Source organism: Rhodanobacter sp. Soil_C_14, assembly GCF_057657335.1.
The window spans coordinates 222,782-408,461 of sequence record NZ_JBDGIQ010000004.1 but is presented as its reverse complement, the minus strand read 5'-3'; the positions used below and the strand labels follow the sequence as shown (position 1 = coordinate 408,461).

Annotated in this window: 169 protein-coding genes, 2 tRNA genes and 1 pseudogene (1 of these 172 only partly in view); 70 read left to right on the top strand and 102 right to left on the bottom strand. The window is 66.6% G+C overall.

From position 1 onward, the window contains the following. Positions 1-278 precede the first annotated feature (278 nt). The 6 genes from murB to amaB all read right to left on the bottom strand — a co-directional run bounded on the left by murB (position 279) and on the right by amaB (position 5,821). Positions 279-1,307, bottom strand: coding sequence for a UDP-N-acetylmuramate dehydrogenase (gene murB, locus AC3A56_RS12540; RefSeq protein ID WP_487770561.1), 1,029 nt, complete (start codon positions 1,305-1,307; stop codon positions 279-281). A 10-nt stretch (positions 1,308-1,317) separates the two neighbouring features. Continuing rightward, positions 1,318-2,355: a quinone-dependent dihydroorotate dehydrogenase gene (locus AC3A56_RS12535; RefSeq protein ID WP_056766184.1), complete on the bottom strand. Its 1,038-nt coding sequence runs from the start codon at positions 2,353-2,355 to the stop codon at positions 1,318-1,320. Between the two features lie 3 nt (positions 2,356-2,358). Further along, positions 2,359-3,126 (bottom strand): class I SAM-dependent methyltransferase, encoded by a 768-nt coding sequence (locus tag AC3A56_RS12530; RefSeq protein WP_487770551.1) that lies wholly within the window; start codon positions 3,124-3,126, stop codon positions 2,359-2,361. Then, positions 3,119-3,892 (bottom strand): SDR family NAD(P)-dependent oxidoreductase, encoded by a 774-nt coding sequence (locus AC3A56_RS12525; protein ID WP_487770550.1) that lies wholly within the window; start codon positions 3,890-3,892, stop codon positions 3,119-3,121. Before AC3A56_RS12525 ends, AC3A56_RS12530 begins: the two co-directional genes overlap by 8 nt. Before the next feature lie 6 nt (positions 3,893-3,898). Beyond that, complete coding sequence (locus AC3A56_RS12520) at positions 3,899-4,201, bottom strand: DUF4190 domain-containing protein (RefSeq protein ID WP_056718182.1); 303 nt, start codon at positions 4,199-4,201, stop codon at positions 3,899-3,901. An 84-nt stretch (positions 4,202-4,285) separates the two neighbouring features. After that, entirely contained in the window at positions 4,286-5,821 is a 1,536-nt protein-coding gene (gene amaB / locus AC3A56_RS12515; RefSeq protein WP_487770549.1) for an L-piperidine-6-carboxylate dehydrogenase, read from the bottom strand. Positions 5,822-5,966: 145 nt separating this feature from the next. Between amaB and AC3A56_RS12510 the strand changes: the two genes are divergently transcribed. Next, positions 5,967-6,043 (top strand) — tRNA-Arg (locus tag AC3A56_RS12510). A gap of 47 nt (positions 6,044-6,090) precedes the next feature. On the opposite strand, the gene AC3A56_RS12505 is transcribed toward AC3A56_RS12510, so the two are convergent. Both AC3A56_RS12505 and AC3A56_RS12500 read right to left on the bottom strand, forming a co-directional pair. Further along, positions 6,091-7,650 carry a protein adenylyltransferase SelO gene (locus tag AC3A56_RS12505; protein WP_487770548.1) on the bottom strand — a complete coding sequence of 520 codons (1,560 nt, stop codon included), beginning with the start codon at positions 7,648-7,650 and terminating at the stop codon, positions 6,091-6,093. Positions 7,651-7,732: 82 nt separating this feature from the next. Then, complete coding sequence (locus AC3A56_RS12500; RefSeq protein WP_487770547.1) at positions 7,733-8,860, bottom strand: lytic transglycosylase domain-containing protein; 1,128 nt, start codon at positions 8,858-8,860, stop codon at positions 7,733-7,735. A 194-nt stretch (positions 8,861-9,054) separates the two neighbouring features. Here AC3A56_RS12500 and AC3A56_RS12495 point away from each other — a divergent pair, with 194 nt between their 5' ends. Continuing rightward, positions 9,055-9,645, top strand: coding sequence for a DUF1415 domain-containing protein (locus tag AC3A56_RS12495; RefSeq protein WP_487770546.1), 591 nt, complete (start codon positions 9,055-9,057; stop codon positions 9,643-9,645). 46 nt (positions 9,646-9,691) lie between these two features. After that, positions 9,692-10,036 (top strand): YkgJ family cysteine cluster protein, encoded by a 345-nt coding sequence (locus tag AC3A56_RS12490; protein WP_056718186.1) that lies wholly within the window; start codon positions 9,692-9,694, stop codon positions 10,034-10,036. A 3-nt stretch (positions 10,037-10,039) separates the two neighbouring features. Here AC3A56_RS12490 and AC3A56_RS12485 read toward each other — a convergent pair whose 3' ends face one another. The 5 genes from AC3A56_RS12485 to AC3A56_RS12465 all read right to left on the bottom strand — a co-directional run bounded on the left by AC3A56_RS12485 (position 10,040) and on the right by AC3A56_RS12465 (position 15,307). Then, a complete protein-coding gene (locus AC3A56_RS12485; protein WP_487770545.1) occupies positions 10,040-10,741 on the bottom strand; it encodes a pseudouridine synthase in 702 nt (233 codons plus the stop codon). Further along, positions 10,738-11,808 (bottom strand): class I SAM-dependent methyltransferase, encoded by a 1,071-nt coding sequence (locus AC3A56_RS12480; protein WP_487770544.1) that lies wholly within the window; start codon positions 11,806-11,808, stop codon positions 10,738-10,740. Before AC3A56_RS12480 ends, AC3A56_RS12485 begins: the two co-directional genes overlap by 4 nt. Positions 11,809-11,881: 73 nt before the next feature. Continuing rightward, positions 11,882-12,223, bottom strand: coding sequence for a carboxymuconolactone decarboxylase family protein (locus tag AC3A56_RS12475; RefSeq protein WP_487770543.1), 342 nt, complete (start codon positions 12,221-12,223; stop codon positions 11,882-11,884). 90 nt (positions 12,224-12,313) lie between these two features. Next, complete coding sequence (locus AC3A56_RS12470; RefSeq protein ID WP_487770542.1) at positions 12,314-14,317, bottom strand: OPT family oligopeptide transporter; 2,004 nt, start codon at positions 14,315-14,317, stop codon at positions 12,314-12,316. 102 nt (positions 14,318-14,419) lie between these two features. Further along, complete coding sequence (locus AC3A56_RS12465) at positions 14,420-15,307, bottom strand: pseudouridine synthase (protein ID WP_487770560.1); 888 nt, start codon at positions 15,305-15,307, stop codon at positions 14,420-14,422. A gap of 64 nt (positions 15,308-15,371) precedes the next feature. Here AC3A56_RS12465 and AC3A56_RS12460 point away from each other — a divergent pair, with 64 nt between their 5' ends. Next, positions 15,372-15,929: a YaeQ family protein gene (locus AC3A56_RS12460; RefSeq protein ID WP_056718191.1), complete on the top strand. Its 558-nt coding sequence runs from the start codon at positions 15,372-15,374 to the stop codon at positions 15,927-15,929. A gap of 139 nt (positions 15,930-16,068) precedes the next feature. Further along, on the top strand, positions 16,069-16,503 hold the full coding sequence (locus tag AC3A56_RS12455) for an FKBP-type peptidyl-prolyl cis-trans isomerase (protein ID WP_056718192.1): 435 nt from the start codon (positions 16,069-16,071) through the stop codon (positions 16,501-16,503). A gap of 102 nt (positions 16,504-16,605) precedes the next feature. Here AC3A56_RS12455 and AC3A56_RS12450 read toward each other — a convergent pair whose 3' ends face one another. Together AC3A56_RS12450 and AC3A56_RS12445 are read right to left on the bottom strand one after the other, a co-directional pair. Next, the gene (locus tag AC3A56_RS12450; RefSeq protein WP_056718193.1) at positions 16,606-17,463 is read right to left on the bottom strand and encodes a PA4780 family RIO1-like protein kinase; all 858 of its coding nucleotides are present in this window, start codon (positions 17,461-17,463) and stop codon (positions 16,606-16,608) included. Positions 17,464-17,524: 61 nt separating this feature from the next. Further along, positions 17,525-18,520 carry an LLM class flavin-dependent oxidoreductase gene (locus AC3A56_RS12445; protein WP_487770541.1) on the bottom strand — a complete coding sequence of 332 codons (996 nt, stop codon included), beginning with the start codon at positions 18,518-18,520 and terminating at the stop codon, positions 17,525-17,527. A 122-nt stretch (positions 18,521-18,642) separates the two neighbouring features. Here AC3A56_RS12445 and AC3A56_RS12440 point away from each other — a divergent pair, with 122 nt between their 5' ends. After that, positions 18,643-19,365, top strand: a complete 723-nt coding sequence (locus AC3A56_RS12440; RefSeq protein WP_487770540.1) for an rRNA pseudouridine synthase — start codon at positions 18,643-18,645, stop codon at positions 19,363-19,365. A 259-nt stretch (positions 19,366-19,624) separates the two neighbouring features. On the opposite strand, the gene AC3A56_RS12435 is transcribed toward AC3A56_RS12440, so the two are convergent. The 6 genes from AC3A56_RS12435 to AC3A56_RS12410 all read right to left on the bottom strand — a co-directional run bounded on the left by AC3A56_RS12435 (position 19,625) and on the right by AC3A56_RS12410 (position 25,643). After that, complete coding sequence (locus tag AC3A56_RS12435; RefSeq protein WP_487770539.1) at positions 19,625-20,338, bottom strand: ion channel; 714 nt, start codon at positions 20,336-20,338, stop codon at positions 19,625-19,627. A gap of 89 nt (positions 20,339-20,427) precedes the next feature. Further along, positions 20,428-23,148 carry an Ig-like domain-containing protein gene (locus tag AC3A56_RS12430; RefSeq protein WP_487770538.1) on the bottom strand — a complete coding sequence of 907 codons (2,721 nt, stop codon included), beginning with the start codon at positions 23,146-23,148 and terminating at the stop codon, positions 20,428-20,430. Positions 23,149-23,290: 142 nt separating this feature from the next. Beyond that, entirely contained in the window at positions 23,291-23,761 is a 471-nt protein-coding gene (locus AC3A56_RS12425; protein WP_487770537.1) for a GNAT family N-acetyltransferase, read from the bottom strand. Positions 23,762-23,764: 3 nt separating this feature from the next. Beyond that, positions 23,765-24,523, bottom strand: coding sequence for a dimethylarginine dimethylaminohydrolase family protein (locus AC3A56_RS12420; RefSeq protein ID WP_487770536.1), 759 nt, complete (start codon positions 24,521-24,523; stop codon positions 23,765-23,767). Continuing rightward, complete coding sequence (locus AC3A56_RS12415; RefSeq protein WP_082542748.1) at positions 24,520-24,741, bottom strand: oxidoreductase-like domain-containing protein; 222 nt, start codon at positions 24,739-24,741, stop codon at positions 24,520-24,522. The genes AC3A56_RS12420 and AC3A56_RS12415 overlap by 4 nt, the downstream gene beginning before the upstream one ends. 89 nt (positions 24,742-24,830) lie before the next feature. After that, positions 24,831-25,643 carry a class I SAM-dependent methyltransferase gene (locus AC3A56_RS12410; protein WP_056766220.1) on the bottom strand — a complete coding sequence of 271 codons (813 nt, stop codon included), beginning with the start codon at positions 25,641-25,643 and terminating at the stop codon, positions 24,831-24,833. 178 nt (positions 25,644-25,821) lie between these two features. Here AC3A56_RS12410 and AC3A56_RS12405 point away from each other — a divergent pair, with 178 nt between their 5' ends. Beyond that, on the top strand, positions 25,822-28,584 hold the full coding sequence (locus AC3A56_RS12405; protein WP_487770535.1) for a M14 family zinc carboxypeptidase: 2,763 nt from the start codon (positions 25,822-25,824) through the stop codon (positions 28,582-28,584). A 135-nt stretch (positions 28,585-28,719) separates the two neighbouring features. Here the strand turns inward: AC3A56_RS12405 and AC3A56_RS12400 are convergent, their stop codons facing one another. From AC3A56_RS12400 to AC3A56_RS12380, 5 genes are all read right to left on the bottom strand, one after another. Continuing rightward, positions 28,720-30,369, bottom strand: coding sequence for a GGDEF domain-containing protein (locus AC3A56_RS12400; protein WP_487770534.1), 1,650 nt, complete (start codon positions 30,367-30,369; stop codon positions 28,720-28,722). Positions 30,370-30,543: 174 nt separating this feature from the next. Next, entirely contained in the window at positions 30,544-30,879 is a 336-nt protein-coding gene (locus AC3A56_RS12395; RefSeq protein WP_056766224.1) for a hypothetical protein, read from the bottom strand. Positions 30,880-31,088: 209 nt separating this feature from the next. Then, on the bottom strand, positions 31,089-31,898 hold the full coding sequence (locus AC3A56_RS12390) for an SAM-dependent methyltransferase (protein ID WP_487770533.1): 810 nt from the start codon (positions 31,896-31,898) through the stop codon (positions 31,089-31,091). Positions 31,899-32,140: 242 nt separating this feature from the next. Continuing rightward, complete coding sequence (gene thpR / locus AC3A56_RS12385; protein WP_487770532.1) at positions 32,141-32,737, bottom strand: RNA 2',3'-cyclic phosphodiesterase; 597 nt, start codon at positions 32,735-32,737, stop codon at positions 32,141-32,143. A gap of 18 nt (positions 32,738-32,755) precedes the next feature. Next, positions 32,756-33,613, bottom strand: coding sequence for a DUF3014 domain-containing protein (locus tag AC3A56_RS12380; RefSeq protein WP_487770531.1), 858 nt, complete (start codon positions 33,611-33,613; stop codon positions 32,756-32,758). A gap of 283 nt (positions 33,614-33,896) precedes the next feature. Here AC3A56_RS12380 and AC3A56_RS12375 point away from each other — a divergent pair, with 283 nt between their 5' ends. Next, positions 33,897-34,394 carry a hypothetical protein gene (locus AC3A56_RS12375; protein WP_487770530.1) on the top strand — a complete coding sequence of 166 codons (498 nt, stop codon included), beginning with the start codon at positions 33,897-33,899 and terminating at the stop codon, positions 34,392-34,394. A gap of 4 nt (positions 34,395-34,398) precedes the next feature. On the opposite strand, the gene AC3A56_RS12370 is transcribed toward AC3A56_RS12375, so the two are convergent. Continuing rightward, positions 34,399-35,160 (bottom strand): ABC transporter permease, encoded by a 762-nt coding sequence (locus AC3A56_RS12370; RefSeq protein ID WP_487770529.1) that lies wholly within the window; start codon positions 35,158-35,160, stop codon positions 34,399-34,401. Further along, complete coding sequence (locus tag AC3A56_RS12365; RefSeq protein ID WP_487770559.1) at positions 35,157-36,089, bottom strand: ABC transporter ATP-binding protein; 933 nt, start codon at positions 36,087-36,089, stop codon at positions 35,157-35,159. The genes AC3A56_RS12370 and AC3A56_RS12365 overlap by 4 nt, the downstream gene beginning before the upstream one ends. Positions 36,090-36,234: 145 nt before the next feature. Between AC3A56_RS12365 and AC3A56_RS12360 the strand changes: the two genes are divergently transcribed. Both AC3A56_RS12360 and AC3A56_RS12355 read left to right on the top strand, forming a co-directional pair. Then, the gene (locus AC3A56_RS12360) at positions 36,235-37,455 is read left to right on the top strand and encodes an NAD(P)/FAD-dependent oxidoreductase (protein ID WP_487770528.1); all 1,221 of its coding nucleotides are present in this window, start codon (positions 36,235-36,237) and stop codon (positions 37,453-37,455) included. A gap of 107 nt (positions 37,456-37,562) precedes the next feature. Continuing rightward, the gene (locus AC3A56_RS12355) at positions 37,563-38,096 is read left to right on the top strand and encodes a lipocalin family protein (RefSeq protein WP_487770527.1); all 534 of its coding nucleotides are present in this window, start codon (positions 37,563-37,565) and stop codon (positions 38,094-38,096) included. Positions 38,097-38,108: 12 nt separating this feature from the next. Here the strand turns inward: AC3A56_RS12355 and AC3A56_RS12350 are convergent, their stop codons facing one another. Continuing rightward, positions 38,109-38,609, bottom strand: a complete 501-nt coding sequence (locus AC3A56_RS12350) for a nuclear transport factor 2 family protein (RefSeq protein WP_487770526.1) — start codon at positions 38,607-38,609, stop codon at positions 38,109-38,111. 147 nt (positions 38,610-38,756) lie between these two features. Between AC3A56_RS12350 and AC3A56_RS12345 the strand changes: the two genes are divergently transcribed. Further along, on the top strand, positions 38,757-39,224 hold the full coding sequence (locus AC3A56_RS12345) for a MarR family winged helix-turn-helix transcriptional regulator (RefSeq protein ID WP_056718210.1): 468 nt from the start codon (positions 38,757-38,759) through the stop codon (positions 39,222-39,224). Between the two features lie 81 nt (positions 39,225-39,305). Then, entirely contained in the window at positions 39,306-39,731 is a 426-nt protein-coding gene (locus AC3A56_RS12340) for an organic hydroperoxide resistance protein (protein ID WP_056766243.1), read from the top strand. A 46-nt stretch (positions 39,732-39,777) separates the two neighbouring features. Here AC3A56_RS12340 and AC3A56_RS12335 read toward each other — a convergent pair whose 3' ends face one another. Further along, entirely contained in the window at positions 39,778-40,227 is a 450-nt protein-coding gene (locus tag AC3A56_RS12335; protein ID WP_487770525.1) for a PepSY domain-containing protein, read from the bottom strand. 277 nt (positions 40,228-40,504) lie between these two features. Between AC3A56_RS12335 and AC3A56_RS12330 the strand changes: the two genes are divergently transcribed. Both AC3A56_RS12330 and AC3A56_RS12325 read left to right on the top strand, forming a co-directional pair. Further along, positions 40,505-41,719, top strand: a complete 1,215-nt coding sequence (locus AC3A56_RS12330; RefSeq protein WP_487770524.1) for an HD-GYP domain-containing protein — start codon at positions 40,505-40,507, stop codon at positions 41,717-41,719. Positions 41,720-41,797: 78 nt separating this feature from the next. Continuing rightward, on the top strand, positions 41,798-43,042 hold the full coding sequence (locus AC3A56_RS12325) for a putative bifunctional diguanylate cyclase/phosphodiesterase (RefSeq protein WP_487770523.1): 1,245 nt from the start codon (positions 41,798-41,800) through the stop codon (positions 43,040-43,042). 15 nt (positions 43,043-43,057) lie between these two features. Here AC3A56_RS12325 and AC3A56_RS12320 read toward each other — a convergent pair whose 3' ends face one another. After that, positions 43,058-43,402, bottom strand: coding sequence for a zinc ribbon domain-containing protein YjdM (locus AC3A56_RS12320; protein ID WP_487770522.1), 345 nt, complete (start codon positions 43,400-43,402; stop codon positions 43,058-43,060). 115 nt (positions 43,403-43,517) lie between these two features. On the opposite strand from AC3A56_RS12320, the gene AC3A56_RS12315 reads away from it, so the two are divergent. Continuing rightward, positions 43,518-43,886 (top strand): VOC family protein, encoded by a 369-nt coding sequence (locus tag AC3A56_RS12315; RefSeq protein ID WP_157598954.1) that lies wholly within the window; start codon positions 43,518-43,520, stop codon positions 43,884-43,886. 43 nt (positions 43,887-43,929) lie between these two features. On the opposite strand, the gene AC3A56_RS12310 is transcribed toward AC3A56_RS12315, so the two are convergent. Then, positions 43,930-45,411 carry a carbohydrate-binding protein gene (locus tag AC3A56_RS12310; protein WP_487770521.1) on the bottom strand — a complete coding sequence of 494 codons (1,482 nt, stop codon included), beginning with the start codon at positions 45,409-45,411 and terminating at the stop codon, positions 43,930-43,932. A 657-nt stretch (positions 45,412-46,068) separates the two neighbouring features. On the opposite strand from AC3A56_RS12310, the gene AC3A56_RS12305 reads away from it, so the two are divergent. Next, positions 46,069-46,947: a DMT family transporter gene (locus tag AC3A56_RS12305; RefSeq protein WP_082542750.1), complete on the top strand. Its 879-nt coding sequence runs from the start codon at positions 46,069-46,071 to the stop codon at positions 46,945-46,947. A 14-nt stretch (positions 46,948-46,961) separates the two neighbouring features. On the opposite strand, the gene AC3A56_RS12300 is transcribed toward AC3A56_RS12305, so the two are convergent. The 3 genes from AC3A56_RS12300 to AC3A56_RS12290 form a co-directional block, all read right to left on the bottom strand. Beyond that, a complete protein-coding gene (locus tag AC3A56_RS12300) occupies positions 46,962-47,531 on the bottom strand; it encodes a 2'-5' RNA ligase family protein (RefSeq protein WP_487770520.1) in 570 nt (189 codons plus the stop codon). 269 nt (positions 47,532-47,800) lie between these two features. After that, a complete protein-coding gene (locus AC3A56_RS12295) occupies positions 47,801-48,067 on the bottom strand; it encodes a DksA/TraR family C4-type zinc finger protein (protein WP_056718219.1) in 267 nt (88 codons plus the stop codon). A gap of 39 nt (positions 48,068-48,106) precedes the next feature. Then, entirely contained in the window at positions 48,107-48,871 is a 765-nt protein-coding gene (locus AC3A56_RS12290; RefSeq protein WP_487770519.1) for a tetratricopeptide repeat protein, read from the bottom strand. Between the two features lie 131 nt (positions 48,872-49,002). Between AC3A56_RS12290 and AC3A56_RS12285 the strand changes: the two genes are divergently transcribed. After that, the gene (locus AC3A56_RS12285) at positions 49,003-50,763 is read left to right on the top strand and encodes an acyl-CoA dehydrogenase family protein (RefSeq protein ID WP_487770518.1); all 1,761 of its coding nucleotides are present in this window, start codon (positions 49,003-49,005) and stop codon (positions 50,761-50,763) included. Between the two features lie 44 nt (positions 50,764-50,807). Further along, positions 50,808-51,224 carry an OsmC family protein gene (locus tag AC3A56_RS12280; protein WP_056718222.1) on the top strand — a complete coding sequence of 139 codons (417 nt, stop codon included), beginning with the start codon at positions 50,808-50,810 and terminating at the stop codon, positions 51,222-51,224. 85 nt (positions 51,225-51,309) lie between these two features. On the opposite strand, the gene ubiM is transcribed toward AC3A56_RS12280, so the two are convergent. Together ubiM and AC3A56_RS12270 are read right to left on the bottom strand one after the other, a co-directional pair. Beyond that, complete coding sequence (gene ubiM, locus AC3A56_RS12275; protein ID WP_487770517.1) at positions 51,310-52,521, bottom strand: 5-demethoxyubiquinol-8 5-hydroxylase UbiM; 1,212 nt, start codon at positions 52,519-52,521, stop codon at positions 51,310-51,312. A gap of 87 nt (positions 52,522-52,608) precedes the next feature. Further along, on the bottom strand, positions 52,609-52,848 hold the full coding sequence (locus tag AC3A56_RS12270; protein WP_056718224.1) for a hypothetical protein: 240 nt from the start codon (positions 52,846-52,848) through the stop codon (positions 52,609-52,611). 293 nt (positions 52,849-53,141) lie between these two features. Between AC3A56_RS12270 and AC3A56_RS12265 the strand changes: the two genes are divergently transcribed. Further along, positions 53,142-53,801 (top strand): glutathione S-transferase family protein, encoded by a 660-nt coding sequence (locus AC3A56_RS12265; RefSeq protein WP_487770516.1) that lies wholly within the window; start codon positions 53,142-53,144, stop codon positions 53,799-53,801. 71 nt (positions 53,802-53,872) lie between these two features. Here AC3A56_RS12265 and AC3A56_RS12260 read toward each other — a convergent pair whose 3' ends face one another. Both AC3A56_RS12260 and cycA read right to left on the bottom strand, forming a co-directional pair. Further along, entirely contained in the window at positions 53,873-54,697 is an 825-nt protein-coding gene (locus AC3A56_RS12260) for an alpha/beta hydrolase (protein WP_487770515.1), read from the bottom strand. A gap of 13 nt (positions 54,698-54,710) precedes the next feature. After that, on the bottom strand, positions 54,711-56,090 hold the full coding sequence (gene cycA / locus AC3A56_RS12255) for a D-serine/D-alanine/glycine transporter (RefSeq protein WP_056718227.1): 1,380 nt from the start codon (positions 56,088-56,090) through the stop codon (positions 54,711-54,713). 554 nt (positions 56,091-56,644) lie between these two features. Here cycA and AC3A56_RS12250 point away from each other — a divergent pair. Then, positions 56,645-56,983 carry a hypothetical protein gene (locus tag AC3A56_RS12250; protein WP_487770514.1) on the top strand — a complete coding sequence of 113 codons (339 nt, stop codon included), beginning with the start codon at positions 56,645-56,647 and terminating at the stop codon, positions 56,981-56,983. A 654-nt stretch (positions 56,984-57,637) separates the two neighbouring features. Here AC3A56_RS12250 and AC3A56_RS12245 read toward each other — a convergent pair. Further along, entirely contained in the window at positions 57,638-58,453 is an 816-nt protein-coding gene (locus tag AC3A56_RS12245; RefSeq protein ID WP_487770513.1) for a DUF6597 domain-containing transcriptional factor, read from the bottom strand. A gap of 192 nt (positions 58,454-58,645) precedes the next feature. On the opposite strand from AC3A56_RS12245, the gene AC3A56_RS12240 reads away from it, so the two are divergent. The 3 genes from AC3A56_RS12240 (at position 58,646) to AC3A56_RS12230 (ending at position 61,492) form a co-directional block, all read left to right on the top strand. Then, on the top strand, positions 58,646-59,044 hold the full coding sequence (locus AC3A56_RS12240) for a DUF3224 domain-containing protein (protein ID WP_056718277.1): 399 nt from the start codon (positions 58,646-58,648) through the stop codon (positions 59,042-59,044). A 55-nt stretch (positions 59,045-59,099) separates the two neighbouring features. Continuing rightward, complete coding sequence (locus AC3A56_RS12235; RefSeq protein WP_487770512.1) at positions 59,100-60,560, top strand: FUSC family protein; 1,461 nt, start codon at positions 59,100-59,102, stop codon at positions 60,558-60,560. A 77-nt stretch (positions 60,561-60,637) separates the two neighbouring features. Continuing rightward, complete coding sequence (locus tag AC3A56_RS12230) at positions 60,638-61,492, top strand: OmpA family protein (RefSeq protein ID WP_487770511.1); 855 nt, start codon at positions 60,638-60,640, stop codon at positions 61,490-61,492. A gap of 78 nt (positions 61,493-61,570) precedes the next feature. Here the strand turns inward: AC3A56_RS12230 and AC3A56_RS12225 are convergent, their stop codons facing one another. The 3 genes from AC3A56_RS12225 to AC3A56_RS12215 form a co-directional block, all read right to left on the bottom strand. Continuing rightward, positions 61,571-61,933: a YciI family protein gene (locus tag AC3A56_RS12225; protein WP_056718278.1), complete on the bottom strand. Its 363-nt coding sequence runs from the start codon at positions 61,931-61,933 to the stop codon at positions 61,571-61,573. A 106-nt stretch (positions 61,934-62,039) separates the two neighbouring features. Continuing rightward, complete coding sequence (locus AC3A56_RS12220; RefSeq protein ID WP_487770510.1) at positions 62,040-63,038, bottom strand: VOC family protein; 999 nt, start codon at positions 63,036-63,038, stop codon at positions 62,040-62,042. Positions 63,039-63,094: 56 nt separating this feature from the next. Continuing rightward, entirely contained in the window at positions 63,095-64,072 is a 978-nt protein-coding gene (locus AC3A56_RS12215) for an alpha/beta fold hydrolase (protein ID WP_487770509.1), read from the bottom strand. Positions 64,073-64,217: 145 nt separating this feature from the next. Between AC3A56_RS12215 and AC3A56_RS12210 the strand changes: the two genes are divergently transcribed. Both AC3A56_RS12210 and AC3A56_RS12205 read left to right on the top strand, forming a co-directional pair. Next, positions 64,218-65,084 (top strand): helix-turn-helix domain-containing protein, encoded by an 867-nt coding sequence (locus AC3A56_RS12210; protein WP_487770508.1) that lies wholly within the window; start codon positions 64,218-64,220, stop codon positions 65,082-65,084. Positions 65,085-65,391: 307 nt separating this feature from the next. Beyond that, on the top strand, positions 65,392-66,234 hold the full coding sequence (locus tag AC3A56_RS12205; protein ID WP_487770507.1) for a class I SAM-dependent methyltransferase: 843 nt from the start codon (positions 65,392-65,394) through the stop codon (positions 66,232-66,234). Between the two features lie 5 nt (positions 66,235-66,239). Here the strand turns inward: AC3A56_RS12205 and AC3A56_RS12200 are convergent, their stop codons facing one another. Continuing rightward, complete coding sequence (locus AC3A56_RS12200; protein ID WP_487770506.1) at positions 66,240-67,430, bottom strand: serine hydrolase domain-containing protein; 1,191 nt, start codon at positions 67,428-67,430, stop codon at positions 66,240-66,242. A 227-nt stretch (positions 67,431-67,657) separates the two neighbouring features. On the opposite strand from AC3A56_RS12200, the gene AC3A56_RS12195 reads away from it, so the two are divergent. Both AC3A56_RS12195 and AC3A56_RS12190 read left to right on the top strand, forming a co-directional pair. Beyond that, positions 67,658-68,392, top strand: coding sequence for a class I SAM-dependent methyltransferase (locus AC3A56_RS12195; protein ID WP_487770505.1), 735 nt, complete (start codon positions 67,658-67,660; stop codon positions 68,390-68,392). 258 nt (positions 68,393-68,650) lie between these two features. Beyond that, positions 68,651-69,214 (top strand): peroxiredoxin, encoded by a 564-nt coding sequence (locus tag AC3A56_RS12190; RefSeq protein ID WP_056718238.1) that lies wholly within the window; start codon positions 68,651-68,653, stop codon positions 69,212-69,214. Between the two features lie 62 nt (positions 69,215-69,276). Here the strand turns inward: AC3A56_RS12190 and AC3A56_RS12185 are convergent, their stop codons facing one another. Next, positions 69,277-71,223 carry a M61 family metallopeptidase gene (locus AC3A56_RS12185; protein WP_487770504.1) on the bottom strand — a complete coding sequence of 649 codons (1,947 nt, stop codon included), beginning with the start codon at positions 71,221-71,223 and terminating at the stop codon, positions 69,277-69,279. Between the two features lie 188 nt (positions 71,224-71,411). On the opposite strand from AC3A56_RS12185, the gene AC3A56_RS12180 reads away from it, so the two are divergent. After that, positions 71,412-72,170, top strand: coding sequence for a hemerythrin domain-containing protein (locus AC3A56_RS12180; protein ID WP_487770503.1), 759 nt, complete (start codon positions 71,412-71,414; stop codon positions 72,168-72,170). Between the two features lie 105 nt (positions 72,171-72,275). Next, positions 72,276-73,952: an AMP-binding protein gene (locus tag AC3A56_RS12175; protein WP_487770502.1), complete on the top strand. Its 1,677-nt coding sequence runs from the start codon at positions 72,276-72,278 to the stop codon at positions 73,950-73,952. On the opposite strand, the gene AC3A56_RS12170 is transcribed toward AC3A56_RS12175, so the two are convergent. Then, the gene (locus AC3A56_RS12170) at positions 73,947-74,846 is read right to left on the bottom strand and encodes a LysR family transcriptional regulator (protein WP_487770501.1); all 900 of its coding nucleotides are present in this window, start codon (positions 74,844-74,846) and stop codon (positions 73,947-73,949) included. The genes AC3A56_RS12175 and AC3A56_RS12170 overlap by 6 nt on opposite strands. Positions 74,847-74,962: 116 nt before the next feature. Here AC3A56_RS12170 and AC3A56_RS12165 point away from each other — a divergent pair, with 116 nt between their 5' ends. Next, positions 74,963-75,685: a pirin family protein gene (locus tag AC3A56_RS12165; RefSeq protein WP_487770500.1), complete on the top strand. Its 723-nt coding sequence runs from the start codon at positions 74,963-74,965 to the stop codon at positions 75,683-75,685. 120 nt (positions 75,686-75,805) lie between these two features. Here the strand turns inward: AC3A56_RS12165 and AC3A56_RS12160 are convergent, their stop codons facing one another. Beyond that, positions 75,806-76,510, bottom strand: coding sequence for a GNAT family N-acetyltransferase (locus AC3A56_RS12160; RefSeq protein ID WP_487770499.1), 705 nt, complete (start codon positions 76,508-76,510; stop codon positions 75,806-75,808). A 184-nt stretch (positions 76,511-76,694) separates the two neighbouring features. On the opposite strand from AC3A56_RS12160, the gene AC3A56_RS12155 reads away from it, so the two are divergent. The 4 genes from AC3A56_RS12155 (at position 76,695) to AC3A56_RS12140 (ending at position 80,372) form a co-directional block, all read left to right on the top strand. After that, positions 76,695-77,714 carry a hypothetical protein gene (locus AC3A56_RS12155; RefSeq protein ID WP_487770498.1) on the top strand — a complete coding sequence of 340 codons (1,020 nt, stop codon included), beginning with the start codon at positions 76,695-76,697 and terminating at the stop codon, positions 77,712-77,714. Between the two features lie 48 nt (positions 77,715-77,762). Then, positions 77,763-79,049: a lipase family protein gene (locus AC3A56_RS12150; protein WP_487770497.1), complete on the top strand. Its 1,287-nt coding sequence runs from the start codon at positions 77,763-77,765 to the stop codon at positions 79,047-79,049. A gap of 5 nt (positions 79,050-79,054) precedes the next feature. Further along, positions 79,055-79,651 (top strand): hypothetical protein, encoded by a 597-nt coding sequence (locus tag AC3A56_RS12145; protein WP_487770496.1) that lies wholly within the window; start codon positions 79,055-79,057, stop codon positions 79,649-79,651. Between the two features lie 97 nt (positions 79,652-79,748). Next, on the top strand, positions 79,749-80,372 hold the full coding sequence (locus AC3A56_RS12140; RefSeq protein ID WP_487770495.1) for a glutathione S-transferase family protein: 624 nt from the start codon (positions 79,749-79,751) through the stop codon (positions 80,370-80,372). Between the two features lie 43 nt (positions 80,373-80,415). Here the strand turns inward: AC3A56_RS12140 and AC3A56_RS12135 are convergent, their stop codons facing one another. Beyond that, complete coding sequence (locus tag AC3A56_RS12135) at positions 80,416-81,246, bottom strand: pepsin/retropepsin-like aspartic protease family protein (RefSeq protein ID WP_204108957.1); 831 nt, start codon at positions 81,244-81,246, stop codon at positions 80,416-80,418. Between the two features lie 114 nt (positions 81,247-81,360). Between AC3A56_RS12135 and AC3A56_RS12130 the strand changes: the two genes are divergently transcribed. After that, the gene (locus AC3A56_RS12130; protein ID WP_487770494.1) at positions 81,361-82,305 is read left to right on the top strand and encodes a LysR family transcriptional regulator; all 945 of its coding nucleotides are present in this window, start codon (positions 81,361-81,363) and stop codon (positions 82,303-82,305) included. Here AC3A56_RS12130 and AC3A56_RS12125 read toward each other — a convergent pair. The 6 genes from AC3A56_RS12125 to AC3A56_RS12100 form a co-directional block, all read right to left on the bottom strand. Continuing rightward, positions 82,289-83,326: a DUF1176 domain-containing protein gene (locus AC3A56_RS12125; RefSeq protein WP_487770493.1), complete on the bottom strand. Its 1,038-nt coding sequence runs from the start codon at positions 83,324-83,326 to the stop codon at positions 82,289-82,291. The genes AC3A56_RS12130 and AC3A56_RS12125 overlap by 17 nt on opposite strands. A gap of 94 nt (positions 83,327-83,420) precedes the next feature. Then, positions 83,421-84,722, bottom strand: a complete 1,302-nt coding sequence (locus AC3A56_RS12120) for an MFS transporter (RefSeq protein WP_487770492.1) — start codon at positions 84,720-84,722, stop codon at positions 83,421-83,423. Then, complete coding sequence (locus tag AC3A56_RS12115; protein ID WP_487770491.1) at positions 84,719-86,287, bottom strand: glycoside hydrolase family 30 protein; 1,569 nt, start codon at positions 86,285-86,287, stop codon at positions 84,719-84,721. The genes AC3A56_RS12120 and AC3A56_RS12115 overlap by 4 nt, the downstream gene beginning before the upstream one ends. Before the next feature lie 48 nt (positions 86,288-86,335). Further along, positions 86,336-88,855 carry a glycoside hydrolase family 3 protein gene (locus AC3A56_RS12110; protein WP_487770490.1) on the bottom strand — a complete coding sequence of 840 codons (2,520 nt, stop codon included), beginning with the start codon at positions 88,853-88,855 and terminating at the stop codon, positions 86,336-86,338. A gap of 204 nt (positions 88,856-89,059) precedes the next feature. Next, entirely contained in the window at positions 89,060-91,987 is a 2,928-nt protein-coding gene (locus tag AC3A56_RS12105; protein WP_487770489.1) for a TonB-dependent receptor, read from the bottom strand. 233 nt (positions 91,988-92,220) lie between these two features. Beyond that, a complete protein-coding gene (locus AC3A56_RS12100; protein ID WP_487770488.1) occupies positions 92,221-93,060 on the bottom strand; it encodes an endonuclease/exonuclease/phosphatase family protein in 840 nt (279 codons plus the stop codon). A gap of 248 nt (positions 93,061-93,308) precedes the next feature. Between AC3A56_RS12100 and AC3A56_RS12095 the strand changes: the two genes are divergently transcribed. From AC3A56_RS12095 to AC3A56_RS12085, 3 genes are all read left to right on the top strand, one after another. Next, entirely contained in the window at positions 93,309-94,280 is a 972-nt protein-coding gene (locus tag AC3A56_RS12095; RefSeq protein ID WP_487770487.1) for a DUF2268 domain-containing putative Zn-dependent protease, read from the top strand. Between the two features lie 151 nt (positions 94,281-94,431). After that, a complete protein-coding gene (locus AC3A56_RS12090) occupies positions 94,432-94,779 on the top strand; it encodes a YciI family protein (RefSeq protein WP_487770486.1) in 348 nt (115 codons plus the stop codon). A 39-nt stretch (positions 94,780-94,818) separates the two neighbouring features. After that, entirely contained in the window at positions 94,819-96,030 is a 1,212-nt protein-coding gene (locus AC3A56_RS12085; protein WP_487770485.1) for an RNA polymerase sigma factor, read from the top strand. A gap of 109 nt (positions 96,031-96,139) precedes the next feature. On the opposite strand, the gene AC3A56_RS12080 is transcribed toward AC3A56_RS12085, so the two are convergent. Beyond that, on the bottom strand, positions 96,140-96,688 hold the full coding sequence (locus tag AC3A56_RS12080; protein WP_487770484.1) for a YdeI/OmpD-associated family protein: 549 nt from the start codon (positions 96,686-96,688) through the stop codon (positions 96,140-96,142). A gap of 177 nt (positions 96,689-96,865) precedes the next feature. Between AC3A56_RS12080 and AC3A56_RS12075 the strand changes: the two genes are divergently transcribed. After that, positions 96,866-97,195, top strand: coding sequence for a hypothetical protein (locus AC3A56_RS12075; RefSeq protein WP_487770483.1), 330 nt, complete (start codon positions 96,866-96,868; stop codon positions 97,193-97,195). Between the two features lie 274 nt (positions 97,196-97,469). On the opposite strand, the gene AC3A56_RS12070 is transcribed toward AC3A56_RS12075, so the two are convergent. The 3 genes from AC3A56_RS12070 to AC3A56_RS12060 form a co-directional block, all read right to left on the bottom strand. Then, positions 97,470-97,898: a DUF1801 domain-containing protein gene (locus AC3A56_RS12070; RefSeq protein ID WP_487770482.1), complete on the bottom strand. Its 429-nt coding sequence runs from the start codon at positions 97,896-97,898 to the stop codon at positions 97,470-97,472. A gap of 147 nt (positions 97,899-98,045) precedes the next feature. Further along, positions 98,046-98,390 carry a YciI family protein gene (locus AC3A56_RS12065; RefSeq protein WP_204108966.1) on the bottom strand — a complete coding sequence of 115 codons (345 nt, stop codon included), beginning with the start codon at positions 98,388-98,390 and terminating at the stop codon, positions 98,046-98,048. A gap of 87 nt (positions 98,391-98,477) precedes the next feature. Then, on the bottom strand, positions 98,478-99,386 hold the full coding sequence (locus tag AC3A56_RS12060; protein ID WP_487770481.1) for a LysR substrate-binding domain-containing protein: 909 nt from the start codon (positions 99,384-99,386) through the stop codon (positions 98,478-98,480). A 105-nt stretch (positions 99,387-99,491) separates the two neighbouring features. On the opposite strand from AC3A56_RS12060, the gene AC3A56_RS12055 reads away from it, so the two are divergent. Continuing rightward, positions 99,492-100,010, top strand: coding sequence for a lipocalin-like domain-containing protein (locus tag AC3A56_RS12055; RefSeq protein WP_487770480.1), 519 nt, complete (start codon positions 99,492-99,494; stop codon positions 100,008-100,010). Between the two features lie 75 nt (positions 100,011-100,085). On the opposite strand, the gene AC3A56_RS12050 is transcribed toward AC3A56_RS12055, so the two are convergent. The 5 genes from AC3A56_RS12050 to AC3A56_RS12030 form a co-directional block, all read right to left on the bottom strand. Further along, entirely contained in the window at positions 100,086-102,167 is a 2,082-nt protein-coding gene (locus tag AC3A56_RS12050; RefSeq protein WP_487770479.1) for an alkaline phosphatase D family protein, read from the bottom strand. A 185-nt stretch (positions 102,168-102,352) separates the two neighbouring features. After that, the gene (locus AC3A56_RS12045; RefSeq protein ID WP_487770478.1) at positions 102,353-103,156 is read right to left on the bottom strand and encodes a hypothetical protein; all 804 of its coding nucleotides are present in this window, start codon (positions 103,154-103,156) and stop codon (positions 102,353-102,355) included. Between the two features lie 234 nt (positions 103,157-103,390). Next, entirely contained in the window at positions 103,391-104,389 is a 999-nt protein-coding gene (locus AC3A56_RS12040) for an alpha/beta fold hydrolase (protein WP_162248788.1), read from the bottom strand. Positions 104,390-104,639: 250 nt separating this feature from the next. After that, entirely contained in the window at positions 104,640-107,102 is a 2,463-nt protein-coding gene (locus AC3A56_RS12035) for a hypothetical protein (RefSeq protein ID WP_487770477.1), read from the bottom strand. Positions 107,103-107,455: 353 nt separating this feature from the next. Further along, entirely contained in the window at positions 107,456-108,259 is an 804-nt protein-coding gene (locus tag AC3A56_RS12030; RefSeq protein WP_487770476.1) for a DUF3667 domain-containing protein, read from the bottom strand. 501 nt (positions 108,260-108,760) lie between these two features. Between AC3A56_RS12030 and AC3A56_RS12025 the strand changes: the two genes are divergently transcribed. Next, complete coding sequence (locus tag AC3A56_RS12025) at positions 108,761-109,777, top strand: alpha/beta hydrolase (RefSeq protein WP_487770558.1); 1,017 nt, start codon at positions 108,761-108,763, stop codon at positions 109,775-109,777. Between the two features lie 232 nt (positions 109,778-110,009). Here AC3A56_RS12025 and AC3A56_RS12020 read toward each other — a convergent pair whose 3' ends face one another. Then, a complete protein-coding gene (locus tag AC3A56_RS12020) occupies positions 110,010-110,927 on the bottom strand; it encodes an NADP-dependent oxidoreductase (protein WP_487770475.1) in 918 nt (305 codons plus the stop codon). A gap of 213 nt (positions 110,928-111,140) precedes the next feature. On the opposite strand from AC3A56_RS12020, the gene AC3A56_RS12015 reads away from it, so the two are divergent. Then, on the top strand, positions 111,141-111,839 hold the full coding sequence (locus AC3A56_RS12015; RefSeq protein WP_487770557.1) for a transposase: 699 nt from the start codon (positions 111,141-111,143) through the stop codon (positions 111,837-111,839). A 544-nt stretch (positions 111,840-112,383) separates the two neighbouring features. On the opposite strand, the gene AC3A56_RS12010 is transcribed toward AC3A56_RS12015, so the two are convergent. The 5 genes from AC3A56_RS12010 to AC3A56_RS11990 all read right to left on the bottom strand — a co-directional run bounded on the left by AC3A56_RS12010 (position 112,384) and on the right by AC3A56_RS11990 (position 119,691). Next, positions 112,384-113,124, bottom strand: a complete 741-nt coding sequence (locus tag AC3A56_RS12010; protein ID WP_487770474.1) for a hypothetical protein — start codon at positions 113,122-113,124, stop codon at positions 112,384-112,386. Between the two features lie 647 nt (positions 113,125-113,771). Next, entirely contained in the window at positions 113,772-114,344 is a 573-nt protein-coding gene (locus AC3A56_RS12005; protein WP_487770473.1) for a ParA family protein, read from the bottom strand. 30 nt (positions 114,345-114,374) lie between these two features. Then, positions 114,375-117,911, bottom strand: a complete 3,537-nt coding sequence (locus AC3A56_RS12000; RefSeq protein WP_487770472.1) for a methylmalonyl-CoA mutase family protein — start codon at positions 117,909-117,911, stop codon at positions 114,375-114,377. 264 nt (positions 117,912-118,175) lie between these two features. Next, positions 118,176-119,078 (bottom strand): alpha/beta hydrolase, encoded by a 903-nt coding sequence (locus tag AC3A56_RS11995; RefSeq protein ID WP_487770471.1) that lies wholly within the window; start codon positions 119,076-119,078, stop codon positions 118,176-118,178. A gap of 10 nt (positions 119,079-119,088) precedes the next feature. Further along, positions 119,089-119,691: a TetR/AcrR family transcriptional regulator gene (locus AC3A56_RS11990; RefSeq protein ID WP_056715677.1), complete on the bottom strand. Its 603-nt coding sequence runs from the start codon at positions 119,689-119,691 to the stop codon at positions 119,089-119,091. Between the two features lie 109 nt (positions 119,692-119,800). Between AC3A56_RS11990 and AC3A56_RS11985 the strand changes: the two genes are divergently transcribed. The 4 genes from AC3A56_RS11985 (at position 119,801) to AC3A56_RS11970 (ending at position 124,876) form a co-directional block, all read left to right on the top strand. Beyond that, positions 119,801-120,598: a M48 family metallopeptidase gene (locus AC3A56_RS11985; protein ID WP_056715674.1), complete on the top strand. Its 798-nt coding sequence runs from the start codon at positions 119,801-119,803 to the stop codon at positions 120,596-120,598. Positions 120,599-120,843: 245 nt separating this feature from the next. Further along, positions 120,844-121,947 (top strand): Glu/Leu/Phe/Val dehydrogenase dimerization domain-containing protein, encoded by a 1,104-nt coding sequence (locus AC3A56_RS11980; protein WP_056715671.1) that lies wholly within the window; start codon positions 120,844-120,846, stop codon positions 121,945-121,947. A 138-nt stretch (positions 121,948-122,085) separates the two neighbouring features. Next, entirely contained in the window at positions 122,086-123,630 is a 1,545-nt protein-coding gene (locus tag AC3A56_RS11975) for a phospholipase D family protein (protein WP_487770470.1), read from the top strand. A gap of 88 nt (positions 123,631-123,718) precedes the next feature. Continuing rightward, a complete protein-coding gene (locus AC3A56_RS11970; RefSeq protein ID WP_056715690.1) occupies positions 123,719-124,876 on the top strand; it encodes an isovaleryl-CoA dehydrogenase in 1,158 nt (385 codons plus the stop codon). A 250-nt stretch (positions 124,877-125,126) separates the two neighbouring features. Here the strand turns inward: AC3A56_RS11970 and AC3A56_RS11965 are convergent, their stop codons facing one another. The 6 genes from AC3A56_RS11965 to AC3A56_RS11940 all read right to left on the bottom strand — a co-directional run bounded on the left by AC3A56_RS11965 (position 125,127) and on the right by AC3A56_RS11940 (position 134,999). After that, the gene (locus tag AC3A56_RS11965; protein WP_487770469.1) at positions 125,127-127,193 is read right to left on the bottom strand and encodes an alpha-galactosidase; all 2,067 of its coding nucleotides are present in this window, start codon (positions 127,191-127,193) and stop codon (positions 125,127-125,129) included. Between the two features lie 125 nt (positions 127,194-127,318). Beyond that, positions 127,319-128,566 (bottom strand): RICIN domain-containing protein, encoded by a 1,248-nt coding sequence (locus AC3A56_RS11960; RefSeq protein WP_487770468.1) that lies wholly within the window; start codon positions 128,564-128,566, stop codon positions 127,319-127,321. 113 nt (positions 128,567-128,679) lie between these two features. Further along, positions 128,680-131,619, bottom strand: coding sequence for a TonB-dependent receptor (locus AC3A56_RS11955; protein WP_487770467.1), 2,940 nt, complete (start codon positions 131,617-131,619; stop codon positions 128,680-128,682). 307 nt (positions 131,620-131,926) lie between these two features. Next, positions 131,927-132,856, bottom strand: coding sequence for a 1-phosphofructokinase family hexose kinase (locus AC3A56_RS11950; protein ID WP_056715663.1), 930 nt, complete (start codon positions 132,854-132,856; stop codon positions 131,927-131,929). Further along, positions 132,853-133,776 (bottom strand): carbohydrate kinase family protein, encoded by a 924-nt coding sequence (locus AC3A56_RS11945; protein WP_056715660.1) that lies wholly within the window; start codon positions 133,774-133,776, stop codon positions 132,853-132,855. The genes AC3A56_RS11950 and AC3A56_RS11945 overlap by 4 nt, the downstream gene beginning before the upstream one ends. Further along, a complete protein-coding gene (locus AC3A56_RS11940; protein WP_487770466.1) occupies positions 133,773-134,999 on the bottom strand; it encodes an SIS domain-containing protein in 1,227 nt (408 codons plus the stop codon). The genes AC3A56_RS11945 and AC3A56_RS11940 overlap by 4 nt, the downstream gene beginning before the upstream one ends. A gap of 69 nt (positions 135,000-135,068) precedes the next feature. Between AC3A56_RS11940 and AC3A56_RS11935 the strand changes: the two genes are divergently transcribed. The 3 genes from AC3A56_RS11935 to agaR are packed head-to-tail and all read left to right on the top strand — an operon-like array spanning position 135,069 to position 138,032. Next, positions 135,069-135,974, top strand: a complete 906-nt coding sequence (locus AC3A56_RS11935) for a class I fructose-bisphosphate aldolase (RefSeq protein WP_235577794.1) — start codon at positions 135,069-135,071, stop codon at positions 135,972-135,974. 25 nt (positions 135,975-135,999) lie between these two features. Then, a complete protein-coding gene (locus AC3A56_RS11930) occupies positions 136,000-137,238 on the top strand; it encodes an amidohydrolase family protein (protein ID WP_056766392.1) in 1,239 nt (412 codons plus the stop codon). Beyond that, a complete protein-coding gene (gene agaR / locus AC3A56_RS11925) occupies positions 137,235-138,032 on the top strand; it encodes a transcriptional repressor AgaR (RefSeq protein WP_056715648.1) in 798 nt (265 codons plus the stop codon). Before AC3A56_RS11930 ends, agaR begins: the two co-directional genes overlap by 4 nt. 16 nt (positions 138,033-138,048) lie before the next feature. On the opposite strand, the gene AC3A56_RS11920 is transcribed toward agaR, so the two are convergent. Next, positions 138,049-140,880 carry a S8 family serine peptidase gene (locus tag AC3A56_RS11920; protein WP_487770465.1) on the bottom strand — a complete coding sequence of 944 codons (2,832 nt, stop codon included), beginning with the start codon at positions 140,878-140,880 and terminating at the stop codon, positions 138,049-138,051. Positions 140,881-141,107: 227 nt separating this feature from the next. Here AC3A56_RS11920 and AC3A56_RS11915 point away from each other — a divergent pair, with 227 nt between their 5' ends. From AC3A56_RS11915 to AC3A56_RS11895, 5 genes are all read left to right on the top strand, one after another. Continuing rightward, the gene (locus tag AC3A56_RS11915; RefSeq protein WP_056766394.1) at positions 141,108-142,292 is read left to right on the top strand and encodes an acetyl-CoA C-acyltransferase; all 1,185 of its coding nucleotides are present in this window, start codon (positions 141,108-141,110) and stop codon (positions 142,290-142,292) included. Between the two features lie 161 nt (positions 142,293-142,453). Then, the gene (locus AC3A56_RS11910; RefSeq protein WP_056715640.1) at positions 142,454-142,879 is read left to right on the top strand and encodes a hypothetical protein; all 426 of its coding nucleotides are present in this window, start codon (positions 142,454-142,456) and stop codon (positions 142,877-142,879) included. A 156-nt stretch (positions 142,880-143,035) separates the two neighbouring features. Beyond that, positions 143,036-144,643 carry a carboxyl transferase domain-containing protein gene (locus tag AC3A56_RS11905; RefSeq protein ID WP_487770464.1) on the top strand — a complete coding sequence of 536 codons (1,608 nt, stop codon included), beginning with the start codon at positions 143,036-143,038 and terminating at the stop codon, positions 144,641-144,643. Between the two features lie 42 nt (positions 144,644-144,685). Then, positions 144,686-146,374, top strand: a complete 1,689-nt coding sequence (locus AC3A56_RS11900) for an Hsp70 family protein (protein WP_487770463.1) — start codon at positions 144,686-144,688, stop codon at positions 146,372-146,374. Continuing rightward, complete coding sequence (locus AC3A56_RS11895; protein WP_487770462.1) at positions 146,374-147,777, top strand: J domain-containing protein; 1,404 nt, start codon at positions 146,374-146,376, stop codon at positions 147,775-147,777. The genes AC3A56_RS11900 and AC3A56_RS11895 overlap by 1 nt, the downstream gene beginning before the upstream one ends. Here AC3A56_RS11895 and AC3A56_RS11890 read toward each other — a convergent pair. The 6 genes from AC3A56_RS11890 to AC3A56_RS11865 all read right to left on the bottom strand — a co-directional run bounded on the left by AC3A56_RS11890 (position 147,759) and on the right by AC3A56_RS11865 (position 151,691). Then, positions 147,759-148,643: an FTR1 family iron permease gene (locus tag AC3A56_RS11890; protein ID WP_487770461.1), complete on the bottom strand. Its 885-nt coding sequence runs from the start codon at positions 148,641-148,643 to the stop codon at positions 147,759-147,761. The two genes, AC3A56_RS11895 and AC3A56_RS11890, sit on opposite strands and share 19 nt — an antisense overlap. A 4-nt stretch (positions 148,644-148,647) precedes the next feature. Then, the gene (locus AC3A56_RS11885; protein ID WP_487770460.1) at positions 148,648-148,974 is read right to left on the bottom strand and encodes a cupredoxin domain-containing protein; all 327 of its coding nucleotides are present in this window, start codon (positions 148,972-148,974) and stop codon (positions 148,648-148,650) included. Between the two features lie 202 nt (positions 148,975-149,176). Beyond that, complete coding sequence (gene cgtA, locus AC3A56_RS11880) at positions 149,177-150,256, bottom strand: Obg family GTPase CgtA (protein ID WP_204109002.1); 1,080 nt, start codon at positions 150,254-150,256, stop codon at positions 149,177-149,179. 176 nt (positions 150,257-150,432) lie between these two features. Beyond that, positions 150,433-150,690 (bottom strand): 50S ribosomal protein L27, encoded by a 258-nt coding sequence (gene rpmA / locus AC3A56_RS11875; RefSeq protein ID WP_007806105.1) that lies wholly within the window; start codon positions 150,688-150,690, stop codon positions 150,433-150,435. 19 nt (positions 150,691-150,709) lie between these two features. Then, positions 150,710-151,024 (bottom strand): 50S ribosomal protein L21, encoded by a 315-nt coding sequence (gene rplU, locus AC3A56_RS11870; protein WP_487770459.1) that lies wholly within the window; start codon positions 151,022-151,024, stop codon positions 150,710-150,712. A 151-nt stretch (positions 151,025-151,175) separates the two neighbouring features. Beyond that, on the bottom strand, positions 151,176-151,691 hold the full coding sequence (locus AC3A56_RS11865) for a DUF2059 domain-containing protein (RefSeq protein WP_487770458.1): 516 nt from the start codon (positions 151,689-151,691) through the stop codon (positions 151,176-151,178). Positions 151,692-151,830: 139 nt separating this feature from the next. Here AC3A56_RS11865 and uvrA point away from each other — a divergent pair, with 139 nt between their 5' ends. The 3 genes from uvrA to AC3A56_RS11850 are packed head-to-tail and all read left to right on the top strand — an operon-like array spanning position 151,831 to position 155,855. Further along, entirely contained in the window at positions 151,831-154,773 is a 2,943-nt protein-coding gene (gene uvrA, locus AC3A56_RS11860) for an excinuclease ABC subunit UvrA (protein ID WP_487770457.1), read from the top strand. Beyond that, on the top strand, positions 154,770-155,213 hold the full coding sequence (locus AC3A56_RS11855) for an acyl-CoA thioesterase (RefSeq protein ID WP_487770456.1): 444 nt from the start codon (positions 154,770-154,772) through the stop codon (positions 155,211-155,213). Before uvrA ends, AC3A56_RS11855 begins: the two co-directional genes overlap by 4 nt. A gap of 6 nt (positions 155,214-155,219) precedes the next feature. Then, on the top strand, positions 155,220-155,855 hold the full coding sequence (locus AC3A56_RS11850; RefSeq protein WP_487770455.1) for a helix-turn-helix domain-containing protein: 636 nt from the start codon (positions 155,220-155,222) through the stop codon (positions 155,853-155,855). Position 155,856: 1 nt separating this feature from the next. Here AC3A56_RS11850 and AC3A56_RS11845 read toward each other — a convergent pair whose 3' ends face one another. Beyond that, the gene (locus AC3A56_RS11845) at positions 155,857-156,357 is read right to left on the bottom strand and encodes a GNAT family N-acetyltransferase (RefSeq protein WP_487770454.1); all 501 of its coding nucleotides are present in this window, start codon (positions 156,355-156,357) and stop codon (positions 155,857-155,859) included. Between the two features lie 188 nt (positions 156,358-156,545). On the opposite strand from AC3A56_RS11845, the gene AC3A56_RS11840 reads away from it, so the two are divergent. Both AC3A56_RS11840 and AC3A56_RS11835 read left to right on the top strand, forming a co-directional pair. Beyond that, on the top strand, positions 156,546-158,000 hold the full coding sequence (locus AC3A56_RS11840; RefSeq protein WP_487770453.1) for a DUF4139 domain-containing protein: 1,455 nt from the start codon (positions 156,546-156,548) through the stop codon (positions 157,998-158,000). A 19-nt stretch (positions 158,001-158,019) separates the two neighbouring features. Continuing rightward, the gene (locus AC3A56_RS11835; protein WP_487770452.1) at positions 158,020-158,781 is read left to right on the top strand and encodes an enoyl-CoA hydratase/isomerase family protein; all 762 of its coding nucleotides are present in this window, start codon (positions 158,020-158,022) and stop codon (positions 158,779-158,781) included. A gap of 65 nt (positions 158,782-158,846) precedes the next feature. Here AC3A56_RS11835 and AC3A56_RS11830 read toward each other — a convergent pair whose 3' ends face one another. The 3 genes and pseudogenes from AC3A56_RS11830 to bamJ all read right to left on the bottom strand — a co-directional run bounded on the left by AC3A56_RS11830 (position 158,847) and on the right by bamJ (position 161,259). Further along, positions 158,847-159,701 (bottom strand): sulfurtransferase, encoded by an 855-nt coding sequence (locus tag AC3A56_RS11830; protein ID WP_487770451.1) that lies wholly within the window; start codon positions 159,699-159,701, stop codon positions 158,847-158,849. Further along, a pseudogene (locus AC3A56_RS11825) lies at positions 159,698-160,503 on the bottom strand (NUDIX hydrolase). Before AC3A56_RS11825 ends, AC3A56_RS11830 begins: the two are co-directional and overlap by 4 nt. A gap of 27 nt (positions 160,504-160,530) precedes the next feature. Continuing rightward, positions 160,531-161,259 (bottom strand): BamJ family beta-barrel-assembly machinery protein, encoded by a 729-nt coding sequence (gene bamJ / locus AC3A56_RS11820; protein ID WP_007806123.1) that lies wholly within the window; start codon positions 161,257-161,259, stop codon positions 160,531-160,533. 158 nt (positions 161,260-161,417) lie between these two features. Here bamJ and AC3A56_RS11815 point away from each other — a divergent pair, with 158 nt between their 5' ends. Then, positions 161,418-162,200: an enoyl-CoA hydratase/isomerase family protein gene (locus AC3A56_RS11815; protein ID WP_056714976.1), complete on the top strand. Its 783-nt coding sequence runs from the start codon at positions 161,418-161,420 to the stop codon at positions 162,198-162,200. 31 nt (positions 162,201-162,231) lie between these two features. On the opposite strand, the gene AC3A56_RS11810 is transcribed toward AC3A56_RS11815, so the two are convergent. The 6 genes from AC3A56_RS11810 to AC3A56_RS11785 all read right to left on the bottom strand — a co-directional run bounded on the left by AC3A56_RS11810 (position 162,232) and on the right by AC3A56_RS11785 (position 169,544). Continuing rightward, the gene (locus tag AC3A56_RS11810; RefSeq protein WP_487770450.1) at positions 162,232-163,140 is read right to left on the bottom strand and encodes a DUF1684 domain-containing protein; all 909 of its coding nucleotides are present in this window, start codon (positions 163,138-163,140) and stop codon (positions 162,232-162,234) included. Then, a complete protein-coding gene (locus AC3A56_RS11805) occupies positions 163,124-164,032 on the bottom strand; it encodes a DUF1684 domain-containing protein (RefSeq protein WP_487770449.1) in 909 nt (302 codons plus the stop codon). The genes AC3A56_RS11810 and AC3A56_RS11805 overlap by 17 nt, the downstream gene beginning before the upstream one ends. A 34-nt stretch (positions 164,033-164,066) precedes the next feature. Continuing rightward, positions 164,067-165,878 carry a DNA mismatch repair endonuclease MutL gene (gene mutL, locus AC3A56_RS11800; protein WP_487770448.1) on the bottom strand — a complete coding sequence of 604 codons (1,812 nt, stop codon included), beginning with the start codon at positions 165,876-165,878 and terminating at the stop codon, positions 164,067-164,069. A 43-nt stretch (positions 165,879-165,921) separates the two neighbouring features. Beyond that, positions 165,922-167,409, bottom strand: coding sequence for an N-acetylmuramoyl-L-alanine amidase (locus tag AC3A56_RS11795; protein ID WP_487770447.1), 1,488 nt, complete (start codon positions 167,407-167,409; stop codon positions 165,922-165,924). 166 nt (positions 167,410-167,575) lie between these two features. Beyond that, positions 167,576-168,052 (bottom strand): tRNA (adenosine(37)-N6)-threonylcarbamoyltransferase complex ATPase subunit type 1 TsaE, encoded by a 477-nt coding sequence (gene tsaE / locus AC3A56_RS11790; RefSeq protein ID WP_487770556.1) that lies wholly within the window; start codon positions 168,050-168,052, stop codon positions 167,576-167,578. Continuing rightward, positions 168,045-169,544: an NAD(P)H-hydrate dehydratase gene (locus tag AC3A56_RS11785; protein WP_487770446.1), complete on the bottom strand. Its 1,500-nt coding sequence runs from the start codon at positions 169,542-169,544 to the stop codon at positions 168,045-168,047. Before AC3A56_RS11785 ends, tsaE begins: the two co-directional genes overlap by 8 nt. 15 nt (positions 169,545-169,559) lie before the next feature. Between AC3A56_RS11785 and queG the strand changes: the two genes are divergently transcribed. After that, positions 169,560-170,654 carry a tRNA epoxyqueuosine(34) reductase QueG gene (gene queG / locus AC3A56_RS11780; protein WP_487770445.1) on the top strand — a complete coding sequence of 365 codons (1,095 nt, stop codon included), beginning with the start codon at positions 169,560-169,562 and terminating at the stop codon, positions 170,652-170,654. Positions 170,655-170,854: 200 nt separating this feature from the next. Here queG and panD read toward each other — a convergent pair whose 3' ends face one another. From panD to pcnB, 5 genes are all read right to left on the bottom strand, one after another. Next, positions 170,855-171,247, bottom strand: coding sequence for an aspartate 1-decarboxylase (panD, locus tag AC3A56_RS11775; protein ID WP_007806142.1), 393 nt, complete (start codon positions 171,245-171,247; stop codon positions 170,855-170,857). 104 nt (positions 171,248-171,351) lie between these two features. Then, positions 171,352-172,197: a pantoate--beta-alanine ligase gene (gene panC / locus AC3A56_RS11770; RefSeq protein ID WP_204109020.1), complete on the bottom strand. Its 846-nt coding sequence runs from the start codon at positions 172,195-172,197 to the stop codon at positions 171,352-171,354. A gap of 49 nt (positions 172,198-172,246) precedes the next feature. Next, entirely contained in the window at positions 172,247-173,077 is an 831-nt protein-coding gene (panB, locus tag AC3A56_RS11765; protein WP_204109021.1) for a 3-methyl-2-oxobutanoate hydroxymethyltransferase, read from the bottom strand. A gap of 55 nt (positions 173,078-173,132) precedes the next feature. Further along, positions 173,133-173,612, bottom strand: a complete 480-nt coding sequence (gene folK, locus AC3A56_RS11760) for a 2-amino-4-hydroxy-6-hydroxymethyldihydropteridine diphosphokinase (protein ID WP_487770444.1) — start codon at positions 173,610-173,612, stop codon at positions 173,133-173,135. Continuing rightward, on the bottom strand, positions 173,609-174,967 hold the full coding sequence (pcnB, locus tag AC3A56_RS11755) for a polynucleotide adenylyltransferase PcnB (protein WP_487770443.1): 1,359 nt from the start codon (positions 174,965-174,967) through the stop codon (positions 173,609-173,611). The genes folK and pcnB overlap by 4 nt, the downstream gene beginning before the upstream one ends. A 192-nt stretch (positions 174,968-175,159) precedes the next feature. On the opposite strand from pcnB, the gene AC3A56_RS11750 reads away from it, so the two are divergent. Next, positions 175,160-175,235 (top strand) — tRNA-Glu (locus AC3A56_RS11750). 168 nt (positions 175,236-175,403) lie between these two features. Then, positions 175,404-175,727 (top strand): ferredoxin FdxA, encoded by a 324-nt coding sequence (gene fdxA / locus AC3A56_RS11745; RefSeq protein ID WP_056714941.1) that lies wholly within the window; start codon positions 175,404-175,406, stop codon positions 175,725-175,727. Between the two features lie 72 nt (positions 175,728-175,799). Here the strand turns inward: fdxA and AC3A56_RS11740 are convergent, their stop codons facing one another. Both AC3A56_RS11740 and dapA read right to left on the bottom strand, forming a co-directional pair. Next, on the bottom strand, positions 175,800-176,390 hold the full coding sequence (locus tag AC3A56_RS11740; RefSeq protein ID WP_056714938.1) for a hypothetical protein: 591 nt from the start codon (positions 176,388-176,390) through the stop codon (positions 175,800-175,802). A gap of 23 nt (positions 176,391-176,413) precedes the next feature. Then, positions 176,414-177,322 (bottom strand): 4-hydroxy-tetrahydrodipicolinate synthase, encoded by a 909-nt coding sequence (gene dapA, locus AC3A56_RS11735; protein WP_487770442.1) that lies wholly within the window; start codon positions 177,320-177,322, stop codon positions 176,414-176,416. Between the two features lie 171 nt (positions 177,323-177,493). Between dapA and AC3A56_RS11730 the strand changes: the two genes are divergently transcribed. The 6 genes from AC3A56_RS11730 (at position 177,494) to AC3A56_RS11705 (ending at position 182,746) form a co-directional block, all read left to right on the top strand. Beyond that, the gene (locus AC3A56_RS11730) at positions 177,494-178,012 is read left to right on the top strand and encodes a glycine cleavage system transcriptional repressor (RefSeq protein WP_056766498.1); all 519 of its coding nucleotides are present in this window, start codon (positions 177,494-177,496) and stop codon (positions 178,010-178,012) included. Positions 178,013-178,265: 253 nt separating this feature from the next. After that, complete coding sequence (locus tag AC3A56_RS11725) at positions 178,266-178,727, top strand: peroxiredoxin (protein ID WP_056766424.1); 462 nt, start codon at positions 178,266-178,268, stop codon at positions 178,725-178,727. A gap of 55 nt (positions 178,728-178,782) precedes the next feature. Further along, positions 178,783-180,165, top strand: a complete 1,383-nt coding sequence (locus AC3A56_RS11720) for a PhoH family protein (protein WP_056766426.1) — start codon at positions 178,783-178,785, stop codon at positions 180,163-180,165. Positions 180,166-180,333: 168 nt separating this feature from the next. After that, the gene (locus AC3A56_RS11715) at positions 180,334-181,287 is read left to right on the top strand and encodes an aspartyl/asparaginyl beta-hydroxylase domain-containing protein (protein ID WP_007806164.1); all 954 of its coding nucleotides are present in this window, start codon (positions 180,334-180,336) and stop codon (positions 181,285-181,287) included. 59 nt (positions 181,288-181,346) lie between these two features. After that, positions 181,347-182,249 carry an RNA polymerase sigma factor SigJ gene (sigJ, locus tag AC3A56_RS11710; protein WP_056766500.1) on the top strand — a complete coding sequence of 301 codons (903 nt, stop codon included), beginning with the start codon at positions 181,347-181,349 and terminating at the stop codon, positions 182,247-182,249. Between the two features lie 38 nt (positions 182,250-182,287). Then, positions 182,288-182,746, top strand: coding sequence for a carboxymuconolactone decarboxylase family protein (locus AC3A56_RS11705; protein WP_056766428.1), 459 nt, complete (start codon positions 182,288-182,290; stop codon positions 182,744-182,746). Positions 182,747-182,815: 69 nt separating this feature from the next. On the opposite strand, the gene AC3A56_RS11700 is transcribed toward AC3A56_RS11705, so the two are convergent. The 3 genes from AC3A56_RS11700 to grxC all read right to left on the bottom strand — a co-directional run bounded on the left by AC3A56_RS11700 (position 182,816) and on the right by grxC (position 184,663). Further along, on the bottom strand, positions 182,816-183,829 hold the full coding sequence (locus AC3A56_RS11700; protein ID WP_056766430.1) for an isocitrate dehydrogenase: 1,014 nt from the start codon (positions 183,827-183,829) through the stop codon (positions 182,816-182,818). Positions 183,830-184,025: 196 nt separating this feature from the next. Next, positions 184,026-184,403 (bottom strand): carboxymuconolactone decarboxylase family protein, encoded by a 378-nt coding sequence (locus AC3A56_RS11695; protein ID WP_487770441.1) that lies wholly within the window; start codon positions 184,401-184,403, stop codon positions 184,026-184,028. Beyond that, entirely contained in the window at positions 184,400-184,663 is a 264-nt protein-coding gene (gene grxC, locus AC3A56_RS11690) for a glutaredoxin 3 (protein ID WP_056766433.1), read from the bottom strand. The genes AC3A56_RS11695 and grxC overlap by 4 nt, the downstream gene beginning before the upstream one ends. Before the next feature lie 126 nt (positions 184,664-184,789). On the opposite strand from grxC, the gene AC3A56_RS11685 reads away from it, so the two are divergent. Beyond that, positions 184,790-185,680, top strand: the 5' portion of a protein-coding gene (locus tag AC3A56_RS11685) for a M48 family metalloprotease (RefSeq protein ID WP_200946162.1). The gene runs 729 nt beyond the window's last position; the window shows 891 of its 1,620 coding nt (coding positions 1-891); the start codon lies at positions 184,790-184,792; its stop codon lies off the right edge, out of view.

Genomic DNA, 185,680 nt, shown 5'->3' with positions numbered 1-185,680 from the left:
GGCGGGTGGAGGATCAGCCCGCAGGGTGCCTGACATGGATGTCAGGCAGTTTGGCGTCAGGGCAGGATGCCCTGTCGACAAACCCCGTAACCCGCACGCGAACCTCGCAGGCAGGATGCCTGCGAGGCGCGGAAGCGGGGTGGCCTCTCTTTGGGCCACGTTTCTCTGGCCACACAGAGAAAGGTGGCTCGGCTGCCGCAGGCAGACGAAAGCTTCTCGCTCTGATGCACAAGAACAGGCAAAAGCATCGCGCACAGGGTGCGCGCCGACACAACCGCTCAGCGCGCGCCGATCACCACCGGCTCAGGTTCCAGCTGCACGCCGAACCTGGCGTGCACGCCGTGCATCACCTGCTGCGCCAGTGCCCACAGTTGGGGGCCGGTGGCGTGGCCGTGGTTGACCAGCACCAGCGCGTGCCGGTTCGAGATGCCGGCATCGCCTTCGCGGTAACCCTTGAAGCCGGCGGCTTCGATCAGCCACGCGGCGGAAAGCTTGCTGCGGCCATCCGCTTGCGGCCAGGCGGCCAGTTCGGGATGCTCGCGTTTCAGCGCATCGGCCAGCGCGGCGTCGACGATGGGGTTCTTGAAGAAGCTGCCGGCGTTGCCGATCACGGCCGGATCGGGCAGTTTTTTCGTGCGCAGGTGCACGACGGCTTCGGCGACGTGGAAAGGTGCGGGCTTGTCGATGCCCATCCGCGCCAGCTGCTCGTCGATGCCGGCGTAGTCGGTGCGCAGTGCGCGGTGGCGGGGCAGCACGAAGCGCACGGCGGTGACGATGTAGCGACCTGGCTCGTGCTTGAACAGTGAGTCGCGATAGGCGAATGCGCAGGTGGCGTGGTCCAGCGTCACCACGCGGTGCTGGCGGGTATCCCACGCTTCCACACTTTCGACGAATTCGGCCACTTCGCAGCCGTAGGCGCCGATGTTCTGGATCGGCGCGGCGCCCACGGTGCCGGGGATCAGGATCAGGTTTTCCAGGCCGGCGTAGCCCTGGCCCAGCGTCCAGCGCACGAAGTCGTCCCAGCGTTCGCCCGCGGCCACCGCGATGCGTGCGCTGTCGCCGTCGCTTTCCACCTGCACGCCGCGGGTTTCCATCGCCAGCACGGTGCCGTCGAAGTCGCCGGTGAACAGCATGTTGCTGCCCTCGCCCAGCACCAGCAAGCGGCCGTTGCGCACGGCGGGAAAGTCGAGCAGTTCGGGCAGCTTGCTGGCGTCGCGGATTTCCGCCAGCAACGTGGCGCGCGCATCGACGCGCAGCGTGTTGCGGGTCGCCAGCGAGGCGTTTTCGATCAGCGTGTAACCACCCATGTCGGTGCGCTCAGACGGCATGGGCGGCCTCGCGCTGGCGACGGATTTCGTTGACGCATTCGCCGACCAGGTGCGGGCCGCGATAGACCAGGCCCGAGTAGACCTGCACCAGCGAGGCGCCGGCGTCGAGTTTCTCGGCCGCGTCGCTGCCTTCGAGGATGCCGCCCACGCCAATCAGCGCAATGCGTCCCTGCAGGCGCTTGTGCATGCCGGCCAGCACCGCGGTGGAACGCGCGAACAGCGGCTTGCCGGACAGGCCGCCCGCCTCGCCGCCGCGCGGGTCATCCGCCACCGACTCGTGATCGATCGTGGTGTTGCTGCAGATCACCCCGTCGATGCCGGTGCGCAGCAGCACCTCGGCGATGGCGTCCAGCTCCGCTTCGGAAAGATCCGGTGCGATCTTCAGCAGCATCGGCTTGCGCTTGCCGGCTTGCGAACCCAGCCGCTCCTGCGCCGCCCGCAGCACGGAAATGAACTTGTACAGCGTGGCTTCCTGCTGCAGGTCGCGCAGTCCGGCCGTGTTCGGCGAGGAGATGTTCACCGTGACGTAGCTGGCGTGTTCGTAGACCTTGTGCAGGCAGGTCAGGTAATCGTTGACCGCCTTCTCGTTCGACGTGTCCTTGTTCTTGCCGATGTTGATGCCGAGCACGCCGTGGTAGCTGGACTGCTGCACGTTGCGCACCAGCGCATCGACGCCGCCATTGTTGAAACCGAGCCGGTTGATGATCGCCTCGTGCCCTGGCAGGCGGAACATGCGGGGCTTGTCGTTGCCCGGCTGCGGCAGCGGCGTGACCGTGCCGACTTCGATGAAGCCGAAGCCCAGCGCATCGAGCGCGTCCAGGTATTCGGCGTTCTTGTCCAGGCCGGCCGCCAGGCCGACCGGGTTCGGAAAGGTAATGCCGAACACCGTGGTGGGCAGGTCCGCCGGCGGCTTGGCGATCCAGCGGGCGAAGCCGCTGCGCTGGGCCACGCCCAACCCGTACAGGGTGAGGTGATGTGCCTTCTCGGCGTCGAGCTGGAACAGCAGCGGGCGCAGGATGTCGTACATGGATCAGACCGGTTGGCCCGCGAAGATGCGGGTGTCGTAATCGAAGCTTACCGTGCCGTCTTCGGCGCAGTTGTCGAACAGTTCGCGCAGCGCCTGCAGCATCGGTTCATGCTGCGGATGCCCCGCCTGCGGCGCATACGAGGATGACATCAGGCGCCCGCGCAGCGCGTCGAAGTCCAGCCGCTGGCCATGCCCGAAACTGGCGCTGCCGCGGTAGCCGGCGCCGAACCAGACGCGCATGTGTGCATCGTCGGCGTAACGCTCGGCCACGCTGGTGTAGTCGGTGCCGAAGCGCAGCAGCAAGGCCTCGTAGCCTTCGAAGAAGCGCGTGCCGGTGAGCCGGCGCGAATTCCACCAGATCGCCACCAGCCCTTGCGGACGCAGGATGCGCGCGAACTCGCGCCGTGCCGCCGTCTCGTCGAACCAGTGGAACGCCTGCGCCACGGTGACCAGATCCACGCTGGCATCGGCCAGCTTGGTGGCGTCGGCGCGGCCGTCGACGGCATCGAAGCGGTCGTACCTGCGCAGCCATTGTTCGGCGGCGGCGCGCATCGGCGCATTCGGCTCCACCGCCGTCACACGGTAACCCGCATCGAGGAACATCTTCGAGGAGATGCCGGTGCCCGCACCCACGTCGGCCACGCGCCAGTGGCGATCCACGCCCTGCTCGCGCTGCAGCCAGTCGAGCAGCGCCACGGGATAGTCGGGGCGATAGCGCACGTAGTCGTCGACGCGATCGCTGAAGCGCGTGGTGGACTGGAAGTCAGCCACTGAGCATCTGCCCGCCGTCGACGACCAGGGTCTGGCCGGTGATCCAGCCCGCGAACGGCGAAGCGAGGAACAGCGCGGCGTGGGCGATTTCCTCCGGCGTGCCGAAGCGGCCGAACGGAATCTTCGCCAGCGTGGCGCGGTACAACTCCGGCTGCTCCACCCGGCGCCGCTCCCACAGGCCATCGGCAAACGCGATCGAGCCGGGCGCGATCGCGTTGACGCGGATGCGCTCGCCGGCCAGCGCCAGCGCCTGCGAGGTGGTGTAGTGGCTCAGCGCCGCCTTCACCGCGGCATAGGCCGCGCCGTTCGCACGCGGACGGAAGGCGGCGATCGAACTGGTGTGCAGGATGCAGCCGTGGGCCGACGCCTTGAGATGCGGCAGCGCCGCGCGCGAGGCGCGCACCGCGGCCATCAGGTCGACGTTGAAGCCGGCCAGCCAGCTCTCGTCGCCTTCGTCGAAGCCGTAACCGCTGGCGTTGTTGACCAGCACGTCGATGCCGCCGAGCACGCCGGCGGCATTCGCCACATAAGCTTCGATCGCCTTCGCATCGGCCAGGTCACAGCCTTGCGCGTGCGCGACCACGCCGTGGGCCGCGATGGCCTGGCGAGTTTCCTCGAGAGCTGTTGCGCCACGGGCGCAGATGGAGACCCCGGCGCCAACGGCGGCAAAACCCAGCGCGATGCTGCGGCCGATGCCACGGCTGCCACCGGCCACGACGACGCGATAGCCGCGGAAATCGAACGGAGCCGGCAGCGCCTTGTTCATGCGCCGTCAGTGCCAGCCGGCAAATGCGAAACCGAAGATCAGCACCGCCATCAGCAGGAAGATGCCCAGCACGCACAAGGCCAGCTGGACGTAGCCGAGCACCAGCCCGGCCACCGCCATGCCGTCACCTTCCATGCGGTTGTCGATCGGGCTGCGGCGGATCTCGCCGCGTGCCAGGTGACCGCAGACGATCGCCACCAGCGCACCGATGAACGGCAGCAAGATCCACGTCAGGATGCCGAACACCAGGCTCACCACCGCCAGCGAACTGGTCGTGTTGCCCGGTCGATAAGACGGTTGATAGCTCATCGTTCGCTCACTCGTGAGGGAGGTGGCACAACGCCTTCATGCATCGGACGGCCACGGACGGCGAACACCCGTGGCCGACTTTCGTCACACCGTGAACTTGATGCCCTGCGCCAGCGGCAGCGCGTCGGAGTAGTTGATGGTGTTGGTCTGGCGGCGCATGTAGACCTTCCACGCATCCGAACCGGATTCGCGGCCGCCACCGGTTTCCTTCTCGCCGCCGAACGCGCCGCCGATCTCCGCACCCGAGGTGCCGATGTTGACGTTGGCGATGCCGCAGTCGGAACCCGCCGCCGACAGGAACTGCTCGCCCGCGCGCAGGTTGTTGGTGAAGATCGACGAGGACAGGCCCTGCGGCACGTCGTTCTGCATGTCGATCGCTTCGTCCAGCGTCTTGAACGGCATCACGTAGAGGATCGGCGCGAACGTCTCGGTCTGCACCACGTCGTCGGAATTCTTCACGCCGGTGACGATGGTCGGCAGCACGAAGTTGCCCTTGCGGTCGGTCAGCGCCTTGCCGCCGGTGCGCACGGTGCCGCCGGCGGCCTTGGCGTTCTCCACGGCCTTCAGGTAGCCCTGCACCGCTTCCTGGCTGTTCAGCGGACCCATCAGCGTGGTGGCCAGGGTCGGGTCGCCGATCTTGCCCTCGACCTGCTGATAGGCCTTGACCAGGGTGTCGAGCACGCCGTCGAAGATCGACTCGTGCACGAACAGGCGGCGCGTGGTGGTGCAGCGCTGGCCGGCGGTGCCGACGGCACCGAACACGATGCCCGGGATCGCCAGCTTCAGGTCGGCGGTTTCATCGAGGATGATCGCGTTGTTGCCGCCCAGTTCCAGCAGCGAGCGACCCATGCGCTGCGCCACGCGCTCGCCGACCATGCGACCGACCTTGGTCGAGCCGGTGAAGCTGATCAGCGGGATGCGCTTGTCGTCGACGAAGGCCTGCGCCAGGTCGCTGCCGGCATCGTTGAACAGGAAGAACAGGTCGGGGAAGCCGGCGTCCTTCAGCGCCTCGTTGCAGATCTTCATCGTGGCGATCGCCGACAGCGGCGTCTTCGGCGACGGCTTCCAGATGCAGATGTCGCCGGCAATGGTGGCCAGCATGGCGTTCCACGCCCACACCGCGACCGGGAAGTTGAACGCGCTGATGATGCCGACCAGGCCCAGCGGATGGTACTGGTCGTACATGCGATGACCCGGTCGTTCCGAATGCATGGTCGAGCCGTACATCATGCGGCTCTGGCCCACCGCGAAGTCGGCGATGTCGATCATCTCCTGCACTTCGCCGTCGCCCTCGGGCTTGATCTTGCCCATCTCCAGCGCAACCAGCGAACCGAGCGCGTCCTTGTGCTTGCGCAGCGCTTCGCCGCACAGGCGCACCGCTTCGCCACGCTGCGGCGCGGGCGTGGTGCGCCACACCTTGAACGCGGCCTGGGCGCGCTGGACGATCACTTCATAATCGGCGGCGCTGGACGCATGCACGGTGCCGAGCACTTCGCCGGTAGCCGGGTTCACCGGCTGCAACGCGCCGGCGTCGGTGGTCTTCGACCACTCGCCCTGGCCGAGGTAGCTGCCGGACTGCTCGCCGTCGAGGCCGAGCGCGCTGAGGATTGCATGGGACATGGATGTCTCCTGGACATGCGGCGCCTGCCGGCACCGTGGATGAAATCGGTAATTCGCCATTCTAGCAGGGGCAACCACCTTGCTCCCTCCCTCTGGCGGCAGGGGAGCAGCAGAACCGCGCGATCCATGCGAAAATCCCGGCGCTGCCCTCGTAGCTCAGTTGGATAGAGCGGCCCCCTCCTAAGGGGCAGGTCGGACGTTCGAATCGTCTCGAGGGCACCATTTTCCCAGCACGAAGGCCGGCATCGCCGGCCTTCGTGCTTTCCGGCTCAGGAACTGCACGACAGCATCGAGCAACCGGCCTTGTGCCGCGCCCAGTCCGGGCGCTTTTGCGCGAACGCCTCGCGGCCGGGCTGGTCGTCGTACGGGTGGCGCAACACGTCGAGCAGCTCGGTGATGCCGTCGAGGTCGCCCTGCCCGGCCCGGTCGATCGCCTGCTGCGCCAGGTAATTGCGCAACACGTAACGGGGGTTGGCCAGGCGCATCTGCTCGCGACGCTGTCCCGCCGGCAACGGATCGTCGGCCAGCCGCGCCGCGTAGCGGCGCAGCCAGTCGTCGAGCGCCGGCTCGGCCTCGCGACGTTTCGCTTCGTCGTAGAAAGCCGCGGCGAATGGCGCCAGCGTGGGCGCCCGCGTGTCAAGGTCAGCCAGTGCGCGAAACCACAGCGTCATGTCGATCTCGGCCTGCTGCAGCAGGGACTGCAACGACTGCATCAGGGCCACGTCGTCATCGCGGCATTCGGCGAAGCCGAGTTTCGCGGCGATATTCGCCCGATCGGCAGCGCCATGGGCGGCCGCGTAGCGATCCAGTCCCGCCTGCAGCGGCGCCACGTCGGCAAACAGCGGCGCCAGCGCGCCGGCCAGCCGGCTCAGGTTCCACCAGGCCACGTCCGGCTGCTGGCCGAAGCGGTAGCGGCGACGCTGCGCGTCGGTGGTGTTCGGCGTCCAGTCCGGATCGTAGTTGTCGATCCAGCCGTAGGGACCGTAGTCGATGGTGAGGCCCAGGATCGACATGTTGTCGGTGTTCATCACGCCGTGCACGAAGCCCACCCGCATCCAGTGCGCGATCATCGCGGCGGTGCGCTCGCAGACCTGGGCAAACCACTCCGCGTACAGCGCCTCGCCCTGCCCCTGCAGTTCGGGGAAATCACGCCGGATGGCGAAGTCGACCAACTGCCGCAGCAACCCGATGTCGCCGCGCGACGCCGGCAGTTCGAAGTTGCCGAAGCGGAGGAACGAAGGCGCCGCGCGGCAGACGATGGCGCCCGGCTCGGTGGCCGCGTTGCCGTCGTAGAACATGTCGCGCAGCACCGGCTCACCGGTGCCGACCAGACTCAGCGCCCGCGTGGTGGGCACGCCCAGGTGGTGCATCGCCTCGCTGCACAGGAATTCGCGTACCGACGAGCGCAGCACCGCGCGGCCATCCGCGCCGCGCGAATACGGTGTCAGGCCCGCGCCTTTCAACTGCAACTCCCAACGTTCGCCGGCAGCATTGATCACTTCGCCCAGGGAGATCGCCCGGCCATCGCCGAGCTGCCCGGCCCAGTGGCCGAACTGGTGGCCGCCGTAGTTCGCCGCATACGGCTGCATGCCGTCGAGCAGCGCGTTGCCGCCGAACAGTTGCGCGAACTCCGGCGAGGCCACGTCGGCTTCGCTGAAGCCCAGCGTGGCAGCCATCTCCGCCGAATGCGCCAGCAGCCGCGGCGCAGCCACGGGCGTGGGATCGATCCGCGAATACAGCGCGCCTTCGACCTGGCGCGGGCCCGCGCCCTGCTGCGGATCACCGGGCAGGTCACGGACGAAGGCGTTGTCGAAGCGCAGCTGGAACATGCTGATAGTGACCGCGGGAGGTGCTGCCTATATCCGGGCGACCGCCCCGCGATGCAAGGCGCTCGCCTGCGACCGGAGGAAGCTAGCGCGCCACCGGCCCCTGCCTGGCCGACTTGCGATGCTGCGCCTTCAGCCGGTCGTAGACGGTCAGCACGGCCGTGCCGTAACCCCTGGCCAGGCTGGGCGTGCGGCTGTGGTAATAGCCCACGCCCATCACGCGATCGCGGGTGCGGCGCATGCCGTCGCGGAGGATTTTTGCCCCGACGGTGATGTTGGTGCGCGGATCGAGCAGGGTCAGCGGGTCGCGCACCGCGTCGCGGTGCATCGGGTAATAGACCTGCATGATGCCCACGTCCTGCACCGCCGAACCGAACTGGCTGGCCGCGGCCATCTGCAGTTGCACGTGCTGGCGATCGCCCCGCACCAGATGGTCGTCGACGCGGAACAGCCACGGCGTCGGCGCCACCCGGCCGTCCGGATACAGCGACTTCGATTCCACCAGCGCCACGCTGTACAGCAACAGCGGGTCGATGCCGTAGGTCTTGCCCACCTGGGCCCACAGGCTGTGGCGCGAACGGATGTCCAGGTCGGGCTCGGCAATCGGCATCATCAGGTCCATCGTGCTGACTTCGCTGAGCAGGCGGTCGGCGGACGGCGCGGGAGGCGTCCGCTGTTCCGCGGCATACGGCGGAATCGCCGGAGCCGCCGCTGGAGCGGCCACCTCCCTGGGTGGCACGGCCGTGACCAGGGCCGGCGCTCCGGGCGCCGGTTGCGCCGTCATCGCGGGAGCCGTCGCATGCCCGGGATGGCGCCCGCCGCCAAAGCCGATCGCTGTCGCAAGACACGCCGCGGCCAGGATCGCCGGTGCAAGGTAGCGCGGCGCCGATGGCAGGGAGGCGGTGACCAGGGCCGGCGTGCGCGCCGCGAAGTGACGCCAGGCGGCGAACGCTGCCGTCCATCGTCCACGATGGCCTGGCACCTCGCGTGGCGTCGATTCGCGGCGCCGACGCACCAGCGCATGCCGCGCCGGCGCGGGCGTGGCAGGCCTGGCCCGGGGATCGGGGCGGCGCTGGGGTCCGCGGAAACGACTGGCCGTCGGCGCGCACGCGGTCGCCGCCGCGGCGCGCGCCACGGCGGGGCGAGGAGCTTCCGGCTTTTCGCCGGGCGCCAGGTGGGTCGCACCTGTCATCCGGCCGCTCGAACCATCCACGAATCCATCCTCACCATGCGACCGGGCAACGCCGCGTTCAGCGGTGGCCGGCGAAGGGAAACCTTCACCCAAGCAAGCCGCGTGCCCGGAATGCGTCGGACATCATCGCACGTCATCTGCGCGCCGCAACCAGTCCGTGCCGGTGGCCCGCCCGCAACGGCTATAGTCAGGCTCGTCCCCGAACCGGAAATCGCATGATCCCGTCCCCCGCCAACGAGCTGAACGCCGACGCCCTGCCCGGGGACGCGCCCTACCTGGCGGCCACCACGCGCTGGCTGGAACGGGCGGTGATCGGGCTGAACCTGTGTCCGTTCGCCCGCGCGCCCCACGTGCAGGGCAAGCTGCGCATGCGGGTGAGCCAGGCGCGCGATACCGACGCGCTGCTGGACGACCTTTGCGGCGAGCTGCAGTCGCTCAACGCGCTGACGGCGGAGGAATGCGAGACCGGCCTGCTGATCCATCCGTTCGTGCTGGGCGATTTCCTCGACTACAACGACTTCCTCGACGTGGCCGACGCGGCCGTGCAGACGCTGGGACTGGAAGGCGAATGGCAGGTGGCCAGCTTCCATCCGCAGTACCAGTTCGCTGACAGCGTGGCGGACGACGTGGAGAACTTCAGCAACCGCTCACCCTTCCCCACCCTGCACCTGTTGCGCGAAGCGAGCGTCGAACGCGCGATGGAACAGATGAGCGACACCGACGCGATCTATCGCCGCAACCAGGAAACCCTGCGCCGGCTGGGTGCGGATGGCTGGCAGGCGTTGTGGGACGACAAGGCGGACTGATCGTCGCCTCAACATCCTGTTCATCGCGGCAGTGCCAAGCTGGCGCATGAATCCCTCTCGCGCACAGCCCGTCGACCGTTACGCCGAAAGCATCGACCCCGGCGTCCACTGCAATACCTGCGAAGCCGTGTGCTGCCGCCTCACCGTGGTGCTGATGCCCGACGACCACGTGCCCACGTGGCTGATCGATCGCGACGAACACGGCATGGAAACCCTGGCCAAGGGCGAGGACGGCTGGTGCGCGGCGGTCGATCCGAACACTTCGGGCTGCACCATCTATGACGAACGCCCGGGCATCTGCCGCAAGTTCGCGATGGGCAGCCCCAGCTGCCGCGACGAGCGGCACAAGTGGTTCGGCGCCACGATCCCCACCGCGGTGCACATGTTGTAGGCGCTAGGTCGCGAAGATCAGCGCGATCTCGTCGGCATCCAGCGCACGCCATTCGCCCAGCGGCAGCTCGCCCAACGCGAGCCTGCCCACCGAGATCCGCTGCAGGGTCTCGACATGGTTGCCGGTGGCGGCAAACATTCGCCGCACCTGGTGATAGCGGCCCTCGGTGACGCTGAGCCGCGCATGGCGCGGGCCCAGCACTTCAAGGTTCGCCGGCGCCAGCGGCTCCTTCTCCGATTCCAGCATCAGGCTGCCGCTGGCAAACAGCGCGCCTTCGTCGCCGCGCAGATCCTGCGCCAGCGTCGCCTCGTAGACCTTGGTCACCTGCGCCTTGGGTGAAATGATCCGGTGCAGCAGCGCACCGTCGTCGGTGAACAGCAGCAGGCCGGAGGTGTCCCGATCGAGCCGGCCCACGCTGGACAGCGCCGGCGAGCGCACGCTGTAGCGCGGCGGCAGCAGGTCGTAGACCACCCGTCCCGGGTCCTTGCGCGAGCAGGTGACGCCCAGCGGCTTGTTCAGCATCAGCACCAGGCCGGGCGGCGGATCGAGCGGCTCGTCGTCGACGCGGATGGTCTCGTACGGCACCACGTCGTCGGCGTACAGCACTTCGCCCTCGGCATCGGTGATGCGGCCGGAACGGAACAGCGCCGTGACGTCCTTGCGACTGCCATAACCCAGGTTGGCGATCAGCTTGACCAGTTTCATCCCCGCACTCCCACCGCTTCGATCACCTTGAATCCTTCCTGCACGACCAGCATGCGCACGTCATGAAAACGCGAGGCCAGCACGGCCTCGTAGGGCAGATGGCGATTGGCCACCAGCAACAGGCGGCCGTCCGGCTGCAGCGCCTCGGCCGCGCTGACAATGAACGCGCGGCCCAGCTCGGGCAGGTCGGCGCGGCCTTGGTGGAACGGCGGGTTGCTGACGATGGCGTCGTAGCGCCGCGCCAGGCCGCGGGTGACGTCATGCCAGTACACCGCCACCGCGAGTTCCCTGCCGGCTTCGCGTTTCGCCCGGGTCAGGTTGAGTCGCGCCGGCTCCAGCGCGCGCGCCTCGGCCTCGTACAGGTCGATCGCCTGCACTCGCGGGCAGCGCGCGATGACCTGCGTGGAAAGATAACCGTAGCCGCCGCCGAGATCGGCCACGCTGCCGCGCAGGTCCGCCGGCAGATGCGCGGCCAGCAATGCCGAAGCGCGATCGATGCGATCCCAGGCGAACAGGCCGGGGCGGCTGATGTAGCCGTCCATGATTTCGCGGGACGCGTCCAGCACCAGCCACTCGGCCAGCAAGGCCTGATCCACGGTGTCGGCAGACGGCGTGCTCCAGAACACCCGGCACTTGTGCTTGGACTGGTGCTGCACGGCGCCGGCCAGTTTCGCCAGGTCCGCCTCGCCCGACTTCGCGCCCTCGGCATTCGGCATCGCCGCCAGCAGCACGCCGCCGGCAGCCACGTGCTGCAACCCGCGGGCGAACAGCGCGCGGGCTTCGTCGCGCTGGCGCGGCGGCAGCAGCAGCACCAGTGAAAATTTCTCCCCGGCCGCCGGCTCGCCCACGCTCAGGCCGTTGCGCGCCAGTTCGTCGGCAAACGGCAGGAAGCCCTGCTCGCACAGCCAACCCGGCTGCGCCATTTCGCGCAGGCGCACGCCCGCGCGGGCGCGCAGGAACAGCACGCGACCGTCTGCCGGCAAGGACAACTCACCGGACTCGAACGGCACGAACAGGGCCGCCAGCGCCGCATCCGGCGCGGCAGCGGAAACTCCGGCAACCGTCACGTCATCCCTCGACCATCAAAAACGATGGCGGCATTGTACGTGGCGGCGCCTTGTATCCGCGCCGATTGCCGACTCAACCGCCGCTGTGCGCGTTGACCGCATCCATCGCGCGGGCGGAATACACCAGGGCCGCGCCGGCGTTCATCGCCACCGCGACACCGAGTGCTTCGGCAATTTCCTCGCGACTGGCGCCATGCTTCAGCGCCTCGCCCACGTGCACCGTGATGCAGCCGTCGCAGCGGGTGGTCACCGCCACCGCCAGCGAGATCAGCTCGCGCGTCTTCGCATCCAGGTGACCGGTCTTTTCGCCGGCGGCGGACAGGGTCTGGTAGCCCTTCAGGGTATCCGGACTCAGCTTGCCGATCTCGCCGATCCGGCCCAGCAGTTCCTTGCGGTATTGCAACCAATCCAGCATGACGGTCACCTCGTTGTCGTGGCAGCCGGGCGACCTGCCCCGCCGCAGCGCGATCATGCGCCACGGCGCGGACAAATGCCCGTCAACCCGTCAACCGGCCGCGGGTGTACGGCCCAGTCGGGCCACCCAGCGATACAGCGCCACGTTGACCGCGATGAAGGCAATTCCGCCGATCCAGATCGCCGCATTGGCGAAGCCGCCGCCGACCAGGGCCAGCGGCGCCTCCTTGCCGGAGAACACCACGATCGCGGCGATCAGCACGCCGATGATGCTCTCGCCCACGATCATGCCCGAGGCCAGCAGCACGCCCAGCTGCTTGGTCGCTTCCGGGTCGCGCGCGCGGTCGGCGCGCTTGTCGAAGTACCAGCCGACGATCGCGCCGACCACCACCATCAGCGTGGTCGAGGTCGGCAGGTAGATGCCCAGGCCCACCGCCAGCGGCGGCAGCGAGGCGGACTTGCTGCTGCGTCCCAGCACCGCGTCGATGATGATCAGCACCACGCCGATCGCGCCGCCCAGGATGATCAGGCTCCAGTCGATGTTGCCCTGTATCACGCCCTGCGCCAGCGCGGAGATCAGTCCGGCCTGGGGCGCAGCCAGCGCGCGCGCCGGGTCGACGCCCGGCATGCCGGCGAAACCGTAGGCCTGGTTGACCAGGTCCAGCACCGGCGGGATCACCGCCGCGCCCACCAGCACGCCGGCGACCAGCGCCACCTGCTGCTTCCACGGCGTGGCGTCGACCAGCTGGCCGGTCTTCAGGTCCTGCAGGTTGTTGTTGGCGATGGTAGCCACCGAGAACACGATCGAGGTGGCGAACAGCGCGAACGCCACCAGCCCCTTGCCCGCGCTGACCGGCAGTTGCGACTGCACGCCGGCGACCAGCAACAGCGCCGCCACGATCACCACCAGGATGCCCACGCCCGAAAGCGGGCTGTTGGACGATCCGATCAGGCCGGCCATGTAGCCGCACACCGCCGAGACCAGGAAACCCATCACCACCACGAACACCAGGCCGCCGGCCAGCAGCAGACCCAGGTGGTCGCCCAGGCCGGTATCGCCGGCGAAATCACCCAGCAGCCAGGCGATAGGCAGCAGGCACAGCAGGCTGACCAGGCCGACGATGCCGATCGGCATGTCCAGCTCGGTACGGGGCAGGCTGGCGCCCTGGCCGGACTTGCGCGCCCGCGACGAGGCCATCGCCGCGGCAAGTCCGCCGATCACCGGCTTGACCAGCTTGGCCAGCGTCCAGATCGCCGCCACGCCGATCGTGCCGGCGCCGATGAAGCGCACCTTGCTGCTCCACGCCGCCTGCGCCACGTCCGCCGCGGCACCGGTGACGCCAACAAGCAGCCCGGTGTAATGCGGCACCGCCCAGCCCCACGCGATCACCGCGCCGAACAACATGGCAAGGCCGACCCACAGCCCCACCAGGTGCCCGACTGCCAGCAGCGCGAAGGAAAGATTGAAGTCGTAGCCGGTCGCCGAACCGCGATCGTCGAGGCGGAAATACTGCGCCACGTTGCTGCCGAACACGCGGGTGGCCACCACGATGGCGAACAGCGCCGAGACCACCGAGCCGCCCATCACGGCGAGCAGGCCGGCGCGGCTGCTCTCTTCCGTGGTGGATTCAGAATCGTCGCCGCCGCCCACCTTCAGCACTTCGGCGCAGGCCACGCCTTCCGGATACGGCAGGTCGGAATCGGTGACCAGCGCGCGGCGCAGCGGGATCGTGTACATCACGCCCAGGATGCCGCCAGTGGCGCAGATGCCGAAGGTGATCCAGAACGGGAAGCCGGTCCACCAGCCGACCATGACCAGACCGGGCAGCACGAAGATGATCGCCGACAAGGTGCCCGCCGACGAGGCGATCGTCTGCACGATGTTGTTTTCCTGGATGGTCGAGTTCCTGAAGTTGCGCAGGATCGCCATCGAGATCACCGCCGCCGGAATCGAGGTGGCGAAGGTCAGGCCGGCCTTGAGCCCGAAGAACACATTGGCCGCGGTGAACACCAGGGTGATCACGATACCGATGATCAACCCACGTACGGTCAACTCGGTGCGTGGCGCGCTGATGGAAGCTGGTTTTGCACTCACAGATGACTCTCCCCCGGATGGATGCTGCGGTGGAAGATAGCGTGGAATGGCCGCGGGTGGTTACCGATGGCGCGAAACGGCGTGCCCGCAGGTGCCGCCCACCTACAGCGTCAGGACGCTCGCGAAGTGCCGCGGTTGTCCGGACAACGGATCGACGAACGCCAGCTCCTTCGCCAGCAATTTCAGCGGCCGAAGGTGATCGTCGGCGGCCGGCTCGGCCAGCGCCGGATACAGGGGATCGCCGCTGATCGGTGCCCCCAGCGCGGCCATGTGCAGGCGCAACTGGTGCTTCCTTCCGGTCCGCGGGAACAGCGCATAACGCCAGTCACCGGCGCCCTGTTCGATCACCTCGATGCGCGTCTCGCTGTTCGCCTCGCCTGCCGCCTCGCGCATCCGGAAGAACGGCTCGCCGGCAACGATGCGCGAGCGCCGCAGGTGCGGAAACACCAGCCCGGGCAAGGCCGGCGCCATTGCCTCGTAACGCTTGTCGATGCGCCGCTCGCGGAACAGCGCCTGATACGCGGCGCGGCTGGCCGGGTTGGCCGAGAACAGCACCAGGCCCGCGGTGAGCCGGTCGATCCGGTGCAGCGGCACCAGCGCGGGGTTGTCCAGTCGCTGGACCAGCCGGCGCAGCAGGGTCTGTTCGACGAAGCCACCGGCCGGCGTCACCGGCAGGAAGTGCGGCTTGTCGGCCACCACCAGGTGCTCGTCCACATGCAGCACGGTTTCGCCGAACGGGATCACCGGCTCATCCGCCACCTCGCGGTAGTAGTGGATGCGCAGCCCCGCCCGGTACGGGGTCTGCGGCGTGATCGCGCCGCCCTGCCCATCCAGCACGCGTCCGCGTTCGATGCGGTCCAGCCATTGCGCGCGGCTGATCGCGGCGAAGTGCGTACACAGCGCGTCGAGCACGGTCGCCCAGTGGCCCGGCGGCAGGTGCACCGTGCTGGCGCGGGCGTCACGGGTGAAGCTGGGCGTGGGCGACTTCATGCCCGCACAGTGTAGGTGCTGCCCGGCGCGTACAATGGTCGGCTTGTTGTCTCCAGGTACGCCCATGGCACTGAACTCCACCATCTACAAAGTCGAACTGCAGGTCAGCGACATGGACCGGCATTACTACGCCACCCATGCGCTGACCCTGGCGCGGCATCCGTCGGAAACCGAAGAGCGCCTGATGGTGCGCCTGCTCGCGTTCGCGCTGTATGCCGAGGATCGCCTGGAGTTCGGCAAGGGCATCAGCGACGAGGACGAACCGGCGCTGTGGCGCAAGGCGTATACCGACGAGATCGAGCTGTGGATCGAGGTCGGCCAGCCCGACGAGACGCGCATCCGCAAGGCCTGCGGCCGTTCGCGCCAGGTGGTGGTGATCAACTACGGCGGCAACGCGGCGGAAATCTGGTGGAACAAGAACGCCAGTGCGCTGGCCCGCAACAAGAACCTCACCGTGCTGGACATTCCCGTCGCCACGGTGGCCGAGCTGGTGGCACTGCTGCAGCGTGGCATGCGCCTGCAGGCGCTGATCCAGGACGGCCAGTTGCAGTTGATGAACGATGCCGATGCCGTGGCCGTCGAGCCGTTCAAGCGCATGGTCGCCGCCGAACTGGTGAGCTGAGCGTCTGCCACAAAGCCGAAAAACGCCGGAATTCCCTCCCCTGCTCGGCAGGGGAGGGCTGGGGTGGGGTCCACGCCGCCACAAAGCTTGCGAACACGTAATACCCTGTCCCTTTCCATCCACCTTCCCGGAGTCACCCATGCGCTGGTTGCTGCCCCTGCTCACCGTGTTCGCCCTCGCCGCCTGCAGCACGCCGCCTCCGGCGCACGCCAGCGGCAAGGTCGACAAGCTCACCATCATCGACACCCGGGTCGGCACCGGTGCCGAGGCCAAGCCCGGCATGGACGTGCTAGTGCAGTACACCGGCTGGCTCTACGACGACAGCGCCAAGGACAAGCACGGCGCCAAGTTCGACAGCTCGTACGACCACGGCGCGCCGTTCAACTTCCCGCTGGGCGCCGGCCGCGTGATCGACGGCTGGGACCAGGGCGTGGCCGGCATGAAGGTGGGCGGCAAGCGCACCCTGCTGATTCCCGCCGAGCTCGGCTACGGCGCGCGCGGCGCCGGTGGCGACATCCCGCCGAACGCCTCGCTGGTGTTCGACGTGGAACTGGTCGACGTCAGCACGCATTGACGCGCCCCACAGGCGTAGGACGGGCACTGCCCGCCAGCTTTTTGCTTGCGTCATGCGCGGAATGAAGAGCGGCGGGCCAGTGCCCGCCCTACGCCGCGAAGCTCAGTCTTCCTGCGCCGCGGCCTCGCGCCCCTGCTGGCGGATGATCGCTTCCTCGCGCGCGTCGATGATCGACTGCATCACGCTGTCCACGTCGGCGATGGTCTCGTCGAACTCGAAGTGGCCGGTGAGTTCGCTGTCCGGGTGCAGTTCACCCAGTTCGTACAGCGCCCACATCTCCTCGCCATAGTGGGTGTCCAGCAGCTCCGGCGCGAAGCGCGACAGGCTGATGCTGATGTTGCCCACGTCACGCCGCAGCATGGTGCGGGCGTTGTTGTTGCCCGAGGCGCTGACCGCCTGCGGCAGGTCGATGATCACCGGGCCGTCCGGTCCCACCAGCACGTTGTATTCGGAAAGGTCGCCGTGGATCAGGCCCACGCACAGCATCCGCGCCACCTGCTGCATCAGGAAGCGGTGGTACTCGCGGGCGGTGTCGGCCGACAGTTCCACCTCGCCCAGCCGCGGCGCCGAGTAGCCCTCCGCGTCGGTGACCAGCTCCATCACCAGCACACCGCTGAAATAGCCGTAGGGTTTGGGCACGCGCACGCCGGCGGCGGTGAGCTGGTAGAGCGCGTCGACCTCGGCATTCTTCCAGGCGGCCTCGGCCTCCTTGCGGCCGAATTTGGTGGCCTTGCCCATCGCGCGCATCTGCCGGCTGCCGCGCACCTTGCGGCCTTCCTGGTATTGCACGCGCGCCTGGAAACTGCGCTGCGCCATGTCCTTGTAGACCTTGGCGCAACGGATGTCCTCGCCCGAGCGGACGACGTAGACGGAGGCTTCCTTGCCGCTCTTCAGCGGTCGCAGCACCTGATCGATCACGCCTTCGTCGATCAGGTCCTGCAGGCCCTTGGGGGTTTTCATGCGTGGAAGAGCTTCGCGATGGGAGAACAACGCCCATTATGGCCGATTGGCGCCCCGGGACTCATGCTGCCTGCAGCCGATCGCGCGCCGCGGCCGCCAGCTCGAACGAACGCCGCCGCGCCCCGTGCTCGAACACGTTGGCGGTGAGCAGCAGTTCGTCCGGCCGGTGCCGCCCGATGAAGGCGGCGATGCCCTGTTCCACCGTGGCCGCGTCGCCGACCACGGCACAGGCCAGCGCGCGCTCCACCATCAGCTTTTCCGGCGGCGTCCAGTAGGCCTCGATGTCGTCGATCGGCGGCGGGATCAGCCCCGGCCGGCCACGACGCAGGTTGATGAAGTTCTGCTGCTGGGTGGTGAACAGCCGGCGCGCCTCGGCATCGCTGTCGGCGGCGACCACGTTGAGGCCCAGCATCGCGTACGGCTGCTGCAGGCGGGCGGAGGGCTGGAAATCGCGCCGGTACAGCGTCAGCGCCTCGTCCATCGCGTCCGGCGCGAAGTGCGAGGCAAATGCGAACGGCAGGCCGAGCTGCGCCGACAGCTTCGCGCTGAACAGGCTGGAGCCGAGCAGCCACACCGGCACCTCGACGCCGGCGCCGGGGACGGCGCGCACCTGCTGTCCGGCCACGGCGGGCTCGAAATAGGCGAGCAGTTCCAGCACATCCTGCGGAAAGCTGTCCGCGCCATCGAAGTAGCGGCGCAAGGCACGCGCGGTGGCCTGGTCCGTGCCCGGCGCACGGCCCAGCCCCAGGTCGATCCGGCCCGGGTGCAGCGAAGCCAGCGTGCCGAACGCCTCGGCCACCTGCAGCGGCGAATGGTTGGGCAGCATGATGCCGCCGGCGCCGACGCGGATGGTCGAGGTGCCCGCCGCCACGTGGCCGATCAGCACCGCCGTCGCGGCGCTGGCGATGCCGGGCATGTTGTGGTGCTCGGCCAGCCAGTAGCGGCGATAGCCCAGCTGTTCGCCCAGGCGGGCCAGGTCCAGCGTGTTGCGGAACGCCTGGCTGGCGTCGCTGCCTTCGGTCACCGGGGCCAGGTCGAGAATGGAAAACGGGATCATGTCGTGACTCATGCCAAAACGGATGACTTCGATGTGGGGACATCCGGCGCCGATTGCCAGCCGCCGATTTCCCGCGCCGAAGCCGGCCTACAATGGCCCACCCTCACCCGCTGGCATGCCCGATGACCGAATCCCTCCGCCTGGCCAAGCGCGTCGTCGCGCTGGCGCAATGTTCGCGCCGCGAGGCCGAGCAGTACATCGAGGGCGGCTGGGTGCGGGTCGACGGCATCGTGGTGGAAGAACCGCAGTTCATGGTCGACACGCAGAGCGTCGAGATCGACCCGGCTGCCAAACTGGCGCCGCTGGAGGCAGTCACCCTGGTGCTGCACAAGCCGGCCGGCTACGACGCGGGCGACGGCCCGAACCCGGCCCGCGCGCTGGTCACGCCGGCCACCCGATGGGCCGACGACGCTTCCGGCGTGCGGCCGTTGCAGCGGCACATGCACGGCCTCGGCGCGCCGCTGGCCTTGCCCACCGCTGCCAGCGGCCTGCTGGTGTTCACCCAGGACTGGCGGGTCAGCCGCAAGCTCACCGAGGACATCGACCGGATCGAGCAGGAATTCGTGGTCGAGGTCAGCGGCACGCTGAAGGAGAACGGCCTGGCCCTGCTCAACCACGGCCTCAGCTTCAACAACTACGCGATGCCGCCGATCAAGGTCAGCTGGCAGAGCGAGCAGCGCCTGCGCTTCGCCTTCAAGCAGATGTCGGCGAGCCGGATCGAGCCGATGTGCCACGCGGTTGGCCTCAAGGTGCTGGCGATGAAGTGCCTGCGGGTGGGGCGCATTCCGCTGTCGAAACTGCCGCCGGGGCAATGGCGCTACCTGGCCCCCGACGATCGCATCTGAGCACCCTGCCCGGAACCGGCAGAACGGCTTAGACTTGCCCATGCGTCACTGCCAACCATCCACATCGCGGAGAGCAACATGAGCAAGGGCATGGATTCAAAGAAGGACGAGAAGAAGAAACCGGCCAAGACCATGAAGGAAAAAAAGGCGGCCAAGCAGGAAAAGAAGAAGAACAGCAAGTAAGCGCCCGCTGCCCCGGCGGACCGCGAGTCACTGCGGTTGCGCCGGGACACCTCGCCCGGCGCATCTGTCGCTGTCGCTACTCGCCCTTGCGCAACAGGGTCAGTCCGATCAGTCGCGACACCACCAGCGCCATGTACATCACCCCCACGAACATCTCCAGGCCGGCCACCGCACGGGCGTGCACGGTGACCGGAATGACGTCGCCGATGCCGGTGCTGGACATCAGGGCAAAGCTCAGGAACAGCAGCTCGGTCCAGCTGCGCGGCGCATCCGGATTCACCGCCGCCGCGAAACAGCCCGGCTGCAGGGTCTGGCACAGCACGAACAGATAGGTGAACGCCCAGACCAGCAGGGTGAACGTGGCGCCGGCCGCGAACAGCTCGTCGCTGGTGGCGCGCCGGTCCGCCAGCATGTAGCGGATCAGGCAGATCGCCGCGTAGAAATAGAACAGCGACTCCAGCGCCGCCCACCAGGGTTTCAGCCCCGGCAGGCCGAGTGTCAGGTCGAGCACGTTGAACAGCACCGCCGGCACCGCGATGGCGGCACTGACCCATGCCCGCCCCGGCGTACGCTGCACCATCGCGATCGCCAGGCACAGCACCAGCACGCCGAACGCGCCGAACAGTGCGCGGGCCGGACGGGTGTGTTCGATGAACGGGTACAGCAGCAGCCCGATCAGCTGCACCAGCAACAGCACCGCCGAAGGGTGCCGCAGGATGCGCACCAGCCAGCGCAGGTGCGCGTAGCGGATCAGCTTGCCGGTGGTCCCGGTCGCGTCGATGTCACTCATCCCTCGTTCCCTGCACGGCGTCGACCCGATGCAGTGTAGCTGCAGCCGCGAGCATGGCGGGAAGCTTGTGCTTCCCGCCATGTGCGCACTCACTGCGCCTCGACGCCCACGTCGTCGATCACGAACGAGGTCGCCAGGCTGGCGTCTTCCTTGCCGTAGAAATTGATCTGCACGGTCTGCCCCTTGTACGCATCCAGGCTGATCGTGTGTTGCTGGTAGCCGCTGGCGGCGTTGGTGTTGGAGAAGCTGGCCAGGTTGATGTACTTGCCGGTCGAGGTGATCAGCTGCACCTGCAGCGTGTCGTACGCGGTGCTGCCCGACTCGGCGGTGTCCACATGCAGGAAGAACTTCAGCGTGGCATGGGCAACGGTGACGGGAATGCTGAACTGCTGGCGCACGTAGTCGGTGTGGCTGCTGCCGTAGCCGTCCAGCCACGCCTTCCAGCTGCCGGCATGCGCGGGCTCGCTGCTGTCACTGGTGATCACTCCGCTGGTTTGCGTCCATCCCGTCGTGCCGCTTTCAAAGCCGCCGTTGGCGATCAGTTGCGCCGGGGAGCTGGTGGAATTGGACACGCTGAAGGCCACGGCCGTACTGCTGCCGACGTTGCCGGCGGCGTCGTACGCCCTGGCGATCAGCGCATGCGTGCCGTCGCCCAGCGTGGTCGAGTCCAGCGTCGCGCTGTACGGCGAGCTGACGTCGGTGGCCTTGAGCGTGCCATCCACGTAGAACTCCACCCGTGCCACGCCGACGTTGTCGCTGGCGGTGGCATTGAACGTGATGCTGCCACTGCTGCCGCTTTCGGAGGCGCTCACCGTGGGGGCGGTGCTGTCGCCACTGCTGCCGTTGGACACGCTGAAACTGACCGGACTGCTGCTGCCGACGTTGCCGGCCGCGTCATACGCCCTGGCGATCAGCACGTGCGTGCCGTCGCCCAGCGTGGTCGAGTCCAGCGTCGCGCTGTACGGCGAGCTGTCATCGGTGGCCTTGAGCGCGCCGTCCACGTAGAACTCCACCCGCGTCACGCCGACGTTGTCGCTGGCGCTGGCATTGAAGCTGATGCTGCCGCTGCTGCCATTCTCGCTGGCGGTCGCGGTCGGCGCCGTGGTGTCGCCGCCACCACCGGAACCCTCGGTCACCCATACCGGCGCCGACCACAGGCGCAGGCCGTTGGCCTGGGTGATCTTGGCGTAATAGAAATGCTCGCCCGCCGCCGGCGTGACCGTGGTCGTGGCCGTCTCGGACAGGCTGGTGACGCTGCCATTGCTGCCGGGCACGCCCTCGAACAGTTCCACGTGCTGCGCCGTCTGGCCGGAAGTGCTGGCGTAGTTCACGTCGAGCGTCAGCGGACCGCTGTTGGCGAAGCGCTCGCCCATCACGTGGCCGTTGGCGGTCAACACGATCTGCGCGGTCTTGTCCTCGGTGGCGAACACGCGCCGGGCGCGCAGTGCGTCGAGGAAGCTGTCCAGGCTCAGCGCGGTGCCGGTCGGGATCAGCACGCCGGTGCGGTTGCTGAAGCTGGCGCCCCAGTTGGCGCAGTGGTTGTCCTGGTCCGAACTCGGCGCCACGTGGTAGCCGCGTTCGAGAATCGTGTTGAAGGCGATCTCGTAGTTGGGCCGCACGGTTTCCGATTCGGTGGTGTTCACCGAGAACGCCGAGCTGTTCAGCACTTCGGCCAGCACCATCACCTGGTCGCCATCGGCGGTGTAGCCAAAATTGGTACCGCCGACCACGAACTGGCCGCTCTGCGCGGGATGGTTGAACTGGCCGATCCAGCCCTTGCTGCGCATCAGCGTGTACAGCGAGCCGTAGTCGCCCTTGGCGATCTCGTAGTCGCCGATCAGCTGGCCGGCGCTGTTCTTCTCCCACTCGATCAGGCCGTCGGCGTTGAAGATGTTCATGTGGCCGCCGTTGCTGATCACACCCCATTCCTGGCCGTAGATCGCCAGGAAGTTCGGGTGCGCGGCACGGAACGCGGCGGCGGCCTGCAGGCCCGAGGCGAACAGGTTGTGCGCGGCGGCCGGGCTGGCCGACGTGTTGGTGCCGGTGGAGCCGTCGTACATGTGGTTGTGCTCGGACGTCATCAGCATGTCCAGGCCGCGACCCATCGCGTACTGGTAGGCATCGGTCGGGCCGTAGGCACTGCTCTGCGGATTCTGCTCGCCGTGGCAGGTGGCGAGGTCGCCGCCGCCGTCGCTGTGGTTGGTCTGGCTGTGCAAATCGCCGTACCAGACCGTGTAGGGCAGCCCGCCAGTGCTGGCCGCGAAGGTCTGCGGGGCAGCATGCTGCGCCAGCGCGGTGAAGTGCGGCATGACCGCCGCCGGCACATGGCTGATCTGGATTTCCTGGCGTTGCTCGGTGATCGCCTCGGGCGCGAGGCGTTCGGCCAGCGCCAGCGCACGACTGGCCAGGCCGCTGCCGATGCGGCGCGCGTTGTCATCGTCCAGCGCGATCGCGCGCAGACGCAGGCTGTAGTAGCCGGCGGGCAGCGGCTGGTGGCGCGCACCGAGGCCGTCCCAGTGAATGCTGGCCTGCGCCTGGCGCGTGTGCAGCACGGAGCCGCCATTCCATTCGCGCAGCGACTGGCCATCGCGATCGAGCAGCGCGACCTGCCACGCCACCGGCGTGCCCGGGTTGGCCCCGGGGTATTCGAAGTGCATAACGATGTCCCGCCCTGCCGTCGCCTGAAACGGCACCTGCAGTGCGGCGTCGAATTCCTGGTGATCCGGCAGCAGCGGAGCGGCCAGCGTCGGCCAACAGGCCACGCATCCCGCGAGCACCAGGCTGCGGACGATCTTGTTGTTCCACGACATTGATAAATCCCTACGCGTTGGCAAGGATTCCCCCGGCGCGTTTTATATGCGACCGGCGCTTGCCGCGGTATGACCAAAATTCGTAGTTGCGGCGACAGCCGGCGCAAGAACTCGCGGACCGGCGCGGGTCAGGAGGCCCACTTCACGGCCGATCCAGATGCATCGGCTGGGTCACCAGGCCGTTGTCGCTGATCTTCAGCGGCCCGCTGCTGACGAAACCCAGATGCCGGTAGATCGGCACCGCCATCGCCGAGGAATTCAGCGTGAAATGGCGCGTGCCGGCACGGCGGAACGCATCGTCCATCGCGCGTTGCCACAACCGGCGGGCGATGCCGTGGCCGTGCAGACGCGTGCTGACGAAGAACTGGAACAGGTGCGATTCGTCGCGCATCGCCGCCACGCCCACCAGGCGCTCGCCATCCTGCCAGGCCAGCTGGAAGCGTTGGCCGGCCAGGATCTTGCGCCGGATCACCCGGGCGCCCATGCCGTAGAGCAGCGACGCTGCCGCGCTGGCCGGTTGCTCCGGCAGGATCCAGCGCCGGGTCACCCGCCGCGCCAGCACGCCGATCGCGCGGGCGTCCTGCGGGCGAGCCAGGCGGTAACGGATGAGCACGGTTCAGTCCGTGGCGCGAAAGATCAGGCTGCAGCAGGTCACCGCGCCTTCGGCCTTCTGCAATTCGGAGACGTCGACGACAGTCACCGCGAAACCTGCGTCGAGCAGGCGTTGCCGCGTGCGCGGAAAGCTGGCCGGCATCAGCAAGGCATCGCCGATGCGCACCACGTTCGCCGCATGCGGCTCGGCCGGATCGACTTCGATCACCCGGAAATCGGCGAAGCGTGCGCGGTCCACCCAGGCCGGCTGCAACAGCACGGTGTGGTCGTCGAGCTGGGTCACCGCCGATTTCAGATGCAGGCAGCCGTGCGTGGGCACGCCTTCGACGGCGTAGCCATGTCCGGCCAGCAGTTCGCGCAACTGCCCGATGCCTGCGGCATTGCTGCGTGCCGACTCGCCGACATGCAGCGTGCGGCCCAGTCGCAGCACGTCGCCGCCGTCGATGGTGCCCGGCGCCTCGATCGCCAGCAGCGGTCGCCACTCGCCCAGCGCCGCGGCGATGCTGGCCACCTCGCCGCGTCTGGACGCGGCGCCGGGACGGGTCAACACGGCCACCTCGTCCAGCACGATCGCGGTGTCCTCGACGAACACCGAGTCGGGCAAATCGGCTTCGGCCGGCAGCGCGATCACCCGGCAACCCAGCGTTTCCAGCGCGTGCTGGTAGGCGTGATGCTGCGGGCTGGCCTGCGCCACATCGATCGCGGCGCGTTCGACGAACGACAGCTCGCAATCGCCGAGTGCCGGGCTGACCTCACGCGTCATGGCGATCCACATGGTTCGATTCCCCTTGCTTGTCCCGGATGGCGCGCATGCCATGCGGCCAGCGCGCGCTCGTAACGCTCCAGCGCCTCGTCGTACACGTCGTACACGCAGCGCACGCAACCCTCGCCGCAGCAATCGGCGGCATCGGGCTCGGGCGGACGCACCGGTGGCGGATCGTGCGGATCGGCCACCGGTGCGACAGGTTCATCGGAATTCACGGCGCTCCTGCGGGCATCGGCGAATAGGCGTGTCGCCCTGATGGTGCCGCCAGACACCGCCGCAACTCAAGCAGGTCGCGTTGCGCCAATCACTTCGCGGGTTTGCGGAAGCGGAAGATGAACTGGTCGGTGTGGCCGCGTATCGCCTTGTCGAACACCTTGATGTCGTGCGGATCGGCGGGGTTGTGCAGCGCCTTGCTTTCGCCGTCGAAGACGAAGCCGGCGGCCTCCACTTCCTGCTTCACCGAGGCCGGGTCGATCCGGTGCAAGGTGTTCGTATCGGCGAGTCCCGAACCGGCCGGAGCGACGTGGTCGATGATCACGAACAGGCCGCCGGGCTTGAGCGCATCGAACACCTGACGATTGAAGGCCGCGATGTCCATCGGTCCCATGAACGGATCATGGAAGTCGTGGTAGTTCTGCGCGGTGAACACCAGGTCCACCGGCGCCGGCGCCTGCAACTTCGCCGCCGGCTGCTGCAGGATGCCCACGTTGGCGTAGTGCGGCGTGGCCGTCAGCTTCTGCCAGTTGGCCAGGCTTTCGGTGTCGAACTTGCCCATCTCGTTCGGCCACACCGTGTAGACGTGACCCTGCGGCCCGACCACGGCGCTGAACACGCGGGTCCAGTAGCCGCTGCCGGGGACCAGTTCCAGCACGCTCTGGCCCGGCTTGACCTGGGCGAACAGCATCACCTGTTCGATCTTGCGGCGGTTGTCGTCGCCCTTGTCGGCGGCGCGGGCGGGGTCGTTCAAAGCCTTCTTCACAGCAGCCTTCTCCACAGCGGCCTTGTCGATACCGGTCTTCTCGGCCTTTTGCGAGGCCGCGTTCGGGTTCGGCGCGTGGGCCGAAACGGCAACGGGAATTGCGAGGCAAAACAGGGTTGCAAGCACGGTCGGTCGCATGACGCTACTCCATGGCAAGAGGTCTGCCGATTGTGCACCCGATTCGCGCCACGAACCCGTGCCGACCGGCACGGTGCATGCGAGCCGAATCCCTACCTGACTGATGGCCTATCCGCAGTCCGGCGCGCTCTGGCAAAGTGGGGAAATCGGCCGGCCTCGGCCACGGGGGAAGCTGATCATGCATACAACCATCCGGTTCTCATGCGGCGTGCTGTTCTCGCTCGGCGTGTTCGCCGCCCACGCCGCCAGCACCGTCGTGGCCAACGACTACGCCCGCGCGCCGGATCAGCCGGTCGACCAGGCCTATACCGACCAGATCCTGAAATTCACCACCGACCCGTCGTTCAACACGCCGCTGACCAGTTACCTGCCCGCTTCCGCCAGCGTCCCCACGCCGGAGAAGGTGCTGGGCCATGTCGCCGGCGCGCCGAACTACCTGCCGTACAGCGCCGACGTCCATCGCTACTTCCGGGCGCTGGCCGCCGCCAGTCCGCGGGTCAAGGTGTTCACCATCGGCAAGAGCGAGGAAGGCCGCGAGATGATCGCGGTGGCGATCGCCGACGAGAGTCTGCTGGCCGGGCTGGACGCGAACCGGGCGCGGCTGGCCCAGCTGGCCGACCCGCGCACGATAGCCATGGACGATGCGAAGGCCGACCAGCTGGTCGCCCAGTCCACCCCGGTCTACTACATCACCGGCGCCATCCACTCCACCGAGACCGGCTCGCCCACCGCGCTGATGGAACTGGCTTACCGCCTGGCGGTGGACGAGGCGCCATACATCCGCCACATCCGCTCGCACGTGATCACCCTGATCACGCCGGTGGTCGAGGTGGATGGCCGCGACCGCATGGTCGACCTGTACAACTGGCACCTGGCCCACCCCGGCCAGAACTATCCGCGACTGATGTACTGGGGCCACTACGTGGCGCACGACAACAACCGCGATGCGATGGGCATGTCGCTGGCGCTCACCCGCAACGTGGCCGACACCTTCGTGGGCTGGCATGCCCAGGTGCTGCACGACCTGCATGAATCCGTGCCGTTCCTGTACGACAACACGGTGGGCGACGGCCCGTACAACGCGTGGATCGACCCGATCCTCACCGGCGAATGGCAGCAGCTGGGCTGGGACAACGTGCAGCAGATGACCCGGCTGGGCATGCCCGGCGTGTTCACCCACGGCGACTTCGACACCTGGAGCCCGGGCTACCTGATGTTCATCGCGGCCATGCACAACGGCATCAGCCGGCTTTACGAAACCTTCGGCAACGGCGGCGCCGACACGGTGCAGCGCATCCTCGAACCGTCCGAGTACGAGCGCACCTGGTACCGGCCCAATCCGCCGCTGCCCACCGTGCTGTGGTCGCAGCGCAACAACAACAATTACCAGCAGACCGGCCTGCTCACCGCGCTGAACTATTTCGCCGGCAATGGCCAGCAGTTCCTGAAGAACTTCTACCTGAAGGCCAAACGCTCGATCGAGAAGCCGCAGCAGGCCGGGCCAGCCGCCTACGTGTTCAGCGCCAGCGATCCGCGCGCCGGCTCGCGCGCCCAGTTGCTGCGCGTGCTGCAGCGCCAGCATGTGGAGATCAGCCGCACCAGCGCGCCGGTCACCGTGAGCCTGCCCGCCCCGGCCGACAAGCCAAAGAAGCCGGCCACGCAGACATTCCCCGCCGGCAGCTACGTGGTGCGCATGGACCAGCCCTACTCGCGCATCGCCGACACCTTGCTGGATCGCCAGTACTGGTCGCCGAAAGATCCGCAGCAGCATCCCTACGACGACACCGGCTGGTCGATGGGCGACCTGTTCGACGTGCAGGTGGCGCGAATCACCGATCCGGCGATCCTGCAGGCGCCGATGAGCCTGGTCGGCCAGCCGGTCGACGTACCGACGGGCCTGGCCGCGATCGATCTGCCCAACGGAAAGCTGCCCCGCATCGCGCTGATGCACACCTGGCTGGGCACCCAGACCGAAGGTTGGTGGCGCATCGCGCTGGACAACCTGCAGGTGCCGTATGACTACATCAGCACCCAGGATGTGGCGAGGATCGGCGACCTGCACGCGAAGTACGACGTGATCCTGTTCGCCCCGATCGGCGACGCCAGCGCGCGGGAAATCGTCGACGGCATGCCGATGTGGGGCAACCCGCTGCCGTGGAAGACCACGGCGCTGACGCCGAACCTGGGTCGCATCGATGCCACCGACGACACCCGTCCCGGCCTGGGCAGCACGGGCCTGGCCAGCCTCAAGCGCTTCGTGCGCGACGGCGGGCTGCTGGTCACCGCCGAGGACACTGCGAAGTTCGCCATCGACACAGGCATGGCGCCGGGCGTTTCGATCGTTCCCACCAGTCGGCTGAAGGTCGTCGGCAGCGTGCTTCAGGCGAAGTTCGTCGACCGGCGCAGTCCGATCGCCGCCAGCTACACGCGCGACGAACTGGCCTTGTACAGCGCGGCCGGGCAGTCGTTCAGCGTATCCAGCCTGCTCACCGGCGACCACGGCCTGCCCAGCGCGAAGAACTTCCAGCGCCCGACCGGACGGGGTGGCCCGCACGACACCGACACGCCGGAAGGCCGCGCCGCGACCGCCGCGCCGGCGCTGCCCGACGTCAAGCCATGGCAGCCGATGCCGCTGAACGCCGAGCAGATGCGCAACAACCCGTGGGTGATCCCGCTGGACCAGCGACCGCAGGTGATCCTGCGCTACGCCGCGGCGAAGGACCTCTTGATCGCCGGCCTGCTCGATGGTGGCGACGAGATCGCCGAACGCGCCGCCGTGGTCGACGCCCGCTACGGCAAGGGCCATGTGCTGCTGTTCGCCAGCAACCCGATCTGGCGCGGCGAAACCATCGGCAGCTACCCGCTGGTGTTCAACGCCATCCTCCATTTCAACCGGCTGGATGCGCCGACGGCGAAAGCGCAAGACACGGCGTCACCATAAGCGACCCCGACTAACCCCAGGCGTAGGGCGGGCACTGCCCGCCGCTTCTGCACAATGTGATGGAAAGCCGGCGGACGGTGTCCGCCCTACGAGGGCATGCCGAGACGCATCGCGCACCGGGTGCGCCAGATCGGCTTACGCGTTCTCGACCGCCACGCCGGCGACACGCTCGCGTGGCTGCGCGTCATCGCAGACGCGAACCCGGTTGCGACCCTCGCGCTTGGCGCGGTACAGGCCGTCGTCCGCATCGATCAGCAGCTTCCTGAGGTCGTAACCCGAACGCTCGATGGTGGCCACGCCGAAGCTGGCCGACACCGCCACCGCGAGCGAATCGTCGCTACCGGCTGCGTCGGCGATCGCCGCGCGGATCTGTTCGGCGCGACCCAAAGCCTGTTCCAGCGTGCATTCGGGCAACACGATGCCGAACTCCTCGCCACCGAGCCTGCCGAAAATGTCGGTGGAGCGCAGGTGTTTCTGGCACGCCGCCACGGCGCGTTTCAGCACGCGATCGCCCACCGCATGCCCGTGCGTGTCGTTGACCACCTTGAAGTGGTCAAGGTCGATCAGCACCAGGCAGGCCTGCCGCGACGACTTGCGGCAATACTGCAACTGCAGTTCGGCCGAACTGACGAAATGCTGCCGGTTGAAGATCCCGGTAAGCCCGTCGCGCCGCGCCAGCTTCATGAAGCGCAGTTGCGAGCGTTTGATGCGGTAGGTCCAGAACGCGATGAAGCCGAGCACGGTCAGCAGCAGGATGATGTACAGCCGGTTGGTTTCCGACGCGCTGCGATCAAGCGACTGCTGCAACTGGAGGATCCGGTTCTGCTTGTTCAGCGTGTCGATCTGCAGCTTCTTCGCTGCCACCTGCTGCTGCACGGTCTGGAACGCGAGCGCCTTCGCGCTGAGCTCGTCCAGATAGCCCTTGTCGGCAGTCATGTACCTTTCGTGATACGCCAGCGCCGAGGCGAAGTCACCCTGCTGCTTGGCACCCAGATACAGGATCCGGTAGGCCGTGCTGATGGATTCGGCGTAATGGTTGTGCGTGCCGTGCGTGATCGCCGCCAGCGCCGACTCCCGCGCCAGCTGCAGTTGCCCGGTTTCGTAGTAAGCGGCAGCCAGCAAGGCGTTGAACTGGGCCAGCTGGGGAGCGTAGCCGTCGCGTTCCGCCGCCGGGTAGTTCTTCCGCAGCAGGGCAATCGCCTGCTCCGGATGCCCGCGACTGACATCCAGCTTGGCCGCGAAATAGCGAATGCCATTGGCGTAGAGGCTGTTGCCCTCCTTGATGCAGACCTCGATGCCCTGCGCCATCAACGATTCGATGCCCTCCCACTGGCCACTGCCGAACAGAGCCGCGATGCGGGCATGGTCGTCCACGCAGGTATAGCCGTCGATTGCCAGACCCTGCCTGAATATCTCGTTGGCGTAATAGGACGCCAATTCATACTGGCCAGCGTCCGCGTACAGGGAGGATGCCACTACAAAGCCCTTTTCCCGCATGCGCGGAGTGATACCCACGCCATCCTGCAGGGAAACGATCAATCGGCTCAGCTGGCGGAAGGCCTCTTCGAAGCGGGACTGCTCCGACAGGGAATTCACTTGCAGTATCGCGGCCTGCAACGACAGGTTCGGATCTTGCGAGTGGCTCAGGATGCCGTCAATGAGCGCATCCGATTTCTGGTAATCGCCACCGAGAACAGCCTGCCAAGCCTGCAGATAGCGCAGATGCTGCCTCCGTTCCGGAGACAACTGATCCGCCATCGAATCCAGACGACGCAGCAAGCTCACGCATTGCTTCGTGAGCGCAGTGGGACAAGCCTGTGTCTCAGCCTGCTGCAACAGGACTTCGCTTTCGTTTGTCGTCGCGGGTTCTGTCGCGCAAGCCATGCCGGCAAACAGGGCAAGGCTGCCAATCAAGCTGATCAGCAGCCATCGACACCGGGTGCCGGAATTGGGCATCGACTAGGCCCGACGAATCTCGCGTTCGCTGGCACTCGCGTGTTCAGCAAGGTCCTTGATTTCCTGCTCTTCCTCGGCGTCATCCGGCGGCGGCGGCGGTACGGCCGGCCGCACCGGAGTTGACTCGGTACCTGGCGGTCCGGGCGGTGCCACCAACATGCACATGGGCTTCGTTCCGAGCAGAGTTTCCAGCTTTGCAGCATTCCCCTCCATCACCACCGACTGCATCTCGGGTGCAAGATCGCTTGCGGACAGGACCTCCGCCAGCTCGTCCGCTGACGCCTGCGACAGCTGGGCATCGCCCCCCATCCTTTCCATGAAATCGATAATGTCTGACAAGATTCCCCCTTTGAACCTGATCGTGGTGCAACTGCAAACGTTCAGACCGGCTGATGAACGACTTCGACGGCGACGCGCCACACCCATTCACTCAATCGATCCACCGAAAACGATAGTCTGCCCCCCGGCAGTAGTGCGTCTGATACCCCCGTGGACGCGCTGGGCAGCATAGCGCCACCGTCGGGCTACCGCCAGCGCATCGCCTGCGCTCACGATACCGGAGAAAGCGCCTTGTCCAGGGCATCGAAGCGCGCCAGGATTTCATGATCCGGCTGCAACGGACGTGCCGGCGGTATCACCACCGTGTCCGCCATCTCGACCGTTGCCTGGGCAAGCGTGCCCAGCAGCCGCCGCTCGATGCGTGGTGACTGGATCGGCAAGGTCGCCGCGCGGTAGATGATCACCTCGTGGGTCAGCGGGTAATCACGCGCCAGCACGTCCACCAATACCTGGCGATAGGCGGCGTTGGTCGAGAAGCGCGCCATCGACTGGTCGCCCACCACGCCGACCTGCCACAGGATCAGGTAGGCGGTGGGGTCGATGCGGCGGCGGTAGAACAGCAGCTGGCTGGCTTCGTAGTGTTGGCAGCCATACGCACCCGGGTCGATGCCCAGATCGGCATACAGGCAGTCCTCGGCGGACACGCCCGGCTCCATGTGCGCGCGATAGCCTTCGTCGCGGGCCAGTTCGATCGCCTTGTGCGGCACCCAGGCGAACACACCGGGATGGCCGTAGAACACCCCGCAGACCCGCTTGCCCGCGCGCACCTCGACCAGCATGGCCTCGACCATCTGCCAGTAGGTGTTCATGCGCGAGCTGCCTTCCTGGTAGAAGGGCTGCAGGCTGCGCACGTCGGCATGCATGCGCTGCAGCCACAGTTCCACAATGCCGTCGGAGAGCGCGGCAAACACCACGTCGGCCTGTTCGATATGGCTGCGCGCCAGCGGCCCCAGGTGCGAACCCAGGGTCATGCCCAGACCGACGCAGACCAGGCTTCCGGTCGAAGGCGTTGCTTGCATCTTGTTGCTCGCTTGAGATGGATCGGTCCGTTGTACCCGAATCCCGCGTCGACGGAAACGCCTCCCCCGGCGACCTGATCAGGCCCGGCGGCAATGGCAGCCCTGTGGTCGAGAACCCGCCGCGATCGCCGCGCGTGAAGCTGGCCTGCTCACGCCCGCAACAACGACGAGGACGAAACGGGCGTCCATCCGGATACCGCACCCGCTGCGACGACGCCACTACAGCGATATCACCGGGCGCGCTAACGCAGCGACCAGTCCGCCAGCACCTGATAGTCCTGCTGCCCCACGACGCTGTGGATCAGTCCGACCCGGGTGACCGGCCAGGCCACCGACTCGATCGGTGCCGTTTCCGGCAGCATGCCCTGACCATAGGCGAGTGTGACGTGCGGCGTGAAGCTGCGCTCGACGTGCCGCCCCTGCCCGGCCAGGACCAGCGCATGGCGCAACTCCTGCCACAACTGCTGCAGCGGCTCTTGCATGCGGATGCTGCGCAGGACGCAGGGCGGCTGGCGGCCGCGGAAACTGCTGGCGTGATCGAGCACCCAATCGAACGCGGGCACGCCGCCGAGCCGGCCTGCCGCCGCCCTGGCGGCATCGACCTGGTCTTGGCGCAGCATCGCGTGGTCGCCCAGGAAATGCAGCGTGGCGTGGTAGCGCGCCGGATTCACCCAGCGTGCGCGCAGGCCGGGGTGGTCGGCCTTGAGGGTTTCCGCGATCTGCGCCAGGCGTGCGCGGGTCGCGGCATCCGGCAGCAGCGCCAGGAACAGCCGGTGCACTTCGGCAGGATGGGCATCGACAGCACCAAGCAGATCGAGTTGCGGATGGTCAGCGGGCACGGGAGCGACCAGGCAAGGTCATGGGTACCTTCCGTCGGCCGCCGCCGGCGTGGCCGGCAAATGTTGCCCGATCAGCCCGGCGCGGATCGCACGCAGTTTCGCCTTGATCCTGGCCTCGTTGGCGGAGCCGACGCGCAGCAGCAGCTTCTGTCCGGTCGAGAGCGACTCCAGTGCGGGGTCGGCATGGACGTAGAACGTCTTCGAGCGCACCACCGCGGGCGGTTGGGCCGGTTCCGGCGCCGCCAGCAGGTCGTCGATCACCACGATCAGGCGATCGTTGAAATAGCCCTTCGGATAGCCCAGTTGCCGGTAGGCCTGCTGGAACAGCGGATAGGCATGCACGTACCAGGCCACCAGCGCCTGCGGGTCGGTCGCGTCCACGACCTGCATGTAGGGCGCGTAGCGGGCGCTGTTGCCGGCGCCGATCACCGTCGCGCCGTCGACCTCATCGACCGCAAACGCGCCTTTGGGCACATGCGCCGGCAGTGTGAACGTACCCAGCCCGTCGTGCCGGGGCAGCGCGTCGATGGTGGTCACGATGCGGGTGATCAGTTGCTGGCTCACCAGCAGTGACGACAGGTCGCTGCCGCCGGCCAGTGCGGCCAGTGCCGAAGCCACGCCGGCATCGCTGTCATCCAGTGCGGGCAGCGCGGCGGTCGAGGCGGTTGCCGGGCCGGCCTGTGCCTGTTCGATCGGATGCTGGATCGGCGTGCTGGCCGGAGCAGTTCGGGCCGACGCCGAAGCGGCTGGCGTGGTCGGTTCCGGCGCGCCCGGGTGCATGGCCTTGCGCACCAGGTAAATGCCTCCCGCCACGATGGCCAGGACCACGACCACCGCTCCGATCCGGCTGCCTGTCGATGCTTGTTGCTTGCCCACGATCTCTCCCGTTGTGCCGTATATCCCGGTTGGACTTGCATGCGCCCCATTCGTTCATCGCGCTCGCCCGAACCTGCGAGGGCACACCGTACAGGCCTGCGGACGGGGCGACCGTGCTCCCGTTCCCCTTCGGCACATGTAAAGACGCGCCGACGCAGCCCATCGTTTCTGATAACAAGGGGGTCACGCAACGATGACGTTGCGACGACAAAGATAGGCGCGGCAAACCCGCCTTGCCCGTGCCGTCCGCAGGGGCGCCATGCCGGAAGTGGAGGGACACTCCATGAAAACCCGATGCGTATTCAGCACGCTCGACCTGCCGGCAGCGCGTGCCGCGATGGCCGCGGCGCGACAAGCCGGCGTGGACGACCACGACATCTCGCTGGTCGCCCGCGAAGACATCGAGCTGGAAAAGATCCCCGATCACCTGATGCAGGGGCGCAACGACTTCTACCCCGCCGCCGTGCGCGGCGGCGTCTGTGGCGGCGGCACCGGCCTGCTGCTCGGACTCGTCGCGGTCGCCGTGCCGCCGCTGGGCGTGACGCTCGCCGGCGCCGCGGCGATGACGATTGCCGGCGCCGCGTTCGGCACCTGCATCGGCGAGATGGTCGGCTTCGAGGTACCCGATGCGGTCAGTCGCAAGTTCAAGGACGAGATCGCGGCCGGGCGCATCCTGGTGGTGATCGACGCCAGCAAGGAGCAACTGGGCGCCGCCGAACCGGCCGTGGCCCGTACCGGCGCCACGCTGCTGCCGTTCCATGCGCATACCGCGTTGAGCTGAACCGTCAGGCCTTCAGCCGATAGCCGCTGCGGAAGATCCACCACACCGCGGCCAGGCAGATCGCGAGAAACACCAGGGTCATGCCCACGCTGACACCCACGCTCACGTCGGACACGCCGTAGAAGCTCCAGCGGAAACCGCTGATCAGGTAGACCACCGGATTGAACAGGGTGACCTTCTGCCAGAACGGCGGCAGCATGTGGATCGAGTAGAAGCTGCCGCCGAGGAAGGTCAGCGGCGTCACGATCAGCAGCGGCACCAGTTGCAGCTTCTCGAAATTGTCCGCCCAGATGCCGATGATGAAGCCGAACAGGCTGAAGGTGAGCGCGGTGAGCAGCAGGAACGCCAGCATCCACAGCGGATGTTCGATCTGGAACGGCACGAACAGTCGCGCGGTGACCAGGATGATCAGCCCGAGGATGATCGACTTGCTCGCTGCCGCGCCCACATAGCCGGCCACGATCTCGAACGCGGACACCGGCGCCGACAGGATCTCGTAGATGGTGCCCACAAACTTCGGGAAGTAGATGCCGAACGAGGCGTTCGAGATGCTCTGCGTCAGCAGCGACAGCATGATCAGTCCCGGCACGATGAAGGCGCCGTAGCTGACCCCGTCGATCCCGTTCATGTGCGAGCCGATCGCCGCGCCGAACACCACGAAGTACAGCGAGGTGGAGATCACCGGCGAGACGATGCTCTGCAGCAGCGTGCGCCAGGTGCGCGCCATTTCGAACAGGTAGATTGCACGGATGGCGTAGACGTTCATGCGCGCTCCCTCACCAGGTTCACGAAAATATCCTCCAGCGAACTCTGGCTGGTCTTGAGGTCCTTGAAGTCGATGCCCGCCTCGCCGAGCCGCCGCAGCAGCACGTCGATGCCGGTGTGCTCGCCTTGCGCGTCGAAGGTGTAGACCAGCTGGCTGCCGTCGGCCGACAGCTCCAGCGCATAGCCGGACAGCGAGGCCGGCACGCTGTCCAGCGGACTCTGCAACTGCAGGGTCAGCTGCCTGCGGCCGAGCTTGTTCATCAGCTCGGCCTTGTCCTCGACCAGGATCAGTTCGCCCTTGTTGATCACCCCGATGCGGTCGGCCATCTCCTCGGCCTCATCGATGTAGTGCGTGGTCAGGATGATGGTGACGCCGGTGTCGCGCAGCGCGCGCACCATCGCCCACATGTCGCGGCGCAGCTCCACGTCGACGCCGGCGGTGGGTTCGTCCAGGAACAGGATCTGGGGCTCGTGCGACAGCGCCTTGGCGATCATCACGCGGCGCTTCATGCCGCCGGACAGGGTCATCAGCCGGCTGTCCTTCTTGTTCCACAGCGAGAGTTCCTTCAGCACCTTCTCGATGTACGCCGGGTTCGCGCTCCTGCCGAACAGGCCGCGGCTGAAGCTGACCGTGTTCCACACCGTCTCGAACGCGTCGGTGGTCAGCTCCTGCGGCACCAGGCCGATCTTCGCGCGCGCCGCGCGGTAATCGCGCACCACGTCGTGGCCATCGGCCAGCACCGTGCCCTCGCCGGGATTGACGATGCCGCAGATGATGCTGATCAGGGTGGTCTTGCCGGCACCGTTGGGTCCGAGCAGGGCGAAGATCTCACCCTGGCGGATTTCCAGGTTGATGTCGTTCAGTGCCTTGAAACCGGAGGCGTAGGTCTTGCTGAGTTGCTTTACGGCAATGATCGGCGGCACGCACATGTCCTGGCAACGATCGGGGAACGCGCATGGTATGCCGGTGGCAATGGCCAAGGCCAGCCCGCCAGTCCGGTAGTCCCGCTCACGACGCGAAGACATCGGACACCCGACGCTGCGCCATCGAATCGGTGCGCCAGGGTCAACCGGCATGGATCTCAAAAGTGGCTATCCGTTCTGGGCGATCAGCAACGGCCTGATGCATGCGTTCCCGCCGTTGCGGCAGGACACGCGCTGCGACGTGGTGGTGATCGGCGGCGGCATCACCGGCGCCCTGATCGCCCATGAACTGGTCGCGGCGGGACACGACGTTGTCGTGGTGGAACAGCGCGACATCGGCTGGGGCAGTTCCGCGGCAAGCACGGCGCTGTTGCAGTACGAGATCGACACGCCAATGAGCGAGCTGGCGCGGCGTTACGGCGAGGCCGATGCGGTACTTGCCTACACCGCCTGCGCCGAGGCGATCCCGCGCCTGGGCACGCTGGCCCGTGAGGTGCGCGACGTCGGCTTCGCGAAAATGCGCAGCCTCTACTACGCCAGCCGCCGCCGCGATGTCCCGGCGATGCAGGACGAACTCGCGCTGCGTCGCAAGCATGGCCTGGCCGTGGAATGGTTGTCGGCGGACGCGCTCCGTGGCGACTACGGCATCGAGGCGCCAGGCGCGATCCTCAGCCGGCTGGCCGCCCGCATGGACCCGTACCGGATGGCCAACCGGCTGTTCGCCCGGCTCGAACGCCGCGGCACGGCCGTGTTCGATCGCAGCACGATCCATTCCATCGAGGCGGGCAGCTTGGGCGTCACCCTGCGCAGCAGCGACGGCATCCGCCTGCGCGCAAAACACGTGGTGGTCGCCGCCGGCTACGCCAGCCAGCAATGGTTGAAGACACCGGTGGCACGAAACCGCAGCAGCTACGCCTTCGTCACCGATCCGCTCGATCCGGATGCGTTGCATGGCCTGGCCGACACCATGGCCTGGGAAACCGCCCGCCCCTACCTGTATCTGCGCAGCACCGCCGACCACCGTCTGCTGGTCGGCGGCGAAGATGACGCCATCGACGTGCCGGCCCTGCGCGATGCACGGGTCGACCGCAAGGCGCGCAAACTGGTGGGCAAGGTGGCCAGGGCCATTCCCGGCCTCCGGCTGACCCCTACCTTCGCCTGGGGCGGCACCTTCGCCGAGACTGATGACGGCCTGCCGTTCTTCGGGCCGCATGCGCAATACGGGCCGCGCGTGCATTTTGCGATGGCCTATGGCGGCAATGGCATCACTTACAGCATGCTGGGCGCGGAGCTGATCCGCGCGCTGATCGAACGGCGCAGGCACCGGTTGGCATCGCTTTTCTCGTTCGCCCGGCTGGAGCGCAAGCCATGACGTACCAGCCAGCCGATGACGCGCCCCTGGCCATTCCTGCTCGATGCCCGCATCCAGTGGCACTTCCGACACGTAGCATGCTCTGTCCCTCCTTGCCGGCATCCGCCATGCCCTTCCTGCTTCTGTTTTTCGCATCGCTGGCCTTCGCCGCACCCGTCGCGGCGGCCACGCTGCCGAACGAGCCGGTGCGCTCGCTCGACCTCAACCACTACGCCGGCCAATGGCACGAGATCGCCCGGTTGCCGATGTATTTCGAGCGCAAGTGCCTGGACGGCGTGACCGCCAGGTACACGCCGAACGCCGACGGCACCGTACGCGTGGACAACACCTGTCGCACCCGCAAGGGCCGGATGTCGGTCACCGGCGTGGCCCGGATCAAGGACGGCCAGCCCGGTGCGCTGGAGGTGCGCTTCGCCCCGGGCTGGCTGAGCTGGCTGCCGGTGACCTGGGCCGACTACTGGGTGATCGAGGTGGACCCGGACTACCAATGGGCGGTGATCGGCAGTCCCGGCCGGAAACATCTGTGGATCCTCGCCCGCAAGGCGTCGATGGACGATGCGCTGTTCCAGACGCTGAAGGAACACTCGCGCCAGCGCGGCTACGACGTCGACCAGCTGATGATCACCGCGCCGCTGGAGTGACCTGAAACGCCCTCACTGCGGGTGCACGGCACCCAGCGGGCTCGGCGCGCAACCGACCTTCTGCACCGTGTAGCTGATGCCGGCGATGCGCCAGCCATCGGCGGTCCGCGCCAGGCTGAAACTGTCGATGCCGCAATGGGACAGCTTGCCGTCCAGATGGAAGTCGTACGGCGCCCATACCTGGGCGAGATTCCCCTGCACGGTGACCTGTGCATCCCAGATGCGCTCGAGGAAGGCTTCCTTGCGCTTGGCCAGCGTGTCGAGATAACCGGTATCGGCCTCGATCCGCAGCTTGCCGTCGGGCAGCAGCACCACGAAGTTGGCGCCGGGCAGGATCAGCCGACGCGAAGCTTCCACGTCATGCCGGGTCATGGCCACAAACAGCGCATCGACCGCGCCCAGGGCCTCGCGCTGGGCCGCGCTGTACGTTTCCCCGGCGTGGACACCGGCTCCACCCAGCGCCACGGAGGCGGCAACCGCGAGTGTGACGAACCTGCTGATCCGGAAGTCCATGCGTAGTCCCCTGGGCTGCTGCGTGGATGCCGGAACCTCTGGCGGCACCGGCGGGTCCACAACTCTACTCCAGCCGCGCGATACGGCTGCAATCTCGCGAACAGGATCGCTTGCAAACGAATAGCGCGCTATGTAATATGCGCAGCCATGAAAGCCGCCCGCACCACCACGAAGCCTGCCGCCAACGCCGTACCCCGGCTGGATGCGCAATTGTGCTTTGCGCTCTATTCGGCCGGGCTGGCCATGAACAAGGTGTATCGCAAGCTGCTCAAGGCCCTCGACATCACCTATCCGCAGTACCTGGTGATGATGGTGCTATGGGAGGACGAAAGCCTCAGCGTGTCGGAAATCGGTGAACGCCTGTTCCTCGACTCCGCCACCCTGACCCCGCTGCTCAAGCGGCTGGAGTCCGCAGGCCTGGTGACGCGGCTGCGCTCGCGCGATGACGAACGCCACGTGGTGATCTCGCTGACCGCCCGGGGCAAGGCGCTGCAGGGCAAGGCCGGCAAGGTGCAGGAATCGATCTTCTGCGCTACCCGCTGCGCACCGGAGCAGCTGATCCACCTCAAGCAGGAATTGCAGGACCTGCGCCGCAAGCTGTCCACCGAGGACTGATCGCCAATCGTTTTTCCATCATTCAAATAGCGCGCTATTTGATAGCACGCAACTTCACCACCCCCAACCAAGGAATCCGCCATGTCCATCGAAAAAGTCCTGTATCGCTCCAAGGCCACCGCCACCGGTGGTCGCGACGGCCGCGCCACCTCCTCCGACAACGTGCTCGACGTCAAACTGACCACCCCGAAGGAACTGGGTGGCGCCGGCGGTGACGGCACCAATCCGGAACAGTTGTTCGCCGCCGGCTACTCGGCCTGCTTCCTGGGCGCGATGAAGTTCGTGGCTGGCCAGCAGAAGCTACAGCTGCCAGCCGACACCCAAGTCACCGGCCAGGTCGGCATCGGCCCGATTCCCACCGGCTTCGGCATCGAGGTCGAGCTGACCATCACGATCCCCGGCATGCCGCGCGCCGAGGCCGAGGCATTGGTGCAGAAGGCGCACATCGTCTGCCCCTATTCGAACGCCACCCGCAACAACATCGACGTGACGCTGACCATCGCCTGAGTCACCGGCCGCGGCAGGCCGCATTCCAGCCTGCCGCGCCGACGGGTCAGAACAACAGCAGCAACAACGGCACCACGACTCCGGCGCCGAGCACCGCACCGAACACCGCGGGGCGGCGGGTGAAGCGCCACGCCATGTACAGCCCGCTCGACACCGACACCAGCAGGCCCAGGGCGACCAGCGCAAAAAACACCTTCATCGGCCACAGATTCTTCTTCGCTGGCCGAGCCGCCCCGTCGCGCGGTTGCGCGACCGGCATCGGTTGTGCCGTGTTGCCGGCTGCCGCGGCCGGCGGACGCCGCCGCTGTGGCATTTCCAGGGTCTGTTTCTTGTGCAGTTGCGCCGCGCTGGCCAGCCAGGCCGGCGGCGCGTAGCTGCTGCCGCGCGAGCCTTCGTGCAGGCCAAACACCTGCAGCCCGCCCGTGATGGCAAGAAACAGCAGCATCGGGGCGGTGAACACGCCCAGGTGCAGATGGATCGATCGGAAGGTACGCAAGAGTCGGTGAGTGGGCGACATACGGGCACGAGGGTCCTGGGCAAGGTGTTGCACTGTAGTGGCACCCCTCGGCGAGGCCAATGGTCCGGTCGGCGCACGCATTGATTCGCGACCACGTCCCTGCCCGGTATGCAGGCATCCTGCGCGACATGCTTCATTGGCATCTGCACACAATCCCCTGCTAGGCTGCCGGGTGTTGCAGGAGGCGGAAAGTCTGCCGCCGGGCCATTCGGCCAGACCATCGGCTCGCCCCATTCCAGCCAGCCCGGGACCATGCGTGGCCTTTGAGATCGAAGAACAGCGCATGGACGTCCACGCCCTCCGGCTTGGCATGTACGTGTGCCGGCTCGACCGACCGTGGGAAGCGACCTCTTTTCCCCTGCAGGGAGTGGGGTTGGCCAGTCCCGAGGATCTCGCTGCCGTCCGCGCGGTTTGCGAGTACGTATACATCGACCTTCGCCGCCAGGTGCCGATAACGGCACGACCGGCACTGACCCGCACCAGCCTCTCCGGGACCCGCTTCAAGGACACCGTCCAGTACGCCGACAGGATTCCGGTCGAGGAGGAAGCGCCGCGGGCGCACGCCGCGCTGGACAACGCCGGCGAGATGGTCGACCGGATCTACGAAGACATCGCCAGCGGCCGCGAGCTCTCGGTGGAGCGCGTGGAGCAGGCAGTGCGACCGCTGGTGGCCAGCGTGCTGCGCAGCGCCGATGCATTTTTCCTGGTCGAGGGCTTGCGCCGGCACGACAACTATTCCTACAGCCATTCGATCGGTTGCAGCGCGCTTGCCGCCGCGTTCGGGCGGCACATGGGCTTCGCCGAGGACACCATTCTCAGCCTGGCCGCCGGCGGCCTGCTGATGGACGTGGGCAAGACCCGCGTTCCCGAAAACCTGTTGCGCTATCCCGGCTCGCTCTCGCCCGCCGAAGTGGACGTGGTGCGCTCGCACGTCGAGGCAGGGCTGGCGATCGTCTCCGAGTCGGACATCACCGACCAGGACGTGCTCGACATCCTGCGCAGCCATCACGAGCGCCATGATGGCAGCGGCTATCCCGACGGCCTGGCCGGCAACATGATCCCGATCACCGGACGCATGCTCGGCATCATCGACACCTACGACGCGATGATCAGTCCGCGCCCCTATCGTCCGGCCATTTCCCGTCACCACGCGCTGCGGCAGATCTACGCCACCCGCAACACGTTGTTCCAGGCCGAGATGATCGAGCGCTTCCAGGTCTGCCTCGGCGTCTACCCGACCGGGTCGCTGGTGGAGCTGAGCACCGGCGAGGTCGCCGTGGTGATGGCGCAGAACCAGGTGCGCCGGCTGCGCCCCAAGGTCGTCGTGCTGACCCGGTCGAACAAGCAGCCGCTGGAGGATTTCCATCAGGTCGACCTGATGCAGCAGGGCCATGACGCCGCGGTGGACATCGTGCGCAGCCTGGTCGCCGGCGACTATGGCATCGACGCCGCCGGTCTGTTCCTGAAATGACGCAGCTGCGATGATTCGCCCGTGCCACGGGTTCGCGCTCCACCCGTCCTCAAGTCTCCAGGCCGCGTTGCCATCGACATGCTGAATCGGGATTCCCTGTTTGCCGCGATCGAGGAACAAATCGCCGCCTGCGCCGAAACAGGCGGGCGTTTCGCCGTGCTCATGCTGCGTGCCCGCGGCTTGCGCCAGATCGCGTTGCGCTTCGGTTACGCGCAGGGCGAGCACGCCGGCGAGATCGCCCATGAACTGATCGTGCGGTCGCTGCGCCCCGCCGACCGGGTCTTCCGCGCCGGCGACGACAGCTACGCCGTGCTGTTGCCCGACATGCTGAGCCGCAACCACGTGCTGCTGGCCAGCGCGCGACTCAGCCAGGCCTTCGAGCAGCCGCTGCACGGCGTGGAATCGCCCTGGCAGTTGCGCGCGGTGATGGGCATCGCGCTCTACCCCGAACACGGGCAGGACGCGGACCTGCTGTGCCGCCGCGCCGCGATGGCGCTGGACGAAGCGCAGCGCCGGCGCGAGTCCTGCCAGATCTACCAGCCGCACGACACCCAGGTGGAGATTTTCTACGAGGAACTGCGCGACGCCATCGAGGCGAACCGGCTGCAGGTGTATTTCCAGCCGGTATGCGAGCTGCAGGCACGGCGCCTGGTGGCCGTCGAATCGCTGGCACGCTGGACCAGCCCCCGCCACGGCGCGGTGTCGCCGGCCAGCTTCGTGCCGTTTTCCGAACAGAGCGACCTGATTTCGATGCTGACCCGCTGGAGCATCAACGCCACCCTGCGCCACGCCGCGCCGCTGTGCGCGAAGGGCGGACTGGACTTTGCCATCAACCTCTCGCCGCAGGCCTTTTCGCGGCCCGGCATGGTCGAGCAGTTCCGGGGCGCACTCGACATCTGGGGCGTGGCGCCCACCTCGGTGATCGCGGAAGTCACCGAGACCGCGCTGGCCGCGGACCTGGAGTCCAGCGTGCAGGTGCTGCGCCGGCTGCGTGACATGGGCGTGCGTATCGCCATCGACGATTTCGGCACCGGCTACGCATCGATCTCCTACCTGCGCCGCTTCCCCGCTACCGAACTGAAGATCGACCAGTCACTGATCGGCTCCATGCAGGAGGATCCGCATACGACTCGACTGGTCAGCGCGATCATCAACATGGCCCACGACCTCGACCTCGCCACGATTGCCGAAGGCATCGAGAACCAGGCCACCGAGGACCTGCTGGCCGGCATGGGCTGCGATTTTGGCCAGGGCTACCATCTCGGCATGCCGGAAGCAGCAGCCGATTTCGTGCAGCGCTTCCAGGCCTTGCCCCCGGACTGACAACGGGCAGCGGCCTCAGGCCTTCTTCAGGAAGCACACCTTCAGCACCAGTCCCTTGATCTTGTCCGAGCTGCCTTCGATGTGCTCGTCGTCGCCATCGACCAGGCGAATGTTGCGGATCACCGTGCCCTGCTTCAGCGGGATCGATGAACCCTTCACCTTGAGGTCCTTGATCAGCGTCACGGTGTCGCCGCTGTTGAGCACGTTGCCGTTGACGTCGCGCACCACCAGCGCATCGCCACCCTCGCCGTTACCCGACGCAATCGGCCACTCGTGGCCACAATCGGCGCAGATGTAGTTGTCGCCGTCGGGATAGGTGTTCTCCATCGCGCAGGACGGACAGGCGGGAATATCGGACACGGAACGCCCCTGAATCAGGTAAACGGGCCGCGATTATAAGGGCATCGTGCGGACCTTCACGCTGCCGACATGGACGAGGCGCTAAATCTTGCGCCAATACCCGCGGAGAAACATCATGACTGCCCGCCAGGTTCTCGCCACTGTTGCCGTGAGCGATTTTGCTGCATCCAGCGCCTGGTATGCCCGCCTGTTCGGACGGGACCCTGACGACACACCCAACGCGTTCTGTGCCGAGTGGCAGATCGCCAGGCGCACGCGCATCCAGCTGCTGTCGAGGAACGAGCTGACCGAAGAGCCCTGCTGCCACGCCGGTGCAACGTCGGTCGGCATCATGGTCGAGGATCTGGACGAAATCCTGCATGACCTGCAGGATCGCAACATCGACGTCCCTGCCCCGCAACTGGCCACGCACTTCGTGCGTTTCGCGCCGGTGTGCGATCCGGACGGCAACATGGTCACCTTCGTCGAATCGGCGACGTCCTGAAAGCTGGCGGACCGGCATCCGGCCGGTCCGCCAGCTCCTGTTGCTACTTGCCCAGGTCCTGCAGGAACCGCTTGCTGTACTGCAGCGGCGTGGTGCCGTTCACCGAATTGCAGATCGGCGATGCCGTGCCGCCACCGCCCGCGCACGGCGTGTCGCGATCCAGCGACCAGAAGTGCACGCCGGCCATGCCCTGGTTCACCGCGTAATTGACCACGGTGTCCACGTCGGAAATCCGGAACACTTCGCTGCTGACGTCATTCACGCCGATCATCGGGGTCAGCTCGATGCGACTGGCGGGAATGCCGTAGGTGTGCTGCAGGTTCAGCGCCGCCTGGATCGCCGACTGGCCCATGTCGCACTGCCCGTTCGACACCACGCACACGCCGGGGCTCGCCGAACCGAAGTCCATCACCATCAGGTTGATCGTGTAGTTCGGCAGGTTGGCTGCCTTCACCGCGCGCACCACCATGTCGCCGACGCCGTTCAACCCGCCGTAGCTGCCGTCCGATGCAGCCAGCGTGGCCAGCGTGAACGAGAAGCGCAGGTTCGGATACAAGGTGTGCGCGTACGCGGCGTTGGCGATCAGGTTGTTGATCTGCGCCTGTGACTGGGCACCTTCGATATCGAAGTCCAAGCCGACCATGTAGGGCGAGGCGTAGCGCGAAAGGAACTGCGCCATGCCCGCCGCCGAACCGCAGGTGAAGCTGCCCGCCTGGCCACCGGTGGAAACCACATAGCTGACACCCGCGTCGACCAGCGGCTGGATGTTGGCGCTGGCGAAGCTCGCCGCCGGGATGCCGCCCCAGCTTTCGCTGCCGCATTCGCCGGAAGCGAACGCGAGGGTGACCGCACCCAGATTCGGCAACGCGGTGGACACCAGGCTGCCGCTGCCCACCAGCGGAATCGCCGTGCCGGTGACCGCGGTGCGCATTACGTTGGTATTCCAGTTGAGGTTGATGGTGACGTCCTTGTACGGACTGAACAAAAAGCCCTCGGCGGGCGGGTTCGGCGTGCCCGGATCGCCAGGGTCCCCCGGATCACCGGGATCGCCCGGGTCCGTGGTGCCATCGCAATTGCCCTGGGCAGTCCACGGCTGGCCGGTACCCGTCGGTCCGCTGTGCGTGGCCGGGTCATCGCCCTGGGTCCACCAGTTGGCCTTGTAGTTCACCCCGTTCTCGCTGGCCAGGCTGCCGCCGCCATAGGCGGTCGCCGCATTCCATGCCGCGTCGCAACCACCCGACGCGGGCGGGTCGGTGGGCGGCGGATCGGTCGGCGGAGTGCTGCCGCCGCAAACGCCCTGCGAGGTCCATGGCTGGCCCGAACCATTCGGTCCATTGCTGCTCGCCGGGTCGTTGCCCTGGGTCCACCAGTTGGCCAGGTAGTTGTTGCCGTTCTCGCTGACCACGCTGCCGCCGCCGTAGGCGGTCGCCGCATTCCACGCCGCGGCACAGGCGGGCGCGGATTGCGCGTGTGTCGCCTGCAGCGGCACTGCCGCCAGCAGGGCCACCGAAAAGCACGTGCCCATGGCACTGCCCAATGCACTCAAAGCCAAGCCGGACCACACAGCCGATCGTTTCGCAAACATGAGATGTCTCCTGTCGGGACTACATCGCTACGGGTGGGTTGTCAGGACAGGCCTGGCGACGCTCCGGTCAGCCATGGGCGGGGGAACCCGGTGTCCTGCTGCCTCCTTGCTCGCTACCGCTTCTTATGGACGTGCTGTCCCGTCATAGACTTGAATGACAACGTTGTCTATCAGACTTTTTCCAAACTGTGACGGGGAACCGCCAGCCATGATCCGCGCTTGGCTCCAGCCGTCATCAAGCCGCGGGCTTGCCTCACATCGCGAGGAGGTGACGAAACCTCATGTGGATTGACAACGTTGTCCACCAAGCGCCGAGGAATCATGAAACGCCCTCGCCGACGTCGGGACGCCGCAGCGGCATCGCCCCCGGCGCGATCGCACGTCGGCACCACCTCACCGATCGCTGCAAGGCCGAGTCCGGGTTCTGCACCATGACTGCGGGATGTCCGGCAACACGCGGTTGAACGGCGACCGCGATGCGAAGCCGGGTCGGAACTTGCAGTACCATGCGCGCCACTCTTCGCTTCCTGCGGCACGCTCCTGGAAACGACACCCACCCCGTCGTCCCCCGTCACGCCGCTGCCATTGCGCGCCGTCATGCTGATGCTGGGCAGCGCCAGCCTGTTTGCGCTGATGGCGGTCTGCATCCGCCTGGCCTCGGCCCAGCTGCATCCGTTCCAGATCACCTTCTTCCGCAGCGGCTTCGGCGCCCTGTTCGCGCTGCCCCTGCTGCACGGCCACGGCTGGCAACTGCTGCGCACCCCGCGACTGGGTTTCTACATCGTGCGCTGCGTGCTGGGCATGGGCGGGATGCTGGCCGGGTTCTGGGCGATCGTGAACCTGCCGCTGGCCGAGGCCGTGGCGCTGTCCTATTCGTCACCGTTGTTCGTCACGATCGGCGCCGTGCTGTTTCTGGGCGAAGTGGTGCGCATGCGGCGCTGGAGCGCGGTGGTCGCCGGTTTCATCGGCGTGCTGGTGATCGTGCGGCCGGGCAGCGATGCGTTCACCAGCGGCAGCCTGGTCGCCCTGCTGGCGGCCGCGCTGACCGGGGCGGTGACGATCAGCATCAAGTCGCTGACCGGCAGCGAACCGGCCGACCGCATCGTGCTGCTGACCACCCTGCTGTGGATTCCGCTGTCGCTGCCCGCCGCGCTGTCGGTATGGCAATGGCCGCAGGCCGGGATCTGGCCATGGCTGGTGCTGTCCGGCGCGCTAGGCACCGGCGGCCACTTCTGCTGGACGCGTGCGCTGCGCCTGGCCGACGCGTCGCTGCTGGCTCCGTTCAGTTACCTGCAGCTGCTGATCGTGGCGGTGCTGGCCTGGTGGATCTTCGGCGAGGCAGTGGATCGCTACACCGCGGCAGGCGCCGCCATCATCATCGCGGCCAGTCTGTACATTGCCTGGCGCGAACATCGCCTGGCGCGCGAACGGCGCCAGCAGGTGGCACCGGTGACGAGCGCCGAGCCATCGATCTGACCGGGGCCGCGCGGTCAGTAGGCGTCAGGCAATTCGGGCAGGTCCGGCATGTTGGCCAGCTCGTCCAGCAGATTGATCGACGGCTGTCCCGACGCCTCGGCCAGCGGCCAGCGCCCCACCACCTCGAAGCGTGATTCGCCGAAGAAGCTGCGGATCAGCACGAACTCGCAGGCGCGCCACTGGATCGGCACCACCGATTCCTCGATCGCCTCGATGGCGGCGCCGTGCAGCAGGCTGACATGCGGCAGGAAGCTGGACACCCCGCTGACCTGCAGGCCCGCGCGGGCCTGCCCCGCCGCAATCGCCTTGCGCAGGCCCAGCGTCGCCTCGGCGGTGGCGCTGTCCGCGCACAGCACGAACGGAAACTGGCCGTCGCGGGCGGTGAAACGCATCGCCGCGTCGAAGGTGGCGAGGAACCCTTGCTCGTGAACTTCGTCGCCGGCGGCAAGCAGGGCCTGCTCCAGCGGTTGCCGCAGTCGCTCGGGCTTGCCCATCGGGCACAGGGTCAGGTGCAGGCTGTCGACGCCCACCGGCGTGCCGCTCATGCGGTGGGTCTTGCGGAAACGCTCGCCCACGCCAGCCATCGCGGTTCGCGCGCACTCGTCCGGCAGCAGGGCAAAAAAATAGTTGATGCCAGCTGCAAGTCCGCAAGGATTCGACGGATTGGAAATGATGGTGTCCCCCCTGGTCACGCCGGCAGCGCTTCGAACGCTGTCGCCAAGCTTACCCAAACTGGCGGCTGCAATCAGGTCAACCCATCGTCAGTCCGGCAGCCTGCGGAGCTTGCCCCGCGCCGGGCAGTCGCACAAGCGTCTTCCATCGCGATGGCCGTAGCCCGCCACCACCCAGGCAGCTAGCGCAACTGGCTGTCCTTGCTGCCCCGGCGATTGTACGGGCCGCTGCTGCGCTGTTCCGTGTCCTGCGCCTGCTGGCAGGTCACGCACAGGCGAACGCCAGGCACGGCCTGGCGCCGCGCCTCGGGAATCGGCGCCTCGCATTCCTCGCAGTGACTCAGCCCCGGGCCTTGCCGCAGCTGCTGGCGCGCCCGCTGCACCGCATCGCTGACGGTGGCATCGATCTGATCCTGCACGGCGCCGTCGCCGGCCCAACCGGTTGCCATGGCTTGCCTCCGCGAGACTTCAGGGCGGGCGCCGGCAGCTCAGTGCGCCTTCGCCCGCAAATCCTGGATATATCCCAGTTCCCCCAATGACTTGGGTTCGCCGGGGACCAGTTTCAAGCAGCCTTGGTAGGCCTTGGTCGCCTCGTCGAGGCGGTGCAACTCGACCAGGGCATAACCCTGGCCACGCAGCGCCACGCACTTCAGCTCGGTGGTCGCTTCCGGGGTGGTGCCGCTGATCTCCGCAGTCCCCTCGGCCTCCTGATACAGGGCCAGCATCCGGTTCCAGTCCCCGCTGCGCTGATAGGTGAACGCCAGCTCGTTCTTGTACTGGCTGTCCATCGGCGACAGGGCCAGCGCCTTTTCCAGCGCGGCCCGCGCATCCGCGTAGCGGGCCATTTCACTGTACGCGTAGCCACGCGCCCAGTAGGCCAGCGCCCAGGCCGAACCGATCACCTCTACGGGTACATCCGCCTTGCCATTGACCGTCTTGCTGCCGAGGGTGGCGTAGATCAGCGCATCGCCCAGGCCGCGGGCGCAGAACACCATGCCCGCCCTGCCCTTGTAGAGCGCCTCGTACTTTTCGATCACCTCGTTCAGGGGGCCATCGATGGCCAGCTGGATGCGGCCAGCCTGGATCATCTCCAGGGCGCCCAGCACTTTCTTCATGTCCGCATCGGCCCCCGGCTTGCCCGCGGCATCGACGTTCAAGGTGATCGTGCTGGCCGGCTTGACCGCGGCATGCGGCGCGCAGCCGGCCAGCATGGAAGCCGCGACCAGCGCGGCGAAGATGACGAAACGATGCATGGACTTCCCCTGTTCAGATGCACGGCCAGCATAACCCGTCGGCTTGCGTGATCGGCCTGCGGCGATTGGCGTCATGGCCAGGCGCGCCACAGGTGCCAGAATGCCGTTTCAGCCCCCGTCCGGAGAACGCCGTGAACACGCCCTTGCCCGCCACCCCCGCCTTGCGCAGCGAGCACAGCGTCGCCAAGCAGCTGTTCCTGGGCAACATCCTCGAAGAGAACCTGTTCCCGTATCCGGAAATCCGCGCCCGTGACCGGGAAATGCTGGGCGCGATGACCGACGCGATCGACCAGTTCCTCGCCGACAAGACCGCCGAGCTGAAACAGTACGACCGCGACGCCGAGCAGCCGGCCGAATTCATCCAGGCGCTGCGCGAGATGGGCATGTTCGGCCTGATCATTCCCGAGGAGTTCGGCGGACTGGAGCTTTCCAACGGCGCCTATGCCCGGGTGCTGGGCCAGACCTCCAGCCACGACAGTTCGGTCTCGCTGACCATCGGCGCGCACAGCTCGATCGGCATGAAGGGCTTGCTGCTGTTCGGCAGCGACGAACAGAAGCAGCGCTACCTGCCGAAGCTGGCCACCGGCGAGATGATCGCCGCGTTCTGCCTCACCGAATCCGGCGCCGGTTCCGACGCCGCTTCGATCCGCACCAAGGCCGTGCGCAACGACGACGGCAGCTGGACGCTCTCGGGCGAGAAGATCTGGATCACCAACGGCGGCATCGCGGACTTCTATACCGTGTTCGCCCGCACCGACACGCCCGAGGGCAAGATCACCGCCTTCATCGTCGAAGCGGCGTGGCCCGGCGTCAGCCACGGTCCGCACGAGGACAAGATGGGCATCCGCGCATCAAGCACCACCACGGTGGCGTTCGCCGACGTGCAGGTGCCGGCGCAGAACGTGCTGGGCCCGGTCGGCAAGGGCTTCAAGGTGGCCATGAGCATTCTCAACTCGGGCCGCACCGGCCTGGGTGGCGGCGCGGTGGGCGGCATGCGCTCGCTGATCCGCCTGGCCTGCGCCCAGGCCAAGGAGCGCAAGCAGTTCGGCCAGCCGATCGCCGAGTTCGGCCTGGTGCGCGAGAAGATCGCCCAGATGACGATGGACTGCTTCGCCGCCGAAAGCGCGGTGTGGATGGTGGCGCACCTGATCGACGCTGGCGGCAGCGACTACTCGGTCGAGGCGGCGATGAGCAAGGTATTCGCCAGCGAAGCGGTGCAGCGCGCGTCCTACGAAGCACTGCAGATCGCCGCCGGCAACGGCTTCATGCGCGAGTTCCCGTACGAGCAGATCACCCGCGACACGCGCATCCTGTCGATCTTCGAAGGCACCAACGAGATCCTGCACCTGTACATCGCGCTGTCCGGGCTGAAGGACGTGGGCACCGGACTGAGCGAGCTGAAATCCGCCGTGGGCGAGATCTTCAACGACCCGATCAAGGGCTTCGGCGTGCTCGGCAGCTATACCGGCCGGCGCATGCGCGAGGCCACCGGCTACGGCATCGACCGCATCACCCACGAGCTGTCGCCGCGGCTGCGCAAGGTCGCCGGCATGTACGAGAAATACACCGTCGAGTTGTCCAGATCGTCCGACCAGTTGCTGCGTCGCTTCGGCAAGAAAGCCACCGACATGCAGCATGCACAGAAACGCCTGGCCGACATCGCGATCGACCTGTTCGTGGGCCTGTGCGTGCTGTCGCGTGCCGACAGCCTGGAAAAGAAATCGCACCCCGCCGCGGCGCAGGCAGTCAGCATCGCCGAGATGTTCGCCAGGCAGGCGCGCCGACGGATGGCGCGCAACGTGCGCGGGCTGGAGCGCAACGAGGACGCCGCCGTGGAGCAACTGGCCGGCGCCGTGCTGGCCAACGATGGCTACATGTGGGACGTGATCTGAGTGCGCCCGCCAAGCTTGTCTTCCCTGCCGCAGGAACCATGCCGATGACCATCTACTCCGTCCACGCCGTCACCGGACAAACGCCGTACACGGTGAGTTTCACCGATGACCAGGGCAATGCCTGGCTGGCCGACGAACCGGTCGAGGATGGCGGTGCCAATGCCGGACCGGCGCCGCACCGCCTGCTGCTGTCGGCGCTGGGCGCATGCACCGCGATCACCCTGCAGATGTATGCAGCGCGCAAGCAATGGCCGCTGCGCCGGGTCGGCGTGGACCTGCAGTTCAATCCCGAAGGCACGCCGGCCAGCGGCAACGACATCACCCGCGTGATCACCCTGCAGGGCGACCTCACCGACGAGCAGCGCGAACGCCTGCTGCAGATCGCCAACGCCTGCCCGATCCACAAGGTGCTGACCGGCGAAGTGCGCATCGCCAGCAGCCTGGCCAGCTACCCCGCCTGAGCAGGCCGGCTCCGGCCATGGCCGGTGAAGAAAACCACTGCCTGTGGTTTTCTTCTGTTGCTTCGAGGTTGAAAAGTCACAACTCTCAGGTCGAGCGCCGGCGCAACAAGGCGGGGACGCCGGCCGACTCGGCGGTGAGCCCCGACATCACCAGGCGCTTGAACGGCCCCAGTCGCGCGCCCGCGCCCAATGCCAGCTTGCGCAACACCCGCGCCGGGCGGCGGTCGTCGGTGTACAGGCCGGCCAGCATCCGGGTGGCCAGATACAGCGGCCGGGTGGCCAGGCGATGCCGGCGCTCATAGTGCTGCAGTACCGATGCCTCCCAGAACGGCCGGCCCACGGCCATCGCGGCGCGCATTTCGCCCGCCAGCGTGTCCTGTCCCAGCAGGCCGAAATTGAAGCCGTGCGCGGTGAGCGGATGCATGCCCACCGCGGCGTCGCCGATCAGCGCGAAGCGCTCGGCCATGAAGCGCTGCGCATACACCCCGACCAGCGGATAGGCGCAGCGCGGGCCGGCCACGCGCATCGCGCCCAGGCGCTGCTCGAAACGTTCGGCCATGGCCTGTTCCAGCGCCGCGTCGTCCAGCGCCAGCATCTCGCGCATCGCCGGCGGCGACAGGGTCAGCACCACGGATGAGGTGTGCGAATCGTGCAGCGGCAGCAGGGCCAGGGTCTGGCCGTGGCCGAACCATTCCCACGCCACCTGTTCGTGCGGCATCTCGTGGCGCATGCGCAGCACCAGCATGGTCTTGCCGAAATCATGCAGGTCGGCGCCGATGCCCATGGCCCGGCGCGTGTCGGAGAAGCGGCTGTCCGCCGCCACCACCAGCTGCGTACGCAGCGTCTGGCCATCGGCCAGCTCGACCTCGGCGCCGTCGCGACCCGTGCGCACCGTGCTCACCTGGACGCCGGTGATGCGTTCCACCTCCGGCAACTCCATCACCCCGGCGTACGCGGCGCGCCGGATCGCGTGGTTGGACAGCAGCCAGCCCAGCTGCGACTTGCCCGCCTCGTCGTGGCGGAACATCAGCCCCTCGCGGTCGTCGCCGTCGAGCACCATCGCGTCGCGCAGCGTGCCGATCTCCTCCTCGCGCAGGCGCGCCCACAGGCCCAGCTCGCGCAGCAGGCGTTGCGAGTGGTGGGTGATCGCGATTTCACGACCGTCATCCGGTGGTGCGATCAGGCCGGCTTCGGGCTGGCGCTCCACCAGCGCGATGCGCAGGCCGCTGCCTTTCAGCGCGCGGGCGAAACACAAGCCGGCGGGGCCGGCGCCGATGATCACGATATCGCAAGACATGGCAGGTACTCCGGAGAAAAGGCCCGCGCGCCGACGCGCGCGAGCGAACGGCGCGCGATCAACAAGAGACGTTTGTGTCGATGCGGTTCAGCCGCTGCAGCCGCCGCAGCAGATCGTCGGCTGTTGCGCGACCTGTGCGGGCGCCACCGTCCAGCCGACCTGCCCCAGCACCTCGACCAGGTCGGTAACCGTGGCCGAGGACGATATGCGCATCACCAGTCCGCTCATGTCCAGGTCGACCACGGCCGTGGGATCGATGTCGAACAGCGCGTCCTGCACCACGCCGGGCTCGGGGGACGCGTCGACCAGCGCAATATGAAATTCCATCGAAGTTCCTCGCTGCACCGACACCTGGCCGGTGTCGCCGGTGTCGATCGTGGTCGCCCCGCCGCGGCGTTTCCTTGATCGCGGTCAAGCCCGGTCGAGACAGACGGCGATCCGTTCCACCGGCGGCGCCACTGTTGCCTGCGCGAATCCGGCACGCCTCGCAGCCGCTGATTCGGCGCGACCTTTCCCGGGGCAATCCGTGACGTACCGATGCCAGCAGGGTCGAGCATGGCCTGTCGATTCCGACCACCTTCGTTCGTCGCCTTCGCGTATCCCCAGCCAGGTGCTCCACCATGACCCTCAAGCTCTACGCCCACCCGTTCTCGTCCTACTGCCAGAAGGTGCTGATCGCGCTGTACGAGAATGACATCGCCTTCGAGCTGCGCCTGCTCACCCCGGACGATGCCGAAACCGACCGCGAATTCACCGCCTGGTGGCCGCTGCGGCGCATGCCGTTGCTGCGCGACGGCGAACGCAACGTGGTCGAATCCAGCATCATCATCGAGTACCTGGGCCAGCATCATCCCGGTCCGCAGCGGTTGATTCCCGACGATGCCGAAGCCACGCTGGAAGCGCGTTTTCTAGACCGGTTCTTCGACAACTACGTGCATACGCCGCTGCAGAAGATGGTGTTCGACCAGTTGCGCCCCGCCGCCGAGCGCGATGCCCGCGGCGTGGAGGAAGCCCGCCGCATGCTCGACACCGCCTATGCCTGGCTCGACCACAAACTCGCCGACAGGCACTGGGCCACCGGCGGCGGTTTCAGCCTCGCCGACTGCGCCGCCGCACCCGCCCTGTTCTACGCCGACTGGGCGCACCCGATCCCCGCCGCCTTCGCAAACCTCGTCGCGTATCGGCAGCGCCTGCTGGCGCGTCCCTCGTTCGCCCGCGCAGTGGACGAGGCGCGCCCGTACCGCTCGTACTTCCCGCTCGGCGCACCTGACCGCGATTGAGCCCACGCGCGCATGCGCGAGCGAAGTCGATGCGCAGGGCGGACCGTGCCCGCCCTGCAGAGCGAGAACCGCTACTTCGGCGCGAACAGCTGGCGGAATATCGCGGGTGATGCGCCGCGATAGATGGTGGCGTGTTTCAGTTCCGGCCACGGCTGGTAGTACCAGCGCAGTCCGCGCGGCGCGTGCTTGCGCAGGGCTTCCCGCAGCAGGCCGCCGCCGCTCTCATCCAGGCCATCGTCGCTGGCGCTGGCCACGTACAGGGTCGACGCCAGTGATGGCTGCGCCTGCAGTCGCGCCGCGGCACCGCGGGCCAGCGCCATGTCGTTCCACCACAGGCTGGGGCTGAGTGCGATCCAGGTGTCGAACAGCTTCGGCTGTGCGAAGAACGTCTCGACCACGAACAAGCCGGCCAGCGATTCGCCGACGATCGCGCGATGGCCGTCCGTGCGATAGCGACGCTGCACTTCGGGCATCAGCTCGTCCGCCATGAAGGCGCGAAACGCGGCCGATCCGCCCACGCGCGGCGCGATCTCGCGGTCGCTGGCCAGCGTGGTCGGGCCGGTCATGTCGCGCCGGCGTTCGGTGTTCTCGATGCCGACCACGATCATCGGCCGCATCGCGCCGGCCCGGATCGCCGCGTCGACGTCGGCGGCCACATGCGGGAAATCCTCCTGCAGGCCGCCGTCGGGCATGTACAGCACCGGGTAACGGGCGTCCTTCGCCGTGGCGTAAGCCGGCGGCGTGTACACGTTGATGTGCCGCGCCTCGCGCAGCACTGCCGAATCGATGTTGAACGAGGCATGCGCCGGCATCGCGACGTCTTCGGCAGCGGCGTGGCCCGCGGCGACCAGGCCCAGCAGCAACAACAGGACTCCCCGCGTGGAACGCCGCTTCATGCCAGGACCGGACTCAGGCACCGCGCGCCTTGCGCCCCTTCCACGCGTATCCGATACCCAGCAGCACGAACCACACCGGACTGGCGATCAGCGCCTCGCGGGTATCCGGCTGCAGGCTCAGCAGCACCAGCACGAACACGAAGAACGCCAGACAGGCCCAGCACATGAACACGCCACCGGGCATCTTGTAGGTCGACGCTTCATGCAACTGCGGGCGCTTGCGCCGGTACGCGATGTAGGCGAACAGGATCAGCGACCACACGAACATGAACAGCACCGCGGACAAGGTGGTGATTAGGGTGAACGCGGTGATCAGGTCGGGGATCAGGTAGATCAGCGCCGCGCCCAGCAACAGGCACACGCAGGAGAACAGCAGGCCCAGCGACGGCACCGCGGCCCGCGACAGCCGCGCGAACGTCTTCGGCGCGTGCTGCTCCTCGGCCAGGCCGTACAGCATGCGACTGGTCGAGAAGATGCCGCTGTTGGCCGAGGACGTGGCCGAGGTCAGCACCACGAAGTTGATCAGGGTGGCCGCGGCCGGAATGCCGGCCAGCACGAACAGTTCCACGAACGGGCTCTTGCCCGGCTCCACCATGCGCCACGGCGTGACCATCATGATCGCCACCAGGGCCAGCACGTAGAAGATGATGATGCGCACCGGGATCGAGTTGATCGCCTTGGGCAGGTTGCGCTGCGGGTCGGCCGTCTCGGCCGCCGTGGTGCCGACCAGCTCGATGCCGACGAAGGCGAACACGGCGATCTGGAAACCCGCGAAGAAGCCGCTGAGCCCCTTCGGGAAGAAGCCGCCGTCATTCCACAGGTTCGCCACCGACGCCTGGTGCCCGGTCGGCGAGGTGAAGCCCCAGGCCACCAGGGCGAAGCCGGCGGCGATCAGCGCGCAGATCGCGATGATCTTGATCAGCGCGAACCAGAATTCCATCTCGCCGAACAGCTTCACCGTGACCAGGTTCAGGCTGAGCAGCAGCAACACGCACAGCACCGCGGGAATCCACGGCGCCAGGTCGGGAAACCAGAACTGCGTATAGGCGGCGATCGCGATCACGTCGGCGATCGCGGTGATGATCCAGCAGAACCAGTACGTCCAGCCGCAGAAGAAACCGGCCCACGGCCCCAGCAGGTCGGTGGAGAAGTCAATGAACGACTTGTACTCCAGGTTGGACAGCAGCAGCTCGCCCATCGCCCGCATCACGAAGAACAGCATCACGCCGATGATCAGGTAGACCAGCAGGATCGACGGCCCGGCCAGGCTGATCGTCTTGCCCGAGCCCATGAACAGGCCGGTGCCGATCGCGCCGCCAATGGCGATCAGCTGCAGGTGCCGGTTGGAAAGGCTGCGCCGAAGATGGTCCGGGTGTTCCAGCGATGCGGTCATGCGGCGCGCCTTGGCGTTGGGAAGCCGCCAACATACAGAAAAGCGGGCGCGGCATCCATGTGGCGCGCTTTCGTCACAAGATGCCGGGGCGCACGTTACAAGTCCCTGGCGACCCTGTCCCTGACCTCAATGACATCGTGGACCGTGAGCACGTACTTCGAGGCACCCATGTTGCAGTAGTGACCCGGGGGGCCGAGTTCGCCACGAACCACCACGTAAGCCGAACCCCAGGGACCGCCGGGGCCCCTGGCCGGCAACTCCGCCTTGCGGAGGTCTCCGCTCAGGCACCAGCTCTCATTTGTGCCTTCGGGCGTAAACCAGGAAGACTCGAAATTGTAGAAGTACGTGCCGCGATAGATCTGGTCAGGGCGTGGCTTGACGCAGCTGCTGACAAGCAAAAGAACCACGATGCCGAATGTGAGGCGTAGAAAGAGTTTCATCGTGCGCTCTGACAGGATTGTAGAAAAACCGTGCTCCCAGGACCGCCGAAAGTCCCTCAAAAATGCTCAGGCCCCGTCATACGTCTCCGCGGACAAACCCAACATGCGGATTGGATGAAGTCTGCCATTTTTCAGACTGACTCCGTGGTTGAGTGCGTCATTCACGGCCGCATGAACCGAGCTGGCAAGCGCCAGACGCTCAAAGAGTTCACGCGGCCCGTTATGAAAGACCACGCTGGCCAGCTGAAGGCATTGAGCGAAAAGCGGATCGACTGCCAGCGCAAGCTCGATCCACTCACCGCCATGCCCCCTCGCCAAAAACGTCGTTGGAAGCTCCAGGCTGGGCTCGATGTGAGCGATCAGGACAAGACCGAACGCCTCGGGCAGCCAATCCAGCGCCCGGCGCGCGAGGGCTGGGTCTCCGAGAAGCTGACTCACTGCCGCTTCGCATGATTCAGTGGAGCCGGACGCAGCTGCCAAAGCGGCAACTTCAGCCAATGTTTCCGAAGAGACGCTTTGCATGGCAGGTTCAACGCTTGAGTTGGACGGCGGCGAATTCGTTCGCCGCAAACGAGGTATTGGCCGACTACGCAATATTCATTCGGAAGCGGGCACCCATTCCGAAGTGCGCCGGGCCAGTCGAGCAAGCGCAAAGGAAAATACGATGCTGTATACCCCATAAAGGACGCACATCGCCGGTAGCGGTGGCGAACGGACGTAGCCAGCAGCCACCAGAGCGCTGCCAATGTAGTCAAGAACCACGACCGATGTCATGCCACCAATGGCAAGGGCGGCAAAGAGTCTAAACTTTGTCCGGCCGCTTACAGCAAGTAATGCGGAGCAATGCTCGCACCTGTATGGCCAAAGATTTGCGTTACGTGGCAGGCAGTCAACCAAAGAGGGATGGATGGCTTTCTTGCAAATGGGGCACGACGAAACAGGGTTCATGGATGCCAGTGCTTGGCAAACCTCATATCAGGGCATGTGCAATCGATGCTCAGCTTTCAGCCAAGCCTGGTCAAGCGAACAAGTCCTGCAAACCAACGATGGGGTCGGATGCTGGCAGCGTTCTGGACAGGAGGGAATTTGCATCGCGCCGACGCGACCTCAACCCGACTGCCCGCGCCGCGCATACCCCACCGGCGAACACCCCACCAGCGCCTTGAAGTCGCGGATGAAGTGGGCCTGGTCGAAGTAGCCCAGGTCCAGCGCCAGTTGCGTCCAGTCCATCGGCTTGCCCGCGTCGACGCGTTCGAGTGCTTCGTGCATGCGGTAGCGGTTGATCACCCACTTCGGGCCGATGCCCACGTACTGGTTGAACAGGCGTTGCAGGGTGCGCGGCGTGATGCTACAGCGGGTCGCCAGGTCGTCGAGGGTGCGCAGGCTGCGGTCGATGGCGATGGCGTCCACCATCTCGCCCACGCGCAGCGCCTGGGCATCGGGAGGCGGCAGACGGGTGACCAGGAAGTCGCTGGCCAGCGACACCATGTGTTCATCGTCCGGCGACGCCTGCGTGATCGTCGCCAGTTCGGCGGCGACGGTGCCGAACACCTGTTCCGGCGCGATCGAGCGATTGCGCAACACGGATACCGGTTGCCGCAGGAAGCCGTGGAAACCGCCGGGACGGAACTTCACCCCGAACACGCCGCCGCAGCCTTCCAGCACGGTGCTGAAGCGGCCGGTGTGGATACCATGGATGCGGTTGCCGGCAGCCTCGCATGCCAGGTGCACGTTCGGGTGCGGCAGCGTTTCGCGCAGCTGCGGCGGGCCGCCCTGCAGATCCCAGCGCACGATCCAGTAATGCTGCACCACGCCGGCCAGCGCCGGCGGTGGCGCGATGCGGGCGTGGTGGAACAGGCCCGTCGACGGCGCGCCTGGCGCCGGACGCAGCACGCCACGGGCCTTGCCGACGCCGCCGTTCATCCGCGTCGTCCGCAAGAGGTGGCACGCGCCTGTCGCGTTTTTACAATCATCGCGTCCCCAACCGTGCTTTCATTGTCGGCACGTGACATCACCCAGGAGTCTCCCATGAAAAGCGCCGCACGACTCCTGCTTGCCCTCGCCGTTTCGCTGCCTGCCGCAGCGCTCGCACAAACCCACACGGAGCCCGTCACCATGCACGCCACCGGCCATTTCGACGTCAAGGTTTCCCCGCAGACGCCCGACAATCCCCAGGCCAAAGCCTCGGGCCTGGCGCGACTGTCGCTGGACAAGCAGTTCCACGGCGATCTGGACGCCACCAGCCAGGGCGAGATGCTGGCCGCCGGCGACGGCAGCACGTCCGGCGCCTACGTGGCGCTGGAGACAGTCAGCGGCAAACTGCACGGCCGCAGCGGCAGTTTCGCGCTGGTGCACCGCGCCCTGATGGTCGCTGGCACGCCGCGGGAATGGACCGTGGTGGTGGTGCCCGGCTCCGGCACCGGCGAGCTGGTTGGCCTCGACGGCTCCATGACGATCACCATCGCCGATGGTCGGCACGACTACGACTTCAGCTACACCCTGCCCGCGCACTGAGCCACGCCGCCGCGACGCCCCGCGTCGCCCGCCGGCTCGACTACCCTATGCCCGGATGACGCCCGCCGACCAAACACCGACCACCGCCCGCATCGCCTTCGATGCCGCCACCTCCGCGTTCGGTCGCGCCGGAAGGGAGGCGGTCGTGACCATGCTGGCGATGCTGACCACCCTCGGCTGCGCCATGGCGATCGATGCCGAACCCGGTCCTGCCGTGCTGGCCGTGGTGTTGTGCCTGTCGTTCGCGCGCAGCCATCTGGATCGCGACCTGCGCGGCCGGCTGGAAGCGGCGGTGGCACTGCCGATCGTCGGCCTGCTGGCAACCGCGGCGGGCATGTTGCTGCTGCACGCGCCGTGGCTGGGCGCCCTCGTCTTCGTGGCCGGCATGTTCGTGTCGATCTGGCTGCGCCGGTTTGGCCCGATGACGCGCCGCGCCGGCTCGCTGATCGCGTTGCCGTTCGTGGTGATCCTGACCACGCCGCATGTACCGAGCCAGCGGCTGGGACCGCTGATGGCGGCGCTGGTGCCGATCGTCGTGGCGCTGCTGGCGCTGGGCTGGGTGGCGGCCTTCCACGCGCTGGCGCGGCGGCTGCACGCGCTGCCGCCCGTGCAGGCAGCGACCACCACGATCGCGATTGCGCCCGCGCACGAGAGCTCGCTGCGGCCGATCGCGAGCACGCGCATGGCCATCCAGATGGCCGTGGCGCTGGCGCTGTCGTTCGTCGTCGGCTACACCTTCTTCGCACAGCGCTGGGCATGGATCGTGCTGACCGCCTTCATCGTCAACAGCGGCAACCGCGGACGGCTGGATGTGGCGTACAAGAGCGTGCTGCGCGTGCTCGGCGCCGCGTTCGGCACCGTGCTGGCGCTGGGCTTCAGCGTGCACCTGGGCAGCCACGATGGCGCCACCGTCGCGCTGATCCTCGCCGCGGTGTTCTTCGGCATCTGGCTGCGTCCGCTCGGCTACGCCTGGTGGGCGCTGTTCATCACCCTGGCGCTGGCCTTGCTGCAGGGTTTCGAGGGCCGCTCGGCCAGCCATGACCTGGGGCTGCGCCTGCAGGAAATCGTGATCGGCGCGGTGATCGGCGTGGCCGCCGCCTGGCTGGTCTACCCGGTGCGTTCGCGCAACGTGCTGCGCCGGCGCATCGCCGATGCGCTGGCCGTGCTCGGCGACGCCTTCGACCCGGCCACGCCGCCGCGGACGCGAGGCGAGGTGCTGGCGGCGTGGGCGCAGGTCGCACAGATCGCCTCGGCATTCAGGGCCAGCCGATGGGCCGTGCGCCGAGGCGAGGCAGCGCAACCCGCGGACTGGATCGACGCCCTGCACGCCTGCATCGACCCGGCCATCGTCCTGCTGGAACAAGGCACGGCGCCGCCGGTCGAGGTGCGCCGAAGCATCGGCGCGGCGCGCAAGGCCCTGCGCGAACCCGAGCAGCTGCTGCCTGCATTGCGGCAATTGCGCGACTGTCTGGACCAGGCCGGGTACGGCCGACCGGAGCACGCCGACACGGCCTGACACCGCCCTCCGCCCAGCTTCCCCCGGCCAGCCGATCGGGCGCATCATGCCGCCACCTGCCACTGCCGGTGCCCGCCATGAATCGGATCGTCCGTGTCTTCATGTTCGCGCTCAGCCTTGCCCTGCCCCTGCTTGCAGTCGCCGGCGACGATATCGCCGGTTCGAAGGATCACCCCCTGCTCACCCGCTATCCGGGTTCGTACATCAGCGAATACAGCAAGGCCTACAACGCCACCGAGTTCAAGGTCGGCAAGGGCGACAACGCCACCACGCAAACCGTGGAAGGCGACACCACCAGCCTGCGCTACTTCTACGGCAGTCCCGAGACCCAGGCCAGCCCGCTGCAGATCATCCGCAACTACCAGAACGCGATCAGGCAGATCGGTGGCGAGGTGGCCTACGAACGCCTGCCCAGCGAGGGCGATGGCGGCGAGACCACGCTGAAGGTGCACACCGGCGGCAAGGACGTGTGGGTCAAGCTGGTGCCGGACATCTACGGCGCGCCCACCCAGGATTACCTGCTGGTGGTCACCGAAGTGGCGGCGATGGCGCAGGCGGTGACCGCCAACCAGTTGCGCGACGAACTCGACAAGAACGGCTTCATCACCCTGCACGTGAACTTCGACACCGGCAAGGCAGTGCTGGAACCCGACGACCTGGCCACCATGCAGCAGGTCGCGATGATGATGAAGGCTTCGCCCGCGCTGAAGCTCCGTGTGGAAGGCCATACCGACAACGTGGGCGACGCCGCCTCCAACAAGGCGCTGTCCGAAGCCCGCGCGAACAGCGTGATGGACGCCATCGTGCAGGCCGGCGTGCCAGCCGAGCGACTCGGCGCCGCCGGCTTCGGCCAGGAGCGCCCCGTGGCCGACAACCGCAGCGAGGAAGGACGGGCGAAGAATCGCCGCGTGGAACTGGTCAAGGCGGACTGATCAGGGGGACAAGATCGACCGGGCCTGAGCCGGCCCGGCGATCCCTGGCCACCGCGGGTCCCCGGCGGCCGCACCGGCTCATCGCTGCGGTGAGCAGTCCTCGTCGACCTGGCGCACTTCGCACTCGATTTCCCAATCGCTGCCGTGCACGTCGAGGAAGCGCCGGGTCAGCGCCAGCGCCTGCTCCATCGAATCGGCCTGCAGCATCGCGTAGCCTCCGATCACTTCCTTGGTTTCGGCGAACGGGCCGTCCGTGGTGGTCTGCCGGCCCTGCGACAGGCGCACGCGTACGCCTTCCGCCGTGGGCCGCAGGCCTGCCGTGTCCAGCAGGCTGCCGGCCGCGGTCATTTCCGCCATCAGCTTGCCCATGTCGGCCATCAGCTGCTCGCTGGGCCGCTGCCCGCTGTTCTCGTTGATCCGGATCATCGAAAGAAATCGCATCGTCATCTCCTGTGGGAAGGCTGCGGTCGCGCGGCAAACCGCGCTCCTGCCATGGCGACGAACGAGGCGCGGCCGGATCGACAGGACGGCCATGCTTCCCGCGTGATCAGCCGCCGCAGGGCGAGGTTGCGGCGACGCCGGACCCAGCGTGGAATTCGACCAGCAGCCCGAGATCCTCCCGCGTTGGCGCCAGGAAGGACGGCCCCAGCAGGCCCTGATAGCCGGCCAGCGGCTTTTCGTATCCGCGCTCGACGTGCCGCCTTGCGCTCGCGATGTCCGCCACGGCCACGCTGATCCCGAGCACTTGCGGCCCACCGCTGCGCAGCGCGTCGGCAGCGATCCCCGCGCCATCCGGCTGCAACACCAGAACGCGCTTGCGATGGATCGGCACGCAATACCCGCGCGCCCCCACCTGGGCCACGCTCACCGGCGTGGCGCCGGCAAAACCCATCGCGGCCAGTTGCTGCCGGTCCGCCTCGGCGTTCGACGAAAGCAGCCAGATCGCGGACAGCCCGCGCGCGCCATTGGGATGCACGCGCGCGCTCCGCGCGTCGGCGACGCGGGTCGGCGTGGGTCTGCCTGCGGCGTAGTCGATGAAGAACAGGTTGCTCGAAAGCGGCTGGCGCTCGAATGCGAACAGCCGCCAGCGCGGTGGCGCCGAGGGCCCGTCGCCGTCGGGATCATTCGGCGCTGCCGAGAAAATCTCCGTCGGGGCGAAGCCGCGCTGGCGCAGCGACACGCGCTCCCGATCGAGCGTCGACGAACGCAAGCCGAAGGTGCGGGCGCCCGGGCCACCACGCAGCGCGACCTGATCCGTGCGCATGCCCGGGTCCATCCGCGCATCCGGCCGGGTGATGCCCTCCAGCTCGACATAGCTTCCGTCGGACATCCGCACATAGCGATTGGCCACGCCGTCGGGATTGCGCCCCGGGCGGACCTGGAAACCCAGCTTGACGGTCATCACCGCGCTGACCTGGTCGATGCTGCGCCCCCACAGCAGAACGTGGTCGATGCTGCTGGCGTCATCGCGTGATGGCGCGGCGGCGGCAGGCTGGCCCAGGCACAGGCCGGACATCAAGGCGGACAACAGGATGATCGATCGCACGGTACGCAGACTCCATCGGTTTGGGCGGGACAGGCAGGAAACGGGAAGCCATTCCATCAGCCGATACCCCACAGGCGTCGCGCCTCTTCGGCGACGAGGTCGGGGAACTCTTCGGGAAAGAACAGCTTTGCGCCCGGCACGCGGCGAACGCCGCGCGACTGCGGGAAGGTGTGGTCCAGATACTCGGCATCCGCCAGCGCGAAGACCTGGTCGGCAGCGCCCCAGACGATGCGCACCGGTACCGCGCTGCGCCTGAGCGCGGCCTTGATGCCGGCCAGCGGATTGGGCGCCAGCGCGATGTGGAACGCCTCGTACTGCGCCCGGCGCAGCGGCGAACTCACCAGCGGCGTGACGTAATACTCGATGGTCTCGTCGGCAAGGCGGGCCGGATCACGATAGACGGCCGCGCCGAACGTCGAGCGCGCCAGCGCCTTGTCGGTGAGCCATCGGGCCGTGGCCTCTGCCAGCGTGCCCGCGCGCGCCATCTCGATCGCCGGCATCACCCCGGCCGGCGGACTGTCCGGTTCGACATCGCAGTTCGTCAGCAGCAGGCTGCGCACGCGCTCGGGATGGCGAACCAGGAAGAGCTGGGCCACCGCGCCGCCGCTGTCGCTGGCCACGATGTCGACCTTGCCGACCGCCAGCGCATCGAGCAGCGCGGCGAGCATGCCGGCCTGGGCATCGGCCGCCAGCGACTGCCCCGCGGGAACCTGAGAATAGCCCAGCCCCATGAAGTCCGGCGCGATGCAGCGCCGATGGGCGGACAGCCGATCGAGCGCGCCGCGCCATTGAAAACCGTTCAACGGCGCGCCATGCAGGAACAGCGCCGCCTCGCCCGCGCCACGCTCGACGTAGGCGATCCGGCCACATGGCAGTTCGGCGAAACGCCGCGCCCTGCCGAATGTGGCCGCGTCGGTCGGCCGCATCGCCACGGCCGAGGCGATCCGGGCGATGTCCGTGCGCGCCATGCACACACCGGCGACACCGCCGGCCAACGCCGCCCCGGTCAACTGCAGGAATTGCCTGCGCTTCATTTCGATCTCCTTGCCATGCGCTGCTGCGACGGGAACATGCTGACGCCTCGCCGCGAATCGGGCGCGCACAAACGGCCGCTGGCGGACACGGAAGGATGATTTTCGGCACTTGTGCAGAACCCCGCGCCGTCGCGAGGATGCGCCGATGAGCGATCGCCCCGCCTGCTATCCCGCGCCACCGGCACCGCTGCTGTCGGGCAGCAGCCCGAACCGCATGCCGCTGCTCGACGTGCTCACCTCACCGGTGCCGTCGGGCCGGTTCGATTCGCCGCTGGACGATCGCCACGTGCTCTGCCTGCATCTGGGCGACCCGGTGCCGGTCAGTTACCGCATGGGCCGGCACGAACGGCGCGGCACGCGCATCCATGGCCAGTTCTGCGTCGTCCCCGCCGGTTCGAGCACGCGCTGGACGCTGACATGCCCCGCCCGATCGCTGCTGCTGCGGCTGACCCCGGCACTGCTGGGGGATACCGCCGACGCGATGGGGCTGGCATCGCAGGACGCCGGGCTGGCGCCGTCGATCCACATCCGCGATCCCCAGGTCGAACGGATCGGCTGGATGATGCAGGCCGAGGATCAGGACGCCCATCCGGGTGGCCGCCTGTTCGCCGACAGCCTCGCCGCGGCGCTGGCCGCGCGTCTGCTCGCCCTGCAATCGCGCAGGCCGGCTCCATCCCCGGGTCGCGCGCTGCCGGCGTGGCGGCTGCGCCACGTGATCGAGTACATCGAGGCGAATCTCGACCAGGACCTCACGCTCGCCGAGCTGGCCGGCGTGGCGGGCTTCAGCCTGTCGCACTTCAAGCCGCTGTTCCGCCAGGCCGTGGGCATGCCGGCCCATCGTTTCGTGCTGGAACGGCGCGTGGAGCGTGCGCGAACGCGACTGCTCGAAGGCCGCGCCAGCCTGACCGACATCGCGCTGGAAGCCGGCTTCGCCCATCCCAGCCACATGGCCCGCTGCATGCGCCGCCTGCTGGGCATGAGCCCTTCGCAGATCGCCGCTTCGTCGCGCTGAGAGGTTGTGAGTTTTTCAACCTCGAAGTCCGGCCATGGATGGCCGGGCGCGGATCGGTCACGCAAGTGACTGATTCGCGTGAGCACGTCCGGGCATGTACCGGACGTGCGATAGAAGAAAACCACAGGAAGTGGTTTTCTTCACAAGCTCTGAGAGGTGACTGCTTCATGTGAGCGAGTCCGGGCGAGCTGCCGGCCAGCGGCCGCAGCCCGCGCGGTTCGCACGGGCGCCGCGTTCGCCGCCGGGTTACGATGCCGCCCCTTCGCCCCGTTCCGCGTGCTGTCGTCGCCCAAGGAGATCGCCCACCGTGTCGCACTATTCCGGCCCCCTGCTCACGCGCTCCACCGCCGAAGCCCTGCTGGCGGCACGCGCTGCCGGCGCCGGTGAATGGGTGGGCTCGCTGGACCTTGGCGTCAGCAGCGAGGCGGTCGCGCTGGAGCCCGAGGCCTGGCAACGCGGTGGCCTGCGTTATCCCTATCCGGAACGGCTGAAGGACCGCACGATTTATCACTGGGACGGCGACGACTTCGCCCCGGTGGCGCGCTACGCCAACTCGCTGATCAAGCTGGTGCCCACCGAATGGGGCGCACCGACCTTCGAGATCGACGGCATCAAGATGCTGCCGACGTCGAAGGAATCACCGTTCGACGACGCCCGCCGCAAGGTGGCCCTGGTCGAACCGCGCGGCAAGGTGGTGCTGGATACCTGCGGCGGGCTGGGCTATTTCGCGGCGTGCTGCCTGGAAGCGGGCGTGGCGCGCATCCACTCGTTCGAGAAGAACGCCGACGTGCTGTGGCTGCGCACGCTGAACCCGTGGTCGCCCGATCCGCAATCGCCCGCCAGCGGCGGCCGTCTGCAACTGACCCATGCCGACGTGGCGCAGGCGATCACGCAGATCGCCGACGCCTCGGTGGATGCGCTGCTGCACGATCCGCCGCGCTTCGGCATCGCCGGCGAGCTGTATTCGCAGGCGTTCTACGACCAGCTGGCGCGCGTGCTGCGCCGTGGCGGTCGACTGTTCCATTACACCGGCAGCCCGAACAAGCTGACCAGCGGCCGCGACGTGCCCCGCGAAGTGCAGAAGCGGCTGGAGAAAGCCGGCTTCAGGGCCGAGCTCGCGCTGGACGGCGTGCTGGCCACGCGGCGTTAGAATCGTCAGCGGGTGGGTCCGCCGTCGACGGCGCGCTTCACCGCGTCGACGAAGTCGCGACGCGCGGCGACCAGTTCCTTCGAGGTCGCCTGCGGCCACGCGCCGACCTGCACGATGACCAGCTGGCGCGCCGGATCGACGTAGACCATCTGGCCGTAGATGCCGATCGCCGCATAGCTGCCGTCGGTGTCGGTCCACCACAGGTAGCCGTAGCCATGGCCGGGGCTGTCCACGTCCTGCTGCTTGCGCATGGCGCCGTGCATCCATGCCTCGGCGATCACCGGCTGGCCGCCGATCTTGCCGCCATCGAGCATGAACTGGCCGATCCGGGCGTAGTCGGCCAGCGTGGCGGACAAGCCGCTGCCGCCGGTGTCGCTGCCGTCGCATTCGTCCTTCAGCCAGTACGCGTCGGACGCCATGCCGTAGGGCTTCCAGATCGCCTGCGACAAATACGCCGCCAGCGACTGCTTCGTGGCGCGCTGGACCAGGATGCCGAGCAGGTCGGTCTCGGCGGTGTTGTAGTTCCAGTGCGTGCCGGCCGGATACGCGCGCGGCAACTTGGCCAGGTACGAGATCACGTGCGCCTGGCCGTTCTCGCAGGCGGCGCGATACATCTGCGCCACGTCGGAATGCGGGTCGGCGTAATCCTCGTTCCAGCGCACGCCGGAGGTCATCGTCAACAACTGCTCCACGGTGACCTTGGCATAGGCGCTGTCGCGCAGTTGGGGGATGTAAGTGTCCAGCGTATCGTCCATGCCGTGGATGTCGCCCCGGCGCAAGGCGATGCCCAGCAGGGTCGAGGTGACCGACTTGGCCACCGAGAACGAGGTCCAGCGCGTGCCGTCATCGAAACCCGGCGCATGGCGCTGCAGGCGGATGCGGCCATGCTGCAGCACCATCACGCCGGCCAGATGGTGCGTCGTCATGTAGCCGGCCAGTGTGGACGAGCCGTCTTTCCACTGAGGCGTCAGTGCGGCGCCCTGCGGCAAGGCATGCACGTGCGCGCCGTGATCCACGCGGTCGGCGGGGAAGATTTCGTACATGCGCGGAAAGCGCGCCGTGTGTTCGGCCTGGCTCCAGAACAGCACGTCTTCGCGCTGCTGACCGACCGACGGCGTTTCGCTGGCCAGCAAGGGCCACGCCACCGCCCAGCACGACACGAGGCACAGCAGACGCAGGCAGATAGTCGAACGCATGACACTCCTGATGACCGGCGAGCGGTGCCCGCACCGGACCGAAAGATGGCGGAGAAACCGCGTCGCGATGAGTCGCGACGGGCGAGAACCCGGCCATTCTAGAACCTCCGCGAATGGCAGCGGCACGCCGACTGCCTTGCGTGCAGGCGACGGGCATGACACGCGTCACTGGTTTCCCCGCGGCGGCGACGCAAGACTCCGTCCATTCGAGGCTGACAGGAGCGAACTTGAACACTTCTCGTCGTGGTCGTTACGGGATCGACGCGCCCTATGTTCCCGCGCTGATGGCCGTGGGCCTGCTGGCCTGCCTGGGCGTGATCGCCTTCACGCCCCTGCGGGGCTGGTGGTTCAGCGCGGGCCTGGTGGCGCTTCTTCTGGCCATCTACATGCACACCACCTTGCGCGGGAAATTCGCGGTGTGGCGTAACCTGCTCGACGCGCGCCAATGGCGCGGCGACGAACAGGTGCTTGACATCGGCTGTGGTCGCGGCGCCGTCCTGCTGATGGCGGCGGATCACGTCCCGCGCGGGCGGGCCACCGGCATCGATATCTGGAGCAGCAAGGACCAGTCGGGCAACGGCATCGATGTCACCGCCCGCAATGCCGAAGCCGAAGGCGTGGCCGACCGCGTCGAGCTGAAAACCGCCGACATGCGCGCCCTGCCATTCGCCGACGCCAGCTTCGACCTGGTGGTTTCCAGCGTGGCGATCCACAACATCGGCGACGCCGCGGGGCGCGACCAGGCGATCGACGAGGCGTGGCGGGTGCTGCGTCCCGGCGGACAGTTGCTGATCGCCGACATCTCGAAAGGCGGCCAGTACCGCAGGCATCTCGAAGCCATGGGCATCCGTGCCGAACGGCGTTCGCTGGGCTGGCGCATGTGGTGGGGTGGCCCGTGGATGCCGACCACGCTGGTCTCGGCAAGCAAGCCGCTCGTCGGCGATGGCACCGAGGCAGGTTGAGTGGCCGGCGACGACATCATGCACATTACGAAGATCCGGCGCAGGGACATGGCGGACAGCATCCTGCAACTGACCGATGATTCCTGCGCTGCCTGCAAAGGGGCAGCCCATGAACATGATCGACGAGACCCGCGCAGCGCGACCGTGCTGAGCAGGCAGCGTGCGCCCGGCCGAACCAGGACGGCATGCGTACATCCACCTGCCCCGTTCCGGCGTATACAGGTACATTGGCGTCCCGCCCCCACCCCGGAGTCCCCCATGAAGCCACTGATGAAATTCGCCACGCTTGCCCTGCTCGGCGGCGCCACCGTCGCGATGCCGGCCTTCGCCGCCCTGAAAGCGGGCACCCAGGCACCGGAATTCAGCGCACCCGCCTACCTGGCCGGCCAGCCGTTCACCTTCGATCTGGCCGATGCACTGAAGAAAGGCCCGGTGGTGGTGTACTTCTTCCCCGCGCCGCACACCTCCGGCTGCAACGTCGAGGCGCACCTGTTTTCCGAGGCGATCGACAAGTTCAAGGCCGAGCACGCCACGGTGATCGGTGTCACCGCCGGCAACCTCGACCAGCTGGCCGCGTTCTCGAAGGAAACCGAACACTGCGGCGGCAAGTTCCCGGTCGCCGCCGATGCGGGCGCGAAGATCGCCAAGCAATACGACGCCACCTTGCTGATGCGCCCGGGCTGGTCCGACCGCACCTCGTACGTGATCGCGCCGTCCGGCAAGATCACCTACGTCTACTCCGACCTCAGCCCCAACAAGCACGTCGAAGAGACGCTCAAGGCGGTGAAGGCGATCGAGGGTGCCGGCAACAGCGGCATGTGATTCCGGACTGATGAATGACCGGCGCGGAACGAAGCAGGAACTTCGTTCCGCCCCAAGCTTGCCTACTTCCGCGCCGCGATGATCCGGCTCAGATAATCCGGCGTGCCCTCGATGCGCTGCAGGTGCGGGTACTGCATGCCGTCGTGGTAGTCCACCGGCACGGTGCGATAGCCGCCCTGGTATTTCAGCAGCAGCTGGATCGGCGCCTTGCTGCCTTTCGCCGCGGCGATCGCTTCCTTCAGCACCTCTTTCGAATAGGCCTGGCCGTTCACCGCTTCCAGCGTGGCACCGGTGCTGACGCCGGCCCTGAACGCGGGGCCATTCCAGCGCACGTCGTTGACCTCGCCCTTGTCATTCATGGTCAGGCCGATCGACCAGGCGAAGTTGTACAGGTGGCGCGCGGGCTCGGGCCGCGAGTTGTACTGCTTTTCGAATGCCGTGGGCTGGTCGGTGTAGACCAGCTTCCAGCCGGTGGCTTCGAGGCCGCCGGCCAGCGGCGGATTCAGCGTGTCGACGCGCGCGTGCAGGAAGCTGGCCCAATCGTCCTTCGCCACGCCGTTCAACGTCGCCACCACGTCGTCGAAAGTGTAGGGCCGGGTCACGTAGCTGCCGTTGTCGACGCCGAAGAACGCATGGGCGAAATCATCCAGCGACTTGCCGTCGTGGGTGAGCGAGCGAATCCGCGCATCCACCGCCAGCCACAGCATCTGGCCGCCGCTGTAGTAGTCCTCGCTCATCTGCCAGCTGCGATACGGCAGGCTGGAACGATGCGCCGCGGTGGCGTCGTTGGTGGTGTCCTCCAGCGTGCGCCACTGGAAGCCGGGGCGGTTGCGATCGTAGTTCGCGGCGACCATCGCCAGACCGTCGCGGAACTGCTGCGCCGTCCACATGCCCGAGCGCGCGGTGAGCACGTAACCCCAGTATTGGGTCTGGCCTTCGTAGACCCATAGCAGCGAATCGCCCATCGGCACGTTGAAGTTCGGCGTCCACAGGTCGGCGGGGCGGCGGAACTTGCCGTTCCACGAATGGGCGTACTCGTGCGCCAGCAGGTCACGCTCCGGCGCGTTGCTGTCCCAGGCGGTGAAATAGTCGGCGCCCAGGCCGTTCTCGCTGGACTGGTGATGCTCGGTGCCGTTGCCGCCGAGCACGTCGGACAGCGAGAACAGGAAGTCGTAGTGGTCGTAGTGATGCGAGCCGAACAGGCTCACCGCCTGGGTGACCAGGGCGCGATGCGCCTTGAGCTGCTCGGGCGACATTTCCAGGTACTTCGGCGCATCGGCGACGATGTCCAGGTGCACCGGCGCGGCGCCGCCCGGGTTGAGGTCGACCCGTTTGAAATATTGCCCGGCGTAGATAGGCGAATCGACCAGGTTGTTGAACGTCACCGGCTTGAAGGTGGTGGTGTCGCCCGACTGCGAGGCCGTCTCCAGCGCCGTGCCCATCTGCCAGCCATGGGCCAGCGTCACGCTGGGGGCGAAGGTGATCGCGCGCGAGAAGTGCCCGGCCGGATACAGCGCCATCTTGCTCCATTCCATGTCCATCATGCGGTCGGTGATCTCGAAGCCGCCGTCGCGCGGGGACATGTATTCGAATGCCACCTCCAGGCGGGTCACGCCGGCCGGCACGTCGAGATGGAACGCGAACACGTTGTACTTGTCGCGCTTCCATGGCACCGGTTTGCCGTCGGCGGTGATCCTGAGCCCGGCCAGCATGGCGATCGGGCCGCTCGGAGAATGGTCGCCGGGAATCCATTGCGGATACAGCAGGGTCAGCGGACCGGCCGCGACGGGGATCGTCTCGCGTACCCGGAAGATGCCCTGCACCGTGTCGCTGGCATCGACATGCAGCGCGATGGTGCCCGGATACGGCGTGTCCTGCGGCGGCGGCACCTGGTCAGCGCCGATCGTCTGCGCCGGCGCGGCCGTGGCGGCCAGGGCCAGCATCACGGCGGCGGCGAGCGCGGCCAGCGTGCGTCGGGGGCGTGACCAGGTGGGGGTGGAAACGGGCATGGGGAACTCCGGCAGGCAGGTGAATGGACAAAACTATCACCACTGTTCGGCCGGCGGTGCCGCGCGTGCCACGCAGTGTCACAAATCGTCCCGACCTGCCCGCCGGTTGACGCCGGGCCGCACCGCCAGCGGCCCTGTCGCAGCAGATCCCATGGCCTGCCGGCGCGGGCTTCGCCACTTTCCGCCACATGGCACACATTCTGCTTCAGGACTCATGCAGGCACCGCCGCCGGCACCAGCGGAAGGCGGTCGAAAGGAAGCGGGTTTTGTCTTGCATCGTCCGGGGCTTGCTGATGGTCCGGGGCGACAGGGTCGGGTGGAACGGCACCAGCGCAATCCAGCAGGGAGACCAGGCCATGAACTTCTTCGGAAAAAAACAGCAGCGTGCAGGACCCGAGGTATCGCTGGAGGATCACCTCGCGGAACAGCAGGTGGCCCCCGGTACCCAGCTCCATTACGACAGTCGGCTCGTCGAGCGCCTGTGCGGCCATGCGGTCAGCCTGATGGACCTGCTGGCGCTTGGCGGCAGCGCGGCGCGGGCGTCGAAGTTCGACGAGGCGGAAAGGTGCCTGTACCGATTCCGCCTGCTGTTCAACGAACATATGCTGGACAAGAACCTGCGCCTGTATACCTACCTGGGCCGCTGCCTGAAGTCGGACCCCGAAGGCCTGGAATTCATGCGCCATATGCGCCGGGAAACCGGCGAGATCTCGCGCCAGACCACGCGCTTCCTCAGCCGTTGCCAGGAGGCCGGCATCAGCGAGGAAAGACGGGACGAATTTCTCGACGAACTGGCCCTGATCGAGGACCTGCTCCGCCATTGCTTCACCCGCGAGGAGCGCTCGCTGTACCCGATGTACCGATCGCCCCGGTCCTACCAGGCCGCACCGGCGCAATCGTCTTCCATCGGCAAGCGAACGCAGGTCGGCCACGCTCTGCCCTGCTGACAGCCCGGCGGGCGAGGTGGCAGCCCTGTGACAACCGCCAGGACCATCGTAAGGTATCGCCAGCGGGGAGATGTGGCATCGGCAATCACGGCGGGGGACGCTGAAGTGCTCAAACCATTCGGCAAGCATGTGCCATCGGCGCTGAGCCGGGCCGATTTCCCCAACGTCGCCAGTGCCGCCTTCGACAGCAGCCAGACCCTGCCGCAGATGCTGATCGATGCATGCCGGCGCCACGCCGGGCGCCCGGCCTTCAGCAACCTCGGGCACAGCCTGAGTTTCGGCGAGATCGACCGCCTGAGCGGCCTGCTCGCCAGCCATCTGCGCGAAGGCCTGGGACTGGCCAGCGGCGAGCGTGTGGCGATCATGCTGCCCAACCTGCTGCAGTTTCCGGTGGCCGTGCTGGGGGTCTTGCGCGCCGACCTGGTCGCGGTACTGGTGAACCCGCTGTACACCGCCCGCGAACTGCATCACCAGCTGGTCGACTCGGCCGCTGCCGCGCTGATCGTGCTGGACAACTTCGGCGCGGTGGCCGCCGAGGCGCTGGAAGGCACCACGGTCCGGCACGTCGTCACCACCCGCGTGGGCGACATGCTGCCGTGGCCGAAATCGCTGCTAGTGGATGCGGTGCTCAAGCATGTCCGGAAGATGATCCCGCCGTTCCATATCGACGGCGCCATCCGCTGGCCCCGCGCGCTGTCCGAAGGCCGGCGGCTGCCGGCCGTGCAGTCATGCGCCAGCGCGACCGACACCGCGCAACTGCAATACACCGGCGGCACCACCGGCCTGTCCAAGGGCGCCGTGCTGCCCCACTCGGCCCTGGTCGCCAACGTGGCTTCGGCCGAACAATGGCTGGGACACCGGCTCGACCCGGCCACCGACGCGGTGATCGTCTGCCTGCCGATGTATCACATCGCCGCTTACAGCAACGCCCTGTACAACATGGCGCACGGCCTCCATTCGGTGCTGGTCACCAACCCGCGCGACATCCCCGGCCTGGTGGCCACCTTCGCCAGGGTCAGGCCGGCAGCCTTCGCCGGCGTCAATACGCTGTACGACGCCCTGCTCAACTCGCCCGACTTCGCCAGGCTCGACCTGTCCGGACTCAAGTTGTGCCTGCAAGGCGGCACGGCGCTGCGCAGCGGCACCGCCGAACGCTGGAAAGCGCTGACCGGAATGACGGTGGTCGAGGGCTATGGGCTGTCCGAAACCAGCGCCGCGATCACCTTCAATCGCTGGGACGCGTACAACCCGGTCGGTTCGATCGGCCTGCCGCTGGCCGAGGTGGAAATCACCCTGCGCGACAGCGACGGTCGCGTGGTGGCCGATGGCGAACCGGGCGAACTTTGCACGCGTGGCCCGCACCTCACCACCGGCTACTGGCAGCAGCCGGGCGAAACGCGCGAGGCCTTTTTCGAGGGCGGCTGGTTCCGTACCGGCGACATCGCCCGCGTCGACGAGAACGGCTATTACTTCCTGCTCGATCGGCGCAAGGACATGATCCTGGTGTCGGGCTTCAACGTGTTTCCCAACGAAGTGGAAGACGTGGTCGCGATGCATCCGGGCGTGCTCGAAGCCGGCGTGGTCGGCATGCCGGACGAGAAGACCGGCGAGGCCGTGCGGCTGGTGGTGGTACGCAAGGATCCGGCGCTGAGCGAGGAAGACCTGCGCGCCCATTGCCGCCGGCATCTCACCGCATACAAGCAACCGAAACAGGTCGAATTTCGCGACAGCCTGCCCAAGACCGCGGTAGGCAAGGTGCTGCGACGCGAACTGCGCTCATGACCGCCGCGGCGCCGCCGCGCCGAATTGTTCCACCAGGAAGTCGCTGAACGCGCGCACCAGCAGCGAGGACTGGCGATGCTGCGGATACACCGCGTGCACGGTGAACCCCTCGGGCCGGAACGCCTCCAGCACGGCGAGCAGGCGTCCATCGGCCAGCGCGTCGACCACGATGAAATCCGGCAGGCTGGTGATGCCCAGCCCGGCGATCGCGGCGTCACGCAGCATCTCGCCATTGTTGGCGCGCATCGGCCCGCTTACCGACACCTTGCGCACCCGCTCGCCCACGCGATACGACCATTCCATCCGCGACGCATGACCGTAGGTCAGGCAGGCATGCGCCGCCAGTTCATCGGGCGCGGACGGCGTGCCGCGCCGGCGCAGATAGTCGGGACTGGCGCAGGTGATCAGCTGCACCGTGGCGATCGGCCGCGCGATCAGGCTGGAGTCGGCCAGCGTGCCGATGCGCACGGCCATGTCATAGCCCTCGCCGATCAGGTCGACGGTGCGGTCGTTGAGTTCCAGCTCGACCGTGACCTCGGGATGGCGCTGCATGAACGCGGGAATCAGCGCGCCCAGATGCAGGGTGGCGAACGACATCGGCGCGCTGAGTCGCAACAGGCCGCGGGGCGCGGCGGTCTGGCTGGTGATCAGCTGCTCGGCGGCATCGACCTCCTCCAGGATGCGCCGGACCCGCTCGTAGTAGGCCAGGCCCAGGTCGGTGGCACGCAGTTGCCGGGTCGAGCGCAGCAGCAGCCGGGCGCCCAGCCGTTTCTCCAGCGCGGCGATGCGCTTGCTGACGAACTGCTTGGACAGCCCCAGCCGCTCGGCCGCCGCGGTGAAGCTTTGCGCCTCCACCGCTTCGGCAAAGATGCGCATGTCCTCCAGCTGGCTCATTGTCGCTCTCCGGTTGACAGTATTAAGCAGTTCACCGTCTTTATTGAAGCACGTGGCGACTCTAACATCCCGCTTCAGATGCAGCAGAAGCTGCGCCCCTCAACGAGGAGAACACCATGATGCAAGTACGCAAGGCTGCCGATCGCGGCGTCGCCGACCACGGCTGGCTGAATTCCCGCCACACCTTCTCCTTCGCCAGCTACATGGACCCCAGCCAGATCGGCTTCTCCGACCTGCGCGTGATCAACGAGGACCGGGTGGCCCCGGGCCGGGGCTTCGGCAAGCATCCGCATCGCGACATGGAGATCTTTTCCTACGTGCTGGAAGGCGCCTTGGCGCACAGCGACAGCATGGGCACCGGCTCGGCGATCAAGCCGGGCGACGTGCAGCTGATGAGCGCCGGCAGCGGCGTGACGCACAGCGAGTTCAATGGCTCCGACGAGGCGCCGGTGCACTTCCTGCAGATCTGGATCGTGCCGGAGCACGCCGGCGGCGCGCCGGTCTACCAGCAGCGTCATTTCTCCGACGCGGACAAGCGCGGCCGCCTGCGCCTGATCATCTCGCCCGACGGCCGCGACGAGTCGCTGCGCATCCAGCAGGATGCCTCGGTGTATGCCGGGCTGTTCGATGGCGATGAAAGCGCCACGCTGACGCTGGACGGCGACCGCCACGCCTACGTGCACGTGGCCCGCGGCAGCATCGAACTGGACGGCGTGAAGCTGCAGGCCGGTGACGGCGTGCGCCTGCGCCATGCGCGCAGCTTGCGGCTGGACGCCGGCGACAATGCCGAGGTACTGGTGTTCGACCTGCGCCCGCAGGAACTGCCGCAGATGCCGTGAGGCAAGGCAGGCCGGCGGACGGATCGATGCGTTCGATCCGTCCGCCGGCGTTTGCGTGTTGGTCCGTCGGTGACACGATCACCGACGCAGGCCAAAGACGTCATCGTCCGAAAACAGGCCTCAGCCGGAACCACCCTTCGACGGCTCCTGCCGGCGCTCCAGTACGGCCACGCTGACTTCGCAGCGCAGCGTGAAGCCCAGCGTCTGGTACAGCGAGATCGCCGCCACATTGTTCTTCCACGCATGCAGGAAGGCCGTTTCGCCACGCGCCGCGATGGCCGCGGCGACATGCCGGGACAAGCGCCCGGCGCAACCGTGGCCGCGAAAATCGGGATGCGTGCACACGCCACTGACCTCGGTGTAACCGGCGAAACGGAAACGCTCGCCCGCCATCGCCACCAGCCGGCCGTCGACGCGGATGCCGAAGAAATTGCCCATGCGATGGGTCTGGCGCAGGAACGGACCGGGCTCGGTCAGGGTCGCCAGCGCCAGCATCTCGTCGGCGTCCTCGTCATGCAGCGCGAGGATGTCGTCGCCGGTCGGCGGCGGCGCCACCGGCGACGGCGCCACCATCTGCACGCCGCGGGCCAGCTTGACCGGCGCCAGCCCGGCGGGAATCGCGATCTCCGGCACCTGCAGGATGAACACCTGCTCCGCGGGCTGCAGCAGCGCCGCCAGGGCCGCCAGCGCGGCCGGGCTGTCGTCGCGGGCGGACGCGAAACGATTGACCAGCGGCTGGTAACGGCGCGCCAGTTCATCGCCGATCGACAGCGGCGCGTGGGCCGAGGTCAGGCTGGACCACACCGGTCGGTCAAGCAGGTTCATCGTCATCGGGGGGCCTCGCCGGGTTTCGCGAGCGGTAATGCGGACAAACGATGATGCCGCAAGCGCCGCCTCGCGTCGAAAAATCCGCGTGCCCTCGCCGCCCCCGCCCGGCCGCCTTGGCAGGACCCGCGCCCGTGCTAATCTCCCGCGGAACAGCCGCCAGTACCCACCGCAGGGAGGCGAGATGCGTCCACGGCCTGAGCCCTCGAAGATCGACTCCACCCATCGCCCGCTGGCGATGACGCCGCCGCCTGCCTCGGCACGGGCAGTGCCCGGGCGAAGCTGGCGAACCCTGGGCAAGCTGCTGATCGTCTGCCTGCTGGTCACAGGCTGCCAACCCGACATGGCCGGCGACGGCGGGAGTACAGGAATGTTCGGACTCTTCAAGAAGAAAGCCGAGGCGCTGCCCTCGACGGTGGCGCCCGAGCTGCACGCGCAGCTCAAGCGCGAGACAAGCTTCCCGCAGCAGACCGCAGCTGCCGATCAAGGCTGCACCGAGGCACGCGTGGACGGCACGCCGCCGGATGCGCGTTTCGTGTCCCCCGATTTTACCGGCTCGGTCCATGACGCCTTCCGCGTCACGAGCCGGCCGGGCTTGCCGGCGCTGGCCATCGTCAATGGCGCCGGCGAGGTGCGGCTGCCGCAGTTCTGGGAACTGGCCTCCGACGCCACGCCGACCTTCGTACGCAACATTCCCGTCCAGCTCGATCCTGCGCAGGGCAGCTGGATCACCGCCAGCGCGCGCGACGTCGGCTGCCTGCCGGGGCCATGGCTGGCCCTGGGCCTGGGCTATTCGACCAGTCGCCCGTCCGAATACGTCGCCCTCTACAACCGGGAGACCCATCAGGTCCGGAAAATTGCCGACGCCGTCTCCGCGGGGTATTCCGTCTATGACGGCCCGTCAAGCCATGCCGACAGCCTGCTCGAAACGCGCAGCGCCGGACCCGATCGGGCGCTGCTGCTGTACCACACGGATCAGCTGCGCCTGCGCGCCGAGGTCTACGTACGCAAGTACGACCACATCATGCTGTTCTCGCCACACCATCCGCAGGGCCTCGAAGTCATCAAACTCGGCCTCGACGACGGCAACGTGATCGACTGGACCGTCATCGACAAGACGCTGTGGCTCCGCACCCGGGATCGGCGCAACGACAAGCAACCCGATGGCATGGTCTGGTCACTGGATCTTTCAGCCGTGTTCTGACCGCGCCACTTTCCACGCAACGAATCACCAGACTCAAGGAGGGGGAACATGGCGGATTTCGCACTGGCACCGACCGAGGCAGCCAACATTGCCCTCAATGCCTATTTCGCATTGAAGGACTGGTCGCTGAAGCAGCCGACGGCAGGCGTCGAATCTCGTGGCAACCTGCAGGACCTGGTCCTGGGCTCGGGCAAGACTCGGGGCGACTTTCCCGCCAACAGCTCGGTCGGAAAGAGTTTCCCCGGCGCACAGCTGGGCCAGGTGTTCAGCGGCAACACCGGCTGGAATACCGCGTCGGGCTTCGGCTACGTGTTGCACTTCGAGCGGTTCGGGCAGCGCCACGCCGTCATCGCCGTCCGCGGCACGCGTCCCGAACTGGGCTGGTATGACATCGGCACGGATTTCCGCTTCGCCCATACCGGTTTCGGCGACTTCGGCCGGGTGCACAAGGGTTTTGCCAACGCGTTCGGCAGCATCCTGCCGCAGCTGCAGCGCGAACAGGGCGCGATCCTGGCGGCCGACGTCATCCATTGCATCGGCCACAGCCTGGGCGGCGCCATCGCGACCCTGATCGCCGGTCACTACGCCGCGCTGAATCGTCCCGTCCGGCTGTACACCTTCGGCAGCCCGCGCGTGGGTTATCGCGATGCGCACCAGGCGTTCGAGCGGCGCATCGGCAAGGAAAACATCTTCCGCACCGCGCACAACCGCGATCCGATCACGATGATCGCCACCTATCCCTACAAGCATGTGCTGGCGCCCTATACCGAGCCGAACAACTTCACGCTGGAGTCTCCCAGCTCCAGCATTGCGCTGGCCAACCACGACATGTACGCCTACGCAAACACCATCCGCGACGCCAGGAACTGGAGCGACGTGCGCGGCATGGCCGCGTCCTGCGACCACTCCAACAGCAAGCTGGCGCAGGCGCTGATGGCTGATTCCAGCATGAGCTGGTTCAAGAAGCTCACCCTCAACACGCTGGCCGCCCTGCTGACCCTGTTCGAGGACGTGCTGCGCGTGGCCGCCCGCGGCTTCTACGACGCGGTCACCGGCGTCGACGTGATCGCGGCCGTCATCTGCGACGGCGTGAAGATGATCGGCGAAGTGGGTGAGCGCCTGAAGTACCTGCTGCGGCTGGCCGCGCGCTGGGCCGAGATCCACGTGGCCAACGAGGCGGCGCTCACCGACGCGGTGATCCGCGCGATCCTGCAGGCGATGACGTCCCGCATCAACCAGGTCGGCATCGCGGCCCTGCAGCGCGCCGCCTCGCTGCTGCGGCCGGCGCCGCTGCTGCTTGCCGGCAGCCTGCTGATTTCGGCCTCGGCGCTGTGACCACGATGGATCGCCGCGAGTTTTCCTGGTTGCTGCTGCACGCCAATGCCCTGCCGATGCTGGCGATGCAGCAGGCGATGGACGAAATTCGCGACAGCATGGCGCATGCCCCGCCGCCCGCGGACGACGGACTGACCGAGGCGCAGCGCGAAGAACAGTCGCGCATCGCGATGAACGAGCTGGCCGACCGCATCGAAGCCGATCCCGAACTGGCGGCGCTGACCGTCTTCAACTTCGCCGCACCGGCGATGTCCGACGAGGAGATCGACCGGCTGGAGCAGCAATCGCGCGACGAAGACGCCGCCGCGAAGCAGGCCATGGCCGAGCTGGACGATCTGCCCGACGGCCCGCTGGACATCGGCAGCTTCCTCGCGCGCGCCTATGCGAAGCCGTTGCCCGCCGCCCGCGTCGATGCCGCCTTCGCCCGTGCCGACGTGCCGGCGCTGCGTTCGGCGATCGCGCAGTTGCCCGGCGACCTGCCGCCGCTGACCGCTCCCATGGATGGCGCCGGCATGGCGCGCTGGCTGGCATTCTTCCGCACGGAAGACCCGCAGTGCGAGGCGCTGGTGTTCGAGGTCAGCCGTCTCGACGACGGCGACTGACGCACCATCCCGATTCCGTCCTCCGGCGCGTGTCGAATTTCCGACGCGCCATTCGTCGTCATCCCGAAACGCCCACGGGCATCATCGGGAGACACGCATGAAGTTGTACTGGTCGGATGTGCTGGCGCCGCGCAAGGCCTGCGCCGTGGCGAAATACCTGCAATCGCCGCTGGACTACGTCTACCTCGACCTCGGTCGCGGCGAGCACAAGACAGCGGAATATCTCGCGCTCAACCCCAACGGCAAGGTGCCGACCCTGGTCGACGGCTCGCGCGTGCTGTGGGAGGCCGACGCGATCATCTGCCACCTCGCGGCCCGCAGCGATTCGGAACTGTGGCCCCAGGACGCCCGCCAGATCGACGTGATCCGCTGGTTCAGCTGGAGCGCCCAGCACTTCACCGCGCAGGCCGGCGCACTGTATTTCGAGTACATCATCAAGCCGCGTTTCGGCATCGGCGAGGCCGATCCGGTCGAGACAGAGCGCGCCACCGACGCGTGGCGCCAGCACGCCGCCGTGCTGGACGGCCATCTGCGCGATCGCCGCTGGCTGGTCGGCGACACGCTGACCCTGGCCGACTTCGCCGTGGCCGTCGCCCTGCCCCACGCCGACGACGCGCACATCCCGCTGCAGGACTTCCCCGCGATCCGGCGCTGGCACGACCGCATGAACGAACTCGACGCCTGGCGCGAACCCTTCCCCGAGCCCGCCCTGAGCGAATGAACCCTGGCGTCGCCCCCGGGAGGCGTCACGGCTGCAAGCACGCTCAGAGCTTGCCCTGGGCAATCCACAAGCGTCCGGACTGCAGATCCAGGGTGATCACCTTGTCACGCAGGAAGGGCATGCCCAGGTTGCCATCCAGGATCATGTCCGGCGTGAACGCTGCGCCGGTAGCGCGCAGTCCCGCGGCGACTGGGAAGTCGGCTTGCTGCGGCCCCTCGATCGCGGGGTCGAGGCCGAACAGCGCCGCGTAGGGACGCGACACCAGAAGCGTTCCGCCATTGCCCGTGTCCAGCTCGAACCACAGCATGCCGTTGGGCGTGGACACGCCCATGGAAGCCGCCAGAGCATGTCCCTGCACTTCGCGCGACAGCAACACCGGCAGTTCCCGGGCGACCGCGATGCGCTGCTGCAGGCTGGATGGCGATTCGATGATCAGGCGCCGGCCGGGCAGGTCGACCGTGATGGTCTTGCCCGCAAAAAGATCCAGTGCGATCGAACCCGCCACCGGCTTGGCATCCCTGGCCACCAGCGACGCCACGTCGAAGACCAGGGTCACGGGCGCACGCAACACCTGGCCGTCCATGTGGAAGTCCACGTTGTCACAGCGAGGTGCATCCAGCCGGTCTCCCATCATCCGGAAACCGCTGAGTCGCCCCCACGGCTTGCAGCCGGCCGCCTTGGCGAAGGAAGGCGAAAGCAGGGTGATGCCACCGGCGGTATCCAGCAGGAACAGGCCGTCATGGCCGTTCACCGTCGCATGCACGGCCACCGTCTTGCGATAGCTCTCAAGTTTGAACACGGCTTCCGGCCGGGCTGCGTGGGCGACCGTGCCGAACAGCAGCAGGCTGGCCAGGATCATGATGCGTCGTTGCATGAAGGCTCCGGGTGATGACTGCGGGAAGTCCGCCAGCCATGGCACTTTATCCGACGCGATGGCCCGCCTAATCTGGACTTCCCGAAACCAGTATTCAGTCGCGCTGAACAATCCATGGATCGCCTGCAGAGCATGTTGTATTTCTCGCGCGTGGTCGCGCTGAAGAGCTTCCGTCGCGCCGCCGCCGAACTGGGCATGTCGGCCGCCACGGTGACCATGCACGTGCGCCGGCTCGAGCAGACGCTGGGCGTGCGCCTGCTCGACCGCAACACCCGATCGCTGAAGTTGACCGAGGACGGGGTGATCTATCTCGGGCACTGTCGTCAGGTGCTCGACGACATCCGGCAGATGGAAACCCTGCTGGGTTCACACGGCAAGACGCTGCGTGGCGTGCTGCGGGCGGACGTGCCGATGATCCTGGGACGGCGGATCATCGCCCCGCAGTTGCAGGTGTTCCTGCGCCAGCATCCACAGCTCACCCTTCAGCTGACCATGGAAAATCGCTCCAACGACCTGATCGGCCGCGACTGGGATTGCGCGATCCGCATCGGCGAACTGCCGGACTCCTCGCTGCTCGCCCGGCAACTGGGCACCATGCGCTGGATCACCTGCGCCGCGCCCGATTACCTGGAACGCGCCGGAACGCCGCAGTCGCCGGAGGACCTGGCCCGGCACAACTGCCTCGGCTTCATGCCGGTAGGCCAACGCACACCGGCACCCTGGCAGTTTCTTCGCGATGGCGAGGTCGCCGCCATGCTGGTTCACGGCAACCTGAGCATGGACTCGCTGGACCCGCTGCTGGAAGCCGCGGCCGCCGGCGCCGGCATCGTCCAGGTCGACGAGCTGGCCGCCCGCGACCTGCTGGTGCAGCGTCGGTTGCGCCAGGTGCTGGCAGGCTTCGCGACCGACGGACCGCCGATCATGCTGATCGCCAACAGTGGCCGGCAGATGCCGGCCAAGGTGCGCGCATTCGGCGACTTCGTCGCCAGGCTGCTGAGCCGATCCGATGACCCGGAACCTGCGCGGGGCGGTGGCGCCTCCGTCAGCGGATCGCGGTGACCAGGATCGGCAGCTCCCAGGCGCCGCCGGGCGTCACCTGTTTGCACATGCCGGAGCTGGACAGTGCCGTCTGCACGAATTGCCGGCCATCCCAGGTCCATCGCTCGGAGGACAGGCAATCGCCCAGGCCACGCCCCTTCTGGCTGGACTCGATACCGCCATCGGCATAGCCGGAGCCGTCCGTGGTGACCAGCACCGGCGCGAAGGGCGGTTGGGCGTGGATGACCCAGTAGGCATAGCCCTCGTTGTAGGCGGCCTGCCAGCACATGACCGAGACCAGCCAGTGCCCGTCGTCGAGTCGCGCCGCCTCGAAGGAAAGCTCGTCCGGCCTGGCCTCGAACAGGTTCGCGCAATCGTCCGCGCTGGTGGTGGCGGCAAGCTGCTTCTGCAGCGAGGCCGCCTGCCGCTGGAGGACGGGCGAAGGCGTGGTGGCGTGGTCCAGGACCTTCGCCGCATGCACCAGCGGCATCGGCTGCGCCGCCGGCACCTGCTGCTCGTCGTGCGGACCCTTCCTGACCAGTGCGCCCCGGGTGCCGATGCGTCCCTGCGCATCATCCATCTTCAGCAACACCGCACTGGCGCCGTCGCCGGACAGATGCCAGCTGTCACCGCCAGCGAGAAACTCGATCCGGCTGTGCCGGGACAGCGATGCGAACAGCTCCGCCACCTGTTCTCCGGAAAGCTGGCCGATCGCGGTCTCGTGACTGACCGACACGGTGCCCACGGCCTTGCCATCGATGCGCATCTGCAAGATCGCCGGATCGGGCAGCCGCTCGAGCATCGCCACATCGTCATCGCCGTACTGGCCAAGCATCAGTTGGCCGGCCACCGTCGTGCCCGGCCCCGCCTTGCGCGTCAACAGCACCGAGACGGCGTGGGCGTCATCGTCCGTCTGGTAGCCGGCAGCGCGACAGGTTCCGGTGTTGTCGCAGGCGATCTCCCAATCGCCGTGCTGGAACTGGACTCCCGGCCGGCTCGGGCTGGTGGGGCCGGCGTGTGCCGTCATCACAAAGAGGGCCACTGCGAGAAATCCGTATCGCCTCATGATGCATTCCTGTCGGGAGTTGATGGGTTGATCCGCGATTGCCGCGATCTTTCCCTATGCGGCGTGTCACTCAAGTCACTCGCTCGCCCGCAGCCACACGAACCGCGGTCACGTCGGCCGGTTCGGGATGGATGGCCAGACGCAGCCGGCCTCCGCTCCGCAACAGCCGCAGGTGCCGGTGCCTGACCAGGTAGGTCACCGCCACGGCCGCTGCGGCCACGCCGGCCAGCGCGCCCACTCCCAGCGCCCAGCGTGCGCCGAAGCGGTCGACCACCCAGCCGACCAGCGGCGCGCCGATCGGGGTGCCGCCCATCACCACCGCAATCCGCAACGCCAGCACCCGGCCACGCATGCCGCGTTCGGTGGTGAGCTGCATCATGGAATTGCTGGCGGTCATGAAGGTGAGCGCGGCCACGCCCACGAAGAACAGCACGCCGGCGAACAGGAGCGGACCCGGCATCACCGCTGCCAGCGCCAGGGTGAGGCCGAACGCCGCCGCGGCACCGCCCATCAGCACCATGCCGGGCAGTTCGCGACGGGCCGAAAGCAGCGCCCCGCACATGGTGCCCGCGGCCATCGACGAGGTCAGCAGGCCGTACTGGCTGGCGTCGCCGTGGAACACCGTCACCGACATGGTCGAAATGTAGATGGCGAAGTTGAAACCGAACGTGCCGAGCAGGAACAGCATCACCAGCACGGCCATCAGGTCCGGCCGTCGCCCCACGTAGCGAAACCCCGCGAGCAGGCTGCCGCGCGTGCTGGCAGGCCGCGCCTCGGCATGCAGCTCGTCCACCCGCAGCATCCACAGCGACACCATCACCGCGGCGTACGAACCCGCGTTGATCAGGAACAGCCAGCCCTCGCCGACCGCGGCAATCAGCACGCCGGCCACCGCCGGCCCCAGCATGCGGGCGGCGTTGAACGAGGCGGAGTTCAGCGCCACCGCGTTGGCCAGGTCATCGTCGGTGACCAAGTCCGACACGAAGGCCTGCCGTGCCGGCGCGTCGAACGCGGTAACGATGCCCAGCAGCAGGGCAAAGCTGTACACCTGCCACAACTGCACCACGCCGGTGATGGTGACCAGCCCCAGCCCCAGTGCCAGCAGGCCCGAAACCGCCTGGGTGAACAGCAGCAGCTTGCGGCGATCCAGGTGGTCGGCGGCCAGCCCGGTCAGCGGCAGCAACAGCAGCGGCGGGCCGAACTGCAGCGCCATCACGGTGCCTACCGCGGTGGCGTTGTGGTGGGTCAGCACGGTGAGCACCAGCCAGTCCTGGCCCACCCGCTGCATCCACGTGCCCACGTTGGACACCAGGGCACCGGCGGCCCACAGCCGATAGTTATGACTGCGCAGCGCATGGAACATGCCGCTCATGGCTTGCCGCTCGGGCGTGGGGAAGTGTCGGCGGCCGGCGCGGCGATCGTTGCGGCGGTCGGCGCATCCGCGCCATCGCGCGCCCAGACAAACGTTGCCACGCTGCTGGCGGGCAGGTCGTACTCGAAGCGCAGCGCGCCCTGCCGCACCGACAGGCGGTTGGTCTGGGTGTTGCCGTTGACCGCCACCAGCACCACCGAGCCGTCATCCGGATTCTGGAAGGCCACTTCGTGCACGCCCGCGTTGGTGTTGCCGGACTTCACCCGCACCGCGCCCGGCAACACGAACCGGCTGAAATGGGCGAACGCGTAATACTCGTCATTACGGCTGATCGCGCCCGTGGTGGAATCGATGGTGACCACGCCCTTGCACTCGTCGCAGCCGCCCGCGTGGGGGCCATGGTTTTCGTCCAGCGCCAGGTTCCAGTAGACCACGCCCCGCGCCCAGTTCTTCACTCCCATCATCACGATGTTGCGCGCAAACAGCAGCAGCTCGCCGTTGCGCGCGGACGGCCAATCGCCACCCGAGCACTCGGTGAGATAGGCGTCCTTGCGGGGAAACGCGCGGTGCACCGTGGTCTGCGCACTCGGGTCGCCGCTGTAGCAATGCCAGGCGATGCCCGCGAGATAGCGTTGCGCATCGGGATCGGCCAGCACGCTCAGCGGCTGGTCCGGCGCATCCCAGTTGTGGTCCCAGCCCAGGATCACCGTTTCCGGCTTGCGCCCTGCCAGGGCGGGGCCGAGATACTTGCCGATGATGCGGGCGCGCGCATCGGCGGGCAGCGTCATGCCCGGGTACGTCAGCGGTTCGAACGCGGGCTCGTTCTGCACGGTCAGCGCGAAGATCGGTATGCCGGCACCCTGGAACGCGTCCACGAAGTGCACCAGGTAGTTCGCATAGGTCGCCTCCCAGGATTCCAGCAAGGTGCCGCTGATCAGGTTGGCGCTGCTCTTCATCCACGCCGGCGCACTCCATGGCGAGGCGATGATCAGCGCGCCGGGCTGGATGACCAGGATGTCGTGCAGTACCGGAATCACGTTGCGCTGGTCCACGGCGACATTGAAATGCTGCAGGTCGGGATCGACCTCGCCGGCGGGCATGTCGTCCGGGCTGTAGTGCTGCAGCGAGAAATCCGAGGCGCCGATGGTGATGCGCAACATGTTGAAGTTGAGCCCCGGCGGCGGACCGAACAGCTCCTGCAGCAAGGCGCTGCGCTGCGAAGGGCTGAGCCGGTTCTGGATCAGCCACGCCGACGAATCGCTGAGCGCCGCCCCGAAGCCGGCCATGGTCTGGTACTTCCGGTCGAGGTCGATGACGACATCGGCCTCGCCGGCACCGGCGGCCTGCGGATGTGCGAACGTGTCGGACTGCGCCGCCAGCTGCAGGCGGCGATCCGCCGTGCTCAGCCACACGTGGACCCGCGGGCCGGTGAGCGCAAGCACCTTGCCCGTGGTCCCCGCGAACAGGCCCGGGCGCGGCCAGTCCATCGCCGCCAGCGCCACCAGTGTCAGCAGCACCACCGACAGCAGGGGCGTCCAGCGACCCACCCCCGAAGCTTCATCCATGGCGCGATCGCTTGCCCTGGACGGATCGGTGCACTCCCGGTTCGGCGCTCATCGCGCCACCGTCCCGGGACAGATCGCCTCTGCGGCGCCGGCGCTGCCCGCCGCGATCCGCACATTCGCGAACGCGGCCGAGAACGGTGGCGCGGCGAGCACGCCGAACGGCACGTCGACATGGGCAAGGTCCGCGCCGGGCCGGATGAAGCACTGCAACGGGATGGACACCGCATGCCGCTGGCCCGTCTTGTACGCTGCGAACATCGCGCTGACATCCACCGTCCGCGTGCAGCCCTCGCCGCAGCCCATGTAGATCGTGACCGGACCACGTGCCGGCGTGCCGATCACCAGGTCGAACTGCAACGCGGCATGGGTGGCCAGCAGCGGCATCAGATCGGTCGGCTGCGGACTCTGCGCGAAGAACCGGCCGGGCCCGTGCCAGGTGATCGACTTCGCATCCTGCTGCGTGTTGACCTGCACCGTGCGCAGGCTGAAAACAGGCTGGTCCGCAGGCCACTCGATCACCGCATTCAGATCAGCGCCCACCGCCTGCACCTTCTTGCCGTCACGGCCCGCGCCCAGGTACAGCGCAAAGGGCGACTGCGCCAGCGTGTGGAAGATCGGCAGTGTTGAGCTGCTGGCGCAAGTCATGACCTCGGCATGCAGCGGCAGCGCCGGCAGCTCGTGGTGGGCGCGATAGTGCAGGCCGTAGCCACGCCCGAACAGCCAGTTCGCCGCCTGGTCGTCGCCCGCGTACGGGCACGGCACGCCCGGCCACGGCATCGACAGCGTGCCGGTGAAATCGAACGCGGGCTTGCCCTGCCCGTCGGCGAACAGCAGGTCGGCGATGCCTTCGCCTTCCGAGCCAGGCAGCCAGCCGGCCACGAAAGCGTCGGAATGGTTGAGCAGCGCGTTGACGAAAAGCGGACGTCCGGACAGGAACACCGTCACCACCGGCTTGCCCGACGCCGCCGCCGATTTCAGCACGGCCAGATCCTCGGGGTGACGATCGCCATGGCGCAGCGTGGCCGAGGGAAGGATGTCGCCCATGGTTTCCGCGTACGGGGTTTCGCCGATCACCGCGATGATCGCGTCGAACGTCCCGGGATCCACGCCGTCGGCCGTGGCGCGGTAGCTGACGTTCGCCGCGCCGTCGGCCGCGCGGATGCCGGCCAGCACGCTGGTCGCGTTGGGGAAGTCGGCGTTGCCGTTGTCGGTGCCCTGCCAGGTCAGCGACCAGCCGCCGACCTGGTTGGCGATGGTGTCGGCGCTCTTGCCGACCACCAGCACCCTGCTGCCGCGCCTGAGCGGCAGCGCGTCGTGGTTGTTCTTCAGCAGCACCAGCGACTCGCGCACCGCGCGGCGCGCCAGCGCCCGATCCTGCAGGCGGCTCGCGTCGCCGGCCCCCGCGCGCTGCGACGGACGCTTGTCGAACGCGCCCATCACCAGCTTGGCGCGCACGATGCGGCTCACCGCATCATCGATGCGCGCCATCGGGATCTCGCCGTCCTGCACCTGGCGCGTGGTGCTGGCGATGAAGGCACGCCAGTCGTCGGGCACCATCACCATGTCGATGCCGGCCTTGATCGCCTGGGGACAACTGGCATTGCTGCAGCCGGGCAGCTGGCCGATCGCGTTCCAGTCGGACACGATGAAACCGGGGAAGACCATCTTCTCTTTCAGCGCGCCGGTCAGCAGCGCATGGGCGCCGCTCATCTTGCCGTAGTTGACCCCGTCGACCGCGTCGTCCCAGCTGTTGTACGACGCCATCACGCTGAGCACGCCCGCTTCCAGCGCGCCGACATAGCCCGCGCCGTGCACGTTGATCATGTCGCGTCGGCTCACTTTCGCCACGCCCTGGTCGGTGCCGTTGGCGGTGGCGCCATCACCGATGAAGTGCTTGGCGGTGGCCAGCACGTTGGCGTCGCCGAAATGCCCCTGCAAGCCGTCGACGTAGGCGCGAGCGTAGGCATGCACCAGCGGACCGTCGCTGGAAAAACTTTCGTAGGTGCGGCCCCAGCGCGCGTTCTGCGCCACCGCCAGCGTGGGTGCGAAGGCCCAGTCGATACCGGTGGCGCGCACGGCGCGCGCGGTGGCCGCGCCGATCTGCCGGATCAGCTCCGGGTCATGCGCCGCGCCCAGGCCGATGTTGTGGGGGAACAGCGTGGCGCCGAACACGTTGCTGTGGCCGTGCACCGCGTCCGTGCCCCAGATGAGCGGCACCTTCACCGGCGCATCGACCGCCATCGACGCGTCGTAGTAGCGATCCGCCAGCGCCAGCCAGTCCGCCGTGCCGGCGTGCTTGTTGCCCTGCGGCCACGAGCCGCCGCCGTTGAGCACCGAGCCGATGTAGAACTGGCGCACCTGGTCGGGCGTGATCGACTTGATCTCCGCCTGGGTCATCTGGCCGATCTTCTGCGCCAGGCTCATCCGCGCCACGATGTCGCGCACCCGGGCATCGAGCTGCGGGTCGGTCTTCCGGGGCGAGGCGATGTGCGGCCAGTCGGTGTAGTGCGTCGGCTTGCCCACCCCGGGCGAAGCCGTCTGCGCTGCCACCGCTCCACGGCCTGCCATCAACATCACCACGCTGGCGCAAGCCAGACCCGCCCACCGGCTACCGATCATCGGAACTCTCACTCAAATCATCAAACCTGCGCGCGATGCCAAGCCCGTGCGCCACGTACCCGTGCGAACCTCGAACCACCACCGCTTCCAATCGTCATTCCCGCCCATGCGGGAATGACGTCGGGGAGAGCTGTCCGGTTTTGCCGGCCCAGCCTACAACTTGTAGTTGATGCCAAACAGGACCGTGCGCCCCCAGGTGTCGTATTCCAGCGGCCGGGTCATCGGCACATTGTTTGGCAAGGTGGCGACCTGCACCGAGGAATCCGACGAGTTGGTGAGGTTGTTGACTTGCAGCAGCAGCGACAGTCCATTCCAGCGTCCGCTGCTGAACGCGTAGCCCAGTTGCAGGTCGGTCTGCCGGTTGGCCAGGATCTTCGTGTAGCCCAGCTGGTCGAACAGGGCCACCGCCTCGCCGGTGAACGACGAGCGATAACGTTCCGCCACGCGCACCGAGAAGCCGTAGCGCTCGTAGAACAGCGCCAGGTTCGCCACCTTGCGCGACAGACCGGGCAGGGTTTTCGGGCCACCCGGAACGGACGAAATCGACGACAGCGGAATCGAGCTGTTGGTCAGCGAGAAGTTCGCCTGCGCACCAAACCCTTCCAGCGCATGCGCCAGCAGGCCGCCTTCCAGCGCACCGGAAAGCTCCAGGCCATCCATCTTGCCGCCGGTGCCGTTTTCCGGCGTGGTGAACGAACCGATGTTGCTGGTCGGCACCAGGGTCGGCGTGTCGTTGGTGTAATTGGAGAAGTCGTAGTCCAGCACGGTCTGGTTGTAGATGTAGTTGAGCAGGTTCTTGTGGAACACCGCCGCGGCCACGTAGCTGGCGTTGCCGAAATACTTCTCCCACGACAGGTCGGTGCCGACCGCCACGTACGGGCGCAGCTGCGGGTTGCCGCCGCTGCCCGACCACAGCACCTGGCCCGCGCCGGGACCGTCGGTGATCTTCGAGACGCCGGCCGAGGTGGACACCTTCTCGTCGTCGATGCGACCACGTGCCATGGTCTTGGCCAGACCGAAGCGCAGGTACTGCCGCTCGCCGATCTCGGCCACCAGGTTCAGGCTGGGCAACACGTTGTTGTACGTCGCGCCATCCCGGATGCTGCCGACCAGGCTGTCGCCATTGGTCTGCAACGCCCGCGACGACTGGTCGGTATGCACGAACTGCACGCCCACGTTGCCGCGCAGCGGGATGTCGCCCAGGCGCGTGTCGATGTTGAACTTCACGTAGGCCAGCGGCACCTTCTCCTCGACGGAGTAGTTGCGGCTCCAGTCACCCTGCCCGTTCTTGGGCACCCGGTAGAACTGGTTGCCATACAGCGCGCCCAGCACGTTGTAGTTGAGGATGCCGGAAATGCCGCCGTAGCCCAGCGACGTGGGGTTGTACAGCAGCGAGGGATCGACCGGCGCGCTGAAGTGGTTCTGGTAGGTGTCCTGGGTCGAACCGTTGCCGTCGAGGTAAGCGAACAGCACGTCGGCATGCTTGGTCTTGGTGCGATCCGAATAAGCCACGCCGAAATCCATGTCGCTGAAGATCCAGCCCACCGCATGGCTGGCCTGCAGGCGCAGCGCGTGGATGGTGTCGTCCTGGCGGTCCAGCTCCTCGCGACCGTTGTAGCCGTAGTTGTCCGGATCGGTGAACACCATCGTGCCGGGGTCGGCCAGGTTGGCCACCGGGCGGAAGTCCGGATAGCCGAAGCCACTGGACGTGTTGAACGCGACGTCGGTGAGGGCGCCGTTCGCCAGTCCGCTGAACAGGTAGGCATCGTGCAGCTTCACTCGTGCACTGGACGAGGACAGGTCGGCCATCAGCGTCCAGTCGCCCAGGTACAGCTTGTTGTTCCAGCCGATCGAGTAGAGCTTGTCGTGTTCCTTGGTGTATTCGTTCTGCAGGATCGGCGCGACGCCGAGAATGGTGCCGCCGGTGACGATCGGCAACGGCTGGCCGGGCACGGTCTGCACGTTGTCGTAGCCGACGTTGTCGTACGGGCTGCTCGACCACTGCGCGCCGTTGGTGAACTTGCGCTTGGTGAAAGTCGAGTAGTACATGTCCAGCTTCGAATAGTAGGTGTCGTTCGGCGCCCACTCCAGCACGGTCATCAGGCCGTTGCGCTTCTGGCTCTGCGACTGCGCGCGCAGCTGCATGCCTTCCTGCGAGATCACGTTGTCCGGCATGCCCGGCGTGTGTGGACCGCCCCAGTTCTGGTCGATGCCGGCGCTGCCGTTGTCGGCGCTCCACCACCACGCCTGGTACTGCTTCTCCTGGATCGGCTGGTCGACCGTGGCGACACCGATCGCGAGACCCAGCGTGTGGTTGAAGAACTGGTCGACGTACGAAAAGCTGGCGCGATGGCCGTTGGTATCGGTGCCGGTGCCCGGATTCAGCGAGCCGTTGCTGTTGTGTTCGCCGCGCAGGTTGAACACCAAGGTGCGCCTGGACAGATCCAGCGGATTGATCGTGTGCAGGTCCACGGTGCCGGACAGGCCCTGCCCGACCAGGCTGGCATCGGGCGTCTTGTAGATGGTCACGCCGTTGATCAGCTCGGCGGGATACTGGTCGTATTCCACGCCACGGTTCTCGCCCACCGTGGCCTGTTCGCGCCCGTCCAGCGTGGTGCCGGCAAAATCCGGCGACAGGCCGCGAATGGCGATCGCGTTGGCGTGACCATCGGCGCGCTGGGTAGCCAGGCCCGACACGCGCGACAGGCTGTCGGCGATGCTGACGTCGGGCAGCTTGCCGATGTCCTCGGCGGAAATCGCCTCGACGATGTTGTTGGCGTCCTCCTTGGTCTTCATCGAGCTGGCGATGCTGCTGGCGATGCCGGTCACCACCACGCCGCTCATGTCCGTGACCGGCTGCTTCGGCTTCTTGCCGGCCTTGTCGCCGGGCTTCGCCTTGCCGTCCTGCGCCGTCGCAGCCGTGCTGACGGGCGCCGCCTGCGGCTGGGTCGTGGTGTCCTGCGCGGCGGCAGGTCCGGCGCCGGCGAAGGCAAACAATGCGACTGCACACGCGGCAGCCAGCGGACGCGGATGAAAACGGACTGGCGCGGACGCGCCACGCAATGCACGACGATGGTTCATGAAGGCCTCCCTTTTGCCCCTGGTTTTGATTTGAAGTCGCGCTGGCAGCATGACGCCGATGTTGCGCCAGGCAGCCGCCACGAATTGGCGACGCGATCACTATGCGATGCGTCGGCGGCTGAGCCTACTCCGTTTGGATCAATCGCCGGAGAGCGGGCGCGACCTTCCGTTCAAAGCACAGTCACTTCGCAAAAATTTGCGCCACCTTCGCGAAGCAGTCGCCCGGTGTGGCGCTACCGACCGAGCTCGGCGATCACGGGAAAATGATCGGAGGGATAGCGTGCGCCGTCGTGGGTGGTGATCGTGTGGACGGCGATCGCCTTGAAACCGCGGCTCAGTATCCAGTCGATGCGCTGGTCGGGGTTGCCGGTGAAATTGTGGAACGTCTTCGCCGGGCCGGAGCGCGACGCTGCCGTCATCCACGCATCCTGCAGGTCATGCGTCAACGCGGCGTGCACCGGCGTTTCGGGTGCGCAGTTGAAATCCCCGGCCAGGATCACCCGCGTGTCCGCCGGCAGCTTGCCGATCCACTGCACGATCTCCTTCGCGCTCAACATGCGCGGTCGCACATCCTCGTCGCGATACGGGAAGTGTGTGTTGAGATAGACAAAGCTGCCGCCGCCATCGCGCCGGTGAAACCGGGCCCAGGTCACCATGCGGGGAAGCGGTTGGCCCCAGGTCCGGCTACCCGGCACATCCGGCGTATCGGAAAGCCAGAAGTCGCCGGAGTGCTCCACCGTCAGGCGATCCGTGCGATAGAACACGCCCATGTGCTCGCCCTTGGTGCCACCGTCGCGCCCCTGTCCGAACCACGCGTAACCCGGCAGGTGCGCGGCAAGATACTCGCCCTGCTCCTCGGTCAGTTCCTGGGTGCCGAGCAGGTCCGGATGCTGCTCCTTGATCACCTGCACCATCAGGTCGCGGCGGTTCTCCCAGGCATTCATGCCGGTATCCGCCGGCACCCGCACATTGAACGTCATCACCCGCAGCGGCGCTTCGGCCGCGCGTCCCGGGACGCACAGGCCAAGCATCAACACGCAGGCAAACACCGAAGACCAGTGGCGCAGGTTCATCAGCCATCTCCAGAACGGAAGCGGGAAGTCGAGTCTAGCGGGATTGCCGGCCGCTGCAGCCCCTGCAAAAACCTGCGGGCAGCAACGCGGTCGCGGTTGCCATTGCGGAGGCGTCGCCAGGGAACGGACGCCGGGTCACCGTCGTCGGGTCGCCGACACGGGAAGATCGTGCGAGTCTTCGCCCTCGGGAACGGCCCGTGCCGGGCCATCAGACCACGGGACTAACGATGCGCCGATGGATATCTGCATTGCTGCTTTTTGTCGTTGCCGGCGCCGTGCCGGCAACGTCCGCCGTGAAGGCCGCACCATCGACAGCCCCCGGGCAACCGGTGGTGCGGATCGATGACGTCGCGCGTTTCTACGCCGTCTACGACAAGGCCCACGGCACGCCATCGGCTGCAGCGCTGCAGGCTGGTTATCTCGACGGCGGATCGGCGGGACTGCAGCAGTTCGTCCAGGCGCGCATCTTTTCCGCGCAGAAGCTCGCCGATGCGATCGGGAAATCACCCGGGGTTTTCCGCGATGCGCGCCAGTGCGTACCGATGCTTCCGGCGGCACGCGAGCAACTGCGCCAGGTCTTCTCCGAACTGACCCGGCTGGACCCGCAGGCCGCCCTGCCACCGGTGACCATCGTCATCGGGCGCAACAACACCGGCGGAACCACCACGCCCGAAGGCGTCACCATCGGCCTGGAAGTCGTCTGCCGATCGAACTGGCTGGACCCGGACATCGTGCAGCGGCTGGTCCACCTGATCGCCCACGAGTACGTGCACGTACAGCAGCCGGCTGCGGGAGTCGATCCGCCGGTGGATGCCACGCTGCTGTTCACCTCGCTGGTGGAAGGCGGCGCCGAGTTCATCGGCGAGCTGACTTCCGGCGAGATCACCAACAGTCATCTGAAGCGATGGACGCGAGGCAGCGAATGCCGCATCGAACGCGATTTCGAAACCGGGGCGATGGGCACCGGGATGTCCGACTGGCTCTACAACGGTGTCGGCACGCCCGAGCGGCCGGGCGATCTCGGCTACTGGGTGGGTTACCGCATCGTGCGCGCCTATTACGCGCAGGCCACGGACAAGCAGCGCGCCATCCAGGACATCCTCAATGTCGACAACAACAACGCCGCCGCCTTCCTCGAACGCAGCGGCTGGCGGTCCGACGATGACTGTCGACGTGCCGCTCGCGAGCAGCGGAAGGCATCCGCCGGAAACGGGCATTGAATCCCGTGTCCTGACCGGCAGACGGCCGCACATGCCTGTGGACAGACAGCTTTGCCGAGAATCGACGCCACGTGTCCAAATCGCCGAAGCTCGCGCGTCATGGGAATGGCGGCGCACACTGCCCGCCGATCACTCACCGTGGAGAACTCCGATGCAATATCTGTTGATGCTGTATGGAAACGAGGGCAGCTGGTCGCAGATGACCCCGGCCGAACAGGCTCAGGGCGTCGCCGCCTATGCGGCCTACACGCAGGCACTGAGGACCGGCGGCGCGCTGGTCGGCTCGAACCGCCTGCAGAACAGCACGACCGCCACCACCGTGCACGTCGCCGACGGCAAGTCGCAGGTGCTGGATGGACCGTACGTGGACTCCAAGGAACAACTGGCCGGCTATTACCTGATCGACGTGCCGGACCTGGACGCAGCGCTGGCCTGGGCCGCGCGCTGCCCCGGGGCCAGCCACGGCACGATCGAAGTGCGGCCGGTCTGGAGCATGTAGTTGGAAGCTGCGGCACAGGCACGCCGTACTGCAGACGCCGTGGCGCGTCGCAGCTACGGCAAGCTGGTCGCGTTCCTGGCCGCCGCCATGCGCGACGTGGCGGCGGCCGAGGATGCGTTGTCCGAGGCATTCGCGTCCGCGCTGGCGGACTGGCCGCGCAACGGCTGTCCCGCCAATCCGGAGGCATGGTTGCTGACCGTGGCCCGGCGCAAGGGCATCGATGGCATTCGCCGCCGTCGCAGTGGCGAAGCGGTCGCCGCACAGCTGCAGCTTCTGGCGGAGATCGACGACAACGCAACGGCGATCGCGGATGACGAGGCCATCCCCGACCAGCGCCTCGCGCTGCTGTTCGCCTGCGCCCATCCGGCGATCGACGCAGGCATCCGCGCACCGCTGATGTTGCAGGCCGTGCTGGGGCTGGATGCGAAAACGATCGCCTCGGCGTTCCTCGCATCACCCGAGGCCATGGGCAAACGCCTGGGACGGGCGAAACAGAAGATCCGCGAAGCGGGCATTCCGTTTGCCATCCCCGCGCGCGACGAGCTGGCCGGGCGGCTGGACGGCGTGCTGGATGCGATCTACGCCGCCTATGCGGAGGGCTGGAGCGATCCCGGCGGCACCGACCTGATTCGTCGCGATCTCACGGCCGAAGCGCTGTTCCTCGCCGACCTGGTGGCCCGGCTGCTGCCGCAGGAACCCGAGGCGCTGGGTCTGCTGGCCTGCCTGCTGCACGCGCAGGCCAGATGTGGTGCACGCCGCAACGCGGCGGGCGACTACGTGCCGCTGGCCGAGCAGGACGTCACGTTGTGGGACAACGCGATGATCGACGAGGCGGAAGCACTGCTGTTGCGCGCCAGCACGCTGGGCCGCATCGGCCGGCATCAACTCGAAGCCGCGCTGCAGTCCGCGCATGTCGAGCGCCGCCGCAGCGGGCGCACCGACTGGACGCCCGAAGTGCAGATCTACGATGCGCTGCTTGCGCTCTCCGGCTCACCGGTGGTCGCGCTCAACCGCGCGCTGGCCATCGCCGAACTGCAAGGTCCGTCCGCTGCGCTGGATATCCTGGAAACACTCGCCGCCGACGGGCGGCTGCTGCAATACCAGCCTTACTGGGCCGCACGCGCGGCCTTGCTAGCCCGAACCCATGCCTATCCCGAAGCCCGCGACGCGTTCGACATGGCGATCGGCCTGGCCAGCGACCCCGCCGTCCGCCGTTTCCTGCAGGAACGCCAGGCCGCGCTGCCGCGCTGAATTCAGCGCGAGGCAACCGTCGAGCCCGCGGCCTTCCCGCGCATGCAGGCGGATCTTCCTGATGCGTCGCTGCATCGAGGCCATCCGCAACCCGTGCCGCGCCAACGCCTCATTCGGCCGCTTTCGGCGCACTGAAAGCCTTGCTGTAGACGCCCGAGCGATCGAAGCAACAGGCGCGACGCTTGCCGCTGGCAAGCATGTCGCAGGCCGTGCGGATCCGTCGTTCGCGCGTCTCCGCCTTCTTGCCCGAGCTGATCCAGTGAATCCAGTCCCGACGTGCCACGGGCGTGATGTCGTTCCAGGACGCAAGAGCCGTGGGCTGGGCGGCGAGTGCCTTGCGCAGATCGGCGGGCAGCTTCGGCTCCGGCTCCACCTCGACCGGTGCGAACGCCAGCTGGATCGTGTCACCCACGGCGACCCCGGCGGCTTCCCGCAGAGCCTGTTCCACCTTGAGCCAGTGGCTGCCCTGTCCGTCCGGCTCCAGCGTGGCCTGGAACGGATGGCCGTCGAGCAGTCCGTCCACCGTCACCATGCTGCGTGTCGGCAGCTTCGCGCTCGCTGCCGTCGGCAGCACCACGAACGCCCAGCTCGCGTCTTTCGGAATCGCAGGGCGCAGCAGCTTCGCCCTGCATCGGACCGTGTCGGCGGAATGATTCATGGCCAGGGATGGTAGCCGAGGGTCACAGGCCATGCCGAGCGGAGTTCATGCTCCGACACCTTTGCGCTACCTTTACCCGGATCAGCGATGCACGAGGCAGACGCCATGACCCACGACGCCAAGCCCTGCGCCAGCCGCGTGCCTCCTCCGCACGTGCCGCCGGTTTTCATCGAGGGCATGCGTTATGCCCAGGTTTCCGGCGCACTTGAAACGGATGGCCAGATCGGCGGCATGCTCGCCGCGTGCGACGCCTCCCATCGCGAAGTGTGGCGGCTGAAGGTCTACGAAAATCCGCGTCGTCCCGAGCTGGAAGGCGACGTGCAGGACGTGTGGTTCCGCTCGCTGCGCGTCGAAGGCGGCAAGCTGCTGATCGAGAACGAACGCGGAGAACGGTTCGAGGTCGATCCCGCGACACGACAGGTCTGCCGCCGTCCGGCGCCGGCCGCCGCACCCCGGTCCGAACTCGATCCGCTTTCAGGCCAGCCGCGCATCCTCCGGCCCGGGTGATCACCAGCGGGACACGGGGCAGCTGCACTTGTCTGTTCTGTCGCCAGGAGGTGCGTCCGCCGCATGCACGCCGGCACCAGCGGCCTCGACAAGCACAGCGAAACGTCGCCGGTCCGACGATTCAGAGCCTGTGAAGAAAACCACTTCCTGTGGTTTTCTTCTATCGCACGTCCGGTACATGCCCGGACGTGCTCACCTGAATCAGTCACTTGCGTGACCGATCCACGTCCGGCCATCCATGGCCGGGCTTCGAGGTTGAAAAAATCGCAACCTCTCAGCGCTTCTTCCCGCCGAAACCGGGGATGGCCGTGGCCTGTTGCATCCACGTGGCGACCTGGTGTTCGTCGAGTTCCTCCACCGACGCGAGGTCCACGCCGCGCGAGTCCTTGCCCATCCCGATCGGCTTGACCGGCGGCACGGGCTGCAGCGAGGTGCCGCGGCCGAAGGTGAGCTTGACGTGGCCGATGAAACCGCCGCACGAGAAGCACCAGCCATCGCCGACGCCGTACCACGCCATGCCCCACTTCACCGAGCGCTTCAAGTCCGGCAAGGTCCTGGCCGCCAGGGCATCGACGGATTCGGCGATGCCGCGTTGCGGTTGCGGCAGGCTGCGGATATAGGCAAAAACCGGCTCGTCCCCTTCCCTGGCCTTCGCCGAGCTGGCCCGGCCGGTCATGGCCGCCAGCAGCTTTGTGGCGACCACGGGCTCCGCCCTGGCGACCCGGCTGGCCCCGACCTTTGCCACCTTGTCACTTGTCTTCCCGGCATCGACTGCGCGTGTCATTTCATGCTTCCCACAAACAAGAAAGGGGCAGAATGCGGTGGTCCCATCCGTCGCATTTCTTCCGGACTACGACTTGAACCGGCGAACTTCCTGGGGCCAGCCGCAGGCTTCGGCCAGCTTGCCGGCCCATCGCCTCGCCGCTGCCTCGTCGGCCACGTCGATCGCGGCGAATCCGCCCAGAAACTGCGGATTCCGCACGTAGGGCCCGTCGCTGAATCTCAACGTGCCGCCGGTCGCATCCGCGGTGAAGGCCGCGTCCGGATCCTCCTCCAGGCCGCCGGCCAACAGGTAGACTCCGGCCGCCTTCATTTCTTCCACCACCGCCCTGGCCAGCGGACCGCGCGTCGCGAACCACGCTTCGGAATGCTCGCCGACCCACGGCTGGTTGAAGTAGATCAGGTATTCGCTCATGCCATGCCTTCCGGTTGCGCAGTCGTGGCTGCCTTCCTGTTCACGACGAACAGGAGCCGGCCATTTCGACAAAGCGGCGACACCTTGTCAGCGGTCGCCTGGGCCGCTTCCCTTCCTCGCCGTCTGGCCCAGGTGCAGCTGCGCCTGCTCCATCACGGCTTGCCGCAGCCGGGTCAGCGCTGCCGACGACACGCCGGGAGCGGTGTGCAGGCACAGCTCCACGCCCGGCAGCGGCGGCAGGCCGTGCTGCTGGCCCAGGCGCATCAGCGTGGACGGAAGATCGGCGGCCGTGCGCACGGTGATGCCCAGCCCCGCGCCCACGCCCGCCCACAGGCTGTGCAGGCTGGCGGTGACGAAGGCCGGTCGCCACGCGATGCCGGCCCGATCCAGCGCAGCCGTGCCGGCCTGGCGAAAGAAGCACGGCGGCTGATAGAGCGCCAGGTCCAGCACGCTGTCGGGCCGCACGAGCTTGCCCGTGCCTTTCGGCCCGATCCAGCTCATCGGCAGCGTGGCCATGTGTTCAGCGTCCGCGCGAGCGCCCTGGTTCATGGCCAGCACCAGGTCGAGCTCGCCGCGGTCGAGCCGTTCGAGCAGCCGCCGGTTGGGTTCGACCAGCACGTCCGCGCGCACCGCCGGATAGGCCTGGCGGAACTGGCCCAGCGCCGCCGGCAACCATGACTCGGCGAAATCGCCCGGCAGGCCGAAACGCACCGTGCCCTCGATCGCCGCACCACGCACCGCATGCACGGCCTCGTCGTTGAGCTCCAGGATGCGCCGCGCGTACGCCTGCACCCGATCGCCCGCCTCGGTCAGCACCACGCGGCGACCCTGCTTGCGAAACAGCGGTTCGCCCAGTTGAGCTTCCAGCTTGCGCATCTGCTGGCTGATCGCCGACGGCGAGCGACTGATCCGCTCCGCGGCACGGGCCAGGCCGCCCAGGCGCAGGATCGCCACCAGGCTGCGCAGTGCATCCATGTCGAGGTTGGGGAGCGGCATCGGTAAGCAATTCGAAAGTGTCGGCCTCGAATTATTCGCTTTTTCCGCAGGCTTTCAAACCCTACGATCGGTGTGGCCTCCCCCGATTCGACAGAGGAAAACCCCATGAACCCGCGCCGCCGCTTCTCCCGTCTTGCCGCCATCGCCTGCATGCTGCCCGGCCTGGCCTGCTCCGCCGGCACTCCGGCAAACGACACCCATGGCGAAATCTCGCTGGCCGGAACCTGGACCCTGGTGGCGGCCGACGTGCTGCATCCGGATGGCTCGCGCTCGCGCGACTACGGCGACGCGCCGAAGGGCCTGCTGCTGATCGACCACGCGGGGCATTACTCGCTGCAGCTCTACCGCAGCGACCGCCCCCGCTTTGCCGACCCGAGCAAGGCCAGGGCGACCGCGCCGGAATACCAGGCAGCCGTGATGGGCTCGAGCACGCACTACGGCACGGTCGCGGTCGAACCGGACCACCATCTGGTGTTCCGCATCGAAGGCGCCTCCTTTCCCAACTGGGAGGGACAGCAGCAGAGCCGCAGCTTCGAGTTGCGCGGCGACACGCTCAGCTACCGGGTGCCGCCGCGTCCGGACGGCAACGTGCCCATCTCGGTCTGGCGGCGCATCGGCGACTGAGCCGCACGACAACACCAGTCACCGACAGCTACGGAGTTGTTCCCGGCATGTTGTTCCGTCTTCTCGTGCGGGTTTTCACACCGCCAGGCCCGGATCGCCCTCCACCACCGTCTGCCGCATCCGCGGTCGCTCGCCGGCTTGCCACAGCGGCACTTCGTGGCGGACGCGATAGCGCAGCGGGCCGCCGTCCGGGCCCGGGCTGCGCTCGATCGGGCGCGGGATGCAGACGAAGTCGGTGGCCATCGTGCTGGCGTCGACGCGGATGGTCGCGTAGCCGTGGCCGCCCATGTCGACGAAGGCGAGGTGCGGGGCCAGCTCGGGATTGCTGACGGCGTGCGCCTTCTTGAGATCGCCGCTCCTGGCGAACTCCAGCGCCGAGCGCACGCCGTGATGCATCAGCAGGTTGACGGTGGGCTGCGTGGGTCCGTCGCCCGGATTGGCGACGTACAACGAGCGCAGCGGATCGTCCTTTTTCAGGTTGTGCTCGGAGGCTTCGAGCATCCCCGGTGAAATCAGCGAGCCGCCCACGAAGGTGACGCCCACCGGTTCGAACGCGGCGGGCGGCAAGGCCTTGGCCGCGTAGCCGGCCCAGAAGCTGTGGCGATCGCCGGAGACGATCGCGAAACCGGTGATGCCCTCGTCGCGCACGGTGTCGAAGATCTCCGCGCGTTCGTGGTACGCGCCGCCCCAGTCGCTGGTGGCCATCACGGCATAACCTTCGCCGGACCATGCGCCGAGTGCGGGCGGAAGGTGCTGCGGGTCCACGCGCCAGTCGGGCGTGCCCAGCGAATTGCCCCAGATCTTCCAGGTGGCTTGCGCGCCGCGCAGGCGTTCGAGGAACCAGGCCTTCTGCTTCGCCCCCAGCAATGTCTGCGCCGCTTCGCCGGCGCGGTAGTTCGCCACGCTCTTGCCGCGGAAGGACAACTTCGCCGGCGGATGGCCGCCGGCATAGTCGCGGCCGCCGTCGATCTGCATCGCCAGCTCCTCGGGCACCCAGCCGAGTTTGTCGCCTTCGAACAGCGGGTTGATCTCGTCGTGCGACCCCGGGTCGCGCGAGCGGAAGCTGTGCTGGTCGGTGAGGATCAGGTCGATGTGCCGGCCCCAGCGCAGGGCGCGGTACACGATCAGGCTGTTGATGGCGGCGAGGTTGTTGGCTTCGCGCCCCAGTCCGTCGTCGTCGAACTCGGTAACCAGGGTATCGACGACGTGCGGCGCGGCGAAGCTGTCCAGGCTGGCGCCCGGTGCCGCGACCCGCGCCGGCTGGTATTCGAACCAGGCCTGGTTGGCGGCGACCTTGAGCGTCTGCGCGGGCACCCAGCCCTCCGTGCCGGGGAACTCCTGGATCGACTGCCAACCCTGCCAGGAGAATTCGTGGTTGTCCCACACCGCCACGAACGGCCAGCGCGCACGCGCATCCTGCAGGTCCGGGTCCTGCAGGTAGCCGTGGTAGAGGGCGCGGTAATCTTCCAGAGAGGCCGGCACCCAGTAACGGTTGTTGGCGACCGTCTTGCCTGTCGGGTAGTGCACCGGGAACGTGATGCGGCGGTCGTAGCGATGGCCGTCCTTGACCTGGTCAGGGTATTGCACGACCTCGTAGACGAAGTCGCCCAGGTGCAGCACGAAGCCGATGCGGTCCTCGGGCGCGGCGCGCTCGTCTTCGAAGATCATGCGCCGATACGCATTCAGGGCGCCCTCGCAGACGTCCTGGCAACTGACGAAGGCGAAGCGTGCCGGTCGCGCGTCGTCCGGCGCGGGGGCCGTCATCGTGCGGCCGATGCGGCTGCCGTTGCCCTCCTCGTCCACGAAGCGGTACCAGTATTCGCGGGCCGACGGCAGCTGGCCAACCAGCACGCGGCAGGTCCAGTCCGACGCGGCCGACACCCGCGCGGCCGTGGTCGCGATCACTTGGGTAAAGTCCGGGTCCTGCGCCACCTCGACCCGCAACGTGGCGCTGGTGCGCCCATCCGCATACGGACGCCGCGTCCACAGCAGGACGCTGTTGTCATCCGGATCGCCGGAGGCGACGCCTTGCGGATACACCTCACGCCGCTCGCGCCAGCCGCTCGACGAAGGACGCAACGGCGTGCACCCCAGGGCCAGCGCCGCACCCAGCGTGGCGGAAAGCTTCAGGAACTGTCGGCGGTCCATGGTCGGCATGACGTCTCTCCCCCGCAGCGGATCGTGGCGATCGGTGCGGGGAATGCTGGACCTGACGGCGGGCCGAGGGAGTGTGCCGGAAGTACCGGGAGGCACTGGAGCTCGCCACCACGAACAGGCGGTGGCGAGCAACTTTCATTGGCCATGTCCCTTCAGGTCGGCGTCGCTATTGAAGCCCGCGAGCACTACCCCGGAAAGTACCGATCGACATCCAGCGCCTTGATCCCCGAGGGATGCGCCTGCGCCTGGTAATTTTCGATCGCAGGGTCGTCGTGGGCGCGGCAATTGAGGTAGCGATAAGACGACGCGACTTTCGGGATCGCCTTGTCGAACACGTTTTTGCAAACGCTGCATTGCCGCTTGCAACCATACAGCGCCAATGTGCCGCGCACACTGTCGGGCACCCGACTCAAGGCCGCGAGCAGCTTCTGCTCAGCATGCTCGTTATCCCCCGAACCCACGGTACCTTCGTAGTTGCCGGTGACAAAAACGATGCCCGCGACAGCTGGCGCTGTGCCCGTGCCCGGTGGCTGCAGCGCGTAGCCGACGGGCTTCTTGCCGGCAACTGGCAAGGCGCCAAGGGCAGGCGGATAGGTCAGGTCACGCTTGGCCCCGGCATCGTCGAGGCCGGCAAGTTCGGCGAGCAGAATTTCCGCGGGTGAACCCGGCGGCACGAAAATCTCCTTCGCGCCGAGCTTCATGCGTTTGAAGACGCGTGTCTGGCAGGCCTCGACATGCTCGATGAGTGCCTCCGGCGTCCCGATCAGCAGCTTTTCGAGTATGGCTTTCTGCAACACGGTGTCGGCATCGTCGTTGTTGGCGACCCACAGCGCATCGCGCACGAAGAGTATCTGCGTCTCCTGCAGATTGCCGCCGCCACTGATCTTCGGTGCTCCCGGCCCCATCAGATAACGCAGGTCGCCATCCGCCTTGACCCGTGCGGCAGCGAGGTTGAGGTACAGGGCCACCTGGTTCATTGAGTAAGCCATGGGAATCCTTTCGATGGTCGAAAATCACGAGACGGCAGTACAGCCCGCGCAGGAGTATCGAGCAAAAGGCGCGCCGCGGTCGATCAGCGATTTGTTGCGCCATGGCCCCTGAAGACTCGCGATCAAAGGGCGCGATCAGGTAGAAGAATCCATCCCGGAAGGAGTCAGCTTCGCGGGCAGGCGAGACTGCCCGATTACTCCGTGTACCGAGCGGCTCCGCCGATCGCACTCTCGTCAATGGCCGTCCAAACCATCGCGCAGCGCCTCGGCGAACGCCTGCGGCTGGTCGATCCAGGCGCAGTGCCCGGCATCACGGATGACGCGAAGGCGGATCTTTCCCCCCAGGGCGGACCACAAGTGGGCCGACGGATCGAGATAGTCGCTGTCGCCCTGGATGACGGTGATCGGCACCGGGTGCGCCGCGATCGCCGGACGCACGTCCCAGGCAGGCATGCTCGCGGCAATCGCCGCGCCCGCCGCGTGGTTGTAGTAGATGCCGCCGCTGGTGAGCTGGCGCCAGCGCTCCACGTGCACCAGGTCCAACGGCGCGTTGTAGCGAATGCGCAAGCGCATCCTCGCCTGCCGCGGTGTGTCGCGGCCCTTGTCCGACGGCAGGCCGGCCTCGGCCAGCGCCCGCGCGATGGCGTCTTCGCGCGACATCATGGCGGTTTCCCGCTGGTCCAGCGCCTTGTCATAGGCATCCGCCATGGCCTTGTCCATCACCGGTGGCAGGGAGCCGGCCAGAACCAGGCGCTCCACGTGCGCGGGATGGGCCCGGTAATAAGCCATGGCCAGCAGGCTGCCGAACGAGTGCCCGAACAGCACCAGCCGATCGCGGCCCAGCGCGACGCGCAACGCCTCCAGGTCATCCACCATCTGGCGCATGGTCAGCTTGGCCTCGGTTCCCGCCGGCACCGGCGACAGGACGCTGCCGCGCTGGTCGTACAGGACGAAGGCATGCTGTTCCAACTGCGGGCGCAAGGCGTCGATGATGTAGTGGAAATCGCGCCCCGGACCGCCATGCAGGAACACCACCGGCGAACCCTGCCCGATCTCGGTCACGAACAACTTCGCCACATGATCCGTCGTCGGCAGATACCAGGCGTTCTGCTGCACCTGGTTGAAGACATCGCGCTCCCCTGGCTGCGCCGTCCCGTCAACGTCGGCCGCATTCGCGGCGGAGCATGCGAGGCCGGCAGCCAGAAGCAAGGCCAGAGGACGAAGTACGCGCATGGCTGCCATCCTTCATGAAGACACAACGAGGTTATGGCGACAGGTGGTGGCAAGCAAACGCCACAAGTCATTGGTTGCCTGGCTGCTGCGTTCCAGCGCAGCAAGCACGGCATGGCGCGCTGGCCTCGCATCGCTACGGACGATCGCAAGTCGCAGACAAGCAGAAAGGCCAGCTCTCATTGCCGCGCCTGACACGCCATTGCACGCCAGGCGAGACATCAACAAAGCCGCCCACGCGGCCGTGCGGAACCTAGGGCGAACCGAGCGCAGTGCTGCTGCCGCTGTTGCGGGCTGACATGAAGACCTGTGAAGTGCCTGCGCACCACGCCTGGCTCCAGCTGGCGCCGGGCGCCAGGCCCCAACGTGCGCTGCAATCCCACCCGTTGGGCGTCATCGAGCACATGCGTACGTCCACCGGCGAAGAGCACTGGTTGGTGACCGAGGCCGACGTGCCCTTGCCACACGCATGATTGGGGCCGACGACCGGCCGGCTCACGCAGGTGTTGGCATCGGTCAGCGTGGACGCCGTGCCTGCAGCTGCGGCCGACGCCCTCTGCGCCTGGTGTTGCGCCTGCATCTGGGCCCGGGCCTCGGCCTGGGCTTGGCGTTGCGCCTGCTGCTGCGCCTCGAACTGACGTGCGATCTCGTACTGGCGCTGGGTGGCCTGGCGCGCGTTCTCGGCCTCACGCTGGCGCTGCTCGGCCTGGGCTGCCTGTTGCGCGTACTGCTGTTGCAGCCGGTACTGCTCCTGCTGGGCCTGGACCCGCGCCGTGGTTTCGTTGAGGCGCGCGATGGAGTCCGCCAGCCCCTGCTCGGCGGCCGACGCCGTCGCATTCCAGGCGGCAGCCTTGCGGGCGCGCTCGGCCTCGAACTCCGCATCGTCCTCGGCCTCCTGCTGCTGCCGCGCCAACTCCTGCGCTGCCATCGCTTCGCGTTCGGCCTGCAAGCGTCGCTGCTCTGCCTCCGCTGCAAGCCGCGCCTCTTCGCGGCGACGCGCCTGCCACTGCTGCCATTGGGCGATCCATTCGGGCGTACCGGGAACGTCGTAGGACTTGACGATGCTGGTCCACGCCCCGTCCCTGAAGGCCTGCGTGGTCCACTGGATCCCACCGTCGGGCAGCGCCTGTAAAAGCGAGCGCGACCTGAGGCCGTTCGGCTGCAACACCGATATCTTCGTGACATCCCCATTTTCGATGGCCACCTCAAGCACGTAGGCGACCTTGGGATCGAGCGGCACGCCAATCACCTTCTGGTGTTTGGCGTTCCACCGAAAGACGTCGATAGCAGGGCCTTCCTCGCCTGCCGTGATGCGCTTCCACACGAGTTCCGCCTCGGGGACGGCCCACGCATACACGTAGCCCTTGTCGGGCGAACTGGGCGGATCGCTTTCAGGCTCGGTCCTGAAAGCGAATTGTGGCTGGTCGACCAGCCTGGCCATCAGGCCCAGGTGCGTCGACAGCCGCTCTTGCGGCGGCGCGTTTTTCGCCGCGCTTTTCTTGCCGGCGGCGGCGCCCTTCTTCGCGGCCGGTTTTTCGGGCGCCGGCTCGTGGATTTCGATGGCGAAGCCATCGGCCTGCCGCTTCGCAATCAGCGCCACGAGTGCGTCGCAGAAGCGGCTCTTCCGCTCCGTCGCGGACGCGCACATGTCCTCGAAGCTGCCCTGCAGCGAGGCATCGAAGTCGGACAACGCCGGGACGGAAGGAGCCGCCTCGGTGGGCGTCGCGCCGCCAGCCGCAGCGACGGCGGGTGCCTGCTCCGCCTTGCCGGCCCCTGGCGCGGCAACGGTAGCGGGCGAGGCGGGCGCCGCCGGCGTAGCCTGCGCCAGGCGAGCCGCCGGCGGCGGCAAGGTGCCTGCCAGGCGTTGCATCTCCCATGACTTCGTGACCACGCCGTCGCGCAACGTCACGTGGTCGTAGGCGACCCCGCCTTCCTGCAACGACACACGGAACGGCTCCGCACCCTTCGTTGTCCAGACCACCGACCCGTCGGGTTGCACGGTGCCCTCGCGCACGCCCTTGCCGTCCTCGGTGACGTAACGCAACGCGCCGGCGCCTGCGATGGTGATGAACGCCTTGCCCCACACGTCGCCGCGGTCCTCGACGAGCGTGTCCTTGTCGCGCCACGACCAGCGATAGAACAGGTTACGGCCAGCACTCATGTCCGCCCCGGCCAGTCGCGCGTACACGCCCCAGGCCGCCGGGTCGGCCGGTGCCGGCGTGGGCTCCGCGTCCGGAATCAATTCGAAGCGCGAGTCCGCCGTTGCCGCGGCAACCGACGTTATCGCCCCTTTGCGCAGCTTCACCCTGCGCATCTCGATAACGCCGTCCGCGGCAAGCGAGACGCGGTAAGGCATCTTGAGCAGGCCCGAGCCAGCCCACAGCACGCTGCCGTCGTTCTGCAACGTGCCCAGCCACTCTTTGTGCATATACGAGCTGACCAGACGCAGCTGGCCGGGGCCTGGCCCGGGCGTGATCACGTTGCTGTAGTCCAGCGTGCCGCTGCCACGCAGGACAAACTCCTCGACCAGTTCCGCGCCCGGCTTCGCCCAGTGCCAGCGCACGATATACGTCTGGGCGCGTCGCTGTGTCCCGGCGACATTGGCATACGGGCCCCAGACAGCGGGATCTGCCGGCGCCTGCGCCAGTGCGGTCAGACTGGCGAGACACAGGAACAGAGCCGCGATGCGGCTCGCGAGACGAGCAATGGCTGGCATGAAATCCCCCCGGATACGCGATGAAAGATAGCATCGCGGCTGGCCGGAAGACCATCCGGGTGGCAGCTATTGCGGCACCGTCCAGGGAAGGTTCGGCTGCGCCCACGGCGGGCCAGCGCGCAGCATGAGGCTCAATTTGCCACGCCCTTTTTGGTTGTGCTTCGGGGAGGCACCCGATGGTCACGCAACCACGACCTGCAACGGGTGGACTTGACTGTCTCCGTTCCGGTTTCAGCAGCAAAAGAATAGAGGGGTCAGGTTCATTAAAACTTCCAGTTAAATGGACCTGATCCGTTATCTGCGGGAGTGACGAGCTTGAGTCAGTGCCAGTCGTCCCTGGCGCGTTTTCCCTTTTAGCCAAGCATCGACATGGAGACCAATACAAACCCTGCGGCAGCAGAGATCAGAGAGCTGACCACCGTGAACAGGATGAAGCCCAGCAAGGCGCGCAGCGCGGTCTTCCAGCGCGAGGAGCTCTGGAAGTACTGCACCAGTGAAAAGACCAGATAGAAGAAGGCAAACGGAACAACCCACATTTGCGCGCTTGGCAGCCACCTCTGGACGAGTACGGCAGCCGCCATGAAAATGAACGTCTGCACAGTCAGGAAGGCCGAGATCACCAACCATTCGGGGTAGTTCAGCCCCCTGCCCTTGAAGGCCAACCAGAAGGCCCCGGCCTGAAACGGCAGGAGAAGAAGCGTAAATGCGGCCAGGTGTGCATTGATCCAGTCTTTCACCGCAACGGCGGTCTTGGCCGACGCTGCAGCCGCTGCGCCTCCCTCAACCCCGACGCTGGAGCCCTCCACATAACCGGCGCCAGCCTGCAGGGAGGGACCGATCAGATCGCCGCCCAGCAGAAACTTGCCAAGCAATACCACCAGCGCCGCCGAGATCATCAACAGCAACATCGGCTTGACCTGGTTGGCGCGCCGCCCTTCGATGTAGTCGCGCATCAAATGGCCCGGCCGCAGCATCAGCTCCTTGAGCGAATAGAAGATGCCCCGGTCCATGTGCAGCACACTGTGCTCCAGCTCATGCCCAAGGAAATGCCAATCGATGCGGTGTGCGGGCGTGGTTTGGCCGCAAGTGGGACAGAATTTCTGGTCAGGACCGGCAATGGCGCGATCGCAATTGGCGCAAGCGCCCGATTGAAGCATTCTCACTGTCTGCCGCCCCTTGAAGTGTCCTGCCTGATTTTTACACGAGCACGAACAGGAAGCGCGACCAGATCAAAGAAAAACCGCGTCTGATCATGGGGGGCGGAAGACCGGGTCAAACCGCACGGGGTCGGTTTCGCTTTCCCGTGCCAATGGGGTCCTGCCAACGAGGCCAGCTCAACCTGACCCCGTCTCGCTGCTTTCCCTCAGGGAAGGCCCAGCCAACGCGGAGCGGCGGTCTGCCTCCGCCGCCCCCGGCTGACGACGTGGGCGGCGACGTGGCCGAGCCCTCGCCGGAGACGTTCGCCAGTCCACTTCCGGTTGCTGCTTGATCGGGTCGCCGGGGCAAAAGGCGTCAGGGACAATTTGAACGTCAACGTCCGCCGTCAAAAATTGTCCCTGACACCTTCTTGCTGAACTTTTTGCGCCGCCTCAAGTCGATGAAGACGCCCTGCCCGCGCCTCGGTCCGGGCCATCGACGGGAGACATTCCTTGAACAAGATGCATCTGAAAGCTGGCGGCGCCCTTTTACTGGCCATGATGCTCGGCCAGGCCATGGCCACTGAAGCCAGCCACGCCACCGCGTCGCAGCGCATGCCGGACAGCTATGCGCAGGCGGCAAAGCTGATCGACCTGGGCGATGGCCGCCATCTCAACCTGCGCTGTTCGGGCAGCGGACCGCAGACCGTCTTGCTCGAGGCTGGCGCAGTCGCCGATTCCTCCACGTGGTTCAAGGTGCAGCCGCTTCTGGCCGCCCACGCGCGCGTCTGCGCGTATGACCGGGCCGGCTTCGGCTTCAGCAGCGAGGGGCCGATGCCGCGAGATCTCGACGCCGACGTGTCGGATCTGCACGCGCTGATCCAGCAGGCCAGCCTCTCGACCCCACTGGTGATGGTGGGGCATTCGCTGGGTAGCAACATCGTTCGGCAGTACGCAAGCCGCTATCCGGCGGACGTGGGCGCGATGGTCCTGCTCGATCCGCCCGCGCAGGACATCGGCCGGTTTGCCCCCGCATGGCAGAAGGACGAGGACACCCTCTCGGTACAGCGGTTCGCGTTTCTTCGCCACTGTGAGGCCGCCGCCGAAAAGCACGAACTGACATCCACCCATAAGGAACTGAGCCAGTGTCTCGGCGGGCCCGATCCGCACGCCAGCGCCAAGCTCAACGCGGTGAACCTGTCCCTGATGTCGAAGCCGGCGTACTGGCATACCGTGCTGTCGGTACTCCAGGCCAATGTCGAGGTGTTCAAGCAGCCCGTGTCGAAGCAGGAGACGCACGGCTCGACACCCCTGATCGTACTGTCCGCCGCCAACACCTATGCCGATGCGCTGCCGCGTGACCGCAAGGGGCTGGAAGACGCCCGTGCCCACACGCAGGCGCAGATCGTCGCCACATCCTCCCGCGGCACGCTGGTACACGTTCCGGACAGCTCGCATGACATTCAGATCGATCAGCCGGACGCGGTGGTCAAGGCGGTCAGGCAAGCGCTGGGGATGACGCAGCGCGCAGCGAAGTAACGCCGCCCTACCAACAATGGTCGGACACAGGCATTGCACTTGGGATCTGTAGCGCCTGCGTGCGTATGCCAGCCAGGAACGCGCCCTTGGTGACGAACGCTTCCAGCGCTTGGTGGAAACCGCCCTCGGATGCCCTGCCGTGTACCGCCCGCGTGGGCGGTCACCGCGGTCAAGCATCCAGGAAGACACCTAATTAGCCACGCCCCCTTTACTCTCGACCCGGCCTCGTTCTTCACGGACGAACGCGAATGATCGTCTTCCCGCTGATTCGCCGGGTCGGGTTGAAAGCGGCGACGGCATCGTCGAGGGTGGCGATGTTGCCGATGTTCGTCCGCAATCTGCCGTCCCGTACGCGCTGGACGATCTCGCCCAGTTGGGCGCGGCTGGACTCGACCACGAAGTCGACCGCCAGGCCATCGACGGGCCGCGTTTCGGCCGGCGCGACAATGGTCACCAGCGTTCCGCCGGCTCGAATCAGGCCTGCGGATCGCTTCTGGATGTCGCCGCCGATCACATCGAACACCAGATCGACCTTGCCGACGTCTTCCAGCGCGTCGTTGTCGAGATCGACGAACTCCTGCGCGCCGAAGTCGAGCACCTTCTGACGGTCGGCAGCGCGCCCGGTGCCGATGACATAGGCGCCCGCTTCACGCGCGAGCTGCGTCACCATCGACCCGACCGCACCGGCCGCGCCATGCGCGATGATGCTCTGCCCAGCCCGAAGACGGCCGTGTTCGAACAGTCCCTGCCATGCCGTCAGGCCCGAGATCGGCAGGCTCGCGCCCACCGTGAAGTCGACGTCGCCCGGCAGCGGCGCGAGGTTGCGCGCCTCGATCGCCACATACTCCGCCAGGGTGCCGTCGCGATACCAGTCCGCGAGGCCGAATACCCGCTGCCCCACCGATAGCCCGGCCGTGCCGTAGCCCAGCGCAGTGATCACTCCAGCCAACTCGTGCCCGGGAATCGTCGGCGTCCTGCTGCGGTCGAGTCGATCGGTCCAGGTCGATGGCCACGTCAGCTCGGTTCCGACGAATCCCGACGCATGAATCTGCACGACGACATCGTTTATTGCGGCCTGCGGCTCGGGGCGCTCCACCAGCTTCATCCCGGCCGTTCCCGCGGCCTCGTCGGTTACCACGATCGCCTTCATTGTCATTGTCTCCTCGGTTTGTCCCTTGGGTGGACATGTCGTCGAAATGGAAAGGTCATTGGTTATTCGATGCAAAATGTAGAGTGGTTACCTAAAGCGCCAGAAAACCAAAACCGGGGTCAGAGTGCACTTCTGACGGAAGTTCGCGGAATGGCCCGACAGACGGAACCCGCAGCACTGGGAAACTGGAGCCATTCCAGCATGGACGCCGCGATGCCCCGCCAGCCACGACTCGATCTTGCCTACATTCCCCAACACGTCGTCCAACGCGGCAATGATCGCCAACCTTGCTTCTTTACCGACGTAGACCGTGTGCGCTACCTGCAAGACTTGCGCGAGATCTCGATGCGCGAGGGCTGCAACGTCCACGCGTATGTGCTCATGACCAATCACGTACATCTCTTGATGACACCCGCCGCCAGTGGCCAGATTGCGCGCGTGATGCAATCCCTAGGGCGACGTTACGTGCGCTACATCAACGATCGATACCGGCGCACCGGTACCTTATGGGAAGGTCGCTACAAGTCGTCACTGGTAGATCGGGAAACCTACTTGCTCCATTGCTATCGCTACATCGAACTCAACCCGGTCCGCGCTCGCATGACCGCCGACCCGCTCGACTATGCCTGGTCAAGCCACGCACACAATGCTTTCGGCCACGACGACCCTTTGATTCATCCCCACCCCGTCTATCTGGCGCTGGGACGAACCGACGAGGAGCGATACAACGCATACCGCACCCTCGCCATGGAAAACCTGTCCCAAAATCACCTCGACGCCATACGCGCGCATCTTCAACGACAGCACGCGCTGGGCTCAGTCCGCTTCCGCAGCGCTATCGAAACGCAGCTGTCACGCCGCGCAGGGCCGGCAAAAATCGGACGTCCGCGCAAAGTGCCTCAAGGAGAATAAACCTCGAAAAGTGCACTCTGACCCCTGTTTTTGACCCCTGTTTTTGGTTTAATCGCGTAGGCCTCAGTCGCCAAGAAGACATAGCTATGCCCACGACATTTGTAGCCAGCACTATCTAAACTAAAATGAGCAAGTTCATGGGCCAATGTCGCACGAAGAGCTCTAGGCCGTCCGTTTACGCTGTGCGCATATTTTGCGCTCACCCCAACTCTCATATCATCGCGAAAAAAAATAGCACATCGTGTTTCATTATCAGTACCATTTGTGCCCAACAGCTCCAGGGTAAGTGGCGGCGGATTCGAAATACCAAGTACCTTAGCGACACGCAAATATAGTCCGACAACCCTCTTCTCGCGATTAGAAAAATCCATAGCACACTCCTAACGCGAAGAATAGAAAGAACCAAGGGGACCGGGTTCATTTAAAACTCCCAGTTAAATAAACCTAGCCCCTTATTCGTCGGATTGAATTAACTTGACTCCATTCCGTGTTTCTATCGTAATAAAATGAAGGGGCATGCATTAAATACTCTTAAATGTTTTAGTTAGATGTTTATGCCCAACTGAGCCTTCACGTCCTGGCGAATTTTTGGAGGAAAATTTGCACTCAAGACTTTCCTGAATAGTGGATGCGCTGCACCGTGAAGTTGACTCGCGAACAACCCGAGAAAAATGAGTAGTGACGTTCGAACACTTTGCGTCTGTAATTTTTGCCAAGCCCTAAGCCTCGATAAGTCATCCGTGGCTATCGCCGGATAAGCCGACGCGCTCGTCATCCGAAAATCAACCTTTGAACCATGAACTGATCCTGATAGTTTCGAATACTCGCTATCCAGCCGTTGAGTCGCACTCTTCACCACAGAATACTTCTTTAGCTCCGGGTGTTTCACACAATACTGTCTCAGCACCTTGGGCTCCAAGCGAAGTTCGCCAACCTTCCACTGAGCCAACTCAACTGGATGGTCCTTGAAGTAAACAAAGGCTAGATAACTTTCCATGAAGGATCGCAACGAAATTAACGCGGATCTCCACATCCCACTGGTTGCGTGAACATGCGAGGTGAGCAAATCGTTATGCGCTTCAATGAAGAAGCCAATTACATCATCGCTCAGCGAGACTAGGCCGACCTCGTGCCATCCGCGAAACGCGCAGATTAATTTATAGCTGCTAAGGAAAATTTTGTCGTTCGCGGAAAGTGCGCCCTTAACATTTGCGTTACTCGCTTCTGCGGCGACCTTGAACGTATCGTAATTAGCGCTGAACTCCGCCTCGATCGTCACTGGCATATTACTAATTCCGCATCAGAACCGAGAAAGCGTCCAAGAGGGCTTGGGACGAATCGCCGCGTGCTCCGCGCTTAGAAATACTACGCAAACGCGCTCGTCCTTCCGGATGGTCTGCGAAATAGCTCACGATTTTCCCCATCAAGTCTCGTGACGCATGGCGGGGCTCAATGACTATTGGCAAGTCTAACTCGTGTATAAAGTCAACCCAATCGGACTTTGTGAATTTGGAGAAACCAACCAGAGCGACCAGCGCGGACGGGTCACTGTGTGCACTAGACCTGAGTTCGTGGTCGCGATATCTCGCACGCTTGAACTCTTCATCTAGCGGGCCTTCAGGCATCGAACGCAACAACCGAGCCAACATAACGAGAATATCTGCCAACTCATGTGTAGATAAATTAGTACGTTTCATGCGCCGATCCTACCAATTATTTCAAGTGAAAGGTTCGTAAATTCGTTAATGGCGTCCTTATCGCTCCCAACAAAGATTGGCTTTTGCCTCGAGGCAGTCTCACTTACTTGAACTCGTTCTTTTATTTCGCTCTCAAGAACTTCGGCCCCAAATTGTTTCCTAAGCGCCGAAACGATTTCATCCCTATAAATAGCGGGACGTCCAATCCGTGTCAACGCGATACCAGCAAGATCAATTACATGGGAAATATCGCACAGAAACCAGCCACCCTCGTTTTGAGAAGAGCCACCCCTATGCTTGAAAGATAGTCGGGGGAGACTGGGATCACATAATAGTTGCTCATCGCGAGAGCATTCTGGGTGGGGATTGTTAAATTTGGTGGACAGTCGCAGATGATTAAATCGTAATTTTTCTTGAAATCTTTCATTGATCTCGCAAGTTTTGTTTCTCGCGCAGTAGCGCCGGCCATATCGAGATCAATGGTAAAGAGATCTAAATGTGACGGAATCAGGTCAACATTGTCGAATACATCTTTAATGACGACTTCTTCTGGCTTTTTTTCCACACCCGTTGCACCAAACGACTTTCTCGCACCAAGAATATCCGCGACAGTTCCATGAGAAAGAGAATGGTCTTCCCATTGCTTAGCGGTGATGCATGAAAAAGTCGCATTCGTTTGCGGATCCAAATCAACGAGAAGAGTTTTTAGACCTGTTTGTCCAGCATACGCAGCAAAATTTACTGCGAGCGCCGTTTTCCCTACACCGCCTTTCAAGTTAACGCACGCGACCACTATTTCCTTTGCCATATTCTTCCCCTGAATTTATGCCGGACCAGCTCACATATTCCTCCGATACTCCCCCCCGACTTCATACAACGCATGACTAATCTGCCCCAACGAGTTGTACTTAACCGCCTCCATCAACCGCTCAAACACATTCCCCCGCTCCCTTGCTGTGTCCTGCAGCGTCCGCAAGCTCCCCGGCACCAGCGCGTTGCGCGCCTCACCATACATCTTCACATGCGCAATCTGCGCCCCCTTTTCCTCCTCCGTCGAGCGGATCAACTCGATCTCGGTAGCAATCTCCCCGCCATGATCCTTCGGCAGGAAGGTATTCACCCCGATCAACGGCAACGAGCCATCGTGCTTCTTGTGCTCGTAATACATCGACTCTTCCTGGATCTTGCCGCGCTGGTACATGGTGTCCATCGCGCCGAGCACGCCGCCGCGCTCGCTGATCGCCTCGAACTCCTTGTACACCGCTTCCTCGACCAGGTCGGTCAGGGTGTCGACCACGTAGCTGCCCTGCCAGGGGTTCTCGTTGAAGTTGAGGCCGAGTTCCTTGTTGATGATCATCTGGATCGCCACGGCGCGGCGCACGCTTTCTTCGGTCGGCGTAGTGATCGCCTCGTCGTAGGCGTTGGTGTGCAGGGAGTTGCAGTTGTCGAACAGCGCGTACATCGCCTGCAGGGTGGTGCGGATGTCGTTGAACTGGATTTCCTGGGCGTGCAGCGAGCGGCCTGAAGTCTGGATGTGGTACTTCATCATCTGGCTGCGGCTGCTGGCGCCGTAGCGCTCGCGCATGGCGCGGGCCCAGATGCGGCGGGCGACGCGACCGATCACGGTGTATTCCGGGTCCATGCCGTTGGAGAAGAAGAAGCTGAGGTTGGGCGCGAAGTCGTCCACCTTCATGCCGCGGGCGAGGTAGTACTCGACGATGGTGAAGCCGTTGCTGAGGGTGAAGGCGAGCTGGCTGATCGGGTTGGCGCCGGCTTCGGCGATGTGATAACCGCTGATGCTGACCGAGTAGAAGTTGCGCACCTTGTGGTCGACGAAGTACTGCTGGATGTCGCCCATCATGCGCAGCGCGAATTCGGTGGAGAAGATGCAGGTGTTCTGCGCCTGGTCCTCCTTCAAGATGTCGGCCTGCACGGTGCCGCGCACCTGGGTCAGCGTTTCGGTCTTGATGCGCGCGTAGGTTTCGGCATCGACCAGTTCATCGCCGGACACGCCGAGCAGGCCGAGGCCGAGGCCTTCGTTGCCCTTGGGCAGGTCGCCCAGGTACTGCGGGCGCTGGCGGCCTTCGTAGAGCTTGGCGATCTTCTTTTCCGCTTCCGCCCAGCGCGCGTCATCAGCGCGCAGGTACTTCTCCACGTTCTGGTCGATGGCGGTATTCATGAACATCGCCAGGATCATCGGCGCGGGGCCGTTGATGGTCATCGACACCGAGGTGCTGGGCGCGCTGAGGTCGAAGCCGGAGTACAGCTTCTTCATGTCGTCCAGCGTGGCAATGTTGACGCCGGAGTTGCCGATCTTGCCGTAGATGTCCGGGCGCGGCGCGGGGTCTTCGCCGTACAGGGTGACCGAGTCGAACGCAGTGGACAGGCGCGTGGCGGCGCCGCCTTGGCTCAGGTAATGGAAGCGGCGGTTGGTGCGCTCGGGCGTGCCTTCGCCGGCGAACATGCGGGTGGGGTCTTCGCCGCTGCGGCGGTACGGGTAGACGCCGCCGGTGTACGGGTAATGGCCGGGGAGGTTTTCCTTGCCGAGGAAGGTGACGAGTTCACCCCAGTCCTTCGACTTCGGCGGGGCGACTTTCGGGATTTTCTGGTGGCTCAGGGATTCGCGGTAGTTGTCGACGCGGATGACCTTGTCGCGCACCTTGTATTCGTTGACGTCGGCGGTGACCGACTGGTACAGCGCCGGCCATTCGCGCAGCTGGTGAATCGCTTCGTGGCTGAGTTCCTTCAGGGCGGCGTTGTAACGCTGGCGCAGGGTGACCAGCGAGCGGTCGCCTTCGGCGTGCAGGTCGGCGCTGCCGTACAGGTCGAGCGGGCGCGGGAGCTTGTCGTCGCCCAGTTCCTTCAGCGACTCGTAGTAGTGCTGCGCCTTGCTGGCGAACTCGGCCTGGGTCTCGATGCCCTTGTTGATGGCGCGGCCCTGCTCGGCGATCTCGGCGAGGTAGCGCACGCGAGCACCGGGGATCAGCACGGTGGCGCGCGGTTCCTTGAGCGTGGTGTCGAGTTGCGGGGCCCAGCTGCATCCGGCTTCGGCTGGGGCTGCCCCACCCTGCCCTCCCCTGGAAGGGGAGGGTTCCAGAGCGGGCTGCCCTGCCTTGGAAGCGGCCGCGCCCAGATGCAGCTTTCCGCGCATCAGGCGGCACAGGTTGGTGAACATCCAGGTCACGCCGGGATCGTTGAACTGGCTGGCGATGGTCGGGTAGACCGGCACGTCGTCGTCTTTCACGCCGAACGCGGTGTGGTTGCGCTTCCACTGCTTGCGCACGTCGCGCAGCGCGTCTTCGGCGCCACGCTTGTCAAACTTGTTGAGCACCACCAGGTCGGCGAAGTCGATCATGTCGATCTTCTCCAGCTGACTGGCGGCGCCGTAGTCGCTGGTCATCACGTAGACCGGAAAGTCGACCAGGTCGACGATCTCCGAATCGCTCTGGCCGATGCCGGCGGTCTCGACGATCACCAGGTCGTACGGCTGGCTCTTCAGGAAGTCGATGCAGTCGTGCAGCACCACGCTGGTGGCGGCGTGCTGGCGGCGGGTGGCCATCGAGCGCATGTAGACGCGATGGCTGCGCAGCGAATTCATGCGGATGCGATCGCCCAGCAGTGCGCCACCGGAGCGGCGACGCGTGGGATCGACGGCGAGCACGGCGATGCGCATCTCGGGAAACGCGTGCAGGAAGCGCAGCAGCAGTTCGTCCACCACGCTGGACTTGCCGGCGCCGCCGGTGCCGGTGAGGCCAAGTACCGGGGTCTGCTTGCCGGCCAGCTTCCATTCCTTGCGGAGGCGTTCCAGCTCGGCGTCGCCGAGGCGGCCTTCCTCGATGGTGGAAAGCATGTGGCCGATGGAGATTTCGTCGTCGACGTCGACCTTGCTGGCGGCGGTTTCGACGCGCTGGTCGACCGCGGCGCGGGTGCGGTTCATCACGTCCTCGATCATCTCGACCAGGCCCAGCTTCATGCCGTCGTTCGGATGGTAGATGCGCTCGACACCGTAGGCCTGCAGCTCGCGGATTTCCTCCGGCGTGATGGTGCCGCCGCCACCGCCGAACACGCGCACGTGGCCGGCGCCGCGCTCGCGCAGCATGTCGACCATGTACTTGAAGTACTCGACGTGGCCGCCCTGGTAGGACGACAGCGCGATCGCGTCGGCGTCTTCCTGCAGCGCGGCGCGCACCACGTCCTCGACCGAGCGGTTGTGGCCCAGGTGGATCACTTCGGCACCCTGCGACTGGATGATCCGTCGCATGATGTTGATGGCGGCATCGTGGCCATCGAACAGGCTGGCGGCGGTGACGAAGCGCAGCGGGGTGGTTTCCGTCTGCGGGGCGCTGGCGGGGACGTGCTTGGCGGGGGAACTCATGGCAACTCCGGCATCGATGCTTGAACCTGTCGATTCTAGTGGATCGACGGCGGGCTCGCGGGATTGCCGGCGTACCTTGGCGTACGGACATGCGGCTGTACCGCCCCTTGCCATCGACGCGCGCGCGGGGGGCCTCACGGCCGTCATTCCCGCAAAAGCGGGAATCCATTGGCTTCTCGCAAAGCCGAAGGTGGATTCCCGCTTTCGCGGGAATGACGGCAACAGAGCGTGGCCTGGAGGCGAAGGAGTCGCTGGCGGGACTGGCTAGAGGCAGAGCGCCAGGTTGGGACTGCCAATCACCCGCGTACCCACGTCCTCGCCGCGCACGAAGGCCAGCGCGGCGTCGATCACTTCCGGCGCATCGAGCACGCGGCGATGGCCCAGGCCCTGGGTGGTGAACAGTCGCGCGCCGGGCCAGAACTGGGCATAGCGTTCGCCCTCGCCCCACGGCACGTCGGCATCGTCGAGGTCGTGCACGATCAGTGCGGGCTGGCCCAGCGCAGGCAGGCGGCGATGCACCTGCAGTTGCTCGACGCTGACGCCGGTGCGGCGCAGCAGCCAGTCGTAGAACGGCTGGCGCAGGTGTTCGCCCAGTCGCACGAAGCGGAAGAAGCGGCCGGCCGCGGCTTTCATGTCGGCCGCGGGCGCCACCAGGATCAGCCGATCGGCATGCCAGTCCTCGTCCTGGGCGAAGGTGACGGCGGCACCGCCCAGCGAGTGGCCGACGGCCAGTGCGGCGTGGCCGTAGTGTTCGCCGATCGCGTGGATGGTGGCGGTGAATTCGGGCAGCGTGCACAGCTTGCCGCTGCTGTGGCCGTGGCCGGGCTGGTCGAACGTGACCACGGCGAAGCCCAGCGCGCGCAAGCCCGCCACCCACGGCAGGAAGCGCAGGCCGAAGCTGGACCAGCCGTGCGCCAGCAGTGCGTACGGCTGGGTCGCGGGATCGCCCCAGACGTAGGTGGCGATGGTTTCGCCGCGGACCCGCAACTCGCCGCGCTGCATCTGCGCATCGCCCTGCACCGCTTCGGCGCGAACACGGCTGCTGGCGAACGGGCTGGCGAACAGGCGCGCGGCGCGGTTCACGGTGCGCTTGGGTGCGATCCGTCCGCCCAGCGCGAAGCCGGTGCGCACGGTGGTGAGCTTGAGTCGGTCGATGACGGTGGGCATGGGTTTCGCCTCAGGTTTGCCAGCTGCGCCACAGGCGCTCGAAGGCCGCGCGGGTGCGCTGGCCGGCTTCGTCGAATCCGAACAGCCCGGCGTCGTGGTGCAGGCCGAGCATCAGGGCGTAGATCTCGAAGGCGAGCTGGGCGACGTCGGTATCGCTGCGCAGCTCGCCCAGCTCGACCGCCTGCGCGATCGCCTTTTGCAACTCGTCGCGCCAGCCGGACTGCTGCCGCACCACGCCGTCGTGCAGCGCGCCGTCGCGGCCGTCGTATTCGCTGGCGGCGGACAGCAGCACGCAACCGCTCTGGTGTTCGCGGCTCCATGCGAACCAGTTCGCCACGATCGCGCGCAGCCGCGGCAGGCCGCGCGGCTGTTTCAGGGCGGGCATCAGCACCTGGCTCACGAAGCGGTTGCGGCCGGTGTCGAGCACGGCCAGTTGCAGCTCTTCGCGCGAGCCGAAATGGGCGAACACGCCGCTCTTGGACATGCCCACGTCGGCGGCCAGGTTGCCGATCGACAGGCCTTCCAGCCCGTCGCGACGGGCCAGCGCATAGGCGTGGTCGAGGATGGTTTCGCGGGTGCTGGCGCGTTTGCCGGGGAGGGTTGCGGTCGTCATGCGGCAGAAAATAGCACGATCGTTCGTACATTTCATCAACGCCGTGTTGATCCCGACCGTGATTTCCTGCGGTTATGCTCGAATCACGACCGTCCTCAGGGGATCACGCATGAAACACCGCCATCTGCTCGCCACGCTGGCCGCCACGTTGCTGGCCGGCTGCGTCACCTCGCCCACCGGGCGCTCGCAATTGATGATGGTGTCGGACAGCCAGATGAGCCAGATGGGGCTGACCGCGTTCAACGACATGCGCAAGCAGGGCAAGTTCGTCGACGCGCCGCGCGAGCGCGCCTACGCCACCTGCGTGTCCAGCGCGCTGATTGCGGTACTGCCGCCGCCATGGAACACCCAGCAGTGGGAGGTGCAGATCGTCGACGACGACAGCGCCAACGCGTTCGCCCTGCCCGGCGGCCGCATCGGCGTGAACAAGGGCATGTTCAAGCTGGCCAGCAACCAGGACCAGCTGGCCGTGGTGCTGGGCCATGAGTTGTCGCACGTGGTGGCGCGGCACGGCGCGGAACGCGTGTCGGACAACATGGCGACCCAGGCCGCGGTGGCGGCCGGCACGATCTACGCCGGCACCCGCGGCACCAATGCCGGCTATGCGGCCGCCGCGCTGGGCCTCGGCGCCCAGGTCGGCATCCTGCTGCCGTTCTCGCGCACCCAGGAAAGCGAGGCGGACACGCTGGGCCAGCGCTACATGGCGCAGGCCGGCTTCGACCCGCGGGCGGCGGTGACGCTGTGGGAAAAGATGGGTGCCCAGGGTGGCAGCAAGCCGCCGGCGTTCCTGTCCACCCATCCGTCCTCGGGAAACCGCGCCCAGGCGCTGAACCGGCAGGCCGAGCAGTTGCTACCGGCGTACCAGCAGGCGCGCAGCAGCGGGCATGCGCCGAACTGCCGGATGTAGGGGGCCGCAGCCCGCTTCCGGAGCCGGCCACGCCGCGCCCGAAGCCTCCATACGCCGGCGCCTTGCTGCGCCGCGGCACCACCTGCGGGGGTGACGTACTAAACTTGACGCTTTGATTCATCGCCCCGGCTCCGGTCGGGGCGATCAGTTTCAGGCGTTTTCAAACCCCCGGCGAAGTCCCGCATGCTCTCCGCCACCCTCTGTAGATGCCCACCGGCACCGTAAATCATGGAGTCACCGTTCCAATGATCTTTGAAACCATCGCCAACACCGGTCACGAAGAAGTCGTGTTCTGCCACAACAAGGACGCCGGCCTGAAGGCCATCATCGCGATCCACAACACGGTGCTGGGCCCCGCGCTCGGCGGCCTGCGCATGTGGCCGTACAAGACCGAGCAGGAGGCGGTGAACGACGTGCTGCGCCTGTCGCGCGGCATGACGTTCAAGAACGCGGTGGCCGGCCTGAACCTGGGCGGCGGCAAGGCGGTGATCATCGGCGATCCGAGCAAGGACAAGTCCGAGGCGCTGTTCCGCGCGTTCGGCCGCTTCGTCAACTCGTTGAACGGCCGCTACATCACCGCCGAGGACGTCGGCATCGACGTCAACGACATGGAATACGTGTTCCGCGAAACCGAATACGTCACCGGCGTGCACCAGGTGCACGGCGGTTCGGGCGACCCGTCGCCGTTCACCGCCTACGGCACCCTGCAGGGCCTGATGGCCACGCTGCAGGCGAAGCACGGCAACGAGGACGTGGGCAAGTACAGCTACGCCGTGCAGGGCTGCGGCCACGTCGGCGGCGAGTACATCAAGCTGCTGCGCGAACAGGGCGCCAAGGTGTTCGTCACCGACATCAACAAGGAAGCGGTGCAGCGCTGCGTCGACGAGCTGGGCTGCGAAGCGGTGGGCCTGGACGAGATCTACGACGTGGATGCGGACGTCTATTCGCCGTGCGCCCTGGGCGGCACCGTCAACGAGCAGACCATCGACCGCATCAAGGCCAAGATCATCTGCGGCCCGGCCAACAACCAGCTGGCCACCGACGAGATCGGCGACGAGCTGCAGCGTCGCGGCGTGCTGTATGCGCCGGATTACGCGGTCAACGCCGGCGGCGTGATGAACGTGTCGCTGGAAATCGACGGCTACAACCGCGAGCGCGCGATGCGCATGATGCGCACGATCTACTACAACCTGGGCCGCATCTTCGAAATCTCCAAGACCCAGAACATCCCGACCTACAAGGCGGCCGACCGCCTGGCCGAAGAGCGCATCAACGCGATCGGCAAGATCAAGCTGGCGCACATGGGCAATGGCGGCACCCGCTTCCAGGGTCGCATGCGCGGTCAGTAAGCGCGTCACCAGGGGCCTGCCGGTCTGCCGGCATGCCCTGTTTCCGCAAGGGCCTGCCGTCGATCACGGCAGGCCTTTGCGCATCTGCGACAGCCCACGAATAATCGGAAGCCGGAGGTGCCACGGATGCGCAGGATCATGATCTGGATGGGTTGGGCCGTGCTGGCCCTGGTGCTGCTGGTCGCCAGCGGCCTGTTGCTGGCCGACCACCTGACCCCGCGTGCCAGCGGCGCCGCCAGCACGACCCTGCCGCTGCAGGCGGCACAGACCCCGATCGATCGCGAACTGGCACCCTATCTCGCCGCCCATCCGGGGCAGACCGCGGCGACCCTGCTGCATGACGGCCTGGACGCGTTTGCCGTGCGCGCCGCTTCCGCGCGCATCGCCGGGCGCAGCCTCGACCTGCAGTACTACATGTGGCACGACGACCTGGTCGGCCACCTGCTGGCGCGCGAGGTGTACGCCGCGGCCGAGCGTGGCGTGCGCGTGCGCCTGCTGATCGACGACATCAACACCCAGGGTCTCGACCCGGCGCTGCTGGCGCTGGATGCGCACCCGAATATCGAAGTGCGCCTGTACAACCCGTTCCGCAACCGCAGCGGCGTGTGGCGCCTGCTGGAGATGGTGCAGCGTTTCTTCAGCGTCAACCATCGCATGCACAACAAGGCGTGGATCGTCGACGGCCGGCTCGCCGTGGTCGGCGGGCGCAACATCGGCGACGAGTATTTCGACGCCGCCAGCCGGGTGAATTTCCGCGACCTGGACATGCTGCTGCTCGGCCCGGCGGTAGCTGACGCCAGCACGATCTTCGACGCGTTCTGGAACTCCAGCGCCGTCGTGCCGATCGAGGCGTTGAACCCGCAGACGCCGGAACACCTGCAGCGGATCGTGTCGCGGCTCGGCCAGGAATCCGCCGGGCCCGACGCGCAGGTGTATCTGCAACGGGTTGCCGCATCGCCGTCCGCACAACGGCTGGCCAACCACGAGTTGTCCATGCACTGGAGCGCCAACATCGTGGTTGCCTCCGATCCGCCGCTGAAGTTCCGCTCCACCGATCGCGGCAGCTGGTTGCAGCCGCGCCTCACCGCACATCTCGCGGGCGCGCACAGCGAGGTGATGCTGATCTCGCCCTACTTCGTGCCCGGCAGGAACGGCACGGCCACCCTGGTCGGGCTGGCGCACGCAGGTGCACGGGTGGGCGTGATCACCAATTCGCTGGCCGCGAACGACGTGCCGGCCGTGCACAGCGGCTACGAGCGCTACCGCCGCAAGCTTCTGGAGGGTGGCGTGCACCTGTTCGAGATCCGCCGCAATGGCCCGAAGCCGGCCCAGGGCCTGTTCGGCAGCAGCGGCGCCAGCCTGCACACCAAGGCCTTCGTGATCGATGGCGAACGCGGTTTCGTGGGCTCGTTCAACATCGACCCGCGCTCGGCCAACCTCAACACCGAAATGGGCGTGCTGTTCGCCGATGCCGGGCTGGCCCGCGACCTGCGCCAGGAGTATTTGCGCCTGGCCTCACCCGCCCTGAGCTACCAGGTGCAGCGGCGCCCGGACGGCTCGCTGCAATGGCTGGACGCCAGCAGCCAGCCGCCACGCGTGCTGGACCACGAGCCCGACGCCGGCTGGTGGTTGCGCGCCACCACCCGCGTGATGAGCTGGCTGCCGATCGAATCGCAGCTGTAACTCGTCCTGCAACACCGGTCGCACCTTTGCCGGCGTTGGCGGGTCGCGTGGGTTAAAATCGCCGTTCTGCACACCCATGGAGTTCGTGATGCGCCCGTTTCCGCTTGGAGAAGACATCGACCTGCTGCGCGAATCCGTGCATGCGTTTGCGGAAAAGGAGATCGCCCCGCGCGCCGACAGGATCGACCGCGACAACCTGTTCCCGGCCGACCTGTGGCGCAAGTTCGGCGAGATGGGCCTGCTCGGCGTGACGGTTGCCGAGGAGTACGGCGGCAGCGGCATGGGCTTCCTGGCGCACATGGTGGCGATGGAGGAAATCTCCCGCGCGTCCGGTTCGGTCGGGCTTTCGTATGGCGCGCACTCCAACCTGTGCGTCAACAACATCTTCCACAACGGCAACGAGGCGCAGAAGCAGAAGTACCTGCCGAAACTGTGCAGCGGCGAGTACGTGGGCGCGCTGGCGATGAGCGAGCCCGGCGCCGGTTCCGACGTGGTCGGCTCGATGAGCTGCAAGGCCGAGCTGCGCGGCGACGTGTGGGTCGCCAACGGCAACAAGATGTGGATCACCAACGGACCGGACGCCGACGTGCTGCTGGTCTACATGCGCACCGCGCCGCGCACCGCCGGCAGCCGCTGCATGACCGCCTTCATCGTCGAGAAGGGCATGAAGGGTTTTTCCACGGCGCAGAAGCTGGACAAGCTGGGTATGCGCGGCTCCAACACCTGCGAGCTGGTGTTCGACAACTGCGAGATCCCCGCCGAGAACATCGTGGGCGAGGTCAACGAAGGCGTGCGCGTGCTGATGAACGGCCTGGACACCGAACGGCTGGTGCTGTCCGGCGGCCCGATCGGCCTGATGCAGGCGGCGCTCGACCTGGCCCTGCCCTACGTGCGCGAGCGCAAGCAGTTCAACGCGCCGATCGGCACCTTCGGCGTGATGCAGGCGAAGATCGCCGACATGTACACCGCGCTGCAGAGCTCACGCGGCTTCGCCTACATGGTGGCGCAGCAGTTCGACGCGGGCGTGAAGTCGCGCATCGACCCGGCTGCCTGCCTGCTCAACGCCTCGGTCAATGCGGTGCAGGTGGCGCTGGAAGCGATCCAGACCCTGGGCGGCAACGGCTACATCAACGAGTTCCCCGCCGGCCGCCTGCTGCGCGACGCCAAGCTCTACGAGATCGGCGCGGGCACCAACGAGATCCGCCGCATGCTGATCGGCCGCGAGCTTTTCCACGGCAAGGCGTGACTCGAGGACGCCGATCAAGAACCATCGGCGCCGGCACGCCATATCGACTTCCGCCGCATGCTGATCGGCCGCGAGCTGTTCCACGGCAAGGCGTGACTCGAGGACGCCGATCAAGAGCCATCGGCGCCGGCACGCCATATCGACTTCCGCCACATGCTGATCGGCCGCGAGCTTTTCCACGGCAAGGCGTGACGAGATCTGGTGCGAATGACCGGCGTTTCCGCCCGATCATTCGCACCACCCCGGAGTATCAGGATCCTGCCGCCACCGGCGTCAGCTCCAGCGTCAACACCTCGAACGGTGCCAGCGTGACCGTGCCCGGCTTGTCCGCATCAAGTGTCATTCCGGGCTTGGCCGCATCGCTTTTCCAAGGACTGTGCGCATGGAAACGGCGCGCCGCATCAGCAGGAAGTTCCAGCTGACGTTGCAGGTCGACCACCGCCAGCTGCGCGTGGTCGCCCGGATTGCGCAGGGTGACGATCGACTTGCGCGGCGACCATGACGCCCAGCCGTACACGTCGAGCCGATCCGGATCGCCGCCGATCCAGTGCGTGTCGCGCAGCACGTCCGCGTTCGCGCGCGACCAGTTCGCCGCTTCGGCCAGCACGTCCCAGTCGTGGCCGCTCAGCAGCGACGGAGTGATGTACAGCTCCTGCAGCTCGGTGCCGGTGGCGAAGTACGAGTGCACCTCGTTGGCGAAGTCGTGGCCCGGATCGGTGTTGAGCTTGCGGTTTTCCTTCGCGTAGATGATGCCGTGGAGCATCAGCGAGTTGATCGGGAACAGCGGCCCCTTCAGCACGATGTTGCGGTAGGTCTGCGCATCGCGATAGGTGATCCACTGCTCGCGCGTGCTGCCGACGCCGGTTTCGCTGTCGTCCTCGCCGTCGCGCCAGATGGTGTCGGCATAGCGCAGCCAGAACGGAGACGCCCAGGTGCCGGTGGTGAGGTTGATGAAGGTGTCCGGCTTGGCCGCGCGGATGTCGTCGATCAACTGGATCGCCGCCGCGAAGTCGCTGTCAAAGCGGCTGCCCGGGAACACCTTGTCGGCGTTGCCGGTGCCGTCGAACTTGAACTGGTTGATGCCGTCCTTTTTGACCAGGTCCATCACCGCGTCGTGGAAGCGCTGGTAGTACTTCGGGCCAGACAGCGCCAGGCCGCCGTCGATGATCTCGTAACCCGCCTGGGCACCGCGTTCCGCGCGCTCCTTCGCGGGCGGACCGTAGCCGCCCCACGGCGACAGCCACACGCCCGGCGCGGCGCCGTACTTCGCGGCGGCTTCGCGCAGCGGCGCGAAACCATGCGGAAAGTCCTTGCTGAAGTGCCAGCTGCCGCTGCGGTCGTCCCAGCCGTCGTCGAACAGGAACGAATCCAGTTTCACGCCGCGCTTCACGTGCAGCTCGGTGCCCACCGTGTTGATGCGGTCCAGCGCCTGCGCCTCGGTATACGGCGTGAAGTAGCCGATGTCGTACCAGGAGTTGTAGTGCAGGAACGGCCGGTACGGATGCGCCCGCTCGCGCTCGACGTAGCTGGCGAAGTCGCGCCGCAGCTGGCCGTCGCGCACCACGCCGACCACCGCCGAATAATCCACGGTCTTGCCCTTTTCCAGCGGCAACGTGCGCGACAATGTGAGCTTCACGTCGTTGTGCCGCACCGCGCTGTCCGTTTGCGGATTCTCGAAACCGAGGTAGACGTTGCCGGCCACCACCGGCGAGCCGTTCACGCTGCCCACTACTTCGGCGTCCACCAGCTGCGTTTCCAGCAGCGACACCTTGGCGATCTTCTCGTCCTGCTTCAGCGCGGCGATGCTGACCACCTCGCGCAGGTAGGGCGAGCCGTCACGCTGCACCAGCTTCCAGTCCACCCGGAAGCGACCATTCGCGTCACCGAAGCTGGCCTCGACCGCCTGGCCAGGCTGGCGCATGGCGAGGCGCGAAGCCTTCGCGTCCACGGGCAGCGGGCGGGCGCGCGGCGGCGACAGCAGCTTCATGTCGGAAGCCTTGATCGTGCTGCCGTCGGCCAGCAACAGCGCGAACGGCGCGGGCACGGCGAACGTGCGGTCGTGCGCCCGGTCGGTCATCGTCATGTCGACGAGCCGCTTGCCATCCAGCTTCCACGCCGCCTCGATCGCGGCGTTGCCGAAGCGCTCCACGCCGTGCCGATCGGCGAAGGTCGCTGCGCCGGGATCGAGTACGGCCTTGTCCCGGACGGTGCCGTCACCGGCGTGTGCCGTGCTGAAACCCGCCAGCGCGGCCAACAGGCAGGAAGCCAGCACGCTCATGCGCGACAGGCGAAAGGAATGCGGATGCGTTGCTGCCATGGTTGCCTCTCATGTTGATTCATTGATATCCACCCGCCGGTTGCGCTCGATGCCCGGTGCCTGTGCGGCTTCGCATGACGATGGGCGATCGCGGCATCGAGCGACAGGTCGCCCTGCAGACACGCTTACGGCTGCCTGGGTATCCACTGCTGATAGTCGGATGAATCGCAATCCGCCAGATTCACCGTGCTGTTCTGGCCGGCATCGCCGGCTGCGTTCAGGCATTGACCGGAGCCCACGTTGAACCAGGCCTCCGAGCCCGGCATGTACAGCCACTCCTGACTGCTGTCGGCGGTGCAGCTTGCGGCAAGTACGGCACTGCTGCCGTTTGCCTGCAGGCATACGTTGCGATCGATCAGATTCAGCCGGTTGCCGACATCGTTCGCCAGCAGCTGGTTGCCCACCGCCCAGGACGAGCTGTCGCTGCCCGCACAGACATTGAGGCCCAGGTGGTTGCCGCCCAACGTATCCGCGCAGTAGTGCTGGACGCGGTTCTGGGCGATGAAAGGCGCCCCGGGCGGCTGGTTGATGGTGGCGATGACCGTCCTGTCCGGGTTCATCATCGAACTGGCGATGGACGCGCAATCGCCATAGGTTTCTGTCGAGGCGTTGTTGGTCTGCACGGCATTGCCCGCGGGGTCGTACATGAGCGGAGCGTAGAACACCGCCGTCGTGGGCGGCACCTGGGAGCAGGAGGAATACTGCTGCGATCCCTGGGTGAAGTTTTCGACGAACTGCGGCACGACGGCCTGCAACAGGCCGTTGCCCGCCGGCGAATGGATGGTTCCTATCACCGTGGTCGTGCCCGTGTCGGCATCGGTGATGGAGGCCTGCCAGAGATAGTTTTCGCCGGCGTCGGCCTCGCCCGCGGGAATCGTCGTCTTTCCCGCGTACTCAACGTGCAAGGTGTACCTGGTCCCTTCCCTCCACGCCGGCTCCTTGCTGCCTTTGGTGGTGAACAGGCATTGAGTGCCGGTGCCCTCGCCACCGAATGCCCGGCATACCGCACCGGAGGCGGAGCCGGGTTTGTCGACACTGGAATCGTAGGTCTGGCCGAAGATCGAAAAGAGAACGGTCTTGGTCTTTTTCGAGTTTTGCTGGATCCCGGCATAGCCGCCCTGGTTGACGTTGACCGTCCAGAAAAACTGGCTGGCGTAGAACGTATTGCCGTTGTTGCCAGGCTCCCGGGTCACCCGCATGGAGGCGGCCAATCCGTTGTAACCGTACAGGCCATCGCCATTCGCGACGGCCGAGGCGGGGTAGTAGTAGTGATTCGCCACCATGCCACCCGCAATCACGGCGTGGGCCGGGCCAGCCAGGAAGGCTCCGATACCTGCAAGCCCATAGGCGAGATGCAACAGATATTTTTTCATGGGATACCTCGGTGGATAAGCGAAGGTGATGCCGTCGGCCGCGTGGCGCGGGAACGTGGCTCGCGGACAATCAGCAGGGCCGTCGCACCGCATCGGCGCGACGCCCTGCGTCCTCATCGAAAGGTGTAGCGGGCGATCAGCATCGTCGTCCGCGGTGCCTGCCAGGTTGCCGCGCCGTAGCTCGGGTTGAGGATCGGCGAGCCATCGTTCTGGAAACTGCCGGTGTCGTAGCGCTGCTCCGCATCGATGCCACCCTGGCGATTGGTGACGTTCTGCACCTGCAGATCCAGACTCAGGTGATGGGAGTCGCTGATGGCCCAGTCGTAGCCCACGCCCAGGTTCCATTGCCAGAACAGCGGCGTACGCCCGGCCGCTCCCAGCGGTGCCGGTGCGTTGTTGCAGAAGTGGCTGGCGGCACCGTATTGCTCGGCAGGGTTGTCGATGTCCGGATAAGTGCCAAGGCAGTTTTGCGGCGTGCCGGTGGACAGGTCGAACGTGCTGCCGATACGCAGGCCGCTTGGGAAGTAGTAGATGCCGTTGAGCTTGAGGCTGTGCCGCACGTCGCCGGCCAGGTTGCCGGAGCTGTGCTCCATCAGGCCGGGGAAGTCCCACAGGATCTGCTCGGACGGTCCGCCGTTGGTGCGCGTACCCAGATTGAGCAGGCCGTCGTAGTTGCCGTACAGGTGCGCCCAGGTGTAGCTGAGGTCGAGGAAGTACGGCTCTTCGCTGTTCTGCGCATGCGTCAGTTCCAGCGTGAGGTGGACGTACTTGCGCGTAGGCGCCGGACCGAACACGCTGCCCGGCACGGTCAGCGATTCCAGCTTGCCGTCGCCGTCGTAGTCGCGCATGAACACCTGGGCGATGCCCGGGTTGATCATCGGGCAGCCGCTGGAATCCTCGTAGTCCGGGTAGCCATGGGCCTGCGCGTAGTCGGTGATGCCCTGGGTGTAGCAGGTGTCCTCGATGGCGCGCTTGAGCGAGGAGTAACCCAGCTCGGCCATCGAAGACCAGCCGTTGCCCAGCGTCTTCTGCACGTACACCTGGAACTCGTACTGGTACGGCGCCTTGATGTTGGACGTGGCGACATTCGCGGCGCTGGGCGCCTGGCCGTTGATCAGCGTCTCCTGCGGACCGATCTGGGTCAGCCCGGTCGGCGCCTGCGTGTTCGGATCCCTTCCGGCGTAGGTGTAGTAGCGGTACCACTGGGTGACGGCGCCAGCCGCACCGTTGTTGACGCTGGACGGGATCGGGATGGTGTACTTGCCGGCGTTCGCACCGACCTTCATCGTGCTGTCGCCGTAAACATCCCACGACACGCCGAACCGTGGCGACAGCAGCGGCAGGTGCCAGAAGTTCTGGCCGTTGACGTTCTTGTTGATGAAGGTGTCGTCGCGCAGGCCCGCATAGACGATCCAGCGGTCGGACGCCTGCCAGTAATCGTCGATGTAGAACGCCTTGTTGACCGTGTAGAACGGACCGCCGGTGCTGATGAAGTACTGCGCCACGTAGCGGCCATCGGCCGGTGCCGGCGAACCGTTCGGCAGCACGCTGCCAGGCTGGGTGTAATAGGTCCAGTCGCCACCGTCGGTGGTGGTGCTGACGTTGTTGATGAAGTGCTTGTAATGCTCGCCGCCGATGGTGATCTTGTGGTCGCCCAGGTTCCAGGTGAAGTCGCCCTTGAAGCCGCGACGCCAGTAGGCGAACGGATACAGCTTGCTGCTGGTGGTGGTGAGACCGATGTTCTTGTGCACCTGAGTCACCGGATCGACTTCGATCACGTAAGGCAGGTTGGTACCCGAGGTGGAAGTCGGGCTGAGCGAGGACTGGCTCAGGTATCCGCCCATCAGGCGCAGGCTCATGCTGTCGTTGATCTGCCAGTGGTAGTTGCCGATCAGGAACTGGTTCTTGACCTGGGTCGAGGTCCAGCCTGCGTACGCGCCTTGCGAGGACGGGTCGTAGTCGCGCGTCAGGCTGTACCGGTTGTTGAAGGTGTTCTTCCAGTCGCGGTTGCCGACCACGTTGAACGACTGGTCGGCGTTGATGTTCCAGGTGAGGTTGAGCAACCCGTTCTTGTCGCGGTTGGCCGTGTCGATGTGCCGGTTCTGCGTATTGCTCTGACTGGTGTTGGCCGGCGAGTTGCCCAGCATGGCGAAGAAGAACAGCTTGTCCTTGACCAGCGCACCGGACGCGAACAGGTACTGGTTGGCCACATTGGCGCTGTGGCTGTTGGAGGAATTGAAGCGGTAGTAGTCGCCCTGCGCTGTGCGCGAATCGCGCGCATGCGGGTTGAACCACGAAGTCGCCGGCGTGAAGTACAGCGAATAACCCGCCTGGAACCGGTTGGTGCCCTGGCGCACGGTGGAGGCGATCGTGCCGCCGGTGGTGCTGGTCCAGCTCACACCGGCGTTGGCGCTCAATACCTGGGTCGAGGTGATCGCCTCGGCCGGCAGGTAGGTGGCACCGAGCCCGTTGTAGTCGTAGGTGCTGTCGAATTCGTTGTAGTAGTAGCGGTTCTCGGCCGGGCTCGCGCCGCCCATCTGGATCAGGCCGGTGGTCTGGTTGTCGTACTTCACCTTCGAGCTCAGCAGCGCGACGCTCTCGGGGCCGCGCCCGGTCGGCAGCTGGTTGACCACACTCATGCTGTAGTTGTTGGAGAACTCCGGCGTGCTCACGTCGATCGGCATCACGTCGGCATCGATGGCTCGTCCGGACACCCGAATCGCGCCGAGATCGGTGGCGCTCGCCGACGCGGTGGCGGCGGCCTCGACGCCGGAAAGCGCCGGCACCATCGTCTGCACGTTGGCGCTCACCACGACAGTGCGGGTGCCGATGGTGGAGCCGTCCTGCAACACGGTGACGGTGTACTTGCCCGGATTGAGGCCGCCCACGTTGTAACGCCCATCGCTGTCCGGCTGCAGTTCGCGGTGGTAGCCGGTAGCCGGATTGGCTACTTCGAGCGTGACATGACTGCCGCCAGGCTCCCTGCCATACAGGCCGCCGGTGATCGATTGCGCCTGCGCGACATTCGCACCCAGTGACACCAGCAAACCCATGGCGAGCAGCGTTCGCCGCAAACCGTCAGCCCTGTTCCCGGCGCCCCGGTGTGCGGCAGCGATCAACAACTTCCTGCTCCTGCCCGCGACGGTGAAACCATCATTCTTTTCAGCATGCATTGAAATGCCCCTCACGTAGTTCGTTGTCGCCCTGCGCAGAAATGCCCCTCCCCTCTGCCACAGGCGGTTGTGGTTATCCGTGGGAACACCTCCTGCCCACGAACTCGCTTGCACGTTCTCCAGAATTTCGGACAAAAGCCTCCCTGCCGGACCCATGACTGGCCCGGTTTGACTTCCTGCTTTTCAATCACGCCAGACGCTGCACTCGAACCTTTGCGAGCAACGTCTCCACCGCCCGTCGTTCGACGAAACCGGTTTCCTGACCTTGCGCATTGGCCGAGCCACAGGCCACGCCCAGACGCAAGATCCCCTCCAAATTCATGTTTCGCGCCATGCCCACCGTCATGCCGGCCAGCAGGCAGTCGCCGGAACCCACCGTGTTGCGTACCTGTTCCAGTTCGATCGAGGCATGCCAGACGCCACTCGCATCGGCAGCCACCGCGCCCAGTGCACCCATCGTCACCACCGGCATCGCGATGCCGCCGGCATGCAGTTCGCGAACCGCGTCGACTGCCGCGGCGAGATCGCCGATCGGACGTCCGAGCAGCTCGGCGATCTCGTCGCGATTGGGCTTGACCAGAAATGGTCGAGTCTGTGCCGCGTGCTGCAGCAGTTCGCCACCGGCGTCGATCAGGCAGCGCTTGCCGGCATCGCGCACATGCGCTGCCAGTTCAGCGTAGGTGGTCGACGGAAACCCTCGCGGCAGGCTGCCGGACAGCACGATCAGCTCGCTGTCATCGACGCCACGACGAAACGCGCGCAGCAAGGCTTCCTGCTGCGCGCCGTCCAGCAGCGGCCCCTGCCCGAGAATCTCGGTGACCTGGCCGTCCGCGTCCTGCAACGCGATGCAGGTGCGCAGGCTCTCGGCAACCTCGATGCCGTGGAACACAACGCCGCGTTCACACAGCAGCCGACCGATCATGTTGCGATGGGCCGGGTCGACCAGGCCGACCAGTTGCACGCGCTCACCCAGCGCGGCAATGGTCTGTGCCACGTGCAACCCCTTGCCGCCGGGATACGCCTGTTCGTCGAGTGCGCGGCTGACTTCGCCGGGACGCAGCGCATCCAGCCGGATGAGCCGATCGATCGCGGTGTTGAAACCGATGACCGTGATCACGACAGGTCCGCCAGCAGGGTGTCCACTTCCGATACGCTGGCCTGGCCGACCGTACCGCCGGTTCGGCGCGTGGAGAGGCTGCCGCAGGCACTGCCCCAGCGCATGCAGTCCTGCAGGGTCTGGCCACGCAGCCACGCATGCAGGAAACCGGCGTCGAACGAATCGCCGGCGCCGGTGCTGTCGACCGGATGGACCGCAAACGCCGGTACTTCGAGCAGTTGTCCCTGATCCAGGCTGGCGCAGCCGAGCTGTCCGCGCTTCACCACGGTTTGCGTGCGCCCGTTGTGCAGCGCATGCAGGCCATCGAGCAGCCGCTCGCGGCCAGTGATGGCCGCCAACTCCAGCTCGTTGGGCAGAAACAGGTCGACTTCCTCCAGCGTGCCAAGCAGGTCGGACGCCCACGCCTGCTGCGGATCGAAACCGGGATCGAGCGAAGTGCTCAGACCGGCGGCATGCGCACGCGCGAACAGTGCGCGGCAATCGGGCCGCAGCGCACGCTGCAGGTAGTACGAGGAGACGTGCAGGTGATCGGCGCTGGCCAGCAACGCATCGTCCACTTCGTCCGCGCGCAGCGTGGCGATCGCGCCGGGGAACGTCACCAGGGCGCGATCCTGCGGCGTCGACAGCGAGACGGTGACGCCGGTGCGCAAGCTCGCCTGCGGCTGCACGGCGGCAATGTCGATGCCGGCGTTACGCAACGCATCGAGACAATAGGCTCCCCAGCTGTCGTCACCGAGCTTGCCGCGGAATGCCACGGGATTGCCCAGCCGGGCCAGCCCCATCGCACAGATCATCGAGGAGCTGCCTGGCGTCATGCAGAAGTCGTCGGCCAGCACTTCGCGGCCTGGCGCAGGCAAGGCATGGCAGTGCTTGAAGACCAGATCGACGTTGATTTCGCCGACGACCAGGATGCGCTTCATGCGTCCCCCTCATGCTCGCTTTCCGAGCTGCGCTCCCGGTGCATCGGAAAGTGCTCGACCACGCGCGTGAGTACGCCCTGCGACGGCGTGTCGGGTTTGCCACCCAGCTCGAGGCAACGGAAGAACGCGAGCAGTTGCCCCACCACCACATCCGCCAGCAGCGGCAATGCATCATCCGTCGCGCCCAGGCCTGCCTGCTCGATCCCCACGTCGTGCGGCCCCAGCACATCTGCCGGAATGTGTTCACCCACCAGCACACGGGTCATGCCCAACTGCTTGCGTGACAGTTCGCGCAGCAGGTCGAGCTCGTAGGCACGCACCGCCGGGTCCGGTGACAGGAAGCCGACCACCAGAGTCCTGTCGTCCAGGCTCGACATCGGCCCGTGGCGCAGGCCGAGATAAGTTTCCGCCACCGTGACGACCGCGCCGCCGGTCATCTCCAGCATCTTCAGCGCACATTCGTGGGCCGCGCCGAGCGCGCCGCCACTGCCGAGATAGACGACGTTGCCGAACTCGCCACGGGCGACGGTCGCAAGCGCATCGGCCTGCTCGTCGAAGATGCGCTGGACGCCGCGCGCCAGCCGGGTTACCGCCGCGAGGGCGTCGCTGCCTCCACGCTGAACCAGGCCGAAGCCGGCCAGCAACAGGTTGGTGAAGCTGCTGGTCATCACCAGGCTACGGTCATTGGTGCGCTCGTCCAGCACCAGCACGGTGACCCGCGGGTCATTGCGATAACGGGTGGCGAGCTTGCCGTTGGCGTTGCAGGTGATGACCATGTGGCGATAGTCGGGGGCATCCGCCAGCAGGCGATCCACCACGCCACAGCTTTCCGGGCTGTCGCCGGAACGCGCCAGCGAAATCAGCAAGCCGGCGCCGGGTGGTAGCACACTGCGCCAGTGCGTGAGCAAGCTGCCGGCTGCAATCGCCTGGGCGGGGATACCCAACTCGACCTGCAGGCTGGGTGCCAGGCATTCGCCGATATACATGGAGCTGCCCGAACCGGTCAGCACGATATGGCTCGGGCGCGGCACCAGCGCTGCCTGCATCAGCTCGCGCAGTTGCGGCTGGCGCAGCAGCTCGGCCGTATCCGACCAGGTCGCCGGCTGCTGCAGGATCTCGCGCAGGGTATCGGCGTAGCCGTGCGCCTGCTGCGCCGCCAACGGGGCTACATGCAAGGCGTCCAGCTCGATCGAAACTTTCGTTTTATTGCTTAATTTTGACATTTTGCCAAATTCGATTGAATATGAAAGTATTCAGCTTCCGAACCGAGAGTATTCGAAATGAAACAAAGCTTGCAAGAGGTTTCGAACACCGGCAGCCAACTTTCCCGGCTCGCCCTGTCCCATGGCAAGCGCACCCGTCTGTGGCGGTTGCTGTACGGCTACGGTCCGCGCAACGGCAGCTTGCTGGTGCTCCCGCTTGACCAGGGACTGGAGCATGGTCCCACCGATTTCTTTCCCCACCCGCCGGCCGTCGATCCGAGCTATCAGTTCGAGCTCGCCGCGGCCGGTGGCTTTTCTGCCATCGCGCTGGGCATTGGCCTGGCCGAGAAGTACATGGCCGAGTACTGCGGTCGGCTGCCGCTGATCCTCAAGCTCAACGGCAAGACCAACATCGCCAGCGACGCCGAAGCCACCTCGCCGCTGTTCGCCTCGGTCGAGGACGCGGTGCGCCTCGGTGCCGACGCGGTCGGCTACACCATGTACGTGGGTTCGCCGCGCCAGCACGACGAAATCCGCCAGTTCGAAAAGGTGCGCCAGGACTGCGAACGCTATGGCATGCCGCTGGTCATGTGGGCGTATCCCCGCGGCAGCGCGGTCAACGCCAGGGGTGGCACCAATACACTCTACGTGCAGGATTACGCTGCCCGCGTGGCGCTGGAGATGGGTGCCGACATCGTCAAGCTGCACGAGCCGAACGACAGCGTGGCGAATGTACCGGCGCCTTACGACAAGTTGCAGGAGGACGCCGCTGCCCGCTGCGAACGCGTGGTGCGCTCGGCCGGTCGCACGATGGTGCTGTTCTCCGGCGGCGAGAAGAACGACGATGACACTGCGGTACTGCGCAAGGTCGAGTTCTACATGCAGTCCGGCGCCAATGGCGTGATGTTCGGTCGCAACATGTGGCTGCGCCCGTTCGATCAGGCAGTGGCGCTGGTCCGCTCCGTCCACGACATCATGGCGAAATATCCGCGCTGAACAGGCAGACGAGGCACGCAGCCCGATGAGCGACAGTTCCTCCCGATCGCAGTTCCTGATGCAGGCCGGCTGCCTGTGCTGCGCGCCGCCCGGCGGCGCCGGTACGGTGCGCATCGATGGCAGCAGGAATCCCCTGCAAACCCGGCCTGACGCTGGCAAGAGCGGGTTGCGACTGAAGGACTTCCAGCCGCGCAGCATGCTGCAGGTACCGAAGACGCGCATCGAGCAACCGCGCTTCCCGGTCATCGACGTGCACGCGCACCTGAGCTGGTCGAGCAACGTGCGCAGCGGCATCTCGGTGGGCGAAGAAGTGACCTTGTTCGCCCGGCCAGAGGATCTGCTGCCGGTGATGGATCGCAAGGGCATCCGTACCCTGGTGAACCTCACCGGCGGTGTCGGCGCCGGCCTGGAAAAGAGCATTCGCAGCTTCGACCAGGCCGCACCCGGCCGTTTCCTCACCCTCACCGAACCGTCATACGAATACTTTGCCGAACCGAACTACGCGCAGCTGCAGGGCGACGCGATCGACCATGCCAAACATGTCGGCGCGCGCGGACTGAAGCTGCTGAAGACGTTGGGCTTGTATCTGCGAGAGCGGATCGATGAAGGCCCGCTGGTGGCGGTGGACGACCGCCGCTTCGATCCGATGTGGGAAGCCTGTGCCGCCCACGACCTGCCGGTATTCCTGCACGTCTCCGACCCGGAGGCATTCTTCCTGCCTACCGACGAGAACAACGAGCGCTACGAGGAACTGGCCAATCATCCGGACTGGTCGTTCTACGGTCCGGAGTTCCCCGGCAATGCGGAGTTGCTCGCCGCGCGCGACCGCCTGATCGCACGCCATCCGAAGACCACGTTCGCCCTGCTTCACGTGGGCAACAACGCGGAAAACCTCGCCGCCGTGGCCGCCTGTCTCGATCGCTTCCCCAACACGGTGATCGACATCAGCGCGCGCATCGGCGAGCTGGGTCGCCAGCCACGCATCGCGCAACGCTTCTTCGACCGTTACCAGGACCGGATCATGTTCGGCACCGACGCGGTACCATCACCGTACGGCGACGACGTGCCGCAGCAGCTGTTCGGCGACGAACTCTACGAGATCTACTACCGTTTCCTGGAAACCGACGACGAATACTTCGATTACGCACCGGCACCGACGCCGCCGCAGGGTCGCTGGTCGATCTACGGACTCGGCCTGCCGGACGAAGTGCTGCGCAAGGTTTACCATGACAACGCCGCCCGACTTCTGAAAATCGCCCCATGAGTGAAACCCCCGTCGCCTCCCGCCGCCTGCTGGTCGAAGAACGTCGCCGCCTGATCGTCGAACTGGTCGAACAACAAGGGCGCGCCACGGTGGAAGAACTGGCAACCCGCTTCGGCACCTCCACCGTCACCATCCGTGCAGACCTGGACGCGCTCGCGCGCAGCTCGGCAATCGCCCGCTCGCATGGCGGCGCCTTGCCGGCTGCGCCAGCAACGAACGACACCCCACTCAATATCAAGGAAACCCGCTGGCACGCGCAGAAGCTGCGCATCGGCCAGGCCGCGGCGAAAATGATCCGGGACGGCGAGACGATCATCCTCGACTCCGGCTCGACCACGGTGGAGATCGCCCGGCAGATCCGCCAGCTGAAGTTCGAATCGCTCACGGTGATCACCAACGCGCTGAATATCGCGATGGAGCTGTCCGGCCTGCCGCAGATTCGCGTGATGATGCTGGGTGGCATGCTTCGGCAGACTTCGTATTCACTGGTCGGCCCGGATGCCGAGCAAGCGCTGGCCAAGCTTTCCGCGGATCGCCTGTTCCTCGGCGTCGACGGCCTCGATCCGGAAGTGGGCGTAACCACGCCCGATCCGCTCGAGGCGGCATTGAACGCGCTGATGATCCGCGTCTCGCGCCAGACCATTGCCGTGCTCGATGCCAGCAAGCTGGGCCAGCGCAGCCTGTCGGTGATCACGCCGGTGAAGAACCTCGACATCGTGATCACCGACACCAGCGCGCCGGCCGAAACCGTCGAGGCATTGCGCACCGCCGGCGTGCAGGTCGTGCTGGTCTGACGTCGGCGGGTGTCGCTCAGAAGTCCAGACGGAAGTTCGCCGTAGCCATCCTCGCCTGCTGGCGCTGACCGAGATACTCGTCGTAGCCCATCTGCAGGCTTGCGCGCGGGCTCATGCGCCAGTCCAGCGTGGTGCCGAGCACGCCGCCATAACGCGACAGCCCGATGCCACCGACCGGAGCGAACTGATCGATACCGCTGAAACTCGCGTCGAACACTTCGCCGCGCACGCCGAACGACTGCTGCCACGACACGCGGCCTTGCAGGCTGAGGCTGCCGCCACCGGGCAAGGCCCAGTCACGCGTGGCGCGCAGGCCCGCGCCGGCCTGCCAGCGCGCCGTGGTTTGCGCCGCCGATTTCAGGCCGAATCCGTAGGCGCCCCGCTCGTTGAAACCGTCTCGCTGGATCTGCGCATACTGCAGGTTCATGTAAGGAGTGACCTGCGTGCGGCCCAGCGCCAGGCGATAGCCGCTTTCGCCGAAGGCCACGCCGTAACGACCGTTGCCGTCGCTGGCCACCCCGGCGAACTGATCACCGAGCTGCAGCTGACGGCGCATGGTTTCGCGGTAGCTGCCGATGCCGAAGCGCCCCATCGTGTACCACGAGCCGTGGATCACGCCGCCATACAGCATCGCTTCCAGCGCATGGCTGTAGCCCTGGTCCGCACGCTCGGTCAGCCGCCCCAGGCCCTGGCTCTGGCCCAGCGCGTAACCGACGATGCCGTTGCCGTCGACGCGATAGTCCTGTCCGACCAGCGAGCCGCCAAGGTCGTAGCCGACACTGTCGTAGCCGCTGCGCGACAGGCCGCCGTGATAGCCGAGGTTCTGCGTCCAGCCACCCACGGTCGGTGCGTCGAGCAGGCTGTCGAAGCGATCGGACAACGCCCGCGTGCCGGCATCGATCGCCTCGAACGTCATCGCCGCACTGGCGGCATGCAGCTGGCCGGAGAGGCTGTCGAGTGAGCTTTGCACGGTTGACACGTCAGCCGACCGTTGCAGGCTGCCCGCACCCTGCACGAAGCTGGTCGATGCCGGGGTGATTCCTTTCGGTGCAGCCGGGCCCAACCGGGTGTTGATCAGGTCGAATGCGTTCTGGACGCGCTGCGCCGCGCCGTGAGATGCCGCGGTGTAGCTCATCCCCTGCACTGCGGTGACGCTGACCTGCGACACGTCCAGCCATACCGTGTTGGCATCGTAGTTGAGGGTCGCCGTGAGCAACACGTTGGACGCGGAACTCAGCGAATCGAAGGTACCGAAAAGTCCCCCGGTGGCATTGAGTACATCGGTATGGGAGTCGACCACGTAGTTGTCGACGACGGCGGCGACATGGAGGTCGCCGGCAATGGTCGCCTTGCCCGAGACGTTCAGCGCGGCGCCGAGATAGATGGACAGTTGTCCGCCGGAGCCCTGCGAATAGTCGCCCGATATCAGGCCACCCCGGGATGCGAATCTGCCATTGTTCACCAGGTTTCCGTTGACGCCGTTGCCCAGCGCCGAGGCACCCACTTCCAGCGTGCCCCCCGGGCCGACCGATGCCGATCCCGGTACATATCCCGACACGACCGTGCCACCGAGTACGCTGGTAGTGCCCTTGTAAGTGTTGTTTCCTTGCAGATACAACGTGCCCGTGCCGGAAACGGTCAGGCCACCGTTGCCCGAGATGTCGTTGGACCAGGCGGACGTGCTTCCATCAAGCGTGACATCGGCATCGCCCCAATCGAACTTGCCCGGACCGTTCACCGCCTTGCCCACGTCCAGTTCGCCATAGCCGAACACCGGGTCCGGGCCCGGCGCGCCAAGATCGTCGGCCGTACCCAGCAGGGTCTGTCGCACCAGGTCGTTGGTGAAGTAGGGAAACGCCTGCCATACCAGCGCCGCTGCACCGGAAACCTCCGGCGCGGCGAACGAAGTACCGCTGACCTGCCAGTAGGTGGGATTGGTGGTGCTGGCGAGGGTGTCCTTGTCCAGCACGATCACGTCGCCGGGTGCGGCCAGACAGTAATTCATCGCGACGCCACAGGCATTGGAATAGCTCGCCAGCTGGTTCGTATGGTTGCTGTCCACCGCCACCGCGACCAGCCAGCCCTTGTCGAGTTGGAGCGTCGGCGCGTAGGTCGGCAACGCGGCAATGTCGCTGGGGTCGCTCTTCGAATCATTGCCGGCAGCAAACACCACCAGGCCACCGTGTTGCACCACGAACGGCACATAGGCGTTGCCGAAAGCCTGGTTGATGGAATTGTTGCCGGTATCCCAGTAAATGCCGCCCCAGGAATTGTTCATCACCTGCACCCCGGCAGCGATCATGGCCGGGTTGAGCGTCTGCGCAAAGAATGCCGCATCGGCGGCGGTGACTTCGTTGCCCTGCCCCGAGCCGTCATCCTTGGGTGTCACGTCGCTGATGATTCGCGCGGATACCAGGGTGGCGCCCGGCGCAATGCCACCGGGGAACCTGCCAAACGCGGTACCGGCAGCAATCTCCGACACCCACGTGCCATGGCCCACCACGTCATCGATGGCAGTGTTGTTGCTGCCCGGGTCGACGTAGATCAACTCCTGCGAAACGCGCCCTGAGACGGTCGGATTGTTATGCATGATGCCGCTGTCGACGATCCCGATCACCACGCCGGTGCCGGTATAGCCCTGATTGTGCGCGGCGTACGCGTTGGTGATGTAAAGCTGGGCATCCAGCGGCGGCTGGTTGGTCGAGGTGGTGGGTGGCGGCGAGCTCGGCGTCGTCGGTGGCGGTGTCGGCTTGACGTTGCCGCCACCGCCGCAGGCGCTCAACCCCAGCGCCACCGCCACCAGCAGCGCCAACTCGCGACGCCGGAAAACCGAATCGAGTCTGTTCATCATGCCCCCGCACGCGCGTTTCGATCTGACCACCGTCGGTGCAGCCAGCCCACCCGGCGCAGTCCCCGCACGCATCTTCGCACAACGAAATTCCAATGAAACACACGCAAGTCCTTGCGCCCCAAGGATTCGCCGCGGTTTGCCCAGCTTCCCGGCGGACTGCGATAATCAGCGGGTTTCCTTTCAGGCGTTCGCGCCCCACCAAAGTCTTGCAAGCGGAGTTGTCCATGTCGGATGTCAGCGTCGTCATCGTCGGTTCGAAGCGCACAGCGATCGGCTCGTTCCTCGGCCAGTTCACCGGCGTCCCCACCCCGAAGCTCGGTTCCGTCGCCATTCGCGCGGCGCTGCAGCAGTCCGGCGTGGCTCCGGCCGACGTCAGCGAGGTGATCATGGGGTGCGTGCTTCCCGCCAACCTCGGCCAGGCCCCAGCGCGCCAGGCGGCGCTGGGCGCGGACCTGCCGGTCGGCACCGGCTGCACCACCATCAACAAGGTGTGCGGCTCGGGCATGAAGGCGATCATGCTCGGCCATGACCTGATCAAGGCAGGCTCGGCCAACGTGGTGGTGGCCGGTGGCATGGAGTCGATGACCAATGCGCCGCACATGGTCAACGCCCGCACCGGCATCCGCTACGGCGATGGCCAGCTGGTCGACCACATGGCCTGGGACGGCCTGACCAACCCCTACGACGGCAAGGCGATGGGCGTGTTCGGCGAACTGTGCGCCGACAAGTACCACTTCACCCGCGAAGAGCAGGACGCGTTCTCGATCGAGTCGGTCAACCGGGCCAAGGCGGCCCAGCAGAACGGCGCCTTCGCCGACGAGATCGCCCCGGTCACGGTGAGCGGCCGCAAGGGTGACGTGGTGGTCGATACCGACGAGCAGCCGGGTCGTTCCGACGTGGCGAAGATCCCCACGTTGAAGCCCGCCTTCCGCAAGGAGAACGGCACGATCACCGCGGCCAGCTCCTCCAGCATTTCCGACGGTGCCGCTGCGGTGGTGCTGCTTTCCGCCGACGACGCGAACAAGCGGGGACTGAAACCGCTGGCGCGGATCGTGGCCCACGCTACCCATGCGCAGGAGCCGCAGTGGTTCACCACCGCGCCGGTCAGCGCGATCCAGAAGGTGCTGGACAAGGCGGGCTGGAAGGTCGGCGACGTGGACCTGTTCGAGATCAACGAGGCGTTCGCCGTGGTCGCGATGACGCCGATGAAGGAGCTGGGCATCCCGCACGACAAGCTCAACGTCAACGGCGGTGCCTGCGCACTGGGTCACCCGATCGGTGCCAGCGGTGCGCGGCTGGTGGTGACCCTGTTGAACGCGCTGAAGGTGCGTGGCCTGAAGCGCGGCGTGGCTTCCCTGTGCATCGGCGGTGGCGAGGCGACCGCCATCGCGATCGAATCCATTGACTGATCCCGGGGCCGACCGGCCACTGTCGCGCAATATTCACATGACGGCCGGTTAAATCTGTTTTTAATACGCACTGAAGGGTCGCCATAAACATCTGGCGCAATGTCCACGAAAGCGTTATTAATACACGGCCAAACGGCATTCCACGGCAAAGGAGATCCACCATGAAGTTTACGCGTACCCTACTCGCCGCCGCGCTCGTCGCGCTGTTGGCGGCATGCAGCAACGGCGCGCAGGATTCCGCGCAGGACGCCCAGAAGTCGGCTGATACCGCACAGCAGGCTGCCGATACGGCGCAGCAGGCTGCCGCGGCAGCTCCGACTCCGGCGACTGAGCAGGCTGCAGACCAGGCCAAGACCGCTGCTGACGCAGCTGGCCAGGCCGCCGATCAGGCTGCACAGGCTGCCGTCGCGGCTTCCGCCGCTGCTCCGGCCAACACCGATGCGTCGAAGGATGCCATGTCGCAGGCCAAGGACGCCGCCGGCAACGCTGCCGACGCCGCCGACAAGGCTGCCGACGCTGCGAAGGACGCCGCTGGCAACGCCAAGGACGCTGCCGACAAGGCCAAGGACGCGATGAAGGGTCACTGATCCCTCTCGGTTCTGCATTAAAGAAACGGTCGCCTCGTGCGACCGTTTTTTTTGGCCCGTGATTAACCGGCTGCGCGGAATGTTTTTGTCACGGCACAACGCCGGCTATCATCCATGGTTTGTCCCCGACGGGAACCCGACCGTGAGCTTCCTTTCATGAGCGTCATTGCATCGCAGATCGATCCGCGTTCGCCCGAATTCCAGGCCAGCAGCCAGCAGTTGCGCACCGTGGTCGAAGACCTGCAGCGCGAACTGGCCCGCAGCGCCGAGGGCGGCGGCGCCAGGGCGCGCGAAAAGCATGTGGCCCGCGGCAAGCTGCTGCCCCGCGAGCGCATCCGCGCCATGCTCGATCCCGGCTCGCCGTTCCTCGAACTGTCGCCGCTGGCGGCGCATGGCATGTACGACGGCGACGCGCCTGCCGCCGGCGTGATCACCGGCATCGGCCGGGTCAACGGCACCGAGGTGGTGGTGGTCGCCAATGACGCCACGGTCAAGGGCGGCACCTATTTCCCGATGACCGTGAAAAAGCACCTGCGCGCGCAGGAAGTGGCGCTGGAAAACCGCCTGCCCTGCGTCTACCTGGTCGACTCCGGCGGCGCCTTCCTGCCGCTGCAGGACGAGGTGTTCCCGGACAAGGAACACTTCGGCCGGATCTTCTACAACCAGGCGCGGATGTCCGCGCTGAACATCCCGCAGATCGCCGTGGTGATGGGTTCGTGCACCGCCGGCGGCGCCTACGTGCCGGCGATGAGCGACGAGACCGTCATCGTGCGCGAACAGGGCACGATCTTCCTCGGCGGCCCGCCGTTGGTGAAGGCGGCCACCGGCGAGGTGGTGGACGCCGAGACGCTGGGCGGCGCGGACGTCCATACGTCCATCTCCGGCGTGGCCGACCACTTTGCCGAGAACGACGCGCATGCGCTGTCGATCGCCCGCGACATCGTCGCTCATCTCAACCGCAAGAAGGACATGCCGCTGGCGCTGCGCGCGCCGGTCGAGCCGAAGTACCCGGCCGAGGAACTGTACGGCGTGATCCCGCAGGACACCCGTCGCCCGTTCGACATCCGCGAGGTGATCGCACGCATCGTCGACGGCTCGGAGTTCCACGAGTTCAAGGCGCGCTACGGCAAGACCCTGGTCTGCGGCTTCGCGCACATCCACGGCTACCCGGTGGGCATCGTCGCCAACAACGGCATCCTGTTCGCCGAGAGCGCGCTCAAGGGCGCGCACTTCATCGAGCTGTGCAACCAGCGCAACGTGCCGCTGGTGTTCCTGCAGAACATCACCGGCTTCATGGTCGGCAAGAAGTACGAGCAGGCCGGTATCGCGAAGGACGGCGCCAAGATGGTCACCGCGGTGGCCTGCTCGCACGTGCCGAAGTTCACCGTGGTGATCGGCGGCAGCTTCGGCGCCGGCAACTATGCGATGTGCGGTCGGGCCTATGGCGCCCGCTTCCTGTGGATGTGGCCGAACGCGCGCATCTCGGTGATGGGCGGCGAGCAGGCCGCAAGCGTGCTGGCCACGGTCAAGCGCGACGGCATCGAGGCCAAGGGCGGCGAGTGGTCGGCCGGCGAGGAGGAAGCCTTCAAGGCGCCGCTGCGCGAGCAGTACGAGCGTCAGGGCCATCCGTACTACGCCAGCGCCCGCCTGTGGGACGACGGCATCATCGACCCGGTCGACACGCGGCGGGTGCTGGGCCTGGCCATCTCCGCATCGATGAACGCGCCGATCGAGCCGCAGCGTTACGGCGTGTTCCGCATGTAAGCTTTTCCGTCTGGTACAACGACTTCACAGGGGAAGTCAGGGATGATTGTCGGTATCGATCTGGGCACCACGCATTCGTTGATCGGCTGTTACGACGAAACGGGGCCGCGGTTGTTCGCGAATGCGCTGGGCGAGTTCCTCACGCCCTCGGTGGTCAGCGTCGATGAGGCCGGCCAGGTGATCGTCGGTCAGCCGGCCCGCGACCGGCTGGTCAGCCATCCGCAGATGAGCGTGGCCAGTTTCAAGCGCTGGATGGGAACCTCGCGCGAGACCCGGCTGGGCACGCACAGCTTCCGCCCGGAAGAACTGTCCGCGCTGATCCTGCGCTCGCTGCTCGCCGATGCCGAGGCGGCGCTGGGGGAAAAGGTCGGCGAGGCCGTCATCAGCGTGCCGGCGTATTTCTCCGATGCCCAGCGCAAGGCCACCCGCGCCGCCGGCGAGCTGGCCGGCATCCGCGTCGAGCGGCTGATCAACGAACCCACCGCTGCCGCGCTGGCCTACGGCCTGCGCGAACAATCCGATGGCGCCCGCTTCCTGGTCTTCGACCTCGGTGGCGGCACCTTCGACGTGTCGGTGCTGGAGATGTTCGAGGGCGTGGTCGAAGTCCATGCCAGCGCTGGCGACAACTTCCTCGGCGGCGAGGACTTCCTCGACCTGCTGGAGCAGACCTGCCGCGCCGACCTCAAACTCGCCGACGACGCGCTGGACGCCAGCCAGCGCGGCCAGCTGCGACGGCGGCTGGAGGCGGCCAAGCGCACGCTGGGCAGCGAAGGTCATGCACGCATCGAATTCCCGCTGGGCGACCGGCGGCTGGATTGGCAGATCGACGAGGAACGCTTCAACCGGCTGGCCGATCCGCTGGTGCAGCGCATGCGTGCACCGCTGGAGCGGGCGATGCGCGATGCCCGGCTGAAACCGGAACAGCTGGACGAGATCGTGCTGGTCGGCGGCGCCAGCCGCATGCCGCTGGTCGCCCGCACGGTGTCGCGCATGTTCGGCCGGTTGCCGCTGCGTCACGTAAACCCCGACCAGGCCATCGCGCTGGGTGCGTGCATCGCGGCTGGGCTGAAGTCGCGCGACCAGCGCCTGGACGAGATCATCCTCACCGACGTGTGCCCGTATTCGCTGGGTACCGAAGTGGCGCGCCGCGACGAACAGGGGCGCGCCGTGACGGGCTTCTTCGAACCGGTCATCCAGCGCAACAGCACGGTGCCGGTCAGCCGCGAGGAGACGTTCTGGCCGGTCCAGGAACGGCAAAGGCAAGTGCAACTGGACGTCTATCAGGGCGAGAGCCCGCTGGTCGAGAAGAACATCAAGCTGGGCGAGCTGACGGTGGACATCGACCCGACACTGTCGATCGCGGAGAACGCGGTGACCGTGCGCTTCACCTACGACATCAACGGTGTGTTGCAGGTCGAAGCGCACGTGCACGCCAGTGATCGTCGCTACGAGCTGCTGCTGGAACAGAATCCCGGCCTGCTCGACGCGCAGCAGATCCGCGAACGCCTGGTGGCGCTGAACGATCTGAAGATCCATCCGCGCAGCAAGCACGAGAACCTCGCCATGCTGGCCCGCGCCGAGCGCCTGTACGAGGAACACCTGCATGCGCGCGACCAGTTGCAGGAATGGATCGCGCGTTTCCGCACCGCACTGGAAAGCCAGGACGAGGCGATCATCCGCGAGCATCGCCGCGAATTCGGCCGCGCGCTGGATACGCTGGAGTCGGCCTGATGTCGCCGTTCGAGCTGCTCGGTCTGGCCACCGACGCCGACGAACGCGCGATCAAGCGTGCCTATGCCCAGCGGCTTCGCAGCACCCGCCCCGACGACGACCCGCAAGGGTTCCAGCAATTGCATGCCGCCTATCAGGCGGCGCTGGCCCATTGCCGGGCCGCGGCCGTCCATGAGTCCGTACCATCGCATGAGCCTATGCGTGAGCCATCCCTGCCCTTGCCCTCCGCATCCTTGGCAGCCACGGCCACGCCGGATCTCCCGGCCGCCATCGAACCACCCGCACCGCCTCGTTTCGACCTGGACGCCTTCTGCAGCGCCGTGTTTGCGCAGGCTTCGGTCGGCGATGCCGCGGCGCTGCAGGCGTGGCTGGCGGGCCGCCAGGAACTGTGGTCGTTGCAGTTCAAGACGCGGATCGGCCGATACCTGCTGAACGAGCTCCATGAACAGGTGCCACCGATGCCGGTCGACTGCATGGAGGCCCTGCTGCGCTTCTTCGATCTCGATCACGCACTGGCCGACCACGATCCACTGGCCATGCTGCAGCTCACCCGGCGTTCTCGACTGGCCTGGCAACTGCAGGACAGCGACGAAGAAAGTCTTGGCGCGCGGCTGGAACTGCGTACGCCGCTGCAACGCTGGCGGGCGCATTGGGTTCTGCGCCAGTTGCGGCGCCCGTTCCGCTGGCTGCGTGTGCTCTGGCTGGGCGTGAATGTCGTCGTTCCCGAACGCATCGCGGACTTCGTCGCCGAGGTAAGCGACAACCACCCGGAAGACCTGCCCGAAACGATCGACCGCACCCAGCTCGTGTTCTGGCTGGCTGCTGCGGATCGTCAGCGCGTCACTCGTCCGCGACTGATCCTGGGTGGCGTCCGCAGCGTGGGCATGCTGCTGCTTGGCATCGTGCTGGCGCCGCTGCTGAGCTTGCTCTGCATCGACAGCGTCGCGCTTCGTCCCATGCTGGTCGTGGTCGGCGTCGTGATGGCGCCGAGTGGGCTGTGGGCTCTCTGGATGGCCTGGTCTGCGCTCGTCTTCTGGTACATCGAGCGGGAGCCGGCCAGGCAGTACCGGGCCGCGCGCAAGTTCGTGGTGCCTGTCCTGTGCGCTGCCGGCGTGATGCTTGGCGCTGTGGGACAAGACGGTCCCGGACTCGTGCTGATCGCCCCGGCCTTGTGGCTTTCGGTTCGTCGCTACTGGTACCACCACGCGAGCCGCTATGCGGCGTTCAATTCGGGCTACGTCCGACTGGCGCTCCTGTTGGCCATTCCCGTGCTCCACGCCGTCTTGAATGCGGGCCTGGGCGCAGACCTGGTGTCGTCCGGTGATGTCGTCGCCGCGGCAGCCATGCTGGCATGGACGGCCGATCTGCGAAGGCAACCCCGGGGTCAGGCCAACGTTCGCTGACCGAGGTTCGACGAGGCATCGTCAGCAGACGTGGTGCGCGCAGGCATCGTGCCGGTTCCTGCCCGCTGCGTTTGCTGACGCCGCACGGAGCATGCGCCCCAGCACAGCACCAGCAAGGTCATGGCATAGAACACCATCTGCATGCCAGCCGGGCGGGCGTCGTAACCGATCAGCACGTGGGCGGTCTGGCCCAGCAGCGACCCGTTGCCGAGCAGCCACGAGCTGTCCCACAACGGCTGCCCCCAGGCAGGCAGCAGGTCGGCCTGGATCAGGTAGCGTGCGGCGCTGGAGGCCAGTCCAGCGGCCAGCAACACCAGCATGGCGTTGGTGGCGCCGAAGAAGTGGCGCAACGGAATCCGCAGCAGGCCCGCATACAAGCCGAAACCCACGGCCGCCCCGGCCAGCACGCCAAGCGTCAGCCCGGCCCACAGGTGATCCGCACCGCCGGCGCGCATGCCGTACAGGAACAGCACCACTTCCGAACCTTCACGCAGCACCGCCAGGGCCACCACCAGCAACAGCAGGCCCAGCGAACTGGCGCCGCTGTGCACGGCCGTGCCCAGTGCCTGTATCTGCCGGCTCAATTCCCGCCCATGGCTGGACATCCACAACACGTGCCAGCCGATCATCAGTACGGCGGCGATCAGGATGCCCGCGTTGAACAACTCCTGGCCCGCGCCGCTGAAGGCATCGGCCAGCAGGCTGGCCGACAACGCCACCAGCACCGCGCCCAGCACGCCGAGCGCGATGCCGCCGCCGACAAACCAGCCGCGCCGCGGCACGCCGCGGGTGGCGGCGGCGACCACGGTGACGATCAGCGCCGCTTCCAGCACTTCGCGAAATACCAGCAAGGCGATGGCCCACATGGCGCTACTCCACCACCAGCGTGCCCTGGGCCGTGGGCTGGTGGAAGTCGCCGTAGAAGCGGTAACGACCCGGCTTGAACGGACCGATGAAGATGCTGATGCGGCTGTTCGGCATCACGATCTTCTCCGCCGGAAAATCATCGCTCTCGAACTCCTCCGGTGACGGGTCCTGGTTGACCAGTTCCACCTTCACCCGGGTATTGGCGGGAATATGCAGCTCGGCGGGCTGATAGCGGTGATCTTTCAGGGTCAGCGTGTAGCCGGGCACGTCGGTCGCGCTGGCCAGCAGTGGCAGCATCAAGGCGAGCAAGGCGGGCATCAGGATTTTCATGGCTTGGTCGTGCCTCATCAAGTTGATTGATAATCATTATCAACCATGGCGACAAGAAAGCCCGCATTCAAGCCTCCGCCCGACAAGGCACGGGTCTGGCATCGCTGCGGGCAACGGGCGTCATTCTGGCAGCAGAATGCAAGCGGGCCCCTGATCTGGATCAGGAGCCCGGCTGGAATCGAGGGCAGCGAGCCGTCGCAGTTCAGTCCTGCGGCGGTTCCCCGCGCAGGCGCACGTCGTTGGGCAGCATGTCGGTACGCTCCCGGTTTTCCTCGCGCTGGGACTCGAAGAAACGCTGCACCTGCTGGCAGACCGGCATGGTGTTGTCGCGGGTGGCCGCGGAGACCAGGAACCACGGCGCGGTCCAGCCCAGCTCGGCGACCACCTGCTCCGCCGCTGCCTGGCGTTCGTCCTCGGCCAGCAGATCGGCCTTGTTCAGTACCAGCCAGCGCGGACGCTCCAGCAGTTCGGGATTGAACTTCTCCAGCTCCTGTTCGATGGCCCGCACCTGGCCGGCCACGTCGGAGCCGTCGATCGGCGCGATGTCGACAATGTGCAGCAACAGGCTGGTGCGCGACACATGACGCAGGAACTGGATGCCCAGTCCGGCACCTTCGGAGGCGCCCTCGATCAGGCCGGGGATGTCCGCGATCACGAAGCTCTGGTCGGTGCCCAGGCTGACCACGCCCAGGTTCGGATGCAGGGTGGTGAACGGATAATCCGCCACCCGCGGCGTCGCCGCCGACACCGCGCGGATGAAGGTCGACTTGCCGGCATTAGGGAAACCGAGCAGGCCGACATCCGCCAGCAGGCGCAGTTCCAGCTTCAGCTCGCGCACGTCGCCCGGCGTGCCCGGCGTGGCCTTGCGCGGCGCCCGGTTCACCGAGGTCTTGAAATGGATATTGCCCAGTCCGCCCTTGCCGCCCTGGGCCACCAGCATGCGCTGGCCGTGGCTGGTCAGGTCGCCGATCACCTCGTCGGTGTCGACATTGGTGATCATGGTGCCGACCGGCACGCGGATCGTGGTGTCCTCGCCGCCCTTGCCATACATCTGGCTGCCCATGCCGTTCTCGCCGCGCTTCGCCTTGAAGCTGCGCTGGTGGCGGAAGTCGATCAGCGTGTTCAGGCCCTCGTCGGCCACCAGCCAGATCGAGCCGCCGAAGCCGCCGTCGCCGCCGTCGGGGCCGCCGAACGGGATGAACTTCTCGCGGCGAAAGCTGATGCAGCCATTGCCGCCGTCACCGGCCATAACCTTGATGTGTGCTTCGTCGACGAATTTCATGGGGGAGCCGGGAATAGGGAATGGAGAATCGGGAATGGGAAGAGCGCGCAATCAGGATAGGGTACGGGACTTGCGGAAACCCCGCTTTTACCATTCCCGATTCCCCATTCCCGATTCCCTGCCGCAAACGAAAAGCCCCGCCGAGGCGGGGCCTTCGCTATCGCATCGCGACAGGCTTACGCCTGGACGACGTCGACGAAACGGCGGTTCTTGTCGCCACGGATGGCGAACTTGACAGTGCCGTCGATCAGCGCGAACAGGGTGTGGTCACGACCCAGACCCACGCCCACACCCGGATGGAACTGGGTGCCGCGCTGACGCACGATGATGTTGCCGGCTTCGATGGCTTGGCCACCGTAGATCTTGACGCCGAGGTATTTCGGGTTCGAATCGCGACCGTTGCGGCTGGAACCTACGCCTTTTTTATGTGCCATGACTCAATGCTCCAGTTGCTCAGGCGTTGATGCCCGTGATCTCGATTTCGGTGAAATGCTGACGGTGACCCTGCTGACGCTTGTAATGCTTGCGGCGGCGGAATTTGATGATGCGGATCTTGTCGGCACGGCCGTGCTTGCGCACGGTGGCGCTGACGATGGCGCCCTCTACAACCGGCGCGCCAACGACGACCGACTCACCGGTACCGACCATCAATACCTGGTCGAAACTGATGGTGGCGCCTTCTTCGGCGGTCAACAGCTCCACGCGCAGGACGTCGCCCTGCATGACGCGGTACTGCTTGCCACCGGTCTTGATGACTGCATAACTCATGGGAATGCCCTTCTGTCGTTATTCTCTTGGGTATCGCCATGACCCTTTACAGGTCTGGCGAACCGCGGATTATAGCGACGTGACCCCGCGCTGGTCAATTACTGACCACGCCGGACCCGAACGGCCTTGCCGCGCCCCCGCGGCGAGCCGTTCAGTGGCCCGGCCCGGGCGCTGGAACGGCCGGCTTCGCCGCCGCGGGACTGGCCGGACACTGGCCATTGGCGTCCAGCGTACCCTTCTGCTGCAGCTGCCTGATCATCGTCTGGCCGCGCTCGCGCCCCCAGGCCTGGCCCACCTTCATGCCCTCGGCCATCGTTACCGGCATCTGCGTGATGACCTTCTGGCCCAGCGGGGAGCGGTAGAACTTCAGCAAGCCGGCGACATCCTGGGCAGTGAAATGGCGCTGGTAGATCGGCACCATCTGGCCCAGCAACTGCCGGGTGCCGCTGGCGTCGATGAAACCCTGCCAATAGGACGCCGGAACGCAAGGCACGGCCTGACCCATCACAGTGACCATCTGCGTGTTCATCTGCCCGAACATGCGATCCATGTGCATCACCTCGAACAGTTCGCGCACCTGCTTTTCGCTCGGCTGCGCGGCAACTGCCTGTCCGGCGGCGCCCAGCGCCAGTGCTGCGGCAGCAGCGATTCCCGCCCATTTGTGCATGACTGGCCTCCGTACGGGTGAAACCGGCATTTAGCCACAGCCGGAACGGTGAGCCAAATCGACCGCCACCTGACGCCGTCGACACTGAACCATCAAAACTCCTTGGTATAGTAATGGTTCCCCCCCATATCCGGCGTCCATGGACACCATACGCATCCGCGGTGCGCGCACGCACAACCTCAAGAACATCGACCTCGACCTGCCCCGCGATCAGCTGATCGTGATTACCGGCCTGTCCGGTTCGGGCAAATCCTCGCTGGCCTTCGACACGATCTACGCCGAAGGCCAGCGCCGCTACGTGGAGTCGCTTTCCGCGTACGCGCGACAGTTCCTGTCGATGATGGAGAAGCCCGACGTCGACCACATCGAAGGCCTGTCGCCGGCGATCTCGATCGAGCAGAAATCCACCTCGCACAACCCGCGCTCCACCGTGGGCACGATCACCGAGGTGTACGACTACCTGCGCCTGCTGTACGCCCGCGTCGGCACGCCGCGTTGTCCCGACCACGGCATCCCGCTGGAAGCGCAGACGGTGAGCCAGATGGTCGACGCCACGCTGGCACTCGATGCGGAGACCCGCTACATGCTGCTGGCGCCGGTGATCCGCGAGCGCAAGGGCGAGCACGTGCAGGTGTTCGAGCAGTTGCGCGCGCAGGGCTTCGTGCGTGCCCGCGTCGACGGCGCGGTGTACGACCTCGACGCCGTGCCGCCGCTGACCTTGCGCCAGAAACACACCATCGAAGTGGTGGTCGACCGTTTCCGCCCGCGCGACGACATCAAGCAGCGCCTGGCCGAATCGTTCGAGACCGCGCTGCGGTTGGGCGACGGGCTGGTGATCCTGGCGAACATGGACGATCAGTCCGCGACGGAGCAGCTATTGTCCTCGCGCTATTCCTGCCCGGTCTGCGACTACTCGTTGCCGGAACTGGAACCGCGACTGTTCTCGTTCAATTCGCCGGTGGGCGCCTGCCCATCCTGCGACGGCCTCGGCGTGACCCAGGTGTTCGACGCCGCGCGCGTGGTCGGCCACCCCGAGCTGGCTCTGTCCAGCGGCGCGGTGCGCGGCTGGGATCGACGCAACGCGCACTATTTCCAGTTGATCCTGTCGCTGGCGGCGCACTACGGCTTCGACGTGGACGCACCGTGGCAGAAGCTTCCAACGGACGTCCAGAAGGCCATCCTGTACGGCAGCGGCAAGGAACGCATCGCGTTCCGCTACATCACCGAACGCGGCGGCAAGGTCACCCGCGAACATCCGTTCGAGGGCATCCTGCCCAACCTGGAACGGCGCTACAAGGAAACCGAATCCGCCGCCGTGCGCGAGGAGCTGGCGAAGTACATCAGCGACCAGCCCTGCCCGGTCTGCGAAGGCCAGCGGCTCAACCGCTCGGCGCGCAACGTGTTCGTCGCCGACCATGCGCTGCCATCGCTGACCCATCGTTCGATCGACGACGCGCTTCAGTTCTTCGAAGAACTGAAGCTCACCGGCTGGCGTGGCGAGATCGCGGTGAAGATCGTCAAGGAAATCCGCGAGCGGCTGACCTTCCTCAACGACGTGGGCCTCAACTACCTCACGTTGGATCGCCAGGCCGACTCGCTGTCCGGTGGCGAAGCGCAGCGCATCCGGCTCGCCTCGCAGATCGGCGCCGGCCTGGTCGGCGTGATGTATGTGCTGGACGAACCCTCGATCGGCCTGCACCAGCGCGACAACGAACGCCTGCTCGGCACGCTGACCCGGCTGCGCGACCTCGGCAACACGGTGATCGTGGTGGAGCACGACGAGGACGCGATCCGCATGGCCGACCACGTGCTCGACATCGGCCCCGGCGCCGGCGTGCACGGCGGCGAGATCGTGGCGCAGGGCAGCGTGCAGGACATGCTGGACTCGCCGCGCTCGGTCACCGGCCAGTTCCTCTCCGGCGCGCGCGCGATCGAGGTACCGAAGGAACGCCGCCAGCCGATTGACGACGAGTCGTGGCTGCACCTGAAAGGCGCCAGCGGCAACAACCTCAAGAACGTCGACCTGGCGATTCCGGCCGGCCTGTTCACCTGCGTCACCGGCGTCTCCGGATCGGGCAAGTCGACCCTGGTCAACGACACGCTGTTCCGCCTCGCCGCCGCCGAATTGAACGGCGCCAGCACGCAGGCGGCGCCGCACAAGTCCGTCACGGGCATGGACCTGTTCGACAAGGTGGTCGACATCGACCAGTCGCCGATCGGTCGCACGCCGCGCTCCAACCCGGCCACCTACACCGGCCTGTTCACCCCGCTGCGCGACATGTTCTCGCAGGTGCCGGAGGCGCGCTCGCGCGGCTACACGCCGGGCCGCTTCAGCTTCAACGTGCGCGGCGGCCGCTGCGAGGCGTGCGAAGGCGACGGCATGATCAAGGTGGAGATGCACTTCCTGCCCGACGTCTACGTGCCCTGCGACGTCTGCCACGGCAAGCGCTACAACCGCGAGACGCTGGAGATCCTGTACAAGGGCCACACCATTGCCGACGTGCTCGACATGACGGTGGAGGACGCGCTGAAGCTGTTCGAGAACGTGCCGACCATCGCGCGCAAGCTCGACACGCTGCGCGCCGTGGGCCTCGACTACATCAAGCTGGGCCAAAGCGCGACCACGCTGTCGGGTGGCGAGGCGCAACGCGTGAAGCTGTCCAAGGAACTCTCCAAGCGCGACACCGGCCGCACGCTCTACATTCTGGACGAACCCACCACCGGCCTGCACTTCCACGACATCGAGCAGTTGCTCGACGTGCTGCACCAGCTGGTCGACCAGGGCAACACCGTGGTGGTGATCGAACACAACCTCGACGTGATCAAGACCGCCGACTGGGTCGTCGACCTGGGCCCCGAAGGTGGCGCAGGCGGCGGCCGCATCCTGGTTGCCGGCACGCCGGAAACCGTGGCGTCCACACCCGCATCGCACACCGGGCATTTCCTCGCGCCGCACCTGAAACCGGCCAAACCGAAAAAGCCGGGCACCGCCAAGCGGGTCAAGGCGGCCACCAAACACATCGCATCGGCCGACAAGTACAAGCCGATGCGCGGCAGCGGAAAAAAGAAGAAGCCTGCATGAGCAACCTTTCGCCCGGCATTGCCGAAAACGGAACCGGGGCGTCCGACGTCCCCCTGTTCGTCGCCTCGCTCGGCGTGCGCTGGCGCGACCTCGACGCGTTCAACCACGTCAACAATTCCAGCTACCTCACCTACCTGGAAGAGGCGCGGCTGCAGTGGCTGAGCCACGTGCCCGGCCCCTGGTTCGACGAGCACGCGATGCCGGTGATGGCCGCCAGCCAGATCAACTACCGTCGCCCCATCGCCTGGCCTGCGCAACTGCAGGTGCAGTTGTTCTGCGAGCGCATGGGCACCAGCTCGATGACCATCGCGCACCGGGTGATCGACGCCGACCAGCCCGACCGGCTGTACTGCGACGGTCACGTGGTGATGGTGTGGATGGACCCGGCCAGCGGCAAGCCCGTGCCGCTGCCCGAGGCGATCCGCGGCGCCGCCATCTAGCCGACCATGCGCATCCCGGTCGCCCGCACCTCATTCACGGTCCGCCCGGGCGGCTCCGGCTGGGTCGAGACGATTGCAGGCGCGCGCCATGACTGGCGCTTCCGGCCGCACTTCCACGCCGGCGACGAAATCGTCGAGGTGCTGGCAGGCCGGGCGCGGCTGCGCCTTCCCACGACCTGCCGCGAGGTTGCCGCCGGCGACAGCGTCGTGGTGCCGGCGGGCGTGATCCACCGCTTCGAGCCGGTAGACGGCAGCGGCTGGGCGTTCATCTCGCGTTTCGTGCCGCCAGCCACGAAGAATGTCCCGGCTGGCGGTCCCCGCGATGCGCTGGGCGTGCAAGCCAGGGCGTTGCTGGGCGAGCGTCCCTCGTTGCACACCGACGTGGAAGCGATCGCGCAAGCCTGCGCGGTTTCCTCCGGACATCTGGCGCGCACGTTCCGCCGCGAGACCGGCAGCAGCCTGCACAACTTCCACGTCCTGCTGGCCCTGCACAAGGCCAAGGCCTTGTTGCGCGATCGTGCCTTGATCATCGACGCGGCGCTCGAAGCGGGCTTCTACGACCAGGCCCATCTCAACCGCGAATTCGTCAAGACGTTCGGCATGACTCCCGCCGCCTTCCAGGCGGGCTGGGCAGCGGTATAACTCAGGGCGTCCCCGGCTCGAGCTCAAGCGCCATGTACAGCGTGTCCGGCAGCGGGTTGTCGTAGTACGGCGGTACCGGGCGAAAGCCCAGCGCGACATACAGCTGCCGCGCCGCCGTCATCGAGGCCAGCGTGTCCAGCAGCACGCGCACGTAGCCGGCCCGTGCCGCCGAGGCGATCACCGCTTCGGCCAGTCGTCGCCCCAGCGCCTGGCCGCGCGCCGCAGGTCGAACATAGAGGCGCTTGATCTCGCATGTGCCCGGCTCCAACCAGGGGCGCAACGCCACGCACCCCTGCACAGATCCTGCACCATCGCGCGCGATCAGGATCGCGCCCCGGGGCGGCGCGTACTTGCCGGGCAGCTGTGCCAGCTCCGCGGCCACGTCCTGGAAGGAAAGGTCGATGCCGAGGCTGTCCATGTATTCGAGGAACAGCTCGCGCACGATCGCGGTTTCGTCCGGCAGCCGGGCCGCTGCGATATCGATCGTCGAAGTAGCGGACATGGTGGGTCTCCATGCGGAATACGCACGCCACGATAGTGAATCCCCGGCGCCAGCGCTTGGACAATCCTGACCAGCACGGGAACAGGTGCAAGTCAGGCGTCCACCGCACACAGCGACGCAGTCGGCACGCGGCATACGCCCGCCCTCGTTATGATGGCAATCCACTCCCCACGATGGAATGCGCCCCCATGACGACGCCACATCGCACCGTCCTCGCCTTCGCCTGCATCGCCGCCCTTGCCGGCACATCCGCGGCGCATGCCGCCGACGCCACCGAACTCACCCTGTATCGCAGCGACAGCGCTGCGCTGTATGCCGGCAACGATGGCGGCAATGTCAACGACGGCTATGCCGTGGTGCGCGAACAGCGCACGCTGGATCTCGCCGCGGGCACGCACGACGTGGTGATCGGCGACCTGCCGAATTCGCTCGACGCCGAGGCGCTGGCGCTGGGCTTTCCCGAAGGCAATGCGAAGGTGGTTTCGCAGCGCCTGCTGCTGGCGCAAGGCGCGAATGCGGCATTGACCGGACTGGTCGGTCATGCGGTGGAAGTGCTCGGCGCCGGCGGCCTGCCGCTGGCCAACGGCACCCTGCTGCGCGCGGGTGACGGCCTGCTGATACGCGGCGTTACCGGCACCACGCTGGTGCGCAACTACGCCTCGGTGCGCAGCACCGACGGCAAGTTCCCGCTCGGCTCCAGCCTGAGCCTGCGCGTGGACGCCGCACGCGCCGGCACGTCCCGCGCCGTGCTCAGCTATCCCACCTCGGGCCTGGGCTGGCGCGCTGCCTATGTGGCGACGCTGCAGCCGGGTGCCACCTGCCGCATGCAGTTCGAAGCGCGCGCCAGCATCGCCAACCGCAGCGGGCGCGACTGGCACGATGCGAAACTCACCCTGATCGCCGGCGAGCCGAACATGGCCAAGCCGTCGGCGCCGCAACCGATGATGGCGATGGCACGCGGATTCAACGCGAAGGCCGACGCCATGCCGCAACAGGACAGCATCGGCGACTATCGCAGCTATGCCCTGCCCGGCGCGATCGAGCTGCCGGATGGCAGCGTCAGCCAGGTGCCGCTGTATGCCAGCCGCGCGATGGATTGCACACGCACCGCGTTGTACGAGAACGGCGGCAGCTTCCAGCCGCAGCAGCCGATCGTGAACCGCGACTTCAACCAGGGCGGCGGCAACACCATCGTCAGCACACTGCAGCTGAAAGCCTTCGACAGCCTGCCGGCCGGCTACCTGCGCGTACTCACGGCCGACCGCAACGGCACGCCCCAGTTCATCGGCGAAGGCCGCATCGAGGACACGCCCAAGGGCAGCGACGCCACCATCACCCTGGGCACCGCGTTCGACCTGCGCGCCGAACGCGAGCGCACCAGCTTCAGCATCGACAAGGCCGCCCGCACGATGAACGAAGCGTTCCGCATCAATTTGAGCAACGCCGGCGAGAGCGCGCGCACCGTGACGGTCCGCGAGCATCCCGGCCGCTGGCGCCAGTGGGTACTGGTATCTTCCAGCAGCAAGCCCAGCCAGCAGAATCCGGACACGCTGGAGTTCCGCATCGAGGTGCCCGCCCACGGCAAGGCCGTGCTCGATTACGCGGTGCGCTACAGCTGGACCGCCGACGAACAGCCGCAATAATCATTGAACGGAGTCAACCATGCTCAACCTGATCAATCACGACGCGATCCGCGAGATCCAGCTGGCCCGGCCGCCGGTCAACGCGCTGAACCTGGAGCTGGTGCGGGCGCTGCACGCCGCCATCGATGAGGCAGTACGCGACAACGTGCGCGGCATCGTGCTGTCCGGCGCCCAGGGACTGTTCTCCGCCGGGGTCGACGTGCCCGCCCTGCTCGCCTGCGACCGGGCCGGCGTGCGCGAGTACTGGCGCGAGTTCTTCGCGTTGTGCGCCACGCTGGCGCGCTGCCCGGTACCGATGGTCGCCGCAATCACCGGCCACAGCCCTGCCGGCGGCGCCGTACTGGCCCTGTTCTGCGACTACCGCGTGATGGCTTCGGGCCCGTTCCGGATCGGCCTCAACGAGGTGCAGGTGGGCCTGATCGTGCCCGAATCGATCCAGCTGGCATTGCGCCGCGTCGTGGGCACTTACCGTGCCGAACGCCTGCTGGTGGCCGGCGCGATGATCGAGTCGGACGCGGCACTGGCCTGCGGCTTCGTCGACGAACTGACCGGCGTGGACCAGGTCATCACCCGCGCCCTGCACTGGCTGGGCGAGCTGCTGGCGCTGCCCTCCAACGCCATGCTGACCACCCGCCGGCTGGCCCGTGCCGACCTGGCTGGCGTCTATGCCGACGTCGACGCGCTGCCGCTGGATGAATTCGTCGACGCGTTCTTCCATCCAGAAACGCAGGCGGTGCTGCAGGCGCTGGTGGCGAAACTGAAGAGCAAGAGCGAGAAGTGAGTGGCGAGGAGTGAGAAGAGAAGGTGGGAGTCGATAGCTCTATCTCGCTTCTCACTCCTCTTCACTCACTCCTCGCCCTTGGCCACCGGCCGCGACGGGTCGCTGACCCAGCCGCTCCATGACGGCGCGTACAGCCGCGAGCCGTGCAGGCCGGCGTGTTCCATCGCCAGCAGGTTGTAGCAGGCGGTGACGCCGGAGCCGCACATGTGCACGGCCTGATCGGGCGCGGCATCGCCCAGTACGGCGGCGAATTCCTGGCGCAGCTGCGCCGGCGGCTTGAAACGGCCGTCGGCCTGCAGGTTGTCGACGTACGGGCGATTGCGGGCGCCGGGCACGTGACCGGCGGCGCGATCCAGCGGCTCGACCTCGCCGCGATAACGTGCGCCGGCGCGGGCGTCGATCAGCAGCGGCGCCGGCGCGGCATGCAGGGCCGCGTGGTCGACGATCACCTGGCCCACATCGCGGGCCAGCGTCACCTCGGTGGACATGCGCGGCCGGACGTCCGTTTCCAGCGGCAGGCCAGCCGCCTGCCATGCGGCGATGCCGCCATCGAGCACCGCCACGTTGCGCACGCCGGCCAGCCGCAGCAGCCACCACAGACGCGCCGCCGCCAGCGCCCCCGGCCCGGTGTCGTAGCTCACCACCTGCAGGTCCGGCTTCCAGCCCCAGCGACCGAGCACGGCGTTAAAGGCCGACGTCGATGGCAGCGGATGCCGGCCCAGTCCCTCGGGCACGCGCGACATGTCGGAAAGATCGCGCTCCAGGTCGGCGAACACCGCGCCGGGAATGTGGCCGGCCAGATAGGTGCGCTCGCCTTGCGTGCGGTCGGCCAGGTCGACGCGGCAATCGACGATCAGCACCTCGTCGGACGGCAGCGCCGCCAGTGCACCGACATCGATCAAGGTGGTCTTCAGCGTCATGTCCGTCCCATCCTCTGCAGCAGGTTGTAGAGCATCGAGGCGGTGGCGCCCCAGATGCGATGGCCGCCGTGGACGAATTCCACCATCGGCCGGGTCTGGCCGCGGAACTCCATCGTGTAGCGGCGCAGGTTGGCTGGCTCCAGCAGGAACGCCAGCGGCACTTCGAAGACTTCGGAAACTTCATCCGGCGCCGGATACAACTGCGCACTGACGTCGATGCTGGCCACCACCGGGGTGATGCAGAAGCCGCTGATGGTCTCGAAACGGTCGAGGTAGCCCAGCGGCTTCACCAGCTGGCGATCCAGCCCGATCTCCTCCTCGCTCTCGCGCAGCGCGGTGGCCAGTGCGTCGTCGTCGGCGGGATCGGTGCCGCCACCGGGAAAGGCCACCTGACCGGCGTGCGCCTGCAGGTTGTCGTTGCGCACGGTGAGCACCAGCCGCGGTTGCACGCCTTCGCGAAAGCCCACCAGCACGGCCGCCGGCCGGCGCTCGGTGGTGCCCAGCAGCTGCGCCATGTCCGCATGGTTCCAGCCCGGGCCGGTCGGTGGCGACGACAACGGCAGCAAGGCGTCGATCAGGCCATCGATGCGGTCGTCGATCATGGTTGCCGGCGCAATGGCAGGACCTGCTGCATCACGTACCGGCGTTCGGCCTGGCTCATCATGCGCCAGCGGCCGATCTCTTCGCCGCTGCGCTGGCAACCGATGCAATAGCCGCGCGGGTCCAGCCGGCAGGTGCCGATGCAGGGCGTCAGCGGGGCATCGTGGGCGGCGTCTTCAGCGCGGGCGGGATCGTTCGACATGACCCCGGGATGTTATCACCGCAGGGGTCACGGCCGGGCCGGGTCGGACTTGATCGCCAGCAGCTCGATCTCGAAAACGAGTGCCTCGTTCGGACCGATGCGCGGCAGGGCGCCCGCCTCGCCATAGGCCAGCCGCGGCGGAATCACCACCTTCCAGCGATCACCCGTATGCATGCGCGGAATCACGTCCTGCCAGCCGGGGATCACCTTGTCGACGCTGAAGCTGACCGGCGCACCGTGTGCCCAGGTGCTGTCGAACTCGGTGCCATCGATCAGCATGCCGCGATAGTTCACCGTGACCAGGCTGGTCACGGTGGGACTGACCTTGCCGTCGCCCTTGCTCAACACCCGATACTGGATGCCCGACGGCAACTGCACCACGCCGGGCTGCTGCCGGTTGCTGGCCAGGTAGGCGGCGCTCTTGCGTGCATTCGCCGCGGCGATCCGCTTGAATTCGCTCAGCGCCTCGGCGTGCATCTGCTGGTCGAGGCGCTGCAGCTGCTGGTGCATCTCCTGCATCGACACGCCGGGCCGTCGCCTGGCGTAGGCATCCTCGATCGCCTTCACCAGCACCGGGATCTCCACATCGGGCTTGCCGTCGGCGAACTGGCTGCCGATCTGGTATCCGATCGCGTACGACAGGCTGGCCTTGTCCGTTCGCGCCGGTGCCGGAGCAGCGCTCTGGGCGCAGGCCGCGCCGGCAACCAGCAGCAGGCCGAACGCGGCGCAACGCAGATGTGTGATGCCTTGTTCCACCGATCCTTCCTCTCGCCGGCGCGAGCCTTGATCCCGAGCAACATCCTAAGCGGTTCGCGCATCCCGTGCAGCGGATCGCGCACGTGGCTTGAGAAACCCGGCGGCGGCAAAGGTTCCCGCTGCTACCATCGGCGGCTTGCAACTGTCAGGAGCCAGCCATGGCCTATCGCAATCTCGAAATCGGCAACCGCGGTGCCGTGCGCACCATCGTCGTCAACCGTCCGGACAAGCTCAACGCACTGAACCGCGACACCTTGAACGAACTGACCCTCGCCTTCGCGCAGGCCGGCCAGGACGACGCCGTGCGCGTCGTGGTGCTGACCGGCGCGGGCGAGAAGGCCTTCGTCGCCGGTGCCGACATCGCCGAGATGAACGGCTATACGCCGGTGCAGGCGCAAGGCTTCTCGCGCACCGGCCAGCGCCTGATGAGTTCGATCGAGCGGCTGGGCAAGCCGGTCATCGCCCGCATCCAGGGCTTCGCACTGGGCGGCGGCATGGAGCTGGCGATGGCCTGCCACCTGCGCGTGGCCAGCGAGAAGGCGAAATTCGGCCAGCCGGAAATCAACCTCGGCCTGATCCCCGGCTTCGGCGGCACCCAGCGCCTGCTGCGCCTGGCCGGCCGCGGCGCCGCGCTGGAACTGTGCCTGACCGGCGCGGTGATCAACGCGCAGCGCGCGTTCGAGCTGGGCATCGTCACCCGCGTCGTCGCGCCCGAGGCGCTGGACGAGGCGGTCGACGCGCTGGCCGATCAGCTGGCTGCTGCCGCGCCGTTGGCCGCGGCCGGCATCCTCGACGCGGTGCTGCAAGGTGGCGAAACCGCCATCGACCAGGGCCTGGAATTCGAAACCCAGGGTTTCGCGCTGGCGTTTTCCACCGAGGACATGCGCGAAGGCACCGGTGCGTTCCTGGAAAAGCGCAAGGCGGAGTTCAAGGGGCGCTGAGGCCCTGCACGCAGGGCAGGCGCTGCCTGCCCTACTTTTCGTCTTCGTCGAATTTCTTCTCGCCCGCGGTCACCGCCAGCTTCAGACGATTTTCGGGCGGCGCCAGCGGGCAGACCACGTGCGGCGTGATCGCGCACGGCGGGTTCTCGGCCAGGTTGAAATCCAGCACGAGCTTGCCGTTCTTCGGCGCGGCCGCGTACAGGAAGCGGGCGCCGCCATAGGTCAGCTTCCCCGCCGTGCGGTCGCTGAAGACGAAGAACAGCCGGCCATCCTCTTCGATCGGCAGCAGCTCGTAGCTGCGGCCGTCACGCCGGAATACCGCCTTGCCGGCGATCGGCGTGTCGCTCACGGTGCCGGTGACGTAGGCCATCTTCAACGTGTGCGACGGCTTGAACGGCACCCAGTCCGCCTCGATCCGCCAGGACGGATCGATCGGGAAATAGTCGAAGCCCGGGAAGTGCGTGCGCAGCGGTGCGTCGTTGTCCTTCACCCGCAAGCCGCGCTGCGCGCCGTTCTCGATCACGTACAGATAGCTGCTGCCGAAACCCACCCGGGTCGGCCGCTGCTTGCCGTCGGAGCCTTGCGTGCGCAAGACGTTGTCGATCGCCGCCGGTGCGCCGTCGACGGTGATGCCGCGGGTATCCGCCAGATGCAGCCTGACCTGCCCGTCCGTCGCCAGCTCCAGCACGCCCAGGTGCGCAGGGGCACCGGAGACGGGGAAGTGGTTGTCCGGCGCACTGCCCACGCTGTTCGACCCGGGCTCCAGCCAACCCGAGGCAGTCAACGCCAGATAGCCGTCCATCTGCCTGAGTTGCTCGACGCGCTCGCTGCGCGCGCGTTGCACCGAGGCGACGTAATCAGCCGGCGTGGCCGCCGGTGCGGAGAATGCCAGCAGCAGCCCCAGCGCGACCAGCGCGCTCCTTTCAGTGATGCGAGCCACGATAGTTCTTCTCCCCCGCGGTCACGCGCAGATCCAGCCGGTTCTCCGGCGGCGCCAGCGGACAGGTGGCGAAACCGGTGAACGCGCACGGCGGGTTGTAGGCCTTGTTGAAGTCCAGTACGACCTTGCCGTCCTTCGGCGGGTCGATGTACAGGAAGCGCGCCGCGCCGTAAGTTTCCTTGCCGCTGGTGCGGTCGGCGAACACGATGAAATACTGCGCGTCGCCCGGTTCCTCGATCACCGGCAGCAACTCGAAATGCTTGCCGTCACGGGTGAACTCCAGCTTGCCCGGCACCGGGTACTTGTCGATGGTGCCGATCACCGAGCCCATCTCCAGCGTCTCGTCCGGCTGCGCCGGCACCCAGTTCGCCTCGATCCGCCAGGACGGATCGATCGGGAACGAGTCGATGCCGAGGAAGTGCTTGCGCGAGGGCGCTTCGCTGTCCTTCACCCTCAGGCCCTTGCGGCCGTCGCGATCGATCACGTAGAAGCTCGCCGTGCCGAACGCCACCTTCGTCGGCGCCGCATCCGTGGTGGCGTGCGCATCATCCACCAGCACGGCTTCGCTGACGGCCTTGCCGTCGATCGTGGCGTGACTGTCCTGGTCCAGCACGATCCGCATGCCGCCGTCGGCCGCCAGCGTGACCACGCCGAGATGGGCCGGCCCGGCGGTCAGCACGATGTCGTTGTCGGCGGCGCTGCCGACCCGGTTGGCGCCCGGCTGCAGCCACTCCAGCCCGATCAGGCTGAGCCAGCCGTCCGCGGCGGTGAGCCGTTCCACACGGCCGGCATGCCACTGCTGGATACCCTGCGTGTAGTTATCGATGTCGGTGGCGTGCACGGTAGCGACTCCCAGAATGGCGGCGGCAACAAAAAGGCTGTTACGGAGCATCGGTTCCTCCAGTGAAACGTTTCTCGACGGCGCGTCAGCGACCGCGCATGAACAACCGGTCCAGCTCGGGCAGGCTCAGTTGCACCCAGGTCGGGCGCCCATGATTGCATTGTCCGGAGCGCTCGGTCGCCTCCATCTCGCGCAGCAGCGCATTCATCTCGGGAAGGGTCAGGCGCCGACCGGCGCGTACCGAGCCGTGGCAGGCCATGGTGGACAGCAGTTCGTTCTCCAGCTCCTGCAGTCGGCGCGAGCTGCCGTGCTGGGCCAGTTCGGACAACACGTCACGGCTGAGCTGGGCCACGTCGGCGCCTTCCAGCAACGCCGGGATGCGCCGCACCACGATCGTGGCCGGACCGCTGCGCGAAAGTTCCAGGCCCCAGTCGGCCAGCGCCTCGGCGTGTTCCTCGGCGGCGGCGGCCTCCGTGGCACTGACTGCCAGGCTCAACGGCACCAGCAGCATCTGCGAGCGCAGGTTGCTGCCGACGCGGCCGGATTTCAGCTTCTCGTAGGTGATCCGCTCGTGCGCCGCGTGCATGTCGACCAGCACCAGCCCGTGCGCGTTCTCGGCCAGCACGAAGATGCTTTTCAGTTGCGCGATGGCGAAACCCAGCGGCGGCGCTTCGCCCTCGGCCGACTCGGGCAACGACGCGGCGGTTGTCGGCGCGAACGACGGGTCACCGAGCAAGGCGGCATAGTCGGCCAACGGCTCTTCGCGCGTACCAAGCCCCAGCCGACTCTGACTGGACGCACTGGGCCACGATGCGCCATACGATGTTGCCGGCGCTGCCGCGTATGACGGGGAAGGCATCGAGATCGGGTCGGTCGCCGGCAGCGTGCCCAGCCCTGCACGGGTCTGCGCCAGCGCCTCGTGCAGAGTTCGGAACAGGAAGTCGTGCACCAGCCGCTGTTCGCGGAAGCGCACTTCGTGCTTGGCCGGATGCACGTTCACGTCGACGCCGGCCGGGTCCAGCTCCAGATACAGCACGAACACCGCATGGCGGCCGTGGAACAGCACGTCGGCATACGCCTGGCGCACCGCATGGGCCACGATGCGGTCGCGCACCAGCCGGCCGTTGACGTAGAAATACTGCGAGTCGGCCTGCGCCCGCGACGCGGTCGGCAGGCCGACCCAGCCGGACAGGTGCAGGCCCGCCGCCGCGTGATCGATACGCAGGCTTTGCGATGGAAATTCATCGCCAAGCACCTCGGCCACCCGCTGCAATTGCGCCTGCTGATCGCGGGCGGCCTTCCAGATGCGCACCGGCTTGCCGTTGTGGCTGAGCCGGAATTCCACCGAGCCGCGGGCCAGCGCCAGCGACTTCAGCAGGTCGTCGACATGCGCGAACTCGGTGCGTTCGGCGCGCATGAATTTCCGTCGCGCCGGCACGTTGTAGAACAGGTCGCGCACTTCGACGCTGGTGCCGGAAGGATGCTGCGCCGGCCGCGCCGCCTGCAGCTTGCCGCCGTCGACCTCGATGCGGAACGCGGCGTCCTGGTGGCGCACGCGCGAAGTCAGCGCGAAACGCGATACCGACGACACCGAGGCCAGCGCCTCGCCCCGGAAACCCATGCTGGCGACGTGTTCCAGGTCGTCGAAGCTGCCGATCTTGCTGGTTGCGTGCGAGGCCACCGCCAGCGGCAGCTCGTCGACGTGGATGCCGCCGCCGTCATCGCGCACGCGGATCAGTCGCGCGCCACCGGCCTCGATGTCCACCTCGATGCGCGTGGCGCCGGCGTCGAGGCTGTTCTCGACCAGTTCCTTGACCACCGAGGAGGGCCGCTCGATGACTTCGCCGGCGGCGATCTGGTTGATGAGTTCGGGGGGAAGCAGGCGGATGACGGTCATCCGCCAACTTTAACAGCGAACAACCGCGATGCCGCGGGGAAAGTCAGCCGGCGGGAATGGTCAGCGTGGTGCCGGCACGCACCGTATTGCTGCTGATCTGGTTCGCGTTCTTCAGTGCGCCGACGCTGACGCCGTACTGGCGCGCGATGCTGCTGAGACTTTCGCCGCGCCCGACCTTGTGCACATCGCGCCCGGACGCCTTGCCGGACGACTGACTGGCGCTGGACGCCAGCTGCACGCCATTGCGTCGCGCCGCCTCGGCAGCAAACCAGGTGCCCGGCGGCGGCGTCGATTCAAAATAATTCTTCACGCCGCCCATGACCGCTTCGGCGAGCTTTTTCTGGTGCCCCGGATCGCGCAGCTTGCGCTCTTCGGCCGGATTGCTGATGAAGGCCGTCTCGACCAGGATCGACGGCACGTCGGGCGAACGCAGCACCACGAAATTCGCGCGCTCGACATAGCCGCGATGGGTCGGCCCCAGACGCCCCAGCGCCTTGAGCACGTTGCCGGCGATCATGTCGCTGGCCTGTATCGCCCAGCCCTGCTGCATGTCCAGCAGCACCTTGGCCAGGCTGTCGTCCTTGTCGTCCAGCGAGGTGCCACCGATCAGGTCGGCGCGGTTCTCGCGATCGGCCAGCCAGCGCGCGGCCTCGCTGGTCTTGCCGCGCGGCGACAGCACCCATACCGAAGACCCCTTGGCGTCGCCGCTGGTGAACGCGTCGGCGTGGATCGACACGAACAGGTCGGCATTGTGCTCGCGGGCGATCTTGTAGCGCTGCGCCAGCGGAATGAAGAAGTCGCTGTCGCGCGTCAGCACGGCCTTCATGCCGGGCTGGCGATTGATCTCGGCGGCCAGTTCGCGCGCCACCGCAAGGGTGACGTTCTTTTCCAGCGTACCGCCCGGACCGTGCGAGCCGGGGTCCTTGCCGCCATGACCGGCGTCGATCGCCACCACCACCTGGCGCTGGCCGTTGAGCATCGCTGCCGCCTGTTCGGCGGCAACCCGGCGGCTATGCGTGGGATTGCTGTAGGTCTCGACGGGGGCCGGCTTCGCGACCGCAGCGGCAGCCACCGGAGCCTTCGGCGCCGGCGCGGCACTGTCGGCAGCGACATCACGCTCGACCTCGGCGGCGTTGTCGGCCGGATAGAAATCCAGCACCAGCCGATAGTCGCCATCGTCCTTCGGTTTCAGCAGGAAGCTTTTCAGCCGGCTCGACGGATCGACCCTGGCGGTCAGCTGCATGCCACTGCCGAGGCGGGAATGCGTCATGCCGTGGAACAGGCCCTGTGCGGACGGGTCGGAGAAATCACCGCCGGGGTTGCTGTCCGGCAGTTCGATCAGCACCTGGCCATTCTTTTGGCTGATCTTGTACTGCAGCGGGCCGGACGCGTCGAACACCACCCGGGTATAGGCCGGACCGGCCCAGACGCGGACGTCCTTCAACTGCGCGGCACCGGCCGCGCCCACGGGCAGCAGCGCCGCGATCGCGACGGCACACCAGCCGATCCGGTTGTTCAGGCAAGCCCTCATGCTCCTTATTGAAACGCAGGGCGATGCGCATTGCAAGATCTTTCCCTTGAATATCCAATACCTGCGGGGCATTTATCAGGTGAGATCAAGCTAAGGGATGCAACTCGTGTTTCCAGCACAAGTCCCTGGCCTGCACGACCGAATCGGGTTTTCCCAGCGAAAAGAATTACTTGGCAATCCTGTCGAGCAGCCTTACACCGCGTCCGCCATGGGCGCGCAGCGACGCCTGACGGCCAGCCCCGGCGTAGTCCAGGGTCACGACAAGATCCGCCGCAGGCAAAGCCCCGCTGCCGCGCTCGGGCCATTCCACCAGCACCACCGCGTCGGGATCGGCCAGCGCGTCCAGACCCAGCCATTCCAGCTCGCCCGGATCGGCGATCCGGTACAGGTCGAGGTGCCAGGCGGGCCGTCCGCCTGCCGTATAGCCTTCGACGAGACTGTAGGTGGGGCTCTTCACCCGCTCGCCGACTCCCAGGGTCGTCAGCAGGGCTCGGGCGAAACTGGTCTTGCCGGCGCCGAGCGGGCCGTGCAGGTAGATCACCAGCCCGCCGTCCAGCGCACCCGCCAGGCGCGCGCCCAGTGCCGCGGTGGCCGCCTCGTCGGCAAGCATCCAGGTCGACACCGCTTGTGCCGGTTCAATCATGGTCACGTTCGTAGCCCGTCATGCCATTGCCCAGTGCCCGCAACGGCACCAGCAGGTCGCTGGCCAGCAGGCCGCGCTCGCCCTGCCGCGCCGCCCGGTCGCCGGCACGGGCGTGCAGGCCCGCGCCAAGCCCGGCCGCCTGCCACGCACTGCAGCCCTGCGCCAGCAGTGCCGCCACGATGCCGGTGAGCAGGTCGCCCATGCCGCCGCTGGCCATGCCCGGATTGCCCCACGGACAGACGTCCAGACGTCCATCCGGGTCGGCGACCAGACTGCCGGCGCCCTTCAACACCACGACGGCGTGGTAGCGGCGCGCAATTTCGCGCGCCGCGGCGAAGCGATCCTGTTCGACTTCGTCGGTGGTGATTCCCAGCAGACGCCCGGCCTCACCCGGATGCGGCGTCAGCACGGTCGGCGCGGTGAATCGACGCGGTTCGCGCGCCAGCAGGTTCAGGCCATCGGCATCGAGCACCAGCGGCCTGTTCGCGTCCAGCGCGGTCAGCCACAGGGCGTGACCCCAGGCCGCCTGGCCCAGCCCCGGGCCCAGCGCCAGCACGCTGGCACGGTCGAGCTGCGCGGCCAGTGTCTGGGGACCGTCGACACCATGAGCCATCAGTTCCGGTCGCGCCGCGTTCAGCGCGAACACATGGGCCGCCCGCGTCGCCACGCTGACCAGCCCGGCACCGGCGCGCAGCGCCGACTCCCCGGCCAGGTGCACCGCACCGGCCATGCCATGGTCCCCGCCGATCACCAGCACATGGCCGTAGTTGCCCTTGTTGGAGTAACGGTCCCGCGGCGGCAGCGACTCGGCGAACAGCAGGCGGGCATCCGCCGGCACCGCCGCGCAGACGCTTTCCGGCACGCCGAGGGTGGCCAGTTCGAGCACGCCGACGTGATCGGCGGCGCGCCCGGTATGCAGGCCGCGCTTGCCGGCGATGAAGGTCACCGTGACATCGGCGCGAATCGCCGCTGCGGCGCAGCTGCCGCGGTTGGTGTCCAGCCCGCTGGGCACATCCAGCGCCAGCACCGGGCGAGCGCTGCGGTTGATCGCCTCGATCAAGCGTGCCGGAGCCGCTTCCGGCGCGCGATTGAGGCCGATTCCGTACAGCGCATCCACATGCAGTTCCGCTTCGGGAAGCACGGCCTGTGCGTCCCAGACCAGCACCTGCCCGCCAGCGGACTCCCATGCCGCGCGCGCCACCGCAGCGTCGCCATACGAGCTGGCCGTCAACCCGACCATGTCGACCTGCAGGCCGGCCTCGCGCGCCAGCAGGCCCAGCAGGAATCCGTCGCCGCCGTTGTTGCCGGGGCCGCAGTGGATGCAGACGTGCTGCACCTGCGGCCAGTGCCGGCGCAGGCTGCTCAGCGCCGCGCTGGCCGCGCGCCGCATCAGTTCGGGCCCGGAAATGCCCAGCGCCGACAGCGCTGCGCGCTCGATCGCGCGCAACTGGTCGACGGTATGCAGGTTGCGGCTGGTCGGGTGGACGGGCATGCGCGAATTATAGGCATGCAGCGCACCTACAATAGCCGGATGTCCGACATCGACACCCGCACACCCGACTACGCCACGCTCGCCCGCGACATCAAGGGCTGGGCGCGCGAACTGGGTTTCGCCGACACCGGCATCAGCGGCACCCAGCTGGCCGACGACGAACAGCATCTGCTGAGCTGGCTCGATCACGGCCACCACGGCGAGATGGAATACATGGCGCGGCACGGCACCAAGCGCACCCGGCCGGCCGAACTGGAGCCGGGCACCCAGCGGGTCATCTCGGTGCGCATGGACTACATCCCGCCCGGCACCGCGAACGCCTGGGGCGTACTGAATGACGCCGAGGCCGGTTATGTTTCCCGCTACGCGCTGGGTCGCGACTACCACAAGCTGATGCGCGGCCGCCTGCAGAAACTGGCCGAACGCATCCACGGCGTCGTCGGCGACTTCGGCTATCGCGCCTACGTGGATTCGGCGCCGGTGCTGGAAAAGGCGCTGGCGCGCAACGCGGGCATGGGCTGGATCGGCAAACACACGGTGCTGATCAACCGCAGCGCGGGCTCGTATTTTTTCCTCGGCGAGCTGTACACCAACCTGCCGCTGCCGGTGGACGAACCGGCCAGCGCGCATTGCGGCAGCTGCACGCGCTGCATCGAGGTCTGCCCGACCCAGGCAATCATCGGGCCTTACCAGCTCGACGCCAAACGCTGCATCTCCTACCTGACGATCGAGTTGAAGGGCAGCATCCCCGAAGAACTGCGCGCGCCGATGGGCAACCGCATCTTCGGCTGCGATGACTGCCAGTTGGTCTGCCCGTGGAACAAGTTCGCGCAGACCACCACCGAGGCGGATTTCGCGCCGCGGCACAGTCTGGATGGCGCGAAACTGATCGAGCTGTTCGCCTGGAGCGAGGACGAATTCCTCAAGCGCACCGAAGGCATGGCGATCCGCCGCACCGGTTACGAAGGTTGGCTGCGCAACATCGCGGTGGCGCTGGGCAATGCGCCCCCATCGGCCGCCGCGATCGAGTCACTCCATGCACGCGCCGACGATCCGTCGCCGGTGGTGCGTGAACACGTGGCATGGGCGCTGGCAAAGCAGCGCCGCTGACGCTCAGGGCCTGTGAAGAAAACCAGGTCCTGTGGTTTTCTTCTATCGCGAGCCCGGCGCATGTCCGGACTCGCTCACATGAAGCGGTCACTTGCGTGACTGCTCCATCTCCGGCCATCGGGCAACCGCTCCTGCGTTGCCTCAACTCGGGCTCCATGCCCTCGCCCTGGCCGGCCTGAGAAGTTGAAACTCACAACTTCTCAGGCGTCGGCCATCTGCTTCGGGATCGAACGATTGGTGTGGCTGATGCGGTTGCCCGGGCCGGCGGCGACGTAGACGCAGGTCGGCTGGTAGTTCTCCAGCTCCGCTTCGCTCAACTGCACGAAGGCGGCGATGATGATGATGTCGCCGGCCTGGGCACTGCGCGCGGCGCTGCCGTTGACCGAGATGATCCCGGAACCTTCCTCGGCACGCAGCGCATAGGTGACGAAGCGCTGGCCGCTGTTGACGTTCCAGGCGTGGATCTGCTCGTACTCGCGGATGCCGGAGGCGTCCAGCAGCAGACCGTCGATCGCGATCGAGCCTTCGTAGTGCAGTTCGGCGTGGGTCACCGTGGCACGGTGGATCTTGGCCTTGAGCATGTTCAGGTGCATGGGAATCTTTGTTTCCGGCAGGGTCAGCCTGCAAAGTCGGGCATTATCGAACTGCTGACGCTGCATCGCAACATCAACGGCCTGTTCCCGGATATGCGGCCACCTCAGTCGAACAGCAAGTTGTCGATCAGGCGCGTGTTGCCCAGCCGTGCCGCCACCAGCGCAATCAGCCCGTCGGACTCGCCGTCGGCCGGTTCGGCCAGGTCCTCGGCACGGCGGATCACCACGTAGTCCGGCACGAATCCCGCACGTTGCAGGCGCGCGGCGGCGGTCTGCTCGATCGCCTGCCACGGATGTCCCTGCGCCAGCAGTTCGCGCATTTTCTGCAGGGTGTCGTGGATCAACGGCGCGCGCGCCCGCTCCTCGGCGCTGAGGTACTGATTGCGCGAGCTGAGCGCCAGGCCATCCTCGGCGCGCAGGATCGGCGCCGCCATCACCTTCAGCGGCAGGCCCAGGTCGCGCACCATCCGCTCGACCACCTTCAACTGCTGGAAGTCCTTCTGGCCGAATACGGCCACGTCCGGCTGCACCAGGTTGAACAGCTTGCACACCACCGTGGCCATGCCATCGAAGTGGCCCGGCCGATGGGCGCCTTCCAGCTCGTCGGTGATCCGCGGCACGCGCACGCTGACGCTGTGCGCGGCACCGAACGGATAGATCGTGGCGACCTCCGGTGCGAACAGCAGGTCGCATTCACTCTCGGCCAGCGCGGCCTGATCCTGCGCCAGGGTGCGCGGATAACGGTCGAAATCCTCGTTGGGACCGAACTGGGTCGGGTTGACGAAGACACTGGCGACGACCCGCTCGGTGCGCGCACGCGCCAGCTTGATCAGCGACTGGTGACCGGCGTGCAGGTTGCCCATGGTCGGCACGAAGCCCACGGTCTGGCCCTGCGTGCGCCAGCCACGGATCGCGGCCCGCAGCGCGGGGATGTCTTGTACGGTCTGCATGATCGGTCGACTCGCAGCCCGGTTGAAACGGGCTCAATGAAAACGAAGGTCAGTTGAAACAATGCTCGGGCGCCGGAAAGGCGCCGCTGCGCACGTCCTCGGCATAGGCGGCAATGGCCGCGGCGACAGAATCGCGCCCGGCCAGGAAATCCTTGCTGAATTTCGGGCGCTTGCCCGGCGTGATGCCGAGCATGTCGTGGATCACCAGCACCTGGCCGTCGCAATGCGGGCCGGCACCGATGCCGATCACCGGAATCGAAAGCGCCTCGGTCACCCGCCGCCCCAGTTCCACCGGCACGCCCTCCATCACCAGCAGGTCCGCGCCGGCGGCCTGCACCGCCAGCGCCTCGGCCAGCACGCGATCGGCGGCGGCCTGTTCGCGTCCCTGGATGCGGAAGCCGCCGAACTTGTGCACCGATTGCGGGGTGAGCCCCAGGTGCGCACAAACCGGAATGGCCCGCGCGCTCAGCGCCGCGATCGCCTCCTGGACGTGCGGCGCGGCGCCCTCGATCTTGACCATCGCCGCACCGGCCTCGCCGACCAGCCGCGCGCCGGCCTCCAGCGCATGCGCGACATCGCGATCGGCCATGAACGGCAGGTCGGCCACCAGCATGGTGGCCGCCAGTCCGCGGGCCACCGCGGCCGTGTGATAGACCATGTGATCGAGCGTCACCGGCAAGGTGCTGCGATGGCCCTGCACCACCATGCCCAGGGAATCGCCGACCAGCGCGATGTCGATGCCGGCCGATTCCAGCTGCCAGGCGAAGCTGGCGTCGTAGGCGGTGAGCATCACGATGCGCCGACCCTCGGCCTTCATCGCAAGCAGGCCTGGCACGGTCACCGGCTTGCGGTCGGGGACACTGGCGTTCTGCACGTACACGGCAATTCCTGATCGATGCTGGGCCGCCGATTATCCGGCGCGCCACGTGGAGGGCTCAAGCCACGCGTTCACAACCGGATGGATCGAGCCGGGCCAGTTGTTCAGCTACGGTAGCCTGTCCGGACGGGCGCAGGGTGGGCACAATGTCGCACAGGGGCAGCAGCACGAAGGCCCGCTCGGCCATGCGGGGATGCGGCAGGGTCAGGTCGGGATCGTCAAGCTGCACGCCTTCGACATGCAGCAAATCCAGATCCAGCGTGCGCGGCCCGTTGCGCTCGGCCCGCACGCGACCGGCGCGCTGCTCGATGGCCAGCAGCGCGTCCAGCAGCGCATGCGGCGAGAGCTCCGTGTCCAGTTCCACCACCGCATTGATGAAGGGCGGCTGCTCCAGCACGCCCCACGGCGGCGTGCGATACAATGAGGAGCGTTGCCGCAGTCGGGTCCCGGGCAGGCGCGCCAGCGCATCCATCGCGTCCAGCACCTGTTGCCGGGGATCGCCGAGATTGCTGCCCAGCGCCACGTAGACCAGGCTCATGCGGAGCCTGATTTGTTGCCCGGCTTGCGACGACGACGGCGTGGACGCGGCGGCTTCGCAGCGACCGGCGCGGGAACGTAATCATTGGCGCCTGCACCGCCACCGGCCGGCAGGGCCGAAGCCAGCACATCCTGCGGCAGCTGCTGGGCGTGGGCCCACCACTGGCCCAGCTCACGCATCGCCGGCGACTCGTCGGCACGCAGCAGCAGGAAATCGAAGGCGGCGCGGAAGCGCGGATGGGCCATCAGGCGGAATACGCGCTTGCGCTGGATCTGTTCGAAACGCGGCTGCAACGACCAGATCTCCTCCATGGTGAAGGTGAACCGGCGGGGGATCGCCACGCGCTGGCACTGCTCGCCCACCACCCGGGCGGCGGCCTGCGCCCAGGCCTCGTTGCTTTCGACGCCACGCCCGATCAACTGGTGCGCCACGTCGCGCACTTCGCCCCACAACAGCACTGCGAACAGGAAGGCCGGCGTGACCGACTTGCCCTCGTGGATACGGGCATCGGTATTGGCCAGCCCGTTCTCGACCAGCGAACGCAGCGCATCGTCGCCGCGCCGAAGCGCCCGTGCGGTGGCCGGAAACAGGAACTTGAGCAGGCCGCAGTGTTCCAGCATGCGAAAGCTCTTCAGGCCGTTGCCGGACAGGAACATCTTCAGTGATTCGTCGAACAGGCGCGCGGGCGCGGCATCGGCCAGCAGCGGCCCCAGCGTCTCGAACGGCGCCATCGCGGCGGCGTCGATCTGCATGTCCAGCTTCGCCGCCAGCCGCGCCGCCCGCAGCATGCGCACCGGGTCCTCGTGGTAGCGGACGTCCGGCTCGCCGATCAGGCGCAGCATCCGGTCCTGCAGGTCCTGCATGCCGCCGACGTAGTCGCGCACGGAGAAATCGCTGATGTCGTAATACATCGCGTTGACGCGGAAGTCGCGGCGGATCGCGTCTTCCTCGATGGTGCCCCAGATGTTGTCGCGCACGATGCGGCCATCGACGATGTGACGGTCGCCCTCGCCGCCCTCCTCGCCGGTGCCGCGAAATGTGGCGACCTCGATGATTTCCGGGCCGAACACCACGTGGGCCAGGCGGAAGCGGCGGCCGATCAGGCGGCAGTTGCGGAACAGCTGCTTCACTTCATCCGGCGTGGCATCGGTGGCCACGTCGAAGTCCTTCGGCTGCAGCCCCAGCAGCAGGTCGCGTACTGCACCGCCGACCAGATAGGCCGTGTGCCCGGCCTCGTTCAGCCGGTACAGCACGCGCAAGGCGGCCTTGCTGATGTTCTTGCGCGAAATGATGTGCTGGTCGCGCGCAATGATCCGCAGCGTCGGCGTGGCGTCAGTCCTTGATTGTAGATTCAAGCGGTGGGAATCCTTGGCGGGGCGAAGCTGCCCGTCGGTTGCAATATATCGCGGCACAGAGCAACGCGGGCCGCTCCGCGTGGCGCCGGACACGTGCACCGGCAGGTCCCGTTTCGGGCGACGCAGGCAGATGCACGGCAAGCATTGCCGGGCGAAACAATTCCGTTATACTAGCGCGCCTCGCTGCATAACGCTCCCTTCGTCTAGTGGCCTAGGACACTGCCCTCTCAAGGCGGGAACACGAGTTCGAGTCTCGTAGGGAGCACCAATGCTTGTGCGATCATCCATGATCGCTGCAACATCGACTGCAAGAAGCTAGGGTGCAGACTGCGCTCCGGGTAGAGATCAAAAGCGGCCATCCATGGCCGCACTCCTCACAAAAGCTCGCATTCTGCGACACTCGTCTGCAGTGCATATCCTTTGAGAGCCCTCTTCCATGACCTTTGTTGTCATCGACAACTGCATCAAGTGCAAGTACACCGATTGCGTCGAGGTCTGCCCGGTCGACGCGTTCCACGAAGGCCCGAATTTCCTGGTGATCGATCCGGACGAGTGCATCGACTGCACCCTGTGCGAGCCCGAGTGCCCGATCAATGCGATCTACCCGGAAGACGACGTTCCCGCCGGCCAGGAAGCGCTGGTGGCGCTGAACGCGGAGCTGGCCAAGGGTTGGCCGGTGATCACCGAGCGCAAGGATGCCCCGGCCGATGCAAAGGACTGGGAAGGCAAGCCCGGCAAGCTGGAACTGCTGCAGCGCTGATATCGCGGCGCGCCGATGCCCGATGCGAAAACGCCGCCCGAGGGCGGCGTTTTCAATGGCCGGACGGAAGACTCAGCCGCCCAGACGCGACTTCAGCGTATCCACCACCTTGCCCACCGCGGCCGGATTTCCGGTGGCGCGCACTTCGCTGCCACTGGCGCCGCTGGTGTTGATGCTGACCTGCACCTGGTGCGAGCCGGCGCCCGGCGCCTGCACCGCGCTGCTCTTGTCGCGACCGAACATGCGGCCGAAGAAGCCCTTCTTTTTCTGCTGGGCAACGGCATCGGACACGTTCAGCGTGTAGCTGTGCGCCGCATCGTCATGCGCGATCACCTCGCCCAGGTTGCCGCCTTCCAAGGCTTGGCCGACACGGCGATAGACGCTGTCGGCGCCATCGGCGACCACGAAGCCGTCGCTGATCTGGCCATTCGACGAACCGACCCGGGCCGTTGCGCCATTGGCGGTCGGCTGGTTGCCACCCGGCGGCGGAATCACCAGCGCTTCGGTGGTGGAAGGCCTGTCAAGCGTGGGCGGAATCTCCAGCGGCGCTTCCTGCAGCGCGGTGTCCCAGGCCTTGTGCGAACGGAATGCGCCGCAGCCGGTGAGCAGCAGGCCACTGAGGGCCACGGCCGGCAAGGCCACGAGGAGCGAAGTTTTCTTCATGTAATCGGATTCCGTAAAGTAAGTCAGGCAACCGTTCCACCGGCCGCAGTCGTCAAGGATGCCAGACTGGACAGCGCTTGGTGCAATCGGGCGCGATCCGGACCGTCGTTCAGTTCCACCAGCGGCAACCTCGGCAGGGCCAGTCCCAGCCCCAGCACAGGCAAACCGGCCTTGACCGCGATCGGGTTCGGCGCGCAGTTGAGCGCCTCGATCAGGGGTTCCAGCGCGGCATGACAGCGCGCGGTGGCCGCCCGATCCCCGGCGGTGGCCGCGTCGCACAAGTCACGGAACGCCCGCGGCACCAGGTTGGCCACCACCGAGATGGTGCCGGCGGCACCGGCCAGCATCGCCTGCCCGGCCGTGCCGTCGTCGCCGGACAGATAGACGAAATCCGGACGCACAAGTTCCGCCAGCGCCGAAATCCGCGGCTGGTCGCCACGGGCCTCCTTGATGCCCACGATCGCGGGATGATCACGCAGCGCGGCGACCGTCTCCGGCAGGACATCGCAACCGGTACGGCTCGGCACGTTGTAGAGCAGTACCGGCAGCTCGCCGTGTTCAGCCACTTCCAGGTAGTGGTGGCGTATGCCTTCCTGGGTCGGCCGCACGTAGAACGGCGCGACCACCAGGGCCGCATCGGCGCCCAGCGCACGGGCCCGCCGGGTCAATGCCACCGTTTTTGCGGTGCCCGCCTCGCCGGTACCGGCAATCACCGGAACCCGTCCGTTCACCCGATCGACGGCAAACGCCAGCAGGCGCTCGAACTCGTCGTGTTCGAGCATGTGCGCTTCACCGGTGGAGCCGGCCACCACCAGCGCCTGGGTGCCGCCGGCGATCTGGTAATCAAGCAGCCGACCGAAGGCCGCCAGATCGAGCGAGCCACCGGCCGCGAACGGCGTGACCAGCGCGCAGATGCTTCCGCGAATGTTCAAGACCCGATTCCACTGCAAGGCAAGCCCTGCATGTTACTTGCCGCTTCGCGAGCCGGGCAAGTAAGCTCGATGGGAGTAGTCTCACCGTTCCGCATCACGCGGTCGACGTTACGCAGGCAGGCCTCCTTGAAATCCACTTCCGGCTCCGCACGCTCGGGCAACGACAACCAGTTGCTGATCCACGCGCTTACCACCTCGACCCAGTCGCCGCTGCTGGCACTGGCCCGGCGAATCGCCGACGCCGGCTGCAACCTGTCCGAATCGCGAGTCGCCACCATCGGCACGGAAACCTCGCTGATGCTGCTGGCCAGCGGCGCCTGGGACGCCCTGGCCAAGCTGGAAACGGCCCTGGCCAAGCTGACCCGCGACGAGAGCATGCGGCTGGTGCACTACCGCACCGGGCCGCGCGAGAACAGCTCGCACCTGCTGCCTTATCTGGTGGAAGTGGTGGCCGCCGACCGGCCGGGCATCGTGGCCCGCATCGTGGACTTCTTCAGCCAGCACGGCATCAGCGTGGAGCAGCTCAACTCCACCCGCTATCACGCCATGCAGACCGGGGCGGAGATGTTCCAGGCCCAGTTCACCATCGGCATTCCGGCGGAAATCCACATCGCCGCCTTGCGCGACGACTTCCTGGAACTGTGCGACGGCCTGAATCTCGACGCGATCATGGACCCGGTCAAATTCTGAGCCGGTGACATCCGCCGAGCATCGCGCGATCGTGGCGTCCTGACAAGGACTGTCCTGCGCCAAGCCACCCGCGCTAGTCTGTGGCCGTGAGTTGCCGGAGGACCGTTGCATTGCAGCCAGCTTGTCGAATCACCCCGACCCTTTCCGGCGCAACAGCTCGCCCTGCCGCCGTCGCAACGTCGACCTCAGCGGCCTTCTCCATCCTTTCCTTTTCCCACACGTCGCGGCATCGCCTCGCCGCGCAGGACCCCTCATGCCCGATATCGGCAAGAAACTGCCCGCACTGAAAGGCCTCACCGGCGACGGCAGCGAACTGAAGCTGTCCAGCCTCAAGGGACAATGGCTGGTGGTGTATTTCTACCCGAAGGACTCGACGCCAGGATGCACCACCGAAGCGAAGGACTTTCGCGACCTCTACCCGGCCTTCCGCAAGCGCCATGCGCAGATCATCGGTGTCTCGCGCGATTCGCAGAAGTCGCATGCGAACTTCGCCAACAAGCAGGAACTGCCGTTCCCGCTGGTCTCCGATGCCGACGAAACCTGGTGCCGCGCCTTCGACGTGATCCACGAAAAAGTGCTGTACGGCAAACGCTTCATGGGCATCGTCCGCAGCACGTTCCTGATCGATTCGGAGGGCAAGCTGGCCGCGGAATGGCGTGGCGTGAAAGTTTCCGGCCATGCGCAGGCCGTGCTCGACGCCATTCCCGCTGCCTGACCCTGGACGTACCCGCCGGCCCGTTCCTTCCACCCACCAGTGAGGACACTTCCGCATGACCGGAAGCAAGCGCATCTACGCTCTCGACACCAACGTCCTGCTGCATGACCCGACCTCGCTGTTCCGCTTCGAGGAACACGATGTCTTCATCCCGATGACCGTGCTGGAGGAACTGGACGAAAAGAAGAAGGGTGCCTCGGAAGTCTCGCGCAATGGCCGCCAGGTCAGCCGCTTCCTCAACGAACTGGTCGAACTGGGCAAGCAGCACGATCTGGGCGAGGGCCTGGAACTCAGCAATCCGCAGGGCATCAAGCTCAAGCGCGGCGGCTCGGTGGGCCGCCTGTACTTCCAGCATCGCACCAGCAGCAACGGCCACACCAAGGCGGACAACCAGATCCTCGCCGCGGTGATCGAGTTGCGCGACCAGAATCCCGGCCGCGACGTCATCCTGGTCACCAAGGACATCAACCTCCGGATCAAGGCCAGCATCAACGGCATCGTCGCCGAGGACTACGAGAACGACCGCGCGCTGGACGACTTCTCGCTGCTCTACACCGGTTCGGCCGAACTGCCCGAGGACTTCTGGGACCTGCACCCGGAAGTGCGCTCGTGGACCGAACGCGGCCGTACCTATTACGAGGTGAACCGGCGCGAGCAGGACGACTGGCATCCGAACCAGTGCCTGTACCTGCCCGGCGAAAACGCGGTCGAGCTGCGCGTGCTGCACCTGGACGAGACCAGTGCCACCTTGCTGCTGCTGGACGACCATTCGCACGCGAACCATCACGTCTGGGGCATCGGCGCGCGCAACCGCGAGCAGAACTTCGCGCTCAACGCGCTGATGGACCCGGACATCGACTTCGTCACCCTGCTCGGCAACGCCGGCACCGGCAAGACCCTGCTGGCGCTGGCCGCCGGCCTGGCCCAGGTGATGGACCAGCAGCGCTACCGCGAGATCATCATGACCCGCGCCACCGTGTCCGTCGGCGAGGACATCGGCTTCCTGCCCGGCACCGAAGAGGAAAAGATGACGCCGTGGATGGGCGCGCTCACCGACAACCTCGAAGTGCTGGCCAACCCCGAGGACGGCGGCAGCTGGGGCCGCCAGGCCACCAACGACCTGCTCGCCTCGCGCATCAAGATCCGCTCGCTGAACTTCATGCGCGGGCGCACCTTCCTGTCGCGCTACCTGATCATCGACGAGGCGCAAAATCTCACCCCGAAGCAGATGAAGACCCTGATCACCCGCGCCGGCCCGGGCACCAAGATCGTCTGCCTGGGCAATGTCGAGCAGATCGACACGCCGTATCTCACCGAGACCACCTCCGGCCTCACCTACGCGGTCGACCGCTTCAAGAACTGGGAGCACTCCGCCCACATCACCCTGCGCCGCGGCGAGCGGTCGCGGCTGGCGGACTTCGCGGCGGAGTCGCTTTAGTAACGGGATTCGGGATTCGGAAAGGCCGAAACCGGCGCTTCGTCGATGACTGGAAACTCCCCGCGCGGCTGAATGCCGCGCGGGGGATTCGGCGGGCACCGAGCCGGGGCGCGGCAAACGCGTAGAATGGCAGGCCCCGGAATCCCTGCCACGGCTGCTCGCGTTGCCATGATCCTCACCCCCCGCCTCATCCTGCTTGCCGTATTCGTGTTCTTCGCGTTGTGCGTGCTGCTGGTGCACCTGCGCGGTCGCGTGCGGCTGCGTTTCGACCGCCAGCTGGTCGACCACTCGGCGATCTTCGCCCCGTACAACCTGCTGATGTACGCGTTCTCCGCCGTGCCGGCGAAACCCATCCTCGATCGTCGCGGCTTTCCGCAACTGGACCTGCTGCAGGCGAACTGGCAGGCCATCCGCGACGAGGCCCTGCAGCTGTTCGACGAAGGCCACATCCGCGCGGCCGCGAAGAACGACGACGCCAGCTTCAACAGCTTCTTCAAGCAGGGCTGGAAGCGTTTCTACCTGAAGTGGTACGGCGAGCCGCTAGCCTCCGCCGAGGCGCTGTGCCCGAAGACGGTCGAGTTGCTCAATGCGATTCCCGGCATCAAGGCGGCGATGTTCGCCACGCTGGCGCCGAACAGCAAGCTCAACCCGCATCGCGATCCGTTCGCCGGCTCGCTGCGCTACCACCTGGGCCTGATCACGCCGAACTCGCGCGACTGCCGCATCTTCGTCGACGGCGAGGAGCACGCCTGGGGCGACGGCAAGGACGTGGTGTTCGACGAGACCTTCGTGCACTGGGTCGAGAACAAGACCGACCAGACCCGGGTGATCCTGTTCGCCGACGTGGAGCGTCCGCTGCGCACGCGCTGGATGAGCGCGATCAACCATCGCGTCGGCGCGTTCATGGGCAGGATCACCGCCTCGCCGAACAGCGACGCCGGCACCGAGAAGACCGGCTTCGTGAACCGCCTGTACGCGCTCAGCCAGCGCAAGGGCGCCACGCATCGCTGGAAGGTGGAGTTCAAGCGCCGCCACCGGACGCTGTACAAGGCCTTCAAGTACACCGGCATCGTGCTGCTGATGTGGCTGATCTTCCTGGCGCCGTGGCCGCTGTTCCGCTGAGCAGTCACATCGCGTGAGTGGCGCGCGTCCTTGATCAGGATGCCTCGATGGAGAACGCCATGGACCCGCAAACCGCCCTGTTCCAGCAACACCGCCCCCGCCTGTTCGGGCTGGCCTACCGCATGCTCGGCACGCCCGCCGACGCCGAAGACGTGCTGCACGATGCCTGGCTGCGCTGGCATGCGCAGGACACTACCGCGCTGGACGATCCCGAAGCATGGCTGGTGACCGTCACCACCCGGCTGGCGCTCGACCGCCTGCGCCGCGCCCGGACCGAGCGCGAACACTATCCTGGCCCGTGGCTGCCCGAGCCGCTATTGGTCGACGCCGACCAGCCCGAGGCGCAACTGGAGCGGGCGGAAAGCCTGACCCTCAGCTTCCTGCTGCTGCTCGAACGGCTCAGCGCCGAGGAGCGCGCCGCCTTCCTGCTGCGCGAGGTGTTCGATTACAGCCACGCCGAGGCCGCGGCGATGCTCGAGATCAGCGAAGACGCCTGCCGCCAGCGCGTGCACCGGGCGAAACAGCGTCTGCGCCAGGAACGGCCGCGCCCGGACGCGCCCGATACCGATCGACAGCACCGTTTGCTGGAGCGCTTCGCCGAGGCCCTGCAACAACCGGACATGGATACCTTGCGCGCGCTGTTCGCCGAGGACGCGGTGCACATCTCCGACGGCGGTGGCCTGGTCACCGCCACCCTGCGTCCCCTGCACGGGGCCGAACGCCTGGCCCGGTTGTATCTGCAGATCGCCCTGCATCAGCGCGGACAGGGCGTGCGCCATGAAATCCATCGGCTCAACGGCACGCCTGCCCTGCTCAGCTGGCAGGGCGACACCCTGATATCCGCCAGCTGGATCGACGAAGACGAGACGGGAATCAGCGCGATCCACGCCTTGCGTCACCCCGGAAAGCTGGCCCGGCTGGCGGCTGTCACGAAATCGGCCGGCCCTGCGTCCTTGCATTGAACGGCCACTGCGGCCGCACCACAGAAAGGAGTTCCCCCATGTCATCCCGTCAATCCTCGGTCCCCACCCAGGAAGCCATGAAACCCCTGTTCGCCCTGAACAAATACGTGCACTCGGGCAGCCTCGAACCGGCCCTGATCGAGCTGGTGCTGATGCGAGCCTCCCAGCTCAACGGCTGCGCCTACTGCCTGGACATGCACAGCAAGGATGCCCGCGCCGCCGGCGAAACCGAGCAGCGGCTGTATGTGTTGCAGGCCTGGCGCGAAGCGCCGTTCTACAGCGATCGCGAGCGCGCCGCGCTGGCGTGGTGCGAGGCAGTCACCCGGCTCGATCCGGTCCACGGGGTAGCCGACGACGTCTACGAGCAGGCCCGCGCGCAGTTCAGCGAAAAGGAACTGGGCGATCTCAACATGGCGGTGATCCTGATCAACGCGTGGAACCGCATCGCGATCCCGTTCCAGAACCCGCCGGGCGCGTACCAGCCCGCAAAGCACTGAACATCGCGCCCATGAAAAAAGCCGCGGCGGCCGCCGCGGCTTTTTTTACGCTCGACGAAAAACCGCAGCTCAGCCCTTGATGCGCTTCACGATCGCATCGGCGAAGCTGTCGGTGCTGCCCTTGCCGCCGATGTCCGGCGTCACGCTGTCGCGATCATTCGTCATGGTGTCGCGGATCGCCTGGCGCAGCCGGTCGCCCTTGGCCACCATGTCCAGGTAATCGAGCATGTCGGCGGCGGCCAGCAGCAGCGCGCAGGGGTTGGCGATGCCTTTGCCCGCGATATCCGGCGCCGAGCCGTGCACCGCCTCGAAGATCGCCGCGTGCTCGCCGATGTTGTCGCCCGGCGCCAGGCCCAGGCCACCGACCAGGCCGGCGCACAGGTCGGACAGGATGTCGCCGAACAGGTTGGTGGTGACGATCACGTCGAACTGCTCGGGCTTCATCACCAGCTGCATGCAGGTGTTGTCCACGATCATCTCGTTGAACTCGATCTGCGGGTATTCCTTCGCAATCTCGCGCGCCACGTTGAGGAACAGGCCCGAACTGGTCTTCAGGATGTTCGCCTTGTGCACGGCGGTGACCTTCTTGCGACCCTTCTTCACCGCCAGCTCGAAGGCGTAACGGACGATGCGGCTGCTGCCCTTGCGGGTGTTGCGCGCCACCGACTCGGCGATCTCGCCGTCGGCGGACAGGGTCTGGCCCTCGGAGCGGTAGGCGCCTTCGGTGTTCTCGCGCACCGTGATGATGTCGATGTTTTCGTAGCGAGACTTGGTGCCGGGGAAGCTCACCGCTGGGCGCACGTTCGCGTACAGGTCGAAAAGACGGCGCAGGGTCACGTTGACCGAGGTGAAGCCGCCGCCGATCGGCGTGGTCAGCGGGCCTTTCAGCGCGACCTTGTGCTCGGCGATCCTGTCCAGCGTGGCCTTGGGCAGCAGATCGCCATGCTTGTCCAGCGCGACCATGCCGGCGTCGACGAAATCGTAGGTCAGGCCGCAGTCCAGCGCGTCGAGCACGCGCAGCGTGGCGGTCATGATCTCCGGGCCGATGCCGTCGCCCGGGATCACGGCGATGGTTTTGTTCATGGGATACTCCTTGGGGGACGATTGCGTGCGCGCATGGAACGGCGCAGGTCAAGACCGCCCATTATCGCTCATGCAACCGTTCCCGGACAGCCGATGGCCCGGGAAAACCGTTGCAAATCCTCGCACGGAGCATTGCAGAAACTCGCAGGGAGGCATTCCCTTGCCTCCCCGCCCGCGAACGGGCTCCCGCGCAGGGTCAGCCGTGATCGGCGCATTCCGCCGTGGCGGACTCGCCGCCTTCCAGCTTGTCCAGGGAGTCCACTGCCCGTCGCAGATGCGGGATCACGATCGAGCCACCCACCACCAGGCCGACACTGAACACCTCGAAGAACTCGTCGCGCTGCACGCCGGCCTCCTTGCACTGGGCCACGTGGTAGTTGATGCAGTCGTCGCAGCGCAGCACCATCGAGGCGACCAGGCCCAGCATCTCCTTGGTCTTCACGTCCAGCGCGCCGGCCTTGTAGGTCTGCGTGTCCAGCGCGAAGAAGCGCCGCACGACCTGGTTGTCCTCGGCCAGGATGCGCTCGTTCATGCGCTGGCGGAAGGCGGTGAATTCGGCAAGCTTGTCGCTCATGCGCCCTGCTCCAGCCATTGCGCCAGCTTGCCGCTGCGGTCGGCGGCCACCAGGTCGTCGTAGCCGCCCACGTGCTGGTCGTTGATGAATATCTGCGGCACCGTGCGGCGACCGCCGCTGCGCGCCAGCATCGCGTCGCGTTGCGCGGGATCGGCGTCCACGCGCACCTCGGTCCACTCCAGCCCCTTGGATTTCAGCAGGTTCTTGGCCGACACGCAGTACGGACACACGGCGGTCGAGTAGACCTCGATCTTGGACATCACGACACTCCACAAACAATGGGGAAACTTCACAGAAAATGGGGCCGCGCGCGTCCAGCTCAAGCCGGACGGCTGCGGTGAACCGACGCAGCAGGACACGGTCACAATGCTATTGTCGCCGAACCCATGATCATGTCGCCACGTCCCGTTCCCTGCCTGCTCGCCACCCTGCTCTGCGCCGCGCTGGCGAGCACCGCCAGTGCCCAGCAGGACATGCGCCTGCCGGACCTGGGCAGTTCGGCCAACGCGCTGATTTCGCCCAGCGAGGCGCAGGATTACGGTGCCTCCATGCTGCGCCAGATGCGCGCGCTGGACATGGTGGTCGACGACCCGCTGCTGGACGACTACATCAACGACCTCGGCTACCGGCTGGTCGCCAGCAGCGACAAGCCGAAGGAACATTTCGCCTTTTTCATCGTGAAGGACCCGGAAATCAACGCCTTCGCCGCGCCCGGCGGCTATATCGCGGTGAACTCGGGGCTGCTCACGATCACCCGTGACGAAAGCGAGCTGGCCGGCGTGATCGCCCATGAGATCGGCCACATCACCCAGAACCACCTGCAGCGTGCGTTCGAGGACTCGAAGAAGGATGCGCCGCTGATGGCCCTGGTGCTGCTCGGCGCGATCGCCGCCGGGGCCAGCAACCACAGCGGCGACGCACCGATGGCCGTGCTGGCCGGCGGCCAGGGGCTGATCGCGCAGAAATCGATCAATTTCACCCGCAAGGACGAGATCGAGGCCGATCGCGTCGGCATCCAGACGCTGTCCAAGGCCGGCTTCGACCCCAATGCGATGGCGGGCTTCTTCCAGCGCATGCAGGATGCGATGAGCGCCGGCGCCGGCGGCGAGGACGTGCCGGCGCTGTTGCAGACGCATCCGGTGACGACCAGCCGGATCAGCGACGCCAAGGCGCGCGCCGATGCGCTGATCGCCGCGCAGAAGCTGCGCGTGGGCACCACCGGGATCGATCGGCAGCAATGGGCGAGGAGCACGGCGCCGATCCCCTTCGTGAAGGAC

Coding starts and splice junctions, on each gene's coding strand:
- murB (WP_487770561.1), bottom strand. CDS start 1,307: ATGGGTGGTTACACGCTGATCGAAAACGCCTCGCTGGCGACCCGCAAC.
- AC3A56_RS12535 (WP_056766184.1), bottom strand. CDS start 2,355: ATGTACGACATCCTGCGCCCGCTGCTGTTCCAGCTCGACGCCGAGAAG.
- AC3A56_RS12525 (WP_487770550.1), bottom strand. CDS start 3,892: ATGAACAAGGCGCTGCCGGCTCCGTTCGATTTCCGCGGCTATCGCGTC.
- AC3A56_RS12520 (WP_056718182.1), bottom strand. CDS start 4,201: ATGAGCTATCAACCGTCTTATCGACCGGGCAACACGACCAGTTCGCTG.
- amaB (WP_487770549.1), bottom strand. CDS start 5,821: ATGTCCCATGCAATCCTCAGCGCGCTCGGCCTCGACGGCGAGCAGTCC.
- AC3A56_RS12505 (WP_487770548.1), bottom strand. CDS start 7,650: ATGTTCCAGCTGCGCTTCGACAACGCCTTCGTCCGTGACCTGCCCGGT.
- AC3A56_RS12495 (WP_487770546.1), top strand. CDS start 9,055: ATGATCCCGTCCCCCGCCAACGAGCTGAACGCCGACGCCCTGCCCGGG.
- AC3A56_RS12490 (WP_056718186.1), top strand. CDS start 9,692: ATGAATCCCTCTCGCGCACAGCCCGTCGACCGTTACGCCGAAAGCATC.
- AC3A56_RS12485 (WP_487770545.1), bottom strand. CDS start 10,741: ATGAAACTGGTCAAGCTGATCGCCAACCTGGGTTATGGCAGTCGCAAG.
- AC3A56_RS12475 (WP_487770543.1), bottom strand. CDS start 12,223: ATGCTGGATTGGTTGCAATACCGCAAGGAACTGCTGGGCCGGATCGGC.
- AC3A56_RS12465 (WP_487770560.1), bottom strand. CDS start 15,307: ATGAAGTCGCCCACGCCCAGCTTCACCCGTGACGCCCGCGCCAGCACG.
- AC3A56_RS12460 (WP_056718191.1), top strand. CDS start 15,372: ATGGCACTGAACTCCACCATCTACAAAGTCGAACTGCAGGTCAGCGAC.
- AC3A56_RS12455 (WP_056718192.1), top strand. CDS start 16,069: ATGCGCTGGTTGCTGCCCCTGCTCACCGTGTTCGCCCTCGCCGCCTGC.
- AC3A56_RS12450 (WP_056718193.1), bottom strand. CDS start 17,463: ATGAAAACCCCCAAGGGCCTGCAGGACCTGATCGACGAAGGCGTGATC.
- AC3A56_RS12445 (WP_487770541.1), bottom strand. CDS start 18,520: ATGATCCCGTTTTCCATTCTCGACCTGGCCCCGGTGACCGAAGGCAGC.
- AC3A56_RS12440 (WP_487770540.1), top strand. CDS start 18,643: ATGACCGAATCCCTCCGCCTGGCCAAGCGCGTCGTCGCGCTGGCGCAA.
- AC3A56_RS12435 (WP_487770539.1), bottom strand. CDS start 20,338: ATGAGTGACATCGACGCGACCGGGACCACCGGCAAGCTGATCCGCTAC.
- AC3A56_RS12430 (WP_487770538.1), bottom strand. CDS start 23,148: ATGTCGTGGAACAACAAGATCGTCCGCAGCCTGGTGCTCGCGGGATGC.
- AC3A56_RS12420 (WP_487770536.1), bottom strand. CDS start 24,523: ATGACGCGTGAGGTCAGCCCGGCACTCGGCGATTGCGAGCTGTCGTTC.
- AC3A56_RS12410 (WP_056766220.1), bottom strand. CDS start 25,643: ATGCGACCGACCGTGCTTGCAACCCTGTTTTGCCTCGCAATTCCCGTT.
- AC3A56_RS12405 (WP_487770535.1), top strand. CDS start 25,822: ATGCATACAACCATCCGGTTCTCATGCGGCGTGCTGTTCTCGCTCGGC.
- AC3A56_RS12390 (WP_487770533.1), bottom strand. CDS start 31,898: ATGCAAGCAACGCCTTCGACCGGAAGCCTGGTCTGCGTCGGTCTGGGC.
- AC3A56_RS12375 (WP_487770530.1), top strand. CDS start 33,897: ATGAAAACCCGATGCGTATTCAGCACGCTCGACCTGCCGGCAGCGCGT.
- AC3A56_RS12370 (WP_487770529.1), bottom strand. CDS start 35,160: ATGAACGTCTACGCCATCCGTGCAATCTACCTGTTCGAAATGGCGCGC.
- AC3A56_RS12365 (WP_487770559.1), bottom strand. CDS start 36,089: ATGTGCGTGCCGCCGATCATTGCCGTAAAGCAACTCAGCAAGACCTAC.
- AC3A56_RS12360 (WP_487770528.1), top strand. CDS start 36,235: ATGGATCTCAAAAGTGGCTATCCGTTCTGGGCGATCAGCAACGGCCTG.
- AC3A56_RS12355 (WP_487770527.1), top strand. CDS start 37,563: ATGCCCTTCCTGCTTCTGTTTTTCGCATCGCTGGCCTTCGCCGCACCC.
- AC3A56_RS12350 (WP_487770526.1), bottom strand. CDS start 38,609: ATGGACTTCCGGATCAGCAGGTTCGTCACACTCGCGGTTGCCGCCTCC.
- AC3A56_RS12345 (WP_056718210.1), top strand. CDS start 38,757: ATGAAAGCCGCCCGCACCACCACGAAGCCTGCCGCCAACGCCGTACCC.
- AC3A56_RS12340 (WP_056766243.1), top strand. CDS start 39,306: ATGTCCATCGAAAAAGTCCTGTATCGCTCCAAGGCCACCGCCACCGGT.
- AC3A56_RS12325 (WP_487770523.1), top strand. CDS start 41,798: ATGCTGAATCGGGATTCCCTGTTTGCCGCGATCGAGGAACAAATCGCC.
- AC3A56_RS12315 (WP_157598954.1), top strand. CDS start 43,518: ATGACTGCCCGCCAGGTTCTCGCCACTGTTGCCGTGAGCGATTTTGCT.
- AC3A56_RS12310 (WP_487770521.1), bottom strand. CDS start 45,411: ATGGGCACGTGCTTTTCGGTGGCCCTGCTGGCGGCAGTGCCGCTGCAG.
- AC3A56_RS12305 (WP_082542750.1), top strand. CDS start 46,069: ATGCTGATGCTGGGCAGCGCCAGCCTGTTTGCGCTGATGGCGGTCTGC.
- AC3A56_RS12300 (WP_487770520.1), bottom strand. CDS start 47,531: ATGGCTGGCGTGGGCGAGCGTTTCCGCAAGACCCACCGCATGAGCGGC.
- AC3A56_RS12295 (WP_056718219.1), bottom strand. CDS start 48,067: ATGGCAACCGGTTGGGCCGGCGACGGCGCCGTGCAGGATCAGATCGAT.
- AC3A56_RS12290 (WP_487770519.1), bottom strand. CDS start 48,871: ATGCATCGTTTCGTCATCTTCGCCGCGCTGGTCGCGGCTTCCATGCTG.
- AC3A56_RS12280 (WP_056718222.1), top strand. CDS start 50,808: ATGACCATCTACTCCGTCCACGCCGTCACCGGACAAACGCCGTACACG.
- ubiM (WP_487770517.1), bottom strand. CDS start 52,521: ATGTCTTGCGATATCGTGATCATCGGCGCCGGCCCCGCCGGCTTGTGT.
- AC3A56_RS12270 (WP_056718224.1), bottom strand. CDS start 52,848: ATGGAATTTCATATTGCGCTGGTCGACGCGTCCCCCGAGCCCGGCGTG.
- AC3A56_RS12265 (WP_487770516.1), top strand. CDS start 53,142: ATGACCCTCAAGCTCTACGCCCACCCGTTCTCGTCCTACTGCCAGAAG.
- AC3A56_RS12260 (WP_487770515.1), bottom strand. CDS start 54,697: ATGAAGCGGCGTTCCACGCGGGGAGTCCTGTTGTTGCTGCTGGGCCTG.
- cycA (WP_056718227.1), bottom strand. CDS start 56,090: ATGACCGCATCGCTGGAACACCCGGACCATCTTCGGCGCAGCCTTTCC.
- AC3A56_RS12250 (WP_487770514.1), top strand. CDS start 56,645: ATGAAGTCTGCCATTTTTCAGACTGACTCCGTGGTTGAGTGCGTCATT.
- AC3A56_RS12245 (WP_487770513.1), bottom strand. CDS start 58,453: ATGAACGGCGGCGTCGGCAAGGCCCGTGGCGTGCTGCGTCCGGCGCCA.
- AC3A56_RS12240 (WP_056718277.1), top strand. CDS start 58,646: ATGCACGCCACCGGCCATTTCGACGTCAAGGTTTCCCCGCAGACGCCC.
- AC3A56_RS12235 (WP_487770512.1), top strand. CDS start 59,100: ATGACGCCCGCCGACCAAACACCGACCACCGCCCGCATCGCCTTCGAT.
- AC3A56_RS12230 (WP_487770511.1), top strand. CDS start 60,638: ATGAATCGGATCGTCCGTGTCTTCATGTTCGCGCTCAGCCTTGCCCTG.
- AC3A56_RS12225 (WP_056718278.1), bottom strand. CDS start 61,933: ATGCGATTTCTTTCGATGATCCGGATCAACGAGAACAGCGGGCAGCGG.
- AC3A56_RS12215 (WP_487770509.1), bottom strand. CDS start 64,072: ATGAAGCGCAGGCAATTCCTGCAGTTGACCGGGGCGGCGTTGGCCGGC.
- AC3A56_RS12210 (WP_487770508.1), top strand. CDS start 64,218: ATGAGCGATCGCCCCGCCTGCTATCCCGCGCCACCGGCACCGCTGCTG.
- AC3A56_RS12200 (WP_487770506.1), bottom strand. CDS start 67,430: ATGCGTTCGACTATCTGCCTGCGTCTGCTGTGCCTCGTGTCGTGCTGG.
- AC3A56_RS12190 (WP_056718238.1), top strand. CDS start 68,651: ATGAAGCCACTGATGAAATTCGCCACGCTTGCCCTGCTCGGCGGCGCC.
- AC3A56_RS12185 (WP_487770504.1), bottom strand. CDS start 71,223: ATGCCCGTTTCCACCCCCACCTGGTCACGCCCCCGACGCACGCTGGCC.
- AC3A56_RS12180 (WP_487770503.1), top strand. CDS start 71,412: ATGGCACACATTCTGCTTCAGGACTCATGCAGGCACCGCCGCCGGCAC.
- AC3A56_RS12170 (WP_487770501.1), bottom strand. CDS start 74,846: ATGAGCCAGCTGGAGGACATGCGCATCTTTGCCGAAGCGGTGGAGGCG.
- AC3A56_RS12165 (WP_487770500.1), top strand. CDS start 74,963: ATGATGCAAGTACGCAAGGCTGCCGATCGCGGCGTCGCCGACCACGGC.
- AC3A56_RS12160 (WP_487770499.1), bottom strand. CDS start 76,510: ATGAACCTGCTTGACCGACCGGTGTGGTCCAGCCTGACCTCGGCCCAC.
- AC3A56_RS12155 (WP_487770498.1), top strand. CDS start 76,695: ATGCGTCCACGGCCTGAGCCCTCGAAGATCGACTCCACCCATCGCCCG.
- AC3A56_RS12150 (WP_487770497.1), top strand. CDS start 77,763: ATGGCGGATTTCGCACTGGCACCGACCGAGGCAGCCAACATTGCCCTC.
- AC3A56_RS12145 (WP_487770496.1), top strand. CDS start 79,055: ATGGATCGCCGCGAGTTTTCCTGGTTGCTGCTGCACGCCAATGCCCTG.
- AC3A56_RS12140 (WP_487770495.1), top strand. CDS start 79,749: ATGAAGTTGTACTGGTCGGATGTGCTGGCGCCGCGCAAGGCCTGCGCC.
- AC3A56_RS12135 (WP_204108957.1), bottom strand. CDS start 81,246: ATGCAACGACGCATCATGATCCTGGCCAGCCTGCTGCTGTTCGGCACG.
- AC3A56_RS12130 (WP_487770494.1), top strand. CDS start 81,361: ATGGATCGCCTGCAGAGCATGTTGTATTTCTCGCGCGTGGTCGCGCTG.
- AC3A56_RS12120 (WP_487770492.1), bottom strand. CDS start 84,722: ATGAGCGGCATGTTCCATGCGCTGCGCAGTCATAACTATCGGCTGTGG.
- AC3A56_RS12115 (WP_487770491.1), bottom strand. CDS start 86,287: ATGGATGAAGCTTCGGGGGTGGGTCGCTGGACGCCCCTGCTGTCGGTG.
- AC3A56_RS12110 (WP_487770490.1), bottom strand. CDS start 88,855: ATGGCAGGCCGTGGAGCGGTGGCAGCGCAGACGGCTTCGCCCGGGGTG.
- AC3A56_RS12105 (WP_487770489.1), bottom strand. CDS start 91,987: ATGAACCATCGTCGTGCATTGCGTGGCGCGTCCGCGCCAGTCCGTTTT.
- AC3A56_RS12100 (WP_487770488.1), bottom strand. CDS start 93,060: ATGAACCTGCGCCACTGGTCTTCGGTGTTTGCCTGCGTGTTGATGCTT.
- AC3A56_RS12090 (WP_487770486.1), top strand. CDS start 94,432: ATGCAATATCTGTTGATGCTGTATGGAAACGAGGGCAGCTGGTCGCAG.
- AC3A56_RS12080 (WP_487770484.1), bottom strand. CDS start 96,688: ATGAATCATTCCGCCGACACGGTCCGATGCAGGGCGAAGCTGCTGCGC.
- AC3A56_RS12075 (WP_487770483.1), top strand. CDS start 96,866: ATGCGTTATGCCCAGGTTTCCGGCGCACTTGAAACGGATGGCCAGATC.
- AC3A56_RS12065 (WP_204108966.1), bottom strand. CDS start 98,390: ATGAGCGAATACCTGATCTACTTCAACCAGCCGTGGGTCGGCGAGCAT.
- AC3A56_RS12060 (WP_487770481.1), bottom strand. CDS start 99,386: ATGCCGCTCCCCAACCTCGACATGGATGCACTGCGCAGCCTGGTGGCG.
- AC3A56_RS12055 (WP_487770480.1), top strand. CDS start 99,492: ATGAACCCGCGCCGCCGCTTCTCCCGTCTTGCCGCCATCGCCTGCATG.
- AC3A56_RS12050 (WP_487770479.1), bottom strand. CDS start 102,167: ATGCCGACCATGGACCGCCGACAGTTCCTGAAGCTTTCCGCCACGCTG.
- AC3A56_RS12045 (WP_487770478.1), bottom strand. CDS start 103,156: ATGGCTTACTCAATGAACCAGGTGGCCCTGTACCTCAACCTCGCTGCC.
- AC3A56_RS12040 (WP_162248788.1), bottom strand. CDS start 104,389: ATGCGCGTACTTCGTCCTCTGGCCTTGCTTCTGGCTGCCGGCCTCGCA.
- AC3A56_RS12035 (WP_487770477.1), bottom strand. CDS start 107,102: ATGCCAGCCATTGCTCGTCTCGCGAGCCGCATCGCGGCTCTGTTCCTG.
- AC3A56_RS12030 (WP_487770476.1), bottom strand. CDS start 108,259: ATGCTTCAATCGGGCGCTTGCGCCAATTGCGATCGCGCCATTGCCGGT.
- AC3A56_RS12025 (WP_487770558.1), top strand. CDS start 108,761: ATGCATCTGAAAGCTGGCGGCGCCCTTTTACTGGCCATGATGCTCGGC.
- AC3A56_RS12020 (WP_487770475.1), bottom strand. CDS start 110,927: ATGAAGGCGATCGTGGTAACCGACGAGGCCGCGGGAACGGCCGGGATG.
- AC3A56_RS12015 (WP_487770557.1), top strand. CDS start 111,141: ATGCCCCGCCAGCCACGACTCGATCTTGCCTACATTCCCCAACACGTC.
- AC3A56_RS12010 (WP_487770474.1), bottom strand. CDS start 113,124: ATGCCAGTGACGATCGAGGCGGAGTTCAGCGCTAATTACGATACGTTC.
- AC3A56_RS12005 (WP_487770473.1), bottom strand. CDS start 114,344: ATGGCAAAGGAAATAGTGGTCGCGTGCGTTAACTTGAAAGGCGGTGTA.
- AC3A56_RS12000 (WP_487770472.1), bottom strand. CDS start 117,911: ATGAGTTCCCCCGCCAAGCACGTCCCCGCCAGCGCCCCGCAGACGGAA.
- AC3A56_RS11995 (WP_487770471.1), bottom strand. CDS start 119,078: ATGCCCACCGTCATCGACCGACTCAAGCTCACCACCGTGCGCACCGGC.
- AC3A56_RS11990 (WP_056715677.1), bottom strand. CDS start 119,691: ATGACGACCGCAACCCTCCCCGGCAAACGCGCCAGCACCCGCGAAACC.
- AC3A56_RS11985 (WP_056715674.1), top strand. CDS start 119,801: ATGAAACACCGCCATCTGCTCGCCACGCTGGCCGCCACGTTGCTGGCC.
- AC3A56_RS11980 (WP_056715671.1), top strand. CDS start 120,844: ATGATCTTTGAAACCATCGCCAACACCGGTCACGAAGAAGTCGTGTTC.
- AC3A56_RS11975 (WP_487770470.1), top strand. CDS start 122,086: ATGATCTGGATGGGTTGGGCCGTGCTGGCCCTGGTGCTGCTGGTCGCC.
- AC3A56_RS11970 (WP_056715690.1), top strand. CDS start 123,719: ATGCGCCCGTTTCCGCTTGGAGAAGACATCGACCTGCTGCGCGAATCC.
- AC3A56_RS11965 (WP_487770469.1), bottom strand. CDS start 127,193: ATGGCAGCAACGCATCCGCATTCCTTTCGCCTGTCGCGCATGAGCGTG.
- AC3A56_RS11960 (WP_487770468.1), bottom strand. CDS start 128,566: ATGAAAAAATATCTGTTGCATCTCGCCTATGGGCTTGCAGGTATCGGA.
- AC3A56_RS11955 (WP_487770467.1), bottom strand. CDS start 131,619: ATGGGTTTGCTGGTGTCACTGGGTGCGAATGTCGCGCAGGCGCAATCG.
- AC3A56_RS11945 (WP_056715660.1), bottom strand. CDS start 133,776: ATGAAGCGCATCCTGGTCGTCGGCGAAATCAACGTCGATCTGGTCTTC.
- AC3A56_RS11940 (WP_487770466.1), bottom strand. CDS start 134,999: ATGTCAAAATTAAGCAATAAAACGAAAGTTTCGATCGAGCTGGACGCC.
- AC3A56_RS11930 (WP_056766392.1), top strand. CDS start 136,000: ATGAGCGACAGTTCCTCCCGATCGCAGTTCCTGATGCAGGCCGGCTGC.
- agaR (WP_056715648.1), top strand. CDS start 137,235: ATGAGTGAAACCCCCGTCGCCTCCCGCCGCCTGCTGGTCGAAGAACGT.
- AC3A56_RS11920 (WP_487770465.1), bottom strand. CDS start 140,880: ATGAACAGACTCGATTCGGTTTTCCGGCGTCGCGAGTTGGCGCTGCTG.
- AC3A56_RS11915 (WP_056766394.1), top strand. CDS start 141,108: ATGTCGGATGTCAGCGTCGTCATCGTCGGTTCGAAGCGCACAGCGATC.
- AC3A56_RS11910 (WP_056715640.1), top strand. CDS start 142,454: ATGAAGTTTACGCGTACCCTACTCGCCGCCGCGCTCGTCGCGCTGTTG.
- AC3A56_RS11905 (WP_487770464.1), top strand. CDS start 143,036: ATGAGCGTCATTGCATCGCAGATCGATCCGCGTTCGCCCGAATTCCAG.
- AC3A56_RS11900 (WP_487770463.1), top strand. CDS start 144,686: ATGATTGTCGGTATCGATCTGGGCACCACGCATTCGTTGATCGGCTGT.
- AC3A56_RS11895 (WP_487770462.1), top strand. CDS start 146,374: ATGTCGCCGTTCGAGCTGCTCGGTCTGGCCACCGACGCCGACGAACGC.
- AC3A56_RS11890 (WP_487770461.1), bottom strand. CDS start 148,643: ATGTGGGCCATCGCCTTGCTGGTATTTCGCGAAGTGCTGGAAGCGGCG.
- AC3A56_RS11885 (WP_487770460.1), bottom strand. CDS start 148,974: ATGAAAATCCTGATGCCCGCCTTGCTCGCCTTGATGCTGCCACTGCTG.
- cgtA (WP_204109002.1), bottom strand. CDS start 150,256: ATGAAATTCGTCGACGAAGCACACATCAAGGTTATGGCCGGTGACGGC.
- rpmA (WP_007806105.1), bottom strand. CDS start 150,690: ATGGCACATAAAAAAGGCGTAGGTTCCAGCCGCAACGGTCGCGATTCG.
- rplU (WP_487770459.1), bottom strand. CDS start 151,024: ATGAGTTATGCAGTCATCAAGACCGGTGGCAAGCAGTACCGCGTCATG.
- AC3A56_RS11865 (WP_487770458.1), bottom strand. CDS start 151,691: ATGCACAAATGGGCGGGAATCGCTGCTGCCGCAGCACTGGCGCTGGGC.
- uvrA (WP_487770457.1), top strand. CDS start 151,831: ATGGACACCATACGCATCCGCGGTGCGCGCACGCACAACCTCAAGAAC.
- AC3A56_RS11855 (WP_487770456.1), top strand. CDS start 154,770: ATGAGCAACCTTTCGCCCGGCATTGCCGAAAACGGAACCGGGGCGTCC.
- AC3A56_RS11850 (WP_487770455.1), top strand. CDS start 155,220: ATGCGCATCCCGGTCGCCCGCACCTCATTCACGGTCCGCCCGGGCGGC.
- AC3A56_RS11845 (WP_487770454.1), bottom strand. CDS start 156,357: ATGTCCGCTACTTCGACGATCGATATCGCAGCGGCCCGGCTGCCGGAC.
- AC3A56_RS11840 (WP_487770453.1), top strand. CDS start 156,546: ATGACGACGCCACATCGCACCGTCCTCGCCTTCGCCTGCATCGCCGCC.
- AC3A56_RS11835 (WP_487770452.1), top strand. CDS start 158,020: ATGCTCAACCTGATCAATCACGACGCGATCCGCGAGATCCAGCTGGCC.
- AC3A56_RS11830 (WP_487770451.1), bottom strand. CDS start 159,701: ATGACGCTGAAGACCACCTTGATCGATGTCGGTGCACTGGCGGCGCTG.
- AC3A56_RS11815 (WP_056714976.1), top strand. CDS start 161,418: ATGGCCTATCGCAATCTCGAAATCGGCAACCGCGGTGCCGTGCGCACC.
- AC3A56_RS11805 (WP_487770449.1), bottom strand. CDS start 164,032: ATGCTCCGTAACAGCCTTTTTGTTGCCGCCGCCATTCTGGGAGTCGCT.
- mutL (WP_487770448.1), bottom strand. CDS start 165,878: ATGACCGTCATCCGCCTGCTTCCCCCCGAACTCATCAACCAGATCGCC.
- AC3A56_RS11795 (WP_487770447.1), bottom strand. CDS start 167,409: ATGAGGGCTTGCCTGAACAACCGGATCGGCTGGTGTGCCGTCGCGATC.
- tsaE (WP_487770556.1), bottom strand. CDS start 168,052: ATGATTGAACCGGCACAAGCGGTGTCGACCTGGATGCTTGCCGACGAG.
- AC3A56_RS11785 (WP_487770446.1), bottom strand. CDS start 169,544: ATGCCCGTCCACCCGACCAGCCGCAACCTGCATACCGTCGACCAGTTG.
- queG (WP_487770445.1), top strand. CDS start 169,560: ATGCAGCGCACCTACAATAGCCGGATGTCCGACATCGACACCCGCACA.
- panD (WP_007806142.1), bottom strand. CDS start 171,247: ATGCACCTGAACATGCTCAAGGCCAAGATCCACCGTGCCACGGTGACC.
- panC (WP_204109020.1), bottom strand. CDS start 172,197: ATGCAGACCGTACAAGACATCCCCGCGCTGCGGGCCGCGATCCGTGGC.
- folK (WP_487770444.1), bottom strand. CDS start 173,612: ATGAGCCTGGTCTACGTGGCGCTGGGCAGCAATCTCGGCGATCCCCGG.
- fdxA (WP_056714941.1), top strand. CDS start 175,404: ATGACCTTTGTTGTCATCGACAACTGCATCAAGTGCAAGTACACCGAT.
- AC3A56_RS11740 (WP_056714938.1), bottom strand. CDS start 176,390: ATGAAGAAAACTTCGCTCCTCGTGGCCTTGCCGGCCGTGGCCCTCAGT.
- AC3A56_RS11725 (WP_056766424.1), top strand. CDS start 178,266: ATGCCCGATATCGGCAAGAAACTGCCCGCACTGAAAGGCCTCACCGGC.
- AC3A56_RS11720 (WP_056766426.1), top strand. CDS start 178,783: ATGACCGGAAGCAAGCGCATCTACGCTCTCGACACCAACGTCCTGCTG.
- AC3A56_RS11715 (WP_007806164.1), top strand. CDS start 180,334: ATGATCCTCACCCCCCGCCTCATCCTGCTTGCCGTATTCGTGTTCTTC.
- sigJ (WP_056766500.1), top strand. CDS start 181,347: ATGGACCCGCAAACCGCCCTGTTCCAGCAACACCGCCCCCGCCTGTTC.
- AC3A56_RS11705 (WP_056766428.1), top strand. CDS start 182,288: ATGTCATCCCGTCAATCCTCGGTCCCCACCCAGGAAGCCATGAAACCC.
- AC3A56_RS11700 (WP_056766430.1), bottom strand. CDS start 183,829: ATGAACAAAACCATCGCCGTGATCCCGGGCGACGGCATCGGCCCGGAG.
- AC3A56_RS11695 (WP_487770441.1), bottom strand. CDS start 184,403: ATGAGCGACAAGCTTGCCGAATTCACCGCCTTCCGCCAGCGCATGAAC.
- grxC (WP_056766433.1), bottom strand. CDS start 184,663: ATGTCCAAGATCGAGGTCTACTCGACCGCCGTGTGTCCGTACTGCGTG.